Annotated in this window: 172 protein-coding genes, 2 tRNA genes, 2 pseudogenes and 2 riboswitches (2 of these 178 only partly in view); of the genes and pseudogenes, 116 read left to right on the forward strand and 60 right to left on the reverse strand. The window is 45.4% G+C overall.

All coding sequences use genetic code 11. From position 1 onward, the window contains the following. From G493_RS0100265 to G493_RS0100300, 8 genes are all read left to right on the forward strand, one after another. Positions 1–613 carry the 3' portion of an FAD:protein FMN transferase gene (locus G493_RS0100265; protein WP_051308894.1) on the forward strand. 404 nt of this gene lie to the left of the window's left edge, so the window shows 613 of its 1,017 coding nt (coding positions 405–1,017); the start codon falls outside the window, past its left edge; it ends in the stop codon at positions 611–613. A 1-nt stretch (position 614) separates the two neighbouring features. Continuing rightward, a complete protein-coding gene (locus G493_RS0100270; RefSeq protein ID WP_028578752.1) occupies positions 615–1,970 on the forward strand; it encodes a Na(+)-translocating NADH-quinone reductase subunit A in 1,356 nt (451 codons plus the stop codon). A 95-nt stretch (positions 1,971–2,065) separates the two neighbouring features. Beyond that, positions 2,066–3,277 carry an NADH:ubiquinone reductase (Na(+)-transporting) subunit B gene (locus tag G493_RS0100275; RefSeq protein WP_028578753.1) on the forward strand — a complete coding sequence of 404 codons (1,212 nt, stop codon included), beginning with the start codon at positions 2,066–2,068 and terminating at the stop codon, positions 3,275–3,277. Next, the gene (locus G493_RS0100280) at positions 3,270–4,055 is read left to right on the forward strand and encodes a Na(+)-translocating NADH-quinone reductase subunit C (protein WP_028578754.1); all 786 of its coding nucleotides are present in this window, start codon (positions 3,270–3,272) and stop codon (positions 4,053–4,055) included. Before G493_RS0100275 ends, G493_RS0100280 begins: the two co-directional genes overlap by 8 nt. Next, on the forward strand, positions 4,048–4,671 hold the full coding sequence (locus tag G493_RS0100285; RefSeq protein ID WP_028578755.1) for an NADH:ubiquinone reductase (Na(+)-transporting) subunit D: 624 nt from the start codon (positions 4,048–4,050) through the stop codon (positions 4,669–4,671). Before G493_RS0100280 ends, G493_RS0100285 begins: the two co-directional genes overlap by 8 nt. Continuing rightward, positions 4,671–5,273 carry an NADH:ubiquinone reductase (Na(+)-transporting) subunit E gene (gene nqrE / locus G493_RS0100290; RefSeq protein WP_028578756.1) on the forward strand — a complete coding sequence of 201 codons (603 nt, stop codon included), beginning with the start codon at positions 4,671–4,673 and terminating at the stop codon, positions 5,271–5,273. Before G493_RS0100285 ends, nqrE begins: the two co-directional genes overlap by 1 nt. Positions 5,274–5,355: 82 nt before the next feature. Continuing rightward, entirely contained in the window at positions 5,356–6,579 is a 1,224-nt protein-coding gene (gene nqrF / locus G493_RS0100295; RefSeq protein WP_028578757.1) for an NADH:ubiquinone reductase (Na(+)-transporting) subunit F, read from the forward strand. 4 nt (positions 6,580–6,583) lie between these two features. Further along, positions 6,584–6,784: a hypothetical protein gene (locus G493_RS0100300; RefSeq protein ID WP_028578758.1), complete on the forward strand. Its 201-nt coding sequence runs from the start codon at positions 6,584–6,586 to the stop codon at positions 6,782–6,784. A 138-nt stretch (positions 6,785–6,922) separates the two neighbouring features. Here the strand turns inward: G493_RS0100300 and G493_RS31625 are convergent, their stop codons facing one another. The 4 genes from G493_RS31625 to G493_RS0100320 all read right to left on the reverse strand — a co-directional run bounded on the left by G493_RS31625 (position 6,923) and on the right by G493_RS0100320 (position 14,524). Then, positions 6,923–9,013: a PAS domain-containing hybrid sensor histidine kinase/response regulator gene (locus G493_RS31625; RefSeq protein WP_051308895.1), complete on the reverse strand. Its 2,091-nt coding sequence runs from the start codon at positions 9,011–9,013 to the stop codon at positions 6,923–6,925. Between the two features lie 59 nt (positions 9,014–9,072). Continuing rightward, positions 9,073–12,102 carry a chemotaxis protein CheB gene (locus G493_RS27115; protein ID WP_084813348.1) on the reverse strand — a complete coding sequence of 1,010 codons (3,030 nt, stop codon included), beginning with the start codon at positions 12,100–12,102 and terminating at the stop codon, positions 9,073–9,075. Between the two features lie 934 nt (positions 12,103–13,036). Further along, positions 13,037–13,537 carry a rubrerythrin family protein gene (locus G493_RS0100315; protein ID WP_028578759.1) on the reverse strand — a complete coding sequence of 167 codons (501 nt, stop codon included), beginning with the start codon at positions 13,535–13,537 and terminating at the stop codon, positions 13,037–13,039. A gap of 366 nt (positions 13,538–13,903) precedes the next feature. After that, a complete protein-coding gene (locus tag G493_RS0100320) occupies positions 13,904–14,524 on the reverse strand; it encodes a rubredoxin-like domain-containing protein (protein WP_028578760.1) in 621 nt (206 codons plus the stop codon). A 355-nt stretch (positions 14,525–14,879) separates the two neighbouring features. On the opposite strand from G493_RS0100320, the gene G493_RS0100325 reads away from it, so the two are divergent. From G493_RS0100325 to G493_RS31630, 3 genes are all read left to right on the forward strand, one after another. After that, a complete protein-coding gene (locus tag G493_RS0100325; RefSeq protein ID WP_232363689.1) occupies positions 14,880–15,926 on the forward strand; it encodes a serine/threonine protein kinase in 1,047 nt (348 codons plus the stop codon). Between the two features lie 377 nt (positions 15,927–16,303). Continuing rightward, positions 16,304–16,813 carry a prepilin-type N-terminal cleavage/methylation domain-containing protein gene (locus G493_RS34580; protein WP_269746297.1) on the forward strand — a complete coding sequence of 170 codons (510 nt, stop codon included), beginning with the start codon at positions 16,304–16,306 and terminating at the stop codon, positions 16,811–16,813. Next, positions 16,797–18,926 (forward strand): HD domain-containing phosphohydrolase, encoded by a 2,130-nt coding sequence (locus tag G493_RS31630; RefSeq protein ID WP_028578763.1) that lies wholly within the window; start codon positions 16,797–16,799, stop codon positions 18,924–18,926. The genes G493_RS34580 and G493_RS31630 overlap by 17 nt, the downstream gene beginning before the upstream one ends. Here G493_RS31630 and G493_RS0100345 read toward each other — a convergent pair. The 4 genes from G493_RS0100345 to G493_RS0100360 all read right to left on the reverse strand — a co-directional run bounded on the left by G493_RS0100345 (position 18,914) and on the right by G493_RS0100360 (position 25,425). Next, positions 18,914–19,567, reverse strand: coding sequence for a 3'-5' exonuclease (locus G493_RS0100345; RefSeq protein WP_051308898.1), 654 nt, complete (start codon positions 19,565–19,567; stop codon positions 18,914–18,916). The two genes, G493_RS31630 and G493_RS0100345, sit on opposite strands and share 13 nt — an antisense overlap. Before the next feature lie 14 nt (positions 19,568–19,581). After that, positions 19,582–20,733: an MFS transporter gene (locus G493_RS0100350; protein WP_028578765.1), complete on the reverse strand. Its 1,152-nt coding sequence runs from the start codon at positions 20,731–20,733 to the stop codon at positions 19,582–19,584. 154 nt (positions 20,734–20,887) lie between these two features. Next, complete coding sequence (locus tag G493_RS0100355; RefSeq protein WP_153306398.1) at positions 20,888–22,600, reverse strand: sensor domain-containing diguanylate cyclase; 1,713 nt, start codon at positions 22,598–22,600, stop codon at positions 20,888–20,890. Between the two features lie 413 nt (positions 22,601–23,013). After that, complete coding sequence (locus tag G493_RS0100360; protein WP_028578767.1) at positions 23,014–25,425, reverse strand: ATP-binding protein; 2,412 nt, start codon at positions 25,423–25,425, stop codon at positions 23,014–23,016. A 301-nt stretch (positions 25,426–25,726) separates the two neighbouring features. Here G493_RS0100360 and G493_RS0100370 point away from each other — a divergent pair, with 301 nt between their 5' ends. The 3 genes from G493_RS0100370 to G493_RS0100380 are packed head-to-tail and all read left to right on the forward strand — an operon-like array spanning position 25,727 to position 30,410. Continuing rightward, positions 25,727–27,508 carry an FAD-dependent oxidoreductase gene (locus G493_RS0100370; RefSeq protein WP_028578768.1) on the forward strand — a complete coding sequence of 594 codons (1,782 nt, stop codon included), beginning with the start codon at positions 25,727–25,729 and terminating at the stop codon, positions 27,506–27,508. After that, positions 27,505–29,361, forward strand: a complete 1,857-nt coding sequence (locus G493_RS27125) for a 2-oxoacid:acceptor oxidoreductase subunit alpha (protein ID WP_035272790.1) — start codon at positions 27,505–27,507, stop codon at positions 29,359–29,361. The genes G493_RS0100370 and G493_RS27125 overlap by 4 nt, the downstream gene beginning before the upstream one ends. After that, positions 29,358–30,410 carry a 2-oxoacid:ferredoxin oxidoreductase subunit beta gene (locus tag G493_RS0100380; RefSeq protein ID WP_028578769.1) on the forward strand — a complete coding sequence of 351 codons (1,053 nt, stop codon included), beginning with the start codon at positions 29,358–29,360 and terminating at the stop codon, positions 30,408–30,410. The genes G493_RS27125 and G493_RS0100380 overlap by 4 nt, the downstream gene beginning before the upstream one ends. A gap of 165 nt (positions 30,411–30,575) precedes the next feature. Here G493_RS0100380 and G493_RS31635 read toward each other — a convergent pair whose 3' ends face one another. Continuing rightward, the gene (locus G493_RS31635) at positions 30,576–32,273 is read right to left on the reverse strand and encodes an ABC transporter substrate-binding protein (protein WP_051308899.1); all 1,698 of its coding nucleotides are present in this window, start codon (positions 32,271–32,273) and stop codon (positions 30,576–30,578) included. Positions 32,274–32,469: 196 nt separating this feature from the next. Further along, positions 32,470–34,098, reverse strand: coding sequence for a sodium/proton antiporter NhaB (gene nhaB / locus G493_RS0100390; protein WP_028578770.1), 1,629 nt, complete (start codon positions 34,096–34,098; stop codon positions 32,470–32,472). Positions 34,099–34,499: 401 nt separating this feature from the next. On the opposite strand from nhaB, the gene G493_RS0100400 reads away from it, so the two are divergent. Further along, positions 34,500–34,871: a DUF423 domain-containing protein gene (locus G493_RS0100400; protein WP_028578771.1), complete on the forward strand. Its 372-nt coding sequence runs from the start codon at positions 34,500–34,502 to the stop codon at positions 34,869–34,871. 8 nt (positions 34,872–34,879) lie between these two features. On the opposite strand, the gene pyrC is transcribed toward G493_RS0100400, so the two are convergent. The 4 genes from pyrC to aceE form a co-directional block, all read right to left on the reverse strand. Beyond that, complete coding sequence (gene pyrC / locus G493_RS0100405) at positions 34,880–35,881, reverse strand: dihydroorotase (protein WP_028578772.1); 1,002 nt, start codon at positions 35,879–35,881, stop codon at positions 34,880–34,882. Between the two features lie 13 nt (positions 35,882–35,894). Further along, positions 35,895–37,307 carry a dihydrolipoyl dehydrogenase gene (gene lpdA, locus G493_RS0100410; RefSeq protein WP_028578773.1) on the reverse strand — a complete coding sequence of 471 codons (1,413 nt, stop codon included), beginning with the start codon at positions 37,305–37,307 and terminating at the stop codon, positions 35,895–35,897. A 78-nt stretch (positions 37,308–37,385) separates the two neighbouring features. After that, positions 37,386–38,669, reverse strand: coding sequence for a 2-oxo acid dehydrogenase subunit E2 (locus tag G493_RS0100415; RefSeq protein WP_028578774.1), 1,284 nt, complete (start codon positions 38,667–38,669; stop codon positions 37,386–37,388). Between the two features lie 12 nt (positions 38,670–38,681). After that, entirely contained in the window at positions 38,682–41,339 is a 2,658-nt protein-coding gene (gene aceE / locus G493_RS0100420) for a pyruvate dehydrogenase (acetyl-transferring), homodimeric type (RefSeq protein ID WP_028578775.1), read from the reverse strand. 422 nt (positions 41,340–41,761) lie between these two features. On the opposite strand from aceE, the gene G493_RS0100425 reads away from it, so the two are divergent. Both G493_RS0100425 and G493_RS0100430 read left to right on the forward strand, forming a co-directional pair. Continuing rightward, positions 41,762–42,247 (forward strand): HyaD/HybD family hydrogenase maturation endopeptidase, encoded by a 486-nt coding sequence (locus tag G493_RS0100425; protein WP_028578776.1) that lies wholly within the window; start codon positions 41,762–41,764, stop codon positions 42,245–42,247. Between the two features lie 41 nt (positions 42,248–42,288). Beyond that, on the forward strand, positions 42,289–42,591 hold the full coding sequence (locus G493_RS0100430) for a hypothetical protein (RefSeq protein WP_028578777.1): 303 nt from the start codon (positions 42,289–42,291) through the stop codon (positions 42,589–42,591). Positions 42,592–42,625: 34 nt separating this feature from the next. On the opposite strand, the gene G493_RS31640 is transcribed toward G493_RS0100430, so the two are convergent. After that, entirely contained in the window at positions 42,626–45,214 is a 2,589-nt protein-coding gene (locus G493_RS31640) for a hybrid sensor histidine kinase/response regulator (protein WP_161629769.1), read from the reverse strand. Between the two features lie 348 nt (positions 45,215–45,562). Here G493_RS31640 and G493_RS0100440 point away from each other — a divergent pair, with 348 nt between their 5' ends. Continuing rightward, entirely contained in the window at positions 45,563–45,748 is a 186-nt protein-coding gene (locus tag G493_RS0100440) for a hypothetical protein (protein WP_028578779.1), read from the forward strand. Positions 45,749–45,805: 57 nt separating this feature from the next. On the opposite strand, the gene G493_RS0100445 is transcribed toward G493_RS0100440, so the two are convergent. The 3 genes from G493_RS0100445 to G493_RS0100455 form a co-directional block, all read right to left on the reverse strand. Continuing rightward, entirely contained in the window at positions 45,806–46,144 is a 339-nt protein-coding gene (locus G493_RS0100445; RefSeq protein WP_028578780.1) for a P-II family nitrogen regulator, read from the reverse strand. A gap of 21 nt (positions 46,145–46,165) precedes the next feature. Beyond that, positions 46,166–47,491, reverse strand: coding sequence for an ammonium transporter (locus G493_RS0100450; RefSeq protein WP_084813376.1), 1,326 nt, complete (start codon positions 47,489–47,491; stop codon positions 46,166–46,168). A 507-nt stretch (positions 47,492–47,998) separates the two neighbouring features. Next, positions 47,999–49,309, reverse strand: a complete 1,311-nt coding sequence (locus tag G493_RS0100455; protein WP_028578782.1) for a hypothetical protein — start codon at positions 49,307–49,309, stop codon at positions 47,999–48,001. Positions 49,310–50,029: 720 nt separating this feature from the next. Here G493_RS0100455 and G493_RS0100460 point away from each other — a divergent pair. Both G493_RS0100460 and G493_RS0100465 read left to right on the forward strand, forming a co-directional pair. Next, entirely contained in the window at positions 50,030–50,398 is a 369-nt protein-coding gene (locus G493_RS0100460) for a hypothetical protein (RefSeq protein WP_051308900.1), read from the forward strand. A 111-nt stretch (positions 50,399–50,509) separates the two neighbouring features. Then, a complete protein-coding gene (locus G493_RS0100465; RefSeq protein WP_028578784.1) occupies positions 50,510–51,607 on the forward strand; it encodes a cyclic nucleotide-binding domain-containing protein in 1,098 nt (365 codons plus the stop codon). 216 nt (positions 51,608–51,823) lie between these two features. Here the strand turns inward: G493_RS0100465 and fabB are convergent, their stop codons facing one another. Beyond that, on the reverse strand, positions 51,824–53,035 hold the full coding sequence (gene fabB, locus G493_RS0100475; protein WP_028578785.1) for a beta-ketoacyl-ACP synthase I: 1,212 nt from the start codon (positions 53,033–53,035) through the stop codon (positions 51,824–51,826). A 12-nt stretch (positions 53,036–53,047) separates the two neighbouring features. Further along, positions 53,048–53,800 carry an SDR family oxidoreductase gene (locus G493_RS0100480; protein ID WP_028578786.1) on the reverse strand — a complete coding sequence of 251 codons (753 nt, stop codon included), beginning with the start codon at positions 53,798–53,800 and terminating at the stop codon, positions 53,048–53,050. Positions 53,801–54,202: 402 nt separating this feature from the next. On the opposite strand from G493_RS0100480, the gene G493_RS0100485 reads away from it, so the two are divergent. The 11 genes from G493_RS0100485 to G493_RS0100545 all read left to right on the forward strand — a co-directional run bounded on the left by G493_RS0100485 (position 54,203) and on the right by G493_RS0100545 (position 64,181). Then, the gene (locus G493_RS0100485) at positions 54,203–55,198 is read left to right on the forward strand and encodes an omptin family outer membrane protease (protein WP_028578787.1); all 996 of its coding nucleotides are present in this window, start codon (positions 54,203–54,205) and stop codon (positions 55,196–55,198) included. Positions 55,199–55,683: 485 nt separating this feature from the next. Then, a complete protein-coding gene (locus tag G493_RS0100495) occupies positions 55,684–56,679 on the forward strand; it encodes an omptin family outer membrane protease (protein WP_028578788.1) in 996 nt (331 codons plus the stop codon). 397 nt (positions 56,680–57,076) lie between these two features. After that, the gene (locus G493_RS0100500) at positions 57,077–57,586 is read left to right on the forward strand and encodes a ferritin (RefSeq protein WP_028578789.1); all 510 of its coding nucleotides are present in this window, start codon (positions 57,077–57,079) and stop codon (positions 57,584–57,586) included. Positions 57,587–57,679: 93 nt separating this feature from the next. Then, positions 57,680–58,384 (forward strand): DVU0298 family protein, encoded by a 705-nt coding sequence (locus tag G493_RS0100505; protein WP_035272796.1) that lies wholly within the window; start codon positions 57,680–57,682, stop codon positions 58,382–58,384. A gap of 6 nt (positions 58,385–58,390) precedes the next feature. Continuing rightward, positions 58,391–59,677 carry a D-glycero-beta-D-manno-heptose 1-phosphate adenylyltransferase gene (gene rfaE2, locus G493_RS32875; RefSeq protein ID WP_084813350.1) on the forward strand — a complete coding sequence of 429 codons (1,287 nt, stop codon included), beginning with the start codon at positions 58,391–58,393 and terminating at the stop codon, positions 59,675–59,677. Then, a complete protein-coding gene (locus G493_RS0100520) occupies positions 59,674–59,874 on the forward strand; it encodes a heavy-metal-associated domain-containing protein (protein WP_205623616.1) in 201 nt (66 codons plus the stop codon). Before rfaE2 ends, G493_RS0100520 begins: the two co-directional genes overlap by 4 nt. Before the next feature lie 562 nt (positions 59,875–60,436). Continuing rightward, positions 60,437–61,006, forward strand: coding sequence for a bifunctional adenosylcobinamide kinase/adenosylcobinamide-phosphate guanylyltransferase (gene cobU, locus G493_RS0100525; protein ID WP_028578792.1), 570 nt, complete (start codon positions 60,437–60,439; stop codon positions 61,004–61,006). Further along, positions 61,007–61,783: an adenosylcobinamide-GDP ribazoletransferase gene (cobS, locus tag G493_RS0100530; RefSeq protein ID WP_028578793.1), complete on the forward strand. Its 777-nt coding sequence runs from the start codon at positions 61,007–61,009 to the stop codon at positions 61,781–61,783. Next, positions 61,780–62,379 (forward strand): alpha-ribazole phosphatase, encoded by a 600-nt coding sequence (cobC, locus tag G493_RS27150; protein ID WP_035272803.1) that lies wholly within the window; start codon positions 61,780–61,782, stop codon positions 62,377–62,379. Before cobS ends, cobC begins: the two co-directional genes overlap by 4 nt. A 90-nt stretch (positions 62,380–62,469) precedes the next feature. After that, a complete protein-coding gene (cobT, locus tag G493_RS27155; protein WP_035272806.1) occupies positions 62,470–63,582 on the forward strand; it encodes a nicotinate-nucleotide--dimethylbenzimidazole phosphoribosyltransferase in 1,113 nt (370 codons plus the stop codon). Continuing rightward, the gene (locus tag G493_RS0100545) at positions 63,579–64,181 is read left to right on the forward strand and encodes a hypothetical protein (protein ID WP_028578794.1); all 603 of its coding nucleotides are present in this window, start codon (positions 63,579–63,581) and stop codon (positions 64,179–64,181) included. Before cobT ends, G493_RS0100545 begins: the two co-directional genes overlap by 4 nt. 30 nt (positions 64,182–64,211) lie before the next feature. Here the strand turns inward: G493_RS0100545 and G493_RS0100550 are convergent, their stop codons facing one another. From G493_RS0100550 to G493_RS0100615, 13 genes are all read right to left on the reverse strand, one after another. Next, on the reverse strand, positions 64,212–64,394 hold the full coding sequence (locus G493_RS0100550) for a Trm112 family protein (RefSeq protein WP_028578795.1): 183 nt from the start codon (positions 64,392–64,394) through the stop codon (positions 64,212–64,214). Between the two features lie 520 nt (positions 64,395–64,914). Next, positions 64,915–67,194, reverse strand: coding sequence for a hypothetical protein (locus G493_RS0100555; RefSeq protein WP_028578796.1), 2,280 nt, complete (start codon positions 67,192–67,194; stop codon positions 64,915–64,917). 256 nt (positions 67,195–67,450) lie between these two features. Next, positions 67,451–69,283: an ABC transporter permease gene (locus G493_RS31645; RefSeq protein ID WP_051308901.1), complete on the reverse strand. Its 1,833-nt coding sequence runs from the start codon at positions 69,281–69,283 to the stop codon at positions 67,451–67,453. Between the two features lie 3 nt (positions 69,284–69,286). Continuing rightward, complete coding sequence (locus G493_RS27170; protein WP_051308902.1) at positions 69,287–70,060, reverse strand: ABC transporter ATP-binding protein; 774 nt, start codon at positions 70,058–70,060, stop codon at positions 69,287–69,289. A 4-nt stretch (positions 70,061–70,064) separates the two neighbouring features. After that, a complete protein-coding gene (locus tag G493_RS0100575) occupies positions 70,065–72,206 on the reverse strand; it encodes a hypothetical protein (RefSeq protein ID WP_035272809.1) in 2,142 nt (713 codons plus the stop codon). 10 nt (positions 72,207–72,216) lie between these two features. Further along, positions 72,217–73,389 (reverse strand): S41 family peptidase, encoded by a 1,173-nt coding sequence (locus G493_RS0100580; RefSeq protein ID WP_028578798.1) that lies wholly within the window; start codon positions 73,387–73,389, stop codon positions 72,217–72,219. Between the two features lie 13 nt (positions 73,390–73,402). Beyond that, positions 73,403–73,900, reverse strand: a complete 498-nt coding sequence (locus G493_RS0100585) for a hypothetical protein (RefSeq protein ID WP_028578799.1) — start codon at positions 73,898–73,900, stop codon at positions 73,403–73,405. Between the two features lie 50 nt (positions 73,901–73,950). Next, on the reverse strand, positions 73,951–74,628 hold the full coding sequence (locus tag G493_RS0100590) for a hypothetical protein (protein WP_028578800.1): 678 nt from the start codon (positions 74,626–74,628) through the stop codon (positions 73,951–73,953). 74 nt (positions 74,629–74,702) lie between these two features. Next, the gene (locus G493_RS0100595; protein WP_051308903.1) at positions 74,703–76,316 is read right to left on the reverse strand and encodes a formylglycine-generating enzyme family protein; all 1,614 of its coding nucleotides are present in this window, start codon (positions 76,314–76,316) and stop codon (positions 74,703–74,705) included. Between the two features lie 860 nt (positions 76,317–77,176). Next, positions 77,177–79,126, reverse strand: a complete 1,950-nt coding sequence (locus G493_RS27175) for a 5'-nucleotidase C-terminal domain-containing protein (protein WP_051308904.1) — start codon at positions 79,124–79,126, stop codon at positions 77,177–77,179. A 34-nt stretch (positions 79,127–79,160) separates the two neighbouring features. Continuing rightward, positions 79,161–79,751, reverse strand: a complete 591-nt coding sequence (locus tag G493_RS0100605) for a cohesin domain-containing protein (RefSeq protein ID WP_161629770.1) — start codon at positions 79,749–79,751, stop codon at positions 79,161–79,163. A 94-nt stretch (positions 79,752–79,845) separates the two neighbouring features. Beyond that, a riboswitch (cyclic di-GMP riboswitch) is annotated at positions 79,846–79,925 on the reverse strand. Positions 79,926–80,180: 255 nt separating this feature from the next. Next, entirely contained in the window at positions 80,181–80,879 is a 699-nt protein-coding gene (lepB, locus tag G493_RS0100610) for a signal peptidase I (RefSeq protein WP_051308905.1), read from the reverse strand. Positions 80,880–81,083: 204 nt separating this feature from the next. Beyond that, a complete protein-coding gene (locus G493_RS0100615) occupies positions 81,084–81,599 on the reverse strand; it encodes a TFIIB-type zinc ribbon-containing protein (protein ID WP_028578804.1) in 516 nt (171 codons plus the stop codon). A gap of 744 nt (positions 81,600–82,343) precedes the next feature. Here G493_RS0100615 and G493_RS27180 point away from each other — a divergent pair. Further along, positions 82,344–84,056: a methyl-accepting chemotaxis protein gene (locus G493_RS27180; RefSeq protein WP_084813352.1), complete on the forward strand. Its 1,713-nt coding sequence runs from the start codon at positions 82,344–82,346 to the stop codon at positions 84,054–84,056. Between the two features lie 42 nt (positions 84,057–84,098). Beyond that, positions 84,099–84,869, forward strand: a complete 771-nt coding sequence (locus tag G493_RS0100625; RefSeq protein ID WP_028578805.1) for a substrate-binding periplasmic protein — start codon at positions 84,099–84,101, stop codon at positions 84,867–84,869. Between the two features lie 439 nt (positions 84,870–85,308). Here the strand turns inward: G493_RS0100625 and hdrA2 are convergent, their stop codons facing one another. The 7 genes from hdrA2 to G493_RS0100665 all read right to left on the reverse strand — a co-directional run bounded on the left by hdrA2 (position 85,309) and on the right by G493_RS0100665 (position 96,001). Then, on the reverse strand, positions 85,309–87,738 hold the full coding sequence (gene hdrA2 / locus G493_RS27185; protein WP_084813354.1) for a CoB-CoM heterodisulfide reductase HdrA2: 2,430 nt from the start codon (positions 87,736–87,738) through the stop codon (positions 85,309–85,311). Positions 87,739–87,920: 182 nt separating this feature from the next. Next, positions 87,921–89,519 (reverse strand): hydrogenase iron-sulfur subunit, encoded by a 1,599-nt coding sequence (locus tag G493_RS0100640; protein WP_028578806.1) that lies wholly within the window; start codon positions 89,517–89,519, stop codon positions 87,921–87,923. A gap of 6 nt (positions 89,520–89,525) precedes the next feature. After that, positions 89,526–92,906: an FAD-dependent oxidoreductase gene (locus tag G493_RS0100645; RefSeq protein ID WP_028578807.1), complete on the reverse strand. Its 3,381-nt coding sequence runs from the start codon at positions 92,904–92,906 to the stop codon at positions 89,526–89,528. Beyond that, on the reverse strand, positions 92,903–93,484 hold the full coding sequence (locus G493_RS0100650; RefSeq protein ID WP_028578808.1) for a 2-oxoacid:acceptor oxidoreductase family protein: 582 nt from the start codon (positions 93,482–93,484) through the stop codon (positions 92,903–92,905). The genes G493_RS0100645 and G493_RS0100650 overlap by 4 nt, the downstream gene beginning before the upstream one ends. Positions 93,485–93,686: 202 nt before the next feature. Continuing rightward, entirely contained in the window at positions 93,687–94,538 is an 852-nt protein-coding gene (locus G493_RS0100655; RefSeq protein WP_028578809.1) for a 2-oxoacid:ferredoxin oxidoreductase subunit beta, read from the reverse strand. Further along, entirely contained in the window at positions 94,535–95,686 is a 1,152-nt protein-coding gene (locus G493_RS0100660) for a 2-oxoacid:acceptor oxidoreductase subunit alpha (RefSeq protein ID WP_028578810.1), read from the reverse strand. Before G493_RS0100660 ends, G493_RS0100655 begins: the two co-directional genes overlap by 4 nt. Positions 95,687–95,740: 54 nt before the next feature. Next, the gene (locus G493_RS0100665) at positions 95,741–96,001 is read right to left on the reverse strand and encodes a 4Fe-4S dicluster domain-containing protein (RefSeq protein ID WP_028578811.1); all 261 of its coding nucleotides are present in this window, start codon (positions 95,999–96,001) and stop codon (positions 95,741–95,743) included. 897 nt (positions 96,002–96,898) lie between these two features. Between G493_RS0100665 and G493_RS0100680 the strand changes: the two genes are divergently transcribed. The 6 genes from G493_RS0100680 (at position 96,899) to G493_RS0100705 (ending at position 105,101) form a co-directional block, all read left to right on the forward strand. Beyond that, positions 96,899–98,005 (forward strand): glycosyltransferase, encoded by a 1,107-nt coding sequence (locus G493_RS0100680; protein WP_028578813.1) that lies wholly within the window; start codon positions 96,899–96,901, stop codon positions 98,003–98,005. Between the two features lie 462 nt (positions 98,006–98,467). Further along, positions 98,468–99,925, forward strand: a complete 1,458-nt coding sequence (locus G493_RS0100685) for a DUF6077 domain-containing protein (RefSeq protein WP_028578814.1) — start codon at positions 98,468–98,470, stop codon at positions 99,923–99,925. Between the two features lie 178 nt (positions 99,926–100,103). Further along, a complete protein-coding gene (locus G493_RS27195) occupies positions 100,104–102,146 on the forward strand; it encodes a polysaccharide biosynthesis protein (RefSeq protein ID WP_084813355.1) in 2,043 nt (680 codons plus the stop codon). A 211-nt stretch (positions 102,147–102,357) separates the two neighbouring features. Then, positions 102,358–103,410 (forward strand): Gfo/Idh/MocA family protein, encoded by a 1,053-nt coding sequence (locus G493_RS0100695; RefSeq protein ID WP_028578815.1) that lies wholly within the window; start codon positions 102,358–102,360, stop codon positions 103,408–103,410. A 3-nt stretch (positions 103,411–103,413) separates the two neighbouring features. Next, positions 103,414–104,001, forward strand: coding sequence for an acyltransferase (locus G493_RS0100700; RefSeq protein WP_028578816.1), 588 nt, complete (start codon positions 103,414–103,416; stop codon positions 103,999–104,001). Continuing rightward, complete coding sequence (locus tag G493_RS0100705; protein WP_028578817.1) at positions 103,998–105,101, forward strand: DegT/DnrJ/EryC1/StrS family aminotransferase; 1,104 nt, start codon at positions 103,998–104,000, stop codon at positions 105,099–105,101. Before G493_RS0100700 ends, G493_RS0100705 begins: the two co-directional genes overlap by 4 nt. 316 nt (positions 105,102–105,417) lie before the next feature. Here G493_RS0100705 and G493_RS0100710 read toward each other — a convergent pair whose 3' ends face one another. Together G493_RS0100710 and G493_RS0100715 are read right to left on the reverse strand one after the other, a co-directional pair. Continuing rightward, on the reverse strand, positions 105,418–105,759 hold the full coding sequence (locus G493_RS0100710; RefSeq protein WP_028578818.1) for a hypothetical protein: 342 nt from the start codon (positions 105,757–105,759) through the stop codon (positions 105,418–105,420). A gap of 329 nt (positions 105,760–106,088) precedes the next feature. Beyond that, the gene (locus G493_RS0100715) at positions 106,089–106,712 is read right to left on the reverse strand and encodes a hypothetical protein (protein WP_153306399.1); all 624 of its coding nucleotides are present in this window, start codon (positions 106,710–106,712) and stop codon (positions 106,089–106,091) included. Between the two features lie 1,580 nt (positions 106,713–108,292). Here G493_RS0100715 and G493_RS0100720 point away from each other — a divergent pair. The 16 genes and pseudogenes from G493_RS0100720 to G493_RS0100795 all read left to right on the forward strand — a co-directional run bounded on the left by G493_RS0100720 (position 108,293) and on the right by G493_RS0100795 (position 127,148). After that, a complete protein-coding gene (locus G493_RS0100720; RefSeq protein ID WP_161629771.1) occupies positions 108,293–110,071 on the forward strand; it encodes a D-glucuronyl C5-epimerase family protein in 1,779 nt (592 codons plus the stop codon). A gap of 88 nt (positions 110,072–110,159) precedes the next feature. Beyond that, complete coding sequence (locus tag G493_RS27200) at positions 110,160–112,175, forward strand: acyltransferase family protein (RefSeq protein WP_051308907.1); 2,016 nt, start codon at positions 110,160–110,162, stop codon at positions 112,173–112,175. Beyond that, entirely contained in the window at positions 112,172–113,479 is a 1,308-nt protein-coding gene (locus tag G493_RS27205; RefSeq protein WP_035272831.1) for a lipopolysaccharide biosynthesis protein, read from the forward strand. The genes G493_RS27200 and G493_RS27205 overlap by 4 nt, the downstream gene beginning before the upstream one ends. A 758-nt stretch (positions 113,480–114,237) precedes the next feature. Next, positions 114,238–115,155 (forward strand): Wzz/FepE/Etk N-terminal domain-containing protein, encoded by a 918-nt coding sequence (locus G493_RS0100735; protein ID WP_161629772.1) that lies wholly within the window; start codon positions 114,238–114,240, stop codon positions 115,153–115,155. A 118-nt stretch (positions 115,156–115,273) separates the two neighbouring features. Next, positions 115,274–116,383 (forward strand): non-hydrolyzing UDP-N-acetylglucosamine 2-epimerase, encoded by a 1,110-nt coding sequence (gene wecB / locus G493_RS0100740; protein WP_028578822.1) that lies wholly within the window; start codon positions 115,274–115,276, stop codon positions 116,381–116,383. A gap of 364 nt (positions 116,384–116,747) precedes the next feature. Next, positions 116,748–118,118, forward strand: coding sequence for a hypothetical protein (locus tag G493_RS0100750; RefSeq protein ID WP_153306400.1), 1,371 nt, complete (start codon positions 116,748–116,750; stop codon positions 118,116–118,118). After that, complete coding sequence (locus G493_RS0100755) at positions 118,111–119,223, forward strand: glycosyltransferase family 4 protein (RefSeq protein ID WP_028578824.1); 1,113 nt, start codon at positions 118,111–118,113, stop codon at positions 119,221–119,223. Before G493_RS0100750 ends, G493_RS0100755 begins: the two co-directional genes overlap by 8 nt. Positions 119,224–119,229: 6 nt before the next feature. Further along, positions 119,230–119,325 (forward strand): annotated as a pseudogene (locus tag G493_RS34745) (WxcM-like domain-containing protein); the annotation flags it as partial. Positions 119,326–119,547: 222 nt separating this feature from the next. Next, positions 119,548–119,682 (forward strand): annotated as a pseudogene (locus G493_RS34750) (N-acetyltransferase); the annotation flags it as partial. A gap of 13 nt (positions 119,683–119,695) precedes the next feature. Next, a complete protein-coding gene (locus G493_RS0100765) occupies positions 119,696–120,115 on the forward strand; it encodes a sugar 3,4-ketoisomerase (protein WP_028578826.1) in 420 nt (139 codons plus the stop codon). Beyond that, positions 120,112–121,215: a DegT/DnrJ/EryC1/StrS family aminotransferase gene (locus tag G493_RS0100770; RefSeq protein WP_028578827.1), complete on the forward strand. Its 1,104-nt coding sequence runs from the start codon at positions 120,112–120,114 to the stop codon at positions 121,213–121,215. Before G493_RS0100765 ends, G493_RS0100770 begins: the two co-directional genes overlap by 4 nt. Then, complete coding sequence (locus tag G493_RS0100775; protein ID WP_028578828.1) at positions 121,215–122,456, forward strand: glycosyltransferase family 4 protein; 1,242 nt, start codon at positions 121,215–121,217, stop codon at positions 122,454–122,456. Before G493_RS0100770 ends, G493_RS0100775 begins: the two co-directional genes overlap by 1 nt. A 22-nt stretch (positions 122,457–122,478) precedes the next feature. After that, positions 122,479–123,060 (forward strand): GNAT family N-acetyltransferase, encoded by a 582-nt coding sequence (locus G493_RS0100780; protein ID WP_035273100.1) that lies wholly within the window; start codon positions 122,479–122,481, stop codon positions 123,058–123,060. Between the two features lie 353 nt (positions 123,061–123,413). Further along, complete coding sequence (locus G493_RS0100785) at positions 123,414–124,562, forward strand: DegT/DnrJ/EryC1/StrS family aminotransferase (RefSeq protein WP_028578830.1); 1,149 nt, start codon at positions 123,414–123,416, stop codon at positions 124,560–124,562. Continuing rightward, on the forward strand, positions 124,562–125,158 hold the full coding sequence (locus G493_RS0100790) for a sugar transferase (RefSeq protein ID WP_028578831.1): 597 nt from the start codon (positions 124,562–124,564) through the stop codon (positions 125,156–125,158). The genes G493_RS0100785 and G493_RS0100790 overlap by 1 nt, the downstream gene beginning before the upstream one ends. 316 nt (positions 125,159–125,474) lie before the next feature. Continuing rightward, on the forward strand, positions 125,475–127,148 hold the full coding sequence (locus tag G493_RS0100795) for an FG-GAP repeat domain-containing protein (protein ID WP_028578832.1): 1,674 nt from the start codon (positions 125,475–125,477) through the stop codon (positions 127,146–127,148). 126 nt (positions 127,149–127,274) lie between these two features. On the opposite strand, the gene G493_RS0100800 is transcribed toward G493_RS0100795, so the two are convergent. Then, the gene (locus G493_RS0100800) at positions 127,275–127,829 is read right to left on the reverse strand and encodes a hypothetical protein (RefSeq protein ID WP_028578833.1); all 555 of its coding nucleotides are present in this window, start codon (positions 127,827–127,829) and stop codon (positions 127,275–127,277) included. A gap of 476 nt (positions 127,830–128,305) precedes the next feature. Between G493_RS0100800 and G493_RS0100805 the strand changes: the two genes are divergently transcribed. Together G493_RS0100805 and ribB are read left to right on the forward strand one after the other, a co-directional pair. Then, positions 128,306–128,794, forward strand: a complete 489-nt coding sequence (locus G493_RS0100805) for a bacteriohemerythrin (RefSeq protein ID WP_028578834.1) — start codon at positions 128,306–128,308, stop codon at positions 128,792–128,794. A 581-nt stretch (positions 128,795–129,375) separates the two neighbouring features. Continuing rightward, positions 129,376–129,536: riboswitch (FMN riboswitch) on the forward strand. Positions 129,537–129,696: 160 nt separating this feature from the next. Continuing rightward, positions 129,697–130,350 carry a 3,4-dihydroxy-2-butanone-4-phosphate synthase gene (ribB, locus tag G493_RS0100810; protein ID WP_028578835.1) on the forward strand — a complete coding sequence of 218 codons (654 nt, stop codon included), beginning with the start codon at positions 129,697–129,699 and terminating at the stop codon, positions 130,348–130,350. Between the two features lie 144 nt (positions 130,351–130,494). Here ribB and aspS read toward each other — a convergent pair whose 3' ends face one another. After that, the gene (aspS, locus tag G493_RS0100815; RefSeq protein WP_035272851.1) at positions 130,495–132,279 is read right to left on the reverse strand and encodes an aspartate--tRNA ligase; all 1,785 of its coding nucleotides are present in this window, start codon (positions 132,277–132,279) and stop codon (positions 130,495–130,497) included. Positions 132,280–132,672: 393 nt separating this feature from the next. Further along, positions 132,673–133,935: a histidine--tRNA ligase gene (hisS, locus tag G493_RS0100820; RefSeq protein ID WP_035272853.1), complete on the reverse strand. Its 1,263-nt coding sequence runs from the start codon at positions 133,933–133,935 to the stop codon at positions 132,673–132,675. A gap of 555 nt (positions 133,936–134,490) precedes the next feature. Here hisS and G493_RS0100830 point away from each other — a divergent pair. The 3 genes from G493_RS0100830 to G493_RS0100840 all read left to right on the forward strand — a co-directional run bounded on the left by G493_RS0100830 (position 134,491) and on the right by G493_RS0100840 (position 137,993). Next, the gene (locus G493_RS0100830; RefSeq protein WP_028578839.1) at positions 134,491–135,477 is read left to right on the forward strand and encodes an NAD(P)H-dependent flavin oxidoreductase; all 987 of its coding nucleotides are present in this window, start codon (positions 134,491–134,493) and stop codon (positions 135,475–135,477) included. 372 nt (positions 135,478–135,849) lie between these two features. Beyond that, complete coding sequence (gene pcnB, locus G493_RS0100835) at positions 135,850–137,229, forward strand: polynucleotide adenylyltransferase PcnB (RefSeq protein ID WP_028578840.1); 1,380 nt, start codon at positions 135,850–135,852, stop codon at positions 137,227–137,229. A gap of 32 nt (positions 137,230–137,261) precedes the next feature. Continuing rightward, positions 137,262–137,993, forward strand: a complete 732-nt coding sequence (locus G493_RS0100840; RefSeq protein WP_028578841.1) for an endonuclease/exonuclease/phosphatase family protein — start codon at positions 137,262–137,264, stop codon at positions 137,991–137,993. A gap of 182 nt (positions 137,994–138,175) precedes the next feature. Here G493_RS0100840 and G493_RS0100845 read toward each other — a convergent pair whose 3' ends face one another. From G493_RS0100845 to G493_RS0100880, 7 genes are all read right to left on the reverse strand, one after another. After that, on the reverse strand, positions 138,176–139,249 hold the full coding sequence (locus tag G493_RS0100845) for an acyltransferase family protein (RefSeq protein ID WP_028578842.1): 1,074 nt from the start codon (positions 139,247–139,249) through the stop codon (positions 138,176–138,178). A gap of 44 nt (positions 139,250–139,293) precedes the next feature. After that, positions 139,294–140,049 (reverse strand): polyphenol oxidase family protein, encoded by a 756-nt coding sequence (locus G493_RS27210; protein ID WP_035272864.1) that lies wholly within the window; start codon positions 140,047–140,049, stop codon positions 139,294–139,296. Positions 140,050–140,146: 97 nt separating this feature from the next. After that, positions 140,147–141,742, reverse strand: coding sequence for a DUF3373 family protein (locus G493_RS0100855; RefSeq protein ID WP_028578843.1), 1,596 nt, complete (start codon positions 141,740–141,742; stop codon positions 140,147–140,149). A gap of 367 nt (positions 141,743–142,109) precedes the next feature. Next, the gene (gene clpA / locus G493_RS0100860) at positions 142,110–144,383 is read right to left on the reverse strand and encodes an ATP-dependent Clp protease ATP-binding subunit ClpA (RefSeq protein ID WP_028578844.1); all 2,274 of its coding nucleotides are present in this window, start codon (positions 144,381–144,383) and stop codon (positions 142,110–142,112) included. A 169-nt stretch (positions 144,384–144,552) separates the two neighbouring features. Next, entirely contained in the window at positions 144,553–144,870 is a 318-nt protein-coding gene (gene clpS, locus G493_RS0100870) for an ATP-dependent Clp protease adapter ClpS (RefSeq protein ID WP_028578845.1), read from the reverse strand. Positions 144,871–145,187: 317 nt separating this feature from the next. Then, complete coding sequence (holA, locus tag G493_RS0100875; protein ID WP_028578846.1) at positions 145,188–146,555, reverse strand: DNA polymerase III subunit delta; 1,368 nt, start codon at positions 146,553–146,555, stop codon at positions 145,188–145,190. Between the two features lie 3 nt (positions 146,556–146,558). Further along, a complete protein-coding gene (locus tag G493_RS0100880) occupies positions 146,559–148,976 on the reverse strand; it encodes a hypothetical protein (protein ID WP_028578847.1) in 2,418 nt (805 codons plus the stop codon). Positions 148,977–149,006: 30 nt separating this feature from the next. Between G493_RS0100880 and G493_RS27215 the strand changes: the two genes are divergently transcribed. The 4 genes from G493_RS27215 to G493_RS0100900 are packed head-to-tail and all read left to right on the forward strand — an operon-like array spanning position 149,007 to position 151,540. Further along, complete coding sequence (locus G493_RS27215) at positions 149,007–149,945, forward strand: DMT family transporter (protein ID WP_051308909.1); 939 nt, start codon at positions 149,007–149,009, stop codon at positions 149,943–149,945. After that, positions 149,938–150,138 (forward strand): DUF2905 domain-containing protein, encoded by a 201-nt coding sequence (locus G493_RS0100890; protein WP_028578848.1) that lies wholly within the window; start codon positions 149,938–149,940, stop codon positions 150,136–150,138. Before G493_RS27215 ends, G493_RS0100890 begins: the two co-directional genes overlap by 8 nt. A gap of 3 nt (positions 150,139–150,141) precedes the next feature. After that, positions 150,142–150,918 (forward strand): hypothetical protein, encoded by a 777-nt coding sequence (locus tag G493_RS27220; RefSeq protein ID WP_051308910.1) that lies wholly within the window; start codon positions 150,142–150,144, stop codon positions 150,916–150,918. Then, the gene (locus G493_RS0100900) at positions 150,911–151,540 is read left to right on the forward strand and encodes an RluA family pseudouridine synthase (RefSeq protein ID WP_035272872.1); all 630 of its coding nucleotides are present in this window, start codon (positions 150,911–150,913) and stop codon (positions 151,538–151,540) included. Before G493_RS27220 ends, G493_RS0100900 begins: the two co-directional genes overlap by 8 nt. Here G493_RS0100900 and G493_RS0100905 read toward each other — a convergent pair. From G493_RS0100905 to G493_RS31650, 3 genes are all read right to left on the reverse strand, one after another. After that, positions 151,518–152,450 (reverse strand): LysM peptidoglycan-binding domain-containing protein, encoded by a 933-nt coding sequence (locus tag G493_RS0100905; RefSeq protein ID WP_028578850.1) that lies wholly within the window; start codon positions 152,448–152,450, stop codon positions 151,518–151,520. The two genes, G493_RS0100900 and G493_RS0100905, sit on opposite strands and share 23 nt — an antisense overlap. A 329-nt stretch (positions 152,451–152,779) precedes the next feature. After that, positions 152,780–153,760 (reverse strand): malate dehydrogenase, encoded by a 981-nt coding sequence (locus tag G493_RS0100915; protein ID WP_028578851.1) that lies wholly within the window; start codon positions 153,758–153,760, stop codon positions 152,780–152,782. Between the two features lie 456 nt (positions 153,761–154,216). Continuing rightward, the gene (locus tag G493_RS31650) at positions 154,217–154,735 is read right to left on the reverse strand and encodes an NUDIX hydrolase (RefSeq protein ID WP_028578852.1); all 519 of its coding nucleotides are present in this window, start codon (positions 154,733–154,735) and stop codon (positions 154,217–154,219) included. 451 nt (positions 154,736–155,186) lie between these two features. Between G493_RS31650 and G493_RS0100925 the strand changes: the two genes are divergently transcribed. From G493_RS0100925 to G493_RS0101015, 16 genes are all read left to right on the forward strand, one after another. Further along, the gene (locus tag G493_RS0100925) at positions 155,187–156,026 is read left to right on the forward strand and encodes a cytidylate kinase-like family protein (protein ID WP_028578853.1); all 840 of its coding nucleotides are present in this window, start codon (positions 155,187–155,189) and stop codon (positions 156,024–156,026) included. 345 nt (positions 156,027–156,371) lie between these two features. Continuing rightward, positions 156,372–157,898, forward strand: a complete 1,527-nt coding sequence (gene trkA / locus G493_RS0100935; protein WP_232363691.1) for a Trk system potassium transporter TrkA — start codon at positions 156,372–156,374, stop codon at positions 157,896–157,898. Continuing rightward, on the forward strand, positions 157,895–159,358 hold the full coding sequence (locus tag G493_RS0100940) for a TrkH family potassium uptake protein (RefSeq protein WP_028578856.1): 1,464 nt from the start codon (positions 157,895–157,897) through the stop codon (positions 159,356–159,358). Before trkA ends, G493_RS0100940 begins: the two co-directional genes overlap by 4 nt. Before the next feature lie 353 nt (positions 159,359–159,711). Then, positions 159,712–161,340: a 2,3-bisphosphoglycerate-independent phosphoglycerate mutase gene (gpmI, locus tag G493_RS0100945; protein ID WP_051308911.1), complete on the forward strand. Its 1,629-nt coding sequence runs from the start codon at positions 159,712–159,714 to the stop codon at positions 161,338–161,340. Next, positions 161,337–161,486: a hypothetical protein gene (locus tag G493_RS33285; protein ID WP_153306401.1), complete on the forward strand. Its 150-nt coding sequence runs from the start codon at positions 161,337–161,339 to the stop codon at positions 161,484–161,486. Before gpmI ends, G493_RS33285 begins: the two co-directional genes overlap by 4 nt. Positions 161,487–161,682: 196 nt before the next feature. Next, positions 161,683–163,743: a serine protein kinase gene (locus tag G493_RS0100955; RefSeq protein WP_028578858.1), complete on the forward strand. Its 2,061-nt coding sequence runs from the start codon at positions 161,683–161,685 to the stop codon at positions 163,741–163,743. Positions 163,744–163,936: 193 nt separating this feature from the next. After that, complete coding sequence (locus G493_RS0100965; protein ID WP_028578859.1) at positions 163,937–165,337, forward strand: DUF444 family protein; 1,401 nt, start codon at positions 163,937–163,939, stop codon at positions 165,335–165,337. A gap of 122 nt (positions 165,338–165,459) precedes the next feature. Then, positions 165,460–167,091, forward strand: a complete 1,632-nt coding sequence (locus tag G493_RS0100970; RefSeq protein WP_028578860.1) for a SpoVR family protein — start codon at positions 165,460–165,462, stop codon at positions 167,089–167,091. 18 nt (positions 167,092–167,109) lie between these two features. Beyond that, complete coding sequence (locus tag G493_RS0100975; protein ID WP_028578861.1) at positions 167,110–169,395, forward strand: serine protein kinase PrkA; 2,286 nt, start codon at positions 167,110–167,112, stop codon at positions 169,393–169,395. Positions 169,396–169,473: 78 nt separating this feature from the next. Continuing rightward, the gene (locus G493_RS0100980) at positions 169,474–169,743 is read left to right on the forward strand and encodes a hypothetical protein (RefSeq protein WP_028578862.1); all 270 of its coding nucleotides are present in this window, start codon (positions 169,474–169,476) and stop codon (positions 169,741–169,743) included. A 59-nt stretch (positions 169,744–169,802) separates the two neighbouring features. Then, positions 169,803–170,207 carry a PilZ domain-containing protein gene (locus G493_RS0100985; RefSeq protein ID WP_028578863.1) on the forward strand — a complete coding sequence of 135 codons (405 nt, stop codon included), beginning with the start codon at positions 169,803–169,805 and terminating at the stop codon, positions 170,205–170,207. Between the two features lie 165 nt (positions 170,208–170,372). Next, entirely contained in the window at positions 170,373–171,395 is a 1,023-nt protein-coding gene (gene pstS, locus G493_RS0100990; RefSeq protein WP_028578864.1) for a phosphate ABC transporter substrate-binding protein PstS, read from the forward strand. Positions 171,396–171,467: 72 nt separating this feature from the next. Further along, a complete protein-coding gene (pstC, locus tag G493_RS0100995) occupies positions 171,468–172,439 on the forward strand; it encodes a phosphate ABC transporter permease subunit PstC (protein ID WP_028578865.1) in 972 nt (323 codons plus the stop codon). Continuing rightward, positions 172,436–173,317 carry a phosphate ABC transporter permease PstA gene (gene pstA / locus G493_RS0101000; RefSeq protein ID WP_028578866.1) on the forward strand — a complete coding sequence of 294 codons (882 nt, stop codon included), beginning with the start codon at positions 172,436–172,438 and terminating at the stop codon, positions 173,315–173,317. The genes pstC and pstA overlap by 4 nt, the downstream gene beginning before the upstream one ends. A 27-nt stretch (positions 173,318–173,344) precedes the next feature. Further along, complete coding sequence (gene pstB, locus G493_RS0101005; RefSeq protein WP_035273106.1) at positions 173,345–174,169, forward strand: phosphate ABC transporter ATP-binding protein PstB; 825 nt, start codon at positions 173,345–173,347, stop codon at positions 174,167–174,169. Positions 174,170–174,380: 211 nt separating this feature from the next. Then, positions 174,381–175,040, forward strand: a complete 660-nt coding sequence (locus G493_RS0101015; RefSeq protein ID WP_028578869.1) for a hypothetical protein — start codon at positions 174,381–174,383, stop codon at positions 175,038–175,040. Between the two features lie 60 nt (positions 175,041–175,100). Here the strand turns inward: G493_RS0101015 and G493_RS27230 are convergent, their stop codons facing one another. Then, on the reverse strand, positions 175,101–175,601 hold the full coding sequence (locus G493_RS27230; RefSeq protein ID WP_035272882.1) for an HAD family hydrolase: 501 nt from the start codon (positions 175,599–175,601) through the stop codon (positions 175,101–175,103). A 752-nt stretch (positions 175,602–176,353) separates the two neighbouring features. On the opposite strand from G493_RS27230, the gene G493_RS0101035 reads away from it, so the two are divergent. The 11 genes from G493_RS0101035 to G493_RS0101095 all read left to right on the forward strand — a co-directional run bounded on the left by G493_RS0101035 (position 176,354) and on the right by G493_RS0101095 (position 196,226). Beyond that, complete coding sequence (locus G493_RS0101035) at positions 176,354–177,805, forward strand: circularly permuted type 2 ATP-grasp protein (RefSeq protein ID WP_028578871.1); 1,452 nt, start codon at positions 176,354–176,356, stop codon at positions 177,803–177,805. Between the two features lie 3 nt (positions 177,806–177,808). After that, positions 177,809–178,780, forward strand: coding sequence for an alpha-E domain-containing protein (locus G493_RS0101040; protein ID WP_028578872.1), 972 nt, complete (start codon positions 177,809–177,811; stop codon positions 178,778–178,780). A 371-nt stretch (positions 178,781–179,151) separates the two neighbouring features. Then, positions 179,152–182,463, forward strand: a complete 3,312-nt coding sequence (locus G493_RS0101050; RefSeq protein WP_028578874.1) for a transglutaminase family protein — start codon at positions 179,152–179,154, stop codon at positions 182,461–182,463. Positions 182,464–182,595: 132 nt separating this feature from the next. Then, positions 182,596–185,121, forward strand: coding sequence for a circularly permuted type 2 ATP-grasp protein (locus tag G493_RS0101055; RefSeq protein ID WP_028578875.1), 2,526 nt, complete (start codon positions 182,596–182,598; stop codon positions 185,119–185,121). Then, complete coding sequence (locus tag G493_RS0101060; protein ID WP_028578876.1) at positions 185,118–185,993, forward strand: transglutaminase family protein; 876 nt, start codon at positions 185,118–185,120, stop codon at positions 185,991–185,993. Before G493_RS0101055 ends, G493_RS0101060 begins: the two co-directional genes overlap by 4 nt. A 405-nt stretch (positions 185,994–186,398) precedes the next feature. After that, entirely contained in the window at positions 186,399–188,153 is a 1,755-nt protein-coding gene (locus G493_RS0101065; RefSeq protein WP_161629773.1) for an RHS repeat protein, read from the forward strand. A 73-nt stretch (positions 188,154–188,226) separates the two neighbouring features. Further along, the gene (locus tag G493_RS0101070; protein WP_028578878.1) at positions 188,227–191,916 is read left to right on the forward strand and encodes an RHS repeat-associated core domain-containing protein; all 3,690 of its coding nucleotides are present in this window, start codon (positions 188,227–188,229) and stop codon (positions 191,914–191,916) included. Next, on the forward strand, positions 191,895–192,680 hold the full coding sequence (locus tag G493_RS27235; RefSeq protein ID WP_051308912.1) for an MORN repeat-containing protein: 786 nt from the start codon (positions 191,895–191,897) through the stop codon (positions 192,678–192,680). The genes G493_RS0101070 and G493_RS27235 overlap by 22 nt, the downstream gene beginning before the upstream one ends. 540 nt (positions 192,681–193,220) lie before the next feature. Further along, positions 193,221–194,822, forward strand: a complete 1,602-nt coding sequence (locus tag G493_RS0101080) for a hypothetical protein (protein ID WP_028578879.1) — start codon at positions 193,221–193,223, stop codon at positions 194,820–194,822. 205 nt (positions 194,823–195,027) lie between these two features. After that, complete coding sequence (locus G493_RS0101085) at positions 195,028–195,465, forward strand: T6SS immunity protein Tdi1 domain-containing protein (RefSeq protein WP_028578880.1); 438 nt, start codon at positions 195,028–195,030, stop codon at positions 195,463–195,465. A gap of 518 nt (positions 195,466–195,983) precedes the next feature. After that, positions 195,984–196,226 carry a hypothetical protein gene (locus G493_RS0101095; protein ID WP_051308913.1) on the forward strand — a complete coding sequence of 81 codons (243 nt, stop codon included), beginning with the start codon at positions 195,984–195,986 and terminating at the stop codon, positions 196,224–196,226. A 208-nt stretch (positions 196,227–196,434) separates the two neighbouring features. On the opposite strand, the gene G493_RS0101100 is transcribed toward G493_RS0101095, so the two are convergent. Beyond that, positions 196,435–196,510: transfer RNA gene (locus G493_RS0101100), tRNA-Lys, on the reverse strand. A gap of 424 nt (positions 196,511–196,934) precedes the next feature. On the opposite strand from G493_RS0101100, the gene G493_RS0101105 reads away from it, so the two are divergent. From G493_RS0101105 to thpR, 7 genes are all read left to right on the forward strand, one after another. After that, positions 196,935–197,825 carry a hemolysin family protein gene (locus G493_RS0101105; RefSeq protein ID WP_028578883.1) on the forward strand — a complete coding sequence of 297 codons (891 nt, stop codon included), beginning with the start codon at positions 196,935–196,937 and terminating at the stop codon, positions 197,823–197,825. Beyond that, positions 197,803–199,383 carry an apolipoprotein N-acyltransferase gene (lnt, locus tag G493_RS27240; protein WP_051308914.1) on the forward strand — a complete coding sequence of 527 codons (1,581 nt, stop codon included), beginning with the start codon at positions 197,803–197,805 and terminating at the stop codon, positions 199,381–199,383. The genes G493_RS0101105 and lnt overlap by 23 nt, the downstream gene beginning before the upstream one ends. 300 nt (positions 199,384–199,683) lie before the next feature. Then, a protein-coding gene (gene prfB / locus G493_RS27245) for a peptide chain release factor 2 (RefSeq protein ID WP_153306402.1) occupies positions 199,684–200,797 on the forward strand; the annotation gives its coding sequence in 2 pieces (ribosomal slippage) (positions 199,684–199,767 and positions 199,769–200,797; 1,113 coding nt in all). A 56-nt stretch (positions 200,798–200,853) separates the two neighbouring features. Continuing rightward, positions 200,854–201,933, forward strand: a complete 1,080-nt coding sequence (locus G493_RS0101125) for a deoxyguanosinetriphosphate triphosphohydrolase (protein WP_028578884.1) — start codon at positions 200,854–200,856, stop codon at positions 201,931–201,933. 52 nt (positions 201,934–201,985) lie between these two features. Then, entirely contained in the window at positions 201,986–204,691 is a 2,706-nt protein-coding gene (locus G493_RS0101130; RefSeq protein WP_232363692.1) for a valine--tRNA ligase, read from the forward strand. A 1-nt stretch (position 204,692) separates the two neighbouring features. Next, complete coding sequence (gene nadC, locus G493_RS0101135; protein ID WP_028578886.1) at positions 204,693–205,526, forward strand: carboxylating nicotinate-nucleotide diphosphorylase; 834 nt, start codon at positions 204,693–204,695, stop codon at positions 205,524–205,526. A 179-nt stretch (positions 205,527–205,705) separates the two neighbouring features. Further along, on the forward strand, positions 205,706–206,248 hold the full coding sequence (thpR, locus tag G493_RS0101140; protein WP_028578887.1) for an RNA 2',3'-cyclic phosphodiesterase: 543 nt from the start codon (positions 205,706–205,708) through the stop codon (positions 206,246–206,248). Positions 206,249–206,524: 276 nt separating this feature from the next. Here thpR and G493_RS0101145 read toward each other — a convergent pair. Beyond that, positions 206,525–206,599 (reverse strand) — tRNA-Cys (locus tag G493_RS0101145). 60 nt (positions 206,600–206,659) lie between these two features. On the opposite strand from G493_RS0101145, the gene rnc reads away from it, so the two are divergent. The 16 genes from rnc to G493_RS34590 all read left to right on the forward strand — a co-directional run bounded on the left by rnc (position 206,660) and on the right by G493_RS34590 (position 225,051). Beyond that, positions 206,660–207,394 (forward strand): ribonuclease III, encoded by a 735-nt coding sequence (gene rnc / locus G493_RS0101150; RefSeq protein WP_028578888.1) that lies wholly within the window; start codon positions 206,660–206,662, stop codon positions 207,392–207,394. 35 nt (positions 207,395–207,429) lie between these two features. Beyond that, complete coding sequence (locus G493_RS27250) at positions 207,430–208,434, forward strand: elongator complex protein 3 (protein WP_035272893.1); 1,005 nt, start codon at positions 207,430–207,432, stop codon at positions 208,432–208,434. Positions 208,435–208,453: 19 nt separating this feature from the next. Further along, the gene (locus G493_RS0101160; RefSeq protein ID WP_028578889.1) at positions 208,454–210,430 is read left to right on the forward strand and encodes an ATP-binding cassette domain-containing protein; all 1,977 of its coding nucleotides are present in this window, start codon (positions 208,454–208,456) and stop codon (positions 210,428–210,430) included. A 205-nt stretch (positions 210,431–210,635) separates the two neighbouring features. Then, complete coding sequence (locus tag G493_RS0101165; protein ID WP_028578890.1) at positions 210,636–212,342, forward strand: hypothetical protein; 1,707 nt, start codon at positions 210,636–210,638, stop codon at positions 212,340–212,342. 305 nt (positions 212,343–212,647) lie between these two features. Then, positions 212,648–214,543 carry an indolepyruvate ferredoxin oxidoreductase subunit alpha gene (gene iorA / locus G493_RS0101170; RefSeq protein ID WP_232363693.1) on the forward strand — a complete coding sequence of 632 codons (1,896 nt, stop codon included), beginning with the start codon at positions 212,648–212,650 and terminating at the stop codon, positions 214,541–214,543. Beyond that, positions 214,543–215,130, forward strand: a complete 588-nt coding sequence (locus tag G493_RS0101175; RefSeq protein ID WP_028578892.1) for an indolepyruvate oxidoreductase subunit beta — start codon at positions 214,543–214,545, stop codon at positions 215,128–215,130. The genes iorA and G493_RS0101175 overlap by 1 nt, the downstream gene beginning before the upstream one ends. A gap of 88 nt (positions 215,131–215,218) precedes the next feature. Next, a complete protein-coding gene (locus tag G493_RS0101180; RefSeq protein ID WP_028578893.1) occupies positions 215,219–216,520 on the forward strand; it encodes a phenylacetate--CoA ligase family protein in 1,302 nt (433 codons plus the stop codon). Between the two features lie 142 nt (positions 216,521–216,662). Continuing rightward, positions 216,663–217,094 (forward strand): ACT domain-containing protein, encoded by a 432-nt coding sequence (locus G493_RS0101185; protein ID WP_028578894.1) that lies wholly within the window; start codon positions 216,663–216,665, stop codon positions 217,092–217,094. A gap of 66 nt (positions 217,095–217,160) precedes the next feature. Then, positions 217,161–218,318 carry an ABC transporter substrate-binding protein gene (locus G493_RS0101190; RefSeq protein WP_035272896.1) on the forward strand — a complete coding sequence of 386 codons (1,158 nt, stop codon included), beginning with the start codon at positions 217,161–217,163 and terminating at the stop codon, positions 218,316–218,318. 57 nt (positions 218,319–218,375) lie between these two features. Next, positions 218,376–219,266 carry a branched-chain amino acid ABC transporter permease gene (locus tag G493_RS0101195; protein ID WP_028578896.1) on the forward strand — a complete coding sequence of 297 codons (891 nt, stop codon included), beginning with the start codon at positions 218,376–218,378 and terminating at the stop codon, positions 219,264–219,266. Next, a complete protein-coding gene (locus tag G493_RS27255) occupies positions 219,266–220,360 on the forward strand; it encodes a branched-chain amino acid ABC transporter permease (protein ID WP_051308915.1) in 1,095 nt (364 codons plus the stop codon). The genes G493_RS0101195 and G493_RS27255 overlap by 1 nt, the downstream gene beginning before the upstream one ends. 30 nt (positions 220,361–220,390) lie before the next feature. After that, positions 220,391–221,146, forward strand: a complete 756-nt coding sequence (locus G493_RS0101205) for an ABC transporter ATP-binding protein (protein WP_035272897.1) — start codon at positions 220,391–220,393, stop codon at positions 221,144–221,146. A 40-nt stretch (positions 221,147–221,186) separates the two neighbouring features. After that, positions 221,187–221,912: an ABC transporter ATP-binding protein gene (locus tag G493_RS0101210; RefSeq protein ID WP_028578898.1), complete on the forward strand. Its 726-nt coding sequence runs from the start codon at positions 221,187–221,189 to the stop codon at positions 221,910–221,912. Between the two features lie 116 nt (positions 221,913–222,028). Continuing rightward, a complete protein-coding gene (locus G493_RS0101215) occupies positions 222,029–223,327 on the forward strand; it encodes a phenylacetate--CoA ligase family protein (RefSeq protein WP_028578899.1) in 1,299 nt (432 codons plus the stop codon). 142 nt (positions 223,328–223,469) lie between these two features. Beyond that, the gene (locus G493_RS0101220; protein WP_051308916.1) at positions 223,470–223,946 is read left to right on the forward strand and encodes a single stranded DNA-binding domain-containing protein; all 477 of its coding nucleotides are present in this window, start codon (positions 223,470–223,472) and stop codon (positions 223,944–223,946) included. A 388-nt stretch (positions 223,947–224,334) separates the two neighbouring features. Then, on the forward strand, positions 224,335–225,051 hold the full coding sequence (locus G493_RS34590) for an FKBP-type peptidyl-prolyl cis-trans isomerase (RefSeq protein ID WP_035272899.1): 717 nt from the start codon (positions 224,335–224,337) through the stop codon (positions 225,049–225,051). A 719-nt stretch (positions 225,052–225,770) separates the two neighbouring features. Here the strand turns inward: G493_RS34590 and G493_RS27260 are convergent. Both G493_RS27260 and G493_RS0101235 read right to left on the reverse strand, forming a co-directional pair. After that, a complete protein-coding gene (locus G493_RS27260) occupies positions 225,771–226,607 on the reverse strand; it encodes a DUF362 domain-containing protein (RefSeq protein WP_051308917.1) in 837 nt (278 codons plus the stop codon). 2 nt (positions 226,608–226,609) lie between these two features. Then, positions 226,610–227,692, reverse strand: coding sequence for an LptF/LptG family permease (locus G493_RS0101235; RefSeq protein ID WP_028578902.1), 1,083 nt, complete (start codon positions 227,690–227,692; stop codon positions 226,610–226,612). A 544-nt stretch (positions 227,693–228,236) separates the two neighbouring features. Here G493_RS0101235 and G493_RS0101245 point away from each other — a divergent pair. After that, positions 228,237–229,265 (forward strand): DHH family phosphoesterase, encoded by a 1,029-nt coding sequence (locus tag G493_RS0101245; RefSeq protein ID WP_028578903.1) that lies wholly within the window; start codon positions 228,237–228,239, stop codon positions 229,263–229,265. Between the two features lie 309 nt (positions 229,266–229,574). Further along, on the forward strand, positions 229,575–230,686 hold the 5' portion of the coding sequence (locus G493_RS0101250; RefSeq protein ID WP_028578904.1) for a glucose-1-phosphate adenylyltransferase family protein. Its footprint extends 142 nt past the window's final position; 1,112 of the gene's 1,254 nt are visible here — the first part of the coding sequence; the start codon lies at positions 229,575–229,577; its stop codon lies beyond the right edge, outside the window.

Consider the following 230,686-nt stretch of genomic DNA (forward strand, 5'->3'; position numbering starts at 1 on the left):
TTTGCAATTGTACCAGAGTAAACAGCCCGTGAATACTTCAGCTTTTCAGAAAGCCCTTGAGCTGGTGGGATACCACCGGGTGGTAAGTTCGTCAGAACAGATACGTTTTTCCAAACCTGGAATGGGGATAACTCTGGATGGCATTGGCAAGGGGTATATTGTTGATCAGGGCGTTGCCACTCTGCAGGCCGCAGGCTTTAGCAACATTTATGTGGAGGCTGGTGGTGATCTCATGGTATCTGGGCAAAAACCAGGCAGACGACCATGGCGTATCGGAGTTCGAAACCCAAGGCCTGAACATCCGGGAAAAATGGTGGCCATCGAAACAAACCGATCTCTTGCCGTGGCTACTTCAGGGGATTATATGCAGTATTTCAGCAAAGATATGAGGCATCATCATATTCTGGATCCCCGTACGGGTATTTCACCTCCTGAACTTGCCAGTGCAACAGTTACCGCTCCTTCGGTGGCCAAGGCTGACGCTCTGGCAACAGCTGCCATGGTCATGGGTCCGGAAAGAAGTATGGATATCCTCGCCTCCCTCCCAGATTGCGAGGCCTTGCTGATAGGAAAAGATCTCCGTCAATATCGTACAACTGGTTTCCAGGCATGATATGAATACCATTACCATCACAAAAGGCGTGGATTTGCCCCTGGAGGGGGCTCCCCGTCAGGAAATTCGCGAAGGGAACCGGATTGCTCATGTTGCCCTGGTAGGGGATGATTTTATTGACCTGAAGCCTTCTATGCTTGTGCGGGAAGGTGATCGGGTACAACTTGGGCAACCCGTTTTTACAGATAAGAAAAATCCTGGTTTTTCGTTTACAGCCCCAGGGTGTGGGGTTGTGCAATCCATTCATCGTGGTGCCAAACGTAAGTTTGAAAGCCTGGTTATTGAATTGGATGGTGAGGATGCCGTATCTTTCAGCCATCTTACCGAAAAACAACCTGCAGGGATGAGTCCTGAAGAAATTCGTCAGGCATTGTTTGATTCAGGTCTGTGGACCGCTTTCAGAACCAGGCCGTATGGAAAGATACCTGCTTGTACAGCCACACCGTCGTCGGTTTTTGTAAATAGTATGGACAGCCAGCCATTGGGCGTAGATCCGGCAGTGGTTGTATCCGGGCATGAAGAAGAGTTCCGTCTAGGATTAGAGGTACTTGTGGCGATGCTTGGGGTGCCGGTACATATCTGCAGTTCGGAAAAGACTTCCGCGGCTGTTACCGAGACGGAGCTGATAAGCTGTTGGCAGTTCAGCGGACCACACCCTGCCGGTCTCCCTTCAACCCATATTCATTACATTGATCCTGTTCATGAGGGAAAAGAGGTTTGGCTTTTGGATTATCACGATGTCATATCCTTGGGGCATCTGTTTTTGAAGGGGGAGATTCGTACTGAAATAATCGTTGCTCTGGGAGGTGAGAACTTCAGCAATCCATCTCTGGTGAGAACCTTTCAGGGTGCCTGTCTGCAGGAGTTATGCATGGACGAGCTTGTGGACAAACAGGGACAACGCCTTCTGTCCGGTTCTGTCCTGGACGGTCGGCCAGACAGTGTGTACACCGGCTACCTGGGGAGGTATCATCGTCAGGTCTCTGTGGTGAAAGAAGGCAGCGGAAGGTCACTCTTTGGCTGGATGGCACCTGGAACAAAGAGATTTTCCGTCACACGGCTGTTTGCTTCAGCCTTTTCCCGACAGGCAAAGATGTTGCCTTTTATCACGGCGGTCTGGGGAGGGGACAGGGCGATTTATCCCCTGGATGTATATGACCGGGTCATGCCTCTGGATATCATGGCATTACCCTTGCTGAAGAGTCTCGCTATTCGGGATACCGAAAAATCTGCAGCATTGGGATGCCTGGAACTTGTTGAAGAGGACCTGGCGCTTTGTTCCTTTGTGTGTCCTGGAAAAAATGAGTTTGGTCCCATGCTCAGGGAGGTACTTCGTTCCATTGAGCGTGGAGAATAACGTGTACTTTGAAGAGCGCTTCACTGGCTAGTGTCTGTCCAGTGTCCTTAGCGTAAGATACCTGTAATACACACGGGTTTGCAAAAGAGTGTCCCATGAAAATACTGAGTAATCTGTTAGAAAAATTCGGAAGCAGGTTCACAAAAGGCGGCCCCCTTGAACGATGGTATCCTTTTTATGAGGCCATTGACTCCTTTCTGTTTCACAGCAGTAGAACGACAAAGACAGCACCGCACATACGGGATGCTGTGGATTATAAGCGTATAATGATCACCGTGCTCATTGCCTTGATTCCCTGTACGTTTATGGCCCTCTGGAATACAGGCTACCAGGCTAATCTTGGTTTGCAGCAGATGGGCATATCCTCACCTGAAGGCTGGCGGGGTGTGATTATGGAATGGGCGGGAGGTTGCGACGCTCAGTCCCTCTTCTCCAACTGCATCCACGGCGCACTGTATTTTCTGCCAATATATCTGGTAACCCTTGTGGTGGGAAGCATCTGGGAGTCTCTTTTCAACATCATCCGGGGGCATGAATTTTCAGAGGCTTTTCTGGTCACGAGCCTGTTGTTTCCCCTGACGCTTCCTCCTACCGTACCTCTATGGCAGGTAGCCCTTGGCATTAGTTTTGGTATCGTCTTTGCCAAGGAGGTGTTTGGCGGAGTAGGGCGTAACTTTATGAATCCTGCTCTGGTTTCCAGGGCTTTTCTCTTTTTTGCCTATCCTGCCCAGCTGACCGGTGACAAGGTCTGGACAGCCGTGGACGGATTTACCGGGGCGACACCGATCAGCGCAGCAGCTGGCGGAATTGTTCAGCAGGGGACGGAGAGTGCCGGATATGGTTTCTGGCAGCTCTTTCTTGGTAATATACCGGGTTCCATGGGAGAGACATCCACCCTGGCCTGTTTGCTCGGAGTCGCCATTCTGCTTGTAGCAGGTATTGCCTCCTGGCGGATCATGCTTTCCATGTTTCTCGGTGGGATAGTGATGGCCAGTGTCCTCTTTGTGCTACCTTCAGGCTCAAATCCTCTGTTGGAGATTCCTCCTCATTATCATATGGTTATGGGAGGATTTGCCTTTGGACTCACCTTTATGGCCACTGACCCTGTCTCCGCTTCACAGACACAGGTCGGGCAATGGTTATATGGTGCCTTTATAGGAATTATGGCCATTCTCATCCGGGTACTTAACCCGGCGTATCCTGAAGGCGTTATGTTGGCTATTTTACTTGGTAATGTGTTGGCCCCACTCCTTGACTATTGTGTGATTCAAGCTCATATACAACGAAGGGCGGTACGTCATGGCTGAAGAACATCCTTTAAAACCCTTTTACTCCGTGCTTGTCTTGGCTTTTTTCTGTTCATTGCTGGTCAGCGGTGCTGCGGTGGGTTTAAGGCCTTTTCAAGAGGCAAACAAGCAGTTGGATCAGCGAAAAAATATTTTGCGGGCAGCTGGGATTTATTCAGCTGAAATTCCTGTGGATAAACAGTTTGAGAAGGTGGAAACCAGGATTGTTGACCTGGTTAGTGGTGAGTTTGTCAGTGAACAGGTGCTTGCTCCCGGTGAGTATAATCAGAGAAAAGCTGCCTTTACAGAAGAATATGGTCGTCAATTATCCCCCGGAACAGACAAGGCTGGGCTGTCCAGGATTGAAAAATATTCTCTGGTATATCTGATTAAGGATGGGCAGAACATACAGCAGGTGGTCTTGCCGGTACGCGGAAAAGGGCTCTGGTCAACCATGTTTGCCTATGTGGCCCTGGATGCTGATCTCAATACCATACAGGGTATCAGCTTTTATGAACATGGAGAAACGCCGGGGCTTGGCGGTGAAATTGAAAATCCAAAATGGCAGGCTAGCTGGTCTGGAAAGAAAGTCTATGATAAAAGCGATACCGTTCGTTTCAGCGTGCTCAAGGGTGAATCAACGGCTACAGGGGAAGAAGCTGCATTTGAGGTGGATGGTCTGTCAGGTGCAACCATGACATCGATGGGAGTAAACGACCTCATGCACTTCTGGTTTGGAGAACATGGTTTCAAGCCGTTTATTGACAGAATTCAGGCACAGGGAGGTTTTAATGGCTGATAGAAAACGAGATCTTCTGCTTCGCTCCATTATTGAGCGCAATCCCATTGCACTGCTGGTCTTGGGAATATGTTCGGCGCTGGCCGTTACATCACAAATGGCGACAGCTCTGGTCATGTCTATCTGTGTTACCCTGGTTGTTGCCTGCTCAAGCTGTATCATCTCAATTGTCCGGCATCAAATTCCAAACTCTGTGCGCATTGGCCTGCAAATTACTGTTATCGCTACTTTGGTTATCCTGGTTGACCAGGTACTCAAAGCATTTTTCTATGACCTCTCCAAGCAGCTCTCAATTTTTGTAGGCCTGATTATCACCAACTGCATTGTTATGGGACGTGCAGAAGGCTTTGCCATGTCCAATCCTCCAATGAGCAGTTTCCTGGACGGCATAGGTAATGGATTGGGGTACAGCTTTGTACTGATGAGCGTTGCCTTTGTACGAGAACTGTTTGGGTCCGGTACGCTGTTCGGCTATGAGGTGTTGCCGTTGGTTTCAAACGGGGGCTGGTACATTCGTAATGGACTGTTTATTTTACCTGTAAGCGCGTTTTTTCTGATCGCAATACTTATCTGGATACTACGGACAATAGATCCCGTTCAGGTGGAGAAAGACTGATGGCGCACTACTTTGAGATAATTATCCGTTCTTTGTTTATTGAAAATCTGCCTCTGAGCTTTTTTCTGGGAATGTGCACCTTTCTGGCCATTTCTAAAAAGGTGAAATCAGCTGTGGGACTTGGCAGTGCAGTAATGTTTCTCATGGTCATTACTGTTCCGGTAAATAACCTGCTGCTCAATACAGTGCTTAAACAGGGTGCTCTGGCGTGGGCTGGGCAACCGGATCTTGATTTGGCTTTCCTCGGGTTATTGACATATATCGGTATAATAGCAGCTATCGTACAGATTTTGGAAATGGTCCTGGACAGATTTATTCCCGCCTTGCACGCAACATTGGGAATTTTTTTGCCATTGCTGACAGTGAACTGTGCAATCCTTGGCGGAACCTTATTTATGGTGGAACGTGATTATACGTTTGCTGAAAGTGTAGCCTATGGCTTTGGAGCCGGAGGAGGCTTTTTTCTGGCGGTTGTATTATTGGCAGGGGTGCGGGAAAAGCTGGAGTATGCTGATCCGCCTGCAGCGTTGAGAGGCCTTGGCACAACCTTTATCTGTGCAGGGCTTATTGCATTGGCATTTATGGGGTTGGCGGGCTTTTAATCCGGGCTAATAGACTGTATGCAAGCATACGGATACAGAACAGCTCTGTTGCTCTTTCCTGATTGGACCGGGAGAATGTGTTATGGTTGAAATCATTTTTGCTGTGCTCTGTTTTCTGAGCATTCAACTTGTTTTGGTAACTTTGATTGTTACGGCTAAGAAGGTTCTTTTACCCAGTGGTCAGATTACCATAACAGTGAATGGAGAAAAGGAACTGGAAGTGCAACCCGGGGGTAAACTGCTTTCCACTCTTGCCGAGCAGGGAATTTTTCTTTCCTCTGCATGCGGTGGTGGCGGCAGTTGCGGGCAGTGTCGCTGCATGGTCGAGGATGGAGGCGGTCAGATTCTGCCAACTGAACTGAATGCCATCAGCAGGGCTGAGGCAAAAAAAGGTATGCGTTTGTCCTGCCAGGTACCGGTAAAAAGAGATTTAACAATCAAGGTACCCACCGAAATGTTGGAGACCAGAAAATGGGAGTGCGTGGTGGCCTCCAACCGCAATGTGGCAACATTTATCAAAGAGCTGGTGTTGCAACTGCCGGAGGGGGAGAAGGTAGATTTTAAGCCCGGCGGATACATTCAGATTGAGGTCCCTCCTTATGAATTGTCGTACAAGACTTTTGACATAGATGAAAAATTCCTGGGAGACTGGACTAAATTCAAAATGTTTCAATACAAGTCCAATGTCAGTGTTCCTGTGACACGCGCCTACTCCATGGCAAACTATCCGGGGGAAGAAGGGATCATAAAACTCAATGTCCGTATTGCCAGTCCTCCACCCCGTGGACCTCTTGGGATTCCTCCCGGGCAGGCTTCTTCCTATATCTTTAATTTAAAAGAAGGTGATGCGGTAACCATATCAGGACCATATGGTGATTTTTTCATTGAAGAGAGTGATTCGGAGATGATTTATATCGGTGGCGGCGCCGGAATGGCACCACTGCGGTCGCATATTTTTGAGCTTTTTAAAGCCCGCAACACCAAACGGAAGGTCTCTTTTTGGTACGGCGGTCGCAGTATGCAGGAAGTTTTTTATGCAGAAGAATTCGAAGAAATCGCCAGGGAGCACGATAATTTTGAATTTCACGTTGCCTTGTCTGACCCACTTCCCGAGGATAACTGGGATGGCAAGGTAGGTTTTATCCACCAGGTTCTGTTTGATTCGTATCTGAAAGATCATCCAGCACCGGAAGATATCAACTATTACATGTGCGGCCCTCCAATGATGGTTTCAGCTGTGCTGGACATGCTGGATAATCTAGGCGTGGAAAAAGAAAATATTCATTTTGATGATTTTGGAGGCTAGGACTATGGTAGCCTTTACCCTTCTTTTTGTTGTCACCTTTGTCGCGATCTCTCTTTTTTCCTGGCTGATGATCTATAGCCGGGGGAAGAAGAGCATGCATGGCGAGCAACACGCTGGTTGTTCAACCGGGCAGGGATGCTGCTGCGGAGCACAGTTACAGACTCAACACCATATTCCAGTACAGCAGGAGATTCGTCATGAGTAGACTGGTAACCGACAGGACACCCACAATCTCTCTACGACGTATACTTGCTGCGGTAGGGTAGGGGGAGAGGAAGAATTAGATCGCGGTTTAGCCTTTCCCCACATTCTCATGGCAGAAGGAAAAAAGAATAAAAACAATTCAAGCTTTACGTTTGTTTAAAATCTCTTGGACAGTGTGTGTTAATACCTTCGCACGTATGGGTTTCATCAGAAAATCGGTGATTCCGATTTCTGTAGCAGTGTCTTTTGAAACCATGTTACTGTATCCGGTGCAAAGAATGATCGGTATTTCAGGTCGTAATTCCAGTATCTTTTTGGAAAAATCAACGCCTGAAAGGTGAGGCATTGTCTGGTCGGTGATGACAAGAGCAAAACGGTCAGGGGACCTTCGTATTTCGTCCAATGCTTTTTCACTGTTGCAGTGGCCGATAACCGTATATCCCTGAGTCTCCAGTACCATCTTGTACAGATCAACAATGATTTTTTCGTCATCAACAACCAGAATGCACTCACTGCTTCCTGCAACCTGTTCTTCTTTGTCTATTTGCTCTGCAATTGGTTTTGTTTGCATTTGAATGACAGGAAAAAAAATTTCAAATGTAGTCCCACTGCCAAGCTCACTTTTCACCTTGATAAATCCCCCACTACTCAGCACAACTCCATGGACAAGGGAGAGTCCTAATCCACTTCCCTGTCCAAATTTCTTGGTGGTGAAATAAGGGTCAAATATCTTTTCAATGATCTTAGGATCAATCCCCTGCCCCGTATCGCTCACCGAAAGCTCAATAAACGGCCCGGGAAAGAAATTTTCCTGGTCAGGCAACTCTTTTTTAGTCAGCATCACCTGCTTAAGTTTGATGGTAAGGGTACCTTTTTCATCAGCCATAGCCTGGACAGCGTTTATGCAAAGATTTATCAGGACCTGTTGAATCTTGGTCTCATCGCCCATTATATAGCCAGCGTCGACATCTATCTCTTCACATAATACTACCGTTGACGGCACGGAGGCGTGTAAAAGATTCAGCCCCTCTATTATGACTTCAGAAAGGTTAAAGGGGGCCTTTTTTTCATTCCCTGTGCGGCTGAAGGTGAGAATTTGCTGTATTAATTCTTTCGCTCTTGTTGAGGCAGATATTACATAATCAATATATCCATTAGTTCTCTTCTGATCTGGAGGAATGGCATATTTAATCAACTCAGAATAGCCCATAATGACTGTAAGGATATTATTAAAATCATGGGCTACGCCTCCAGCAAGAGTTCCGATTGCTTCCATCTTGCTTGTTTGGAAGAGTTTTTTTTCCACTTTTTTCTGGCTGGTTATATCTTTGGCAATATGGACAATGCGTTTGATATGACCATTTGAATCGAGAACAGGAGCGCTGCTGACATGAAAAGTTTTGTCGAGATTTTTATATAAGATATTCGCATTGTGACTTTTTGCATCGCCAATGGTCTTAACAACAGGACAGTCAGGGCATGGAGTGTCCCTTTCTCGGAAGATCTCGTAGCAGAATCTTCCACCTAACGCTTCTGGATCAATTTGAAAAGTTTCATACGCAGCCTTGTTGGCACGTACAATTCGCATCTCTGTGTCTTGGATAGTGATAACATCGTTGATAGCATCAAAAGTCTTCTCCCACTCTTGTTTTGCCTGGAGGTGTTTTTTTGCTGCCTGCTTCTGGGGGGTGATGTCCACGAGTGTAATCCGTAACCCCGTAGGAGTCTCAACGTCGGCAGTCTTTGCTTCAATATCAAGCCTTACCCAGCGAGGCGCATCAGGTTTGTGCTTGAGTCTCACTTCAACGCTCTGTTTTTCACCTGTTTCAACTGCCCTGAGCCTTGCGCGAGTGAAGGCCAGAACATTGTGGTCATCGTCAATGTAATTGGTGAATCCAGATCTCTGAATCTGGTTTCTTGATCCCCCTAATAACTGAACAGCAGCAAGATTTGCACGACTTATGATCTGCTTGGCATTGACAGTAACATAGCCGAAAGGAGCAAATTCGTAGAGTGCTGAGAATTCCTTATGCAGTTGTGCGTACTCATATTGAGATCGTTGCAGTTCCCTGTTCTGGATCTCCAGTTCTACCTGATGGACGTTGAGTTCATGAATAATCTCTGACAGATCTGTTGGTGTCGTAGAATTCGCAGGAAGGTGGAGGCGCAGGAGATTTTCCGCCTGTTCGCGAAGCTTTTCAAACTTCTCTGGATAGCCTGATTGTCTCATGGCCTTGCCCCTTTGGCTTGTGCCGTAGAGTGAGAGGAAAACTCACTTATAAGATAATTTTACTCTCCTGAGCTTTTTTTTACAACTTTTCCTTTGGTGAAACTCAGAAGGGTCCAGTTGGGCTTCTTCTCAATATTGTGGATAATTCGACCTGTAATGGTGGTTTGCATCTGCCCTTTCGGCGTGTAAAGACGTACATTTTTTAAAACAAAATCCTGCCGCTTTGCGCATGCTTCTGTCAGGTGAGCTAATAGGTCTGCATGTTTAAAAATATTACCCTTCAGCGAGAAAAGTGACTTGCTTTCGAGATCTTCTTGAGCAACCCCGAAGATATTGGAGAATACCGTATTAGCTATGATGATTTTACCCGTATCATCGACCACTGCCAGGGAAGCTGTATTCATGTCAAAGACCTTTCGTACAATTTCTTGGGAGTTTGCCTCCTTACGGGCAAGGAGAGTGAGCTGTTCCTGGTTTTTTTTCTGGTCATCAATACAGACAAAGGTGAGAACAGCACCAATAATACGGTTGTCGGTAGTTCGATAGGGTATAATGCGCATGTTGTACCAAGTACCGTTCATGGTCTGCACTTCACGCTCTTTTGTGGTTAAATTTTCGAGAACCTCTTCAATGTCAGTAATCATCCCGTCATAAGAAATATTTGTAGCGACGTGTTCTAAAGGGCGACCAATATCTGTCTCAATGAGATTGACTATGGTAGTGGCTTCTGGAGTGAAGCGTCGTACTCGCATGTCAATGTCCACAAAGATGGTGGCAACTTCGATACTGTTCAACAGATTGCGCATATCATCATAGATCAAGGAAAGTTCCTCGAGCTTGCTCTGCAGCTCGGCGTTAACAGTCTGGACCTCCTCGTTCAACGATTGGAGCTCTTCTCTGGATGATTCTAGCTCTTCATTTGATGACTGGAGTTCTTCATTTGATGACTGGAGCTCCTCGTTAGTTGATTTAAGTTCCTCGTTTGATGATTCAAGTTCTTCTACCGTAGTCTGATGGTTTTCTCTGGTGAACTGGAGCTCCTTTTCCAACTCTGCGATCCTTGCGACTCCAGCCATGCTTTCTTTCTGGTCGGTATTTGCATTTGCAGGGGGGGAGGGGATGTCCTCAAAGACAACGAGAAATCGGCCAGTAAGTTCTTTCGGGGCTTTTTGTGGACAGACATGAAGGTTGATCATTTTGACATCATCATTAGTTTGAACTGCAACATTTTTCCTGAGTATACATTTTCCCGAAACATTGGCAGCACGTAGCGCGGACGAGAGCTCTATCCCCAACCCTTTCCGTGCTTGATTCAAGATGTTCAAGGTAGGGGGGCCACTGGGGGGCTCCAGGTACATACCGACACGACCGTGATTATAGAGAATGGTACCGTCCCTCTCTATAAGGACTGCAGTTGGGGCAAACTGATCGAGAATAGCCTTTTGAGTTACCTGGATCATGTTGTTGGTTGAAGGTGTGGGAACAGATGCTCTTGTTCTTGGTTGTTCACGGGTTTGGGATCCTGCTGGAAAATCAATTTGCTGTCGTAACGGTTCCGGAACTTCCTTACGCCGAAAGATTTTCCACTTGTGATCCAATGTCTCAAAAAGATTAGTATAGCCGCCAATGGATTCCGATGATCCGAGCATCAATATACCATTGGGAAGCAAGGTGTAATGGAAGAGGGGTAATAGTCTTTTTTGGGCTTCTGTGTTGAAGTAAATTAATACGTTACGACAACAAACCAGATTCAACTTTGAAAAAGGGGGGTCTTTGAGAACATTTTGTACGGAAAAAATAATAGACTCTCTGATTTCCTTACGGATACGATAGCCTTGTGCCTCTTTGATAAAAAAACGTTTTAGACGTTCCGGGCTCACATCTAAACTGATGCTTTCAGGAAAATAACCTTCTCGAGCTTTATCTATTGAGAACCCGGCCAGGTCTGTTCCGAAAATTTGCAGGCTAATCCGTTTGGGATGAGAATTCAGAAATTCATGAAGAAGAATAGCCAGTGAATATGCTTCCTCGCCAGTGGAGCATCCTGGGACCCAGGCACGAAAAATTGTGTTTTCCTCCATCTCTGCAAAAAGAGCATGCAATACTTTTTCTCTGAGCATATCGAACGAGCCTGGATCTCGAAAGAAAGAGGTCACTCCTATTAATAATTCTCTAAAAAGGGCATCAACTTCACTGCTGTTTTCCTGAAGGTGGCGGGTGTAATCTTTTATACAAGCTATCTGGTTTAGGCCCATGCGTCGACTGATACGCCGACTGATGGTGTTGGTCTTGTACATCGAAAAGTCATAACCAATCTGATTGCGTAGAATAGCATATATTTTATTCAGCCAGTCACTTGGTATATATTCAGAGTCAAAATCGGCCTGCTGTTGGTTTGTTCTTGACGTGAGAGTAAAGTATTGGCGCAAGCGAAGATACATATTTTGAGGAGCCAATATCATGTCTACGAGGCCGGTGCTGACAGCGCTTCGAGGCATACCGTCATAGCCTGCCGATTGTATATCCTGTGCCAGCGTTAAACCGTTTGCAGCTTTGATTTCACGTAGCCCCCTGGTACCATCGGTGCCCGTGCCGGAAAGGATGATAGCTGCTGCCATATTGCCCTGATCCTGAGCCAGTGATTTTAAAAAGAAATCTACTGGAAGGTGGGGAATATGGTGTGATGACTCCAAAAGTTGAATCTTTCCAGAAAAAAGAGCGAGGTCCTTACCTGGTGGAATAACGTAGGCATGGTTCACTTCAACAGGTGCATTGTCTTTGGCAATTTCCACAGGCAAGGGTGTCGAGTGCTCCAGGAGCTCGGGTAACATCGTTGGCTGGTCGGGTGTCAAGTGAACCACGATGATAAAAGCCATACCACAGTCTGCAGGAACCTCACTGAAGAATGCTTTCAAAGCATCTAGGCCGCCAGCGGAGGCACCGAGTCCGATAATGGGAATTTTTTTTGTTTCAAGGATATTGGCCATCATCGTTGTTTTATCGGCCACAGGTGAATCTAGTCGTGGGCTGTTTGTATCGTTCACTTTAAGACTATTGTTTTTTTGTGGTGTCGGTTTTTTGGGAGGCATATAAAACAGTAATAGAAGAGTGTTGACTACAGTTGAAGCTACCTGCTATTTTTCAGTGCTTGAATCAGGTAAGTAGGACATTGTTATCCTGATGAAGCGTAACTATAATCATGTCTATGAGGTTAAAACAAAAATAGAATCTATATTATTTTATGTATGAAGCAGCTCACTTTATGCTTTGTTATAATGTGTTAAAGCATTACATTCATCATATTTTTTCAGAAAGATTTTGTATACCTATTGGGAGCTTTTGTTCTATTTTTACTTGTATTTATGTGGTGTTATGCTGTATTGCCTTGTTATTTTGAATAAAATTAGAGTGGCAGAAGCGTGGTAACAGAAGAGTCGTTCGAAAATATTGAGAATGATATCGTGCTGAAATTCAGAAAAAGATATGAATCTTACCGAAGTCACAGAAAATGTGAACAAGTTTTTTAACATTTTAGGATTTGACTCTTATTTGAAGAAAGTCAAGTGAGAGCTGTCATCACAATTATTTTTTCTCATTTTTATTTCAGAATAAAAAAACGATTATCCAAGGTTCCTTATACCCATTTGTTTGTTTTTTCCTTATTGATTCGACAGGTAGGTAAGAACAGCTTCAACGCTAATCAGAATTGACCCGGGTTTGCTAAGATAAACTGACCCACCCTCCTTAACACCTAATAAGGAATGAATAGCATGAAGATATTTTCCCCTTTCAATCATTCCCTTGATTTGTTAGTATGGACTAATTGAAAGGAAAAAATATCTTTTTTTCCATCGAATAACCATCGTTGGCGCGCGCCAACCGGGCGGGTCAGTTTATCTTAGCACAAGTGGGGCAAAAAATCTTAGCGTTCACGAGAACAGGGATGAATTGCATAAAAAAAGGCAATCCTGCTTTCAGGATTGCCTTCTGCTTGATATGGCTATACTACTCTATTGAGCGGGATTACGCCACCTGGGTAAATACCTGCTGCTTTGCTCCACAGACAGGACATTTTTCCGGAGCAGCACCAAGTTCGATGTAGCCACAAATCGGACAGAGATAGAAATCACTCACATCCATGTCTTGGCCACTTTTGACAGCTTCAAGAGCCTTGTTGTAGATCTGTGCATGCACCTCTTCTGCGTCCACAGCAAATTTGAACATGGTTTTAGCTTTATGGCTGTCGGCAACTGCCTGGTCAACCATGGGAGGATACATCTCTGTGAATTCATATGTTTCTCCGTCGATGGCTGCCTGTAGATTTTCAGCGGTGGAAGCGATCATGTCTAATGCGCGGAGATGCCCTTCCGCATGGATACGTTCCGCTTCTGCAGTGGTACGGAATAACTTGGCAATGTTGCTGAACCCTTCTGCTTCTGCTTTTTTTGCAAATGCACGGTATTTCTGATTTGCTTGACTCTCCCCGGAAAACGCTTCTTTCAGATTTTCATTTGTTGTAGCCATTGGTATCTCCTCAATTGGTTACGATACTGCTATTTGTTAACTTCGTTGTAGCCATGTGATACGTGTCGCCCATGTTTGGGATATGACATGAACGACGTAAACTCTATCGTATGCAAGAGCATCCTGAACTGACCATTGCAGACATTATCAGTAGCGTGTGGAATGGACAGGAATGCTCAAGGGTGCGGGAAAATATTCAATTCTGCTTGTCTTTCGGTTCAGCTATGGCTGAGCCGATCCTCTGCTCAATTTTTTGATATATATTGTTTTCCGCAATCCCAAGTCGTCGGAACAATACTGCAGAAAAATACCTATTGCAAGAGTAAATAGGAATAAAACTTGTTTGGTACTGATTATCAGTTCTGCCTAATCTTTACCAAAAACAAGTTTTCCCCCTAGATGGCCTGCAATACCGACCGTACCAAGAAGAACAAGCCCAAGCAAAGTAAAGAGTATTGCAGAGAGGCCTCCTGTTTCCAGGATTTCAGGTTGGGAATAACGCCAGATAATCAGTATACATAACAGCCCTGTACTGACCAGTGAGGCTCCTATTTTAATTTTAAATACCGATGTCATGGCACCTTTATATTTGTTCTGCCAGGTAATATAGCCGGTGTAAAGAACGAAAGGCATGTTGAGGAGAACAAAAATCAGGCTGTAAAAAGCTGCATGTCCAAAGGAAGGTGCCCCGAGAAGTCCGGCAATGAGAAGGAAAATAAAAATCATGGGAATAACCCCATTGGGTGTGTGAACACTGATTGGGTGGAGGTGAAATTTGAGAATGAGATCGGTTGCTCTTGCTATCAAGGTGGTTTTCGGAGGATCTGGCGCAGATTCCGGTACTATTTCTGCGGATGCAGTTTTTTCTGGCGCTTCTTCCACAACTTCAACAAAAGCACTGCTATCAGCTCCGCAAACCGGACATTCATCAGGCGGGGTATCTCCTTCATGGATATATCCACAGATTGTACACTCCCACTTTTTCATAATGATCTCCTTAAATATAAAAGTTTGCACTGAAAGATATATGCCTGTGACAGGCAGAGATCTTGCACTATCGATTCCTGGAAAGCTGCTTTGTTTTTTGCCAAATGATATACTTGGCCTTGTTGTATAAGCGATCAGAAAGTGTGGAGCATGCTGCTGAGAGTAATACAGGGGCCACCGTCTATGGAGAAGGAAGGTAATTTCCATGGTGACGTCTGTTTCTGGCTTGCGCAAGCCTGCAGTATGAATATGGTAGACATTGTTTGCAGTATCTCAGCTCATGCTACAACTGCCAAATCTATCATAAATAATTTGAGAATAAAAGAATTATTCTCATTAAGGAATAATTAAGAAAATGAATGGTAACACTTCTTCCATGTATACGTATGATATCACGCCAGATGGAAAAGAAAAGGAAATATCTTCATTGTTTCAAACTCTTACACCGGATTCCATTCTGGAGCATGCAGAAGGTTTCCTTGGACGCTACTTATCCAATTTCTGCCGTCCACTGAACAGTTATATCAACAGGGTATATGAGTTGGAAGATGAAGATGGAGAAAGAATCATAATAAAATTTTACAGGCCTGGCAGGTGGAGGTGTGAGGCAATAAGAGAGGAGCATGAGTTTCTGCAGGAACTTGCCGAGGGAGAGGTTCCGGTTATTTCACCCCTGGAAGGGCAGAATGCAGACACCATGGGAAATTTTGGAGACATTCATTTTGCCATGTTTCCCAAAAAAGGCGGCCGCTATGTGGATGAACTGAATCAGGAGCAATGGCAGGCTTTGGGCAGGCTTCTGGGGCGCGCACACATGATAGGTGCCGGAGCCACCTGTGCATATCGTCCTGTTCTCCATCCTGAACAATCGGTCCAAAGTCATTTAAAGTATATACTGGAGAGCCAATTGCTCCCCCGTGATCTGGAGACAGAGTATCACCGCGTGGTGAAGGAATTTATTACATTGGCCACTCCTTTGTTTCAAAACAGTGAACAGATTCGTATCCATGCTGATTGTCATTCGGGCAATCTGATTTTTCGTCCGGACGAAGGGTATTACCTGATAGATCTGGATGATATGGCAGTCGGACCGCCTGTACAGGATTTCTGGATGCTTCTGCCCGGAGATCGCTACCAGGCACAGACTGAACTCAACTGGCTTTTGGATGGTTATGAAACCTTTCGGGAGTTTGACTATGGGAGTCTACGTCTCATTGAACCATTGAGAGCTATGCGCTTTATTCATTACACGGCATGGTGTGCATACCAGGTAAATGCCGATGGCCAGGCTACAGTGGTTCCTGATTTTGGCACACGAAGCTATTGGCAGAAAGAGATACAAGATCTGATTGATCAGATAAAAGTGATTGAAAAGGCTCAACAGGAGGGACATGCCTTCTGAAGGCCAACTTGTGTAAGGGAGTCATTTCATATCCTTGGAGCCCCTGCAAAAGAAGGATGTTTGTGGTGGATGTAACGGGTTGTTCGTGTTGTATCATTCTGATTTTATAGCTTTTTGCAGGGGTGTCTGCCGGGGCTGTCTCCAGAGGGAAGCCAATGATGAAGTAAGCAATATGGCTACATTTAAATTTTGACAAGAAGGAGAAAGAATATATATCATCAAAAGAGAGTCTTTTATCATGGCGGTTTTTTTCCAATACTCCATAGTGCAAATTCTTGCATTTTCTCTGGTGTTATTTATGTGTTTTATATGGAGTAACTATAAGTTTTACCAGAAGAAGTTGCTGTTGTTTGTTGTTGGAGGTTTATTCAGTCTTTGTGGTTCGAGTCATTTATACTGTGAAATTGCGTAGTCATACTTGGTCAAATTTTTCTTTGCAACAGGTCGGTTTTACCCTCCTTGAGCTTATGGTAGTAATTGCCCTGATCGCCACCCTTGCTGCCATAGCCTATCCCAGGTATGCAAGTTATCTCCAGTCCAAGGATAAAGACGCTGCCATCAGGCAGATGCGCGAAATCGAAGTTAAGGTTACCGCCTACTATGCTCTTTACGGAATATACCCTGCCACACTGCAGCAGGCAGGATATGATGTCGGCCAACCCATAGATCCATGGGGCAATCAGTACGTGTATTATCCCATGGATAATGTTCCGGCTGGCGTTAATATCCGCAAGGATAAATCTTTGCACCCGGTGAATACGGATTTTGATCTCTATTCCATGGGCGTGGATGGACAAAGTAAGGCTCCGTTTACCGCTGCAGCCAGCCGTGATGATATAGTTCGCTGTAATAACGGAGGATATTACGGGTATGCTGAGGACTATTAACAGCAGACTCAATTTTGACTGGACCTTTTCTTTTTTGCGCTCCCGTATAGCCAGGCGTTTTCTCTTTTTATTTCTGACATGTGCTTTTGTCCCTACTGTTTTCCTTTTTGTTTATTCCCTTCATGCAGTGGAAAAAGAGATAGAAGAGCAGCGCTACATCCAACTTGAGCGGGACAGCAAAGCCTATGGGATGGCATTGCTGGATCGTCTTAAGCACATCTGTGACCTCCTGTTGCTCACTTCTGACACCATATTTGACCATGGACAGCTACGGGATCAGAAAAGCAAAGCCTTTTACACCCAGCTTGAAGATACTTTTGTCGGCATTTCGATGGTAAGCCTTTCAGGTACAGGTACCTTGCTGATGGGAGAGTTGAATCTTGCCCCGATTCGTAGCGAGGTGCAGCATTATTTATCCGGGGAGTTCCTGAAACCCATGCTGTATGCCTTTTCCCATGGAGACGAAGGCTTTTCTGTGTATGTCTTGTATCCCGGTACCATGCAAAATGGAGTAAAGATGGTACTGATTGCCCAGGCCAGGCATGATGTCTTATGGGGAACCGGTAATTTTTCTGTCCTCCCGGCCCAGACCGAGTTGGCCGTTTATGAGGGGAAAAGACAAATAGTTGCAACCCCGGAATTGGCCGGGCAAGAGGATGTTCGCGCATCCTTTGGGGAACTCGCTTCCCTGGAGAGGCGATTACTGTTTACATTACAGGAAGAAGAATATGTCGCTGCCTGTTGGCCGTTGTTCCTGACTTCACATTTCGAGGCGTCAACCTGGACAATTCTTCTTGCCCAGAAACGGGACTATGCCCTTAAAACCATAATTGAATTCAAGCGGGTTTTTCCCCTGATTATCCTTTGTATGGTGTGGGTTGTTCTGTTTTTTTCACTTAATTCCATTCGACGAACGTTGGAACCTCTGGCAGAGCTTCGGGCCGGAACCCTGCGGATCATGTCGGGAAACCTTGCATCTCCGGTCCGTATCAGCAGCAACGATGAATTCGGGGAACTTGGCAGGTCGTTTAATAAAATGAGTAAACAGCTCCATCGTCAGATGAATACACTGACGGTGATTGACCGCATTGACAGAGCCATCCTCAGTTCCTTGGATGTTCATGAAATTATTACAAGGGCCCTGATTATGATGCGGAAACATTTCGGCTGTACGCGTTCGTATTTCAGCCGCCTGGCCGATACCAATCAGGTGCAGGTTTTTGCCCTGGAGCATCTGGACCAAAAGTATCCCAAGGTATTCAACTGGCCGATGCGCAATCCTGCGTTTCGAACCTTGATGGAGAAAGGGAGCGGAAAAGATAAGCTGAGTCCGGGGTGTTGTCCTTCCTTTCTTCTAGATAGAGGTGTGGAAGTAAACGACAGACTTTATAGTTTTCCAATACGGAATCAAGGCCAGATTGTCGGAGTTATTATTTTAGAAATACCTTTTGAACAGCAGGATGAGGTTGACGATGTGTTGTCTCAGATTCGACAGGTTGCAGATCAGCTGGGCATAGCCCTTGGCAATGCTCGGTTGGTTCACAACCTGGAACGTCTGAGTATCGGAACGGTAGAGGCACTGGCCAGGACTGTTGATGCAAAGTCCGAGTGGACAGCAGGGCATTCTGAGCGCGTGGCAAAGCTTGCTGTGCAACTGGCAGCAATCATGGGATGTACCCCGTCGGAACAGGAGCTTCTTTATCGTGGAGGCTTACTGCACGATATCGGAAAAATCGGCATTCCTCTGTTGATCTTGGATAAGCCGGGGAAATTAGATAAAGACGAATATGAGACTATTAAAAAACATCCTGTTATGGGAGGGAAAATTCTGGAACCCATTGATGCCTATCAGGATATTCTAAAAATAGTTGTTCAGCATCATGAGCGTTATGATGGCAAGGGATACCCTTTTGGCTTGAAGGGTGACGCCATTGATCCTTTGGCGCGAATCTTATCTGTGGCTGATGTTTATGATGCACTTATAACCAGCCGGCCGTATCGCGATGGCTGGCCTGAGGAAGAGGTTACGGCTTTCATGCAAGCGAATTCTGGTGTTATGTTTCAGCCGGACGTGGTTGATGCCCTGATGGTAGCTGTAACTCATGAATCATAGTGGGCGGTTGATTGCTGCTTTTTACGTATATCTGTGAGCTTCATATAGAGAAGTCTGCTGATCCAGGCATCTGTTGCTGCATAGCGGATCTGTTTTTCAGTCAGGTGAGGGTCAGACCAGTTCGTGGTGCGCACTGTTTTAGAGATACGCACTCCCAGAAGAACAGCTGCCAGGCCGCGCAGACCATGGTGGCGCATGCTCAGTTTTTTGCTGATATCGGCAAGATCAATGAACCCCTGAGGTCGAAAGTTGGCAACCTGCTGCAATTGTTCAGCGTCAAATTTTACGGCTACGCCTACTTTTTTCATCTGGCGGTCGCTTAGCAGTGCTGCCAGAGATCCTGGAATTCCAAGTTGCTGCAATTTAAACAGAAAAACTTCGTGTTCCGTTGCAAGCTGCATGAGCGAAGGTGGATAAGATTGTCCTTTGCGAAAGGCCGGTCTGGTTTCAGTATCAAAGCCAAGAACATCTGTTGTGCGCAGTGATTCCAGTGCCTGGCACAGTTCCGATTCTGTGCTGATAACATGCACAGGTCCTTCCCATCTGGTCAGAGGAAGGTCGTTTATCTCGTCTTTCAGAAGTCTTACTCCTAACTGCCCTTTGGGGGTCCTGCGTATCTGGTGAATCTGAAGATCCTGCATAACTACTTTTTTTTCTACTCATGAGGCTGTCGGATAGTGAAATCCGGTATTTTTTGTACAGCCACGAGTGAAAACATACTCATGACCGCTCCTGCCAGGAATGGTATACGATAATCAATCATCCAGATTATTCCACCCAAAGCAGGGATAACAACTGCTGCAATATGGTTAATGGTGAATCCCACAGCCATTGATGGGGCGATATCTCTGGGATCACCTATTTTTTGGAAGTAGGTCCGGATGGCCATGGAAAAATTGAACAGGATGTGATCAATGATATACATACAGGTGACAAACAGCTTCGAGTCGCTATAGCCGTAGGCACAAAAAACAATAATCAATCCGGCATATTCCAGGGACAGCACTTTTCTTTCCCCATACTTCAGAATAGTACGTCCGATTAAGGGATTAAGAAAATAATTGACCACATTGTTGAACATGAACAATATGGTGACTTCCTGTACCGTAAAAGAGAATTTCTTTACCAATAAAAAGATAGAAAAGGCAACAAAGATTTGTCGGCGTGCACCTGCCATAAAGGTCAAAAAGTAGTACAGAGAGTACTTTCGGCGCAGAACCATTCTTTTTCTCTGTGGAGGCAGTCTTTTGTCGGTAGGATCCCGAAAAAGTGCCCAGAAGCCTGCCAAGGCAACGCAACCACCCAGGAAGAGATAGACTGTTTTGTATTCTGTGAACTGATCCAGACACAAAACCAGACCACTGGTGATAATCGCTGCAGCAGCAGCCAGGCTGCGCAGGCGCCCGAAAACCACGGGTGATACGTGCCGGTCAAAATACTGTAAGATAAGAGATTGATTCATGGTTTCGTAATAATGGAAACCAAAGCTCATCAACAAGGTGGTGCAGATAAGACCAGTGTAACTTGGGAGCAGGCCGGTCGCAGCAGTACCGCAACCCAATGCTATGATAGAGATTGCTGCGATCTTATGTTCCTTGAAAAGCAGCATGATATAAATGGCCAGCAAAGCGAGAAAACCAGGGATTTCACGAATAGACTGGATAATGCCAACCTGTTGACCGTTAAGTCCGGCAATTTCAACGGCAAAATTGTTAAAAAGAATCATCCATGTCTGCAGGCCTACTACCGAAGCGATTGTCAGAACGGTAAGAAAGCGCATCATGGCGCGTTGTTCGGGGGTATTCATGGGTATACATCACAGAAGAGGAAAATCAGAAGAACTATACTCGTTGCATACTACTCAATTTGTACAAGAATGGCGAGGGAAGGGTGAGGTATCCTTGGTGGCTGTATATGTCCTGGGATGAATTGATTACGTAATATCAGCGTTGGCAGAGTACTCATCTGGAACAAACTACGTTTCTCCCTGCTTTTTTTGCATCATATAGGGCCTGATCACAACGGTTGATAAAGTCTCCTGACTGATCAGTTAGTTGGTATTGGGTGACACCGAAGCTGCAGGTGATTTGTTTTTGAATTGAGAAGGTGTAATCACTGATTTTCCTGCGCAGTTTTTCTGCTATTTGTCTGGCCTGGTCCTGGTCGGTTTCAGAAAGAAGCAGAGCAAATTTTACTCTCCCCCAACGAACCACCAGGTCAGACTTCCTGGTATTACAGGCAACGAGCCGAGCCAACGGCCTGAGTACTTGATCTCCTTTAAGGGGGGCCAGGATGTCGTCTCCCTGTTTAACATTGTCTATATCAAAGAGAATTAAAGAAAGATTCGATCCATATCTCTTTGTCCTGTAAAATTCTTTAGTTAACTGCTGATTAAAATGCCGCCGGTTGGCAATTCCGGTGAGGCGGTCTGTGGTTGCCTGTTTCTGCAGATTTTTGTTAACCTGTCTTAATTTATCGTTTTGCCTGGCTTGAATTTCCTTGTAGCCTTCAATCAATCCGCTGATTGTCTTGGTCAACATGAAGGCAACGCCTGTCACGAGTAAAAAAAACACGCAGAACAGGAATGAAAAGAGCAATGTTTTTTTCTTTATTTCTTGAATGAATAGTTCTTTTTTTGCTGTGAGCAGTTCCTCCATGTCATCCAGGTATACCCCTCTGGCCACTATCCAGTTCCATTTGGGGTACAGCTTGAAGTAACTGAGTTTTTTCTGGGGGGTGGTTTGCCCTTTTTGAGGATACCAGTAGGATATCAGGGCATCGCCCTGTTTACGGATATCTTGGAGAAACGCCTTGCGAAACGGTCTGCCGTGGATGTCTGTGTATTCATCCAAAAGGTGTTGGTTTTCCGACTCAGGACGGGCTGGATGAACCAGTATCTTTGCAAATGTATCGCCACCATGAATATCATTTACCTGATATACAAAGAAATAATCTGTGGACTCTTTGTGTGCTCCCTGTTTGAGATCGCCTATGACTTGGTGTTGTGCCTGATCAACAAGTTCGTCCAGATAGATACCCGAGCCTATGACCCAGTTCAGTTTTGGAAGTTTGGTGAGATAGGAGATTTTAGGGCCCACTTTCCGGGTTGCAGGATCCAGCCAGTCATAGCGGACAAATCTACTATCCTTTTTTTCAGCAAATTGTAGAATCGGATGCGGTGCGCTTTGTACTTCAGGGAAGGCCTGGGAAATGTACAGTCCTTCTTTCTCTGGAGCAGGAGGATAAAGGACGAGTCGTTCATCTGCGTCGTAAATAAAGTAATATCCACGTCCGTTGTTGAATCTGATGGGGCGCAAGGTATCCAGAATAATCTTTTTGATTCTTTGTTTATTATATCTGACTGCATTTGCCCTGAGCAGGTTGTTGGCAATAGCTTTTGCTTCCAATATCCTGGTTTGTAAAACATGGCGCTGGTTTTGTTCTATCTGCTGTCGGTGTGTGTCTATATATTGGACCTGAAGATCTACAAGGCTGCGTAAGAGCAGTGTCTGCTGGCTGATATATTGAGCCTGAAAACTGTCCAGTTCTTCCTGTATGTCTCCATATTTATCAAAACTGTACAGAGCCAGGAATGATAAGCTCAATAACCCTACTATTGCTATAAGACAGATAAATACCGCTATTTTCAGATTGCTCTCGTTGAAGAGTTGCATGAAGGCGATACGCTCCCTTATAAAATGTATAAATCCCTGGGGTAACTGCTTACAGACTTCTGAGCTTTCCACTATCAGCCTGGCTTACGTATGACCTGGGAGTCTGCCGGAGAAAGCTCTTTTTCCCCTCTTTGTGTTATTTTTAGAAAATTAATACTCGCAATATCAACTATATGGCTGTGCTTGATTTCTAAAAAATGCCTTACTCTGAGAAAAAATAGCACTTCTCCGACAGACTCCTGGTCCTAATACGCTGCGCCAGCCTGCGAGCTCAAAACTAGGCATCCTGTAACCAGATACGAATACGGGAAAGATGGCAGGCCTGGTTCCTTTTCCTATGAGTATTTATTCTCCAAGTACTGTTTTTAGTAGTTGGCTTGAACACCTTTTCGCCGGGTTCTCCATGTATGATACTATGATGCCGGTCTTTCTAATTCCTGCCGAATGGCATACCCGAGTTCCTGGATAATATACGGCTTTTTTATATAGCCGCCGGCACCGAGCCGTAATACTTCCTTTATGCGGCTGATTTCTGAGTAACCGCTTGTAATTAATGCTTTTTGTTTTGGTTTGTAAGTACGGACTTCTTTGAATGTATCCAGGCCATCCATACCAGAACCCAGAATCATGTCCAGAAGCAACAGATCGAAATTACCTTGTTGAATCAGTTCGATGCCTTCCTCTCCACTGGCTGCGGCAGTAACCTGGTATCCTAATTTTTCAAGTATGGCTGTTGTCAGTTTCCTCTGTTCAGCTATATCATCAATAACCAGTATTTTTTCGTTTTTTCCCTGTATGGATTCAGGTGGTTTGGTACACATTTCGGTCTTGAGCACGACGTTCGAGAGAGCTGGAAAAAAGATTGTGAATTCTGTCCCCTGATTAACGGTACTCTCGCAGGATATGTGCCCATTATGATCTTTGACAGCCTCCTGGACAATGACCATTCCAAGGCCTGTGCCACTCTTACCCATTTGTTTGCTGGTAAAAAAAGGCTGAAATATCTTGGCCAGATCCTTTTGAGGAATCCCCTCTCCCTGGTCACTGATCTGCAAGATGACATAATTCCCTTCTCCAACTGTTTCATACAGGGTGGTTATGCTTGTATCAATGTAGCAGTTATCGGTGCTGATTTTCACTCTGCCGCCATGGGGCATTGCTTCAACAGCATTGGAAACCAGGTTCATAATTGCCTTGTTTAAATACAAAGCGGAGCCTAGCATAGGGTACAGATCATCGGCCAGTTCCGTTACCACCACGGTTTGCTTGTGATTTCCCATGAGGGCAAGGAATTCAGGACTTTCCAGGTATTGTTCGATCACGGCGTTGAGATGAAGCTCGTTTTTTTCCATTGCCACCTTGCGGGTCAGGATTAATAAATCCTGTACTATTGCAGAGGCTTTGCGGCCTGATTCCTGTATGATTTTGAGAGGCTTGTGTAAAGGACTGTCCTTTTCTGTCTTCATCAGAAGAAGGTCAGGATAACTCACTACGCCTGATAAAATATTGTTCAAATCATGGGCAACTCCTCCGGCCACGGTTCCGATCATTTTCAGGCGTTTAGCTTTATCCAGATCGCGTTGTAACTGCTGGTGATGTCTGAGTTCACGTTCCATGGCCAGATTGCATTGATCGAAGGCTGTTTTATTCTTTCTGCTTTCTTTCACTTCCTTTTTTAAAAGTGCCAGAGTGTCATGTGTTGTACGGTGCATGGCATTCACTTCCTGATACAACTGTGAAATTTCATCTCCGTGATCAGGTTGGGCGAGAGCAGATGTCAAGGGCTCGCATTGCATTTGGCTGGATATGGTCGATGCAAGTTGTTGCAGGCGGGATGTAATGCGGGAATGGACAAGCAGGGTGGTGAGAATTCCGCAACCTGTAAGAAAGAGCAGGCCCACAAGAACGGTACGTAACCAGGTGCCATGAAGGATCATGGGTATCTCTTCCCAAGACTGTACTATGCAGAAGTATGCGTTATGTCCTAATTTACGGTAATTGATAAGAGCGGTTGATTGCTCCACTCTATGGATGAAGGAACCATGGCTGGTGCCGGAGAGATTTTTTTGCAAGGCTTGTCTGAATGCAGCCTGGGTGTGTTTTGGTTCATATGCAGAAGGAACAGGTATCTCACCATGATCCTTGCACAATATCAAAGAAAAACTCCCCAGAGGGGAAAGAGTTTCTGCAAGCATTGTTCTCATATGTCCCAGAGGGATAATGGCGGAAATTGCTCCTATAATCTGATGTTTTTCGAATATGGGGGTTGCCAGGGCAACAGCGGGTTCACCAAGAACAAGGTCTGTGATAAGATGAAAGGTATGAGCTTGCCGCTGGATGGTCTGGTTTAAAAACTGTCGTTCTTCTGGCTGGATATGGCGAAGAGGATTCTGTTCTGAGGCAGATCGGATTTTTCCTTCAACATCCGTAATAAACAGTACTTCTGTCCAGGGCGCTTCCTGTAGTAGAGCAAAAAGTTTATCTCCTGCCTGCTGCCTGACAGCGCTGTTGTTTTGCCAGGGAAAAATGAGTGCGTCGAGGAATACCTGCTGGCCACCCCAGGAAGCGATATCTGCGTGCCTGGCCATGAACCAGGTTTCAAGCAAGTTTACGCTAAAGCTTCCCTCACGATTTGCGGTTTGAAGGAACTCTTGGCGAATGATTTTTCCGGTACTGATTTGCGACGTCAGGAAAATGGCACCCATACTTGAGAGGAGAAGAAGAAGTACTGGTATGAGAATCGCTTTCTTGAGGCCGGAAATCATCATGGTTGTGTGTAGTGTTGTACGTTTTGGCAGGATGGGCAACCAAGGGAAAGACTGCATCGCGGGCAGTTTTTCATTTTGGTGCGGCGTATTGTAAGCCTGTACAGGATTTCCATTGTAGTATCAACGTCTTCATGGCACAAGGTAGTCGTTGAATTGTCTCATAAATGGAGCAACAATGCAAACACCAAAAAAACAGGAGTGGCTTATTAATCAACGCCTTGCTCCTGTTTTTATGCCATGGTACTCTGAAAAAGGATAAACCGATCAGGTTTTTCTTATTGAAAAATGGCTGATTAAGATTAATGGTAAAGGTTCTCAGACTTTTTTCTCAACTGAAAATTTTGCAGGAGTGTCCTTTTTGAAGCCTACAGATATTAGTAATCCTGAGTATTTTCATAAGGTTATTGATTGTCAGTTTGCCTGTCCCGCTCATACCCCCGTTCCTGAGTATATTCGTCTTATCAGTGAAAAACGGTATGACGAAGCATATATGATTAATTGGGTATCCAATGTGTTCCCAGGAATTTTAGGAAGGGTATGTGATCGTCCCTGTGAACCGGCCTGCAGGAGGGGGCGTGTAGAAAAAGACCCTGTGGCAATCTGTCGATTGAAACGTGTGGCTGCAGATAATTGTTCCCCTGATTTTACCATACCAGCCGCTTATGTTCCCAATACGAAAAATGGTAAAAAAATAGCTTTGATAGGTGGAGGTCCTGCCTCACTTACGGTTGCCAGAGATCTCATCCCACTGGGGTATGAAGTGGACCTGTACGATGATCAGGCAAAGGGGGGAGGGTTTATGCGGAGCCAGGTGCCGTCCTTTCGATTGCCTGAAAAAGTACTTGATAAGGAAGTCGAGCTGATCTTGAACATGGGGGTGAACACTGTATTTAATACCTATGTTTCTTCCATGAAAACGATTCTGGAAAAGAAATACGACGCTGTATTTGTAGGGACAGGAGCGCCGAGGGGGAGAGATCTTCCAGATCTTCCGGGAAGGAAAGAAGGGGATGCCGGAGTACACCTGGGGATTGATTGGCTGGCTTCCGTGGTTTTCGGGCATGTGAAATCCGTTGGAAAAAGAATACTCGTCATAGGCGGAGGCAACACGGCAATGGATTGCTGCCGGACCGCCAGGCGTTTGGGAGGGGAGGATGTTCGCATCCTTGTCCGCAGCCCCAGGGAGGAAATGAAGGCGTCACCTTGGGAAATTGAAGATGCCCTGCATGAGGACATCCCGCTCTATGATAATCATGTGCCCAAGGAATTTGTGGTTGAGCAGGGTAAGCTGGTGGGCATGCGTTTTGAGAAGGTTACCGCAGAGTATGACGACCAGGGCAAACGAAAACTGGTTTCCACCGGAGAACCCCTGGTATTTATGGCGTGCGATGAGGTGCTGCTGGCTGTGGGGCAATTGAATGCCTTCCCCTGGATAGAAAAAGACCTTGGGATTGAGTTTGATAGCTGGGGGCTGCCAATTCTTGGTAAAGGGACGTTTCAGTCAACCCTGGAACATGTCTTTTTTGGCGGAGATGCGGCATTTGGACCGAAGAATATTATTACCGCCGTTGCCCATGGGCACGAGGCAGCCATTTCCATAGATCTTTTTTTGCGTGGGTTGCCTCTGAATCAAAGGCCTACACCCAGTGTGACCATGGCCGGGCAGAAAATGGGGATTCATGATTGGCTTTATGATAATCAGATCAGTGAAGAGCAACGTCAGGTGGTGCCCACTGTTGAAAAGGTTAAAAGCCTGAAAGATAGACTCATAGAAGTGGAGTTGGGATATGATCAAGAGCATGGCCATACAGAAGCCATGCGCTGCCTGAACTGCGATGTGCAGACGGTGTTTCATGTCGCCGAGTGTATTGAATGTGATGCCTGCGTAGACGCCTGTCCTGAACGGTGCATCAACTTTATTGAAAACGGTAGTGAGGAAGAGATTCGTACCCGGCTGCTGGCCCCAGCTCCTGAGCTTAACCAGGGGCTGTATGTTTCGGATGTTCTTCCCACCGGTAAGGTCATGGTCAAGGATGAAAATGTTTGCCTGCACTGCGGTATCTGTGCAGAACGATGCCCCACTTCAGCTTGGGAGATGCAGAAATTTTTCTATAGATCACCACAGGCAGGCCAGAAATGAAACGAATATCCAGTGTGAACGATTGTGTTATCCGCTTTGCCAATGTCAATGGCTCAGGCTCTGCCAGTGCCAATAACCTGTTTGCCAAGGCGGTTTTCAGAATGGGTGTACCCGTAAGCCCTAAAAATATTTTCCCCTCCAATATCCAGGGATTGCCCACATGGTACGAGGTCCGCGTTAATGATCAGGGCTATATCGGACGAAGAGGTGATGTGGACATGGTTGTGGCTATGAACGGCCAGACCATGCTCCGGGATTATATGGACCTGCTCTCCGGAGGATATTTTATCTATGATTCATCCCGACAGCTTGCCGATGATTTCAACAGGGAAGATGTAATTGAGATCGGTCTACCTTTAACCAGCATGTGCAATGGGGCATTTGAAAATCCCCGTATGCGCTCGCTGTTGAAAAATATTATTTATGTCGGGGCATTGGCTTTTCTGTTGGATATGGAGTTCTCTGTATTGACCGAATCGGTCGAGAAACAGTTTCGCAAAAAGACCAAGCTGATGGAGCCCAACCTGAAAGCCCTCCACATGGGATATGAATATGCCCGGGAACAGTACCCTGACGTGTGTCAGCTGAAGATTGAACGCCGGGATAAAGTGGGAGATGCCATTATGATGGATGGCAATACCGCTACGGGTCTTGGGGCGATTTATGGCGGGGCAACGGTGGTTGGCTGGTATCCGATTACACCCTCGACCTCTGTGATTGAGGCTTTTGGCAAATATGCAGATCAGTTACGGGTGGAAAAGGAGACTGGCAGGATTAAAGCTGCGATTGTCCAGGCTGAAGACGAGCTCGCTGCCCTTGGCATCGTCATCGGTGCCACCTGGAATGGTGCCAGAGCCTTTACGGCAACCAGTGGGCCGGGAGTTTCCCTGATGAATGAATTTCTTGGCCTTGCGTATTATGCAGAAATTCCTGTGGTACTTGTGGACGTCCAACGGGCAGGTCCGTCTACTGGATTACCCACCAGGACGCAGCAATCTGACGTACTGAGCTGTGCCTATGCCTCCCATGGCGACACGCAGCACGTTCTCCTGTTTCCGGCGAGTCCCTATGAATGTTTTGAGATGACAGCAGATGCTTTTGACCTGGCAGACCGGTTGCAAACACCGGTAATCGTGCTCAGTGACCTGGACCTGGGCATGAACGATCATCTGAGCCCGCCTCTTGTCTGGGATGATAGCCGAACCTATGATCGGGGGAAGGTGTTAAATGAAGAACAGTTGCTTGGTCTGCAGGAGCGCTGGGGAAGGTATCTGGATGTGGATGGCGACGGAATCTGTTATCGGACCTATCCGGGGACCAGTGATAAGGCCGGGGCGTATTTTACCCGCGGTTCAGCCCATGACGAATATTCCGTTTACAGTGAAGACGCCCAGACCTATGAAAAAAATATGCAGCGTCTGCAACGTAAGATGGAAACCGCAGTGTCCATGCTGCCTGCCCCGGAGATTTTCTGCGAAAACGAGGGAGGGCGAATCGGGGTGATCTATTTCGGAACCAGCAGCCACGCTGCGGAAGAATGTCTGGACAGGTTAAACAGGGAGGGCATTCCTGTAAACGGTCTGCGTGTGCGTGCTTTTCCTTTTCATCAACAGGTCAGCGACTTCATTGACAGGCATGATAAGGTTCTTGTTCTTGAACAGAACAGGGACGGTCAGTTACGCACACTGTTGATCAATGAGTGCGAAGTGGTCCCTCAGAAGTTGATTTCCGTAGTGCATTACGACGGATTGCCCCTGGCATCGAGAACCGTATACAGTATGCTTGCAGACGCTCTGCAGAAAGCAGGGCAACACGTTTCAGGTGATGACCGAAATCAAGGAGGTGCGGCATGACATTTTTTCGACCAGGTTTCAGGCATCCGGATCTTCCTCCTAATGAGGCTGGCTATGAGCTGCGCGACTATGAGGGCGGTATCTCAACATTATGTGCGGGGTGTGGGCATGATTCAGTGAATGCCGCAATTATCCGAGCCTGTTTTGAACTTGCCATTGAACCCCACAAGGTAGTGAAACTTTCAGGTATCGGGTGTTCCTCCAAAAGTCCTGCCTATTTTCTGGGGAAATCCCATGGGTTCAACTCTGTTCATGGCCGGATGCCTTCCATTGCCACTGGCGCTAATATGGCTAACAGGGATTTGATTTATCTTGGAGTCTCCGGAGATGGTGACACGGCTTCCATTGGCATGGGCCAGTTTGCCCATGCTGTCCGCCGGAACCTTAATATGGTTTATATTGTTATGAATAATGGCTGCTATGGGCTGACAAAAGGACAATATAGTGCCACCGCTGACAAAGGTTCCATTGGCAAAAAAGGTGAACCGAACCAGCTGGAGTCCATTGATTTGTGTGAAATAGCCATTCAACTGGGAGCCGGTTTTGTCGGTCGCAGTTTTTCCGGTGATAAACAACAGCTGGTGCCCATGCTTAAAGCGGCTCTGTCCTATGAAGGGATGTCGTTTGTGGATGTGATTTCGCCTTGCGTCACGTTTAACAACACTCCAGGGTCAACGAAAAGCTATCATTGGGTCCGCGAACACCGCGAGGCCACCAACACCTTTGATTTTGTTCCTTTCAGGCAGGAAATCACCACTGAATATGCGGAAGGTAAGACAGAGGCGGTTACCCTGCACGATGAATCTGTTATTTATCTCCACAAGGGTGATGGAAACCTGCAGATAACAGACAGGCGTCAGGCTATGGACGCCTTGGAGGAGCATAAAAGAAAAGGGCTCATCCTTACTGGAATTTTATACGTGGATCCCGAAGGTGAGGATACCCATGTTATCCTCCATACCACCAAAAGAGCTTTGAACGCTCTTGGTGAGAAAGATCTCTGTCCTGGCAATGATGCACTTGCTGATATTAATGATAGATTTCGCTGAAGTATTGAATTGTTGAGTGCTTTTAGGCGTGAGCTGTCAGCAGAGTTGACATGCCTGTGATAACTTTTATCCCAGGCATGTGGCAGCTATCGGATCGCTAAGTCACTACGGGAGCACGTCCGGTGCCTCGCACATACAGCAAAATATACTCTAAAAAAATTCGGGCTAACTCTCTGCCATCTGCCTGTCGGGCTGTTCCATATGCCGTCCCAATAAATGGGCATAGGCTTCCATGGTGGTTATATCTTCCTTGGAGGGAGAAGGCATATTATCAGTACCTGTAAGAATGGCCATGCCCAAAAGGCTGTTATTTTTGCCAGGAATAAAAATAAGCAGTGAATCAGAGATGTTCACCTGTGCTTGTTGTGTTTCTGTTTTTTCCTGTTTTTCAGTGAATCCGCTGGAAGAGTTGAGGATACGGGTCAGAGTCTGCGGAATCATGAAGATGTGCCTGCTCACCTGAAAGGACGCAAGGCCTATCAGATGTGCCTGTTCCTCCCCTATGCTGTTATATGCAATGTATTGCAGTAATTTTTCAGGAGTAGTACCACTTACCTCCACAATATGCATGCCTTGTCCCTCCGCATCAAACTGAAGGAATGCAATGATACTGTACCCTGTCATCTCTGTGAGGGCTGTGCTCAGCTTGCAAGTAATTGTAGAGAGATCGGCATCGCTATATGAAACGGCAAACAGGTCGGCAAGATTGTTCAGGCTATGGCGCAGCTTCTGTATACTTCCTTCGCTGTCTGTTAAGGCTGTTTCCAGTATCGAACGTTTCTTTCTCTCCCTGGTAATAATTTTGAACGAGTATAGGGTGAAGATCAGAGATCCTGTGATGCAAATGATAACTCCGGCAATTGTTGGAATTCCAGGAAGTTGGTCTTTTTTCCGAAGGTGATCGGTGTAGAAAAAACCATCAAGTGAGAAATGGCTCTGTATCATACCATAATGGGAAAATATTTCTGCAATGTGTTGCCAGCGGCCGGGATTTATGTGTCCGATTTCAATAATGTCGGACTGGATGAGCTGTTTCATCCTTTCTGCTTCGTACTGGAGGTGCAGGGTTGTCTTCTGTGTGTCGTAACTTTTTTTGATCAGGTTTATAATTTCTTCTGGATGAGCCATGGCATAGGTCCATCCTTTGAGACTGGCCCTTCGAAAGGATTCAACCCTTTCCTGATGTTTGCGCACCTCTTCTTCTGTGGTGAACAGGCAGTCTCCATAAAAATCCACACCATACGAAGAGGGACGGATAATGGAGTGCGGCGTTTTATTCAAGGCATAATAAAAAGGCTGGTTGGTTATATAGGCGCTGATCGCGTCAATGGAGGGATCAAAGTAATCCTCTCTGGTGGCAAGACGATCCTGGATTTTCAGATTTTCCAAGTTGACCCCTTCAATCTGCAGGGTCGCGAGGAGTTCCAGATCTCTGCTTGACTGACTGAGTACCACGGTTTTGCCTAGAAGGTCCTGTGGTGTGAAAATGCCGGCATCCTGTCTGGCAACCAGAACCAAAGGAGAGTGCTGAAAAATGGCTGCGATAATGGTCAAGGGGGCACCCTGCAGTCTCCGAAGAAGTACTTCACTGTTGGTAACCCCGTATTGGGCGTTACCTGCCAGCACCTGGTCGATGGTATCTATTCCTTCACCGCCCTCAATGAGCTGCACGGCTAGTCCTTCTTCTTCATAATAGCCTTTAGCTATGGCAGCATAATAGCCTGCAAACTGGAATTGGTGATGCCAGCGTAACTGGAGGCGTATGGTATTATGTTCCTGTGCAGCCTGGCCAGGAGGTAAAGAGCCGAAAAAGAAGCAGGGGAAAAGCAGAATAATAATGGCAAGGCGGTAAGGTATCAACATGGAGAGAAAGAGTGCGCCAGGGAAGAAGCTGGAAATATCTGCATGCTGTTATCCTAGTGGGAGAAATATGGAATATCGGATTCCGTTCGTATTGTTACTGCTTCAGACAACCAAAAGCGCAGAACCATCGTGTCATGCTGATGGTTCTGCGTGTACTTGCTTCTTGTGTCCTGTTTGCGGTTGGTTGCGTTAGACGTCAGGGGGCGAGGAACAGATAAACTGATGCCAGGCCAACGATAGACATTACAATGGTGTATGGCAGGGCCAGGTAGACCATGCGGCCGTAAGACAGCTTGATGACCGGTGCCAGAGCAGAGGTCAGCAGAAAGAGAAAGGCTGCCTGTCCGTTGGGTGTTGCCACACTGGGGATGTTGGTACCTGTATTGATGGCAACGGCGAGCTTGTCCAGATGGTGGATGAGGTGATTGGCCTGGGCAGCAGCCTCTTGCGGCAGGGCGGCAAGAACTTCACTGCGTACAAGATCCGGATTGGTGAGTTTCTCCAACAATTCTGCGCCGGTCATACCAATATTAGGGATAGCTGCGAATTGCTCAACAAAATGCATTTTGGTTTCTGAAATATACACAGTGGCCACAAAAACATTGTCTGAGATCATGGATAACACGCCATTGGCAATGTAGTAGGCTGCGAGCTGTGAGTGTCCTTCCAGGCTGAGCACGTAGTTGATTATTGGAGCAAAAAGGTGCTGGTCATGGATAACTGCAACAACGGCAAAAAATACAACCAGCAGTGCGGTGAAAGGCAGGGCTTCTTCAAAGGCTTTACCGGTTTGGTGCTCCTCAACAATACCGGTGAGTGAGGTCAACAGTACAATAACAGAAAGACCTATGAGACCGACTTCAGCCAGGTGAAAAGCCAGTGCGACAATCAACCAGATACCTGCCATTGCCTGCACCACCAATTTTGCCCGGCCAGCATGACCGCGTTTTGCTTCCATCGCTATCTCTGTTTCCAGCAGGTGGGAGCGAATATTACCAGGCATCTCGACACCGTAGCTGAACCATTTTTTCTTTTCCAGAAAATAGCAGGTGAGCAGGCCACAGGCGAGTACGGGCAGGGAAACTGGAGCAACCTCTATAAAAAATTGAGGGAAATGCCAGCCCATTACTTCACCGATAAGCAGGTTCTGAGGCTCACCCACCAGGGTACAGACACCACCCAGGGCTGTTCCCACAGCTCCATGCATCATCAGATTGCGCAGAAAACCACGAAATTTGGCCAGTTCTTCACGCTCGGTTTCCTTGAGCGCCAAGTCGCTGGTCAGGTCATGACTGGTGTGGGGATCTTTGCCGGAAACATAGCGGTGGTAAACATTGTAGAACCCATAGGCAACAGCGATGATAACTGCGGTAACCGTCAGGGCGTCAAGAAAGGCAGAGAGAAAGGCTCCCGCAAAACAGAAGAGCAGGGAAATGGTGGTCTTAGATTGTACCCGGACCAGAAGGCGGGTAAAGGTGAACTGGAGAAAATCCTTCATGAAGAAAATGCCAGCCACCATAAAAATAAGCAGAAGGATAACCGCAAAGTTTGCCTCAGCCTCATGGTAGACTGTTTTGGGATGAGTCAGGCCAATGAAAACAGCCTCAAGGGCCAGAAGACCTCCTGAAGGAAGCGGATAACACTTGAGGGCCATGGCCAGGGTAAAGATAAACTCTCCGATCAAGACCCAGCCTGTGATAAAGGGGCCGACCGTATAGAGCAGTATGGGGTTGGCAATAAGAAATGCCAAAATGGTTAGCTTGTACCAGATGGGGGCGTTTCCCAGAAAGTTCCGGATAAACGCCTGGGGTAATGATTTGGGCATGTGTACTCTCCTGGATAGAAAAGGAAAAAGTGTTCTGTAACAGGTTGTTTCCTGATGTTTCAGTATATCGCAATAGACCGTCAACGAACGGTGTCGGCCATTTCCCCTGATTTCATGCTCTGGTTACCTGGGCAGGTATTCAATTCTGGCAGAAGGAAGGGGATATCTTCCGGAGGTGAAACACGCTGTCAGGAGATGGGCATGTAAAGAATCTTCCTGAAGCCTGATCGGACATTAACTAACACTTCTCTTAACAGGGTGTCAAGAAAGACTGGTATTTCCCTGTAATATGCCTGGTATTCCATGAAAAATTGGCCTGAATAGTATACCCTGTTCGTTATGCAGATGCAATCTATGGAAACAATTGCAAAACGAGGTCACTTTTTTGTAACGGAGGGGATATGTCAAAGTTGTTTTTCAGCCTGGGCGCAATATTAGGGGGATGCGCTGTAATACTTGGGGCCTGGGCAAGTCACAGAGGGATAGACCTGCTTTCATCAGAACAGGTGCACCTGATTCAGAAAGGTTTACGTTATCAAATGTACCATGGTCTGGCTTTGTTGGCTGTAGCCTGGGCTGTTGAGCAATGGCCTGCTGCCGCGATGTTTACGGGAACTGGCGGGGGGGGTATAGCCGCAGGAGTGGTGCTGTTTTCCGGCAGCCTGTATCTGAAAGCCTTTACCGTGGTTGAGCCAGGCTATATAACCCCACTCGGGGGAATGCTGCTGATTATTGGCTGGTTTTTTCTTGCACTCGGTGTCTGGCGCGGATGACCATTTTTTTAAATGGTTGAAAAAATAGACCAGGAAAGGGTTTCTTCGGCAAGGAAAGGTACCACATCGCCAAAACGGGATGGAACCTTCCACTGTTTCTTCCGCAAATGTATATTTTTTTGCACAGGGGTGATTCTATAGAATGCCCTGGCATTATTGCTGACAAAATCCTGGAGGAGGGTAACGTTGCTGTGCTCCATAAAAAGTTCCGTCAGCTTGGGCAGGGATACTGGCGCTGAAAAAATACCCGCAGCACAACCACAACATTCTTTGGTATGGCGGGGGTGCGGGGCAGAGTCTGAACCGAAAAACAGTCTGGGATGGCCACAAAATACCGCATCGCAGAGCGCCTGTCTGTCTTCCGGACGTTTGGCAATGGGTTTGCAGAAAAGATGGGGTTTCATCAGCCCTCCAACCACATCATCGAGGGTGAGGAGCAGATGATGCAGGGTGACCGTGGCACCTATATTCGGGTAGGCATCCATAAGCTGTAGAGCTGCAGCCGTGGTAATATGCTCCATTACCACGCGCAGGTTTGGAAATCGACTGGCAATTTTTTCATAAACAGCGAGAAATTCAGTTTCTCGATCCATGACAAAGCCATTGCTTTCTCCGTGAACCAGGAGAGGGATGTCCAATGCTTCCATTTCAGCAAGCGTGTCAAGGCAGGCGTCAAGGTCGGACACCCCTGATTCACTCTGCGTGGTTATGCCGGCCGGGTAAAGTTTTATACCTACAATATAAGGTTTTACAGCTTCCAGTTCTTCCCTGCTGTATTGCCTGAAAAAAAGAGTCATGTACGGGGTGAACGTATAGCCTTGGCATGCGGTTTCCACGGCCTGACGATAGTTTTGCAACCTATGTAAAGTGTTTACCGGTTCAATCAGGTTCGGCATAATAACTGCCCCGCTGAAAATGGCTGCTGTGAGTGGAGCGACATTGTTAAGCATTTCTCCTTCTCGCAGATGCAGGTGCATATCCAGGGGGGTGTGGAGTGTGATATGTTCCATGGCGAAAATGTAGCTATTTTTTCTTTGGAGGCAGCATATCTGTGATGGAACCATCCACCAGTTCCGCTGCAAAGGCAAAAGTCTCGGCAAGTGTCGGGTGGGCATGAATCGTTTTGGAGATATCTTCAGCGTCAGCACCCATTTCAAGAGCCAGAACAGCCTCGTGTATCAGTTCACCAGCATTGAGTCCACAAATTCCTGCTCCTATAATCCGGCCACTGTCTCTGGCAAAAAGAACCTTGCTGACCCCACTTGCAGCACCTGCACTGAGGGCTCGGCCACTGGCTCCCCAGGGGAATTTGCCTTTGTCATATTCGATTCCCTGTTCTTTGGCCTCTTTTTCCGTCAGCCCCATCCAGGCAATCTCGGGGGAGGTATATGCAACGGAGGGAATGGTCATGGGTGTAAACGCTGATTTATGTCCTGCAATCACTTCAGCTGCCACCTTGCCCTGATGTGTTGCCTTATGGGCAAGCATAGGATCTCCTGCCACGTCTCCAATGGCAAAAATATTTTTGGTTGCAGTTTCCTGGCGCTCGTTTACAGGTATAAAGCCTTTATCGTCCAATGCTATATCCAGTTTTTCCAAGCCAAGTCCTTCTGTATTGGGCCGCCTGCCAACGGCAACGAGCACCGCATCAAAGGCTGCTTCCTGTGAGCCTTTTGCTCCTGTGAGAGTTACTGAAATGGCCTGTTCCGTTGCCGTGATGGATTCAACGCGTGTTTGAGTATGTATACTATATTTCTTTTTCAGCTTTAAAAACAGAGGCTGTACCAGATCTTTATCTGCGGGCGGAATGAGATGATCCAACATCTCGACAATGGTAATTTCTGAGCCAAGGGCATGGTAGACCTGCGCCATTTCCAGGCCGATAATGCCACCACCTATGATAAGGAGCCGTTGGGGAACCGTCCGCAATGCCAGAGCATCGCTGGAATCCCAGATCCTGGGGTCGTGTGGGGCGTCAGGAAGTACAAAAGGATGGGAGCCAGTGGCAATGATGGCATGGCGAAACTGTACCTGTGTTTTTGCCCCTTCCTGTATCACTTCCAGATTCTGGCTGTCACTGAACGTCCCTCTTCCCCTGAGAAGTTGGATTTTACGAGCTTTGCACAATCCTTCCAGTCCAGTGGTCAGTTGTTTGATAATGTTGTTTTTTTGTTCCCTGAGTGCATCCATGTCTATTTCCGGAGCACTGAATTTTACACCAAAAGATTGTACTTCCTGGGCTTCTTCAATAACAGCTGCTGCATGTAAAAGGGTTTTGGACGGAATGCAGCCGACATTCAGGCATACCCCCCCGAGTCTCGTTTCCTGTTCAACAAGGCAGACCTCCAACCCCAGGTCTGCCGCTCTGAAGGCAGCAGTATAGCCACCCGGGCCACCGCCCAGAACAACCACGTCAACAGTAATGGTGTTTTCCATGCTTTTCTCCTTGTAGGGGGAAGGTTTCGTTTTCTGGCAATACAGCCTTTGTCCCAGGATATGCTGTTAAAATACAGACTATATCAGTGTTTTTCGTAAATCAGAAATACAATCAGCAAGGGCAACACAGAACCTGGCTGCCTCAGCACCGTCAATGATTCGATGATCATAGGATACGCTGAACGGCAGTATTCGTCTGGGAATGAAGGCTTCGCCATCCCACACCGGACGTATTGCACTTTTTGATACTCCCAGAATAGCTGCCTGCGGAGCGGTAACAATGGGGGTAAAGGCTGTACCTCCTATGCCTCCGAGGCTGGAGATTGTAAACGATGCTCCCTGAAGATCCTGTATGGTCAGTTTGCCCTCCCGTGCATTTGTACTCAGCTCACCCAGTTCCATTGCCAATGCTTTCAGACCTTTTTGATCGGCATTTTTGATCACAGGTACCACCAAGCCGTTAGGTGTGTCCACTGCTATACCGATATTGTAATATTTTTTTAGAATAATTTTTTCGCCAGGTACCAGTGAGCTGTTGAACAGAGGAAATTGCTGCAGCGCTGCAACCACGGCTTTGATGATCATAACCAGAGGACTGTAACGAGTACCTGTCTGCTTGGCCTGTGTGTTGAGAGATTGACGAAATTCTTCAAGCTCCGTGATATCACTCTCTTCAAAATGGGTAACATGGGGAATATTCAGCCAGCTCTTATGCAGGTGGGGGCCGGATATTTTTTGGATTCGTCCCAGGCTTAGATCTTCCGTTGGACCATAAACTGAAAAATCTTCTAGAGTTACAGGGGGAATGCCCGCTGTTGCACCACTCTTGTGTGCTGCCAGGGTATTTTTCACCAGGAGTTGTACGTCTTCTTTGCGAATACGTCCTTTTGGGCCTGTTCCCTGTACCTGTCCAAGTTCAATGCCCAGTTCGCGGGCATAGGCACGAACAGAGGGCGTGGCATGATAGGTGCCATCTAATTCCTGAGGCCTATCTGGAGAAGAGAGCGGTTTTTCTTCAGGGGAAGGGGGGGCTGTTGTCTGCTGATCTGGTTCCTCGGGCTTACTCAGCTGTTCCTGTTCCTTTTGGGGTGCGGTCTCTGATGTTTCCTCCTGAGATGTATCTTGTGTAGATTGAATGTCAGCGATCAGGTCGCCACTTTTAACCACATCTCCTTCGTGCAGATATATTTGTTTAACCGTTCCGCTCACAGGGGAAGGGATATCCATGACAGCTTTTTCGCTTTCTAGGGAAATCAGGGAGGCTTCCTGCTCAATGTTTTGCCCGGGTTTGACCAAAATCTCAATAACTGCGATTTCCTGCACGTCCCCGAAATCGGGGACTTTAACCTGTTCGAGAGCCATCGTTTACTCCTTTCAACGGTTAAGGGGATGCATTGAATTTGTATCCATGCCATATGTATGTAATGCTTCACTGACCTTCTTGGGGGATATAGTCTTTTGGTCGGCAAGTGCTTTCAAGGCTGCAACCGTGATATGGTAGCGGTCAATACCGAAAAAGTCACGCAGGGTTTTGCGGCTATCACTGCGACCGAATCCATCGGCACCCAGTATTGTCAAGGGGTTGGGAATCAGGCGGCGTATCTGTTCCGGATACGCCTGCAGATAATCTGTGCTTATAATTGCAGGGCCTGCAAAATCCTGCAACTTACGGGTCATGAAAGGAACACGGGATGCTTCTTCCGGATGCAGCCTGTTCCAGCGCTCTGTCTCCATTGCATCACGATGGAGTTGATTAACCCCGAGAATGGACCAGATATCTGCCTGTACCCCAAAATCACTGGCCAGGAGATCAGCCGCAGCAATCACCTCGCGAAAAATAGCTCCACTTCCCATGAGCTGTACCCGTAGTTCTCCAGGTTCCCCCTGGCGATACAGATACATACCTCGGTGTATGTTTTCCTCAATTCCTTCTGGCATATCAGGATGGGTATAATTTTCATTCAACAGGGTGATATAGTAGTATACATCTTCACCCTCTTTGAACATGCGATCCATCCCTTTTTGGATAAGTACCGCAACTTCAAAGGCAAAGGTGGGATCATAGGCAAGGCACGTGGGGATGGTGGAGGCGAGCAGCAGGCCATGTCCATCCTGATGCTGCAGCCCTTCTCCGTTCAATGTGGTTCGTCCGGATGTGGCTCCAAGGAGAAAGCCCTTTGCCCTGCTGTCGCCGGCAGCCCATAATTGATCTCCAATTCTCTGGAAACCGAACATGGAATAAAATGTATAAAAGGGGATCATCGGAACCCCGTAATTTGCATGGGCTGTTGCAGCGGCAAGCCATGATGAGATGGACCCGGCCTCGGTAATGCCCTCTTCAAGGATCTGGCCTTGAGGGTCTTCGCGATACCATGCTACGGTTTCTGAATCCTGGGGTTCATACAGTTGCCCGGTTGGCGCATAGATGCCAAGCTGCCTGAATAACCCTTCCATACCAAAGGTTCGAGCCTCATCTGGAATAATGGGTACAACATGTTTGCCAATGCTTTTATCTCTTACCAGGGTGCCAAGGAGACGGACAAAAGCCATGGTGGTGCTGAATTGCCGTTCTCCGGAAGACTCCAGGAGTGCTTTGAAGGCAGTAAGGTCAGGCGTGTCCAGGGGGATATGGGTTGTGCTCCGGAAAGGCACCGGTCCACCAAGAGCTTTGCGTTGCCTGGTTAAAAATTGTTCTTCGTGGCTGCCCTTTTCTGGCTTGATAAAGGGGAGGCTGGCAAGTTGCTCGTCTTTCAGAGGCACATGGAATCGATCACGGAAAATTTTCAGTGATTCGGTATCCATTTTTTTCACATTATGGGCCACCATGACCGATTCACCAGCCTGGCCCATACCAAATCCCTTTATGGTTTTTACCAGTATAACCACTGGTTTTCCGCGGTGCTTCGTAGCTGCTGCAAAGGCAGCATATACTTTGCGGGGATCATGCCCACCTCGGGTCATCTGCCAAAGCTCACTGTCATCCATACCTTCAATGAGCTGTAACAGTTTCGGGTCGTCACCAAAAACTTTTTCACGCAGATAGGCGGGGCCACGGGCTCGGATAGTCTGAAAATCGCCATCTACCATGGATTCAAATTTTTTCAGCAGCAAACCCTCTTTGTCGCGTTGGAGAATGGGGTCCCATTCACTTCCCCACAATACCTTGATCACATGCCAGCCTGCACCCCTGAACTTGCCTTCCAGTTCTTGAACGATCTTGCCATTTCCGCGAACCGGGCCATCAAGCCGTTGCAGGTTGCAGTTGACAACAAAGATGAGGTTGTCCAGTTGTTCACGGGCCGCCAGGGAGAGTGCTCCCAGGGATTCGGGCTCGTCTGATTCACCGTCTCCCATGAAAACCCAGACCTTGCGATTTCCAGCTTTTTTCATGTCCCGGCTGTCCATGTATTTCATGAATCTTGCCTGATAGATGGCAGCCATTGGGCCAAGACCCATTGAGACCGTTGGGAATTGCCAGAACGTAGGCATCAGCCAGGGGTGTGGATATGAAGACAGACCATTGCCGCCAACTTCCTGGCGGAAATTGTCCAGCTGCTCCTCTGTCAGTCTGCCTTCTACAAACGCCCTGGCATAAACTCCAGGGGAGCTGTGTCCCTGAAAGTAGATCATATCTGGTCCGTCTGGCGCTTCAGGGCCGCGGAAAAACCAGTTGAACCCCACTTCGTAGATGGCAGAGACAGAGGTGTAGGTGGCAATATGTCCACCCAGTCCTTTGCCGTCCTTATTGGCTCTGGCTACCATGGCCATGGCATTCCAGCGCACATACGCAGCCACGTTACGGGCAATAAAGGAATCTTCAGGTATTTTTTCCTCTTTTTCAGGGGGAATGGTGTTACAGTATGGGGTAAGAATGCCTGGTGAAGTTGAAATGCCTTTTTCTCTGGCTTTTTCCGTAAGGACACGAAGCAGGTAATCAGTTTTTTCCTCTCCTTCGTGGCGGATAACACCTTCTAGTGACTCTATCCAATCCCTTGTTTCAGCAGGATCAGGATCAGTGTAATATGAACTCATGTACGCCTCCTCACCAGTATCGTTGTTGATAGTTCATGCCAGCGTACTGTTTTTCAGCTGTTTTATGTAGCTGAACAGAACAGGCATATACGGTGCGTCAGGATAAGGGCAGAGTTTGGTTCGCCCCCCAGATATGATAAACTAAAACCATTATAAACGGTTGTCAGCAGAGATCTAAAAATTAATTCACATATAACCTGTTATTGATTATCACTACACGCTTTTATTCGGTCCCGACATCATGGCTGTGCCCAGCGCATGCTGTAAAAAAAGTTGCATGGCCGGTTGATAGTTCTTATAGGTCAGGAAGCGTTGCCTGGTGGCAGTGCAGAAAAACAAGGTGGAATCTGTAACTGGTCTGTCCTACTTTTGGCACATGTTCAGGTACCCATTTTTTAATCGCTGAAAGAGGAGAACAGACTGTGGCAGCAATAGTCTTAGGAATTGGTAACCTGCTCTTGGGTGACGAGGGCGTTGGTTGCAAGGCAGTGGAAGAATTATTGAAGCGGTATGATTTCCCAGAGGACGTGGAATGTGTCGATGGTGGAACAGCGGGTTTTGAACTGCTCTCTTTGATTGAAAATCGTAATCAGGTTATCCTCATAGATGCCATGCAGAGCGAGATGAAACCAGGCACGGTTGTCCGTATCGAGGGAGAAGACGTCCCCAAGGCTTTTTTATCCTCCCTGACTCCACATCAGTTGGGAATTTCCGATGTACTTGCCGCGGCCCAATTGACAGATGATTTTCCTGAAACTCTGGTGTTGTTTGGTGTTGTTCCCAAACAATTGGAGGTTGAAATCGGGTTGACTGAAGAAATCACTGCTGCCATGGAAAAAGTGCTTCCAGCGGTGGTTGAAGAGTTGGTGCAGTTTGGTTACGCCGTAACTGCGAAGAAAGAGGGCTAAGGGGCACGGAAATAATAGATTATGTAATCGGAGGAGAATGCATGAGCTCGTATCTGCGGATCTTTTTGGGCGTAGTTTTTCTGTTTTCTTGGTCCCTTGATTCATTGGCCTCGGAATGTAGTTCTCTGGTCGCAAATAAATGCAGTGGGTGTCATTTTACCCAAAAATTATGTCCCATGCTGGAAAAAGGCAAAGGCTCATGGGCCTGGAAAAGGAGTGTACGATCCATGAAAGAGTTTGGTGCTGCCTACACCAAGCAGGAAGAAAAACAGCTTGTCAAATGTCTGAGTAATCCTGACGAGCATGTGCGTGCTATATGTTCCGGCTCAAGTGCCAAACCCTGAGTGTTTGCCCCTGCTTTTCAATTGTTGCGTTGCATCAATGTGCCAGCACTTCCCGAATCACCTTTGCCAGCTGCTTGCCTACAAATGGTTTAACGACATACGCCTGAATTCCGATGCTTTTTGCAGTCTGTTCATCTATAACTTCACTATATCCTGTACAGAGTATGATCGGTAGGTCAGCTTTTAGCTGCAGCATCTCTTTGGCTATATCAACTCCTGTGAGTTCAGGCATTGTCATGTCTGTGACGACCACATCAATTTCATCGGCATGGGATTTGAAATATTCCAGGCTTTCCCGGCTGGAAGAAAAGGCCGTGACATTGTAGCCAAATGTGGAGAGGCTTCGTTTAATGATGCTTGCCAGTGCCTGTTCATCGTCAACCAGCAGGATGTGTTCGTTTCCCTCAATATCATTTTCCGGACCACCGCTTGGTTGTTGTTTGGCTTGCATTATCGGAAAATAGAGTCGAAAGATACTCCCCGTACCCGGATGACTCTGTACTGTTATTGCCCCGCCGAGTTTGTTTACAATACCAAGCGTGACGGCGAGTCCCAGGCCTGTTCCCTGCATAGAGGCTTTGGTGGTGAAAAACGGATCAAAGACTTGTCGCTGTATTTCCTGGGCCATGCCGATGCCTGTGTCACTGACCGTCAACATCACATAGGTACCTGGCTTCAGAACCTTGCCGTCAACTGAATGCAAAGGTTCTGAAATCAGGGTGTCTTCAACTGAAATTGAAATGGCTCCCTGGCCGTTGCTACATGCCTGGCGTGCATTTGTGCAAAGGCTCATGATGGCCTGGTGGATTTTTGTCGGGTCTGCAATAATCAGTGAACAGGTTTTTGCAATATATACCGACAGATCAATCGTGGTCGGAAGGGTCGACTTAAGCAATTTACCAACTTCCTTGACCAGGGGCTTGATGTCCATTGGATGCTGAGCTTCTTCGTCCTGTCTACTGAAGGCAAGTATCTGTTGAACCAGGTCAACGGCCCGGTTTCCCGCCTTTATCACCTGGTCAATATCCTTTTGAATATGCTCGTCCTGGGAGGCCTGTTCTCGTATGATTTCGCTGAATCCCAGAATGGCAGCCAGAATATTATTAAAATCATGTGCTATTCCTCCTGCCAGAGTGCCGATGGCTTCCATTTTCATGGCCTGGTGTAGCTGTTTTTCAAGCAGAACCTGTTCATGGAGCATTCGTTCCTGTTGGGAGATGTCCTGTATGAAGGAAAAGAGTTTTTCGCTGCCGCCCAGCTCAATTACCTGGCCGTAATATACACAGGGCACTTCTCCTCCGTCTGCCCTGGTAAGCCTAAGTTCAAGATGTTCTATCGTGTCGTTATTTCTGAGTTTTGTGTTGAGCGAGGCGATGGTTGCCGTCGGCAGGATGCCAAGGTCTACGGGGGATTTCCCTATGGCTTGCTCTCTACTGAATCCAATGGAAGTAATGAATGCCTGGTTGACATCCACATAGTGGCCGTTGTCCAATTCACTTATGGTTATGAGCATGGGGATGTGGTCGAAAACCATCCGCAGAAGAGATTCCTGTCTGGAACGTTCTGTTGTATCTCTGGATATTGCAATAACACTTTGCACGCTGTTGTCAGGGCCGCGTTCAGGTGTGAAGAATATTTCATAGGAGCGCATTCCTTTACCCTGAAGATCAAGCTCAATGCTGAGTTGTTTCGGCTCGTTAGAAGTCAGCACCTTTTTTATGGTCAGATCCAGTTTTTCTGCTACCGCCGGTGGAAAACCTAGTTCCAGATAGGTTTTTCCGAGGATTTGATCACGGGCTTTGCCCAATCTACGGCAGGCTGCATCGTTGGAGTAAATACGGCGTCCATTTCTATCAAAGCGGATAATAGAATCTGTGCTGGTGCTGACAATGGTCTCCAGCTCGTTGTTTTTGGCTTCAATGTGACTGAGATATTCTGATAGGGAACGGCGCAGCTTGTTCAGTGCATTGACGATTTGGTCAAATTCATCGTTACCTGTAGTCTTGCGGAATCTGCTCAGCTGTATGGGGTGATGGAGTGTCTCCCGGTCAAGATTATTGGAAATAGCAGCGATGGCCTGGAGGTGCCGACCTATCATGAGGTAAAAAAGGAAGTAGCAGAAGCCGCCACCTGTAATGGCCAGCACGATGATAGCGGCACCTATCTGCATACCTGTTATTTTGAGATCCTCGATGGTGGAGTCAAGTCCTGCGGTAATACGAATAGTACCCGAATCGTTGCTCTCTTGATCACGGGGCAGAGCAAGTTGCGTAGTATGCTGTAAAAGTTGCTTGGAAACGATAGCTCCGTGGGAGATGGTATGTCCATCTTTAAGGGTTATGTTGATGGCTTCAATTGCCGGGACGGTAAGCATGCCTCTGGCTATTGTAGAAACGGCTTCTTCATCATGTTCATGGAGGGCTGTGAGCAGAGAGGGTTCAACGCTAAGAAGAATTTTTTCCATGGTTGCCTGAACATTCTTTTGGGTACAGGTCAACCTGTATGTGATAAAAAGGCTTGAGATGAGCAGGCCGGCAAGCAGGCTGAAAAAAAAGACGGCCAAGGCAAATCTATGGCCAATGGAAAGGGGCATAATATGTGATATGGGAAAGCGTTGTCGCATGGCCGGTCCTGGGAGGCTATCCATGAAGAAAAGATGACCATTGATATATTATGTTGTATCTTTTTGATCTTGTTAATGCAAGTGTAGCCCAACTTTCCTGTAAATACAAAAGATCCAATGTGAAAACAGCGTGTTGATAACCTTAGCAAGTTTTTCGGGTAACTGCTCACAAGGGAGACGGGTAAACTTGAAAGTCTTCCGTATGTGTAACTGATTACAGGGTGTCTGAGATTTTCGTCAGCAGGCTGGTGTCGCGTATTTGGTCACAAAGCCAGACTGATCGCGGAAAGATCAGATGGACTGTGAGCCGTTACGTTTTTTGTTCGCTTTATCAAAAAGGGGATAACAGTGTCCATACGTTTAATTGCTGTTGAATTGTACAAAGCACAGAAAGAAGTGCATCGATTACGTGATCTTCTAGAGAAGACCACAGGCCTTGAGGCAGAGCGACTGCGCCGGGAGCTGCAGATTGCTGAGGTAAACTGTAACCAGCTTCGCAGGCGGGTGGAAGCCCGAAAGGAATTGGGGAAATAAAAAAGGGGGCTGGAAGTTCCAGCCCCCTTTGGGTGTTTGCGGGATGTCACTTGCGTGTTAGATCGCTTCGTTTCCCCTTTCTCCTGTTCGGACCCTGAGAATATCTTCTACTGGTATGATGAATATTTTACCGTCCCCGATTTTACCGGTCAGAGCTGCATCGCGAATGACTGTCACAGCCTTTTCAATCAGCTCATCGGCAAGTACCAACTCAATCTTTGTTTTTGGGTTAAAGTCAACTTTATATTCCGCGCCACGGTAGACTTCTTTATGTCCTTTCTGGCGTCCGTAACCCTTGACTTCGGTAACTGTCATTCCTGCAACGCCAATTTCATTGAGCGCTTCTTTCACTTCATCGAGCTTAAATGGCTTGATGATGGCTTCTATTTTTTTCACCTTAGATCCCTCCTGTGATTATTATTTCTGGGTGAATTCAGGATATGCTTCAAGGCCGCATTCGGAAATGTCCACACCTTCAAGCTCTTCCTCTTCGCTGACTCTGATGCCCATGGTAACCTTTATAACCAGCCAGACAACAAAGGAGGTGGCAAAAACCCAGGCAAAGATACAGGCTGCGCCGGTCAGCTGATGGAGAAGAGATATTTTTTCTCCGTCGTTGCTGATAACAACGGCAATCAAACCCCAGAAGCCACATACCCCATGTACAGAGGTGGCACCAACCGGATCGTCGATTTTCAGTTTGTCAATAAAGACAATGGATGGAACTACAAGCAGGCCGCCGACAACACCTATCAAGGTAGCAATGCCAGGTGTTGGTGATAACGGGTCAGCTGTAATTGCCACCAGGCCGGCTAGGGCACCGTTAAGAGCCATGGTGAGGTCAGCTTTACCGAACCAGAAACGGGACAGCAGCATTGCTGCAACTAGGCCGCCGGCTGCAGCGGTGTTGGTGTTGACAAATACCATGGCAACTGCGTTTGCTTCTTCAATGTTGGAGACTTTCAATTCTGATCCGCCGTTAAAACCGAACCAGCCAAGCCAGAGGATAAAGGTACCAAGAGTTGCCAGCGGCAGGTTACAACCGGGGATAGCGTTTACACGACCATCTGTATATTTACCTTTTCTCGCACCAAGAAGTAAAACACCGGCAAGGGCTGCAGCAGCACCGGTAAGATGCACGACACCTGAACCAGCAAAATCGTAGAATCCGAGCTGATCAAGGAAACCGCCGCCCCATTTCCAGTATCCTTCCACTGGATAAATGAACCCGGTCATAACAACTGCAAACAGCAGGAATGCCCAAAGTTTCATACGTTCAGCAACAGCCCCTGATACAACACTCATGGCTGTGGCAACAAAAACAACCTGAAAGAAAAAGTCACTGAGGTTGGAATAATAGATTTCACCGCCGGATTTCAGCACTTCATCTACCCCGTTATCCGGTCCCAGGAAAAAGCTGATCCCTGGAATAATACTGCTGATAGCGTCACCATACATGATATTGTATCCGCAGATGAGGTACATGATACAGGCAACTGCATAGAGGGCGATATTTTTTGTGAGAATCTCAACCGTATTTTTACCACGTACAAGTCCTGCTTCCAGCATGGCGAACCCTGCCGCCATCCACATGACAAGGGCTCCGGACATAAGAAAATAAAAGGTATCGACAGAGTAGGCCAACTGGACCAGGTTACCGGCAACGCCTTCTACAGTGGCTGCTTCTTCGGCAAAAGCAGGCAACGCCAGGGTGAGTACTGCCAGTACCGCAGCGCCACCCATGACTTTTTTTCGGTGAGATGTGTTGTAAGATTCCACGCTTCGTTCCTCCTGATGAGTGATGCCAGCACATGTGTGCTGAGTTGTAAAAAGTAAAAAATGTCAAATAATGTAGTGTAAAAAGCAAAACAGATGCCAAAATTGTTTCATTGTTACAAATCGCGTGATCTCAATAAGATGAAAACGTTTGGCAGGAGAATTGGTTTGAAGAGATGAAGAAAAATGTTCAAAAATGTAGTGAAGAAACCTTGTATATAACAATTTTGTGATAAAAATACGATTGCCAGGGGGTGTTTGTATTAACAGAGCTACAGAAGCATGGGTGAGTTTCAGGGGTTACGTCCGTAAATGCGGAGAGTTCCGGCGGTGTGAGTGGTTTGCTGAAGCTGCTAAAATGTATAATTTTCTACAAAATTGTAAATAAGCAGGAGTGGGGGTGACCAGCTCAGCGGGCGCTGGCTGGTCACGTAGCGGCGTCTTTTTATCTTATCTCTCTGATTTTATTGTATTTCAGTTTTCCTCAATGCGTGCTCTGAAGCGTTGGAGCTGTTTTTCTCGTATATGGTCAAGGTTGAGATGGTAAATATCTGCAGGAAAAAGAAAGGCGGCGACCCCTGTATCAAAGATGCGCTTCACTTCGTATTCGTCGTGTGCTACATCGCGTTGGTACATGTAATTGAGATAGGATCTGTTTGTGTGTATGATGAACTCGACCCGCATGCCTCCAAGTCTTGCGAAAAATTTGAGCATGGGGGTGTTTGCTGAGCTCCCTGTTGCTGTGCTGGTGTATGCTCCTCCGGTCAGGGTGTCGGAAATGTCTTCAAGTGTCATGAATGAGTCGGCTTTGGCCGCGCACCTGGTGAGGTGTCTGAGAAATCTTTTTACATCCGTGACGGAGTTGAGTACGGCCATGAGGCCCAGTTCGTCGTCTACGGCTGCTGCAGGGTTCTTTTCATTTTTTCTTAAAAGTTTGATGACTTTCGCCTCAGGAGGTTTTTTGCGTATAGTGACGTAGATAGGGATTTCTTTGCCTCTATCCTGGAAAAGCCTGCGTTTTATAAGCGTAAGTTTTTCGCCGCTTCTGAGAGTGGTTTGCTCGGCCTGTCCAGGGGTGATGATTGATACGCTTGTGCAGCTGAAATCTTCGGTGGCGTGCCTGGAGTGAAGATACGCTATGTCCATATCTCCGATTTTCAAAGTTGGGCTCCATACATACATGTTGAGGAAATCGATGAAGTCGGAAAATTTCTCTGTGATCTTTGTTTCTCGTTCCCGCTGGTCTATTGAGCCGGCAAGACCCATGAGGGCTAATTTACGCTTAGCTTCAAATCTTGCCTTCTTGTGAAAGCGATCGTCGAATAAGTAGAGAAGCAGGGTGACCGGTTCGGTTGCCGATTCAATCTCGTTGGTTGTTTCCAGGTGAGCGCTGTATGGTGATAACACTTTTGAGCGAAGGGACTGGATGACATCATCAGCTGTTCTTGCGTAGTCTTTTAGGCGGCGAGATATTTCTGAATCGTGACCAGCTATGCCGAACATGTTGCTCAGTAGAATGTGTGAGCGGACAATGGCTTGTTTTTTGAGTCCCTGGTCTTGGAGAAGAGCTGACGTTTCGCTGAAACTGTTTATGTCCAGGAGGTCGAAAATCTGATGTCGGACTGCTCGATATTTGGTTTTGAGCAGTTGGTCGTTTTGGAAAGCACGGAGCCATGATTTAGCCTCTTTGGAAAAAGGGCCAACCGGTGGGGTGTTTTCAATGGTGGCAAACGGACCGTTTTGCAGCATAGCCGAAAAGACAGATTTTTGATCTAGTATTCCCATATGTACAGGTAAAAGGGGGTATTTGTTGATTGGTGTTCGTCCGGAAGTGGTCTGGCCGGAGTGTTATTGCTTGTGTGGTTTCGTGTATTTTACGTTAGGTTATGAAAAGTAGCATTGTTTAGGCGGGTGTCCTTTCTGGTCAGTTTTGTGTTTGTGGTATGGCGCATCGGGCCTGAGGCGGTTGCGATGTTTTCTTTTTTTACCCGGAAACCAAACTCTGCGCAAGGGGTGAGGGGGGAGCTACCCTGCAGAGAGGAGGAGGGCAGGGTAGCTGTTGGAGGAGGCTTGTTTGGCAGTTCGTGGAGGAGGGAGACTCGCGCTGCCGGTAAGAATTGTACTGCTATGGAGTTTACTCTTTTTGGTTCGTGTTAGCCCGGTACCTGGTGTTGTACCGTTTGTTTTAATCTTAGCATGTCTTGTGCCAGAATGTTTTTTTCTTGAGCTATTTTTCTTAAGGTTCTGAAATTTAAGGGTATAATTACAGAGAAAGCTTTGGTGTGGTTTGAAAAGCGGCCGATTTCGTGCTTACATAATTGTTTGTTGTGCGAAAAGTGTAATACAGAAATGTATACATATTGCCTTGGGGCAGCTCTACGCATTTTGTATATGAAGAGTGAGCCTGGGGGAGAAAGAGTTTTTCACAAGAAGTTTTTTGCTTACCGTCGGTTGTGGAGTTATAATGGCACAAGAAAATCTTTTATTAATAGGTAGGTATAACATATGTTTGCAGACATTCTTGATTTTGTAAAAGGAATCTTCGCACCCATCGGAGAGGCGGTTGGTCCTTTTTTGGAGAAAATTCAGGTTGTTGAACAGATTAAAGAGGTAGATGCGGCAGGTCTGTTTACAAATCCCTGGTTTCTTGTACCATTTGTGGCTCTTGTGGGGTACATGCTATATAAGCTTGCCTGGAGAGATCTCATCATCCTCTCTCTGCTCATGGGGGTATGGTATTTCACTGGCACTGAATATATGCAGACCCTGGTCGTAGGAGATCAGCTAAACATACAAAGAATATTACCGGTGTTGTTTGGTGGGGCCGGAGTATTAGGGTTTATCATTTACCTTCTTTTTGTCCGCAGTGACTGATGAACATTTTTGTAAGACGTTTGCCGCTAGAATTTTTAACTTTTGGCAACTTCGGCTGGCTGCACCATTCGGGGCTGCCAGCATCAGATGGAATATCGGAGTAGATCCTTTATGATAGGCAGTGGAACTGGCACTAAAGAATTTCGTGATGCTATTTTTATAATTACAGAAGAGCGCTCATGTCCGATTTATAATGTTGGTGAAGAGTTTAAGGTTGAGGGCATGGGGGTGACAGTTCCTGAAGCCAAGCCAACCTGCTTGAAGCTGGCTGGCGAGCTCATAAAAATTGTTTCAACGCGCCAGACCTATGAACGTTTTTCGCCACAGGGGGTACAGCGGACAAAGTTTGACTGCGGCGGGTGTTCCGGGCTTATTCGTTTTGAGTTTAAAAAGGAGCGTGAGTTTTCAACTGTTCAGATGAAGCTGCTGGCAGCAGCTGAATTACGGGAACGCATGCGGCATGTTGATCAGTTTTTTAATATCCTCAGAGGGCTTGAGATATTTGAGCCACTGGATGAAGACAGCTTGCGGGATCTCTCTGCTTTGCTAAAACTGCAGTCCTATAAGGGCAACAAGGTTATTCTTAAAAAGGGTGACCCCGGAACAAGCCTTTATATTATCGTTGAGGGGAAAGTCGCCATAATTGGCGAGGATAATGTGGTTCTTTCGGAAATAGGTGTGGGCGGTATCTTTGGCGAAATGAGCCTGCTTTCAGGGGAGCCTGTTACCACGAGTGTGTATTCAAAAGAAAAGACAAAGCTTGCCAGCCTGTCCAGTAAGGATTTCAAACATATTCTCAACAAGTTTCCTGTTCTTCAGGTCTTTTTCTACAGGCTGCTCGTCGAACGTGCCCAGGCAAATACTATGAAAGCAGGCAACATCAGTTCCGGAATGACAGGCAGGCTGTCTGATATTCATACTGTTGAGCTGTTTCAGTTGATTAATTCCAGTGCAAAGACAGGGCGGGTCGATCTGATTCTTGAAGGTGGAAAAGCAGAAGTTGTCTTTTATGAAGGTGAACTCCTGAAAGTTACCTATGGCATTAAGCAAGGTAAGGAAGCATTTTTTGACATTCTCAGCAAAACAGATGGAACTTTCACCTTTACCTCCGGTATATCGGAGCAGGAAAAGGAACTCCCGGTCATACGCGGATTTATGGGGTTGATCATGGAAGGCATGCGGCGTATTGATGAAAATGCAGCCTCTTGAGTATCTGGTTTATAGTTGAAATGTGAATGGTTGTACTGGTTGGTGGCGGTTCATGAATTTATGCTCGACGGTAAGCACAGACTCCGATATCAATTCTATGCCTGCGCTTACCCGAACTTGACTGACATCCTTACTTTTGGTGACAAGAACCGTTACCAATACAGGGAGATTGTCAATCCAAACCATGTCCCCTGCAAGTGGTTACGAGATTTTTTCTCATGCCATTTTGGAAAAAATCAGACATGCGTTGGTGCCCCCGAAACCATAGCTGTTACTCATGACAGTGTTCAGTTGCATGTCTTGATTTTCGAGCAGAATATTAGCGTTGCCTGCCTCTGGATCAAGCTCTTCGATGTTAGCAGAGCCACAGGCGAAACCATTCTGGAGCATAATCAGACTGTATATCGCCTCATGAACACCGGCAGCCCCTAGGCTGTGTCCGGACAGCGCTTTGGTTGAGCTTATAGGCGGAGTGTTTTTTCCAAACACTTCACTGATTGCCTGTAGTTCAACCATATCTCCAATGGGAGTGGATGTGCCGTGAGCATTGATATAGTCAACGCTTTTGTCCGTCATGGCTAAAGCCATGCGAATGCAGCGTACAGCTCCTTCTCCAGAAGGGGTAACCATTTCATAGCCATCGGCAGTGGCACCATAGCCTATAATTTCCCCTAAAATGTTTGCTCCCCGTTTTCTGGCCCTTTCCAGTTCTTCGACCACTACGATGCCGGCGCCATTGGCAACAACAAAACCATCCCTGTTGAGATCATAAGGGCGGGAAGCCGTTTGTGGGGAATGGTTAAATTTTGTGGAAAGAGCGCCCATGGAATCAAACATTGCGGTCTGTGTCCAATGTTCCTCGTCCGAACCTCCGGCAAAAATTATATCCTGTTTGCCGAGTTGGATCTGTTCCAATGCCGCTCCTATACAATGTGCACCTGTAGCACATGCAGACGAAATGGAATAGCATAACCCCTTAATATGGAAGGCATTGGTCAAGCAGGCGGAAACCGTGGAACTCATAGTTCTTGGAACCATGAAGGGGCTGAGTCGTTTCAGACCTTTTTTTCGCATAATGTCAGCCGTAGCAACGACATTTTCGGCTGAAGTTCCTCCTGAGCCGATTATCAGGCCGGTTCGAGGATCGCTCACCTCTTCAGTGCTCAATCCTGCATGGTCGATGGCCTGTTTCATGGCAATGGCTGCATAGGCGGCAGCGTTGCCCATGAATCGGAGCTGCTTTTTATCGATCAGTTTTTTTACATCTATGGTGGTAAATGCACCTACCTGGGATCGCAGCCCGATCTCCTGGTACTGCGGGTGATAAGCAATACCGCTTTTGGAGGTTTCGAGGGAGGTTTGCACTTCCCGTACAGTATTTCCGAGGGATGATACAATGCCCATCCCGGTTATAACAGCGCGTTTCATGGGAATTTGATATTATGTTCTGTGAATGGCTAATGGGCCACAGCTTTGACAGGTGGGCATCAGCTCAATGGTATTAATGTTGATGTGTGAAGGCATTGATGCTGCCCAAAAAACGCATTCGGCAATATCTGCAGGCGTGATGGGCTTTGTTCCTTTGTATACATCATCGGCCTGTTCCACGTTGCCATGGAAACGGACAATGGAGAATTCGCTTTCAGCCAGTCCGGGTTCGATATTGGTTACACGTACTTGTGTGTGCACAAGATCTGTCAGCAGGTTGCGGGAAAATTGTTTGACAAAGGCTTTGGTTGCACCGTAGGTGTTGCCTCCAGGGTATGGATAATTTCCGGCAATGGATCCCATATTGATAATGTGTCCGCTATTTCGTTCAACCATGTGGGGAAGAACGCACCGTGTCAGATAGAGTAGTCCCTTAATATTGGTATCTACCATGGTTTCCCAGTCTTCTATGTTGCATTCGTGGGCTTTTTCAAGGCCTAGAGCCAGACCGGCATTATTGAAGAGTACATCAATGTTACGGAACTCATCGGGCAGATTCTTGACAAACTCTTCCACCTGATGTTGATCGCGTACATCGAGTTGGGCCTCATATATTGGTACTTCAGGATGTTGCTGACTGAAATTCTGCAGACGTTCACATCTGCGACCAGTGATAATCAGTTTCCAACCCTCTCGGGCAAAGCGTTCAGCGCACGCTTGGCCAAATCCGGAGGTCGCGCCGGTAATGAGTATGTTTTTTTTCATTGTATATCGATGCTCCCTGGAGATCGTTATGTTGTAACAAGGAGTTAAGCATTGTTGTATCTCAAGTGGTCTTTGCCTGCAACTGTGTTTTACAGGCGGTGTATTTTAACAGATAACTGATTTTGCTGCCACTGTCCCATTGGTTTAATAACTGATATGAGTGAATGTGTATAATTTAGGCTTGAGTTTCTTGGCTTACTGGTATTTATTTAAAGTATAAATTTTTGAATTACACAGAGTTGTCTTAGAGGCAACCTTTGGGGCTGTTTTGACAGGAATAATTCATAGGACTTCGTGTGCGTACTATTTTTGTCTAATCTCCCCAGACACTGCCTGTATGGTGTTATGAAGAAGTGTTGCATACGAGAGATTTGTTGGTTGATAAAATAAAAAGGAGGGAATATGAGAAAAAACATGCAGCGGTCTTTGATTGTTTCAGGATGCGCTTTGCTCGGAATGCTCATCACACAGCCTGTGATGGCTTCTGGAACGATGAATTCCGAGCAGCAGACCAAAGGTAATACCACTGTCAAGGTGAATGACCTGAAGATTGAAGTCGAAGGTCGAATTGGGTTGGGATACCTGAACGGTGAATCCAATGAGTTGGTGTACAACGATGATGGTTCCAAGCTTAGCCAGCTCATCTGGAAAATAGACAATGTATTCATGCTGAACCTCGGCGGTTCCATCAAGCCTGCATCTTGGATCAAGTTCAATGCTGATGTCTGGGTGGCCTTGAATGATGGTGACAATACCATGGATGACTATGACTGGTTTGTCACTGGCTGGGATTGGACCCATTGGTCCCACCATGAAGAGGTAAGCCTGGAAACCGGTCTGATGTTCGATATCAATGCGGAAGTACCATTCTACTCACATCAGAACACTACGTTTTCTGCCCTTGTGGGTGTAAAACGAGATAACTGGGAATGGGAGGCACGTGGAGGAAGATACGTATATTCGAGCTATTATCTGTATGATACTGTAGGAGAATTTCCTGCAGGTGAACTTGGTATCACCTATGAGCAAACATGGACTGCACCGTATATCGGAGTTGCTTTTTATTCCATGCTTACAAACTGGGATATTTCTGGCCGTGTAATATTCTCACCATTGGTGGATGCAGAATCTGAAGATACCCACCATATGAGGGATCTCTTTATTGAAGATGACTTCGATACCAGCTGGATGTGGGCGGCTGATCTTGCTATCACCTACAAATTTCAACCGAATTGGGGGATTACCGGCTTGCTGAGCTATCAGTACTACGACGAAGCCAGTGGTTCATCAACCTACACAGATTTGACAACCGGTCAGGCGTATCATTATTCGTATGACATTGCAGGTGCAGACCATACTGCCACCATGTTGTCTGTCCGTATGGATTATACTTTCTGATTCAGGGGAATCTATCCCTGTCTGTAGTCTATAAGGCGGAGTCTCCTTTGGTTTTGGGAGCTCCGCTTATTTCTTTTGTACGCAGCCCTTATTTGTCCCTTTGGAACAGACCGGCCGGAAGGCTGCTATGGTTCGATTTTGTGTTGTATCCGGTATATGGCTCCGAATATAGGGATTTTTTCTTTGAATTTCTTGATCTGCTGGTATTTACTGAAAAGTAGAGTGAAGGTAACTGCTCACAGTGCACCTGATCTATCCTCGATCAGCCAGCCTGGCTTACCTCTGATCCAATACGCTGTGCCAGCCTGCTTGTGAAAATCTCAGGCATCCTGTCACCCTTTACACATACAGGGAGTTTCAAATTTATCCATTTCCCTTATGGGTAGTCACGAGTGAAGAATTGTGTTTGGTCCGTGCATACCCAATGGGAAAAGCGTTGTCGAGAATGATGTATCTGTTTCAAGGAATATCTCTTAGGAGGGAAGATGAAGAAAAAGATGCAGAAGTCATTGGCCGTTTTCGGGAGCATGCTGCTCGGTGCAGTTGTTGCTCAGCCTGTTTTGGCAGCAGGAACCGTGTCCCCGACTCAACAGGTGCAGGGAAATACGGTTGTTGATGTTAACTCAAATGTGATGGAAATAGAGGGCCGGTTGGGGCTTGGTTATCTCAACGGGGAATCCAACGAGCTGGTCTATAACGATGATGGGTCAAAATTGAGTCAACTTGTCTGGAAACTGGATAATATTTTCATGCTCAATGCCGGTGTTTCATTCAAACCGACTACCTGGATCAAATTCAACGCCGATATCTGGGTTGCCCTGAATGATGGTGATAATACCATGGATGATTATGACTGGCTTGTCACGGGTTGGGATTATACCAATTGGTCTCACCATGAAGATGTTCCCCTGGAAAAAGGATTGATGTTTGATATCAATGCTGAAGTACCATTTTATACATACCAGAATACGAGTTTTTCAGCCTTGATTGGTGTGAAGCACGATACCTGGGAATGGGAATCCTACGGTGGCCATTATGTGTACTCCACCTACTCTTTCCGTGATTCCTCACTGGATTTTGATCCAAATGATAAGATCATCACCTATGAACAGATGTGGACTGTCCCCTATATAGGTCTTGCTTTTTATTCTGTGCTGACCAATTGGGATATTTCCGGGCGGGTAATTTTCTCACCGTTGGTTCAGGGAGAAGATGAGGATACACATCATTTGCGAGATCTGCTTTTTGAGGAGGATTTTGACAGCAGCTGGATGTGGGCAGCCGACCTGGCCATTACGTATAAATTCAGCCCAAACTGGGGGCTCACTGGTTTACTGAGCTATCAGTACTACGATGAAGCCAAAGGATCCACAACCATTACAGATCTGACCACAGGCCAAAAATATTATTATCCCGGAGATGCTGCCGGAGCAGATAATACAGCTACCATGCTTTCCCTTCGTTTGGATTACACTTTTTAGACAGTATATTTTCTCTGTTTGTTCTGTTGAGATCAGTATGAGAGGCGGAAATCTTCTCCCGAAGGTTCCGCCTCTTTTTTTGTGTGAACGTTTTTCTTTTTGTCCTGTCGTTTCTCCATTTGACAGAATGAGTGAAGCTGGTCAATGTAGTTTAATTTCTTGGGAATAAAGCGGTTGCAAAAGCATGCTCGAGCATTATTGTCTTTTGATGATTTTCGTAATGATCTGCTACCGTGTTGAGAATCTTGCGAAAAAATATAATGTAAAATTTGACTGCGGCTGGATGCTCGGTACTTTGCGCTTCCTGCGAAATTACCAGTAAGCAACGAGTTGAAGTATAAGCTGGGGATGGGAATTCCTCTGTTTCAGGATAGAAAACTGTAAAGGAGAAAGCAACATGAAGGAAACAATGGCGGAGGCGTTTAATCGTCAGATTAATGCAGAAATGTATTCTTCGTATCTCTACTTGTCCATGGAGGCATATTTTCAGTCCATTGGTCTGAATGGTTTTGCTGTTTGGATGCGTGCTCAGGTTCAGGAAGAGCTCATGCATGCCATGAAGTTCTATGACTTTGTTTTTGAGCGTAATGGCAAAGTTAAACTCGAGGCCATCGAAAAACCCGAATCCCACTGGGGATCCCCCCTTGATGCATTTGAAGCGATACTGAAACATGAGCAGCATGTCAGCTCCTTGATTGATGACCTTGTCAACCTTGCCATCGAGGAGAAGGATCACGCTTCAAATATCTTTTTGCAATGGTTTGTTACCGAACAGGTAGAGGAAGAATCTACAGTTGGGGCCATTGTTGATCGCCTGCGTTTGATTGAGCGAGATAATGCAGGATTATTTATGATGGATGCTGAGCTTGGCAAACGCGTTTTTACGCCACCGGCTCCAAGCGAGTAAACACTCGCATTAAGTAACCCCTTAGGGAAAGTGACCAGGTTTGATCACTTTCCTGTACAGATTGATTGAATTTTCAGGTCAAGGGAAGAACCGTTGAGTAGCAGAGCACTGAAAAAACGCATAGAACAATTGCTGCAGGAAAGAAATTTGGGTCAGGTTATCAGCCAACTGAATTCCTTTCCTGCAAAAGATCTGGTACATGCTCTTTTTACCGGCATCTGCAGGGAAGATTCCCATGTGCGATGGTTTGCCATCAGTAGCATGGGAATCACCGTTGACCGACTGGCGGCCCAGGATTTCGAAGAGGCCAGAATTGTCATGCGCAGGCTGTTGTGGAGCCTGAATGATGAATCGGGTGGTATTGGCTGGGGGGCGCCTGAAACAATGGCTGAAATCATGTATTGCAACAGGCAGCTTGCTGAAGAGTACAGCCATATGCTGGTCTCGTATTCCCAGGAAGATGGAGAAGAAGCGTTTCAGGACGGTAACTTTCTGGAGCACCCTCTATTACAACGGGGATTGATGTGGGGAATCGGTCGACTTGCCGGGAGGCATGCCGACCTGCTGCTTGCCAGACTTCACCAGGAAGATATGCGTTATTATCTTACACGTGAACAAGACCCTGAATTGCAGGGACTTGCGGCCTGGGCTTCTGGAAATCTTCTGATGTCAGCCCTGAAACCGGAACTTTCAAACCTGGTTTCGGGAAGTTATCCCATATCAGTATACCTTGATGGCTACTGGAGAGAGATGACCGTCGGGCAACTTGCCACTGAAGCGTTAGAAAAAATAGGGTAAACATATATGACCCACACTGTATTTCCGGCAATCGGTTTTATTCAGATACATGTCGTTCCCGGAGAGCCGGAACATAATCTTCGTCAGGTGGTGCAGTACCTTGAAGAGGCTTCTCCTCCTCCTGGTACGTTGTTAATCCTGCCCGAGTTGTGGGCAACAGGGTTTGATTATTCGCGTACCAGAGAACTTGCGGAACATACGCCTGACCTTTTGGAGAAAATGAAGGAGCTTGCCAGCAGATATAATGTCTTGCTGGCAGGATCTTTCGCCTTACTTGACGAAGCAGATTGTGCTCCCTTCAACACACTGTTATGTGTAACCTCTGAGGGAGTTGCCGGGCAATGGCCGAAACAGCATTTGTTTCGTCACTGGCAGGAAGATGCCTATTATCAACCTGGTCAGGCCGCACCTCCTTTGGCGTTGAAACAGGGAACCATCGGTGGTTTTGTCTGCTATGATCTTCGTTTTCCAGAAATAGCCAGAAATCTGGCTTATCAGGGAGCTCAGATAGTAATGGTTTCTGCCCAATGGCCAAAGATCCGCCTGGACCACTGGCAAACGCTCCTGCGGGCGCGGGCAATCGAAAATCAGGTTTTTCTGATGGCTGCCAATGGTTGTGGAACAAGTGGCCCTTTGGAACTGGCAGGCCATTCAATGCTTATTTCTCCTTCCGGTGAAATACTTGCAGAAGCTGATGATGCGCCTGGGTGCCGCTGGTGTGCCATTGATGGCGCTATTCTCGAGGAGGAACGGCGGTGGTTCAGTCCTCCCGGTGAAAGAATGTGGGGGCGTGATGACCAGGACAAGATACTCGTTCTCCACGATGTGACAGCAAAGTTAACGGCAATCAGGCGTCAAGGTGCCAAAGTTGCCTTTACGAATGGTTGTTTTGACTTGTTGCATGCCGGACATGTCAGCTATCTTGAAAGAGCCAGACAATGCGCTGATTGTCTCGTTGTTGGGCTGAATAGTGATGATTCGATTCGTCGCCTTAAAGGCGAGACCCGTCCGGTGAACACTGAATTGGAAAGAGCTCGGGTTCTTGCGGCCTTGGGTTGTGTTGATTTTATAGTTATTTTTACAGAAGATACGCCTTATAATCTTATTCAGGCCGTGATGCCAGAAGTGCTTGTCAAGGGAGCAGACTGGCCGGAAGATCTTATAGTTGGTGCAAAAGAAGTGAAACAGGCTGGTGGAAGGGTGGAGCGCATTGCCTTTACCTATAACCAGTCGACTTCTCATATTATTCAAAAAATATCAGGGCATTGTGATGTAGATCAGGGAGGTCAATGATGAAATGTATACAGGTCGAAGGAATGAAATGTCAGCACTGTGCAGGAAGTGTCACCAAGGCTCTTGAAGAGCTTGAAGGAATTTCCCATGTGCAGGTAGATCTGGAAAAAAAGCAAGTTTCTTTTGAAGGTGAAGCTGACCACGAATCTGTTAAAAAAGCCATTGAAAGAAAAGGGTTTCAAGTGGTTGAAGGATAATGGTCCGGTAAGAAGGATAACGCAAATCTGTTGTATGTTTGCCCTTTTCTAATCGTTCATCAGTACTCCACGGTAGTTTTCCTGTCATTCCTTCCCTCTGCGCAGATTTATCCGACGTGCTTGGATTGACTATAGCTCGCCAGCCAAATTGTGTGTATATGATGCACTGATACATTGGTAATCATGGGGGCATGCCAACATTTTCACTCCTTGGTGAGCGGATACGTTTCTTTTGTGCCTGGTCACAGGCATACATCGGGTCTTTGGTTGATCCCGCAAATTCCCAAGCTGTGAAAAGCGTAGGTTTAGGGTCACGGAAAAAATAAATTATCTAATCTTGCTTGTCTCTCAACTCGGTAACGTCGTCGCGTCGATGGCTCAATACGGCCAGTATGGAACCATTGACGCGACGATGTTACCAAGCCGATATCCTACGCAATTTTTGGATATTTATTATTTTCCGCGACCCTTATTGTCAGTGATCATGTAGGTGCTGCTGGCCTGTACCTGTTTACGTGCCTGTGGAAAACTATTCAGCTATTTATGGAGAGATCAGCGAACCATGGGAGTTCTCACTTTGATAACAGGTGGCGCACGCAGTGGTAAAAGTAGTTTTGCGGAAGAATTGATCCGCTCTGCGTATACTCAGGTCGCCTACATTGCCACTGCCCAGATATTTGACCAGGAAATGGAGGAAAGGGTGCGGCGTCATAGACAACAACGACCTGACCACTGGACGACATATGAGGAGTCCTGCGCACCTTCTTCTGTTTTTCCACTGTTTGATAATACCGTTGATGCAGTATTGCTGGATTGTCTCACTGTGTTGACCACAAATCTTATCTTGCAGGAACAGGGCATGGATTGGGAAGCACCTGATCAGGTAAAACTTAATGCCATAGAAGACAGGGTTATGCTGGAAATTGAGAATTTGCTGGCAGCTTGCAGTAGGTTTTCAGGTAAGGTTTTTTTGGTTACCAATGAGGTCGGCCTGGGGATTGTGCCTGCGTCACCTTTGAGTCGTTTTTTTCGTGACTGCAGCGGGCGTGTCAATCAGTGCGTGGCTGCCAGGGCAGATATGGTCTATATGGTGATTTCCGGAATCCCTGTAAAGATAAAGGGAGAAGAATAGGTGCGAAATCTGTTGCTCATGGTACAGTTTATGACTCGTTACCCCATACCACTCCATATAGATTTCACTGTAGAGAGATTTGTTCACGGAATGAAATGGATGCCAGTGGTTGGCTTACTGATAGGAGTCCCTTCTGCCTTGCTGGCCATGGGACTGTACTCCCTGGTAGGGTACGAGGCAGCAGTACTGGCTGGCCTGATCTATCAGATATGTATTACTGGCGGACTGCATCTGGATGGACTTGCCGACAGCGCCGATGGGTTATTCAGTTATCGGCCCAGGGAACGGGTGCTGGAAATTATGCGGGATTCGACCCTGGGAACCAACGGGGTCATTGCCTTGTGTCTAGCTGTATTGAGTAAATATGTTTTATTGCAAAGTCTTTCACCGCATGGCGGCTTTCTTGCCCTGGCATCCATGCCGATTTTGGGAAGAATGGCTTCAACCTGGCATGCTGCCTGTGCAGAATACGCCAGGAAAAGCGATGGTATGGGGCTTTTTGTGAACAAAACACGGCCCCGTCAGGCAATGGCAGCATTCTTGAGTTCCTTTTTCATACTCTGCGTAGTGTTTTTCGTATCCGGAATATCTCTGCAGATGGCCCTGCTTCTGCTCTTTGGTCTCAACGCTTTGTGCATTAGTGGTGGTTTTTTTCTGGCGCGATATGTTACTGGGCGGATCGGTGGTATAACTGGGGATACCATCGGTGCTACCATTGAACTGACAGAAATAGCGTCTCTCTTTCTTTACTTATTTATCTGGAATATCTACCTATGACCGCAACACGACTGTACCTTATTCGCCATGGGGAAACCGAATCCAATAGAACGGGTGTTCTTATGGGCAGTACTGACATTCCGTTGAACGAGAACGGTCGACAACAGGCTGCCAACCTGCGTGACAGGATTAATGCCTTGGAAGTTGATACCATTTTTTGTAGCCCTTTGCAGAGAGCCGTGGAAACTGCCACCATTGTTTTTGGTAACGAACAATCCATTATTACCGATTCAAGCATTCAGGAGTTTCATTTTGGTGAATGGGAAGGATTGCATTATAAGCAGATTGAAGAGCAGTATCCTGAACATTGGCAGAGTTGGTTGACCAACTGGGAGGAAACAGCTATTCCGGGTGGTGAAGCCTTTGCCGCATTCAAACACCGGGTCATCAGTTTTGTTATGGAACTCGTTGCAGCCAATGCCGGTAATAATCTGGCAATTGTATCCCATGGCGGTTGTATCCGGTCATTACTGGCCCATTTATTCTGCCAGGATGTAGGTACAGGTTACTGGAAATTCAAAGTAGATAACGCTACCCTGACTGAAATTGAATTTTTGGGCAGTTTGCCTATTCTTACCAGATTCAATTACCGTTAACTGGAAGTAACCCCTCATAGGGGAAGTGATTAAGTTTGACAACTTTCCTGTATCTGTAACCAGTTAAAACTGGAAGAAGGAGATCAAGTCATGCAACTGCTGCAAACCACCCTGGAAAGCATCAAGCCCGCTGATCATGAGGTTATGGCCCGCACCCAAAGGGAGATTGATTATTGCCTGAAACCTCCTGGAAGTTTAGGGCGGTTGGAAGATATAGCCAGACGAATTGCAGGCATGACAGGTAAGGTCCACAACAGCATTCATAAGAAAGCCATCATTGTGATGATGGCTGATAACGGGGTATATGGAGAGGGTGTGGCCATGTATCCACAGGATGTAACCAGGATAGGAGCTGATTTTGTAACTTCCGGTCGTATGGGAGTCAACTTTTTAGCCAAGCACGTGGGTGCTGATATTATTGCCGTGGATATAGGTATCCAGGTTGATGTTGACCTGCCCCGGGTAATCAATCGAAAAGTGCGCTATGGCACGGCAAATTTTTGTCGTGAACCAGCCATGACCCGCGATGAGGCGGTCCTGGCCCTGGAACATGGCATCGAGGTGACCTTGGAAGCCATTGATCAGGGGTATGATCTCATCGGGACCGGAGAAATCGGCATAGGCAACACCACTGCCGCAAGCACCGTTCTCTATGGGTTTACCGACGGGAACATTGATCGTATTGTGGGGCGTGGTGCCGGGCTTACCGATGACGCTTTTGCCCAGAAGAAAAAGGTGGTTCAGGACGCTGTGCGTCTCCACCGACCTGACAGGGATGATCCCATAGATGTTCTTTCCAAAGTTGGGAGCCTGGACATAGCGGGTATGGCCGGAATATATCTTGCCTGTGCTTCACGGCGTATTCCTGTGGTCACCGATGGCCTGATATCAAATGTTGCGGCACTTACAGCAATGCGTTTAAAGCCTGAATGCGTAGACTATATGATCCCTTCTCACATTTCTTACGAGCCAGGCGCTCTTCTACTCAAAGAAATTACAGGGCTTGACCCCATGCTGGATATGAATATGCGCCTTGGTGAAGGAACAGGCTGTGCCCTGGCCTTTAACATCATTGAGGCGGCCTTGAAAATGATTGAGGAAATGGGTACCTTTGAAGTTCTTGGCAAAACCAGGGAACAGATAAGTGGGCCAGAGCTGGCATATAAGGGCGAATTTGCTGATCAGGACGGCACAAACCGATGAAAATCGGTACAACCTCCTGGCTGCTGGGAAGCGATTATCTGGCCAATGCGCAGCTTGTTGCCGGAAAGTTTGATTTCATGGAGTTACTGGTCTATTCCTGGAATGAAGAGATACGTGGCCAATTTGAAGACATCATTATTGATTTATGGGCTTTGGATCTCGAATACACCGTGCATCTGCCCATGGATACGGTGGATAATGCTTTGGAGGCGGCTCGTTTTTTCAACCGGAGTGGGTTTCCCTTACTGAACATGGTTCTTCATCCTTTGCCGGGATGGCAAAGGCATGCCTGGCCTGCGCTGACTTCTGTTGAGAATTTGGTAGAAACCGTTGATATACACGAACGTATGACTCTGGATGTAAGTCACGCTTTTTTAGGCAAGCCTTTTCCCGATACCCATCTGCCCAAGGTCGTAGAACTGCATCTCTGTGGAGTGGATGAAGGGGTAGACCACTTGCCGCTAAACCAGCGTGCAGTTGAGTTGGCTTCTCCGCATTTTCACAGAGACCAGCTGGTATGCCTGGAGATTTTTTCACCCCAGGATGCCTTCACAGCTCTGGAAATTTTGAAGAACTGCACTGAAAGAACCCTGGGATAAAAAGCATTATTACACGGTTAGCTGCCTGTCTTAGCTTTCTTGTTCCTGGTCGAGCGGTTTGGCTTCATCAATGAGCATGATGGGAATATCATCCTTGATAGCATAAAAGAGATTGCAGGTTCGGCAGATAAGGCCGGATTTTTGTTGGTCCAGCTCCACTGGTCCTTTGCATTTTGGACAGGCAAGTATATCGAGAAGTTCCTGTTTAATCATAGTAATATATCCTGTATTTCTGAGTAAAGATTGGTGCAAATATACACCAAGATATCATTGTGAGGCAAGGGTTTGTATTTTTTCTTCTTTGACAGGCAGCGCGTATGTTGAGCCTATATTTTGCCTGATCACTCCCTCCCTCCCATCCCAAGGAAGGCTCTTCGCTGGAGTTTTTTTATAAACGATTTGAATGCGTCGTGCATAGGGAGGCTATAACTCACCAGCAAACTTGTACAAATATGAAGCACATGAGTGGGACCTGTTGCAGTTCGAAAGTGAAAGTGCAGGGTAACTGCTCACAGCGCACTTGATCTTTCCGCGACCAGCCTGGCTTACGCATGACCCAATACGCTGCACCAGCTTGATTGCGAAAACTTCAGGCACCCTGTAATCAGTTCAAATGCGGGAGATTTTCAAGCTTATTCGTCTCCCCTGAGAGTAGTTACAGAGCGGGCAGATAGTATCCGTGGTCTTATTCTACCGCCACCACAAAGGAGGCGGTAGAACAAGGGAAAATGGCTTATTGGGCCTGCCCCTCTGATGGTGGGAAAAACATTGAGGTTACATCCTTGGCATTTACAAATATTTTTCCTGCAGGATCCACTTGTGCATTAATGGTATCGACAATCTTACCGTCTGTTTCTGTCCTGTTCGCAAGAGCGGTGAAGGTGGCCATTACCTGAGCCACATCGCCGTTATTACCGAGAGCCTGGAGAATTTTGGTGAACTCTTCAGGGTTTTCTACCGACATATTCAAATTTCCGGTAGAGAAGAACTTAGCAGCAGAATCCAGATTTGCAGATAATCCTAAGCTGAGTTTGGCTGTGGGAAAAGTGAGGTAGGTATCTGTAATAGACAGGACCAGCGGCGTGTTCATTAAGAGACTCTGCCCTTTGAGCATGAACTCAGATTCAATCATGCTTTTATCTCCTTCAGCCAGAGTTTTCGGCTCTGGAAAAAGTTGCAGCAGGTTTGGGATATTAGAGAGTTGAAGATTCAGGTTGGCGTCCTGGGGCAGGGATGACGTGCCGATATTCGGTCCCTGAAATTCGGAAAGATTAAATGTGCTGGTTACAGCTCCCCCTTTCCCAGAGCCAACTTCAAAACCACTGCTTAATGAGATTTTACCACAGGTGATCGGAGTTGGAGTGGCATTCTCCAGAGTAAAACCTGCCAGACTGATTTCTGTACTGTATCCCTTGAATAGTTTGAGGGCTTCTTTTAAAAAGTCCATGACTACGGGGATCATTGCCTTGTCTCTCTCTTCAATTGGTGTTGCTTCCAGTTTTTTGGTTTCAAGGAGCAAGTTGCCGAAAAGGTTCGGTGGAGGTGTTTCCATGACGCCTCCTGTGACCAGTTGTATATTTTTCAGCGAACCGGATATGGGGTGCTGTTGTTCTTCGGTGATCGGTTGGCTGAAACTGATATCTTCTAATCCACCAAGTCCCTGATAGTTAAAGATTGTCGAACCTTGTTGTTTTGAGAGATCTGATTTGCCATATAGTGCACCTATTCCCACTTGAAATTCATCTCCGTGGGCTTCAATCCCTTCGACACGAACATTGGTGTTGTATGCGTCCAGGTTCTGGAATATGACATCCAGGTTGGCAAAATATGCTTGCAGGTCTTCAAGGGATGCTTGGTCCCCACGTTGGATGATTTGCATTAAATTGTTTTGAATTTCCGTTATCTTGTCAGCATCAGAGCCTGCCTGACTATGGTCAAGGTGTATGCGTTGAATAGACATGCCTCCATCATCAGCAACCAGAGCCAGCGTATTGAGCTCACCGGAATAATTGAGCTTCCAGTGGTTCTCTGCATCGGTTGAAAAGAATGCGTCCAGTCCTGCCTGCTGGATCGTAATTTTGATCTTTTCTTCAAGGTCTGTTAAAGAAATTTGCCCCAAAGAAACGTCAGATTGGGTGAAATTTTTCTTGGCTTTGTCCCAAACAGCATGGATGTTTTGCTCGCCAATGCTCATCGAGCCAACCTGGGTGCCTGCTTCCAGAAACGGGATTTGATCCGGGAGTGACATGGTGAGATCAAGCCGCCCGTTTTCATGGGGAACGAACTGGAAATCAAGCGAACTGACTGTTACTTCAAAACCTTCCGGGCCAGCTATTTTCACTGGTGAAAAGGATACCTGGTAGTATTCCTGCTTTTGTTGGATGGTGTATTCTTTATTTAGGATAATACCCATGCCGTCTGCTGTAGGGGCGGGTATGAAAGCTAATATCCATTGCAGAAAATCATCAATGAGCTGCTCCTGGGGAGAGTCGAGAAGTTGCTTTGTTGGAACAGAATCAATGGTCGCTTCTGCAGCCTGACCAATCAATTCTTTCTCCGCAGGCTGCGGCATGGCTTCACTCATCTGCTGTTTTTGAATATCTTCAATTGCACCAGGTTCAATCGCCTTTTGTTGCTGCTCCAACTGTGAAGCAGCTGCAGGAAGAGCTGTTTCCTGTTCGGTTGTTGAATTTTGCGGTGCAGGAGCTGGGGGCTCTATTCGAGCTTCCAGTTTTTGCACTAATTTTTCCAACCGTTCATTTGGACTATACGATAAGCTTTCTTTGTATTTTTCCACGGCTCCCTGAATATCACCTTTTAATTGCAGCTGGGTGCCTTCCAGTTGAGCCTTTCTTGCTGCCATCGTATCCGTTTCTGCGGCAGTGGCGATCCCTGTATCCGGTAAGAACGGGTTACAAGGTGCATAACTGATTGTACCGAGTATCACTGCTGTGCTGAGTAATAACCATTTGGACATAGTACGATTTTTACTGAATGGACGGGTGATATTCACGTGTTCGCCTCCTCGTTATAATTGTTGCCTACACATTGTTTACAGGGAAAATAACAGATACAGTGTATTTTTTTGGATGAGGCCTGTTCAAGGACTCTTCCGTTTATTCCAGAACATTTCAACTTGTAAAGATTATGGTATATTGTTTCCACGGATAAAAACAGGTAATTTTTTACATGTAAAACTAGCCCTGCTGAGTAATTGATTACGCGTCAACATGACGAAGATGCAGCAAAAAACTCGATGTCTTGATCAATTATTCGTCTCGCAATGCCTCAGCAGGATCAAGTCGGGTAGCCTGGAGAGCTGCCAGGCCGGCTGAAAGTATGGTGAGGCTTGCAACCGACAGAAAGAGCAACAGAATATGTTGGGGGGCAAGCGTGCACAACGATTCAGATAACTGTAAATGTGCCCCCAGCAGGCGGTTGATAAGCAGCGAAACCATAGAGAAAATTATAAGAGATGTTGAAAAAGAAAGCATTGCCAGAAACAGTCCCTGGTATATAGGAAATCGAACGAGGGATCCTGTTGTAACACCTAGTAACCGCAGCACATTGAGTTCTCTTTTTTTCCTTTGTACTGAAGCAAACAGGCTTGCTCCCAGCGCAGCCATGGCGCCAAGCACACCAACCAAAGCAATCAACCAGAAGATCAGGGTCATATACTGATTTAATTGGCGGACTTCTTCTATACGTTTACGCTCTGTATGAACAGCAATGCCTTGATTTTCCAATTTTTGCTGTACTCCGGCAACATCATCAATGCTTTTGGTGTAGAGGCGAAAACCAGCATAACCATTCCGGGTGACGAGTAAGTTCTGTGATTGAACATCATATTTCAGAAAACGTTGGTGGAGGAGATTGAGTTTTCCTGAAAAATTTGCTGCTGCGTAAGCGATAGTACTCTTGTTTCTTTTTCTGATGTTGACAGGCATGGTAAGAGTTCTTCCCCCCACCGTTATGGTCAGATCTGCAAGACCTTCGTGTAAAGGAGAGGATATGGGCAGAAAAACGGTGTGCTCCATGGGGATATTTTTGTTGAGTGATTCCTGCCACTGTGTTGCCAGTGCGGCATTTTCTCCGGGGAATGAATAGAGACTCAGGGACGTTTCCATCGCTGACTTATCTGGATCTGATTGTTTCAGGGTAATGTCCGCTGGAGGATTCCAGGGGAAAAGTAATGCTCCTGTTCCCCGGAGTTTTTCTTTGAGAATAGCTATGTTCTCTTCGTCAGCAGGCCTTTTGGCTGTTCGCAGGAAGTACGTTTTGAGATTTTTATGGGGTGTAAAACCCAATGGAGCAGCTTCCTCTTGCGTTGTAATCTCTGCTATATGAATGAATCCTGTATTGTTGACCAGCAGAGTTTTTTGCAAAGGGGAAAGAGGAGAGGGCGTGTGGATTATTGCCCCGTTATATACAGGATATGCATTGGGGTAGGATCCTGGCCAGCCAAATTCCGGTACGGCACGACCATCTTTATAGTCTTCAATTGCCTCCACCACTTCAAGATTGACGTAGGCAGCTTTAAGATCACTTGCCCTGGCATCCATTATATCCTGGACCTCAAACTCGGCTTGCCCGCTTTCCTGTTTTCCTTTTATTACTCTTCCGGCAGCAAGTTGCAGACGGTCTCCTTTTACAACGTTGAGTACCTCTGCTGCAGGAGTCGTGAGTACACATCCCCTGCCTTCTGGAATTGAATATCCATTGTCCAGGAGAAGTGGATCTCCCTTGCCGGTGGCAATGAGAGATATTCTTTCACCCTTGAGACGCTTTTGACTGGCCGGATCTATTTTCCTCATAAGAACGGAAGTGGAAATCTGCCTCGTCATGGGAATGACAAAGGCAACTTCCGGATTGGATTCTCTGAGATGGCTGAACCATTCTTTCTGGAATGACATGGAAATCATCGGGCGGATTTCTCTGTTTTTGGGATCTTCAACGAGTCGACCCCTGAGTGTTTCAATTGTGCCGAATTTGATTCCAAAGAGAATCAGCAATGGTGAAATAATAGAGGTGATTGCCAGAACCAGGCATAGGCTCAGCAGCCACTCGTGCAGTAAATCTTTGACAGATAGTTTGAGAATCATTGCTTACGCGTTTTCCGTGTGCAATAGAGGTGTTTGAAAGCCGGTTCGAGAGAGACTGGATACCGTGGAAATGGTTTCTGTTGCAGAAATTCTGTTGAGGTCAAAATGGATTTCCATGTCAGCCACATCCCGGATGAGGCTGTAATCATGGGTTACCATGAGTACAGCCGCTCCCGTTGTGGCTGCCAGATGTTTCAGTTCGTTACGTATTTCCAGCGCTGTCGGATAGTCAACCGCTGCCGTAGGTTCATCAGCAAGAATAATGGCCGGACCATGGATCAGCGCCCGGGCTACGGCGACTCGCTGGCGTTGACCACCAGACAGATGCTGGGGTTTTTTATTGATATGATCCTGGAGCCCGAGTGTAGTGAGCAGGTAATCCAGTTTTTGCCGGGCATTGCTGATATCGTTGAGTTCAGCAGTGAGTAGAATGTTTTCCCGAACATTGAGAAAGGGGAGTAATCCTCCGTTTTGCAACACATACCCAATATTGGCACATCGAAGGCTCACCCGTTTATTGTCCGATAACTCGGGGATGCTCATGGGCAGTCTTGTGTTATCCCGGCCGGCAAACATGGTGAAGGTATCCCAGGATGTCGGGGTGCTGACCATGGCCAGGAGATCAAGCAGTGTTGATTTGCCGCAGCCGGAAGGTCCGACTACGGCTACAAAATTGCCGCTTTGAACAATCAGTTCAGGGATAACAAGGGTGAAAGTTACTCCACCCTTGCTTCGAACTTTGTGTACTTTACGAAGTAAATATACGAGATGATTCATAGGATTATGGCAAAAGCTCCAACGGAATTGGATACACATATTCGCTGGGATCGTCACTCCGGTTCAGTTGAATCCAGTTTTCCGGACTGTCGTGAATGGTTTCGTATGCCATGATTCGGGCATCAAGGTCCTGAAGAAACATATCCTGCTCATCAATGGACCAGCTGTTCCAGAGGTCACTATTCATATCCATGATGCGGCTGGTATAAGGCAGGTCTTCGAGAAATTCAGGTACCATGCCTGTTTCTGCCAGTGAATTGGCATTATTAATCATGTCAGGATCCCTTGCTGTCAACGCAGAGGCGGCCTGGAGAGCAGAGAAAAAATCGTCGCTTCCAATTTTTCCTTCCCGACCGGCAGAAAGAATACCCTGCAGGGTTTTTTTCAGGGAATCAAGCTGGCGTTTATTTATCAGGAAACGAACCTCCAGCGCCTGGATACTGGGGTCAATAAGGTCTTTGTCCGTGACCCATGCGACAATATCACGGGGTGGTTCGGCTTTAGTCTGCGAACCTACCCATTCCACGTAGGCGGCCTGCAGGGTTTGCCCTGTGATCTGTTTTGCTTTTTCTGTCTCAGAGGTTTTGTTCTCGGAGCTTTCAGTGCTGGGAAGAGTGACTGCAAAATCAGATACAGGGGGAGCCGAAACAGTTTCGATCTCTGTAGCTGCGTTCTGCATTGACGTATCGGCCGTAGCCTGGGACTCTTTCTGTTCGAGCGTTGTTTTTTCCTGTTGCTTTTGTTCCAGCAACCCTATGATTTGCTGGGTAATACCATCGGTAGCTTCTCCAAAGCCTTCCACTTCCTGTGCCGGAAGGGCATAGAATGTTTCTGCTTTCATGCCTTCGTTGGTACTCAGGGTTTTGAATTGTTCTTCTGCCAGTGGATTAAATTGTTCTGCTTTGGGCTCCTGAATGTGGAGTGCAAAAATATAGGTGGAGAGATCATTGGCGATTTTTCTCAGGGTATTCTGGTCCTGGCCGGTGGCATTCCACTTATGGCCCAGAGTATGGCCGGGCGCATCTCCGGCAAGAATAATCAGCCGTATGGAATTGTCAGACCAGGTAGTCTCCGTCAGCGCACTGTGAATACCTGAAAACATGTCCTCATCAAATCCTTCGGAGCCCACCTTTGTGACACTGACCTCTTTCAGGGTGTTAACAAAGTCAGGAGGCGTCTGCAAAACTGGAGTGTAATTTTGTACATTGTAACCTATCCCCGGAATATCCATGGAATCTCGATACCCCCAGATTCCAAAGTGAATTTTATTGGCTAATTCCGGTTTAGAGGCAATATTGTCTGAAACCTGTTGCACGACTTTCAGCGTCTGTTCAATATAAGGCATCATGGAGTTGGTCGTATCCATGGCCCAGACAACGTCAATGTTGAGTTTTTCCAGAGTGCTTGCATCAATTGCAGTGCTTTCGCTCACTGCATGCTCTCTGTAGTCCTCGTTGCTTCTGATATCTGATTTCTCTCTGGCGTCAGCACTCTGGCGGGTGACAGCGGCAAGTTTCAAGAGTCTTCCTTCCCGGTTATCTATCTCAAACTGATCATATTCAAGAATTGGAAGAAGGTAAAATTGCTGAGTGATATCAATGGCTTTTTTAGGCTCAACAGAGAGGACAGGGAAATCGTTGCTGATATTTCCCGAGTTGATCTGAGTATAATACTCCTGGGTCTTGGCCTGTCTTTGTTCCACCGGCATTCGGACCAGGGCATCGAGCTGGTCCTTTTTTTCAAACATCATTACCTGGTTACGCCCAAGGGGATGGGTAAAAGAGAGGCAGAGTGTCTGCTTCCATTTTACGGCATCATCGGAGGTAATCCAGCCGAGGGTGGTGCCCTTGGCATCGGTTCCAACCTTATACCAGCGATAGCTCTCCAAGTCACTGGCCGGTGCTTTTTCTTCATAGACAAAGTAGGGCTGCATGGCAGGCAGGTTTTCCGCCACCGTAGGTGACGAGAGATCTGCAGACTGATAAATTTTTGCAAAGGGTTTACTCAGCACACGGAGAAAAAGTGTTTCTTTCCCTTCTATTTTCAAAGGCTCCCTGGACTCATCGGCGAACGTACCTGTTCCCAGAGCAAAGGGGATGGCCAGTGCCATGGCGGCAATGGACAGTACACATCTTTTTTTGATCATGAATACCTCCTTAGTGATTATTGTGCATGAAATTGAGTAGTTCAGTTATCTTTTCGGGATCAGAATAATCTGCCTGCATCAAGTGTTCGGGTAGTGTCCGGTGCGGGGCCAGTCCATGATGATCGAAAACATTCCCACGGGGAGTAAGAATTTTGGCATAGGTGAGCAGCAGGGCAGCCCCGTTGGACAGAGGGAAAATCTTCTGTGCACGACCTTTTCCATAAGATGGTTTGCCCGCTGAGCTGGCTTTGTCGTTTTCTGTCAGCGCAGCAATGAATATTTCAGCCGCGCTGGCCGTATTTTTGTCCTGCAAAATGAGTATATTACCATGTGCTGGCCTCAGTGCTGCCTGGGAGATGATCGGAAATTTGCCTTGCCCGGTGACAAGGGTATACATGGGTGTACCACGTTCAATAAACAGTTCCATACACCGGTTTGCAACGCGAAGGTCACCGCCCTGGTTTTGTCTCAGATCAATTATAATGGCTTGATGGTCCTCGTACTCTTGATCAAGGATGACAGCAAATTCGTTGTCCGTATTTGCTGTAAATCGTGTTATACGCACATATAGGGCCTGGGGAAAAGATATTGAACGAATGGACTGATAGCTGGAATGTTCACGCCGCAGGGAGACCGAGCGGAGTATCTTATGGTCCGATTGAACGGTGAGTTGAACCACTGTTCCTTCTTCACCACGTATTCTTGAACCCACCATATACACGGATTGGCCATATACCAGCTGATTGTCCACTGCTATCAGTTCATCTCCAGGCAGCAGGCCTGCTTTTTCAGCCATGCCATTTTTGAAGGGATACAGATAGATTCTTTTTTTCTGTTCCCGTATATCCATCTGTACTCCAGAGTAGTCCTGGTGTTGAGCTGTCGTAAAGGCTTTGAATTCTTTTGGAGAGAGGTAGCTGGAGTATTCATCTATACTCTGGAGTGATGATCTCAAAACTGTTTCGAGCATTCCGTGGGTTGAATTTAAGGGTGGTAACGCGTAATTATGTATGGTTTCCACTGCCTCGTCCAGAATCCTGAGTTCGTTTTCCGTGAAGCCTTCAGCTATAGAACCAACCGCCGGGAGCAGGAAAAACAGCAGAAGCGTACCATACAGCCATTTTCTCCTACAACATTGGAGAAGCCAGGCCGGTAATGCAATGCACCTGAATATCTGAAACATAGCTGCCCGCTCGTCACATTGTGAGCAATTCCAGAATATCTTTTTCCAGCAATGCTTTTTTCTTTTTCAATCGCTCGAGTTCCTCCATCTGTTCTTTGCCACTTTCCATCCTGCCGACCATGGCGGATTCCTGTTTCAGTGTATTGAGCTGTTGTTGCAGTTCTTTAAGCTCTTTTGTATTGGAACTGTTGGCTATGGTTTGCTGGTCAAGCTTCTTTTCAAGTTTGCGGATAGAATCGTTGAGACCTGCAAGTTTTTTATTGAGTTCTGACTGTTCCGTGAGTAACTGGCCTTTGCTGGATTCAAGCTGTTGGGATTTCTGTGTTGAAGAGCGGTTTTCCTCTTCCAGTTCTGTAAGGACTTGCTGTTTATTTGCCAGTTTTTGTTCACATGCCGCTGCATCATATCCGAAAAGACCACCTTTACACGGGTCTTCCGGGGTAGTTGCCGCACAGCCAGAGAGAATGGCTGTGGCAAACAGGATCAGGCAAAGAGAAGTGCGCTGTTTCATAGAATATTCCTTTGTGCTTTTTTATCTCAAGGTAAGCGGCAGGCCGTATTTTAAACAGCCATGCTGGAAGATAGGGAGGCCAGTTCCAGGCTGTGCTTTTCAAGCTCTTTGATATTGGCCTTAAGCGTTTCTATTTCAGCTTTGACACTTGTGGTGTAGTCGCTTTTTTGTGGCGAATTCAGATTGTTGGCCTCTGCTATCATCTGTTTTCTATTTTCCAGGTCCTTTTTGGCAACGTCCAGACTTTCATTGGTTTTTTGAGCAAGTTCATCTATTTTTTCTTTTTGGGATACCAGCTGGCTTTTTGTATTTTTATCTTTCTTGTATTGGCTTTTCAGAGTTTTATTTTCCTCTTTCAAGCTGGCTATCTGTTTTTCCAAATTTTGGTTATATTCAGCCATGGACTCATTGTTCTTCTTTGTTTCTTCTATACAGGCGTCCAACCATTGTTCTGTTGAATCATATTGATCTTTTTCATTGATAACATTGTTTGCATAGACAAGCCCACCCAGGGCACCTATACCACCGCAAATAGCTGCCCATTTGGCTGCTTCACCTGCATCTTTGGTCAGGAGTAACGCTCCACCACCACAGAGCAATGCACCGATACCGCCTCCGGCCAGAGCTCCCTCGGTGCGGGTACGGGTTGAGTCATCGGAGATGTTTGCACAACCGGAGAGGTAGGTGCACAGGAAAAGAAGGAGAATGACAGTCGTTATTTTTTGCATGATAACCTCTTTTAAAAGTGTTACTCACCCGCATTGCTTGTGGGTGTCTTTACAGCTTACTGTAGCTATTGTGATCATTGTGCGTTATTTGCCGACCAGTTCATGAGTTCCTGTTTCCAGGTGTCCATATCCAGTCTTTTCTTTTCTGCATATTCTTCCATATGCTTTTGGATAATTGGCTGGAGAAGTAGCTGGTTTTTACTGTTTGGCTTTTGGGATAAAAAGGTCTGGTATTTTTCATAGCCAACTTTTCTTGCTGATTCACTGTTGGCTGCCACAGCCTGAATGGAGTCCACATAGGAAGCTACGGCCTGGTTGAAATTTTGTAAAATCTCTGTACGTTTTTTTTCCAAAGCAGCGTTATTGGCTTTTGACAGCATGGCTTTTGCCTCGGGGGTCAGCAGGCTGTCCACCTTGGCCAGACGTTTGCCCCAGAAGGTAACCTGGAAAGCCTGTTCACTCCCAATTTTGATAAATGCAAAGGCGGTGTCTTCTTCAGCCTGTTGCACGATGAACTGAATGTCGTTGAGTGAAGTACCCAGGAGATCCAGTTGTTGCTGCACCGGTTCAGAGAGGCTTCCTGAATTTTTAAGGGTTTCCTGAAGGCGTTGCAGATAAAGTAAGGCCTCATCACCAGATACTTTGGTTTTGGTGCTGGTTGGTGCCGTTGAAACTGCAGCAGGAAGTGAACGCGCTTTTTGGTTTCTATATGATTCCCAATCGTTGGAGAGTTGTTTGCTCACTTGACGGTTGGGGAAAACCAGGGATGAAAGTACCAGGCGAAAGCCCAGGGTATTTTTTTTACTTGGGGCAAAGTTTTTTGTTTTTCTGTCTAGTGCATAAAATTCCTGTTCTGTTCGCAGCGAAGAACGTATCTGTCTGGCATCGGTTAGGTAGTGCCCTCCTTTTGCTACAAAGCCGCCGGTGCGTCCCTGGTAGTATTCAACCTGGTACAGGGTCATGGTCATTTCCGATACATTACCCAACATATCGTGTACACCAAGGGTATTGGGCTTGAGCTTGCCGATTTGCTTTATTTTATTATGTGAAGACGATGGGCCGGCAAACCATTCATATTCTGGTAGTTTGTCTTTTGGGTAGGGAATTTTTCTGTCAAACAGGGCTGCTTCAATGGCTCCACCACCTCGCGCTGCAAATTCCCATTCCTGTTCAGTGGGTAAACGAAGATATCCTGGTATTCCTCCATACGTGGGAACAGAGGCTTGGGCGGTATCGTAGAGCCACTGGTTGTATTTGTGGATGAATTCTTCAGCATTGAAATACGATATATCACGGACGGGATATGCACTTTCTTCCTGACCGGGAGGTGCAAGATCAAGGGCAAAGAGTTGTGCTTCACTGACTTCATATTTGCCGATATAGTAACACCAGTCAGTACCCGTTTCTTGTTCGACGGTAAAGGAACCACCCAAAGCCACGCCTGTTGGAGTTTCCTTATACCCACCTGAGGGATCTCCCAGCTTAAATCGTTTCCAGGCAAAAGTGCCTGTTCCTTCACCTATGCATACAGGACGGAAAACCATAACCTTTCCTTTGGGCATTGGGAGGACCAGGTCGTCGGCGAGTGGTTGTGGGTTGTCGTACTCGGTAGCTTGCGCAATAAGAGATGTGAGAAGAATTGTGGAAACGATGCCAAACAGTGGAAGGAATTTTGATGTAGGGGGCATGATTGACTTGTATATTTCAAGGCGTTTTAATGAGTAAGCTGTTTATTTCGTGTATGTTCATAACTGAGGTTAAGTCTTGAGTATAACTAAAAATTAGGGTGAACGATCCATATTTATGCATCGGCAATATGTGCGATACAGCCTGCTGAACTACATATCTTTGCAGGCAGGGCATTGAACAGAGTGATCCTGAAACAGGAACGGACCCGATGGATATACAACGTGTGTATTAAAGCACGTGGTATACAGCTGTCAGGGGACGATCTGCACGGAAACACTATCTCTGCCAGTAAAGACTACTTGTAATTCACAACAAAATAGTAACTGCTCATAGTACACCTGATTTTTCCGCGCCCAGCCGGGCTTACCTATGATCCAATACGTTGCGCCAGCCTGATTGCGAAAATCTCAGGTACCATGTGACCAGTTACACATACAGGGGAGTTTCAAGTTTATCCGTTTCCCTAGTAGTTACCAAAAATAACGATTGTAACGGACACTTGTCTGATAAAGTATACAGTCTCTGTATTGTAAAACAAAAAAAAACAGGAGATATAACAGTCTTTTTGAAAAAAGACTGTATGAGAAAAGTGGCACTATGTCAAAATAGTTCGCTGTATGAGGTGATATTTTTTGTCTGTTAAAACAAATTGTTGTCGGATGTGTTTCTTTGGGAACCTCGATGCTGACTACGTCAAGTGTCTCGTCCAAGCGTTTTGCACCTGAACAATTGTAACTACTCACAGGGAGAGGGTGATTACTCTGCAAACAGACTGGCGCAGCGTATTGAGTCAGACGTAAGCCAGGTTGATAGTGGAGAGATTGAGCGCCCTGTGAGCAGTTACAAATGAATGTTGATCTTATTTTCCGAGCAACTGAGTAAGTTGCCTGGCATCCATGATGGTTATGGTACCGTCAGCGTCAAGGTCGCATTCAGGACATTTTCCTGCGGACTGACGGAGGAAATGTTGCAGTTCAGTAAGATCATTTCTGTCGATCAGCCCATCATTGTTAATGTCGCCATGTTGTGAGAAATAATAGCTTTTTATACAATGCTCATTACCTGGAAGAGGTTCGAGTTTTTTTCCTTCTGCTGCCAGATTACCCACATAGGTCACAAAAGACATTGCATAGTCTAGGTACGTATCGATTCCAGGACCTCGTTGATCCTGAACATCCTTAAATGTGAGATAGCCGTCTTTTCCCTGACCGGTGTAGCTGTTGGTCACGATGACATACATGGTATTTTCCTGGATGAGCGTCCAGTTTTTACTGGTTCGGTCCATGATTTCCAGATTTTTTATGCGCATGTTTGCGGGATTAGACATGTTAATGTCGTAGCGTAGGCCATAGCTATAAGGAAAGGAGCCGCTTGACCCCCCATTATCATAATAGTTGGTAAGGGCATCTTCCAGGGCCTGTTTGATTTCGCTTCCTTTCATCTCGATTTCAAACAGCGTGTTGCTGAAGGGGAGCAGGGTATAGGCTGTATCATATGTTACGTCACCTGCCTGAACATTTATGCGCACACCTCCCGCATTTTGGATACAGGCATCTGCGCGCAGGCTAAGCTCATAAAATCCTTTTGCAACCAGCGGGGCGATCTCGCTGCCCAGGGGAAATTCAGCGCCACTATTGCCCAGGTAGTCTATTCCTGGAATACGAACATGGCTGAGTTCCTCGCCGGCCTGTCCGATAACCTGTGCTTTCATCACATCGACCTTGTCAGAATAGGTCTGAAGGGAGGTGGCCGCATCCGTATCTTCTTCAACAATGGCAATGTTTGTTCGGGTCTCTATGAAATTCTTAATTTCTTCTTGTTCCAGTATACTGACCTCAACTTTGTTGCCGTTTGCATCCTTGCGTTTAAACATGCTGCCGACAGGGAGCACCGCAGCGCCACTGCAGGATGTAACCTGGCCGTTATCGTCAAAAGAGACATCAAGGCTGCCAACCGCCTTGGCATACTCCCATGCCTGGGCAATGCAGACAGGGTTTCCATCCTTATCGCTCGTCTGTACAGGATAAGGATAAGAACTGCCCAGACCGAAGGCTTTCACATCTCCCATAAGAGAGTGTGAATCGCCATCAATGATGATATCAATGCCTGTAATCTTTTGTGCCAGCTCCATATCATTTTTCAAGCCATAGTGGCTGAGCAGGATGATTTTATCGATGCCGTAGTCGTTTCGGAGCAGGTCTGCATAGTACTGGGCTGTGGTCAGTTCATCCTGGAACGTGATCTCATCACTGGGGTTGGAGGAAGCCTCGGTTTTCTGCTTGACGTCAATACCGATGATTGCAACCTGCTCACTACCAATTTCTTTGATGATATATGGAGACCATTTTCCTTCGAGCACGTTTCCTGCGTCCGGGATAACATTGGCAGCAACGATATCACCATTGAGTTTATCCAGGTAATCTGCCAGGTGCTGGTCACCGTCATCGAACTCATGATTGCCGAGAACAATGGCATCCCAGTCGATCAGGTTCATCATTTCCGCAGTGGCATCTCCTTTGAAAAGGGTGTAGTACAAAGTTCCCTGGAAAGTATCACCGGCATTAAGTATGAGAGCATGTTCAACTTCTGCAACCTGTTGTTCAATAAAATTTACAGCCCTGGGTATACCGCCAAGTTCAACAAAGGTATCCTGGCCTGCCAGGGATAGCTCGAAATCCTGTTCGGCTGAGAGGTGCGAATGGATGTCATTCATGTGGATAATTCGCAGCTCCAGTGGGCCAGAGCAGGCGGAGGTCAATGTGAGCAGGACAGATGACGTTAATGCTGCGCAAAACAGTGATCGTTTCATGTAGTGTGCACTCCTTGATGGTGTATGGTGGCGTTCATCTGTTCCATTGGAAGCTCTGTCGTCGTGCCAGGCCCAAAAGACCGAAAGCAAAAAGTAGAGCCGAGGATGGCTCGGGGACTGGATTCATAATCTGAATGGACGATGTATTGATTGTAGGGACAATGGCATCCCCCTGTTCATCGCTGAAGTCCGAATACCCAATAGTCAAATCTGAATGCCCGACACTGAGTGCTTCAAAGCTCAAAGTAACCAGGGAAAAGGTTGTTGGTTGGAAAGAAAGGTCAGCAAGAAAACTGACTTCCGTTACGTTTACCGTACCCGCTGAAAGCTCTCCTCCACTCCAGTCAACTGCTTCAAAAAGTGTCAGGTCCCCCAGCGAGTTGGCCAAGGTGTAGCCGAGAAAATTCAGGCTGCTGGCGTCGTATTCAAGGTCAAAATCAAAAGCGCCCAATAACTTCCCGTCACCACCATACATGATGTCTACCTCCAGGGTTTCACCAATCATAGCTTGTGGGGTTGCCACGGTGATGTCAACAGTCGGGCTTGCATGGCAGACACTGCAGGCCGTAGCAGCAAATAGCGCTGTGGTCATGATGATGAACCGTTGATCCAGTCTGTTTGGCATAGCGTATCTCCTTTTTTTGCATGCTGAACAAGAGTCTTCGGAAAAAATGAAGACCTCAAGCTGCATCAGATAGATGAGCAAGGCTGCATTTTTTCCGTGCAACCCGGCCATCCGATAGCTTTCGGACCCGTGGCTTTCCGTCCCCATTTTACAATGGGTTTGGCCATGATGAGTGTCAGCGGCATGCTACCAACAGCTGGTTATGGGGCAATCATAATGTTGTTATACCTTGGTTAGCGTCTGTTCATAAATAGTCTTTTCGCTCGATAGCTGTGCTTTCATCCTCGGAGGTCGCGAAGGCCCAAACATATAATATATGCTTGTGGTTTAACTCTATAAATGCCACGGAGTCTTCCCTTACCTGCTTTTGAACGAAAATACGCATTTATAAGCAGACACTGGTTACCCTTATGATGCGCCCTGGTGATGTTACTGCAAATTTGTGAAAAAACGATTCCAGCGAGGAGTAAAGCGGTTGTTGATATCCAGGGAACCAACCACAGCCGTTGCCTGGCCGACGATCAGATCACGATGGACAAATCCGAAATATCGTGAATCTGCGCTGTTGTCCCTGTTGTCACCCATCATGAAATATGTGGACTCTGGTACGGCTATGGGGCCAAATGAGCGAAGTGAGCGAATATCTGGAGTAATTGTTATGGGATGTGGATGCCGCGCAAGCTCTTCAATATATTGATACGTTGTAACTGACGCATCGGCATATCGCTCAATATTTGGGGGAAGGTCAGAAGAATGATATGCTATCTTTTTTCCATTGATGAGCAACTGGTTGTTTTCCATGGTTATGGTATCACCAGGGATGCCAATAACTCTTTTCACCAGCCTGGTTCCGTCAGCAGGTGAAAAAAATACAACAATATCTCCTCGTGCAGGATCATCCCAATGAGCTATGTGCAAGGTTGTGTAAGGAACTTTCAGATCATAGGCCAGTTTATTGACAAAGATGCGATCTCCCTCCAGAATCGTGGGCTTCATAGAGCCTGTGGGAACATCATTCCAATCTGCAATGGCAGATTTAAACGAGGTTGTCAGTAGCAAGGCTACCAGGAGTGAACAGCCCCAACCTTTGATAAGGGTACGTAACGTGGATGTTGCCTTGGATTTCATATGTTCCACCTCTCAAAAAAAGTGTATTAGGGTCGCGAAAAATAATAAATATCCAAAAATTGCGTAGTATATCGATGTGGTAACGTCGTCGCGTCAATGGTTCCATACTGGCAGTATTGAGACATTGACGCGACGACGTTACCGGTTTGAGAGACAAGCAAGATTGGATAATTTATTTTTTTCGTGACCCTTAAATGTAAAGGGCTATGCTTCGTTAATTTCCTGCTGTAACCAAGCAACAGCTCTTCCTTTTTCAGGATGATGCTTTAATTGTTCTGCCAGATGCAGGATGGTACTGAACAACTCTTCTCCAAGAAGTTTTTTGTTATTGTCAAGATGGGTGGCACGGTCAAGTTGCTTGCGCTGGGTTCGTTGCCATGATCGGCACCAGAAATCTGCAAGGTTTTCAATCAGGTTATGTTGAACAATTGCGTGCCACTCGCCCTGATCGAACCAGATCCCTCCGCATTTAGAGCAGCGTTCCAAGTAAAAAGGCTCGTCAACATCTATCCTGGCTCTGGTAAGAATACCATGACCTTCAGGGCATAGCCCAGTTTTATCATCGTTGGAACGATCTCCGGAAGGATCGTCCAACTCTGGCAGGTCGATGAATTTGGGGAACTGCTGCTCTGCCAGCCACATACCACCACACTGGCTGCACTTGAGTGAAGAGGCGTATTCTTTTTTAGAAAGCTCGTTGCTGCATTTTGGGCATTTCATGGTAATTGCCTGTTTTTCTATTAGTTTCCTTTTGCTTGGCCGTCTGCAATGGTTTGCTTGAGTTTATACAATAACTTAACGTGGTAAATATAAGACTGGTTAACCATAAGACAACTCATCGTTTTTTTACATGATGCCGCTGCAGGTTCTGTATTTCTTCTGCGGATGATACAGGGAGGACTTTATTGCACTTGTCGACACATCATGGGTGTCGAACGGATGTAGGGTGTAGCCGTTCTTCCAATAAAAACAGGGTGACAGATCAAAGTATAACTGGTCACAGACTTCACGGAGTCTCCGGTTGGTCCCTTACCTGTTTAAAAGCGCGCTTGTCCAAATATGAACACCTGTGATCAGTTACAGTTCGGAGGTGAATGAAACCAAAAGATACAGAGCTCATGATTATCCACATAAGTGTAGCATGATATACAATATTGTTTTTCTGGAATTGTTAAATAACGTCATTTTTTACGAATAGCTGAAGCAGCTCTTTTTCAAAAAATCCCAATTATAACCAGATAGAAAAGTGTTTTTGTCATGTAAATCGGTAACACCCCGTATCGAACTGTGAAGTATAAATATTTTGAATGTGTGCAGTGGGCTGTTAGGAATGTGTTATTTCCTGATTTCGCCTTGACATGAAAAAAATAACGATGATAGGCTACAGTATATATTTGTTAAATCGGATTGACACTAAGCGCGATGTCATATTGTTCATAAGAAGTGTGGAGACAACAAGCAGTTATGTTCAAAAGAATAATGAGTCTTTCGATATCTTCAAAAGCAGCGCTATATAATAGCGTAGTCGTCCTGTTTTTGTTGTTTTTGGTCGGCATATTTTCTGTGTATAAGCAAAATGCTCTGACATCCTATATACTTGATGCATATTCAGAAATGGTTGATCATTCCTTTCAAGACCGTGTTGATAAAGACGTAGTTGGCCTGAAAAACAGAAATAAAGTATGTGCAGAGATTGCAGCCGAAATATCGGCATCTTTTGTATATAATTTTGATGATGTTGGACTTGAAAATAGTCTGTCTGGGTTGATGTCATTTCGTGATGTTATTGCAATAGTTGTCTATGATGTTGATAAAAAAATATTTTTAGGTTTATGGAAAGATGGAGAGGATGTAAAGAAGAACAATCAAATTGATACTGATAGTCGACTTGATAAGTCTCTTGTCGTTGAAAAAGATATATTATATGGCGATGAAACTGTTGGGTATGTAAAGCTGTATTATACTGAAAAATTCTTGCAAGAAAATATATCGGTAGCAAAAGAAAATTTTAGTGAAAAACAAGAAAATTTATCTATTAAAATAATTTCAAGGATTAATAATGCAAAGTATGCTCAGTTGATTGCATTTGTATTAGTGGTTATTTCCTTGATCGTGACTATTCTCCTCACGTTACGTTACATCGTAATTAAAAGATTACACGTTATAACGAAAAACCTCAAAGATATAGCTGAGGGTGAAGGCGACCTTACCAAACGTCTTCTTGTTGGACAAAATGACGAAATTGGAGAGCTTTGCAAATGGTTTAATGTATTTGTGGAGAAAATTCAGTCTATTGTTAGCGATGTTGCTTCTGGATCAAAGGACTTGGATGGAGCGAGTGCGAATCTGGCTGAACTCTCAGGGAGTATGAAAGAAGATGCCCAGCAAACCTCTGAAAAAGCAGGTAACGTGTCAGTCTCGTCCGATGAGATGAAGGATACTATGAATGCGGTTGCTGCAGCAATGGAGGAAGCTTCCACCAATATAAATATGGTGGCCTCTGCCGCAGAGGAAATGAATGTCACTATTAGCCAGATAGCCGAGAATACTGAGCAGGCACAAAGCATTACTCATGATGCTGTATTGCAAACGAATGATGCATCAGAGCAGGTGAACAAGTTAGGTGTGGCTGCCAATGATATTGGGAAAGTTTTAGAAAGTATCACTGAGATCAGTGAGCAAGTAAATCTTTTAGCTCTCAATGCCACGATAGAGGCTGCCAGAGCTGGTGATGCAGGCAAAGGTTTTGCGGTAGTCGCCAATGAAATCAAAGAACTCGCAAAACAGACTGCAGAAGCTGCAGGTGAGATTCGAGTAAAAATTCAAGGCATCCAGGAAACAACAGCGGGAACGGTGTCTCGTATTGAACAAATAGCTATAGTTGTTGGCAAGGTGAATGAAGTGGTCACCGTTATAACCTCATCAATTGAAGAACAGTCTGCTGCTACAAGTGAAATAGCAAGTAATGTTTCTCAAGCTAGTCAGGGCGTTTTGGAAGTTAATGAAAATATTGCTCACAGTAGTCTATCTGTCAGAAAAATTTCAGATGAAATTGGAGAGGTTACAAAAGCTGCTTTGAAAATATTTGATAATAGTGCAATGGTTAATGATAATGCTTCATCGCTTACTCAATTGTCGAATCAACTTCGTGCGATGGTCGGTCGATTTAGAGTGTAGCATTGTCGTTTGTTTAAAATGGATAATAAAGGAGTGCTCTTTATGAAAAAAGCAACGTGTAAAATCACAGGTATGTTTTTTGCCATCATGGCAGTTTTCGTGAGCTATGTACAAGCTGAGACAGTGCGACTCGCAGTAGATGATGCTAATCCTCCATTTATGTACATGGATAGTTCAACAAAAAAGGCAGCAGGATTGTATCCAGAGATGGCAAAAGTTCTGTTCCGTGAAATTGGTGTAGACGTCGATGTCTCTGCATATGCATGGAAGAGAACTTTGCAGTTAAGTGAGGAGGGCCAGTTTGGTGTCATTGGGATTTATAAAAATGATAAAAGAATGCAGATCTATGACTACTCAGAGCCTATTTTTGACGAAAAAATAGTCGTCTATGCGCCGGCTGGTCAAGATTTTCCCTTTAAAGATGCAATGAGTTTAAAAGGTAAGAAGGTTGGGGTTCTTAAGGGGTGGAGCTACGGTGATGTTTTTGACAAACTCAAAGGAAGTGGTGAGCTCACAGCGGAAGAGAATAGTGCTGACGAACTTAACTTTAAAAAATTATTAGCAGGAAGGTTGGATTGTCTTCTCGCCATTGAGGAGGCAGGGGATTCACTCGTTAACAAACTTGGTGCAAGTGGTAAGGTAGTTAAGTTTGATCCTCCACTTGTTGTGAATTCAACGTATATCGTTTTTGCTAAAAAGAGTAATCAGGGTGAACTGTTGAAAAAGATAAATGCGACCGTATCTCAAATGAAAGGGGACGGATCATATAATACTATGTTGCAGGAAATTTTTTCAGCAGAGGCGAATAAGTAAATTCTATATCTTTTCTTTGCTGATTACACAGGGCTGGGTGAGCATGCATCTTTGTATCTCTCCAGCCCTTTTGTTTTTTTATGACAACTATATGCTGGCAGAGGTTAGTCGTGAGCTCATCACTCTGATGGGAAAAAGATCGAGATCCTCCATGGACCTGAGGTAACTGGCCACAGGTGCTTCATATTTGGCTAAGCGCGATTTGGAGCAGGTAAGTCTGGGAGTCTGTCGGAGAAAGCTCTTTTTCTCCATATTTGTGTTGGTTTTAGAAAATCAATGGTCAGCCTATATCCGTGCAACCGCGATCGTTCAAAGAAGTAGGCGACCAGTGGGAGATTCCGTGGAGTGTCTGTGATCAGTTATGATCTGAGAATAGGTGAAAAAAGTAACCTGCCGGGATACTGATATACCGGCAGGTTGAGATGAGAGTGAGCTAAGCTTATATATTGGTCAACAATTCGATGGTTTCTGCTATCTCCTGACCGGTTACGGTCTGTCTGATCGCTTCCATCTCTTTCATTTTTTCAGCAAAGCGGATTCCTTCGGCTGCACTGATCCACTCAAGTTGCAACCGTTCAGGGCGAATCCCCAGTTTGCTCATTTTTTTGCGAATACGGTTGACCCGTTTTTCAGTCCAGTGGTTGGCATCAATATAATGGCAGTCCCCAATGTGGCAGCCACTAACCAACACTACAGGAGCACCCTGGCGAAAGCCTTCCCAGATGAATTTTTCATCCACTCTACCAGAACACATCACGCGAACCAGATGTGCATTGGCCGGGTATTGCAAGCGGGAGACACCAGCATAGTCTGCACCTGCATAAGAGCACCAGTTACAGGCAAAAACCAGAATTTTTGAGTCAGCCGCTTTTTCCAGCATTGCATCCACTTGACCGATAATCTGCTGGTCTGTGTAGTGGTTCATGCTGATAGCGTCAAATCGGCACTCAGCAGAACAGGTTCCGCATCCGGCACATGCAGCAGAGTTAACCACTGCAGGTTGTTTGTTTTTTCTATCTACGGTTATAGCATTATACGGACAGACCTGGCCACAGATACCACATGAGGTACACTTCTCCGTAATAACCTCTGCTGTGATAGGTTCAGTGGTGATTTCGCCCTTGTGCATCAGGCGAATGGCACGTACTGCAGCTGCACTGGCCTGGGTAACACTTTCCTTGATATCCTTGGGGCCTTCTGCACATCCAGCGTAAAAGATTCCGCGGGTGGCTGCATCCACTGGTTGAAGTTTGGGATGCGCTTCAAGGTAGAATCCATCAGGTGTCAGTTGCAGGCCCATCATTTCCTGCAGGCGCTGGGTCGATGGTGCGGGTTGCATACCCTGGGCAAGTACCAGCATCTCAAGTTCATGAAACTCCAGGCTGGAGGTGGCACTGTTTTCCACCGCAATTCGCAGGCTTTTGTTTTCTGTCTCTTCCACAGAGCCAGGCAAGCCACGGATGAATTGTACCCCGAGTTTTCGGCTGCGGGTATACAGTTCTTCAAAACCTTTACCAAAGGCCCGGATATCAATATAGAACACCTTCACTTCCATATCAGGATAGTGTTCTTTGAGTACCAGGGTCGATTTGATGGTATTCATACAACAGATGTTGGAGCAGTATTCACCACCTTTACGGGAAGAACGTGAACCAACGCACTGGATGAACCCGACCGATTTGGGATGGGTTCTGTCTGTGGGGCGAACCAATGATCCCTGTGATGGACCACCGGCATTAACCAGCCGTTCGAATTCCAGACTGGTCAAGACATTCTCAAATCGTGTGTATCCATATTCATCAAGTTCTGTGGGGTCATATGGCTTCAGACCTGTGGCAACAATAATGCTGCCCACATGTTCCACAATTTCTTCGTCCGACATGTGAAAGTTAATACACTTCTTGTCGCAGACTTCAATGCATTTGGAGCAGACCGCCGGGTTATGTCCCAGGCACTCTTTGATATTTATAAGGTAGGATGAAGGTACGGCCTGGGGAAAAGGACTGTAAATTGCCTTGCGGGAGGCGAGTCCCATGTTAAATTCATCAGGTCGCACCACCGGACAGACCTTGGCGCATTCACCGCAGGCTGTGCAAGCAGTTTCATCGACATATTTTGCTCTTTTGATAATTTTAACATCAAAATTACCAACATACCCTTTTACGTCCACGACCTCACTCAAGGTCAGGAGTTTTATCCGTGGATGTCGACCGACATCCGTCATCTTAGGACCGAGTATTCAAATCGAGCAATCCATAGTCGGAAAGGTCTTGTCCAGCTGAGCCATTATTCCGCCTATGGATGGTTGTTTTTCCACTAAGGTTACGTCATAGCCGCTATCCGCCAGATCAAGGGCTGCCTGAATACCGGCAACACCACCGCCAATGATCAGCGTCTTTTTGGTCAGAGGCAGGGTTTCTTCATTGAGAGGTTGCAGGTGGCGTGCTCTTGAGATGGCCATGTCAACCAGGGTTTCCGCTTTTCGGGTGGCGTTGTCGATATCGTTCATATGCACCCAGCTGCATTGTTCACGCAGATTTGCCATTTCCATCATGTATGGATTCAAGCCGACTGACTGCACCATCTGCTTAAAGGTCGGTTCGTGTAGGCGGGGTGAACAGGAAGCGATAACAACACGGTCAAGACCGTTATCGAGGATGTCCTGTTTAATCTGTTGTTGTCCCGGTTCTGAACAGGCATAAGGGATATCCTTGGACAGTACCACGCCATCTGTATCAGCTGCACCTTCTGCAACCTGCTTACAGTTAACTGACTGAGCGATATTTAATCCACAATGGCAGACATACACACCGATTCGTGCATTATTTTCATTCCCACTGGATTTCTTGGGGACATTGGATGTTGTCATGTATATTCTCCGAATTTGAGTAAGCGATTCAAAATCTTCATGGTTGTGTGGGCGTAATCGTTTATCTGAACATTCCATGACAAACAATCACGCCGCAATTCACCAGAAGGATTCTGTATACTTACAACGCGTTTTGTAAAAAACAGTCAACAGGTCACTCTGTGAATATTTACAGGGGCTTCCTATTTCCAGGTAATGGTTTGAGCAATAACGCTAGTTAAATCAAGCATCTCTATCTGGAGTTCTTCTTCGCGAAAAGGATCCTGCATGGCGCACTGCAGATGTATTTGGCATTTCGGGCATGAGGTGATTAACAACTCCGCCCCGGTTTCCTTTGCCTGCTGAAGTCGCTTAACCTGCATGGCTTTTGAATATGAGTCGCAACCTGTCCAGGCAGTGTTTCCGCAACACATCGAACCTTTACCTGATTCGCGCATTTCCGTAAAAGTGTTTGGCTGTAAGCGAGCTAGAAGTTGGCGTGGCAGTTCCTGGCGGTCTTCGAGCCGGCAGAGACGACAGGAATCCTGGAAGGTAACGGCCTTGTCAAAAGATGTAAATTCAACAGCCCCTCGGTCAATTTCTTTTTCAAGAAAATCATAGAGGTGAACCACTTCAAAGTTGAGTTGAAATCCCATGTCAGGATAGGTGGTTTTGAAGGTCATGTAACACTCCGGGCAGGTGGTGATCATGGTCTCTATGCCCAGGCTGTTGAGTCGTTCAACATTGAGTCTTGCGACTTCTTTGAAGTGTCTCTGTTCACCTGACCACAGCAGGTCATGGCCGCAGCATCTTTCATCCCCAAGCAATCTCGGGTGTACGTCGAAGAAATTAAGCAGACGGATACTGTCAAAGAGAATTTTTTCTGTATTTACATCAATGTGCTTGCTGAAAAAAATGTCAAAATACGGAGCACACCCTCCATAAAAAAGAATATTTGAGTCAGGATCGATCTTAAGCTTTTCAGGGATATTCTGGTATCGATTGGGGGTAAGATCCGGGGACGCCATGGAGCGCATCAGAGAATGTAAAAAGCCTCCATGGGCCTCATTACCCTGGATGGTGTTCTTCTGGTACAGGTAGCGGAGTTCTTTAATAAAAGCAGGGAAATTCACTGCAGACGGACAACGTTCATAACAAAGGCCGCAAGTTAGACAGGACCAGACATTTTCCTGCACGTTGGTTTTGTACAGTTCGTTATTAATTACAGCTGTAGCGATCCCCCTTGCAGAAAAAGGTTTCCCGACCAGAGCCAGGGGACAGGCGGAAGAACACTTTCCGCAATCCTGGCACGCATGGATATCGTAAGTATTGACAAGTGCGCTCACCTCCTCACGGGGGAGATTTAGCGGGTTGGCGGGAAGTGGATTGTCCGGCAGAGTGGTAATGGCTGTTGGCCCGAGCTTCTGAATGTCGTGTAAGAAAGTTTGCAGGAACTCCAGTAACTCCTCGGACTGTTCAGGCAGAAATGTGGCAAAACGAAGGCGTTCCTGTCCAATACCCATAAGGTCAAGAATAGTTCCTGTATCCTGGGTATTTCGTATGGCTGTGGGGGTGCCGGAACCATATCGGCAGGTTCCTGGAGAGCAGCCGATCATGGCTACTCCGTCTGCGCCCTTGGCAAAGGCTCTGAGAAGCAATGCCCGGTCAACTCTGCCTGTACATGGAATACGCACCATATGCACAGCTTCTGGGATATTCTGTTTTTCATCCTGCAAACTGAGATACGCTGCGTGGGGACCCCAGTTGCAAAGAAAGAGGATTATTTTTGTTTGTTTATTCATGGTCTTCTATGCTCCATGGACTGCATTACTCTGGAGTATTTCCTCAAGAGCCTGTTCGAGGTATGCTCTATTTCTGTATGGGCTATCGACGGCACCTGTGGGACACATTGATATACAGTTGCCGCACCCTTTACAGATGGCTTCATCCACTTGAGCCTGCCAGCCGCCCACCTGATTACGGGAGAAACTCATTGCATGGTAAGGGCATACTGATATGCAGCGTCCGCATCCTCTACAGAGTTTGGAATCCACCACAACGGTAAAACCCTTACTCTGACGGGGGCCTCGGGGTAGGGCAGATGCTGCCATAACCGCGGCTGCCGCACCTTTTTTCAGCTTGGAAACATTCAGGCCGCCGGGTTCTGCCAGAAACAATCCCGGCACTGAAGTGGCACAGGGGTAAGCAAAAGGAATGCCGGTGATGTCTTTTTGCTGGTTGACCGGTTCTATGGTTTTGGCAGGCAGACCTTCCTGGTGAGTATAAGGAATACGGCGGCGAGCCTTTTCTCCCAAAATCACGGTTCCTGCGCGTATGGCCTGGCGTTCACCATCGGATTCAACCAGTATCTGAAAATCACCTATTGTACCGCTGAGTGCGATGACATTCCACCCCATGAAAGAATGGATATTGGCATGATCCAGTTCTTCGGTAGCCGGCTGCTCAAACGTTCCGAAATGGAAAACATCATGATCCGTTTGAGCCAGATGCAGGGCACTGTTCAGGGTGGCCTGGGAATTGCCGATAACGGCTGCAGTAAAATTGTAGTTTCTGTCAACAGCTGGCAACGGCTTGAGGCTCTTAACCCGTTCCATAGATCTATGCAGCAGGCCTTTGAAACGTGCCATGGCAAGTTCAGGGTTAGTTGTTACCAGACGAAGGACCTCTCCTCGCAGGTTTTGCGTCTCTACCATGGAGCGGCTGATACCTGTACCATGGAATAATCCGTCTTTGAGGCGACTTCTCTGGTCAGTACAGGCACTGCATACAAAATTGAGCGGACAGCAGACGCAGGAAGCCAGGACTATTCTGGTGAGCCCTTTTTCTCTGGTGGTTTTGATAATAGTGTCAATACCGTCGTCGGTACAGGCAGAGTTGATGGTCTGTGCATGGACAATCATGGAATCCTTCTCTTCCTGTTCATGAAGAAAAGTATTCATACCTTCAAGCCAGCCTAGTGAGTTATTACATCGGCAGGCAAAAACACCGATGCGTATTTCCTGCGAAAGTCCGGCATCAGGTGTGGAAAAGGCCAGAGCATGACCTTTGGTACGATGTGCAGAATCTCCCAGCAGGATCATTGCTTTGGCGGCAGCATCAAAGCCACGGACAATCATATCGTTAACTTCTGTGCGGGCGGCTTTAGGTCCATAGGCACGAATGACGTCTTCACCCCGGATAACAGGCACGATGTTAGGATCGGCCATAATAATGATGCCGCCCTGTTCAACAAGCTCTGTTTCAACCTGATTGTGATTGATAGCCTGAACTTCTCCACAGGCCTCCACGCATTGAAAACACTCTGAGCAAGCCCCACACTGCAGGCATCGCCCTGCTTCAGCAAGGATTTGCTGCTCAGAAAGCCCCAAGGCAACTTCGTTGAAATTCTGCACCCGTTCACCCGGTTGTCGCTCAGGCATTTCACGTCGTTTTTGACGTGGGATATCCGGTGAGATTGGTGTGAAATCTCTGTTCAAAGGCCGGGTCGTTGTGTGACTGCCGATTTCATGGTTCAGGTCAGCATCCATAATTGCTGCGACCTTTTTTCCGGAAGCCATGGCATGTACAACGGTAGACGGACCTGTAACGGCATCACCGGCAGCATAGAGTCCAGGCATTGTGGTCCTTTGCTGTTCATCTACAGCTAGAAAACCTCGATCTGTGACAGAGAATGGTGTCGTCATTTCGGCTGTAAAACACCCAACCTGACCGATAGCAACGAACGCAAGATCAAATTCCATGGACCAGGGGGCAATCTGTTCATCAACAACCGGCCAGGCTATGTCGCCTTCCGCTGCTAAGCCTGGTTTTGTAGCTCTGCATTCCAGAGCATTGAACGTGGTACCGTCCCCAAGAAAAGCTGTAACCTGGGTCTGGTCTTTAATGGTAATGCCTTCTTCCAGTGCTTCCCGTATCTCATCTTTGTCAGCAGGGATTTCTTCCTTTCTAAACCAGGAAAGCATGGTAACCTCAGCGCCCAGACGTGCCAGGGTTCTGGCCAGGTCAAAGGCTGAATTGCCGTCGCCAATGACCGCTACCTTCTTGTTCATAGAACTGATATGTTGCCATTTACTTCTGGTGAGAAAGGAAATGCAGCCTTCAATCCCCTCCAGGTCTTCACCAGGGATACCGAGCTTACGATCGCTCCAGCTGCCTGTGGTCAGGAGGGTTGCATGAAAATCGTTGTTGACCGTATTGAGACCGGTCACAAGGTCAACATCCTGGGAGCAGGCAAAGGTTACTCCCATTTTTTCGATGCGCTGCAGTTCACGGTCCAATACAGGTTCTGGAAGTCGATGTGATCCTATACCATAACGGAGGAGGCCCCCTGCTTTTTCCTGACGTTCAAAAACCGTTACCTGGTATCCTCTTTCTGCCAATTCGGCTGCCGCAGCAATACCGGCTGGTCCGGATCCTATGATAGCGATACGTTCTTTTCTAGTGGGAGCCTGGGGGGGCGATTCAACATCAGTACTAGTATGGGTTTCAGCATAGTCCGCCAGGAATCGTTTGATTGCACGGATAGAAACCGGTTCGTCCAATTCTCCACGACGACAGCTTTCTTCACACGGATGGGTACAGATTCGACCACATATACCAGGCAGGACGTTCTTTTCTCGTATCAGGTCTAAGGCTTCCTGGTATTTTCCCTTTGCAGCCAGAGCAACATATCCCTGAGCATTCACGCCCAGGGGGCAACTCGCCTGGCAGAGTGGTTGCTGGCGCTTGTCTATGGTGGGGCGTCCTGGCAGACTTTTACGGGAATCCAGACTGAGTGGTTTGCTGTTGTCGCAGTTTGTTACGGGACATGCCTCAGCACACTTGCCGCAAAGGACACATTTTTCGGGATCCACGTACGTGAGGTCTTTGCGAATACGTACGCTGAATCCCTGTGGTGTATGTTTTATAGCTGAAATGGTGGCTGGCAGGATCGTGCGGATTCGACTATTTCGCAATATCCTGATCAAACCTGGGCGATGTGCGAAGTTGAATGTCTGGCCTGATTGCATACGATAAGCTTCATTTGCAAGTTTGACATTCAGATCAGGATCAGCGTCAACGAGGGTAACCGGAATACCCAGTTCTCCCAGTTTATTGGTAGCAGCGATTCCTTCTGGAGTGGCACCCAGGACTATTACTCGGTGCAGACGTTCCTTTTGTCGTGTCATTGTGCAATGGCTCCTGTCATACCTGCGGCACGTTTCTCTTTTCCTTTGAGAGTGGAAAGGCCGTAATCAAACCCTTTATTAAAGGCTTTCTGGTTTTTTTCTTCTGTTCCCTTCGGCACTGATCGGTTGACGGTCTCCAGGGCAGCATTTTTGGATACAGCTTCTGTAATAGCTGTGAAAAAGCCAATCATAATGATGTTGGCCATCATTTTATGTCCCAGACTTTCAGCCATTCTGGTGGCAGCGATTTCGTAGTGTGCGCAGGGAGCATTTGTAGTGGGTACCAGGTCCTGATCTGTAAGAAGGATTGAGTCTTCCTGCAGCAGGCCGGAAAATTTGTCATATCCTGCCTGGGACATAGCCACTAGAATATGTGGTATCTTCACATACGGATAGTGGATGGGGGTATCGGAGATGATAACCTGTGCATTACAGGCGCCACCACGTGATTCCGGACCATAAGCCTGTACCAGTGTTGACTCCTTATTGTCGCCTAGAGAAGCGGCTGTGCCGAGAATACGGCCAGCCAAAATGATTCCCTGTCCGCCAAATCCGGTGACTATAATTTCTTTCTGCATAGCAACGGTGCTCTTAGTTGGTGTCTTTTCAAAAATGTTCCAATGACCGGTTACAAACCTTGTGCTTGATGTATTTCATAATATCAATGCGGTAGGAGGCGTGGAGGGTCCTGGTGTCCTGGTTAGCGAGCCAGGGGGGCATTTCTGGACGGACACTTGTTGAACTCAAATTGGTAAGTGCTGGATGTCGACAGTATAAAATTTAATCCTCACTGCATTGTCTGCAGGTGACCTCGTACATGTCATCGCAGGTGCTGCGATCAGTATCGACAAAAGTCCCCAGGATGACACCACGTTCAAAGTCAATATCCGCACGTCCAGGATCTGCTCCATTTTTAATAATGGTCTTTTCCTGATACAGTTTCATGGTATCCAGGGATTTTTCCTTGTTACGTCTGCCATAATTAATGGGGCAGGGGGCAAGTACTTCGATAAAGGAAAATCCTTTTTTCCGTATAGCCTCATTGATGGCATTGGTCAGGTCTCTGACATGCAGGATTGTCCAGCGTGCCACATAGGAGGCTCCAGATGCGTAAGCCAGGAGGGGCAGGTTGAACGGTGAATCAGGATTGCCAAACGGGGTCGTGGTCGTCTTGGCTCGGCTGGGAGTGGTAGCTGCGACCTGGCCTCCAGTCATGCCATAGTTCAGGTTATTTACACAGATGACCGTTATGTCCATGTTGCGGCGTGCTGCATGGATGAAATGATTGCCACCAATGGCAAACAGGTCACCATCTCCACTGAAGACGATAACGTTCAGATCCGGCTTGGCCATTTTTATACCACTTGCGAAAGGAATGGCACGGCCATGGGTTGTGTGAAAAGAATCCAGCTTGATATATCCTGCTCCCCTTGCTGAACAGCCGATGCCGGAAACCATGGTGAACTCGTTATAGGGAATTTCAGTGGCCTTTATTGCTGTGAGGCAGGATGAGAAGACCGTACCAATGCCGCACCCGGGGCACCAGATGTGAGGAATACGATCGGTCCGGATCAGGTCGTCCAATGGATGGGACGGTTGTTTGCTGCCTATCTGTTTCGGGTTTTTGGTCATGGCTGGAAGACCTCCTTTATCAGAGAAACCACCTTGTCCGGGTGGATGATTTTACCGCCTGCAGAACCCACCAGGTGAGTTGATGCCTGTCCTTTGGCACACCTTTCAACTTCATAATGCACCTGTCCGAGGTTGATCTCAACGGTTATGAGGCCTTTGACACGGGCTGCAATATCGTGAATCATCTGCTCTGGAAAAGGCCATACCGTAATTAATCTGAGAAGTCCTGCTTTGTAACCCAGTTTGCGGGCTTCATCTACTGCTGTCAGCCCTGTACGGACAGAAATACCATAGGAAACAATGACAATATCAGCGTCATCCATCATGTATTCTTCTGTGTGCACGATATCATCAAGGTTGTCCCGGATTTTACCTTTGATCCTGGTCATCATTTCTTCCTGGGCTTCAACGGTCATGGCTGGGTAGCCTCGTTCATCGTGGGTCAAGCCTGTTACATGAACGTTGTAGCCATCGCCAATGGCAGGCATGGGGGCCACGCCATTGGGACCTGGTTCATACAATTTGAAACGGTCCTTTCTCCCTTTGGGTTTTGGGCGCTCTATCAATTGGATTTCTTTTGCATCTGGGATGATAACCTTTTCGCTCATATGACCGACGATTTCATCGGCCATAACCAGTACAGGCACTCTGTATTTTTCGCTCAGGTTAAACGCAAGGATGGTGTGATAAAAGCAATCCTGAGGAGATGATGGTGCAATGGCGATGAGTTCATAATCTCCGTGCGATCCCCAGCGTGCCTGCATCATGTCCCCTTGCCCTGTTTGTGTGGGCAGGCCGGTGGATGGGCCGGTTCGCTGGACATTGACAATCACACAGGGTGTTTCTGTGCACACACCAAGCCCGAGGTTTTCCATCATCAGGCTGAATCCCGGACCTGAGGTGGCTGTCATAGTCTTAGTCCCTGTCCAGGATGCACCAAGGATTGAGGCGATAGCGGCGATTTCATCTTCCATTTGAATAAAGGTGCCGCCGACATCCGGCAATCTCTCGGCCATGTGTTCTGCAATCTCAGTTGCCGGGGTAATCGGGTAGGCGCCGAAAAAACGGCATCCTGCTGCGATGGCGCCCTCGGCACATGCCACATCACCTGTGATATAATGGCTTCCTGTTTGAACAGCTGATTTCATATACGACCTTCATCTAGGTGTGAGAAGCAAAATCTAAAATTGCTTCATTGGTGATCATAAAGGAGCTTCAGTGGAATAAATGGCAAATTCCGGACAAATTATTTCGCAGTAATGACAGTTGACGCATTCATCCGGTTTTGTCGTTTGTGGTGGGTGATATCCCTTTTTATTAAAGTGGTCTGAAAAGGCGAGTATATGCATGGGGCAGAATTCAATGCAATATCCACAGCCTTTACAACGATCTTCAATGATATTTACCACCCCTTTAGTGATCTGTATTTCTTGGGTGTCCAGGGGTTGTCGCCAGAATGCCATATCTGTTTCCTGAAAGTTGTACGAATGGATTATGTGGAACAGGCGGTACTGCTATGCCTGTGACCTGAAAATATGTGACGTGCTGATTTTCAGGGCTCATGTTACTCGTTCCTAAATTTCTTGTTGCAGAAATAAAGAGTAAACGAAAAGCAAGAATTAACACGAAAACCAGAGTAAAAGTCAAGCTAATTTTAAGGTTAGTCGGTGTTGACTGGAGACGGTGTGACCTTTTTGTAGAGGGTGTCTTGTTTTTTAAGGCGATGTGAGAAGGGGTGTTTGCCGAGAGTGATTGTTGTGGCAATGGTGATGGAGATTATAATCCTGTCTGCCCTGGGCTGTGATGTTCTGTCTTGAGATGCCATGGGTTGTAGCCTGGGGGAGTCTGTCTGTAGAAAGCGGGTGTTTTTCGAGCCGGTCCTCCCCTTCGTCAGTATTTGCCTCTATGAATTGCTGGGGTCAAAAAAGCAAATAAAATTTTCTGTGACTTTTCAACACAGGGAGAATGGGTATTTGGGGCTGTTTGCCGATGATATGAGTACCATTGTTTTTCTGGTTGTAATAATGTGGCGTATCCAGATTTGTTTAAAGAGTAATTTTTTAGTATATACTGTGGAAAAGATTCTGGTGAGGCATGGGAGAGAGAAAGTGCTGAGCAGAAATGGAGAGAGAAAACCCGATGCCCGTGTGGCAAGCCTCTAACAGAATGCGGACTTTTTTTGCTTTGTTTCACTTTACCTCCTTTAAGATGTGTTGTAGTTCTCCTGATACGCATACTCACCAGTGGGGAAAATTTAAATATAGCAGTGCTTCAACAGATTATCCCCATTTTTGAACGCTGTTCAATGGGAACCTTCGTTATATCAACTATCAGGAGTCTGACTCCGTTGAAAAGGCATAGTGAATACACAACAAACAAAATCAACGCCATTAATTGTTCATTCTGACTGGACCCGGGACTGGGGCGGCCAGGAAATGCGCACCTTGTGTGAGCTTCAGGAGATGAAAAAACTTGGATTCCGGACAGGGCTTATTGTGCCGGAGGACAGTGAATTGGCTAGAAGAGCCAAGGGTATGGATATCCCCGTATATCCTGTCCCTTTTACATCTAAATTTTGTCTGACTTCCTGGAAATCGCTGTTTCGTATTTTACGATCCATTCGTCCGGACGTGCTAAATACCCATTCGTCAGAAGATTCCTGGATGGCCGGATGTGCAGCCAGGATTTGTGGAGTTCCTCTGATAGCAAGAACTCGCCATGTGTTGGCTCCCATTTCCTCTGCTGTAAGTTATAATTTGTTCCCCCATGTGATATTTGCATGTAGTGAATCTATACGTGACCAGCTCGTGCGCCAAGGTGTGAAAAAGGATCTCGTTGTGGTTCAGAATACCGGTATAGATGAAGAACGGTTTCGATACGACAGCTCTAATCGTGAGGCGATTCGTAAACAATATGGTGTTGCTGATGATGAAATCCTGGTAGGTAACGTAGCTTTTCTACGGCACTACAAAGGGCATCCGTTCATTATTGAAACCGCTGCTACGATGCCTGATAAATATAAATTCATGCTGGTCGGCGAAGGTGGGGAGCGTCCCCACCTTGAACAGATGATCCGTGAAAAACAACTCGAGGATCGATTTATTCTCGCAGGTCATACGGAAGAACCTGAAAAATATTTTTCAGCCTTTGATATGATTTTCTTCTCTTCCAACGAGAGCGAGGGTATTTCGCAATCCTTTGTTCAAGGGCTACTCTACGGGCTTCCTGTTCTGGCCGTGCGGACTCCATCCATTCTTGAGCCGCTTAATCTCGTGCAGCATCATGCTACTGTTGACTATGGTGATGTAAGATCGGCACATGATGCGTTGCTTTCTTTAACCAGTTGTCTGCTACGACATGAGCAGGCTATTGTAGAACAACGGCATGCAGTTTCAACAAAGTATGGGCTGAAATCTATGATGGAAAATATCCTGTCTGTTTATTCCCGCTATGGAATATCTTTATAAAAAATACCATATTGTAGTAACTGATTACAGGTACCCCATCTTTACACGATCGCGGTTTCCCGCATAGATAGCCTATAGCGAAAAAACACGCTTGTCCAAAGCTGAAGCACCTGTGAACAGTTACAATTCATTCAGAACTAATTGAAATGTCAGTGTTATTAACCTCGTGATCAGTTATATATTGTACGTATCAGGCTTTTACTCCTTATGTCCCGTGCTTACTTGATTTGTTGTCAGAAGGAAAGTGCGGGGCAAAGAATATGAATATGTTCCTTTTATGCCTGCCGCAAAGCTACTGTAATACAAGTTGCTGTTAAATAGAATTAAATCTGTAAAAAGGCGGAGGAATGGTTGGTCAAGAGGCGGTGTGTAAAGCGAAGTAAGAAGTTATCGGCTTAATTATATGAAAAATTTAACATATATATTCATGCTGTATGCTGTTTCTATTTTTTATGGAAAAAGATGAATTGTAAATACATTGATTCTATATTTAGTCTGTTCTTTTTAGGTTTTGCACTGTGGACTGTTTCTTATGTGGTGTTTTTTTTTATTGGATATTCTTTTTCTTCGTTAGCTGTTTTAAGTGTTGCCCTTATTGTATTAGTTATTGTTTTGTTTGTGTATAGGTGTGTGAGCAATAAATATATTGATTTTATCTCCGTGAAAGAGTCGGTTGCTCTTATTTTGTTTGTATCTTTAGCTATTTTTCTTACATTATGTTTGCATAGACCAGATTCTGATGATCAATTATACCTAAATGTATCAATTGCCGTTCTTGATTATGCTAAAACTATTTTTAAGGATATTCCGGTATTACAACATCGGTTGCATGTAATTATGCCATATGAATTGGCAAAATCTTCGGTTACTTATATTGCTGGTGTACCACTGCTTGTTTCCTATTATCTCATTTTGCCTGGTTTTTTGTCTGTATTTGTAGTTATTGCTAATTACCAACTGCTTAAGCTGCTAATTGGAAAAAATTGGATTGTTGGTATGGTATTCTTTTTTATAGTGATGTTGGTTTGGGGAGATATTCATCGAACATATGCAAATTTTGGTTTTGTAAGGCTGTTTCAAGGAAAGGCTGTTCTGGTATCTATTATAATACCAGCAATATTTTATTATTATTTTAAATTTGCTGAGACGTTAGACAAAAAAAATATATTATTTCTTGCTTTTACTATGGTGGCTGGTTGCGGTTTTACTGCAACTGGCATAGTGGTTTGTCTTATTGTCTTGTCTATTCTCATTTTATCTACAGTATTTAAAGATATATATGCCATTAAAAAATATTTGTTGTTATTTTTGTGTTTGATCGTACCCCTTGCATTGGGTCTTGTTATGCGATTTTACTTTGGTGTGGTAACTAATGCTGTGCATACATCTCATGGATTTCAAGAGCATACTACGAACTATGACATGTTTCTGATGATGTTTGGCGATGGGTATAGAGGTTTTTTTGCAGTAGCTTGTTTCGTTGTCAGTCCCTTTTTCGTTACCAATGCAAAGGTGAGGCCTATATATAGGAATTTTGTAATTATTTCCGTTGTTTTGCTTATGATACCTTGCACGTCGGAGATTATTGCCAAGTTGACCTATCCGACTTTATCCTGGAGGTGGTTGTGGGCCCTTCCTGTTCCATTTGCTATGAGTATGGTTGTCGGGCGTTTGGGTGGCGAACTGTTTTCACGCGGTGTAAAAGGTGTAGGTATAAGGCATGTTGCAGCTCTCATGTTAGTTTTAATTTTTATTTTCAATTCAAAGCCGCATGTGTTGTCGAAGTATAATAGACGGACAACATTGAAATGGCCATCTCCGAAAATCCGTAAGAATACAATATGGTTGCGATTGTATAAAGAGTATGCTGTGATAGAAAAAAATCGTATTTGTTTAAAAAGTAGTAAGAAATGTTTTTGAAATATGCTTAACTCGTCTGCAATTTTGAGATAAATACAGTCGTCGAGATCATCTCCGTTGATCAGTTCACACCCCTGTAGAGATGATACAGGTAAGAGACTCCTGTTTTGTTTTCTGATCATGGCGTTTAATTTAATATATGTAATTTTTAATAATTACTTTTACAGAAATTTCTCATATGAATATTCAACTTGTTACGAGTCTTCGTAAAAATCCGAAATTTTGGTTTATTATTACGGTTGATATTATATTGCTTGTCATTGCATATTATTTGGCTAATGTGATTCGTTTTGCAGATTCTATATTGGAATATCGCAATGTTGTTTTGATAAATCCACTTATACCGTTTCTTGTATTTGTTAAAATAATAATTTTCTATTTGTTTGGATTGTATAGAGGTATGTGGCGTTATACAAGCTATTCAGATATATTTAATATCCTAAAAGGAACTACTGTATCTGCATTTATTATTGTTACAATTCTTTTGTATTTTAACAGGTTTGAAGGCCTGTCACGTTCTGTATTTATTTTGGATACCCTTTTGACATTTCTGCTGGTTAGTGGGCATAGAGTTGCAATACGTTATTTTTATCAAAATGTACAAGGCTCAAATGGATTTTTTACTAAATTTTCAAAGGTAAGTAAAAAGCGTTTGTTAATTATTGGTGCAGGCGCCTATGCAGAAAAAGTCTTGCGAGAAATAAAGGAAAATAATCAACTTCCATATGCAGTGGTTGGGCTTGTAGATGATGATCACAAGAAGACGGGGATGAAAATTCATGGTATTCCTGTTTTTGGACTAATTAGTGATCTTAAAGAACATATCCGGCGTTCAAAAGCGAATGAGGCATTAATTGCAATAGCCTCCCTTACCGGTCAGGATATGCAACGTATCGTTACTATTTGCCAGGAAGCCGATATCCCTTTTAAGGTTTTGCCAGGAATTGGGCAGATAATAGACGGGAAAATATCTGTGAAATCCATGCGGGATATTTCCTATAGCGATCTGCTCGGCAGAACTGAAGTCAAACTTGAACAGGATGTCATTGGCAGATACCTTACCGATCAAACTGTCCTTGTTACTGGGGCCGGTGGATCCATAGGTTCTGAGTTGTGTCGTCAGATTTTACGTTTTTCGCCTCGAAGAATAATTTTATTGGATGCCAGTGAGGCAAATCTATATACTATTCAAATGGAACTTGTCCATGAATACAAATTTGAAAATATATCACCAATACTTGGCAAAGTACAGGATCTTGGATTGTTGGAATGGTTGTTTTTGCGTCACAAACCAGAGGTCGTCTTTCATGCCGCTGCATATAAACATGTTCCTCTTGTTGAAAACAATCCCTGGCAAGCCATCCATAACAATGTGCTTGGTACCCAGTTATTAGCTGAGACTTCTATTATACATGGTGTACAACGATTTGTACTTGTGTCAACTGATAAGGCGGTCAGGCCAACCAATGTCATGGGCGCCTCAAAAAGACTTACCGAACTTATAATGATGGCCTATGGAAAAGATAACTGGAATGGACAGTGTTCTCCTATACGATCACGTTTGACTCATACTGTCCCTCTCTTTGATAAAAAATTACATGATCATAACACAGTGTTCATGGCTGTCCGGTTTGGTAATGTATTGGGATCATCTGGGTCAGTTATTCCTCTTTTTAAACGCCAAATAGAGTTAGGGGGGCCAGTAACTGTCACTCATCCTGAGATCACACGCTATTTCATGTCTATTGAAGAGGCCGCCCAGCTCATTCTCCAGGCTGGTGCTATGGGGCATGGTGAAGAAATATTTATTTTAAAAATGGGTGAGCCAATTAAAATAGCCAATATGGCCAGAAGATTAATCAAACTCGCAGGGAAAGAACCTGATACGGAAATTGAAATTAAATATACAGGTCTCAGAGAAGGTGAAAAATTGTATGAAGAATTAATCACCGAAGGCGAAGGAATTGTTGAAACACACCATGAAAAGATCATGGTTTTGCGCGGTAATTCCATGGATTGTGTTAATCTTTTCAATGGCCTTGAGGAACTGTTCGATAAGGCACGTCGCCATGATAGTTATGGAATTAAGATGTCTTTACAACAGCTTATTCCTGAGTTTACTCCTTGTTTCTTGGCGAATGACTCTTTACCTGAGATCCAGCATTCATCGTGCAGTCGAAGCGAGGCACCAGACACGCAGTCGCGGTGTACTACTGCATGAGGTCGGTAATAAAGCGGAGGCTTTTTAATCTGCTTGCCCCACAGAGTGACTTTTTTTGGGGAATTTTTCTGACACGCAAACTGTTTTCCATATTTGCTCGATAAATAATATTATTTCAAGAGATTACATGTTTGTTCCCAAAGTCAATGGAAGTGTGGGCTTGACGGACGTTCGTAATATAGCACCAACAAATTAAATCTAAGGGGCATTGATGAAAAAACTTATAGTTGATAGGCCAATAAGGATAGCTGTCGTAGGCTGTGGGCGAATTGCAAAGAATCATTTTGCCGCTATTGAACAGCATAGTGAAAATCTGGAGCTCGTCGGGATTTGTGAGAAAAATCAGACTGTTTTGCGGGAAAACATCGAAAAGTTTGGAGTGCCCGGATTCTTAAATTTTGATGAAATGCTTAATACACTAGACATTGATATTGTTTCTATCTGTACACCTAGCGGTCTTCATCCTCAACTAACAATTTTAGCTGCACAGCATGGCGTGCATGTAATGACTGAAAAGCCAATGGCTACCCGTTGGAAAGATGCCCTTGATATGGTACGTGCATGTGATACAGGTGGGGTGCATCTGTTTGTTATTAAGCAGAATCGTAGAAATGCAACCTTGCAGCTACTGAAAAGAGCTGTTGAAGAAAAACGGTTCGGTCGGATTTACATGGTTAATCTTAATGTTTTTTGGACTAGGCCGCAGGAGTATTATGATAGTGCAGAATGGCGTGGGACATGGGAACTGGATGGTGGAGCTTTCATGAATCAGGCGAGTCATTATGTTGATTTGTTGGATTGGCTTATTGGTCCCGTTGAAAGCATACAGGCTATGACAGGAACACTGGACCGTGATATAGAAGTCGAAGATTCTGGTGTTATGAATATTCGATGGCGTAATGGTGCGATGGGTTCCATGAGCGTCACTATGCTAACCTACCCTAAGAATTTTGAAGGTTCTATTACTATCCTCGGTGAGAAAGGAACCGTGAAGGTCGGTGGCGTTGCCGTAAACGAAATTCAACATTGGGAATTTGCAGAACCAAAGGATTATGATGATGACGTACAGAATGCAAGCTACCAGACAACTTCTGTCTATGGATTTGGTCATCCTCTTTACTTTAAAAACGTTATTGATGTTTTCCGTGGCGAAGCCAAGCCTGAAACCGATGGGCGGGAAGGCTTGAAATCCCTTGAGGTGCTTATCGCAACCTACCTCTCTGCCAGAGACAATAAAACAATTTCCTTGCCTTTGGAGTATTAAACAATGCAACCTGCGTATATTGCTCATGAAACAGCTATTATAGATGTTGGTGCATCAATCGGTAAGAATACCAGGGTCTGGCATTGGGTACATATTTGTTCCGGTGCAACGATTGGCGAAAATTGTTCATTAGGGCAAAACGTATTTATAGGCAACAAGGTCGTGATTGGCCACAACGTCAAGATTCAGAATAATGTATCTGTATATGACAACATTACATTGGGAGACGATGTTTTCTGCGGTCCTAGTATGGTATTCACGAATGTCTACAATCCTCGATCTGCCATTCCTCGCAAGGATGAGTATCGAGAAACGATTGTTGAAAACGGCGTGACATTTGGTGCTAATTCAACGATCGTATGTGGAATTACCATTGGTCGTTTTGCGTTTGTCGCTGCCGGGGCAGTAGTAAACAAAGATGTGCCCCCGTACGCTCTTATGGTCGGAGTGCCTGCTCGTCAGATAGGCTGGATGAGCGAATTCGGTGAGCAAATTCCTTTGCCACTGGAGGGAAATGGCCGCTATACCTGCCCTTACAGCAACAAACAATATCAACTACGGAACTCTCAAATGGAGTGTGTGAGCAAGTGAATATTCCCTTTATTGATCTCAAAACTCAGTATCGTAAGCTACAGCCTAGTATTCAACAAAGAATGAATACCGTCCTGGAACACGGGCAGTATATAATGGGTCCTGAAGTTCGTGAGCTTGAAGAGCGTTTACAGGCATATACTGGTGCTCAGCACTGTATTACTGTCGCCAGTGGTACAGAGGCACTTCTTATTAGTTTGATGGCATTAAACATCGGGGACGGTGATGAAGTAATTACTACTCCTTTTACTTTTGTCGCCACAGCAGAGGTTATTGTGAGGGTGGGAGCAACGCCGGTTTTTGTTGATATAGAATCTGATACATGTAATATCAACCCTTATTTGATTGAACACGCTATAACAGAGAAGACCAAGGCAATTGTCCCCGTTAGCCTTTATGGCCAACCAGCGGATATGGACGAAATTAATGAAATCGCAGCACGTCATGGTAATATACCTGTCATCGAAGACGCTGCGCAAAGTTTTGGAGCTGTATATAAGGGGAGGAAAAGCTGTAATCTTTCAACAATCGGCTGTACCAGCTTTTTCCCGAGCAAACCACTTGGTTGCTATGGTGACGGTGGTGCGATTTTCACTAATGATGCCGCAATAGCAAGGGTCAGCCGTGAATTACGTGTACACGGACAAAGTGAACGATATGTTCATAACCGGATTGGGGTCGGTGGTCGCATGGATACGTTACAGTGTGCAGTAGTACTGGCAAAACTCGAAGAATTCGACTGGGAGTTGGAAAGACGTAGCGAAATTGGTAACCAGTACAACAGGAGGTTGGATGAAATTGGAGTTACACGTATAGTTCAGCGTGAAGACAGAACTTCAGTTTTTGGACAATATACAATATGTTGCAAGAATCGAGATGAAGTTCAAAGTATATTCAAAGAAAGAGGAATTCCAACAGCAGTTCACTATCCTATCCCTCTAAATGAACAACCTGCATATAAAAATTTAGGGTCGAAACAGCAGACACCACAAGCTACACAAATTGCTAAAAAGGTAATGAGCTTACCAATGAGTCCTTATTTGACTGCAGAACAGCAAGGAGAAGTGGTATCCGTAATAGAGAACTCTTTTTTACGATAAGATTCTGACACTAAAGTATGAGTCAGAATCTCATTTCTTGTAAAGAAAAATTATAACTGTTCACAGTGTCCCTCCTCTTGCTGCGATCAGCTTGGCTTGCCTATGGCCAATACTCTGCGCCAGCTAGCTCGCAACAAAACTCTGACACCCTGTAAGTAGTTACAGATACAGGAGAGTTGCCAGGTTAAGTTACTAACCCTATGAGTATTTACGAAAAATATATTTGTTACCCATGAGGAGTCATGACCAATGGGCAAAACCATTGGTCATGACTAGCTATGCGAAGCATAAATGAGAAACATAAGGTTATTACTTATTAATTTCTCAGATACATTCCATAAATCACTCCATTTAGGGCACCTGTGGTAGCATAAATGTACACATTTTTACCCAGAGAGATGGATGTCAATGATGTAGCCAAAATTTGATCCGCAATATCAGCCTGTACCATCATAGAAATGGAAGACGTTCCGGCTGTCCAGTCAGTCATACCACTGACACATTGAATCTGGATTGCTGTATTATTTGGAAAAGCTGTGTTAGGGCCAACCAACAATACTTTTGCATTTGAACAGGACGCTGCCATTGCAGAGGTAGAAAAAGCAAAAACCATCATGACTACAGCAAAGGTAAGCGCTGCTTTTTTTGTAATTGTCATAATCACTCCTTTTGTTTGTGTTATGCGAAAAATTCAGCACGTCATTTTTTGCTAGAAGTGCTGTAATAGTTAAAAAAGAATTTAAACATTGCTAATTAAAGAAACACACATTTACCTGGCAGTATTTTTTCTGTCATATCAATTGAGTAGGCGAACTCGTTTTTTTAGGGAAAAAATAACAATTTGCAAATAAATATCTGCGTTGAATTATATGGTAAAGATAATGAAGCCATGTAAGAAAGATATCACACGCATGGAAGAATGTTGAGAAAAAAATTGTACAGACCATAAAACTTTCTGGGCCTAAAAATTTGGGGGTCAACTTGAATTTATTGCTGTGAAGTATCACCGCTCTGAAACTTGTGGATTTCGTTTTCGTATTTTTTCTCTAGTTCATCCTTGGTCATTCCTGCTTCTTCTGAAAAAAGTCCTCCTGCTTTCTGTTGTAAATCATAAGCAGCAAGTTGATTTTCGTAAATGGTCTCTAGTTCGGTTTTATCTGCTGCTATTTTTTTGAGATGGTCATTTACTTGCGTGGTATACAAAGATTGCGTCTGCTGGTATGTCAAATCAGAATTACTGTCAGTTGAGTCAAGACTAGGACCTTTTTGTGCATAACCCGCTGAACCAAACCCTCTGATCATTAACGTTCTGTTAGCTTCATCCATTGTCAGTATATGGTTTACCCCTCTCAACAATCGAGCAACAACTTCTCGCAATGGTACGTCAGCGTATTCTCCAGAAACGATGCTTTTGGAGATTTTTTCATCATAAATAATTTGTACGCCGGATTCTTGAGCTATTTTGTTGAAGATTGTCCCCAATTCAACTTGTTTAAATTTCAGGGTAATTGACTGCTCAAAACAATTTTGCTCAACAGCATGGCATAAAAAAACATTTTGGCTTGTAAGCATTAGAACTACAAGAATTAAATAAAAAAATATTTTTTCCATGAATAAATTATACCCCACAAAACTTTTTTATAAAAAAATTATACTCTATAAAAATGTAAGTTTCAAGACTTGTAAGAAATCACCTGGGTTGTAAACAAATAAAAGGTATTCTTCTGGTAGTGCCTCAAGACGCGGGAGGTAACATTGAATCAGGCACCTGATACTCTAATGCTATTATCAAGCAGATGGTATCCCCAAACCCCCATAGGTTGTAGAAAAAAACAAACTCAACCTATATACAAATATAATCCGAAATTTTGTTAGTTTTTGCAAGCCGCTATTGAGTGCAGTCGGTCTATATTAGAAAAACACTTCTTTATCTGGCTATAATTACGAGATTTTGGAAAAGCGGATTTTTAGCAATTTGTCAAAAATGGCGATTTTTGGCATCAAAACAGAGTTGTTGGCAAATCTAGAGAAAGCGATGTCGATATCATGTTAATTTTACTTTTTTTATTCCGTTTTTCTAGGAAGACCGGCTACAACCAAGCCGCCATTATACCAGACTTTTGTTTTGGAATAGGAAATTTCATTCATAACGAGACAAGTTTGACGCTATGCCCCAGCTATGTACCAATATCTTAAGAATATTTGTTAGGCCTAACAAAAGATGAGCGGGAATAACGTCCTTGGAGAGCCTTTTTGTGTCTATCAATTAATGGGCTTCAAGCAATCTCGTTTCTTACTTGTTGCATCTATATCCGGGTCACTTTCTTTTACCTCGCCTCCCTGTGAGGTTGCCGCGCGAGTTGAAAACAGTTATAAATGCGGTACAGCTCATGTTCTTTATGATTGCTCGATGTCGTTCGAGACAATGATCGGGCTATTTATCTAAAATTTAAGTTGTTTGTCTGAGTGAGTGCCTGTCCGTAAAAGGTAACTGATCTGAGGCTCTCCACGGAGTCTCCCGCTGGTCGCTTACCTCTTTGGATGATCCCAATTTCACGCATAGATAGGCTCACGGAGTCTACGCTTAGCTGCTCAAAATCGTGCTTGTCCAAATATGAAGCACCTGTGGTCAGCTACAACTTAGACGTGAGTGAAATCAAAACGATACAGACTTCGTGATTAGTCACCGTAAAAAAGGTTTCTCGTTTGAGAGCAGGTAAGGGAAGAGGCCAAGACATATTCAAAATCTACCGCGGGCATATTGCTGATATCTGAGTGAGCGCTTACATTCGATAATCAAATTTTAATTATAACACAACTGGTAGTCGAAACGGCCATTTATGAATAGGCACAAGTATAAAATTTTGGTGTGTTTGGGGTTATCTTAGAGCTTCAGTTCTGAGCAAGAGCTGATTTTCACCTTTATCTGAAAATCATGTGTTCTTGAATGATGCAGCATGTTGGCGTTTATAGTGTGCTCCTGATTTGGCCAAGTATTCATTATATAGTGTCTGTCTCGAAATGAGAATTTTTACTCTAGCTTAAGTCATGCAATAAATTTTACTACAGGCATTTAGTTGATATTTCAAAGATAAAATTTAAAGCATAACGCAAGAAGACCATTTATGGACAGGTACTATTTAGGTCTTTTTTGACAATGAACAATCTTATTTATGTTTGGATTTATAGTTATGAAAATTAAGGCTTTGTGGGGAAGTTTTTTTTGTGCGGTGATTTTAATCATTCATTCGCCATGTGATGGAGAAGGGCTGGTTGCGAAAGTAGTTGAACCTGAAGTCTATGCGCAATCTTCATTGTCTGTTGTATCAATGAATAGAAATATTATCGGTCCCATCATTGATATCTATAAATATCCATTGAAAAGCTTTGAAGAAAGTCCGCTGTTAACAAGTGAGCGAACTCATCCATTATTAGCAGGTTGTGCTGTGCTTAATCTTGTCAGGGAGGCGTACATGTCTCAGAATGCCAGCGAGTTGTCGACCGCAAAGAAGTACTTGGATTGGTTAGCTGAGTCGCATCATATGTATCAAAGTCAAAAACAATCTAAAATCTGGCAATACAATTATGCGCATAATAATTTAGCCCCTGGATGGTGGTCCGGCATGGGGAACGCTGCAATTGCTTTGGCATTCAGGGCTGGTTATGAAGTATTTCATGAGCCTCGATATCGGCTCAATTATGAACAGGCAATGAATGGAATTTTATTACCCGTAGAGGAAAGTGGGTGCACCATTCGTCTGGGACCTGATGCACACTGGGTGTGTGAATATGTTTGGCCAGGTATGGATGAGAAGAATAGTTATTTTGTGTTGAATGGCTCATTGATGGCTATGCTATCGGTCAAGATAATGGCAGACGTAACAGGAGATGAACGATATAAGAGAGCGTATTTTAGATATATAAATGGGTATAAAACAATTAAAGAACAATTCTTTAGGAAAGATGATAAATGGACCTACTATATGCTTAATCCGCTTACAACGGAGGCGTCACATTATGCTATTTATGAATTAAAATTATTTGATGCATTATATGAAATTACGCATGACGATTTTTATTTAGATGATATATCTCGAAGAAGAAAAATATTTAAAGAATCATATCCCGTTCATGTTGATCAGGAAAATCAGTTCCTGTTTTCTTTGATAGGGCTGCCAAATCCATACTTTATAGATGTTTTTCCAATAACTATAGACTTTATATCTAAAGGAAAGGTTGTCTATTCGAAAAATATAAAAAATATTTTTGATAAAACTATCAATTTCAGTAAAAGAGCTTTTTTAACAGGACAATTCCGTGATGACTCTCAAGTTGATAGTTTTGTTGTTAAAAGTTTTGATGGGGGGGGATATGTAGAATTGTTCAGTAGTAGAGTTGATGAGGTTCGTTTTGACTGGCAATCTGCGTTGCCAATGCCGATAAAATATACTATTAAATGTAATTATGATGCAAATTGTATCTCTAGCCCCCAAAAAACGACTGAAAAAAATATTGACCATCTGGTGAATATTTCTCCTGGCAGAGTCTCCAACCCTGAAGTTCTTTCCCACTATACTAATTCGCAAGCCAGAATTGTATTTGGGTTAGATGAAAATGTTAGTATCCAAGATAATAAATATATTGCCTTTATAGTTAATTCTGATCAGAAAATTAAAAATTTAAAATTCACCATTTTTGATAAAAAGGGGAAAAGCATATCGAGGTATTATCCGTCAATAATTCCTCATCAGGATAATGTCTTATTGATCAGTTTTATAGGATTTAATAAGGTGGAGTCATTTAGTAATAATTTTAACATATTGCATGTCACTCTATTTACTCGGGATTTAGAAGATAAAAAAATTGATGATTTTTCTTTCGCAATAAAGAATGTTTTTTTATTAAAAAATAACGCTGAATTATTTTCGTTACTTGGGAGTGATAATTATTTTTTGATTGAGAAAGAGTAACTGAACGTGAATTGTATGTATTAGGTTAGAGTTTTTACTAGTTGTCCCTTCTCCTTAAGGTTGTTGCTAATTTCCAGGTAAGAAATAAATGTCTCTACTGACATATAGAAGCGATATAGATGGTCTACGCGCAATTGCAGTGCTGTCAGTGCTCATCTACCATTTAAATCCTACTCTTCTTCCAGGTGGATTTCTGGGAGTCGATATCTTTTTTGTTATTTCAGGATATCTCATTTCATTAATTCTCTTTAAAGAAATAGCAACACATTCATTTCATGTTTGTTCTTTCTATGCTCGACGTATCCGACGTCTTTTTCCTGCGCTTGCTCTTGTTATAGTATTTACACTCATTTTTGGTTTTTACGCTCTTTTTCCAGCAGAATATAAACAACTTGCTAAACATGCTTCGGCCTCAATAGTTTTTTTGTTTAATTTGGTGGTAATGAATGAAGCCGGATATTTTGATATAGTATCTGAAGCTAAACCTCTACTGCACTTGTGGTCTCTTTCTGTTGAGGAGCAATTTTACCTAATTTGGCCTCTTTTTCTGTTGCTTTGCCACCGTTTCCGGATTTCTATCTCGATTTTTATCAGTACCTCTATTGTATTTTCCTTTGGATGCTCTCTTTACCTTGCACAGCATGATATAGATATTCTCTTCTTTCATCCATTGGCAAGATTTTGGGAATTGATGTTCGGAGCGCTACTTGCCTATTGGCACTATAATCAAAAGAGCAACGCATCGGAGTGGAGATTAGCTTTGCCATGGGCGCATCAACTGATATCAACTTTTTCATTATTAACGATTATTATTTCGTTATTTTTGATCGATGGCAATATGCCTCACCCGGGCCCAGGTGGAGTGGTGCTTATTGTCGCAACAACTTTGTTTATCGGTTGCGGAGAAAAATCGTTTGGTAATCGTTTGCTTAGTGCGAGGCTTTTAGTATGGATTGGGCTTATTAGTTATCCTCTGTATCTATGGCATTGGCCAATATTGTCGTATATCCGTATTATGGAGGGTGGAACCCCTTCGGTTGCTGTTCTTTGGGTTGCCGCCGCTTTATCCATTATACTTGCTGGTCTTACTTACAGCGTTATAGAAAGGCCAATAAGGGCATGCGGGCAATCAGGTCTTCAGATTGTTTGCCTGGTAAGTATAATGGGAGTTCTTCTCATAATATCGCAAGGATTGGTCATCAGCAACGGATTACCTAACCGTTCCTCTCTTCAATATGCAAAAGATGCGGAAACGCAAATGATTCGTGAACCTCAACAGGATCAATCTTGTCTCGCCTTGTTTCCCGATGGCAATGCACCGATATATTGCCGAATGAATAAAGCGGATGGGCCTATGATTGCTGTAATTGGAGACTCACACGCTCATGTGCTTTATCCAGGTGTTGCTGAGCTTGGGAGCAAAAGTGGCTTGGGTGCTCTGTTGCTGGCAAATTCCGGGTGCCCGCCGTTCCTCGGGACCACAACAGGGAGGAACGCGAGCGAAGACGCGCAGTGTGTAGATTCAATAGAAACCATATTGAGTACAGTTGTAAATATCTCTCAGGTCAAGTGGGTTGTGATAGCGTCCCGGGGGCCAATTTACATTACAGGGAAGGGGTTTGGGGTTGCGGAGAAAGACGTATCAATTCAGCCTATAAAAGTATATGAATATCAGGAGGAACGTAGAAAATTTGCACCTGAACAAGCTTTTATGTATGGACTGGTGAACACTGTTAGGCGACTGCAATCTGGTGCTAAACATGTGTCGTATTTTTTGGAAGTACCGGAGTTAGGGGTAACACCTAGCAATTGTATTGGCAGGCCTTTGGCAATTTCCAAAGATACCCGTTGTGAGGTTGCCTATAGTGAATACTCAGCGAGAATGTTGCAATATCGCTCCATTATTAAAGCTGTTAAACTGCAGAGTCCACAGCTTAACATAATTGATCCGGAGCCAATATTTTGTTCTGGTGCCACATGTATTGGCATTCTCGACAGGTTTCTTCTTTATGCGGATGATGATCACTTAAGTGTTAATGGGTCAAAAATAGTCGCGCCACTAATACTTCAGTCCTTTAATCTTCAAAGTAAGCCGGTACAATGAGCAGGATCAAAGTTTTTTTTTCTCGTTCAGCATCACAGGGGAGCTTTTTACGTAGCATTGCTGCCCTTGTTACGGGTACTGCTAGCGCACAGGTTATAGCCATCCTCGCATCTCCGCTACTCACACGTCTATATAATCCTGAAGATTTTGGGGTACTTTCCGTATTTATCGCCTCGCTGGGTGCTCTTTCAGTAGTGTCCTGTGGTCGTTATGAACTCGCAATTCCCATAGTAAAAACGACTGTTGCTGCGTTGAATATCCTGGCTTTGGCTGTGCTTATAAACTTGGCATGCTGTATCATCTGTGCTGGGGTGGTTATTGGATTTCGTTCTGAAATATCTATTTTTTTCAATGTCCCCCACCTAGCTCGACACTTATGGGTGTTGCCAGTGGGAATTGTGCTTGTGAGCACGTATAGGTCGCTCACATTTTTGGCAATCCGAGACAAGCAATTTGGTACAGTTGCCAGAACGAAGTTTACCCAAGCACTCAGTGGAGTTGGTTTGCAGCTTGGATTTGGAGCGCTTCACAGCAGTGCTTTAGGGCTCATCTTGGGGAATGTGGCTGGGCAGTCGGCGGGAGTCGTATTTTTAGGCCAATGTTTGATAAAACGATTTAAACCAATGAAGAGCGCGTTGCGCTTTAAACGTGTTGCGGCTGTAGCAATTCTGCACAGTAGATTTCCAAAATACGATATGCCAGCAGCTGGAATTAATACTCTGGCCGCGAATTTACCTCAATTTCTTCTTCCTGTTGTATTCTCTCCTGTTGTTGCTGGCCTATATTTATTAGCTTATCGGGTTATAAGCATGCCTGTTGCCGTCGTCGGGCAGGCAGTTGGGCAAGCATTGTATTCGCATGCTCGTGAAGCCTCTGTCGATGGTAAGTTGACTTCATTTGTCGGTAAAATCGCCATCTCACTTGGTTCCTTGACGATTCTTCCCTTGTTTATTCTTTTTTTCTTTGGTGAAGATCTATTCACCTTGCTCTTTGGCGCCACTTGGAGTACTGCAGGTATTTATGCTGGTTGGCTGATGCTTGGCGCAGCAGTACAATTTGTCTATTCGCCTATTTCTCTCATGCTGTTGGCAACCAATTCACAGCATATTAACCTGATTATTCAGATATTTCTATTTCTGGCTAAATCGGCCTCTATCGCTTTTGGATATTTCAGTACAGATCCACTGGTTACCATTAAGGCCCTTGCAATAGCCGATATGACAGGCTACCTATTTGGTGTGTATCTGACTTTTAGACAGGTTACGCGATGGAGTTCCTGCCGTAAACAGATTAATGGAGAGTGAAGAATGATCGAATTGCTGTTGTTCGTTGTAATCGACCAGATATGAAAAAAGACCAAACTCCACATTATCTAGGTGTGTTAAATTGATATGCCCTGGTGGCATTGGGGAACATATCGGCTTCGCTGCACCGTAATCGTTTACTGGTATATTTTCAACATACGATGTGGTTATTATGTATGGTTACATATAGCCCGTCAGTCAACTTGTGCATATATGAAGCACTAATATCTTACAATTATGAGTCTACCAGCATTTTCGCGCTGTAAACTGTTCCCGGCAGCTCCGCGCCGCAGTGAGTCGCGGTACTGATTTCGTCAAACGCCTGATCCCGGCGCTTCGCGCCAGAACTAAAAGCTTGAGCAGATACCGTGAACATACCAAGGTGTTGTGTAGGTACAATCGATATGTTAATGTTTTGCACCATGTTGCTGTTGAGCTACGTATGCATAGATACTTGCGGTGAATTGTTTTGCAGGTGTCTGTCTATACATATCCCTTTTTCACTGGTATCAACCATGTTCCTGTGGATATATTTTTAATATGCCTTGTTGTAGAATCAGAATTTCTATTTATGAACAGCCTCTAGAGAGATAATCTGATTTAAAGAGCCCCCAGATTTGTTTAAGATGATTTTGCCTTGGGAAAGTGAGATTCCAGCATATCTATGAGGACCATGAGGAATATGCAATGCGGTGTATGTGTGTTTGCAGTGTTTTTCAGATAAGTGCTATCCAGAAGAAATAATGAATAGGTTATACATGAATAAACAAGAACTAGAGTGTGTTATTTCAAATAGGGCAGATGGAGAGATCGATATTCTTCAGATAATCTCCATATTTTGGAAAAGAAAATGGTTAATTGTTATTATAATCATATTCTTTACTGCTGTGGCAGGTGTGACGAGTTTTATGATACCCGACGTATATGAAATTACAACGTTGCTTGAGCCAGCAAGCGATTCTAATGGGCAGGTTCGAAGTTCTCATTCCATACGCGAGCTTGTTGTAACAGGAAGCTTTAATAAAAAAATTGCAGAAAAACTCAAAATTAACATGAGGGATATCCCCGATTTTAAGGCAACAATTCCTCCTGGAACGAATTTAGTGGAAATTTCAGTGAAAAGTAAAGGGGAAGAACAGGCGATACAAATATGTAGTGAACTGGTTAACTATATTGTTGATGATATCGAAGAGAAAATTGCTCCTAGAGTGAAAGCAATTAAAAATAGAATAGAGAAAGCCAAGTATGATGAGTCTTCTTTAACATCTCAAATTGAATTAGTAGAAAGTCACATCACTAAAACAATGGATGAAATTGAAACTCTTGAGAGTATGCGTAAAAAAGCTTCGGTTAGTCCAGGAGGATCTGTCAATATATTATTATATTCAAATGAAATCCATACTCAGCAAAATAGAATTTTTCAATTACAAAAAAATCTTGCTGAATTGCAGAACAAAGAAAATTTATATGCTAATGATATCAAAGATGCTTTATTAGAGATTAATCAAATTCAAAATACAAGTGTTCACAAAGAACCAACTCTTTCGCGAGAACCTGTCTCTCCAAACAGAGTGTTGATTGTATCTTTAGGTGTGTTTTTGGGGATTTTCACAGGCTTTGTGTCTGCATTTATGATTGAGTTGATATCAAAAATGCGTATATATAATGATATCTAACCAAATAAAGTGTAACGTTTTTTATTTTATATCTATATTTTATTCAATAACATCACATGTGTATAAATAATATTTGCCAAGATAGTTTATAGATTATAGATAAATAGAGGGTATTTTTGTGGATATATTAACTGTTGTTGGTGCTAGGCCTCAATTCATAAAAGCAGCTGCTGTAAGCAGATGTATTGCTGAGTATAATGCTAAAAAATCTGATGAGTCATCTCGTATTAATGAGATAATTCTGCATACTGGACAGCATTTTGATAAAAATATGTCCGATGTATTTTTTAAAGAATTACAGATACCAAAACCTGTTTATAATTTAAATATTGACTCAATGGGGCATGGTGCTATGACAGGTAGGATGATGGAAAAAATTGAAGAAATTCTTTCCATTCATCAGCCCGACTTTGTAATGGTATATGGTGATACTAATTCTACGTTGGCAGGTGCTTTAGCTGCTAGAAAGAATAATATTAACCTAGTACATGTAGAAGCAGGATTACGAAGTAGAAACATGAATATGCCTGAAGAGGTAAATCGTATTCTTACTGATCGTGTCAGTGATATCCTTTGTTGCCCTACTGATAATGCAATTACGAATTTAAAGGAAGAGGGGTACGATCATTTCCCTTGCAGTCTGGTTAAGACTGGTGATGTGATGCAAGATGCAGCCATTTATTATAGTACATTTTCTGTGAATAAATCTTCTATTGTTAAAGAGATGAAGCTTAATGATGATGAATTTTTACTGTGCACTCTTCATCGAGCGGAAAATACAGATGATATTTCTCGTCTGGAAAAAATAGTATATGCTTTAAATATTCTTTCAAAGTGTAATGAAATAGTTATGCCGTTACATCCTAGGACTCAAAAACAGATTAATAAATTGAAGTTAAAGGTGAATTTCAAGACTATTGATCCTGTTGGATATTTTGATATTATTGAATTGCTCAAGCATGCCAGAATTGTAATGACAGATAGTGGTGGTTTGCAAAAAGAAGCCTTTTTCTTCAAAAAGAGATGTGTTACTCTACGCGATGAAACAGAATGGGTTGAGCTTGTTGATTTGGGAGTCAATACATTGGTTGGGAGTGATCCGGACGCGATCATTCATGCTGTAAACAAACCCGTTGCTGATGAAAAAAAATTTGATGTAAATTTATATGGTAACGGTATGGCGAGTAAAAATATCATCGATGCGCTGTGTAATTATAGGTCTAGTTAGTGTTTGCCTTTAAATGATTTTTTGTAACTGGTCACAGGTGCCCCCATCTATGCACGATCGCGGTTCCCTGCATAGATAGTCTATAGCGAAAAAACACGCTTGCCCAAATCTGAAGCACCTGTGACCAGTTGCAATTCAGAACTAATCGAAATATCAGTGTTGTTAACCCCGTGATCAGTTACGATTTTTTACTCAATTTTGCGTTCTGCTCAAAATGCACTGAAGGCGAATGTTTGATAACGGAGTCTAGTCTTGCCTGCGATGATACTGTTGTAATCATAATACAAGACATTGGCGGAAAGCCCAATTGTGGGTAGGCGATAACTAGTTTTGGTAATGTAGAGACTTAGAAAATATATAAACTATGAGAATTGATAAAGGTCCTGTAATAAATGCTCAAAAGTATCCAGCAGATACTCTGTCACTTTTTAGAGCTTTCAAAATTTTATTACCATGGAATACTCTCTCTATCTCTTTGGCTTTCATTATTTTGTCTTTTTTGTATACAGGATTAGTTGCGCCAATATACAACTTCGGAGGCATGGTCTCTAATGCTCGTGCCGATTGGTATATAGAATTACTGTTGCTCATTATTATATCTTTTCTTTTGCCTCGGAAAGTAAGAAGGCCCAGTGAATTATATAATTGGTTGTATTTTTGTGTATTGCTTGTGCCAGCCGCAGTATTATCCGCCCAGCAAGGAAGTGACCGTATATATTTATTTTTAATGTCGCTTGGTTTGTTATTTTTAATTATATTTTACCATATTTTTTCCTTTTTCATCTTGAAAAAGAGGCGTTACGGCAAGTATAATCACGGCACTCTTCCTTTCTATTCAGTCATGTTGTTTGTCTTTTTTGTCTTAATTTGGTTATCGATTTCGGTTCGTGGTAATTTTAATTTCAATTTTCAAGAAGTATATAATTATAGATTTAAAATATCTGCCCAAATTCCATATTTATTGAGATATTTATTGCCTCTTGCATCTAGTACCCTTGTTGGCTATTTAGTTGCTTTAAGTATTGAACGAAAAAGATATTTTTCTTTATTTGTTATTATGGTCACAGGGTGTCTGTTTTTTATCTTTTCCAGCCATAAAGCTATGTTGTTTTATCCTTTTATTGCTATATCTGGATATTTTCTTTTTAAATTTTCCCGTCCTTATATGATTGTTGTATGGGGTTACAGTTTAATATCTTGTTTAATTCTTATTTTTCATAACAAAATATATTATTTTAGTTCACTTATTGCTAATAGAGTAATTTTTATTCCTAGTCATATTAATTTTTATTATTTTTCTTTTTTTTCTGATCATGATTTCATGTTATGGGCAGAAAGTAAAGTTAGTTTTGGTTTAGTTGATTCTCAATTGCCAATGCCTGCGATGAAATATGTTGGAGGTATGATGACTGGCAATTATAATATTTCTGCTAATACTGGATGGATAGCTAGCGCGTATATGAACGGAGGGGTAATTGGGATTATAATATACTCTGCAATAATCGCTCTGATCTATGTGATGATTGATTCATGGGCTCAAAGATATGGAAAAGAATTTGTCGGTACGGCATTTCTTATTCCAGTATTAATATTTACGGTTTCAGCAGATTTGCTGATTACATTGCTTACACATGGTCTTGTCGTTTTGCTTTTTTTGTTTGTTTCGACTAGCCTCTTGCTGAAAGCTTATAAATATTTGTTTTTGAATGAAAAAGGTGGTTTTAGTAATGCCTAAAGTATATGTTGTAACATCGGTGCACAAGCGATATGATGTTCGAATTTTTTATAAACAATGTAGGACGTTGAGTAAGGCAGGATATGAAGTTAATCTCATAGTTCAAGATGGTGAAGGCCCTGAAATTCTTGATGGAGTCAATATATACGATATTGGTCATCCTTTCGGAAATCGATTATATAGGATTATTCTTTCGCCATTAAAAATGTATAATTTTTTAAAGAAATCCTCTGCTGATATTATACATCTTCATGATCCTGAACTGTTGCCTGCAGGTTTTTTTCTTAAGCGAAAAAACTTCCGGGTTATATACGATTCCCATGAAGACTTTCCCCGGCAAATTTTATCAAAGCATTGGATATATCCCGCCTTGCGCAAATTCGTCTCCTTTCTTTTTGAAAAAATTGAAAATCGAATTGCTAAAAAACTTGACGCTGTTATTGGAGCTACGCCTTTTATTGCTGCGCGTTTTAAACCAATCAATCAAATAAGTATTGATATAAATAACTATCCTCTTTTAGGTGAATTTGACTGTGTATTAAAAAACACTGAAGAGTCATTTTCGCGTACTTTTTGTTATATTGGTGCAATTACCAGAGAGCGTGGTATTTCTCAAGTTGTTGAGGCTGTTAATTTATTGCAGAATGTTACTTTAGTTATGTGCGGGCCATTTGAGAGTGAATCCTACTCCAAAGAGTTACAGGTAATGCCTGGTTGGAGATTTGTTGATTACAGAGGCATTGTTGACCGCGATGAAGTTTCTCAGATAATGGCCTCTTCGCAAGCTGGGGTGGTAACGTTTCTTCCAGGGCCTAACCATAACGAATCGCAACCAAATAAAATGTTTGAATATATGGCTGCCGGACTTCCTTTAATTGCATCACATTTTCCTCTCTGGAAACAAATAGTAGAGAAAAATCAATGTGGTATTTGTGTCAATCCAGGTTCTCCTGAGGAAATAGCACGTGCAATTACCTCTTTATTGGACGATCAAAAATTAGCTGAAACAATGGGTAAAGCTGGGAAAAATGCCGTAACTCATAATTTAAATTGGGAGAATGAGGCGGTGAAGCTCGTAAATATTTACAGTCAAATAGCTGGATAATGAAAAATGGATCATTTTGTTCATCCTAATGCATTAGTTGAAACATTAAATATAGGTGCGGATACTCGTATTTGGGCCTTTGTTCATATATTACCTGGTGCTGTGATTGGTTCAGGGTGTAATATTTGTGATAATGTATTCATTGAAAATGAAGTAATAGTAGGTGATAGGGTAACGGTTAAATGTGGTGTGCAGTTATGGGATGGGCTTACCATTGAAGATGACGTGTTTATAGGGCCAAATGCCACTTTTACTAATGATATTTTTCCGCGAAGTAAGCAGGCCTTTACATTGCGGCGTACAATAATTGAGCGTGGTGCATCGATTGGTGCCAATGCAACTATTCTTTGCGGATTAAGTATTGGGCGGGGAGCTATGGTTGGCGCCGGATCCGTAGTTTTGCGAGATGTTCCTCCCTATGCAGTTGTTGTAGGTAATCCAGCCAGGATAATACGGTATGAGGAGCATAGACATGGCCTTGACTGATTGCAAAATTATTGATCTTCCAAAAATATCCGATCCTCGCGGTAATCTCACTTTTATCGAAGGGGATCGCCACATCCCGTTTGATATTAAAAGAGTATACTACTTATACGATATTCCCGGAGGAGCAGAAAGGGGTGCACACGGACATCGCAAACTCGAGCAATTTATAGTGTCAATGTCCGGGTCTTTTGATGTGATTCTCGACGATGGGTACCAGACGCGAACGATTCACATGAATAGATCATATTATGGGCTATATGTTTCGCCAATGATGTGGAGGGACATTACCAATGTCTCATCAGGAGCAGTTCTTATGGTATTAGCGTCTGAAGTGTATGATGAGAATGATTATTTCAGGGATTATGATCTTTTTTTACAGGCCGTGCGGGAAAAGGGGGGAGTATGATTCCTTTTTTAGATATTAAGGCGACCTATGATGAGGTAAAAGAGGAAATAGATCAGGCGGTTGAGCGCGTCCTTGGCTCTGGATGGTATATTTTAGGTGAAGAGGTTGAGCAATTTGAGCAGGATTTCGCAGCATATTGTAATTCTAGATATTGCGTTGCTGTTGGTAATGGGCTGGATGCACTTCGTTTGATATTGGCCGCATTTGATATTGGTCAGGGAGATGAAGTAATAGTACCATCCAATACGTTTATAGCTACGTGGCTGGCAGTAAGTCATTGCGGAGCGAAACCGATAGCGGTTGAACCTGTTGATGACTGTACCTACACAATGGCTCCGGAATTAATTGAAAAGGAGATAACTTCTAGGACCAGGGCTATAATACCTGTTCATTTGTATGGTCGCCCTGCTGATATGGATCCAATAATGGAGATAGCAGCTAAGTATAATGTAAAAGTTATTGAAGATGCTGCGCAGTCACATGGCGCTAAGTATAAAACTAAACGTGTAGGAAGTATTGGTGATGCAGCAGCTTTCAGCTTTTATCCAGGAAAAAACCTAGGTGCATATGGTGATGGCGGCGCAATCACAGTTAATGATGAGGATGTCGCTGAAAAACTGTTTATGCTACGGAATTATGGCTCTTTTAAAAAATATACACATAACATAATAGGGTATAATAGTAGGCTGGATTCTATTCAAGCGGCCATCCTCCGTGTAAAGTTACGCTATTTAGATGAGTGGAACGAAAGACGCAGATCTTTAGCAAAAATATATCATCAGTTACTCCAACAAACGAATATCGCTCTCCCGACAATAACAAAAGGATTTGAGCATGTGTATCATCTCTTTGTTGTGCGATCGGCACAAAGAGATACCCTGCAACTGGAATTACAAAAAGCCGGTATTGAAACATTGATTCACTACCCGATTCCTCCCCACTCGCAAACTGCATATGCATATATGAAGAATTCTTTTCTCCCAGTCTCTGAAAAATTGTCTGATGAAATATTAAGTATTCCCATAGGACCTCATCTAGGCAAGGAGCATGTTGAGTATATAGCACAACATATCACCAAAATTGTAGGAAACAAGTATTGATGAATATTCTGTATCTCTGCCAGGTCTTTGAGCTTGCCCATGATGCCGGTTCTGATCGGCATTTCTTTTTTTGTAAATATGCAAAAAATAAGGGTTACAATGTAACTGCTATTACCAGTAATGTAGATTATAAAAATGCCTGTGTTAAATTTGAAGGTAAAAAAGCTACTGTTTCTCGAACTATTGATGGAGTCGATATTCATTATGTGTATTCCTTTGCTGACTTTCGAGGAAGTTTTTTAAAGCGATTTTACTATTATATTACCTATTTTTTTTCATCGATTAAGCAATCGTTCAAGGTTAAAGATGTAGATGCTATTTATGCGGTATCAACTCCATTGTCTGTTGGTCTTCTCGGGTATGTCATTTCACGTATGCGTAGAGTACCTTTTGTTTTTGAAGTGACCGATGTGTGGCCAGATGCTCCTATTGCATGTGGTGTTGTTAAAAATAGAGTTCTGATTAAACTTGCTAAATGGCTTGAAATATTTTGTTACAATAAGGCTATACATATAGTCGGTCTTACTCACGGTATTTGTCAAAATATTATTCAAAAGGGGGTCTCCCCAAATAAAATCACCGAAATTACAAATGGGGTAGACTTCTCGCTCTTTCACGGGCATGAAAATGATAAGGTAAAGAAACAATTTCGAGATAAACTTGTACTCGATCAGAAATTTGTTGCCATGTACATGGGAGCTCACGGGGCCTACAATGCGCTGCATACTATTATTGACGCCGCCATTTTATTAAGAAATGATTCACGTATAGTTTTTGTCTTCATTGGTGATGGAGACGAAAAAATCAAGTTAAGGCAACGTGTAAACGACCTTCAGCTTACCAATGTGGTATTTCACGATCCAGTTCCTCGTGATGATTCTGTTTCTCTTCTCTCAACGGCTGATGTATTTTTATTACCTAATCGTAAAGGTGAATTTTTTATTGGAAACTTACCCAATAAGCTTTTTGATTTTCTTGCTGCAGCACGACCTGTAATTGTTGCAGGTAAAGGAGAGACTGCCGATTTGGTGACAAAGGCTGGAGCAGGGTGCGTTGGTGAGGCAGAAAATGGAGAAGAAATGGCAAATTCTATTGTTAAATTTGTTAACATGCCCTTGCAAAAACGATTAGATATAGGACAAAAAGGACGTGATTATGTAATGCAAAATTTTAATAGAATCACTCTCAGTGAGAAATTTTTGCAGGTAATATCTAACGCTATACAAAACAATGATCGTTAATGAGCATTCTACAATTCGGTGTATGACCGAAAAAGATATTGAGTCTGTCGTTGAGATTCATTTGTCTAGTTTTCCTTCATTTTTTCTTACATTTTTAGGCCCAGGATTTCTTAAAATTTTTTATAAAGGAATTTGTTCTGCTTCTGACGGAATTGCTTTCATCTCTCTCGATAGTAAAGGGACTCCAGCTGGGTTTGTAGTTGGTACATCTAATCCTCGCGGATTTTATACCAAATTATTAAAAAGCAGTTGGTATAAATTTGCACTAGCATCAGTTATTCCAATTATTAAGAAACCCTCTATTTTTTTTCGTGTAGCAAGAGGATTGAAACATCCTGGTGATAATCCAATTGGTACAGATATTGCCGGTTTGTTTTCTATTGGTATTTTGCCAGAAGTGCAAAGGCAAGGCGTTGGACAGAAGCTCATCAAGGCCTTTTTGGATGGTGCCAAAGAAAAGGGTTGTAATAAAGTTTTTCTTACGACAGATAGAGATGAGAATGCAAATGTGAATGCTTTTTATCAGAAGGTAGGTTTTGATATTCAACGTCAATATATCACACCTGAAGGAAGAAGGATGAATGAATATATCATCACTATCTAATCCCAAAAATTTAGTTTATGATGAATACGCAAAGTGACTTTTCCGTTATGTCTTTATTGTGTGATTGTAATAGCTAAATGATTTCTGGACCCAGAGTTGGGCATTGTGATCGTGAAATAGTTGTAGATGTGATCACTTGTTGCAAATAGCGATTAAGTGTCTGTTCATAATGCTCTTTTTAGAGTCTTGTTCTTTGCTTACCTTCTCTCGAACGACACTCCTCATTTATTGATAGACACTGATAACTAAACGGTAAATATTGTGGAAATTACAGGCTGATTTGAATTGTATACTCCTCTCTATTTTCAATTGAGCGATGCTATATTTAAAACAATTTATGTTCGATGATTAATATGGAAAAATTTTTGCCTTTTGCTCTGCCTGATATAGGCGAAGATGAAATTAATGAAGTCTTAGATTCTTTACGTTCCGGCTGGCTGACCACTGGTCCCAAAACGAAGAATTTTGAAAAACAATTTGAAACCTTTATTGGGAAAAATGTCGAAGCTTTTGCTGTTAATTCTGCAACTTCGGGGTTACATCTTGCTCTCGAGGCAATTGGTATAACTCAAGGTGATGAGGTTATTACTACTCCATATACATTCACTTCGACTGCTGAAGTTATTCGGTATTTAGGAGCAGATCCCGTATTTGTTGATGTAAGTCCTGATACATTGAATATTGCACCAGAGAAAATTGAATCTTCTATTACATCCAGAACAAAAGCTATTATCCCTGTGCATTTTGCTGGTCTTGCCTGTGATATGGATCCCATTCTGTCAATTGCTCAGAAATATAATTTAAAAGTCGTTGAAGACGCAGCACACGCCTTGCCATCTACGTATAAAGGCAGCTTAATTGGTTCACTTCAAAGTGATGCCACTGTTTATAGTTTTTATGCAACGAAAACTGTTGCAACAGGTGAAGGTGGGATGATTGTCACCCATAATGCTGAGATAGCAAAACGCTGTAAAATAATGAGGTTGCATGGGATTAGCAGAGATGCATTCGACCGATATACTTCAACAAAGCCAAGTTGGCACTACGAAGTTGTCGCGCCTGGTTTCAAGTATAACATGACCGATATCGCCGCTTCCCTTGGGATTCATCAGTTACGAAAGATCTGGCAATTTCACGAAAAAAGGAAAGCTTTGGCGGTTGAATATGATAAAGCTTTTGCTGACCTGCCACTTTTATTGCCCTCAAAAGCTCCAGGAGAAGATTTTCATGCCTGGCATCTTTATGTGATAAGGCTTCAAGATCAAAGAATGTCTAGGAATCAATTTATAGAGTTAATGGCAGAGAAAGGAATTGGATGCAGCGTCCATTTTATACCGCTTCATCTGCACCCCTATTGGCGTGATAGATATAACTTTGAACCAGAGGATTTTCCAAACGCTTTACATGCATATAATAATGCTATAAGTCTGCCATTGTACACTAAAATGGATTCACACGATCAAGAACGCGTAATTCAGGCTGTTCAGGATATACTTAAATGATTGTTAAACGTATATTCGATTTGTTTTTTTCTTTACTGGGGCTACTCATATTGTTACCGCTTTTCTTTTGCATTGGTTTATGGATAAAAATCGATAGTCCTGGGCCTGTTTTTTTTCGGCAAGACAGAGTCGGACGCTTCGGTAAAATATTTAGGATTTTTAAATTTAGAACAATGGTAGATAGGCAGGACAAGGTCGCTAGGCAACTGACTGTCGGTAAAGATCCGCGTATCACAGATTGCGGTCGATTTTTACGACGTACTAAACTTGATGAGTTACCACAGCTGCTAAATGTCATTCGAGGAGAGATGAGTCTTGTGGGCCCTCGCCCAGAAGTTCCTCGATACGTGGAATTTTACCCAGAAGATGTGCGCCAGGTAGTTTTGTCCTTACCTCCAGGCATAACCGATTATGCTTCCATTGAATTTAAAAATGAAAATTCTATACTGGGTGATGCATTTGACCCTGAAAAAACTTATATTGAACAAATTATTCCTTTGAAATTAGTCTATTATCAGCGTTATGTTGCAGATAGAACGTTATTTGGTGATATTCTGCTTATCATGAAGACTTTTAAAGAGATCATCAAAAGGTAGTTGAATCACGGGGTATATAACTCCTGACTTTCATTTACATCATAACTGCAGGCAGTCCCCAGAGCGATTTATAGGCTGCGTACGTTGACCTCTGAGCTATAGCCTGTCTCACTACGCAATACCGTCATATCGCTCATAAAAATAAGCGAGCAAAGGTTAGTCCGCCTTGGAGTGCCGGTAAATTCTGGCCGATTTGAGTCTCCCCCCACACAACTATCATTTCTATATTGGTATGGTTACATGCTATAATAAATGTAACGTGGCGTTTATTGGATTTTTTCAAATCCTACTCGGTGATATGTACAGTTGGTGAAAGATGAAAAAATATGTATCTGCTCTCGTTTGCTTTTCGATTCTTCTGCTTGCAACAACAGCGTATTCTGCTGTATCCCGGCCGGTATTTAAATGGCAGAAAGGGGGATATCGCCAAGTTGAATTCAATAAAGCCATGTATACATCCCCTGCGTTAATTGATTTGGATATGGATGGTGTGGCAGAGGTTATCTGGGCCAATTTTAAAGTTGCAGCATTTGATGGAGCAACTGGCAATACTATATGGTCTTTTTGGGTCGGGAATGATCGGAACACTTCAAATACCTATATGGCGATTGGTACTGATACAAATATCGCTGTTGCAGATATTAACAAAGATGGTTTTGCAGAGATAGTTACCGCTCATACCAATGGGCTTGTCTGCGCATATGATCGTAATGGCAATTTTTTACCTGGCTTCCCCACAAAACCAATGGGAAGGACTGATCCTGTAGAAAGCCTTAATATCTATGACATAGATAATGATGGGTATTATGAAATCATTGTCGGCTGGGGTAAAGCCAATAATTTGAATATTGTCATCCTTTCTTTTGATGGAAAGATCAAACCAGGATGGCCTCAATTTGTCTCGAACCCAAATGCAAATGCATTAGGTATATATGGCCCGAATATAGCAGTGGGTGACATTAATCATGATGGGTATGGTGAACTCATTGTCCCATCTGACACTGGCAAAACCTGCGCGTATTTCTATAACGGAGTTACATTGCCTGTAAATTCTGTTTTTAATAATAATACACGTTGGCCTGACGTTGTAAATTATGAAAACTATGTTTACGAAAAGATCGGATGGCATGTACCTGATAATTCTTTAGACAGCCAGTTTTACATGGGCACGGATTTTCCAGCAACCATTGCAGATGTTAATGGTGACGGTTCCTATGAGATCGTTATAGTGGGAGGAGTGTATAACAACCCACCAAATAATACCAATTACATCTATCAAGCTCAGTATTCCAAGCCGTTCATATACAATGTTGACAGGACGCGATTTAACAACGGTTCCTATAATTGGGAATCTGATTTACCCAAGAGCGGCTCGCCGTTAACAAACTCATGGCGGGCCATTTCGCTGAAAAGATCTAATCCTGTAGTGGTAGATATCGATAGTGACGGAAATAAGGAAATATTAACATCTACTTATGATGGAAAGGTTCACTGTTTTCGACTTGATAAAACCGAACATGGCAGATGGCCATTTTCAGTGTATAGCCAGACAGAAGGGACCATACGTTTTGCATCTGAACCGGTTGTTGCAGACCTCGATAATGACAGTAAAGTTGAGATTATTTTCACCAGTTGGCCACAATACTATTCCAATAAAGGTGGTCATCTTTTTATTATGGATAACTGGGGCAACCTTTTACATAAAATCGCACTCCCATATGGTGATAACGGCCACGTTGGCAGTCTGAACTACGATGGAGGTCTTGCTTCGCCTTCTATAGGAGACATTGATGGCGATGGAGAACTGGAGATTGTTGTTGGAGAAGTATATGCCGGTCTCGTTGTCTATGATGTCCCCGGTGCTAAAGTCGGGAAAATGCCCTGGCCGACAGGTAGGCATGATTATTCACGGACAGGTTGGACGGATTATATTTCCAATCTGGACCGAGTACCTTCACCTGCTCCGTGGATACTTCTTCTTTCCCATTAGGAGGCCACTGGGAGGTTTTGTTTACGAATGCTCTTTTTTCCAGTTATCAAGCTTCTACGGCGTCTTCCCGTTGTGCACGAAGCACTGGCAACCGTTTACAATCAAGGGATCATGAACGATAAACGCTCATTTCTTTTGCTGATTCAGCCGTTCAAGGATAATTTGTGCGGCTTCAATGCTACGTTTCCTTCTTTCCAGCCGTAACGTTTTCTTCATTTCATCCATGTCTGCAAATGTCTGTTCTGTATGATGAATAACGGTAATCAGGAGCAGGGTATGGTCTGATAATACCCACAGACTGGTTCCGTCCCATAATGCATCATCGCCTGGCCTGTTTTTATCCGTAAGCGTTGTGTCTGGTATGGAGGCGTTATGGCGTGCTTTTCTTTGCCGATTAATAATATCAGCCGCAGAATCAAAAAGCCCTTCCTCTGTAATATCCCTGTTGCTTGATATCTTATACTTCAGGCTCGCGTCGCCTTCCCGTGATCGATAAGTGCAAATCTTACCCGCTGGCAGCATTCCTTGAGTGGTCTTGCCTGGTTGTACTTCGGTTTCGAGTAACCAGGCAGCCTGGTCCTCCCTAAGGAGTGAGCAGATATCCGCAGCATGAATTGAGGAAACGGATGTTAGAGTGGCAATGGCAAATGTTACCAATAGCATGTGTGTGTTGATGAACATAGCGAGCACCTGTTACGATCCCTATTTGAACTTGTTTAAGCGGAACGGGAAACAATAAATATCCAAAAATTGCTAGGATATCGGTTTAATACCGTCGTCGCATCAAGGGTTCCATACTGGTCGTATTGAGCCATTGATGCGACGACTTTACCGAGTTGAGAGACAAGCATGATTGGATAATGTATTTTTTCCGTGACCCTAATATGAGTACTGCCTTGAACAACGTATCCTGTATAGAACAGGATAATAACACGCACTGTGAATGAATGCCTGCAAAAGTATTTCTCTACATTGAATACAAAGATTGATTTTTTGGCATATCTCTATCTCGTAGTGGAAAAATTGAGTGAAAAATTTTGATAATGTCTATCAATAAGTGCTATAAGGATATTTATGCATCGACCTCTGGTTATCAATGTAAGAATTTTTTACATTGATATTATAGCATAATAAAAACTGAGAATATGAGAAAATATATGGAACTAATTTGTTGGAATCCTGCCTTTGATACTGGTCTTGATGAAATAGACAATCAGCATAAGCAACTGATTCAATATCTTAATGACCTCACCCAAGCCATGGATGATCAAGATACCCTTGCGGTGAAAGGAGTGATAACAGGTATTGTTGATTATACTTTGTCCCATTTTGCATTTGAAGAAACCTTGATGATGGAAGCGAAATATCCTTATGCCAAAGCTCATAAAAGTGTTCATGAGATGTTTATCAAGAGAGTTTCAAAATTCCAAAATCGCCTTGAATCCGGAGAAGATATTAAAGAGGAGTTGCACGGCGTACTGAAAGGATGGCTTATTCAGCATATTCAGCGCGATGATGCGGCCTATGTAAAAACCTTGAAAGGGTATATAGAGCAGATAAATGCGAAAGAAGATGCTGATAATGGTGCTGTCGTGAAGAAGCGGAATGGCTGGTTAGGCCGTTTGGCAGGAAAATATTTTGGTTAGTGCCTGTACATTAATGGTCTTTTCGCCCGCCCGATTGCTGTATCGTCTTCAAAATGTATCCTCAAAATATCAGCGTAAGTGGTCACAGGCTAACCATATTTGCATATTCGTAATTGCCTGAATAGATAGGCTAACGGAGTCTACGCTTACCTGCGAAGAATATCCCTTGCATAAATCTGGAACACCTGAAATCACGTACAATTAAGGTACAGGTGAATACAAGCGGTTGTATACCCCGTCATTAGGTACATATCAGCTATATGCCTGCGGTAAAATTTTGAAGATACCTAGCTCTCGAAAGAAAATCTTCATTCATGGGCAGGCATTGGCTAACAAAATTCGTTGTGTTCATACATGGCAGTAATTACCATGATATGTTGTTTGCACGCAATTTTTTCCACCTGAAAGAGGCAGTGATAATAAGAACACTCGTTGCCTGAAAAATACGCTTGACTTATACTCTCTCAGCGCTATGCTGATAAACGGAAAAAATGCTGGAATCGTACTGCTTCAGCACTTTTTTGTGTAAGAAATTCGCGTGCTGTGTTTCACAATCCATGCCATTGAAATGCAACCACGTATTTTATTCTCAGGGCGGGGTGAAATTCCCCACCGGCGGTGAATGGGTTTACCTTGAACGGCAACTCCATAAGCCCGCGAGCGCCTGTGGTACGACAGGGTCAAGCAGATTCCAGTGAAATTCTGGAGCCGACGGTTATAGTCCGGATGAGAGAGAAATGAATATATTACAGGCTCCCTATGGAGCCAAAAATAATCGTATGTACTCCAGGAATCCTTCCTGGAGGCTGTCGATTTATGTTCGTCACGCATTCCGGTTTTACCAGGCGTCGTGCATTCTTTCTCTTTGCCCTGATTCATGTACCGTATAAGGAGTAGATACCATGAATCAGTCTCCCCTCACTCAATTTGGAAAAAATTCTCAAGAACGCGTTTCCCGCGCACTGACTGTTTTGCAGGCAGGCGGTGGTGTTTTGCTGGTTGATGATGAAGACCGCGAAAATGAAGTGGATCTCATTTATTCGACTGATCACCTCACTGTTCCACAGATGGCGTTTATGATTCGCCAATGTAGCGGCATAGTTTGTCTCTGCCTGACCGATGATGATATTGATCGGCTACAACTTCCGCCAATGGTGGACAACAATACAAGCCAGAATCAAACCGCCTTCACTATCTCCATTGAGGCTAAACAAGGCGTGACAACAGGGGTTTCCGCCTCCGACCGTTGGACCACTATTAAAACTGCGGTGAACCCTCAAGGTGTTCCGGAGGATCTCAGCCATCCAGGACATGTTTTTCCTTTAAAAGCTGATGTCAAAGGTGTGCTTGGACGAAGAGGACATACCGAAGGTACAATTGATCTCATGAAATTAGCAGGTCTCAATCCCTCAGGTATACTTTGTGAAGTGACAAGGGAGGACGGAACCATGGCACGTCTGGCAGATATGCCTGATTTTGCTAATCTCTATGAATTGCCTGTTCTAAGCATAGAGGATATTGTGAAGTACAGAACCTATGGAGCTGTTGAACAGTAAGGGCTAAAAAACCTGGGAGCATATGATTGCTCCCAGGTTTTTAGGGAGAAAGATACTGCTAATTGTGCATATGTGAAGCACTCGTAACCGTTTCCCATTTTGGTGGCCTGTTATCAGACCTTGATGAACGGTTGCCTGGGTTGTTTATTTTTCTTTCCAGTCCGGTCTGAGGTGCAGTTCCGTTAATTGTTTCCTGGCAACCGAAGCGGGTGCTTCTGTAAGCGGACAGGTGGCTTTTTGGGTTTTGGGGAAAGCGATAACGTCGCGAATGGAACTGGAACCTGTGAGAATCATGATAAGGCGATCCACACCAAAGGCGATTCCTCCATGTGGTGGTGCGCCGAATTTCAGTGCCTGCAGCAGGAATCCAAATTTTTCTTCTGCCTCTTCCTGATCGATACCCAAGGCTTTGAATACTTTTTCCTGTACTTCAGGATTGTGAATACGGATGGACCCACCACCGATTTCGTTGCCGTTCAGGACGAGGTCATAAGCGCGGCTTTTTACCTGTTCTGGAGCTGTTTCGAGCAAGTCAAGCTGATCCTCGTAGGGAGCAGTAAACGGGTGATGAACAGCGGTGTAGCGTTTGGCATCTTCATCATATTCAAACATGGGGAAGTCTGTAATCCAGAGGAAGTCATAGGTTCCTTCCTCAATCAGATTCAGCCTGCGGGCCAATTCCAGGCGTAGTTCAGCCAGTACCTGGTGTACGGTTGAAGACTTGTCTGCGCCAAAGAGAATCAGGTCACCTGGCTGAGCGTCCAGAGCCTGCTGCATGGCCGCAATTTCCTGCTCACTGAAAAATTTGGTGATCGGTGATTGCCATTCCTCTTCTTTGATTTTAATCCAGGCCATTCCTCTGGCTCCAAAGCGACCGGCATATTCGGTCAGGTCGTCCAGATCTTTTCTGGAAAAGCCTGCACACCCCTTGGCGTTTATGGCTTTTACCACTCCGCCACTTTCAAGAACAGTGTTGAATACCTTAAAACCACAGCCTTTCAGGACGTCGCTCAGGTCTATCAGTTCCAGGCCGAAACGGGTATCAGGGCGATCCGTACCGAACCTGCGCATGGCTTCATCGTAGGTCATCCGCGCAAATGGTGCTGAGAGTGTCAGGTCGATGGTTTCCTTGAAAAGGGCCGATATCATGCCTTCAACCAAATGTATGATATCGTCTTCTCCCATGAAGCTCAGCTCCATATCAATTTGGGTGAATTCTGGCTGGCGATCGGCTCGCAGGTCTTCGTCCCGGAAACACTTTACGATCTGGTAATATCGGTCCATCCCGGACATCATCAGAATCTGTTTAAAGAGCTGTGGAGATTGTGGAAGCGCATAAAATTTACCTGCATTAACCCGACTGGGTACCAGATAGTCGCGCGCACCTTCAGGTGTAGATCTGGTAAGCATAGGCGTTTCGATTTCCAGGAATTGGCTGGCGTTCAAGTATGAACGAACAGCTTGCAATGCCTGGTGACGCATGACAAGGTTGTTGGCAACCTCTGGCCTGCGTAGATCCAGATAACGATATTGCAGGCGAAGTGAATCTGATACATCGCACTCTTCGTCAATGGGAAAAGGCGGTGTCTCGCTGGTATTGAGAATGCGAAGTTCATCCACCAGAATTTCAATGGTGCCGGTTTTGAGCTTAGGGTTTTCCATCTCGCCAGGGCGTTTTTCCACTTTGCCTTTAATCGCCAGAACCCATTCGCTGCGCAATTGGTGTGCTTTGGTGTGCACATCAGGATTAACTTCAGGATTGAATACCACCTGGGTTATACCCCAGCGGTCCCGTAGGTCTATGAATATGACACCGCCATGATCTCTGCGGCGCAATACCCAACCCATTAGGGTGACTTCCTGGCCGAGTGCGGTCTCATTGAGTTCGTTACAGTTATGCGTGCGTCGAAGCACTCCCATTGATTCCATAATTGTCTCCACGTAAACAGCTGGCTGAATCAGTTCAGCCTAAAAAAGAGGTTCCTAACACCGATTTGGCAAACTCGTATGGGATTAGGAACCATTGATCATGCTCGCCGGAATTACGAAATACAATAGCTTCCGGGCGTGCTCTGCATAAATATTCGTTCGCGCTGGTCCATAACTGATCTTTTCGGGGTTTTCGCTTACCTGCTCTCGAACGAAAGTTCTCATTTCTGGACTGTAGGGTCAGGAAAAAAATAAAGTATCTAATTTTGCTTGTTTCTCAACTCGGTAACGTCGTCGCGTTGATGGCTCAATACGGCCGGAACCATTAACGCGACAACGTTAGCAAACCGATATTATACGCAATTTTTGGATATTTATTATTATTCGCGACCCTTAACGCACAATTTCTGCCAGGACGTTACTCAATTGATCTGTATTTGTATCCAGACCTATCGGCTGCTGTTCCTGAGTGCTCATGTTACGAATGATACCAGTTTGTTCCAATAATTCGTTGTCTCCGATGATAAGCGTAAAAGAGGCTTTGAAGCGATTGGCCTGTTTCATTTGCGCTTTCAGGCTTCTGCCACTGTAATCCATGGCTGCTCGGATACCTTTTTTGCGCAATTTGTGGACAAGGGTTTCACAATAATCCATGGACTGAGGACCCAGTGCTGCTAAAAACAGATCCATTTCAGAATCCATATGGGGCCGGTTATTTTGCTGTTCCAGCAACAGGGCCAGACGTTCCATGCCCATGGCAAAACCAATTCCAGGCAAGGCCGGCCCTCCAAGTTGTTCAATGAGACCGTCGTACCGACCACCAGCGCCTACAGCAGACTGCGCACCCAGATCATCGGTAAGAAACTCAAAAGTAGTTTGAGTGTAATAATCCAATCCTCTAACCATGAAACGGTTGAGGGTATATGTGATTCCCATTCGGTCAAGGGACGCCTGTACCTGATTAAAATGGCCTTTACAGTTGTCACAGACTTCTTCAAGAAGGGAAGGAGCATCCTTTGCAATTTCGCGGCATGTGCTTTTTTTGCAATCCAGTACCCGTAACGGATTGGTATACGTTCTTCTTTTGCAGTCTTCACAAAGATCGTCATGTCTGCTTTCGAGAAATGAGACAAGTTTCTGCCTGTATGGCGGACGGCACTGCGAGCATCCTATGGAATTGATCTCAAGACTGGTTGTAATTCCCAGCTCATCAAGGAGCATCTGGCCCATGCTGATAAGTTCAGCATCTATTTGCGGATCCACAGAGCCGATTATTTCTGTGTCGAGTTGGTGAAATTGTCGCTGCCGACCTTTTTGCGGGCGTTCATGGCGAAACATCGGGCCAATGGCATAGAGTCTTTGGATCGGTTGCTGAACATGTAGCCCATGCTCAATAAAAGCACGCATTATACCCGCAGTTGCCTCTGGGCGCATGGTGAGACCGGCCTCCGGAAAAGTGTACATCTCCTTTTCAACGACATCAGTGGCCTCGCCGATGGAGCGGACAAACAGTTCAGTTTTTTCAAGAATAGGAATACGGATTTCGCGTAAACCAAAGCGTTGAAAGACTTCTCTGGCCTTTTTCTCAATGTGTTGCCAGAGCAGTACGTTCTCTGGGAGGATGTCTTTAAATCCGTTTATTGCTTGTATTTTCAACCAACTACTCCATTCGCAATAGTATGTGCTAGGTAAAATCGTTTTGTATGGCCTTTTTTTATAACGAAAAAAATGAAAATTTAATCGGAAACAGGGGGAAAAGTCAAGCTGATGTGGCGGAATTTTGGTAAAGTGGCTATAATTATTTTCAGATGAAAGCTTTGTCAGGTTTTACATTTACAACTGACCACAGACGATATAGAACAGGAGCGTACAGATAAAGCGTAAAAAATGCTTGATTTGCTTTTTGCCCGTGTCTGCCTGGAAGCGCTGTTTTATCTGATTTTGAGGTGTACGTAAAAATCCGCAGGTGTGGAGGCTCTGTTCCGGAAGAGAGTGGAGCAGAGTGCTTGACATGGGCCAAGGAACCCCTTTGGAAGGAACTGCCCAGACAGCCTAATACCTGACAGGGGAGATACCGGAGTTTCAGACAACCCATTCGTAGATCACGCTTGCTTCGGGCTCTACATGCCCGGTCTGGCGCAATGAACTTGCTTTCACTGTTCCTCCTGAAATTCCACGATCAGAGAAATAGATACATACAACGAGAATTGAATGAAATTACCAGAATTAAAAATAGGATCATTTATAGCAAAAATACCGATCATTCAGGGGGGAATGTCTGTACGCGTGTCAACGTCCGCTCTTGCTGTTCCTGTCGCTGAGTGCGGAGGTATTGGAACTATTGGTGGGTCTGGCCTTCCCGTTGAGGAGTTACAAGCAGATATCCGTAAGGCAAAAACAGAAACTGATGGCGTCATAGCGGTAAATATCATGTACGCCATGAAAGATTTCTATGAGCTGGTGATGGGATCCATTGAGGCCGGAGCGGATATGATTATCACCGGTGCCGGTTTTTCCCGGGATATTTTTAAGATTGGGAAAAAATACAACATTCCTATTGTTTCCATTGTGTCTTCCCCAAATTTTGCAAAGCTTGCAGAAAAGCTGGGTGCTGCTGCGATTATCTGTGAGGCAACGGAAGCTGGCGGCCACCTTGGCACGGAAAAGAAGCTGCGCGATCTGTTCCCTTCTATCAGAAAGGTCGTATCCAAGGTGCCGCTTATTGCTGCCGGTGGCATAACCGATGGCTATGAAATGGCTGAAATGATGGACAAATACGGTGCCGATGGCGTGCAGATTGCCTCCCGTTTTGTGTTAAGCAAGGAGTGCTCGGTTTCTCAGAAATTTAAAGAAGCATTTCTCAACGCCAAGAAAGAAGATATTGTTTTGGTTGAGTCTCCGGTGGGAATGCCTGGACGTGCTATCAAAACACAGTTTATTGAAAAAATGGAGAAAGGCGCTGAAGATTTGATGGGAACATGTCTCTTCCAGTGTCTGAAAAAATGCAGTTATAAGTACTGCATTAATGACAGATTAATGAAGGCCCATGATGGCGATGTCGATAATGGACTGGTTTTCGCTGGAGCCAATACGTACAAAATGAATGAAATTCTTCCTGTTCGGGAAATTTTTGACCGTTTTGTGAAAGCGGCTGAATCTGTTTACAAGGAAAATAGAAATGTGCAGTCCGTGGGGTAAGGGGGCTCTCCTTCCTCCACGCGTGTTAACTGTTAACTGGTGACTGCCCATAAATAGTCTTTTTGCTTAGTTTTTGCGTTATGTTTACAATTTTATCATTTAAATATCAGCTAGATGTTTGTGGTGAAGTGTATCGCATACCTTAAACTTGAACAAAAAACTCATTTATGGACAGGCACTAACTGATCACGGGGTATATAACAGCTTGGTATTTACCTTTGAATTGTAACTGGTCACAGCTGCTTCAGGTTTGGATAAGCACTGTTTTTCATTATAGTATTAATCTATGTGGAAAGCCGCGATTATCCAAGGGTGAAGTGCTTGTGATCAGTTACCGTGTAAACTGCGGGCTGAAATGTAGAAGATAGTAAAATGGAGTTAGCGGACTCAGGTGATACATTGGGTGTGAACAACCAGGGTGTTGAAGCAGTGGTAATTCCTCCTGGTAAACATCCCATTGAAGAGAAACTACTGGACAGAGAAGCGCTGAAAGTACTGTACCGTTTGCGAGATGCAGGATTTAAAGGCTACCTCGTCGGTGGAGGTGTGCGAGATCTGTATCTTGGCAAAGTGCCAAAAGATTTCGATATTTCTACGGATGCCAGGCCCGGGCAGTTACGGAAACTGTTCCGTAACAGTCGGACCATCGGCAGGCGCTTCCGGTTGGTTCAGGTGTTTTTTCGCGGCAATAAAATCATTGAAATATCAACCCTCCGTTCACAGAGTGAGCACGATCTGGATGGGCCTGATGCTATTCTGCCTCAAAACAATACCTATGGCACGCTGGTAGAAGATGCCTTTCGTCGTGATTTGACCATAAACTCTCTTTTTTATGAGGTCGAAAATCACACCATCATCGATTATGCAGGTGGTGTCGCAGACCTGGAAAATAGAATCGTTCGTATGGTTGGAGATCCTGACCGGCGCTTTACCAGAGATCCTGTTCGTATTCTTCGGGCAATTCGTCACTCTGCGCGGACTGGATTCGTCATTGAAAAAGATACGTTTGCGGCCATATCCAGGCATCATGGAAAATTAAAACTCTGTCCTTCGTCCAGATTACGTGATGAAGTGTTAAAGGATTTGCAGTCCGGTGCAAGTCAACCTTGGGTTGAACTCTGCCTGCAGACGCCTGTGTGGAATACCTTGTTTCCAATGTATCGAGCATATTTGAAAGACGGAAAACATACTCAGTGCAAGAGTAATCTTTTTGCCTTCATGCATTCTCTTGATCAGGTATACCAGTATGAAGCTCAAGGGCAGAAAGTCGCAGTGCCCACCCATATGTTGTTCGCCACTTTACTGCTGGCATGGGCGATACCTCATTTTTCTCTGCTCGAAGCCCAACACAAAGGACGCTCATATCAGCGTTTTGCAAGCAGAATACGCAATGAATTGAACGACTATCTTTGTGAGCAATTTAATATTAAGCGGGGTATTAAAGAAGGGATAGCTTCTCTGCTTATAAATTTTCCTGCTTTGTATAAAGCGCACCAGGATGGCAATGTGCCCAAATGGTTGAAACGAAAAAGTTATTATCGTGATGGTTCATGCTTTTTTGCATTGTACAGGAATGCTGTAGAGGGTACTGAGATTCCTTTTTCATGGTTCACTGTTCAGGAAAATAATAAACCAGCCACCTTGCATATGCCAGACATTGATCAGGATGAGAAGTCTCCCAATGGCCGCCGAAAATGGAATCCTGCCTTCAGTAGTAAGAGAAAAGGGGTATTTGGGCTGCGCCAGCAGTAAAGCTGTTCCTTGGAAAAGGGAAAGGAGAACGTGTGAGGTTTCTGCTGTATAATATACGCTACGCTACCGGACACGGCACTTCGTTTCATCTGCCGTTTCCCTATGCCGGTTATCTGAAACGATCCGGGAGTCAACTCAAAAAAATTGTCCATTTCATCACAGAGGTCGAACCGGATTTTATTGGGCTTGTGGAAGTGGATGGAGGTTCATTTCGTACTGATAGCCTTTGTCAGGCGCGATACATTGCTGATCATCTTCACCTTGATCATATTATAGAAACGAAATACGGGGTCGAATCTGTGGTAAAGCGCATGCCTCTGTTGAATGCACAGGGGAATGCTATTCTTTCTCGGATGCCCATTGTGAGTTATCGCTTTCATTATTTTGAAGAGGGGATGAAAAGGCTGATTCTCCAGGCCTGCACAGAACGAGTAACCATTTTTCTTGTTCATCTTTCACTGACCTATCATAATCGCCAGAATCAATTGGAACGGTTATATCGCCTTGTACGCCAAGTGGATCGCCCCATGATTCTTGCAGGTGATTTCAATATACTCTGGGGAAAGCGAGAGCTTGAATTGTTTTTGGGGGCAACCGGACTGGTTAGTGCCAACCTGAAGCGTAAGCCAACTTTTCCTAGCAGAAGTCCCAAGCGCGAATTGGATTTTATTTTGCACAGTAAGGACCTTAAACCTACTGGTTTTTTCATCCCCAATGTTACCTTCTCCGATCATGCTCCCTTGATTTTTGATTTTGAGCTATGATGTAGCTGATCACAGGGTACGTTACTCTTTGTTTTGATCAATTTCATAATTGTAAGTGATTTCAGATGTAGCAGATAGATGGAAGCGTAGGCTCCGTTAGCCTATGTATGCGGGAAACCGTGGTCGTGCAAAGAGATAAGCGACCAGCGGGAGACTTTGTGGAGTACCTGTGACCACTTAGGTTACAGAATAACCTTTTTGAGGTGTATAAAAGGTTTTTCTATAATGAGATAGGATATGAATGCATATATATAGCTAACAAGAAAGACAAATATAAATTTTCCTTCGTTTTGCAGTCCTATGTATTTAAATTGTAAGATTATTAACATGTGTATGAGGTAGATGCTGTAGCTCAATAAACCAATGTGCCTCAGGAAGTAATTCTTTACAATATCACTTGCTACTCCTTTTTCGTAAGAAGTGACGGTTGTAAAAAGTATCATAAATAATAGTAACCATATATGTGGTATCTTCCAGCCAAGGTAAGGTGTTTCGCTAATACTATGAAATAAAGGCCTCCAGAGATCCTTTATAAATTCATTTGATGTGAGTACAAAGGATATTAGTATTATGAGGGAGATTGATTGGAGAGTGGTTTTTACTCCATTTGATTTTTTAACTTTTTTTAGCCATTCCATGCTGTTTATTAAGCATGTCGTAACTCCGCCAGAAAACATGAATAAATAAAAATATATATGTTTTCTGTTCATCATGTCTATTTCGTGATATCCTCTGAATGTATATGAAAAATAACATATGGATAGTGCGATAACTATTTGGTAGTATTTGCTTTTAGACAGTGATAAAAGTATGATGATGATTGGAAACAGTAAATAAAATCTTGCTTCTTGGGCTACGCTCCAGAAATGAAACCAACCCTTCACAAAGCTGATATTCCACAAATACCAATCTATACTAAAACCCATTGTTACTGCAGTGATGCCAGCAGCAAGACTATATGCAGGGGCCAGCCTGAAAATTCTGTTACTAAAATAGGCTAATGCGTTCTTTTTTTTGAAAAAACATCTTGGATTCTCTGTAAAGGGCAATGTCAGGATGTATCCGCTTAAAAAGAAGAAGAGAATCACCCCAAGCCCTCCTTGGGCTTTCATGTTAAAAGACTGGGTGTGGCTGCTCACTACTATTAAAACAGCTATTCCTCGTATGCCATCTAATGCTGCGATGTTTTGTCCATGAGTTGATGTTTTCGAATTCACATCATGGAATGGGGAGAGCAGATATCTTGAGAATCTCATAAAAACACGTTGCCTGCGAGAGGGAATTTGTGGGACCAAGGACACTATACAGACGGCAGACCAATAACGCTTCCTCCACGTCCTCCGAATTTACGTCCTGAGGCAACATCTCGGCGATGGGAGAAGAAAGACGGCGTACAGCGGGTGCAGATTCCAGTAGTCTCTATTTGCTGAAAAGGAACTCCAGACTCAACGAGTTGGATTCTACTGATGGCCCAAAAATCAAAATACCCTCTACGAACCTGATAGGCATGCATCCAAGCGGGCAGTTCAGTTTTGTAATGAATGAACTGGGCGCAACAGGGGCCCAAGGATGGACTGATCACAGCCCGTATATGATGTGGTACAACACCAAATGCTGTCTGCATTCGTTCTATGGTACGTGGAATAATTTCACAGACACTTCCTCGCCAGCCACAGTGTATGGCTCCAATGGTCTGTGTTTCCGGGTCATGGAGCAGTACTGCCTGGCAGTCTGCCTGCTGCACCAGTAATCCCATTCCCTTGCAATTGGTGATGAGAGCATCGTAACCATCGTATTCCATGGTGGTTTTTTCTTCGACAATTTTGATACGATCTAAATGGACCTGGTGTGCTGAGGCCAGATACGCTAAATTGAGGATTTTTTGGGCAAGTTCCCTGTTTTTACAAACGTTCTGATCTGTATCGTTGACATGAAAACTGAAATTGAGTGAGGAGTGTACTCCATCGCTGTATCCACCTGTACGGCTGAACATAGCATGGGGGATTGGGATGAGAGAACTACGAAAATATTGAAGATGAGTAGTCGCTGTGATCATGGCACATAAAAAAAGGGGAAAGCCTGATACAGGCTTTCCCTTGTAAAATAGTGAGATAAAATTTTTAGAATATCTTAGATGTGTTCAGAGAGAACAATTAAAAATATGCCTCAAACGTCAGGTAAACCTGATGCGCACTCTCCACAGGGTTTATGCCCAGCATTTGTAACGCTGTTTGCTCATCATCCAGGTCATAGGGTTTGATATTGTAATCAGATACTCCGGAGTAGTTGTAATCGTAGTACTGATAACCCAGGCGGATAAACGTTTTGGCATATTGGGAGATGGCTTCACCTGTTGGTAAATCGTAAATCAGGTAAACTTCATAGGTATTACCGCGGGTGGCGAGTTTGGAGAGGTACAGTTCGTCATGACCGGGAGTAAAGGCCACCCAATATTGGGATCCATAGTTATATTCAGCACCAAGTTTCAGGCCCAGATTATCCAGGTCGTAACGGACACCCAGATATACGGAATAACCATCTTCTGATCCTGTATTGTAGCCTGTTTGTCCCATGGCCATGGCATAATAATCATTGAACATGCCATTGCCGTTGGGGTCCGTATGCGACCAGCCACCGGAAATAAAATAGTTCAGGTCGCCGATCTTATCAGTGAAGACTGTGGTGGTATGGTACATCTGGCCGATGTTGGTCTGTTCTCCATATCCTCCATCTGCCTGAGAAAATCCTGCTGCATAACGAATAAACTCATCTTCAAAGGCTGGGTAGTTATACAGGTTGAACACGCCAAAAGATTGAATATTCAGGAAACGATTTCCCTGATTAAACACATCCCAGCTTAAACCAGCAAAATCAGTATCATCAATGGGATATGGGTTGGTGCCTTCATCCCACTGCAGTCCCGCTTCAAAACCCCGTCCATAACAGAAGCGTATTCGACCGTTTCCCAGGGTGTCATTTCCCCAATCATAGGCATATCCGAGGGCCAGTCCGTCAAATGGATAATCCATGTAGGCTGTTGGGGTGGCCATGCGGGTATCGTTATTCATGCGGATATGGGCAGGAGGACCGTCTGTTGTTGGTCTGCGGCCTATGGAAAACCAGACAGGGAGTCCACCGATATTGTTCCAGTTCACAATGGCCCGGTCCATATAGAGTGCACTGTCGTCAGGTGTTCGTGTGGTATTACCATCAAAAATTGGGTAACCACCTGCCAGGTCGTTCGGGGTGGATTGCATTCCCCATGCCTTGTACATGGCCAGGCGCCCTTTAAATTCGACGTTTTCCGTAGCCTTTACGCGCATGTTGAGCCGAAAACGGTTGGTCAGGATGGTGTCATTTCCCTGGTCGCCCTGGGCCTGTCCGGCAAAGATCGGCATGCCTGATGCATCGAATCCTGCCAGTCCCAGAGGAGTGCCTGCTGAAAAAACATTACTGGCGCTGTAGTAATCTCCACGGGTACGGAAGTCTCCGTAAAATTTAAACCTGGCTGCCAAGTCCCAGGCCTCTGACTTTTCTTCAAGCAACTCATCCATGTCATCGACTTTGTCACCATATTCCGACAACGATTCGTTTTGACTGGCCAGTTGCGCTTTCAGGGCATCCAGTTCCTTTGCAAGCTCCTCTATTTTTCTTTCCAAATCCTGAGGAGCAGTTCCTGCGCCTGCAAGTGCTGCAGCAGGCATGGCAATTAGCCCTGCCAGGGCCACTGCTGAAATGCGTTTCACCATGCTTCTTCCTCCTTTTTTCCTATTGGAATAGACTAGGATATTCTTCTGTTTTTCAGTAAATACGATTTCTTGTACATGTTCGTAGTATAAAAAATGTAAGATACAGTTTTATACATACGCAACAATGGGCAAAAAGATTGTTTCCAGACAGGAATTAACTTGAAGTCGGAGGTCTGCTTGCTCATGCTGCTCTCCTCCTGACAACATTCACAGATCCTTGTCATTATAGAAAAATAGTATCCCTGAGCTGATAGAATGTCAATGAGACAACAACGAAAAGTTAAAAAAATTGTACTTGTGTTAATAAAAAAAGCTGCCTGATGGAAACACCAGGCAGCTTTAGGGAGAAAAATTATATAGATGGCGATCAGTTATAACGGAATGTCACAGCATTATTTCTGCGACCGACACGAACCGTACCCCCATTTTTCAATTCTCCAAAAAGGATTTCTTCGGTAAGTACATCTCCTATCTCCTTCATGATCAGGCGGCGTAGTGGGCGGGCTCCATAGGCAGGTTGGTATCCTTCCTTTGCCAGCCAGGATTTTGCCGCTGGGGTGAGAGATATTTTAATTTCCTTTTCTTTCAGCTGATCCTGAAGCTCCGCTACCATTTTCACAACGATTTTCTCAACAGTTTGCATGCCAAGCGCAGAAAAACTGATGATGGCATCCAGGCGGTTTCTGAATTCAGGCGTGAAAAGGTTTTTAATTGCTTTCTGCTCTTTACCTTCTGAGTTCCCGGTGAATCCAATGGACCGCTCACTGACTTCCCGTGCCCCGGCATTGGTCGTCATGATAAGAATCACGTTACGGAAATCCGCTCGTCGCCCTGAGTTATCGGTCAGTGTGGAATGATCCATAACCTGGAGAAGAATGGAAAACACATCGGGATGTGCTTTTTCGATCTCGTCAAGCAATAAAACCGAGTAAGGGTGCTTGCGAATGGCATCTGTGAGCAGACCGCCCTGATCAAAACCAACATAGCCGGGAGGTGCGCCAATTAGGCGGGCCACAGCATGCTTCTCCATGTACTCGCTCATGTCGAAACGTTCAAAATGGATGGATAATGCTGAGGCCAACTGTCTGGCAACCTCAGTTTTACCAACCCCTGTGGGGCCGGCAAAGAGGAACGATCCGGTTGGCGACTGCGGATTTCCCAAGCCTGCACGGGAGCGTTTCACTGCTTTCACGACAGCATCAATGGCTTCGTTCTGTCCAAAGATAAATTTTTTCAGGTTACCTTCCAGTGTAGCCAGGTCTTTGGTGTCATCGTTGGTTTTACTTGTAACCGGTACACGGGCCATTTTGGAAACAATCTGTTCCACATCGGTAACCTGTACTGTTTCTCCGATTTTTCCCTGCAGTCTGAAAGCCGCACCCACTTCGTCCATCACATCAATGGCCTTGTCAGGCAGAAAACGATCGTTTATGTAACGGTTGGCAAGCTCTGCTGTGGCAAAGACCGCATCGTCTGCATAGGTGATCTGGTGATGCTCTTCGTAACGGGACTGGAGTCCACGGAGGATAGCGCAGGTATCTTCAATGGATGGTTCTTCAATGTCAATCTTTTGAAACCTCCTGGAAAGAGCACGATCCTTTTCTATGTGGTTTTTGTATTCCTCATAAGTTGTGGAACCAATGCAGCGTATGGTTCCTGCCTGTAAAGCAGGTTTCAGTAAATTAGAGGCATCCATGGAGCCTCCACTTGTCGCCCCTGCACCAATGATGGTATGCATCTCATCTATAAAAAGGATTGCATTATCCTTTTCTTCAATGGCACCGACCACTTCCTTCAGGCGTTTTTCAAAGTCTCCCCGATACTTGGTTCCTGCGACCAGGGTTCCAAGGTCCAGCATATAGATTTCGGTACCACTCAGCAGATCCGGTACGAGTTTGTCCGTATCAGGAACCGCATTTTGCCTGGCGAGACCATCTTCGTGTATGCGCAAAGCCAATCCTTCTGCCATGGCTGTTTTGCCAACTCCAGGTTCACCAACAAGAAGGGGATTATTTTTCTTTCTCCGGCAGAGAACCTGCATCATGCGACGCAACTCATGGTCCCTTCCTATGAGGGGATCAATGGTGCCCTCGGCTGCCCGTTTGGAAAAGTTTACGGTGAACTCTTCCAGAGGATCACCGGCTTTACCGGATGATGCACGCTTTTGATGGGCTGGGGATATGGGACCCTGTTTATCCGTATCACTTTTCAGGTATTCGGGTAGCCCGTGGGAAATATATTCTACAACCTCAAGACGGCCAATGCCTTCTGAACCGAGAAAATAAACGGCATGGGAGTCAGGTTCGGTGAGAATGGAAACCAGTACGTCCCCTGTATCCACCTGTTTTTTTCCGCAGCTTTGAACATGGCTGACAGCCCTCTGGAGAACACGGTTGAAAGCAACTGTCTGGGCTGGTTCAGCTTCTACATTTTTGACAATGGGCATACCATTTTCAAAAAAACGTTCTAACCGTTGGAGAATGTTGGCGTTATTGCCACCGCATTTATCGATGATATGCCGGGCAAGATCATCATGTAGCAGTCCATAAAGCATATGCTCAACAGTGACGTACTCATGTTTGTGATTTTTCGCTTCTTTTATGGCCTTAATCAATGCCAGCTCTAATTCTTTACTCAGCATAATAACCTCTTAAAAAGAGTGTCTGCTCTTGGCAGCGTTCATGGCCGTCCATGATTCATACCCTGGCGGATTCATCACTGTTCAGCTGTTTTGGGTATTGCCTTAAGATTTTGCCTCTGTTTTCTTTCCAGTATGTTTACGGGATTGTTTGTTTTCCTGGCAGACACGACTACCTGTCTTTTTCCAAAGAGCATTTTAAAGGGAATTCATTCATTTTGGCCAACCTGTGTACTTGTGCCACTTTGGTCTCGCCAATTTCACGGGTATACACTCCCGCTATCCCCTTACCTTGATTATGCACATCCAGCATAATTTTGGTAGCCTCATTTGAATCCTTGTTGAAAATTGTTTCAAGGATCATGACTACAAAATCCATAGTGGTGTAGTCATCATTGTGAAGGACTACCTTGTAAAGGGGTGGTTCTTTCAGTTCCTCCTTATCTTTGATGAGAACTTCACCTTGGAGGTTTGAGTGTTCCTTGCTCATTGTTGAACAGTCTTTTTTCTTCTTTTTTCTGTTTGGTTGTTTCGGGCAGTTACTCACGGCATTTCTCCGAGGACACAGCCCGTTTGATAGATGATATTTTTCATTTTACCTATGTTACTAGTATTGTAATGCTCGGTGACGAATTTTCAAGACTGCAATGATACAGCACACGCAGGATGAATCCATTTGATTTCCAGCCGGAGAGAGTTTTTATTATGCAGCACCTCTGTTCCGGATTCATGTTATAACCTGGCGGACATCTGGATGGATGTGTCGCATATGTATGAATTCTCATGGATTCAAGGTGGTGTGCATGGTTACTGCCTGGGCATACGCATCATTTCGATCAACAGATGCTGAAGCACGATTTCAGGGTTCAATGCTGAACTTTTTAAACGCATTTCAGCCTGCAGGATTTTTTCCATCCATTCTTTGAGAGCTGACAGGGAATAAGATGATGCGGTTTTAAACTGCATATACAGGGCATAGGGATGACCGCTGAGTTCTTTTTTCCACGTTTCACGTTCTTTGAGCACCGGAAGACAGGTGTTTTGGAAGGCCTGCGCAGACATGCCGGTTGTAAATCCTGTTTCCGGTTGCAGCGAAAGAGCCCGGAACAAAAGGAGTGAACGCGCAAAATTGCGCAGTGAGGCAATAATGGCAAGGGGATGGATGCCGTTTTCCTGTAAGCGTTCAGTCATAGTCAGCACCTGTTGAGTCTGACCCGTTGTCAGTGCTGTTGTCAATTCAAAAATGGCTTCCTGCCTGGTTCTTCCAACCATGGCATCCACATCCTGAAGAGTGATTCGTTGTGTTTCTCCGGTATAATCGACTAATTTTCGCAGTTCGTTGACCAGAGCAACAGGGTGGAAACCGACGCGTTCATATAACACTTCAACTGCTCTTGGTTCCAGGGCCTTGTCATACTGTGCCAGGGTGGTTTTCATCAGATCGGCCAGAACAGCCTTTTGTGTTTTCTGGGCCCGTGAGGATGCCCCGGTCTCAACGCTGAGGTCAATAATCGTATGGTTTTCCTTGAAATATTTATAGAGTTTTTTGCGTTTATCTATCTCCTCACTGATCAGAAAGAGAATATTGTTTTGAGGAAAACCCGCCTGTAAAGCATCCTGTACCTGTTGCTCAGGATTACCAGCTTCTCCGCCATGGGTTGAGGTACCATTACTCTGCATGTTTTTTATCAGGTCAGATGTCCAGCTGAGGTCATCATCTGGCTTGGTAAAACCAAAGTAGTGGCTCCATTCCTTACTGCTTAAACCCGCCAATTCAGCCTCTTCATCTGCCAGGGCTATGCCACCGGCTTTGAGTAGAGACAACAGTGCCCTGGCTGCTCTGTCAGGTTTGTTTTCGCCATGGGCTTTTACTGCCCTTGTCCAGATACTTTTACTTGAATCTTTGGAGTGAAATACCCGGGTATCCATTACCCTGAAAATTTGACGCCCAGGAAGAAGACTGAAGCTTTTCACTTTATTCAAAGTTTTTTGGATATCTTCCTGCTCACCGTCAACTGGGTGCACTGTGCCTGAGGTGTTCAGCAGCATGGTCTCCAATTTGGAAACTGTTTCCTGGCAGAGATAGCGCTCCCCAAAAACAAGGAAGGCCTGTTCGGATATTGTTTCCAAATTTTTGAAAAGCGTCGGTAGGTTTTCTCGGGTGTATACAGCCATATTTCAATTGTTTCCGTTCAAGGGTTCGCCCAAAAGCATTGTCTCTGGAGAAGCCCTGTTGTTGTCCGTATCCTTCTCTATAGCGAGGCGCTGTGGCGGGAATTGGATTTTATGCAGTATGGCAGGCAGTGAGCCGGGTTGCACATATATTTGTCTTTTTCTGTCTGGGAAGATGTGCGCTGTTGCTTTTGCTATATCGTCCCAACCGGTTTCCTTAGTACTTGCAGCCACCAGTTCCGGAAAATATACCATAAAGGAATTATTAATCCGGGCCTGACCAGTTCCTGTGGTTGCCATAATCGATACATTTCCATTCAGGAGTTGCGTTACATCCGTGTACACTTTCATCCCGCCGCACGATCCCAACGTAACAAATCGTTCTGCATTGGGCAATGTGATTGCATGTTCGGCAAGCTGTTCATGAATGGTTGTCAGTGGCCTGAGAAGCTGTTCTTCTCGCCAGTAACTGTGGCCGCGTTGCGCAATTATCTCCCCACCATTTTTCAGGAAATGGAGCAGTAGCTCTTTCTGGGACTTTTCTCCGGCATATACAGACAGCCTGTGAATAATATTTACCTTGCTGACCTGTTTATGATACGAGATCATGGTTGCCTGATTTTGCAGCAGGGAAAAGACATCTTTATTTCCCGGGCCTGTATGCGGCTGTACGCTGTATCCGTTCTGTTGGAGAAGATTGACAAAAGAGAGAAATGACTGTCTTCCATCAGCATCCGGATAAAACAACGAGAGTGCCTGCAGTTCATTGTCTGATTTCCAGCTGGAAAATGGCGTTCGTTGAAAACTATCCAGATTGATTGTTTCAAGATGTGGACCTAACGGTAAGAGAAGTGTGCGTCCCTTTGCTGTGAGCCAATCGATGTGATGACTTTTGAGATAAGCAAGAATTATAGTGCAGTATGGTGCCGAAGCATTATCCAATTGGGCACACCGGACAAGTTGACTTATCAGGAAGGTCCTTGCTTCTGGGCCTGCAATTTCCATCAGCGAGGGGATGTTAACAGAAAAGCTGATAAGGTTGGCAACGTTTTCCAGGGCTGGGCGCATGATATGCTCAAACAATTCTTTCTGCTTGCTTGACTCTGTAGGGAAAAAATCACTGAGCGTACCTTTTTGAGCATTTGCTGTTATAAAATCCGAAAGGTACTGTTGAGAAGGGTCGAGTTGGGAAAAGGCCTGTAACACATCGCTGGCAAAGGACGTCTCAATGCGTTCTCGTAATATCGGGACCAGTATATCGCGGTATGATGAATCATAGAGAATGTCACCCTGGGTCAATAACATATAGATTCGAGCTGTAGTAAGATTTTCCGCAAGCTGTTTCCTGGCTGTGGCAGTTGCTTCTATCAACAGGCGCGCCATGGAAGATCTGCTTCCAGATTTTTTTGCCTGTTCAAAGGGGTGCTGGTAGTGAAGTACTGTTTCACGGGGGAGCTGCAGGAATTGACTGCAGAGATCTTCCAGACCGTGTTGCATAAGTGCCAAATATGAGAGTTCTTGACCAAAGCGGTTGGTGACGGTATGCAGGTTGTTGAGGGCCCGGGCCAGGTAGCGGTTTCCTTTGGCCATGGCAGCAAGCAGCAGTTTTTTTTCTTGATTGCTCAGGCTCAGGTATTTTTGCTCCCTGGCTTTCAGAGGCAGCATACAATAGTTGAACAGCCAGTTCTCTGCCTCTGCAGGGTGCATGTCAGGGGACTGAAACAGCGCTTCTGCGAACCAGCAGATTTCCTGCGGCATGGCAGCTGTGGAGGTCAGCATTCCATGTATTCTGTCACTGTTCATGTGCTTAATGGTTGCCAGAGCCGCAAAGGCCTGGGCCTGGCAAATGTTTAATTGTGATACCTGCGGGATTTTTTCAGCTACAAAGGCTGCCGTCATATCATGGACGGGAGGCATGGCTGCAAGTGCTATCAGGGCAGAGTCTGATAATGACTTGAGGTTTTCAATGAAATCCAGCGCTCTACCCGGTGTTATATCCGCCAGTGTGAGCAGAGCCTGAAAAACAGGTCCACTGTCAAGGGTGAGACCATGGATGGCACGCAGGCCTTTGATGGCCAGTTCCCATTCTTCCACCCCCAGGTCCATCCATTTTTCGAAACAGAGAACCTGCTCGTAGGTATAAGGAGTTGTGATCAGCAGGGACCAGGTTTCCTGGCACTGACTGAAAGAAAGGGGCCTGATGTGACAAATTTTACGAAATACCCGTTGACTGTTGTAACTAAGCCCTTTCAGGATTTCTCTGCCATAAGCCTTTTGTTCACTGGTCAGGCAGTCGTTTTTCTGGTAAAGACGAGCGGTTTGCTCCCAACTGTTATTCGCCAGCTGGAGAGAGGCGGCGCAAGTGGAGCAGGGGAGGCATGCAACCAGAAAAATAAAGGTTGTCAGAAGTAGGCGACTCAGCATGATGTGATCAACTCAGGACAACGTGTAACTATGCATATATCTTTCAGCAGGGGCGACTGGAGACCGTCGCAACGTTTTGTGCCAACCATGGCTATGTTGCTGGCAGTGACGTTGTGGGGCAGTTCATTTGTGGCCATGAAAATTGCATTTACAGAGCTTGATCCGTTTTTTGTTGTATTTGGACGGTTAACCATTGCATCTCTCTGTTTTCTTCCTTTTGTTCGTAGATACGGGGGAGCTGCTTTACAGCGGCGTCATATTTTGCCCCTGGTATGGATGGCACTTTGTGAGCCGTGCTTTTATTTTCTGTTTGAAACGTTTGCATTGCAGTATACCAGTGCCTCCCAAGCATCAATGATAACGACCATGCTGCCTCTTATGGTTGTGTTGACTGCTGCACTGGTGTTGAAGGAAAAACTTTCACGAAAAACAGTTGCAGGTTTTCTGGTCGCGGCGGCCGGAGCTCTCTGGCTTACCTTGGCAGGTGATTCTACAGAGCAGGCTCCCAAGCCTGTGCTTGGTAATTTTCTTGAGCTCATAGCCATGGCCTGTGCCACCGGGTATATCATACTCGCCAAGGTTTTGACCAGGGAACTCTCTCCCGTGATAGTCACCGCCGTACAATCCATCATCGGGGCATTGTTTTTTTTCCCCTTTCTTTTTCTTCCTCAAGTTGCATTACCCTTTGGTGCACCTGCGTCCGCTTTTGCTATTGTACTGTATCTCGGACTTTTTGTCAGCGTCGGAGCCTATGGGTTGTATAATTATGGAGTGAGTCGTCTACCTGCAAGCCAGGCATCGGCCTTTATCAATCTGATTCCCGTTTTTTCCATAGCCCTGGGGTTCCTTTTGCTGGGAGAACGATTAAACTGCTGGCAGGTCATAGCATGTATCCTTGTCTTTTCAGGGGTGATCATCAGCCAAGACCGGAAATCATGCCATTTGGACAGTGAGGTGAAAAATGAATAAAACTCTTGTGCTCGTGGGAGCGCTTATCATAATAGCAGGATTATGCTGGCCTTGGATTCGCCAGATTCCCTTTGGAAAGCTGCCTGGAGATATCACGGTTGTGCGAGAAAATTTTCGATTCTATTTTCCTGTGACCAGTTGTGTCGTAATCAGCATTCTGGCAACCCTTTTGTTTCATCTGTTCAGGAAATGAGTTGTGTATACTCCTGTCACCCCATACACACAAGTATATTGTCCCTCCTGTTCCGGTTATCATGGATTAGGATGGCAGAAAGCAATACCCCATGCGAAACGGCTTATGCAACGGATGGCTCATCGGGAGACAATCCAGTTGTTTGAGACAGTTTCTCATGATCTGGATCTATTACAAACGGATTGGCTTTTCGGTGATGCCAGGGGCAAAATGTTCGGCGTGCTGGTTGGGCAAACAGACCAGGGAAAAGAATGTGTCTGCTATGCTTTCTCCGGTCAGTATAGGGGATTATGGAGTGTTCCAGGCTGGGTCGACCCCGTGTTTGATACTGCTGCCTTTGAACGAATGACACGGGAAACCGAAAGAGAGATAAAAACTCTCACACGACAACTTGCCAAGCTCGATCCCGCAGATAAGCTATTTCGGCAAATAAAACAACATCGAAAACACCTCTCCAAAACTCTCATGAAAGAGATACACAGCTTGTATGAGCTGCGAAATTTTCGTGGACAATGCCGTCCTCTCATGGACGTCTTTTCTTCTGGAGGAATTCCTCCCACAGGGACCGGTGATTGCTGTGCGCCTAAGCTCATACACCATGCGGTCCTCAATAATATCAAACCAAAAGGAATGGTAGAATTTTATTGGGGAAGATCAAATCGATCAGAAACACGCCAGCATGGATGCTTTTATCCTCCATGCCAGGAAAAATGCATGCCGATTCTCGGGTTTCTTTTCTGCGGCATGGAAGAAAAAACAGAGAAAAATATCTATGCTTGATATTGTCTGGCAGGACCCTGAATTTGTGGTGGTGAATAAACCAGGGGGACTTCTTGCCGTACCTGGGAGAGGCGCTGATAAACAGGATTGCGTGACCAGACGTGTTCAGAAGCTATTTCCCCAATGTATTGAGCAACCAGCTGTGCATCGCCTTGATATGGCCACTTCCGGACTTATGGTAGTGGCTTTAACCAGACAGGCTCATAAGGAATTGAACCGACAGTTTTCACAACGTATGGTGATCAAACGATATGTAGCACTGCTGGATGGAATATTGGCCAAGCCGGAAGGAACCATAACACTGGCATTCAGACTGGATCCTGAAAACAGGCCGTATCAGGTCTTTGATCCTGTGCAGGGGAAGACAGGCATTACACATTATAGGGTAATTGCGCAACAAAATGCTCAGACCAGAGTGGAGTTCTTTCCTCAGACCGGGCGAACCCATCAGCTTCGCCTCCACAGCAGTCATGTTTTAGGGTTGGGGTGTCCCATTGTTGGTGATGCTTTATACGGGACAGGGCGGAATGGAGATTCCATGCTTCTTCATGCCGCAGGGCTGCAGTTTTGCCATCCCTGCACCCAGGATACCTTGTGTTTTATTTCTTCTCCTGCTTTTTAGCGGATTGTTTTCCTTTACATCTGTTTTTTATTGATATTTCAGAGCTTTCAAGGAGTATTTGCATCCCCGGAAAGATTTCGTTAGGGTTCCTGAGCTGATGTCGATTGAGCTTTACGAGATCTTCCACTGCCTGCTCATTGCAGAAGAGATCAATGGCAATGTGTGACAATGTATCGTTTTTCTTAACGATATAAACCCTGGGCTCTTTGGGTTCTACGGCGGGTGAAGATGTTCTGGGTTCTGTATGATCCACAGGAACAGATTTGTCTGGCTGTTCATACTGGGCTTCGGGTTGGGGCTCTGTGCTGGCTTCTATCCTGGCAGGTTCAATGGGAGCAGGCTGCTGTTGCGACAGGGATGCTTCCTGTTGTCGGGGTGAAATAGGTTGTTCTATCTTTTGTTCCTGTTGAAATACAGAAGGAGCGGCTGAATCCATGTTGGCGGGATCGGAGCCTGCAGGCGGAGAAAGTTGTTTGATAATCAGCGGGCTGCTGATCCCAAGCAAAATAAGTATAACAAACACCCATCTTTTTCTTGGTGACGGGCTTTGTCTTCTGCCTGCAGCCATTCTTTCAGCATTGCGGCGTATAGATCTGTTTTTTACCAGACCTGTCAGGGTAATGGCATCCTGCAATTCAGCAAGACGTCGGCGCATCCCCGGGTAGTCTGCCACTGACTTGGCAGCGGCGTAAACCAGCTCAATGGCATCCTGAAGATTACCACTGGCCTCCGCTGCAGCTGACTGCTCCATATATTGATCTGCCTTCTTTTTACGTGCCGTGATTTCGGCGGTAAATTGAGCGACTTCCTGGTTGCTTAATTCTTTTTTGTGAGCAGTCAGCAGTGTACCGGCTTCGATAATAAAGCCGTTGTCGATTTTTTCTCTGATATGTTGAGCATGATTACTCACAGGCGTTTCCTGAGTAGAACGTTGTTACAAAAGAGATCCAGCCGTATTTGCAGCTGCCAGAGACTATGGGTATATGAACACAATACTGTTGATCATTCTGAGAAATGGAGGGAATGTCAAGCAATTAATTCTACAAGCAGGTCTGTGTGTTTCCAGGGAAAGGGGATTGTTGGCACTTGCAGTCAGAAAGGAAAATTTTTCTGAACGGCTATATTGCTTATGGTGAGGTGTGGGCGGGGGCGGATATTCTGCAAAGATAATCGGGGCTAAATAGGAAAGGGGAACACCTTTCAGGTATTCCCCTTGACGTAACAGGTGAAAAACAGATCTTATGGGAACAGGTGCTTAATAGCGTCTCTTTCGCTTGCCAGTTCGTCCTGATTCTGTTTGATGCGCTCTTTGCTGAAATCGCTTACTTCCAGGCCCTCGATAATTTTCCATTCACCATTCTCGGTGGTGATCGGGAAAGAGAAGATCAGGTCTTCATCAACACCATAGGGGTTGCCGGCACTGTATACGCCCATGCTTACCCAGCCGCCGTTGCTGCCTAAAGCCCAACTTCTCATGTGGTCAACTGCGGCAGATGCAGCAGAAGCAGCACTGGAAGCGCCACGGGCTTTAATGATGGCTGCGCCACGTTGCTGTACGACTGGAATAAAATTGTTTACGTTCCAATCATCATCGACTTGAGGCTTAACAGGCTCATTTTTGGCTGTTGCATAACTGATATCAGGATACTGGGTGGCAGAGTGGTTACCCCAGACAACCATTTGCTGGATATCTGTAGTGTGGCAACTAAGTTTTTCAGCAACCTGAGAAAGCGCACGGTTATGATCCAGACGCATCATTGCGGTGATGTTTTTGGGGTTCAGGTCAGGTGCATTTTTCAGGGTGATAAGTGCATTGGTGTTAGCTGGATTACCAACAACCAGTACTTTTACGTCACGGCTGGCGTGGTCATTCAATGCTTTACCCTGAGCAGAGAAGATCTGTGCATTTGCTTCCAGCAGGTCAGCACGTTCCATTCCTGGCCCACGTGGACGAGCGCCGACAAGAATGGCGAAATCAACGTCTTTGAATGCCACATTGGCATCGTCGGTGGCAACCACACCGGCAACCAGTGGGAATGCGCAGTCATTGAGTTCCATAACCACACCATTGAGCGCTCCCATGGCCGGTGGTATCTCAAGAAGTTGCAGAATAACAGGCTGGTCTGGTCCAAGCATGCTACCACTGGCTATACGAAAGATAATAGAGTAGCTGATCTGTCCGGCTGCGCCTGTGACTGCTACACGTACTGGTGCTTTCATTGGTTTTCTCCTTACATACAGTTTGTATTAACAAAAATAGTAGGCCAAAAAATGAACTACTGTAAAACGAATTCACTTCCCCTGAGGGGAGTACTATCGCTTGTCAAACGCACTGATTGAGCAATTATTCAGAAAGAGATACCCAAAACGGACCATTACTGGTTCCTTTCAGTAGATATATGTGTGCACAGTTCTGTGCATGGTCATGTATTGGTATAATAAATCGCAGGCACCCTTTCCCCCGTTACCCACTCAAGATAATCACGAATACTGATACCTAGCAAATACTAAAAAGTCAAGCCCAGAATAGGTGAGGGCTCATTCATTTATTGCATTGCTTTCCCGTAAAATTCGGGAGAATATACATTTTTTGAGAAAGGTTTTCTGGGAGTTTTTTTACTCAGAAGGGGAATGAATTGTTATTCTGACTGGGTTGCAATAAGACGAATGTTTGGCTTAATAGATATACCTGTCAGAAATGACCATCATAAGGGTTTCAAAGGTAAACCCCCATACGTATCCTCTGGAAACAGGTATGCAGGGAAACAATTGGCCTGGCTTTCCGGGTAGCATCGGCCGTTGGATAATATTGGCCTGGTTTGTTACGAATTCCATGGATAACCATTCATAATGGCTGATCTCAGTGTCTTGCAGGGCAATTTGGGGCCGATTGGAAAGCTCGAAAAGAAAAGTTGTGACAGGTGTGGGGATTCCCATGCGGTTACCGGCTGTACGCACCGGGTATTGTTTGACCAGGTTCTCGTGGGGCAGGGTAACACCACATTCTTCATATGTTTCGCGCCTGCAGGTTTCCAGGAGATTTTTGTCTGTATTGTCTCGTCGGCCACCTGGAAAAGCGTACTGTCCTGACCACGGGTCTCTGGGGTCAGAGACACGTTTAAGTACAAGTACCTCCGGGGCCGGGGTGTTAAGAATAATTGCGGCAACGGCTGCCTCTTTTATCGGTCTGTTCATGGTTGTATGTTGTGGAGGGGTTTCTTTCTCATTATCTCGTGTTCATTTCGGTCATGACGTGACGCATCTGCCATTGCCGCATCCTTTCCCTGATGTGTTTGATTTCATCTCAGCTGATCAGGAAAATCCATATGCGTTCCAGGCATACGTGCGTGCAACGTGATGTATATGGGCGGGCACGGTGTTAACAGCCCGGAAAACATATGTGATATAGTATCCGCAAGGCCTGATTCACGGCTAAGTTTCTTAATATAGGATATTCCGCTGTTGCATTACAGAGAACATAAGAGTATATCAAAATACCTGCTGGAAACGGCTGTTATGAACACCTTGTAGCGATGAAGGGGCCGCATGGAGCAATCGTTTCCTGTTAGAGAGTAATGCATAAAGTGTTTTTAATCATCAAATTAAAAAACCACTGCGTGTTGCATAATCAACTTCAGGGGGAAGAATGGCGATAATAACCATTTCCAGGGGGTCTTTCAGCAGAGGCAAAGAGGTGGCTGAAAAACTGGCCTCAAAGTTATCCTATACATGTTTTTCACGGGAAGTTCTGCTTGAAGCATCAGAAGAATTCAATATCCCCGAAATAAGGCTTTCCAGAGCATTACACGACAGTCCCTCGCTTTTTGAACGTTTTCATCAGGGGCGTATACTTAGATATATGAGTTTTTACAGGTACGCCCTGCTGAAAAGTGTGCAGCAAGACAATGTGGTTTACCATGGTTTGGCAGGGCATTTCTTTTTACGGGATATTCCCCATGTTTTTAAAGTCAGGATCCTGGCCAAGATGGAAGATCGTATCAAGGAAGTCATGAAACGTGACAACCTGTCAGCCCGTCAGGCACGCAATGTGATCATCAAAGATGACGAAAACCGGAGGCTCTGGGGAGCACAACTCTATGGTACTGATACCTGGGACAGTAGATTGTACGATATGGTGCTCAATATAGATCGGCTTACCGTCGATGATGCCGTGGATTGCTTACTTGAAATCATCGTAAAACCTATTTTTCAGACAACCGCCGCATCCCAGCGGATTCTTGACGATATGACCCTTGCGGCCTATATCCATACCCTTCTTATCCAATACTCGCTGATGGTGGAGGTAAAGGTAAAAGACCGTGTTGCTTCGATCGAGCATATGGGTGATGCCTTGAAATCCGACACCTTTCTGCGTGAGCGAATTGAAGAGATCATACAGGGCGTTGATGGGATAAAAGGCGTGCGTTTTGTCGATTCCGCCGGGGAGGTTGACAGACCTGAAGAACTTCGGTCCCGTTCGTTGTGAGGATATCTGCGTAAGTTTTTTCAAGGTGAGGGCTGATGCTGTCTGGGACAAGGGCTAGGTTTGTTGTTTTGAGTAACTGTGTCACTATTTCTTGCCGCGGGGTTATTGCTTGAGTCCGTTCCATCTCCAACTTCTTGTGTCATTTGTACATCTCAATTCTATGTTCTTCCTACTCTTTCTGTAAGACAAGGCCTTGTTGGCTGGCTGAAAAAAGGATAACATCTCACATAGCGTATAGAATGAAATAAAGATAACTTTGTCCTTGCAGTTAATCTCATGATCTATCTTGTGGTCTTTTAGCCGATATAGTAAGTAGCCTGCCTGATGCCTGTCCTCGGGGGACAGATGAGTATAAGGGTCAGGGAAAAAATACATTATCCAATCTTGCTTGTCTCTCAACTCGGTAACGTCATCGCGTCAATGGCCCAATACGGCCAGTATGGAACCCTTGACGCGATGACGTTGCCAAACCGATATCCTAAGAATTTTTGGATAGTTATTCTTTTTCGCGACCCTAATTTCTGGAGAGTTTTGATGCGAATTTTGATCTATGGCGCTACAGAAGCCGGATATATGGTGGCTTTACGCCTTCACCAGGATCATGATGTGACCCTGCTCGATGAGCAGGAGCGTGTGAATGATAAATTTGGCAATCTGGATATTAGCTTTGTCGAAGGGAGTGGCGCTGATGTCGAAGCCCTTATTCATGCCGGTGCAGGCAAAATGGATCTTTTCATAGCCTGTTCCGGATTGGATGAAGCGAATGTGGTCGCCTGCTGGACTGTAAAAAAAATAGTCGATATCGAGACCGTATGCTTTGTCGGCACCATGGAGCTGTATAACAATCTTGTTTCCCATGTACACAGCAGGTATCAGACACCTTATGATATTGATACAGTAATCTGGCCCGAGCAACTGCTTACCCATGAAATATTTCGTATTGTGTCTGTTCCTGAGGCAATTGATGTCGAGTATTTTTCCAACGGGCGGGCAAAGCTGTTTGAGTATAGAATCAAGGAAGACTCATTTATCCGTGACTGCCGAGTTATGGACTGTGCCTTTCCTGAAAATGTTCTGATCGTAGGCATCACAAGAGATCATGAGTTGTTTATTCCCGATGGATCCACCAAGATACTTCAGGATGATAAAGTGGTTTTCATGGGAACGGGTGCGGCTCTTGACGGGTTTGCTGCGCAATTTTTTCAGAAAAACAATACGATAAAAGATGTTGTGGTCATCGGTGGGGGGAATGTCGGCTTTCTTTTAACCATGCAGCTGGAACAGGCGGGGTTACGGGTCAAATTGATTGAGAGAAGCAAGGAAAGGTGCACATTCCTGGCCGACAATTTAAAGAAAACCCTGGTTCTTAACGGTGATGGAACTGATCTGGAATTACTGGAAGGGGAGGCCCTGGGTGAAGCAGATGTGACTATCTGCGTTACTGACAATGACGAAAAAAACCTACTGTGTTCCCTGCTGATGAAACAGCTGGGCTCCAGGCGCATCATCACCAGGGTAAGTAATGAACGTACTGCTCAGCTTTTTGAAAGAGTAGGCATAGATGTGGTTGTTTCACCCCGTGAATCTGCAATGCGAGAACTGATGAACAGATTGCAGTCTCGAAATGTCAATATTCTGGCTGTTGTGGAAGGCGGACAGGGAGAAGTACTCAGGGTGACGCTGGCAGCTGAATTTCCGGAAACCAAGGTGAAGGATATCCATTTTCCGGCAGGTGCTGTGATCGGTGTTATCCAGCGTGGACGGCAGATCCTTATCCCCAAGGGAGAGACCAGTCTCCTGGCAGGTGATATGTTGAAAATTTTTACCAAATCCACTGATGCCGACGCTGTAAAGGCAATGTTTAACAAATGAGACTCATTTATATTTTTTCAGCACTGGGCTTAATCATGGTGGCCTTCGGTGCCATTATGCTGTTGCCCATTGTCGTGGCATTGCTGGAAAGTGAATATTCCACCATTCTTCCTTTTGTGGTTGCCTCGTTTATTTCGATGGGCTGTGGCTTGCTGTTGCAGAAACTGGGAGGTTTTAACAGGAATTTCGACAAACTGCAGCGAAACGAGGGATTGTTGATTGTTTGTCTGAGCTGGGTGGTTTCTGCAGCAATGGGTGCTATTCCATATCTCTTTTTTGGCCTTTCTCCCCTGGATGCCTATTTTGAGGCTGTTTCCGGAATTACCACCACTGGGGCAACCATTCTTCTGGATTTCAGCCAGTATCCCAAGATTTTCTTTTTTTGGCGCAGTCTGACTCAATGGCTGGGCGGTATGGGCATTATCGTTCTCTTTGTGGCTATTCTGCCGCAGTTTGCGGTGGCTGGCCGCCAGATGTTTTTCGCTGAAGCCCCTGGTCCGACAGAAGAAAAAGTAACGCCAAGAATTACCCATACCGCAAAAGCTCTGTGGCTGGTCTACCTGGCTCTGACTCTTTTGGAAATTGCCTGCCTGGCTTTTGCCGGTATGCCTCTGTATGATGCTGTGTGCAACTCTCTCTCGACCATGGCTGCTGGTGGATTTTCTCCCCATCCTCAGTCCATAATGGGGTATGGCAACAATACCATCACCTGGATAGTTACCATTTTTATGTTTTTTGCAGGCAGCAACTTTGCTCTGCAGTATCGTGTGGTGGCTCAGAAAAGGCCACTTGCCTTGTTGAACAGTGAAGAATTTAGGGGATATGTAAAAATAATAGTCATCTCCGGCGTTATTCTGACTGCGCTGTTAATGAGTAAAGACCTGCTCCATGTGGGCGATGCTGTCAGGGAAAGTCTGTTTCAGATTGTCTCCATTATTACCACTGCCGGTTTTTCTTCCACAGACTTTGCGCTCTGGTCGGTGTCGGCGCAGACTGTTCTCTTTGCGGTGATGCTGGTCGGAGGGTGTGCCGGTTCTGCAGGTGGTGGTGTCAAGGTTATCCGGGTGCTTCTCGGATTAAAATATTTGCGACGTGAAATTGTTCAGATCGTACATCCCAAGGCTGTGCTGCCTATAAAAGTCGACAGAAAAACCGTTCAGGACGATATCCTACGTCAGGTACTGGGTTTTCTTCTTTTTTATTTCACTCTAATGACGTTGTCCTCTCTTTTGGTTACAGCCATAGAAGGGAATGTCAGTATCGGTCTGGTTGGTACCGCTGCGACCATCGGAAATATCGGCCCGGGGTTTGGTGAAATCGGTCCCATGGGCACCTTTGGTAACCTGACGTCAGCTACGAAAACGATTTTTATCGTAAATATGGTGGTAGGACGTTTAGAGTTGATCCCGTTTCTTGCCATGCTCCATCCTGATTTTTGGAATTTTGCCCGTAAGCAATGAGTCGGAACGTGGTAACCCCTTATAGGGGAGACGAATAGGCTTGAAACTTCTCTGTATTTGTAATTGGTTACAGGATGCCTGAGGATTGCGCTGGGGCTGTGCAACGTATTGGACCATCATGGGTCTGGCTGATCGCAGAAAAATCAGGTGCACAGTGAGCAGTTTTGGAATTTGTTGTAATAAGGCCCAGGCTGTCTTAACGTGATGAATGATGTTGTACATATCAATCCTGCAAAAGGAAAAAGATCATATCTTGGGCACGTTCCCTGTCGTACTCTCAACCACTGACCAGCGTACCTGTTGCGCAGTAACTGGTCACCCCCAATACTTCAATACCGATATGAGATAGTATTATGACTGCATACCCTCTTGAACAAATGAATGGATATACCGCGTTTCCCGGACCCGTTGTGACGATTATCATGGATGGCATGGGGCTGGGACCTGAAGACGCCAGTGATGGTGTTGCTGTTTCCTACACGCCGGTGTTGGATGCAATCCGCGCAACCCCCCTCAGCACCAGGCTTAAAGCACATGGCGTTGCCGTAGGCCTGCCTTCTGATGATGACATGGGAAATTCCGAGGTCGGTCATAATGCCCTGGGAGCAGGGCAGATTTTTTCCCAGGGTGCCAAACTGGTAAATGAAGCCCTTGAATCAGGGACTGTCTTTACTGGTGAAAGTTGGCGGAAAGCTGTGGAAATGACGGAAAATGGAGGAACTCTGCATTTTATCGGCATGGTTTCTGACGGTAACGTGCACAGCCACATAACACATTTATACATTCTGCTGGAGCAGGCTGCAAAGCAGGGAATCCCAAGGGTTCGTGTGCATGGGCTTCTTGACGGCCGTGATGTGGGAGCAAAAAGCGCATTGGAGTATTTTCGCCCCCTGGAAGAAAAATTGGCGGAGTTGTCCCAGAAAGGTGGTGATTACCGCATGGCTTCCGGCGGGGGGCGTATGGTTACCACCATGGACAGGTATAATGCAGACTGGAGTGTAGTGGAAAACGGCTGGAAGGCTCATGTACTTGGAGAAGCCAGACAGTTTAATTCAGCAGTTGAAGCCATACAGACCTATTATGATGAAGATCCTACCATGGCGGATCAGTATATGGCGAGCTTCGTCATAGCTGAAAACGGTAAACCCGTGGGCACGATTGAGGACGGAGATGCGGTTATTTTCTTTAATTTTCGAGGTGATCGCGCTATCGAGTTGTCCAGGACCTTTGATGAAAAGCAGTTTTCAGAGTTTGATCGCAAGAGGCACCCTGAGGTTTTTTATGCAGGTATGATGCAGTATGACGGCGATGCCATGATCCCTAGGAATTTTCTGATTGCTCCTCCTGCCTTTGAAAACACCTTAAGTGAGTATCTGTGCGATAACGGCATCACTGCCTATGCAACTTCAGAGACGCAGAAGTACGGACACGTTACCTATTTCTGGAATGGAAATCGGTCAGGGTATGTAAATGAAAAACTGGAAAAATACGTAGAGATAGAATCTGATCGTACCACTTTTGATTTGCGGCCCTGGATGAAGGCTGAAGAAATTACCACTGCTGTGATTGCAGCCATTGAGAGCAGGCAGTACAAATTTATCCGTCTCAATTATCCCAACGGTGACATGGTGGGGCACACTGGTGTGGAAGGTGCTGTGCGTATTGCAGTGGAAACCGTTGATCTGAATCTCGGGAGATTATTGAAAGCCATAGAGAAGGCCGGTGGAGTTGCTGTTGTTACCGCTGACCACGGCAATGCTGATTGTATGTGGACTGAAAAAAATGGTGTCAGAGCCCCCATGGTAGCCCATACAAAAAATCCAGTACCGTTTGTGGTGCTTGATTATAGCGGGGCCAACCGCTTTGCCCTGGCTGATGTGAAAAATCCAGGATTAGCCAATGTTGCAGCAACCATATGTAATCTTCTTGGATTTGCTGCACCCTCCATGTACGAGCCTTCCCTGCTTTGCATGGAGGAATGAGTTTTCTTGAACATGTTGAGTTTCACCTGCCTGTAGTATTTATGACTATCTGGGGAAATGCGCTGTCCGTCTTAGGGGCAGCGTATAACCCTTCCTGCCATCTGGGTCTTGTTCTACAGCATCTGCCAAGCATTGGCGAGGGGTAGCGCTGGACGGATAAAATTTTTAAATTAATTCCTTGGCGTTAAAGCTTTTTAAGGCCATAATACAAACAGAAACAATTCTGTTTTTTCTGTGTTTATCCGGGAATAAGGCTATATGAATGCTGCATTCGTCCCCTTGAACTTTGAGCTGTTTCCGGATAGACGATTTCCAACAACAGCCGCCTCAGGAGGGTTCGAAATGGCAACCCGGTCACCGTCTTCTCTGGCTAGCCATATTTCTGCAGTAAAAAAAGGTGAACGCGTTTTTGAAAACGCCTTTCAGGCAGTCAGTCGCATGATTCTTGAAAGTCCCATTGACAAGGTTCTGGTCAATGGAAAGTCCACCTTTGATTTCACTATATTTCGCAAAGATAAAAAACATATTGTGGGAATGTATGATGAAATCAATTCTTTCGTTTCCTTTGTCAAAGATGCCAGTCAGGGTGGTTCCTCCAAGGAAATGGCCTATGTTCTGGTGGGAGAACCGGGCAACGGAAAAACCTTTCTGGTTGAATATCTCTGCCGTCTGTATCGGGAATTTCTTACCAATCCCAAAAACAGGAGATATACGTTTCGGTTTAATAATCTGGACAAAGTAGGAGGTTACGGAGGTATTTCTTCGGTTGAATCACAGACCTATGAAGATCCCCTGGTCTTGGCCATGAATCTCATGGAGACCAGAAAAGAGACCGAGGAGTATCTGACGAGAAAATTCAGGGCCAATGACGAACAGTTGGAGTTGTGGTTTGAAAATTTCAGGCCCCTGGGAGCCTGCTCCGCATATATATTCAATGATATCCTCAACTATACCGGCGGAGATCTGGACGAAGCCCTGAACTTTGTGGAGGTTGTTCCGGTTCCCCTGGTGGAAAGTCTGGGAACTGTGACAGGCAAATATCCAGCCAAGGATAAAATTACATCCTCAGCAGTTGACCTGTTGGGTGAAGAGTCCATTCAACGCTTGTTACACATCACAGATACCAATAATCCGTACCGTTTCGATCTCAGACGCGGAGCCCTTGCCAGGGTTGCCGGAGGAGGCATTCATTTCAGTGATGAAATGTTTAAAAATAAAAAAGATTTGGTCCAGGTATACCTGGGAGTCATCCAGAATCGGACCATTGAAATAGATGGCTATCGCTGGCCCATAGATACCCTGATCATTGCTACCAGCAACAATTCTGAATTCAATCGTTTTCTCTCTGAAAAAGAGGAGGCGCCGATCATCGACCGGTGCCGTATCTGTTATGTTTCCCATAATACTGATTATCTCCTGCAGCGTGAATTGACCGATTACGCCATAGGCAACGAAGCCAAAACCACCCTGACCGGGGAAAGTATGCATCAGGATCCCAACCTGAATTATGCAGCCTCTGTTGCAGTGGCCCTTACCAGGTTGCCAAGATCTGAAAAATTGACTCCTGTGGAAACCATGAAACTTGCTGCCGGAGAAGTAGCAGGTGAAAAGAGCATCAAAACGCTGTCAGAGGTCATTGATTTGCTCAATCAGGAGCATGATATCACCAAGCGATTTGGGCAGAAAGGATTGGGACAGCGTAATCTCGGGCGTTCCATGCAGTTGTTACTTGAAAGTTCGGAAACCAATGAAGGCCGTTGCATGTTTGCCTATGATATCTTTCTTGCCCTTGATCGTATCATTCTTGATTATGTGGCTGATGCCAATGATCGTTCCAAGTTTCTTGATGACTTGAAAATTGCTAAAGGGTTGTACCGTGAGCGGATAATGACTGAAATGTTTAATGCCTACATGGATGAACCTTTGGCTGTGCGCAAGGATGTTCTCAATTACGTGAACATGATCATTGGTATTGATGCAGAAAATCTGGGTGTGGATAAGATGTGGAAGTATAAAAATCCCCAGACCGGAGAGTTGCAGGCTTTGAAAATTGATGAACGTTATATTGACTCAGTGGAGGATTACCTGGGGCTCAAGACCCGTGAACAAAAGGATTCGTTCAGAACCTCCATCCGTCGTATCTATGGGCAGAAGATCTCTGTCAATCCGGACTACGATTTTATGGATAACCTGGAGTTGGTTAAGGCTGTCACTGATGTGCGGCTCAAGTCCGACATTGCAGGGGCAGGAAGTCTTATCGGTGCGTTGGCTAACAGGACCAATGAAGAGAACCAGAAACTGTATGATCGCATGGTGGATACCATGTTGAATAAACTGGGCTATTGCACCACCTGCGCCCAGAAAACCATTGAGTATTTCTGCACTCAGGTTGATGAAGGATAACGTAGATGCCGCCTGGGAGGCAATATGAGAGTAGGCGTTTTTCTCAGATCAAGGCATTTCCAAGAAATAACCACAGCCATATACTGTATATTGCAGGTATTCTTTTTCTGGAATTAACCCGATCTGGAGAAAAAGGACATTTTCTGACAGCCTCCTGGCAGTAGGTACACGACGGCAAAAAAAGGATTATCCCATGAAAAAAATGCTTCAACTCTACGCTGATGCGCGGGAAAAAGGCCTGACTGCAGAGCAGGAGAGTAAAATTCAGTGTGAAATCAGACTGGCTGAGCAGGAGGCTGCAGGGCGGCAATCCCATGCTTTTTTGCCCTCCCATAAACCTGCCAGATCTCTCTATGAGTACACTGATCTGCTGCATCTTCAAGGTGACAACGAGGGAGGCTCCCTTGCTTTTGCCTCTGTTCATTCCCTTGAGTATTTGCTTGAACGAGATGCCCTGCGAGAAAAAGATGGGTTTCCACGTAAAATCCGTATCGGCAAGATTGTTAAGCCTGGAAATGACGGGGATAATAAAATTGTTGTGGTCCCTACCACCGTTGAAGAAAAATTTATCCATGACAACATTCGCCAGCAGCAGGAAGGTGAAGGAAGTGGTGAGGGTGAAGGGGATCAGGATGGTGAAGGCGGGGCTGGTGATGGTGAAGAAGGAGAAGTAATTGGGGAACAGCCGGTCCATGAGCAGCAGGGAGGGGCCGGTGGGGCAGGCCAGGGCGAAGGTGGTAATCATGAGATAGAATCAAATGCCTATGAGCTGGGCCGTGTACTTACTGAGCAGTTTCGGCTGCCTAATTTGAAGGAAAAGGGTAAAAAACGATCCCTGACACGGTATGTGTATGACCTGACAGATAAAAACAGGGGGTTTGGGCAGGTTCTGGATAAAAAAGCCACGATGCGCAGGCTTATCCAGACCAATATAAGTTTGAAACGGATTACCCCTGAAAAGCCCATTGATGCGGAAAACCTTCTTATCTCACCGCGGGACAGGGTCTATCGTATCCTTTCCAAGGAAAAAGATTTTGAATCACAGGCGGTGGTCTTTTTTGTTCGTGATTATTCCGGTTCCATGGGGGGGAGCCCTACGGAGCTGGTGGTCAATCAGCACGTGCTGTTGTATTCGTGGTTGATTTATCAGTATGAAAATCAGGTGGAAACCCGTTTTATCCTGCACGATCTGGAAGCCAAGGAAGTGGAGGATTTTTATACCTATTATAATCTCCAGGTAGCCGGAGGGACCCAGGTTTCTTCAGCGTATGCCCTGGTTAATGAGATAGTTGAGAAGGAGCAGCTCGAACGCGATTACAATATCTATATTTTCCACGGTACAGACGGAGATGACTGGGATACGAAAGGAGAAAAGGCTCTTCCCGAGTTGCGTAAAATGTTATCCTATGCCAGCCGTGTGGGCATTACCATTGCCGAAAATAACTACTCAACAACAGGCAGGAGCGAGGTGGAAACCTATCTGCGGAAATCAGGACTCCTTGAAGAAAAAGGCGATCTTCTACGTCTTGATGTCCTGAAACGTGATAGCAATGAAGGACGGTTAATAGAGGGAATACGAGCGTTGATCTCTTAACCTGCGTTTCTTGAATACAATACAGGCATCGGACCGGTAAGCGAGGAACGTGACCTCGAAAAGGCCATTGATGGACAGGCTTGAACTAACATCAACCCCACAAGAAAACACTGTAGGTAACCATGGAACTCATCAGTCAGCATGCAAAAAAAATCATGGAAGGCTGCAAGGAGCGGGCCCGGGCAGCAGGTTTGAGCTTCCAGGATGAGAGTCTTGAATATATTGTTACTAATAGGGATCTTGTGGAACTCACTCCCAAGGTGATGATTCCGACGTTGTACGATTACTGGGTGCAGGATGTGGAAGTGCTCAAAGAAAAAGGGCGCTATGAACTGTATCCCAGCAACCCTTACGAGACAGTGATCAACACCAGGCCACCGATCTCCTATTACAATGATAATAATCCTGACTGGCTTAACGTGATGATTTTTTATCACGTGATAGGTCACATAGATTTTTTTCAGAATAATATCTTTTTTCGTCATACCTGGGACTATGACTTCACCAGCAAAGCCCTGTCCGACAAGCGGCTCATTGCTAAATTACGTTCAGAAAAGGGGCGCTGGGTTGATTACGTGATCGAGTTTTCCCTGGCCATAGATAATCTGGTCGGCTATTTCGACACCCTGGAAAATCTCAATCAGACGAGGCAGGGGGGCAAGCAGTCTCTGTTGGATTTTTATTTTGATGTGTTTCTACAAAAAGATAAAGGTGGAACGACCAAATATATCAAGGAGATCGAACGATATAACGACCTGGTGCATAGGGTGCCGGATACTGCCCAGGAACAGTTCATCAATGCCATTAAGCTCAAACATCCAGAATTTGAAACGCTCTACGAACAGGAGCAGAAAAAACAGAAAACCAGGACGAATATCGATCTGCTTCAATTTCTGATGGAGCATTCGGAGTTTCTCAAAAAAAGGGAAAATCAATGGATGCTTTCTGTCATGGAGGTAATTCGCTCCACGGGACTGTATTTTCAGCCTCAGATTCGAACCAAAATTCTTAATGAAGGATGGGCGAGTTACTGGCACGAGACACTGTTTCTGCGTGACGATCGCATCAGCGGCCATGAAGTGGATTACTCCCGTGTTAATGCCAAGGTAACCTCGATGCCGAGAGTCGGACTCAACCCGTACGCTTTAGGCATGCGATTGTTTTATTACCTGGAGGATAAAGCTGATAAAGGCAGGCTGCTTTTTGATTATGATCGCCTGAGGGACCGCGAAAAACGCAAACAGTATGACATGGAGAGCGGTGCTGGCAGGGCGTTTATTTTTCACATCCGTGAAAACTATGCGGATTCCATGTTTGTAAGCAGTTTTCTGGATCAGGAATTCATGGATTTGCATAAACTGTTTGTTGCAGGAAAAAGGCTTAATAAGGAACGCATGACCTGGCAATATTATGTCAAAAGCCGCAAAGTGGCTGATTATAAAAACATGGTTTTGGGTTCCCTGTATCATCCACCGTTCATAAGGATTTCCACGGGTGACAATAATACGTTGATGCTGGATCACCTGTTTGAAGGCAGGCAGTTGGTTCGGGATTTTATTGGGCCCACCATGATGGGCATCGAATATCTCTGGGGAGGCTCGGTGGAACTTTTTACTTCGGAACCTTCCGAGGAAGATGGAGATGCCATGGCAGGTTCAGATGAAACAAAACTTGTCTGGCAGCGTATCTTATACACAATGAATAAAAAACGGCTCAGCCGTAAACCTGTCAACGAAGTACTCAAGGTCTGGTAAAACATGGAAAAACATACCATGCATCGTGTACAGCAGGCAATGAGCAACCTCCATAAACATGAAAGCAGCTGGCAGCAGCGGCCGCTGATTTCGTTCACAGAATTTCTACAGGAACTGCTGACATATCCGGACCGCCTGATACGTGATGTCTATCAGGTGTATGCAGATATGATAAAAGCCTATGTGAAAGAAGGGGTGGATGAATATCCAGGTGATCCTGAATCCATCAACTATCTCAATTATGATTGCTATAAGCTCTTTGTTGAGGATTCAGACCGTCCTTTTTTTGCTGACAGGCTGTTTGCCAACCGTCTTATGCGCCATGTGGAGGCCCTGTCGGTCGGAGCTCAACAACGAAAAATATATATTTTTGATGGACCCCACGGCAGTGGCAAATCCACGTTTTTAAGTAATCTGCTGCGAAAATTCGAGGAATACGCCAACACCCCTGAAGGCGCAAGATTAGAGGTGGTCTGGCGTCTTCCCTGTCCTGACACCTTCAGCAATCAAACATCTCTGCCGCCTCACCTGGCTGAAAAATTGAAGGGACTGCTTTCCCCTGATGAAATGCAGCATTTTGAATCAGGAAACTTTCTGCCTGCTGAGGATAAGGAAAAAGAGCGCTTTTTCCATGTCCCCTGTCCCAGTCATGATAATCCGTTGTTGCTTATTCCCAAGGACGTACGCAGGGCTTTTCTCGATGATCTGTTCACAGATGAAAAACTCAAATGGCGTTTGCATTCAGAGAAAATGTATCAGTGGGTTTTCAGAGACGAGCCATGCACCATCTGCACCTCAATTTATGAGGGACTGCTACGACAGTATCGGGACCCCCTCAAGGTTATGGAACACATCTTTGCACGGCCTTATGTCTTCAACCGTCGTCTGGGCGAGGGAGTTTCCGTGTTTAACCCGGGTGACAGGCCTCCAAGGGAGCCGGTAATCCGTAACGAGCATATCCAGCGAAGCCTTAATGCTATTTTTTCGGGTACGCGGCCGGTCAACCATATTTACTCCCGTTATGCAAAAACCAATAATGGTATTCATGCCCTGATGGATATCAAGTCCCATAACACCGATCGTTTGATGGAATTGCACAACATTATCAGTGATGGCATTCATAAGGTTGAACTTATCGAAGAAGGGGTTAATTCTCTGCTGTTTGCAACCATGAATCCGGAAGATAAAAAGATCCTCACAAACCTGCAGGCATTCAGTGATCGTATTGAATATATAAATATACCCTATGTATTGGATCTTAAAACCGAAGTTGATATTTACCGGGATATTTTCGGCAAACATATCGACGAGAGCTTTTTGCCAAGGGTACTGCATAATTTTGCAAGGGTTATCATTGCAACCAGGCTTCGTCAACGCTCCATTGCCATGTTTGAATGGATAAAGGATCCTGAAATGTATGAGTTGTACTGTGATAAGGATCTGCTTCTGCTTAAGATGGAGATTTTCACTGGGTATATTCCGCCCTGGCTCGAAGAAAAAGATGTGGATAATTTTACGGCGAAAATCAGGCGAAAGATTATCCTGGAATCGGAAAAAGACGGCTGGCAGGGGTTGTCCGGGCGTGATTCGATCAAGATGTTTAGTGAATTTTTTTCCACCTACGGGCGTGAAGGCAAGTTGATCGACATGTCCATGCTTGGCGTTTTTTTCAGAAAATATTGCAAACAGGATCCAGACATTTTGCCTAAAGGCTTTCTCGATTCCCTGTTACGAATGTACAACTATGTCGTACTCCAGGAAGTCAAAGAATCCCTCTATTATTATAATCAGGAACAAATCACCCGTGAGATAATCAACTACATGTTTGCAGTCAATTTCGAGATGGGCAATACAGAGATCTGTTCATATACAGGTGACAAGCTCGATATCTCGGAACAGTTGCTTAACAGGTTGGAAGACCGGCTGATGGTCAGCAGGGAATACGCAGCTGAATTCAGGGCAAGCGTACAGAAAAGTTATACAACGGTTACCCTGCCACAGGAACTTATTCGAGATGAAAAGAATATAACAGACACCGCACTGTTTCATCAACTCCAGGACCGCTACGTTCATGCTCTCAAATCCAAAGTTATGGATCCGTTCCTGAAAAACAGAAATTTTCGCAGGGCAGTCAAGGATTTTGACCAGGAAGAATTTCGAACGTATGATCAGCGTATTCAAAGCGATATCACGTTTATGATAGAAAATCTGCAAAGGAAGTACGGGTATACCAGGCAGGGGGCAAAAGAAATCTGTACCTATGTCATAGACAATAATCTGCCACGAATTTTTACTGACAGTTGATGAAACCTGCCGTCTCTGTTTCACTGATAGATGTAGACCGTATGACAGTCCCTGCATGCAGGGCAAGGAGAACTCAAGATGTATGACGTACAATCAGGTGATTCCCTTTACAGGGTTACACTGTATGAAGTGTATACCGGCGAAGGCCCGGTGACCATTAAACTTCAAGAGGCATTGACTGAAAGCGTCTATAAATTTACTGCTGTACCTTGCAATCACATGGTAGAGGCAGAAGAACAATATGTGGGGCGGGGATCATCTGAAGAGGAAGCACTTAATCTCTGCCTGCGGAAGATTCGCAACGTTCCTGTTTCTCAGCTTTTTTACATTACAAATGCAGGGGGATGATAAGGGTGACGGACACCTCTGCAGGTGTTCACCGTGTATCTATATAAATGAGGGGTGGAATGCATACTGAAAAAAGGAACAGGGTTCGCGTTGATTATTCAGCCCAGGCAAAGGTTTCTTCAGCCACAAAGGGCAAACTCCAGGGGATGATCAGAGATATCGGACTTGAAAGTGTGTACGTGTATGTTGATCCTTTTTTGGATTTTGGGGAGATGGTGGATATAGAAGTCACTCTCTTTGGTAAAAGCAGTAAACTCTCGATCACAGCGAAAGGAACAGTGGCTCGTATCGATCAGGATGGTGTGGCTTTTCGATTTGTGAGTCCATTGGAGTGGTGGCCGGTTTTTACCGTATTCCCTTTGTACCAGGACAGCATGGAATTTGTTGCAGGCCTGGATATGCTGGGAAAATTGCGGCAGAGCCAAAGCCCGGTTTCTTCGTATGAAGAAGATTACAAAATCTGATAATGAGTGTAACTTTTCAAAAAGACACGAGAAAAGGAAACAGATTTTGTTCCGAAAACACCTTTCTCATCATAAAAATAACTGTAACCAAACAATATCTTAAAAAACAGTTGTTACATGTGACCTACAATTTTTTAAATCACATATTGGAGGTTACCAATGAAAATGAAGTCTCTTTTACAGGTTGTTGCCACCGGCGCGGCGGTTGCCCTGTTCGTACTCCCGGCTGCAGCCTCAGAAGTTCGCCTTACCGGTTCTGGAGCCAGTTTTCCTGCCCCTATTTACACAACCTGGTTCAAACAGTTTACCCGTGCCAATAAAGGTATTCAGGTCAACTACCAGGCTAAAGGTTCCGGCGCCGGTATCCGTGATTTTATGAATCATACCGTTGATTTTGCAGCAAGTGACGCTGCCATGAAAGACGAGGAAATCGCTAAAGTGGCTGAAGGTGTACAGCTGCTGCCCATGACTGCAGGTGAAATCGTATTGGCGTATAATCTGGATGGGGTAAAAGGGTTGAATTTACCTCGTTCCGTATATCCTGGAATTTTTCTCGGCAAAATCAAAAAATGGAATGATCCTGCCATTGTTGCAGCCAACCCGGGCGTAACCCTTCCGGATGAGGAAATTACAGTTGTAACCCGTGCAGACAGTTCTGGAACAACCTTTGTATTCACCAAACACCTTTGCGCTATTTCTCCTGACTTTGAGAGTGGTCCTGGTACTGGTAAAACCGTTAACTGGCCAAGTGAAGCAAAGATGGTAAAAGCACCTAAAAATGACGGTGTTACCGCAACCATCAAACAGACCCCTGGCGCAATCGGATATATTGAGTATGGTTTTGCCCGTATGTCCAAACTTGAGATGGCCAGTCTTGAAAATAAAGAGGGACACTTTGTAGCTCCCGGTCTTGAAGGTGGCCAGGCTGCCCTGGCCAATGCCGTTATTCCTGAGAATATGATTGTCTGGCTCCCTGATCCTGCAGGTGTAGATTCCTATCCTATGGCCACCTATACCTGGATGATGTTCTACAAAAAATATGATAGCCCTGAAAAAGCAGAAGCACTTCGTAAAATGGTTATCTACTGTCTTGATGAAGGACAGAAAATCGCAGACAAAGCAGGATATATTCCTCTGCCTGCAAATGTCGTAGAGAAAGTTCGCGCTGCCTCTGCCAATATCCAGTAATTCCTGCCACGACTGTGGATTGTCAGGCACCCCATGTCCATGGGGTGCCTCTTTCACTATGGAGTAATAAACATGGCAATGAAACAACTCTCCGGGGCTGAGGAATCTCATTCTCTCTCCAGGCCACCCTCGTCTGTAGATATTCTGTTTGACAAATCCTTCCGTGCCCTGACGTGTACCTTTACCTGGGCTACAATTCTTCTGCTTGCCTTTATCGTCTATAAAATCGGCAGGCAGGCTATTCCAGCTGTCAGCACCTACGGACTGGGCTTTCTGACTTCAACTACCTGGGATGTCAATGCCCATGAATTTGGAATATTACCTGAGATATGGGGTACCCTGTACAGCTCCTTTCTTGCCCTGTTTCTTGGCGGATTTTTTGGAATAACCATTGCTATATTTCTTACACAGGATTTCCTGCCGCACAAACTTGAGATGATATTGAAAAATATCATTGAGCTCCTTGCTGCTATACCCAGTGTCGTCTATGGACTCTGGGGTATTTATGTCCTCATCCCTCTTATACGTCCTGTTGCTGATCTTTTGCATGATAATTTGGGATGGATTCCTTTCTTTTCAACCAGTTTAAGCGGACCTGGCATGTTCCCTGCCGTTCTGGTGCTTTCCATTATGATTCTTCCCACTGTGGCAGCTATCTCACAGGATGCCTTTCGGGCTATCCCGCATAAAACCAAGGAAGCTGCCTTTGGCATGGGGACAACCCGCTGGGAGGCTATTCTACGGGTTATGCTACCCACGGCTTCCGGCGGTATTTTTGGTGCCCTGGTCCTCGGGTTTGGGCGGGCTCTTGGAGAAACCATGGCCCTGGCCATGCTGGTCGGTAATGCCAACGAGATCAGTTTGTCTCTTTTTGCACCAGCCAATACACTTGCAGCCCTGCTTGCCCTTAACTTTCCCGAGGCAGGAGAACTCGAGGCATCTGTCTTGATGTATGCAGCCTGTGTTCTGCTCTTGATTACCCTGTTGGTGAACATAGCCGGTGCAGCTATCATTTCCCGCACAGGCAGCGGAGGGAAAAAATGAAGAATTCATCAAACGAAACATTCCATTTGCCCAAATTGGAGCGTCAGCCCTTTGAACCCCGTGCCCTGAAATCCATTGTTCTCAGCTCCATTACTATATTGTCTGCGGTTTTTGCGTGCGTGCCACTGTTTTCCGTGTTGATTATGCTCATTTACCGGGGTGGAAAGCGGTTATCTTTTGAACTGTTTTATGCACTTCCCCCAACAGCTTTTGAGACAGGGGGGGGATTTGGAAATGCCATTCTCGGCACCTTGTTTATGGTCGGGCTTGCCGCATTGATCAGCGTTCCCTTTGGTATCCTTGCAGCTATCTATCTTGCTGAACTCGGCAAATATAACAAGGTTGCCCAGATAGCCCGTTTCTGCGCCAAGACCATGACAGGACTGCCCTCCATTTTGGCCGGTGTTTTTGCCTATGCAGCTGTGGTGTTGATCATGCGAAACTATTCGGCATGGGCGGGTGGTATAGCTCTTTCCCTGTTGATGATACCTGTTGTTATGTTGACTGCCGAGGAGGCCATTAAAATGGTTCCTCAGGCCATGAAAGATGCAGCTTTCGGCATGGGGTGCACCCAGACCCAGTCTTTGGTTAAAGTTATTCTGCCTGTTGCCATGCCCGGCCTTATTACCGGTGTTGTTCTGGCTGTGGCCCGTGCTGCCGGCGAAACTGCACCGTTGCTTTTTACAGCTCTGTTCAGTGATTACTGGCTCAGAGTCAATGAACCCACTGCCTCCCTGGCAGTATTGATTTACAATTATTCTGGAATGCCGTTTGAAAACCAGATCGAGTTAGCGTGGGCTGCCTCTCTTATCCTTGTTCTGATGGTTTTCATTCTTAACATTATAAGTCGAGCCATCGGCGGTAAAAAACGTATTTAATTCATGGAATTGGAGTGAGAAATGCTCATGGAAGCTCAATCACAGCAGCAAGCAACAAAAACACATCAATATGACGCTGCCGACGTGGTGCTCGACTGTCAGGCAAAGCAGATATTTTATTCGGATTTTCTCGCTGTCCGGGATAGTCACGTACCTATTGTAAAAAATAAAATTACTGGATTTATCGGGCCTTCCGGGTGTGGAAAGAGCACTGTGTTAAAAAGCATTAACCGGATGAACGACCTGATACGAGGGTTTCGATTTGAAGGAAACGTCCATTTTCACGGGATGGATATTTATGACAAAAAGGTCGATCCCGTTTCCGTACGTCGTAACATTGGCATGGTGTTTCAGCAGCCCAATCCCTTTTCAATGTCCATATATGAAAATGTAGCCTTTGGCCTTCGGTTGAACCGCTACAAAGGGGATATGGATGAAAAGGTAGAAAAGGCATTACGTGGGGCGGCGCTGTGGGATGAGGTGAAAAACAAGCTGAAAAATAATGGACTTTCCCTTTCAGGTGGTCAACAGCAACGTCTATGTATTGCCCGCGCCATTGCCACCGAACCGCAGGTGTTGCTCATGGATGAACCCTGTTCGGCCCTTGATCCCATTGCCACCAGACAGATTGAAGAACTGATGGTGCAGCTCAAAGAGCGATTCACCGTTGCCATTGTTACTCACAATATGCAACAGGCACAACGTGTCGCCGATCAGACAGCCTTTTTTGCCGTGGATATTTCCAGAGGCGGTCGTACCGGGTACCTGGTTGAGATGGCACCAACTGCAGAACTCTTTAGTAATCCACAAGAGGAACTTACCAAGGAATACCTTCATGGAGAGTTTTCCTGATTTGAGTGATCATGTCTTGAATCAAGAGAAAACTGCCACCCCAAGAGTTATGAACCTGACCTCTTCCAACTGTGTTTTTCGGAACATGTTGTCAGTACGCTGGCTGGTTGTCTGTTTTCATCTTAGCTCTCTGCAAAGTAGACAATTATTCATGAAATGTATTGCTTCTCCGTGTGCTGCGGTGGTTACAGAGGGGTTTTTACGGTAGGTAATGGGTAAATACTTGATTAATATTGAGGGGGTGGAGGCCTCCCTGCGGGAAGTGCAGAGAGATTTTGGCAAGATTAACGTTGATCTCAATATGCGCCGAGAATCTCTGCGCGACGAGATTATTCTCAACATGCTGGATGGTTATGAGTATGTGAATATGCTGCTCAAAAAAGATGTCAACATCCTTGAACAGAGTGGCCTGGTTCACTATCTTGAACTCAATCATATTGTTCTTTGTGGAACAGGAACCCGGCAACGAAAGAATTACCTCCAGCACATTCAGGCAACCACAGATCGATTTTATCAGCAAGAAGATTTTTCCATCAAAGATCTTCGTATCTGGGCTGAAAAGCATAAGACAGATTCACCATGGAAACAGGCTGCGGGTGCCTACATCCTACAGATAAGCTGGCCACAGCTTTTCAGCGAGGGGAACCATCGTACCGGCGCCCTGCTTATGAGCCATATACTGGTACGGTTGGGAAAACCACCGTTTGTTCTCAGTGTTGAGAATGCAAAAGGATATTTTGATCCTTCTTCCCTTGCTAAAGGGACCAATAAAAATCTGCTGGGAATGTATTACAAGCTGCCTAAAATAAAAAAGAAATTCGCCAAGTTTCTCCAGAAGCAGGCAAGGGAGGAGCTGCTGCTCAGGCTGTGAAGGTCTATTCTTTTCTGAAATGCCTTGATCTGGTAAAATATCCCTGCTCTCTAACAACCCCTAGGCAGCCACCACCTCATAACTGTTTTTTCTCACTATTTCTGCAACCTTTCTTGCCTCTTCAAGGATCTTTTCTGACCAGTACTGATCAAGAGGGTCGATGACGAGTACGCGAAAGAGGTGTTTTTCCCCTTCCATCTGTACACCGAGAGAGTCGTCTACATGCAGGTAACTGCCTACGCTGCAGGGAAACTTTGAAGGTTTGTCCGGTATCCTATGTTTTTTTATGATTTTTTCGTGATGGTATTGGTTGACGATGAGGTCGAGCTTCAGCCCGTGTATTTTGAAAAGTCGCTCAATATAATGCTCTGACCTGTTGGAAGTGGTGTATATGCCGATCTTCCACCCCTCGGCCCTCAGGGTCGTGAACGTATGAATGGTTCCTTTGCGTAACGGTTCATATTTGAACCACCAGAGGTACCACGGTAAGGTAATGTGTTCTTTGGGAATGGCAGGCTGCCAGCAAATCAGGGTATCGTCCAGATCAAACGTAATCAGCATTGCAGTTAACTAAGGGTATGCACCTCAACTCACCGTGGCGTGGGCGGCTGCTGTACATGGGGATCTTGCCGGACTTTTCTCGAAAGGAGAGGCCGGGCTACTACTGCCTTCTTCTGCCTGTCTGGATGCCTGGTAACTGAGGAGGGTGCGTCTGATAGCATCTGGTTAATATCTGAAGGCTAACTATTCGAAACAAATACTCAAAAAAAATGAATTGGACAAGGAAAATTGGCCAAGTTTTCCATGTGAAAGATCTTTCATTTATAGATTATCGTGCCATCCGTTGTTCTTCTTCATCAAAACCCTCGTCTGGACAAGCCTGTAAATAATCGATAAAATTACATAAGGAACCTGGTTTCGTGATCCTCTGTGAGAAGGGGTAGCCGTAGGATGGCAGTGCAAATGACTATACTACAGTATAGCAACGCAACCTGCAGCGCAGATGCTTGCTTCCGGAGCTGTAAAGTCACTTCTGCGTGCCGAATCTGTACGTCTTTTTCACCTGCGTTTTTTATTGTAGTCATCAAGTTACATTTCAACCAGTCTTGATAGGTGCATTTTTGAAAATGCGGGCCATCGTTCTCAAAAAAGAACGAGAAATGTTTTCAAAAACGAGTTATTTTCACTACGCAATGTTTCGATTTTGTAATTTGTGCCTGGTTCAGGCTGTCTCGCGACCTCAACTCTCCTGAGAGTTTTCGCTTGCATTACCTCCTGCGTGCTTGCTCGATCCTCCCGGGAAAGGATGTGTTATGGTATCAATGAATACATATGATCCTGAAGGGTTTTATGACGAACTATTCACAGCTGGCGGTGTTCCCCGGCATGGAGCCAAACTGCTGGTTGAAAAAATTAATTCGCTGCCCCAAGACGATCTGTTTTTACGCCAGAAAGAAGCCGAAGCCCTGCTGTTGAAAATGGGTATCACCTTTAACGTGTACGGGAAAGATGAAGGAACGGAAAAAATATTTCCTTTTGATCTTATTCCGCGCATCATCCCTGATGAAGACTGGCAGCAGATAGAATCTGGGCTCAAACAACGCATTTACGCCTTAAATGAGTTTCTTCAGGATATCTATAATGACAAAAAGATAGTCAGGGACAAGGTCGTTCCTGAAGATTTGATTCTGAGCAGCCAGACCTACCGGAAAGAGTGCGAAGGGTTTACACCGCCAAAGGGCATTTGGTGTCATGTCACAGGTACCGATTTGATTCGGGATCGTGACGGCAGGTTTTATGTCCTTGAAGACAATCTGCGCTGTCCATCCGGGGTATCTTATGTACTCGAAAACAGAATGGTGCTTAAAAGAACTTTTCCAGCAGTTTTTGCAGCTTCCAGGGTTCGTCCTGTGGATGAGTATCCCGTAAAATTACGTGAGATGCTTGAATATCTGGCTCCACAAACAGTGGAAAATCCCACCATTGGGGTTTTGACTCCGGGAATTTATAACAGCGCCTATTTTGAGCATTCTTTTCTCTCTCAGCAGATGGGTGTGGAACTGGTTGAAGGGCAGGATCTGGTTGTTGACGATGGCCATGTGCATATGCTGACCACCAAGGGATTGCGCAAGGTGGATGTCTTGTATCGTCGTCTGGACGATGATTTTTTAGATCCCCTGGCATTTCGTCCTGAATCTGTTCTTGGTGTCCCCGGTATTATGGAGGTGTATAAATCCGGACGCATTGCGCTCGCCAATGCACCGGGAACAGGTATAGCTGACGATAAGGTATTGTATGCCTATGTTCCTCAAATAGTAAAATATTATACAGGGGAGGACGCCATACTCCCCAATGTGCCGACGTATATCTGCAGGGATGACAAGGAAAGAGCCTATGTGCTGGAACATCTCGAAGAACTGGTCGTTAAAGCAGCCAATGAATCAGGTGGGTATGGCATGCTTGTCGGGCCCCACTCCACAGCTCAGCAGCGGGAGGAGTTTAAGAAAAAAATTGTGGCCAATCCCAGGAATTATATTGCGCAGCCAACTATATCCCTTTCAAGAGTGCCAACCATTGCCGGTAAAGGCATAGAAGGCAGACATGTGGATTTGAGACCCTATGTCCTGTTCGGCGAAGATATCTACGTGCAACCTGGTGGCTTGACCAGGGTTGCCTTGAAAAAAGGATCGTTGGTAGTGAATTCTTCCCAGGGTGGGGGGAGTAAAGATACATGGGTATTGTTTCCCGATGAGAATAAGGACTAAGCTATGTTAAGCCGTGTTGCAAATTCAATATACTGGATGTGTCGTTACATTGAACGGGCGGAAAATGTAGCGCGATTTATAGGCGTGAATCTGAACCTGCTTCTGGATATGAACAGTGGGACAGAACAGCATTGGTCGCCGATAGTGATGACCACCGGAGACCAGGAGCTGTATGAAAAGAAAGGGCAGGCTTATGATGAAGCGTCTGTCTTGTGGTTTCTCACTTTTGATCGTGAATATCCCAATTCCATTTTAAGTTGTGTGGCGGCTGCCCGGGAAAATGCCCGGTCCATTCGGGAAATTATTTCACCCGAACTCTGGGAGCATCTCAACCAATTTTATCTTGATTTGATGCGTGAGGACAGTATCCGTTTTGCCCTCCAGGATCCCCAGAAATTTTATCATGTTATTTTGATGCGCAGTAATTTGTTCATCGGGCTTATGAACAACACCATGAGTCATGGAGAAGCATGGAATTTTGCCCGAATGGGCCGGATGATTGAACGGGCTGATAAGACTTCCCGTATTCTGGATGTAAAGTATTTTATGCTTCTGCCAGAGGTTGAGCTGGTCAATGCTCCCATTGATTATGTGCAATGGATTTCCGTACTGCGATCTGCAAGTGCTTTTGAGATGTATCGGCAGACAAAACAGACCATTACCCCAAAGGGTATTGCGGATTTTCTCATTTTTGATGAACATTTTCCACGTTCCATCCATCATTGCGTTACCCAGGCCCAGAAATGCCTGTACAATATTCTTGAATCTCCAAAAGGGCCGGTTCATCCCGTGGGCAAACTTCTGGGAAGACTGAGAGCTGACCTGGACTACATGGATATAGACGAGGTTCTTGAGCTTGGTTTGCATGAATTTCTTGATGGGCTGCAGGTCAAGCTGAACAATATTGATTTAAACATCGGAACTTCATTTTTTAATATTCAACATCACGCTTTTTCTGAGTCCAGGCAGCAGTGAATAATAGGCTTTGTGGGTATTGATTCGTATCGCTATAGTGTCTTTAGTCCGCATTTCTCACGAATATGTTTTGCAGTAAATGCGAGGCACCGGACATGTAGCCGCAGTGCACTACTGCAACTGCCCGGTAACAAAGCAGATGCTGAAAGTTTTGCTCGCCCGCCAGGGTGGATTTTTTGAATTTGCCAGAAAAACAGACTGTTTTGCAGGCGCGTCTGGCAAATACTATGAATTCAAACCGTTAAACAGCTATTCAAAAAAGTCATGAGAAATGCGGGTTAGGCGTGCTGACATGTGCCATACTTTGAATCTTTACCCATATTTTTTTGCTACCCTTTGGGATGCAATGATTTCTACCTTCCAGGAACCCCATGGGAATCCATATAGCTCTTCATCATAAAACTTCCTATCTGTATGACAGGCACATTTCTCTCGGGCCTCAGGTGATCCGGCTTCGACCTGCACCCCATTGCCGAACACCGATTTTGAGTTATGCCATGAAGGTAACCCCTGCTGAGCATTTTCTCAACTGGCAGCAGGACCCTTTCAGCAATTATCTGGCCCGCCTGGTGATACCGGAAAAAACCAGGGAATTTCACGTCGAAGTCGATCTGGTTGCAGACATGATAGTGATCAATCCCTTTGATTACTTCCTGGAACCCCATGCAGAGAAGTATCCTTTTTCCTATAAGAAAGAACTGGCTGTGGAACTGGCCCCTTACCTGGAAAAAGAGGAGCAGGGGAAAGCATTTGCCCGGTATATAGCAGAGATTGATCTTCGCCCTACCCAGACCATTGACTTTCTGGTTGCTTTAAACAGAAGGTTGAATAAGGATATCAGTTATCTGATTCGCATGGAGCCCAATGTGCAGACATGCAGGCAAACATTGGAATTGCGGAGCGGGTCATGTCGTGATTCTGCCTGGCTGTTGGTAAATATTCTACGGCATCTGGGATTGGCTGCAAGGTTTGTATCCGGGTATCTGGTTCAGTTAAAGCAGGATATGAAATCACTGGATGGTCCCTCTGGAGCAGAAGAAGATTTTACAGATCTCCATGCCTGGACCGAAGTGTACATTCCCGGTGCCGGATGGATCGGCATGGATCCGACTTCAGGGCTGTTTGCAGGTGAAGGGCATATTCCTCTGGCCTGTTCACCAAAACCACAAAGCGCGGCACCCATAACAGGCACACTGGATGAGTGTGAAGTTGATTTTAATCATGTGATGTCTGTGCAACGAATCCATGAAGCACCGCGATCAACCAAACCGTATCCGGAGGAAGTCTGGCAGAAAATTGTGACTCTAGGCGATTCTGTCGACCTGGAGTTACAAGGTCAGGATGTCCGTCTGACCATGGGAGGCGAGCCCACCTTTGTCTCCATTGATGATATGGAAAGTGCGCAGTGGAATACCGAAGCTCTGGGAGCGGAAAAGAAAACCCTGGCAGACCGGCTTATGCGAAAGTTGCGTGCCCAGTGGGCTCCTGGAGGTTTTCTCCATTATGGCCAGGGGAAATGGTATCCAGGTGAGCCTTTGCCCAGATGGTCCCTTGAATGCTACTGGCGTAAAGACGGAGAGCCCATCTGGCGTGATGTACGATGGCTTGCCGAGGTAAGCACGGATTACGGATATGGAGCTGAACAGGCGCATACATTCATTACAGCCTTAACAGAGCATCTTGGGGTCAATACAAAGTATATCCGCGCCTTGTATGAAGACCCTGTGGAAAACATGCTGAAAGAACAGCAGCTCCCTGTCAACGTTGACCCCAGGGATCCCAAACTGGAGGATCCGGAAGAACGAGCACGGATGATTCGTATTTTTGAGAAGGGGATTGGAGCCGTTGTCGGATATCTGCTGCCCCTGCAATACGGATCGTGGAAAAGTGGTCCCTGGCCTCTGCGGCGAGAACATATGTTTCTGATCCCAGGCGATTCTCCGGCAGGTCTGCGACTCCCCATTGAATCCCTGCCATGGGTCTCTCCCCAGGATCTTCCTGCGCGTTTTCCTGTGGACCCCATGTCTGTTTTTGAGCCATTACCCTCACGCCAGCAGATGGATCAAAGCATCAGGCACAACGCTGAACACGTCGCTGCAGAGTATATTCAACCCCAACCAGATCCGGTAAAAGAGCTGCACCCCGTGAAGGGAGAAGAGAATGCCTGGCAAGTGCGTACCGCGCTATGCGTGCAGCCAAGAGAAGGTAAACTGTATGTTTTTATTCCGCCAATAGAGGTGCTGGAAGGCTACCTTGAGTTATTGAGCGCCATCGAACATACTGCCTCTGAGACAGGGCTGGAAGTAATTATAGAAGGCTATCATCCTCCTGTGGATCCACGTCTTGCAGCTTTGAAAGTCACCCCTGATCCAGGTGTTATTGAGGTCAATATTCACCCCATGGAGAGTTGGCGGGAACTGATTGAGGGAACAACGACGCTCTATAACCTGGCGAGGAATACACGCCTTGGCACAGAGAAATTTTTACTGGATGGACGCCAGACCGGTACAGGCGGTGGCAACCATATCGTTTTAGGGGGAGCGACACCTCCAGACAGCCCTTTTCTCAGGCGGCCGGACCTGTTACGCAGTCTGATAACCTTCTGGAATAATCATCCCTCGCTGTCATACCTCTTTTCCGGTCTCTTTATCGGGCCTACCAGTCAACAGCCCCGTATTGATGAAGCCCGCCATGACAGCTTGTATGAATTGGAAATAGCTTTTGCAGAGCAGGACCGGCAAACCGACAACTCCAGGTATTGCCCACCCTGGCTTGTGGATCGTCTCTACCGTAACCTGCTGGTCGATGTGACAGGCAATACCCATCGCGCTGAATTTTGCATCGATAAGCTTTATTCGCCGGACAGCAGCACCGGCAGGCTGGGGCTGGTGGAAATGCGGGGTTTTGAAATGCCACCCCATGCCCGGATGAGTCTGGCTCAGCAGCTGCTCATACGTATTTGTTTGAGTTGGTTCTGGAGAGTACCATATCGGCAGCGACTGGTTCATTGGGGAACACAACTGCATGATCGTTTCATGCTGCCCCAGGTGATCCATGATGATTTTGCAGATACCCTGGAGAGCTTCAAACAGGCAGGTTATCCCGTGGATATGGAATTTTTTCATCCCCACTTTGAATTTCGTTTTCCCATCTGCGGCAAAGTCATATTTGAGGGAATCGAAATTGAAATTCGAACAGCCCTTGAACCATGGCATGTGCTTGGTGAGGAACCGGGCGGAGGAGGGACGGCCAGGTACGTTGATTCATCCCTGGAACGATTACAGGTAACAATGTCAGGTGCCAGGAATGAAAGGTATATAGTAGCCTGTAACGGCCGACGAATACCCCTTCATCCGACACGGCAAAATGATGTTTACGTGGGGGGGATTCGTTATCGAGCATGGCAGCCACCAGCCTGCCTGCACCCGACCATTGGCGTACACGCGCCGCTGGTTATCGACCTCATTGATACATGGAATAACAGAGCGGTTGGAGGGTGTACCTATCATGTAGGCCATCCTGGAGGTCGTAATTATGATGTTTTTCCTGTAAACAGTAATGAAGCAGAGGGAAGAAGGCATGCCAGGTTTATTCCCCATGGGCATACCACTGGGCGTCTGAGCAGCATTCCCCCTGCGGAAAACAATCCCTTCTTTCCATATACTCTTGATCTACGTACCTGATCAGAGGTAACATGGACCACGATAGAGGTGTCTGCCTGCAACGGTTTCCGGGTGTACGTCTTTTATCAGTATGCGTGAAGCGCATGGAATACACTATTTTGAGACCGTACAGGCCTGATGCCTGACTTTTGTATGACCAGATCTAAAATGCACAGTAAAAGTGCCGCCAGCCATGAGCAGGCTGCACTTTTTTCTTCTTTCTCTGTTTCTGAGAATTCGTATTGTGAATCACATATCTCTTCCTCTGAAGCCCGGGGGCATTGGCAGGTATTGATCAATTCACTTTCCTGTAAGGACAGTGACACATTGAGCAGGTATCATGACCGGGCAATGCGTATGCGCCAGGAAGACGGCGCAGTTATTAATCCTTTTGATGAACTGGATAAACAGCCGAATTCCTGGAGTTTAGATATCCTCCCTGTCCTGCTTACCTCAAAGGAATGGGAAGATATTGAACTCGGCATCGTTCAGCGTGCCCGCCTTCTTGAGAATCTTCTGGCAGATGTATACGGTGTCCAGGAAACAGCAAAAAAACGTCTGTTGCCTGCAGAAATGGTTTTTGCAAACCCACATTTTTTGCACAGTTGCCATGGCATTCAGCCTTTAGGAGGACGATTTCTCACCTTCTACGGGGTGGATATGTACAGAGATGTCAATGGGACGTTCAAAGTGTTCAGGGATTATACCGATCTTCCCACAGGATTGGGTTATGCCCTGGAAAACCGAATTGTGCTTTCCAGGCTTTTTGCTGACTTTTATCCTAAAAAGAATATCCAGCGGCTGGCTCCTTTTTTTAAAACTTTTCATCAGGCTCTCATAGAAAGGCTTTCCCTGTCTAAAAATGATCCAGGGATTTGTCTGCTTACATCCGGTCCTGGCAACCCGCTTTATTTTGAACAGGTACTGCTTTCCCGTTATCTTGGTTACCCGTTGGTTGAAGGGCAGGATTTAACTGTTCGGGATGCCCAGCTTTTTTTAAAGAAATTGGGGGGGCTGGAACGGGTCGAAGCGCTTTTTCGACATATTTCGGATAGAGAAAGTGATTCATTTGCCTTGCACAATAGCGCAGATACCGGTGTTGCCGGATTGATCCAGGTCTGCCGTGAACAAAATATTGAAGTTATCAATCCCCTTGGCAGTGGCTTTGCCCAATCACCGGGCCTTGCTGCCTTCCTCCCTGACTTGTGCCGTCATCTGCTTGGGCAGGAACTGAAGCTTGCCAATCATCCATCATATTGGTGTGGAGACAAATACGGGTTGGAATATGCTCTGGCTCACCCTGACCATGTTTCGGATCTTGCTCCCCATCAATTTTTCGAGGAAGGGAAGGCTGTTTCTGTTTCCGGGGACCAACTGAGCAGGCACCCAAGGCATTTTTTCGCATCTCCAGAAATTTCACCTTCAACTGCTCCTGTCTGGAAGGGAGACTCTTCTGCATCCCAATACATTCTCTATCGTTTTTATGCCTGTGCCACAGCCGATGGCTTTGCAGTATTACCCGGAGGCCTTGCTTTAACTGCGGAGTCTCTGGAATCTCTTGTGGGGAATAATCCAGCAGAGCAGAGCAGTAAAGATATCTGGGTATTTTCCGATAAGGTGGTGGAACCGGTCAGCCTGATGCAGGGAATGCAAACCATTCCGGAATTCAAACGTCACAGCGACCTGCCGAGCAGGGTTGCGGACAACCTGCTTTGGCTTGGGCGATACCTGGAGCGGGCAGAGGGAATGATCCGACTTTTACGTACTGTTTACCGTAGAGTTTCAGGAGAAGACCGGTTTGAAGATATACCCGAACTCCCTTTTCTGGTCGTTTTACTCAAGCAAAAGGGAATTCTGCCAGAGTCTCCTGAAGAGGACACCAACCAGTTGCTTTCGTTCGACCTTTTTGATTATCTTTACCAGGCAGTTCGAGGGGAATCAGGTGCAGATACAATAATAAACATCCTGAAACGGGTGCTTCAGACCGCATGGAATGTCCGGAACCGATTCTCTCTGGACTCGTTGAAAATGGTCAATATGCTGGATCGACTGGTCCGGCGGGAATCCAATGATCCCCTGGAAGATCTTGACATGATCATGCTCACCTTGAGCGGTTTCAGCGGCCTTGCCATGGAGAGCATGACTCGAGGCCTGGGGTGGAGATTCATGGACCTGGGGCGCAGGATAGAGCGTGCTGTTAACCAGGTGAGTCTCATTCATTCTTCGCTTACCCATATTTGTATTGACTCTGAAACATCGCTCCCCACCATGCTTGAGGTGTCTGACAGCTTGATGACCTACAGAGACAGGTATCGCACTTCGTTTCAGCTGGGGCCTGTACTGGATCTGCTGCTTGCCGATGAAACCAATCCCAAGTCAGTGGGTTTTCAACTGAAACAGATAGCCAGTCATGTGAAGTATCTTCCCCAGCATAATGAGCGAAGGTTTGCCACCCCTGAAGAGCGCCTGGCTCTGGAAATGTTGACAGGGATACGTCTTTTGGATCTCTCCCTGGCAAGTTGCAGCAGTGACATGAGCGAAGAAGATGAGCTCTCCGTGTTTCTGCAGTCACTTGAAGAGAAGCTTGGCCTGTTTTCCCAGCATGTAACGTCGCATTACCTGAGCCGTATACCTACAACTCCCCACTATGGTACTATCCACGGGAGCTTACAGGTATGAAATACAGGGTGACACATACCACGGCATATGCGTATTCGATTCCGGCGTCCCTTTCCCAAAACGAGGTGTTTCTGACCCCACGTAATACTCCGAACCAGAATGTCCTGTCTTCTGAGCTGAGAATAGTGCCTACGCCGCAATATATGCATCGACGGGTAGATTATTTCGGCAATACTGGTCACTTATTCATGGTGCAGCATCCCCATGAAAATCTGCGTATCACAGCAATCAGTCAGGTTGATACCAGTCCATTGCCGTTGCCTGAAAAGCAAAAAACTCTTCCCTGGGAACAGGTGGTTGAACGATTGCATACTTCCGCACTTGAGCAGGATGTGATGGCCTGCCAATATTGCTTTGCCAGTCCAATGATTCAATTGCAGGACGATGTCTTTCAGTACGCTGCACGCTCCTTTGTGCCAGGAGTGCCGATTCTTGAGGCTGCACTGGATATCATGCAGCGGATTTATGCTGATTTTGAATATGATAAAGACGCCTCAACCGTGGATACATCTGTGAGTGAGGTGCTGGGGCATCGGAAAGGGGTTTGCCAGGATTTTGCCCACCTGGGTATCAGCTGTCTTCGGTCGCACGGCCTGGCAGCACGTTATGTCAGCGGTTATCTTGAAACTATCCCGCCTCAAGGGCAGCCAAAACTTGTTGGTGCAGATGCCTCCCATGCCTGGTTTGCGGTGTATATTCCAGATCATGGCTGGGTGGACTGCGACCCCACCAATAACATGGTTCCCAATGACACCTATGTTACCGTAGCCTGGGGGCGGGATTATAGCGACGTCGCCCCTGCCAAAGGCGTTGTCACAGGTGGAGGCGTCCACGACCTGACAGTGCAGGTGGATGTTGCACGTTTACTGTAACCTGGGGCTATATCTGCCGGCTGATTAGCTCATTAATGACGGCTTCTCCCTGCTGGGGATGTAAAGTGCTTCCTGTTTTGGGTGGCGATCCAGCGCAGCCCCCCCTAGACCTCTCTTACCTCCTTACTAGTGCCCACTCGTATACCTTAATGTTCAGAAAATAGTTTTTATGAACAAAAAATAACATTCAAAACGCCTTTGGAAAAAAATAATCCTTGTCTCGCAACGCCTTCCAGGGATCTGCAAAAAATAGCTTTGACATAATCATTTTGATCACTTACAAGACATTGTCTTTAAAATGTGACAACTATAATTTTTCCAAAATCATTTTTGATGAATTATAGGAAATTTATATACGTTCACGTCGCCTTTGATCAACTTTTCATTTGCTCACGTAAGATACCAATGAATTTACCTCCATCCTCAGGCAAAGTCCGTAAAACTTATCGCACATGCATGATGCTGGCGATTTTCAATTTTAGCCTCTGTTCAGCAGCACATGCAGTCACCTTTGAATACGATGCACAGCACAAGCTCACCAAGGCGACCTATGAAGATGGTATGACCATCGAATACACCTATGATGAAGCTGGTAATCGTCTGACACGGACTATTACCGCTGCAACAACACCCGCTGTTGATACCGATGGTGATGGCCTTACCGATAGTGAGGAAACAGATAACTTCGCCACAGATCCTAACAGTACCGATTCAGACAATGACGGTATCAGTGATTACGATGAAATCGTCTACTGGGGTGGTGACTGGAACAGTGATATTGATAATGACGGCCTTATTGCTGTCCTTGATCCTGATTCAGATGGCGATGGTGTAACAGACGGTACTGAACTGACTCAGGGTACGGACCCTGCCATGGCTTCAAGTGTATTGATTGCTTCAGTTACCCTTGAAAATAGTGAAGATGGCACCACATCAAGGTGGCAAATGTACGATGACGACCCAGCAGGGGCCACCATCACCAACGTCTACGACCAAGACAAAAGCAGTCAGGTCATAGAGCTTTCAGGCTCAGGGCAGGATAACGCTTACCTACTGGCCAATGACGATCAGTCCTACTGGAACCTGTCCGGCTATCCGGTATTTTCTTGGAGCATGCTCTACAGTGAGTCCTTTACGGTATTTTTTGCTTTGGAAACTACACAAGGTACCCGCTACATGTATTACACCCCAAGGACCGACAGCGATCTTGGTACAGGCCAGTACATCCATCATGGTATTGGTTCAACCGTGGTTACAGGTAGCTGGTTCACTACAGTGCGTGACTTGGAATATGATCTGAAAACAGCACAGCCTGATAATGAACTAGTATCTGTCACAGCGATGTTGGTTAAAGGAAGCGGCAGGATTGATGATGTCATTGCTTACAAGGATATTCCTACAAATCTTGATTCAGATGGTGACTCCATTACTGACAGGGATGAGCGCGATACTTATGGCACATCACCTTATGCTGCTGACACAGATCAAGATGGCATTGATGATGGAGAGGAATTGACCTACTGGGGCGATGCCTGGAATGCTGACTCAGATGTAGACGGAGTAATCAACCTCCTGGATCAAGATGCTGACAATGACGGCATTACCGATGGCCTTGAAAAAGAAGCAGGAACAGACCCTGCTGATGTTACCTCCATACCTGATAGCATTGTCTATGAAGATGCGGAAGACGGAACCATTTCAGGATGGCAAATTTATGACAATGACCCCACAGGGGCAGTCATCACCAACTCCTACGATTCCGACCTGGGCAGTTATGTCATCCAGTTTTCAGGGGATGGCACCAATAACGGCTACCAGTTGAGCAAAATAGACCTCAGCGATTGGAACAATACCAGTTTCACCAAATATTCCTGGAAGATGCAGTTTGCTGAAGACTTCATCGCTGCCTTTATGACACAAACAACCCAGGGTACCCGTTACATATACTACACCCCTGTAGGAAGCGATTCCTTGGGTACAGGTACTTACGTGCATCACGGCTTAGGTGCTGCAACCATGGACGGTACCTGGCAGACCATAACCCGTGACCTGGAAACCGACCTCAAGGATGCCCAACCTGATAATGACCTGATCTCCGTGGATGGATTTTATATCTTCGGTAATGGCAAGGTGGATGACGTCCAAGCTGTAACAGAATAACCCGCAATACCTCGATACCACTGCTATTCTGTTTTTTTGAGAATTACGACATACTATTACTGACACATATCCCATGAAACGCAGAGTATACACATTAGCTTCCTTATTTGTTGCAGCTACCCTTTGCCTCAGTTTTACACCCCAGGCAGTCCAGGCTTCCACACAGCCTTACATTTCAGGGCATCAGGTCAACTTCGGTACAGGTAATAAATACCTGAGTGCCACAGACGTTCGCTTCAACAGCCCAGGACCAGGATTATCCTTTTCCAGAACATACAACAGCCAGAGCGATGAAAGCTCAGTGCTGGGCTACGGATGGGTAACCAATGGCAACCAGCATTTGATAATTGCAACCAGCGAGATTTCCGTGGTGAAAGCGGGGGGACGGTATGTCACCTTTACAGCAGATGGTGATAACCGCTGGATCAATGAAACGGGCTCTTTGCAGGTTATTACTCTGACTGCAGACGGCTATACACTGACCCAGAAAGATCAGACCACCCTGTTTGATACCAATGGGAACATAGTTAGGTACACCGATAAAAACGGCAACAGCATCCATTACACCTATACGGATGATCTGCTGTCCTCAGTGAGCAATGACTTCGGCAATGCCATCACCTATACCTATACGGATGGCAAACTCACTGGCATCAGTTCAGCCCAGGGTGATTACCAATACGCCTATGATAGCAATGACAACCTGACCACTGTTACCCAGCCTGATAACACTACCATCCAGTACCTATATGAGGATAGCAACGACGTTCACAACCTCACAGGGGTAATCAATGAGGAAAACGTTCAGACCCTCACAGTGGAATACGATAGCTATGACAGGGTTATCCGTTCTGCAAAACAGGGCGGATCGCAGGAAGTAACCATTGATTATCCTGCGAACTATTTGCGAACCGTAACCAATAGCCTTGGGGTGGTTACCACCTACCACCTGGATGTGCTGCATGGGATCGTTAAAGTGGGTTCCTTTGAAGGTCCAGGGTGTTCCTCCTGCGGTTCCACCTCTGATACTTCCTATCTGTATAACGATCGTTTTCAGGTGGAGGAATCCACCAATGGCAAAGGGGTGAAAACCAGCTATACCTATGATAGTGATGGCAATAAGGCCTCCATGACTGAAGCTGTTGGTACTGAACTGGAGCGTACCACCACATACACTTATGAAAATGACAGGGTAAAAACCATTACTGAGGCATCCGTTGCTAACAGTGGGCAGAATGTGGTTACTACCCTGGACTATGACTCCAATGGTAATCTGAAAAGCAGTACTGAAAATGGATACGACGGTTCTGTCTCCATATTCCGTACTACTAGCTATACCTACAACAGCTATGGGCAAATCAAAACCATTGATGGCCCCCGTACTGATGTGCCTGACGTTACCACCTTTTGCTATTATGCAAATGATACTTCTCAAGGGTTGAACCGTGGACAGTTGCATACCGTCACAAATGCCAAAGGGCATGTGACCACCTATGGTGATTACAACGCTTTGGGGAAAGCTGAGACCATCATTGCTGCTAACGGTTTGACTACAAGGTATACCTATAACGATAAGAAGCAATTGCTTTCCTCTGACACAGGCGGATTGATTACTTTCTATAGTTATGATGATGCAGGTGTGTTGCAACAGATAACCAACCCTGGAAATCGAATCATTACCTACTCTTATAATACAGCTGGTCAAATTGAGACAATTGCTGATAGCCAGGGGAATGCGATTACATATTCCTATGATACCGAAGGCAAAAATACAGGGCGACAAATTAAAGACCCTGACGGTACACTCAAGGCTTATTTAAACTTCGAATACGATGACTTTGGTCGCGTTCATGTTGTCAGGTTACCAGGCGATGCTGAACGAAGTTTTGACTTTGATGAGGTCGGAAATTTGGTTACAGAAATAAACGCAACAGGTCTAGAAGCCAGCAATGATTACGATGCGTTAAACCGAATTACAAGTGTTGCCTTGGATGGTAAGTCTGTTGGTGCCTATTATGACCTGCATGATAACCTGATTCAATTTGATGACCCTAGAGGCAACAGTACCACCTTTACTTATGATGATTTTGGCCGAAAAACTCTACGCTCGGCGCCAGATACTGGTGCGACCACTTATCTGTATGACGAAGCGTCGAACATAGTTTCTAAAACAGATGCACTCAACAGGACCGTGACAGTTGAATATGATGCGCTAAATCGGCCCGTAAAAACGGATTACGCTTCCCAAGCTATCACTTATCTTTATGATCAGGACGTTCACAGCACTGGTAGGGTAAAGCAGATCAACGATGAATTTGGCAGTATCGTTTTTGATTACACCGGGCTTGGACAACTGAGCAGAGAAGAGCGAACTATTGAGGGTGCTACGATTATCACCGGTTATGGATATGACGTAACAGGCGGACTGATCAGTATTACATATCCCAGCGGAATGGTTGTAACCTATAGAAAAGGATCGACTGGGCAGGTCGAATCTGTATCAATTGATGGTCGCACAGTTGTTTCTTCTGTCACTCACATGCCTTTTGGTCCACTGAATAGTGCGCTTTTGGGTAACATATTAATGAGTCGGGAGTATGATCAACGCTATAACCTTACAAGTCTCCAGGCAGATACTTTGAACTATACCTACGAGTATGACAAGGAGGGACATATAACCGGTATAACGGGGAAATCTTGGCAAAGACCCTCTGCGTTGTCTGAAATCTACGCATATGCAACAGATAGTAACAGGCTGTCCGGAAAGGATGAACAGACCTATGCTTATGATGCTGTGGGTAATATTACATCAAATGGCACTTTGTCGTTTAAGTTCGATGCACTCAACCGTCTTGAAAGTGTTGAGCAAGAAGGTGTAACCATAGCAACCTACGGATATGATTATGCCAAACGCCGCATCAAGAAAACCGTTGCTTCAGAAATTACCTATTTTATCTATGACCTCAAAGGTAATTTGATTGCAGAAACAGCAAGTAACGGAACTGTGCAGAGAGAATATATCTATTTAGATGGTGAGCTCATTGTACAGAAACTGTACCAAGAAAATATGGGTTTGTACTATGTGATTAACGATCATCTGGGTGCTCCCCAGCGTATGATAAATGAGGCTGGTAATATTGTCTGGAAGGCAAACTATTTACCATTTGGCAAGGCTCAGGTCACACTATCCTTGGTAAGCAATAACATCCGGTTTCCAGGTCAGTATTTTGATAACGAGACCGGATTGCATTATAACTGGCACAGATACTATGACCCAGAAATGGGTCGTTATTTAACCGCTGATCCAATTGGGTTTGAAGGTGGCGATGTTAACTTCTATTCTTATGTCTGGCAAGATCCCCTCAATTGGATTGATCCATGGGGATTATCAGGAGAAGCGGGCCGATATGTTTGTTCAAAAATAAATGATTGTCGTGAATATTGTAATGCGTGTTGTGCTCTTTTTTATATTCCCAGTACTGTTTATTACGCTAATAAAACAGCACTCGATCATGCAAATGCTGTTAGTAAGGGAATTGATTCAGCTATAGATGCATATGATATGACTAAAAAAGGAGATGGACCAAGCCCAACATTGACTCATCAAATATTTAAGAAATCACAAAAGGCGAGCGATGGAATTATGGCAACTAAGGACGTATTAGACTCAACCAAAGAATTTGCTGAGAATTTAACTGATTCCATACGAAGTTGCCAAGAAGGATGCGCTGGCAAAGATAAATGTTGTTATCAGGAAAAATAAAGATTTTCAACGTATCAATGAGAAACTACCAAATACTCTTATTATTTGTATTCCTTATCTCACCAGCATTTCTCCATGCAAAATGCATCGAAGGTGATTGTGAGAATGGATATGGAACGTATTCTGATTTCTGGACAACTTACAAAGGACAACATAAGGACGGAAAATATCATGGAGAAGGTGTCCTGACTTTTCGTGTGGGGGGAGAATATGTTGGTCAGTTCCAAAGTGGGCGTTACCATGGCCATGGTCATAAAACAGTTCCAGGTTCGCAAGATTATGAAGGAGAGTTCAAAAACGGTGAATATGACGGGAAAGGGACGTTACTATTTCCAGATGGTTCAAAGTATATCGGCCAATTTAAAAATGGACAACCACATGGACAAGGGATCTATACAAATCCAGACGGCACAAAATATGATGGGCAATATGTAGAGGGGAAAAGGGAGGGGAAGGGCACTCTCATTCTACCTGATGGCTCTAAGTATAGCGGGCAATGGAAAGATCGCTTGCCAAGTGGACAGGGCAGCTATTTTTGGGCAGATGGAAGAAAATATGTTGGTCAGTTTAAGGCAGGCGATCAAAATGGACAAGGGACTTACACTTGGCCTGATGGGAAAAAATATGTCGGCCAATTCCATGATGGATTACGACATGGCTTTGGAACAGAATGGATTAACGATAAAGTCAGCAAGTCAGGTTATTGGCTCAATGATAAATATGTAGGGGAAGAAAAAACTAACGGTTTAATCGACGCTGAATAGTTTTTAGCCTCGTCAGACAAATCTATGGGTAAATTCCGGCACAGGCAAATTTCCAATATTATGATATAGCGCGATTTCTCTCAGTGTATCGCTTCTGACACCATACGATTTTCTGATAGTCAGTTTTGCTTTATTGTTAAACCCTTCCGAATACCTAGCGCTATATCTTGTTGGTATATGATTTCATTTCGCCCAAAGCCCTTTTACCCATAACGAGAAGGGTTTGGGCGAAATGAAATCGTTTTTCCGCCAATGCTTGGGGAGATGAATCGTTCCGCAACTATGACAAAGACCCCTTAAAATCACCACAATATCCCTGTTTATTGTAGCATTGCTGATTTTCCCTCTTTCAGCAAAACAGGAACAAAAAACTGTACAGTAGGGGATAAGTCACAGGGGCATTGGAACGTTAATCCTGTTGGTACTTTCAGCTGCTGCGTATCTCTAGGATCACGAGCAGCGGATTGTCTGTGATCTTATCTGTTAAAAATTAAAACAACCGCAATTGTAATATTGCTGTCTCTAACACACGTTATCGCGATGGAAAAGAAGAATAAATCATTTGGCAGTGTATGTTTTAAGGTTGCATTATTTTCTGGTATTTTTTTTGCGCTTTTGGTCAGCAATAACGCTATTGCTGCCTCTGTAACTCTAACAGCTACAGATCTTGGAAATGGAGGAGTTCGTCTTTCTGCAAGTGCATCTTTTGCATCCTGCAAAGTATGTGATGCTTATGGGAATTGCCATACGAATAATAGAGGAAGTGTCAGTATACCTTATAGGTGCGCAGATAGTGGGGAAGGGTCAGCCGAATGTTCGGTAATTCTCGATAGAGGGACATTACATGGGACAAGAAATTTTACCGCTAATGCTTCAGATTGTAAAGGTAGTGCTAGTGACAGCATAACCACAGAATTTGATAATACCCCAACTGTCAGTTATCAAGAGCCGACAGGAGAGGTAGAAGAGCCATTTGATATAAAAGCTAATGTAGTGTTCAAACCTACCTTGCAAGAAAACAAAGGAACTATTAATGCGTATGTTCGCAATGCCTTTATTGCTCGAAAAATATGTAAGACAGAAAATTGTTCTTTTAGTTATGAAGAAGAAACTGGGAGTTTGTATGATTTAAACCATGGTGGGCCATATACAATAATAATAAGAGCTTATGGCGGTGGAGCTTCAGCTGAAGAGAGTGGATCCATTACTGTTGATAAAACTCCAGAAGTAGAAATTACTTCACCTGCTGGAACTGTCAGTGAGCCATTTGATATAACCGGGACAGCCACTTTTAAACCTACTTTAAATGAAGTTAAAGGTACTATTACACTGTATGTTCGTAATGGTTTTGTTGCTAGTAAAAAATGTATGACAGAAAATTGTTCATTTAGCTATAAAGAAGAAGTTGGAAAATTGTTTGACCTAAATCATGGTGGGCCTTATGAGATCAGAATGCGTGCAAGTGGTGGTGGCATATATACTGATCAGACTAAAGATATCACTGTAGATAAAACTCCAGAAGTAGAAATTACTTCACCAGCTGGAACTGTTAGTGAACCATTTGATATAACTGGGACAGCTACTTTTAAACCCACGTTAAATGAAGTTAAAGGTACTATTACACTGTACGTTCGTAATGGTTTTGTTGCTAGTAAAAAATGTATGACTGAAAGTTGTTCGTTTAGCTATAAAGAAGAAGTTGGAAAATTGTTTGACCTAAATCATGGCGGGCCTTATGAGATCAGAATGCGTGCAAGTGGTGGTGGCATATATACTGATCAGACTAAAGATATCACTGTAGATAAAACTCCAGAAGTAGAAATTACTTCACCAAAAGGAATGGTTACCTCTCCCTTCAATGTAACAGGATATGCCACGTTCAAGCCAACTTTAAATGACGTGAAAGGCACGATTTATGCTTATCTGAATGGGGCATATCTCGGGTCTAAAACATGTTCCACGCTCTCATGTGATTATAATTATCAGCAAATCAATGGAGCTCTAATTAATCGTAATATTGGTTCTTATACTCTTCGCTTCAGGGCTACGGGAAGCGGTGCAACAGCTTATGCAACCGAGCAGTTTCTCGTTACAGATATAATACTTGAAAATAATTTAGACGATGAATGCCCTAATGATTAAATAAATTATATGCAGAGATTATCGAAAAAGAAAAACGGTTAAAACTCTATGCGCCATATATGGGTGTTTTCTTTGATACAGGTGATCTTTGGAGTATTGCTTTTAATGGAATACACGAAACAGGGTCCCAACAAGGTAAATCAACCAGGATGCTCCGCTCCTTACGTCGCGTTTATTATTTGGGACATTATGTGTAAAGAAAGCCATGAGCATCATACAAGAAATTAAAGAATCATGGGGTTGGGTTGGAATTGATCTTGTTGAGATTGTAGGGGAAAACGATTTCGGAAATCTGATGATTAGGGACTCGCAAGGCCAGTATTGGCGCCTCTGTCCAGAGGATGTCTATTGTGAGGTCGTCGCCAAGAATAGAGAGGAGCTTGACCGCCTATCTACAGATCAAGAGTTTTTGGAAGATTGGTACATGCGAGCGTTGGTTGAGCAAACTACCCAGCATCTTGGTCCGCTCTCTGAAGGTCAGAAATACTGTCTCGTAATCCCTGGAATTATTGGCGGTGAGTACGCAATTTCAAATATTAAAAAGGTATCAATGATTGAGCTCGTGCGTTTCTCGGGTGATTTGGCTTGCCAAATCAAAGGACTGTCTGATGGTGCTCAAGTTCAGCTAAAGGTGGTAGATTGAGTGTGCATAAGAAGCTGTGCAGTGGGGCCCGTTACGCTATGCCACTCCTGCTAGAAGCGACGTAACATATTCCTCCCAGAGTGCAGTTGAATTTGGAGCCAATGTTGCTGTCACTGAGACAGTTGTTTTTTGGGGAGGAAGCTTATTTGGTGTTTTTTTTGAAAATTTGCCTCACGAAAAGCATTCAAGCGATCTTGCCGGAGTGTTGGGGATCTCTCTTCAATTGCAAATCAATCAATAAATAAAGAAGGACTGACTACTGCTGCGCGAGTTTTAACGAAACATGCTTCGGAACAAAGGGTGTCAGGAACATTTCCTAAAATAAGCGGAGGCATTGTAGAGCAAAATAAAGCCGCTCGACAAATAGTTGACGATATATTGGGTAATTCTAATTCAACATTTGCCAATTTAACTTTGGGTTGTCATTTCTATGGAGGTCCGAGAGCCAGATGGAAGAGGCATAAGGTATAATAGTGACGGAAACTTTCTGGTTTTCTTGACAAGAAGAAGAGATAAGCATGAAGTCGAAATTTAGCGTGGATTTTTTTAGCGATGAGCGATACGAATATGTGACTGCAGAAATATCATACGAAGGTCAAATTCTTTGTCAAATTAGTCAAGACAAAGGAAAAAGCAATATGCTAATTGAGTTTTTCCATGAACAGCGTGTTTTGGCGAAACAACCCAAAATGAAGTTTTTTGTTAATGATTTTCTTTTGTTAATAGAAGGTGTTAAGAATGATTTAGCTACCTATCGCTAAGAACGGTGGGCTTCCATGTGCAATCGACGTGATTATAAACAATCGTTAAGCCATACTTACTGATTACCGCAAGATAGCATGCTAACCGATCAGCGGTACTAAGCCGACACCTTTCCATCCGGAATGCAAATTTTAAGACCTTGAAAGTACAAAGTCCTTAAATAAAAAAAGCACTTAACCTATGAACAGGCTAAGTGCTTGATATATATGGTGGGCCGTCGGAGACTCGAACTCCGGACCAATTGATTAAGAGTCAACTGCTCTACCAACTGAGCTAACGGCCCACATGCGTACAATTTGTGGGAGCCCATGAATATCATAGGTTGATAGTTACGTCAAGGGTGAAAAGGCTTCTGGAGATTTTTGTCAGCAGAAAAAGAAGTGGTGGTTGTGTAGCTGTTCTTATTTCCAGTAATTTTTTTAAAACTCCTTGACATTGACGAGAATTGACCTATCTTCACATGTATTTCACGTAGTATAGTCAATGCCTTATAGTAGGCTGTGTCTGCTGTCATGTAAAAGCAAATGATTTTTAGAAGTTGGCTTGCGTGTACAGTTCTTACTTGAGAATCTCCCCGGAGAAGAAAAAGTTCATCTGACGTGAAAATAACCGGTTGAAAAGTGTGCCCAGAAGTGTACTTTTAATCCGGTTGTACTACTTTTTTCTACTTTATATGAGGAATGCGGGTCAGCCCCTTCCCACCATACATGGACAAATCATCAGAAACGACCACCCAGGACGAGGCTCCCTCGAGTAAGGGGGTATTTGATCGGCTGCGATCAGTCTTCCGTCTGCGTGCAACCCCCGATACCACAGAAGAACTGGAACATGAAATTCAGGAACTGCTTGAAGAAGGCGAAGAGCAGGGACTGATTACCAGTGAAGAAGAACGCCTAATCAGTTCTATTTTTGATTTTCGTGAAACCGAGGCGTCTGAAATCATGACCCCTTTGGCTGATATGGTTTGTGCGGAAGAGCACATGTCCATAGAGGAACTGGTTCAGCTAATCAATGATGAGGGCTATACCCGTATACCACTATACAGGGAAACCCTGGATCATATCATCGGTATTCTCCATGCCAAAGATCTGCTGAGGATATGTGCCAACGGTAACGGGCCTGAGCATGATATTCATCAGTATCTTATTCCGCCCGCCTTTATCAGAGAATCAAAACCCATCACAGAGCTTCTTCGTGAGTTCCAGGCCAAAAAAAATCATTTGGCTATAGTTGTAGACGAGTTTGACAGTGTGCGCGGCTTGATCACCCTTGAGGATGTGATTGAGGAAATCGTTGGTGAAATTGACGATGAGCATGATCAGGATGAAAGCTGGCTGCGGATAGTGGATGATCAGACCGTAATTGTCGATGCAAAGATTGACGTGGAAGATGTGGAAAGACATTTTGCAGTCACCCTTCCCGAGGGACCCTATGAATCCGTTGGAGGATTTATCGTGCATCAGTTAGGCAGGGTGCCTGATGTCAATACCATAGTGGAGAGTGATCAGCTCGTTTTCCGGGTTTTGGGCGCTGATAAAAGACGGGTGAAGTCGGTACGAATTAAGAAGCGGTCAGATGTTGTTTTACCCATCAGCTGAATTGTCCCTGAGCCGGGGGATAGGTTGCAGCGTTTTTTCCTTTATCCTGCTGTTTGTTGCCATGCCGGGACTTGTCGGCGGCTGGCCTTTGCTTTTTATTGCCCTGATTCCAGTTCTTTACGTCTGTCTCTATAGCGCTCCCAGAAACAGTTTTCTAGCCGGAATGATTGGTGGTTTCGTCTATCATCTGGCAACAATGTATTGGATAGTCATTGTTCTTGGGCAATATGGTGGCCTGCCTGTATGGATTTCAGTACCTGCTCTCATGCTTTTAGCCCTCTATATGGGGCTTTATCCTGCACTTTTCTGTTTGTTGCTCAGTCGTTTAACAGGTCGGTTTTGGCACAGAGAGCGGTCCATCGCCCCTCTTGTCTGGGCTGCGCCTGTGCTGTGGGTGGGGTTGGATTATCTTCGCAGTGTGTTGTTTTCCGGTTTTCCCTGGTTGGACATTGGCTATGGCCTGTATTTACACCCACAGTTGATCCAGGCCGCTGATCTTGGGGGGCATCACTTGATCACCTTCAGCCTGGTTCTCGCAAATGGTTTTATTCTAGCCATTATTGACCGGCAACGTAAGGCTGTGCGCTGGAATGTATCCATGGAAAGGCGTCTTCTTCTTTATGCCTGCGCTTTTTTGGTCTTTGTTTTCGGTTACTCCTATCTCAGGTATGAAGTGGTCGGGGCCCAGGCTACCAGAGCTTTACAGGCCAAGATCGGACTTGTGCAGGGGAATATAGATCAGTCGCTTAAATGGTCGGCAGAGGCCAAAAAACGAACAGTTGAAAAGTATATTTCGCTTTCAGAAGAACTGCTGAAAAATAAGGATACGGAGCTGATCGTCTGGCCTGAAACTGCTGTTCCTTTTTATCTGCAGAATGATCCTCTTGCTGATCATGTCGGCAATTTTGTCCAGCGCAATAATGTCTGGTTGTTGACTGGAACACCCATGTACAATATTACCGGTCCCAGACAGGCACAATATTTTAATGCTGCTGTCTTGATAAATCCTTCAGCGCATGTTGCCGGTACGTATTCCAAAAGGCATCTGGTGCCTTTTGGGGAATACGTACCATTGAAACAGGTACTGCCTTTTCTCCAGCCATTGGTGGTAAATGCCGGTGATTTTACAGCAGGTGATTCAGCTGCCCCTTTATCCATGGGGTCTGTCAAGCCCGGTGTCCTGATTTGTTATGAGTCGATCTTTCCGGATATAGCAAGGCAAAGTGTTGCAGAAGGTGCTAATATACTCGTCAATATCACAAATGATGCCTGGTACGGCAGATCCAGCGCACCATATCAATCTTTGGCTATGTCTGTCTTTCGTTCTGTGGAGACAAAGCGTTCCCTGGTACGTGCAGCCAATACAGGTGTGAGCGGTTTTATTGACCCTGTGGGCAATGTATGGGAAGAAACAGCGATTTTTACAGACAGTGCCATCTCGATGTATGTGCCGGTGTGGGAGAAGAAAACAGTCTTTAACAGATCTGGCTGGGCCTTTGGATTAGCATGTTTTTGTGGCATGGTATCGGTTTTGATTTTTTACCGTAATCGCGAATAACTGGTCTTTTTAAGGTTTGCTGGAGAGAGCTGACATAATGAATATGCCTCATTTATGGGCATTTTGATGAGGTGAATGTGTTTTGTCAGCGTTTCTGTATTGTGTCCTCAACTGGCCGTTTTGGCCTTACTCCCTATGGTTTTATAGAGTTGTAGGAAATTCGAGCTGAGAGGAAAATCGGAATTCTCTTTTTCATCACTTGAGACTTCCGCAATTTCTATGTAATATATTGCCCTTTTGTAAAGGCGCATGTTGTGTGGCGCCGGTTTTATTAAATGTATTATTGAGAAGGATTGTATTATGGCAGAAATGACTGATTCTGCAGAATCTCGACAGGTGCTTAATGACCTCAAGGGCAGAATGCTTGCCCTGAAGGAGCATCTTTGACTTAGAGGGCAAGAAGGAACAGGTAGAGATACTGGAACGTCAGACCTTGTCACCGAATTTCTGGAATGACCAGGGAACAGCCAAAAAGGTTCAGCGTCAACTGGGACAACTTCAGGATGTTATTCAAAGCTGGGAGAAAAATTTCAGCGATATTGAAGATGTCGACACCTTGCTGGATATGGCCATTGAAGAGAATGACGAGGAAACTTTTGGCGAGGTAGAATCCAGCCTGGGGCAACTCAAAGAACGTGTCGACCTGGTTGAGCTGGAATGTATGTTCAGCGGCGAGCACGACAGTGGCAACAGTATGGTAACCATCCATGCCGGCGCAGGTGGAACAGAAGCCCAGGACTGGGTCGGGATGCTGTTGCGCATGTATCTGCGATGGGCGGAGAGCAAAGGATTTAAGGCTGATATTCTGGATCTGCTCCCTGGTGATGAGGCTGGAACCAAGAGTGTGACCATATTGATAAAGGGAAAATACGCTTACGGATATCTTCGATCAGAGATAGGTATTCATCGTCTGGTGAGGATTTCTCCCTTTGATGCCAGTGGCAGACGGCACACATCCTTTGCCTCGGTGATGGTTTTACCTGAGCTGGATGATAGCGTTGAAGTGGATATCCAGGATAAGGATATTCGCATTGATACCTATCGTGCCAGTGGAGCGGGTGGGCAGCACGTCAACAAAACCGACTCTGCCATCAGGATTACCCATTTACCCTCAGGTATTGTGGTGCAGTGTCAGAATGAACGTTCACAGCATCGCAACAAGGATATGGCAATGAAGATGCTTATGTCCAGACTGTATGAACGGGAAAAGGAAGAGCAGGCCAAAGAGCATGAGAACCTGCAGGGGGATAAGAAAGAGATCGCCTGGGGATCACAAATTCGTTCGTATGTCCTGCAGCCTTACCGACTGATAAAAGACCATCGGACCTCCCATGAAGAAGGCAATGTGGATGCAGTGCTCGATGGGAAGCTGGATGCATTTATAAAAGCCTATCTGCTCTGGCAACCGTCGTAACGAGGTAGACGTAGGGTACTACAGGCATAAGCAGGAGGTGTGGGGGCTGTTTCATCATGAAAACGACAATCCGGCAGCAACAGGAAGAGCTGGAGCACATAACCCTCTCCCCCTATGCCTGTTTCAGTAGCCAGTCCCGAGGAAGATTCTCACCCCGGAAAGAGAATCGACGGTGTGATTTGCGAACCGCCTTTCAACGGGACCGGGATCGTATTCTTCACTCCAAGACTTTCAGGCGCCTGAAGCATAAAACCCAGGTATTTCTGGCGCCTGCAGGTGATCATTACCGTACTCGACTGACCCATGTTCTGGAAGTCTCCCAGATTGCACGGACCATGGCCGTATGCCTTCGCTTGAACGAATATCTGACTGAAGCCATTGCCCTGGGGCACGATCTTGGTCATACCCCTTTTGGACATGCAGGAGAATTCAGCCTCAATCAGTTGCACCCCAAAGGGTTCAAGCACAACAACCAGAGTCTCAGGATTGTCGATTTTCTGGAAAACGATGGCTTGGGGCTGAACCTGACCTGGGAAGTCAGAAACGGAATTCTCAAGCATTCAAAAGGGTATGGCGACATTTTGCCTGACAACGGTAATGAGCTTGCTGCTACCCTTGAAGGACAGGTGGTTCGCGTGGCCGATATCATGGCGTATGTTAATCACGATTTGGATGATGCCCTGCGCGCTGATATGGTGCATGGGATGGATATTCCTTTGCACCTGCGTAAGGCGCTGGGCGAAGATTCCTCAGATCGTATCAATGCCATGGTCAGTGATTTGGTAAAAACAACCCTGCATTTTGATGACGGAAGACTTCATCTCAGCGATGCCATGCAGGAGACCATCAATGAAATGCGTGCCTTCCTCTACGATAATGTGTATCGGAACTGGCGAGTACACAGCGAATTTGAGAAGGCTCAACGAATAATCCGTGATCTGTATGCATACTTCCTTACCCATGAATTCCCGGAACATGGTACTGGAAAATGCTGCAGCAGGGATGAGCCCATGACAGATCAGGCGCGTGAGAGGAGAAACCGTCAGGTCTGCGATTTTATAGCAGGGATGACAGATCGCTACGCCCTGTCTCTTTACACCCAGATATATATGCCCAAACCCTGGAGTATGCGCTGAAGGTTGCCTGATTCAGGGGCATATTTCATTCTAGAAGACAAACAGACAGCCAATGGGCTGTTTATTAAGCAACATGGATAACAACGCCTTGGAAACAAACAAGAAATACGATCTGCCCAAAGGATATCAGTTTGATGAAGTGGAACAACGCTGGTATACGCGTTGGCTGGAGGAAAAAACTTTTGCTGCAAAGATGGAAGAAGGTGTGCCTTCTTTTTCCATTGTTATTCCTCCACCGAACGTGACCGGGGTTCTGCACATCGGACATGCCTTAAACAATACTCTGCAGGATATCCTGGTTCGCTATCATCGCATGAAAGGGCATAATACCCTTTGGGTACCTGGCACTGATCACGCTGGTATTGCCACACAGAATGTTGTGGAAAGACAGCTGGCCACTGAAAGCAAAACGAGGCATGATCTGGGCCGTGAAGGGTTTATTGAACGTGTCTGGAAGTGGCGTGAAGAAAAAGGCGGAACGATCATTAATCAGTTGAAACGCATGGGTGCCTCCTGCGATTGGGATCGGGAACGATTTACCATGGATGAAGGATTATCCATGGCTGTTCGCGAGGTGTTTGTACGTTTATATAAAGAGGGGTTGATTTATAAAGGGGATTACATTGTTAACTGGTGCCCCCGTTGTCATACAGCCCTGGCCGATGACGAAGTCGAGCATGATCCAACCGATGGTAAACTGTATCATATTCGTTATCCTTTTGCGGATGGTTCCGGTCATGTGGTGGTCGCCACAACCCGTCCGGAAACTATGCTTGGTGATACAGCCGTTGCTGTGCATCCGGAGGATGAGCGCTATCAGGGGCTGGATAAAATCGGAATTTCCTTGCCCTTGACAGACAGAACCATTCCCGTTGTTTTTGATCATCATGTCCAAAGGGAGTTCGGTACAGGTGCATTGAAGGTAACCCCTGCCCATGACCGCGATGACTATGAGATCGGCCTGCGTCATGATCTTGAGCGGCTCAAGGTCATGGATGACAAGGGCATCATGAATGACGCTGCCGGTGCCTATGCCGGGCTTGATCGTTTTGAGTGCCGCAAAAAGATCGTTGCAGATCTTAAGGAACAGGGCTTCCTGGAGCGCATCGAAGAGTATCAGCACGCTGTGGGCAAGTGTTACCGCTGTTCAACTGTGGTTGAGCCAACGACTTCCAAACAGTGGTTTGTCTCTGTGCGTCCCCTGGCAGATAGGGCTGTGGCAGCGGTGCAGGATGGTAAAATTAATATCTATCCTAACACTTGGTACAAAACTTTTTATTCATGGATGGACAATATACGCGATTGGTGTATTTCCAGACAGATCTGGTGGGGGCACCGTATTCCAGCCTGGACCTGTACCGAATGTGGCGAGGTCATGGTTGAAATTGATGATCCTTCCACGTGCAGCAAGTGTGGCAGTGCTGACCTGCGGCAGGAAACCGATGTGCTCGACACCTGGTTCAGCTCTGCATTATGGCCTTTTTCAACCCTGGGATGGCCTGAGCAGACCAAAGAGCTGGCTACCTTTTATCCCACCTCGGTGTTGATTACCAGTTTTGACATCCTCTTTTTCTGGGTAGCCAGAATGATGATGATGGGACTGCATTTCATGGACGAAGTGCCTTTCCGTGATGTCTACCTCCATGCCCTGGTGCGAGATAAGCATGGCAAAAAAATGTCCAAATCCACAGGGAATGTCATCGATCCATTGGTTATGATCGAGCAGTATGGGACAGATGCCTTCAGGTTCACTCTTACAGCTTTTGCTGCCCAGGGGCGTGAGATTCGAATGGATGAAGAGCGGGTTGAAGGATATCGTCGTTTTATCAATAAATTGTGGAACGCAGCCCGATTTGCCCAGATGCATCTGAAAGAGGTGGAGCCTGGTATCACAGAGGTGGTAAGGCGACCAGATGAACTGGATCTGGTACACCAGTGGATCTTAAGCAGAACCAATCAGACAGTGATTGAAGTCCGTCGGGCACTGGACGAATATCGTTTCAATGATGTGGCTTCACTGATTTACCAGTTTATCTGGCATGAATTCTGTGATTGGTATGTGGAATGGATCAAAGGAGATCTGTACAGTCAGGATGCTGATCGAACCCGTCATGCGCGGGGTGTCCTGCTCCATGTTTTGGAGACTGTTCTCAAACTCCTGCATCCTGTGGCGCCTTTTGTTACAGAGGAGATCTGGAGCCAGCTGCCGGGAGATCGCGGAACTGTTATGACAGAGAGCTTTCCTGAGCCGGACGCAGGGTTGGATAACGAATCTGCCCAACGCGACATGGAACTGCTTATGGATGTGATTTCCGGACTGCGAACTGTTCGCACCGAGGCAGAGCTGCATCCTACGGCTAAGATTGAGGCAACAATTATTTGTCCTGATCCTGCTAAACGTACACTTCTTGAGAACTTCGCACCTGCAATTCAGACCATGGTGCGCGCTCAGTCCATTACCCTGGTGGAAAGTGGTACCGTGCCAGATGATGCCGGGCACACAATGATTCAGGATATTGAACTGGTAGTGCCATTGTCAGGGTTCATTGATGTGGAGGCTGAGCTGGAAAAATTATCCAGAGAGAAAACAAAACTGGAAAAAGAATTGCATCGGGTACAAGGGAAGCTGGGGAACGAGAAGTTTCTTAACAATGCTCCTGCTGATGTGGTCGCTAAAGAAAAAGAAAAATTGGCTGAATTCGAGGCCCATCTGGCTAAAAACCAGGAATCTGTAACCCGTTTGCAGAAATTACGTTGATATGGATAGTTATCTTCTTGAAACAAGTCTCCACACGTTTTTGCGTGAAGATCTGGAGCATGGCGATATAACCACAGATGCCATCTTCGGGCCTGACGATCAGGCCCGGGCCAGGTTTATTGCCCGGCATCCCATGGTTGCCGTTGGCATGGAAGAAGTCGCTGCAAAGGTGTTTTCTCTTCTGGATTCACGGGTTCAGTGCCTGCACCCGGTGCCAGACGGAAAGCTGGTTGATACAGGTTCCGTATTACTTGAGTTTGAAGGCGCAACGCGGACCCTGCTGCGTGGTGAACGCGTTGCATTGAATCTTGTACAACGTCTTTGTGGTATAGCTACCCAGGCAGCCCGTTTTGTAGAACGGGTGGCTGATCTGGACGTGAAAATCGTAGATACCCGGAAGACCACCCCAGGTCTGCGCATGTTGGAAAAATATGCCGTACGTGCTGCCGGGGCCTACAACCATCGTTACAGTCTCAGTGACGGGGTACTGATTAAGGATAATCACATTGCGGCCTGCGGCTCCATAACCGAGGCTGTTCAGCGGGCACGTAGAGGAGTCCCCCATACGATTCAGATTGAAGTCGAAACAGATACCATGGAGCAGGTAGAGGAATGCCTGCGTTGTGGAGTGGGGGTCATCATGCTCGACAATATGGACCTTGCTACCATGCGAAAGGCTGTTCAACTGATAAACGGGAGAGCATTGGTGGAAGCTTCTGGTGGAGTAAACCTGGAAACTGTGCGTGATATTGCCGAAACAGGGGTTAATATCATTTCAGTGGGAGGTTTGACACACTCTGCTCCTGCCTGCGATATTGGTATGGACTGGTTGTGAGCTTGTAAAAGACGCGTCATCACCGGTTCATAGGTGGTGGCGTGCACTCTGTCCAGTTTTTTGAATCTGACAGGAGACTATTCCTTTCTTCATTTCATACGACTTTATATTCGTTGCCGGCCAATGCCAGCATTTTACTTTTTTAGACTTGCGGCACAGGGGACTGTGCCGAACATCTTATGCAAAAAAGGCTTTTTGTTGCCCTGGATTTACCTGAAAATATTCAAGAGCGTATAAGGCCTCTATGCTGCGGTCTGCCCAATGCTCGCTGGATCCCCCCTGAACAGTTGCATCTGACTTTGAGTTTCATAGGAGAAGTCGATGGGGCTACCTTTCATGATATTCGTGAAGCATTACATGGCATATCAGCACCAACATTACAGTTACAGCTGGACGGGATTGGTTTTTTCCCGCCACGGGGAAAACCTCGAGTGGTATGGATAGGCCTTGCCCGTAATCAAGTCCTGTATGATGTGCAGAAAAAAATACACACTCGATTGCTGCAGCTGGGTCTTGATATGGAGACACGAAAATATAGCCCTCATATTACCATAGCCAGGCTCAATAATACTCCGGCAGCTAAGGTCGGGCGATATATGGAAGAGTATGGATTGTTCTGCACTCAGGAATTTGAAGTGAGTCAATTTGTTTTGTATTCCAGTGTGCTTGGGCGCAAAGGAGCCACACATCTGGTTGAGCAGGCATATCCCTTGTGCCGCTGAAAGGCCGGTCTCAATTCAAAACAAACATTCTGGTGGCCGGTTACATTTCGCATCTGTTTTGATGCCGGGCATTCGCATGTAAGTGTGAAATTCGATAGTTCACTGCGGCTGCATGTCCGGTGTCTTGAGTCTTCTGCAAATATAGTCGTAAAAATTGGATTAGAGAACGATCCATAGTTGGGAGCAGAACATGGACGGAGTAGAAAGAGCAATGAATGTATTTGTAAGGAAAGAACAAAAAAAGGGGTTACCGAAAGGTAACCCCTTGAATATGCCTGGAGGCGACGAGCGGATTCGAACCGCTGAATAATGGTTTTGCAGACCACTGCCTTACCACTTGGCTACGTCGCCTTGCTCTGTGCGGCACCTTTATACCACAGTTAAAAATTTTGACAAGAGGAAATTTCGTCTATGGGAACTACACTATGGGCTTTGGTTCAGGATCACGAGAAAGAACTGCAGGAGCTGCAGGAGCGGATCGGCTATTTTTTCCGGGACCTGCAGCTCCTGCAGCTCTCCCTTGTGCACAGTTCATTCGCCTTTGAGCGTTTGGATGATAATCGTCACAATGAGACTCTGGAGTTTTTAGGAGACGCTGTTTTAGACCTTGCCGTAGGCTATATTCTTTTTGATCGCTTTCCCAAACTCCGTGAAGGCAAGCTCACCCGCATCCGTTCTGCCCTGGTCAATGAAGCCGGTCTTGCCCATATGGCGAGAGAACTGGAGCTTGGGCAATATCTCTTATTGGGCAGGGGGGAAGATGCCTCCAATGGCAGGGAAAAATCATCCATTCTCAGTTGCGCTTATGAGGCACTGGTGGGAGCACTGTTTCTTGATGGTGGGTATGAGCAGGCCCTGGACTTTGTGCGTCGTTTTTTCGAGCCCCTTATTGAGGAACGTGGAGATCACCTTGTTCATGCTGATTCAAAGAGTGCATTGCAGGAGTTGTTGCAGGAACAGCACAACGAAGGACCTGATTATGTCCTGGTGGATGAAGAAGGGCCGGCCCATGCAAGGATTTTCTCTATTTCCGTCAGGTTTCAGGGGGAAGAGCTTGGGCTGGGGCAGGCATCGAGTAAAAAGGAAGCCGAACAGAAGGCTGCCCGTGCTGCCCTGGAATGCCTGCAGAATACTGACCAGGAATAAAATTTCATGTCTGCCATATCTCAGGTTGTAGAAGTATGCCGTTGATTATCCCGCTGTTTATTCCCCATGAGGGGTGCCCCCATGCCTGTATCTTCTGTAATCAGCGTTCCATAAGCGGTGAATCAGAAAAAATTGACAGGACAACTGTTCAACAGACTGTTACGCAGTGGCTGCAATGGAAAAAGCCTGGCCAACAGTGTATGGTTGCCTTTTACGGTGGCAGTTTCAGTGGTCTGGAAAAGAAGCGACAGCAGGAATTGCTTGGAGCAGTGCAGCCCTATCTTAAAAACGGAAGTGTGCATGGCATTCGCATTTCAACCCGTCCCGATTACATTGACAGGCAGAGGATTGCATTACTGCAGGAGTATGGAGTAACGCATGTGGAACTTGGCGTCCAGTCTCTCGATGATGAAGTTCTGGAGCGGTGCAGGCGTGGGCATAGTGCGAATCAGGTCAGGGCTGCCGTTGCATTATTACAGCAGGCTGGCTGTGTTGTTGGAATGCAGTTGATGCTTGGGCTTCCCGGGCAAAGTTTCACTTCCCTGCGTGGAACCGTGTCTGATACCATTGCCCTGTCTCCAGACATGGTGCGTATTTATCCCGCTTTGGTGGTTGCGGGATCCAGGTTGGAACAATTGTGGCAGCACGGACGTTTTACCCCTCTTTCCCTTGACAAGGCCGTTGTCCAGGCTGTGTATATGAAAAAACAATTTGATAAAGCCAATATTCAGGTTATACGCATTGGACTGCAGGTCGGAGACTCTTTGATGCAAAGCCTGCGGTCAGGACCTTTCCACCCGGCTTTTGGTGAATTGGTCTTCAGCCGAATGATGCTTAAAACTACCAGAAAGATACTCGCCGCCTGCGGAAAACATGATAACCTGCGGCTGGTGATTAACCCCAAAGACCAATCCGTTTTTCGGGGACTGCGCTCAGCAAACCTGCATCGTTTGTCTGAACTCGGCCTCCTGGAACGTTTCAGCCTGGAGACAAGCGAAAATATGACGCGTCATGCCATAGGCTGTATGGTTGAACCATAATAGACGTTTATCGATTTTTATGCTCAGTATCAATGATTTAAGCCTGCAGTACGGAAGTAAGCATATATTTAGAAATATTTCAGCCCAGGTGCATACCGGGGATAGGGTGGGGTTGATCGGCGTCAATGGCGCTGGCAAATCAACGCTGCTCAAGATCATGTGCAGGGAACAGGATGTAGATCCGGGAATTGTTTCTACAGCCTCCTGGTTTTCAGTCGCATATCTGCCGCAGGAGATTACTACGGATCTTGGTGAGAGAACCCTGTATGAAGAAGCTGAATCTGCCTTTGCAGATGTTCTTGCCAAAGAACAGGAACTGCAGGAGGTCGGTCGGGAATTGTCTCTGCTTGATGAGGATGACCCGAGAATAGAAGAGCTGCTTAATCTTCAGGGGGAGCTACAGCACGCCGTTGAAGGTTGCGATATCTTTCGTATACGGCCTCAGATAGAACAAATACTTACCGGGCTTGGCTTTACCCATGCAGATCTTGATCGCAAGGCGTCCAGTTTTTCCGGTGGATGGATTATGCGGCTTTTGCTGGCCAAGTTATTGTTGCAAAGACCGTCCCTGCTGCTTCTTGATGAGCCTACCAACCATCTGGATCTGGACTCTCTGACCTGGCTGGAAAATTTTTTACAGCAGTATCAGGGTGCCCTGATTGTCATCTCCCATGACCGTACTTTTCTGGATAGGGTAACCACTGCTTCCTGGGAGTTGAGCCTTGGGAAACTGACCGTGTATAGAGGGAATTACTCCCATTATCTTGTAGAAAAAGAGCAACGTCTGGAACTGGAACGTGCCGCCTATGATAATCAGCAGGCATTAATTAAACAGACTGAACGGTTTATTACCCGTTTTCGGGCAAAATCCACCAAGGCCAAGCAGGTACAGAGTCGTGTCCGGCAACTGGAGAAAATGGAGCGCCTGGAACTTTCCGAAACCGATCGCACCATAAATTTTTCATTTCCGCCTGCAGCTCCTTCAGGACGCGATGTACTCATGTTGCACAATGTTAATAAAGCCTATGGGAAACAGCAGGTTTTCGATCAGGTCGAGTTTAACCTGCAGCGAGGCGATAAGCTGGCAGTGGTCGGAGTCAACGGGGCAGGGAAGACCACGCTGCTGAAAATCCTGGCAGGCCTTGAACCTGCTGAAGGTGAAATCAGGCAGGGGCATAACGTTATTCTTACATATTTCGGTCAGCACCAGGCCCAGGAACTCTCTGCCGAGTTGAGTATTGTTGATACAGTCTACCATGCTGCAGACGATATGACCATTACCCAGGTTCGTTCTCTGCTGGGAGCGTTTTTGTTTACAGGTGATGAGGTTGAAAAAAAGGTACAGGTTCTCAGTGGTGGTGAAAAATCACGGGTAGCCCTCGCCCGTATGTTGGTGCGACCTGCCAATTTAATGTTGCTGGATGAGCCGACCAACCATTTGGATATCAGCTCCCAGGAAGTCCTGCAGGATGCCATGGCCCAATATGAGGGGACCATCATTGTCGTTTCCCATAACCGTTTTTTTGTAAATTCGTTTGTTAATAAAGTCCTGGAGATACGGGACGGCAAGGCAAATATTTACGAGGGAAATATAGACGATTATCTTGCCCAGAGAGAAAAGCTGGAAGCCCTGGAAACTGAAAAAAGTGAGACGTTGGAGTGCAACAGCACACTGGAAAACGAAGATTCCTCCAGTGGCAGCAGGGTGGATAAAAAAGAACAGCGCAGGCAACGTGCTCTTGAACGTGAAAAACTCAATAAGAAATTAGGGCCTTGGAAAAAGAAGAATGAGCAGGCAGAGGAGGAAATTGAGCAGCTGGAGGTCCGAAAGGCAGAACTTGAAGAAATGATGGCCGCACCCGATCTGTATGCAGACCAGGAAAAATGGACGGAAGTGAGCAAAGAATATACCCGGGTTGAACGTCGTTTGGAGCGGGTGTACAGTCTCTGGGAAGAGGCACAGGCAGCCATAGAAGAAATTGAACAGCAGATCTGAGCAATGTCATCGTAACTGCTCACAGTGCCCCTGATCTTTCCGCGATCAGCCTTGCTTACGTATGGGGCAATACGTTGCGCCAGCCTGCTTGCGAAAACCTCAGGTGCCATGTAAATAGTTACAAATACAGGGGAGTTGCAAAGCTTAGTCACTTCCCCTATGAGTACTTAGTGTCTCTCCATAATGAACAACAGGTGAAAAAGATATGAAGAAAATAGGAATTGTCCTTTTGCTGGCAGTAGCGCTCGCAGCTGGCATTTTTGTATATATGTCCAGGAAGGCAGGCGATATTCTTGATTTTGCCACGTACCTTCCTGAGAATACATTGGCCACTGTGAGTATTACCAACCTCAACGAACTGACTGATTCCTTTGGTTCTTCAGCCCTGGGGAAATTCCTGGCCAAGGAAAATATCAATGCTATCCTGGATGAGTTGCAGGTGGAGCCAGCAGTTCGCGACCAGTATGACGGGACCCATGATAGCGTTGTCAATCTTTTAACAAATCCGGCTTTTCGTGCTGTTTTCGGCAGGGACGCCACCTTGGCGATTTTACCGCCGGACATGGCAGCCATGAAGGACTCTCCTGATAAGGAACTGCAGCGGTCAACCATCATCTTTGCAAGATCAATGGCCTCCAGCGCTTTGGACGGGCTTGCCAAACTGATGAGTAACAGTGTTACGGCAGAAACTGTCGACGGACGTGCAATGACCAGGATAACCATGGAAGACGGTCAGCATATATATGGGTTGACTGACAAGGATATGGTTTTACTCTCCTATGATCCATCCAGCTTGATACGCTGTATGTCTTTTCATGAAGGTGAAGATACGCTGGCAGGCAGCACTGTTTTTGATCAGGCAAGGGAGTACTGGGACACTGTTCCGGAAGAACAGGTGTATGGCCGTCTGTTTGTTCACGGGGATAGTTTAAGAAATACGGTTGCAGCAACAGGGCAGAAAGACGTGGAGCTGTTTCTGCAGTACACCAAAGGGATAACCTCCATTGTCAGTGTCGCTTTCCAGCAGGCAGATCTGCTCCGGGTTGATTCCCAGGCATTTTTCGAACCAGATCAGTTGCACCAGGTCATGAAGGATGCCATTGCCGGTCAGGCAGAGAAAAATACTACCCTGTCATTGGTCGGGGATACATGTCTTGCATATTACTGGTCCTCTTCCCTGAATCCTGAAGTTACTCGCAGATACCTGCAAAACGCGGATGAGAAGGGTATGCTGGATATGCGAACACTTTTTGCCGAACAACTGGGGCTTTCCATTGATGAGGTTTTAGACGCTTTTGGTCCCCAGTATGGCTTTGTTGTGAATGAAATCGTTAAGGGTGGTTTTTTTCCTATTCCCAAAGTCCTCCTGTTTGCAGAAGTTCGTGACCACGATGCTGCTGTAAAGGTGGTGGACAGAGTAAGAGAGGCAATGAATCAGACCGGATACGCCCGTGAACAGCAGTGGCCCCACGGCGAGAATACCATTTACTACTGGTCTGTTTTGCCAGGTGAAACTACACAAATTGCCCTGGTTATGGCAGATAATATGGTCTACATGGCTAATGGTTCCTCTACGTTGACAACACTGCTTGATAGACAGGGAGAGGATACCGGTTTGAAAATGCAATTGGCACAGGCTATGGGGAAAACCATGCAGACCCAGGTTGAGACGGCACGATTTGGCACCTATCTGGTGTATCCTCGTCGAATGGCAGGAGAGATGCGTGGGATTATGCAGTGGCTGGTAGATATGGTGGCCGTTTCCAAGGGAACTTCTTTATCCCGGATCAGCGGTGAGTTTATTCGCCTCATGCAGTCGGTGGAAGTGATGACGGGAACTACAACGCTGGCTGATGACCATGCTACATGGAGCTGGACTCTGAAGTCAGCGAAAATGAATGAACAACAATAATACATTTTTGTGAAAATTATTGTGTCCATGGTTCCAAGAGCCTGTGACGGGAAGAAAAAGCTCTTGCCGAAAAAGGGAATTCTGGGGTATTGATGGTGCTTTGCAGCGACTAACCTTAATTTTTCCTGTGTTTTTTACGGTATCAGTGAAACCTGGTGCAAATCGTTCCGGGCAGTGCTGAAAGGGCAGGTGGTTTTTTCAGCGCACCTGTTTTACGGAAGAATATGTGGATAAAAGGTCAAATTTCTGCAGGTAAACACATTGGGGGGCCATGTGGAAATTGCATGGATCTTCCTGCTAATTGAATGGAAACTCAAGTTGCTAGACTTGGGCTCATGCTCTCCTCAGGCACATTGTTGCCAGCAAAGGAGAGGGCAAAGGAGGTGGAAGTGGTTTTTGAAAGTGAAAAGAAACTCTGGCTATCCGGTAATGAGGCCATAGCATTGGGTGCCTGGGAAGCCGGCATCACTGTAGCAAGCGGATATCCAGGGACTCCATCCACAGAAATAATGGGTAATTTTAACACCTACGATGGTGTGTATGCGGAATGGGCGCCGAATGAAAAAGTCGGCCTGGAGGTAGCCATCGGTGCATCTTTCACTGGGGCGAGGGCTTTGGCAACCATGAAGCATGTTGGCTTGAACGTTGCTGCAGATCCGCTGTTCACATCTGCCTATACCGGTGTTCGCGGCGGGCTGGTGATTCTGACAGCCGATGATCCGGAAATGCATAGTTCCCAGAATGAACAGGATAACCGTAATTACGCTTTTGCAGCAAAAATGCCCATGCTTGAGCCTTCAGATCCCGCTGAAGCAAAGAGTATGATTGGTCGGGCCATTGCCTTAAGCGAAGAACTGGATACCCCGGTACTGTTCCGTATCACTACCCGTATAGCCCATGTCAAAGGGGTGGTGGAAAAAGGTGAACAGGTTGAGGTACCTCAGACATCCATTGAAAAAGTACCGGCCAAGCTGGTTATGCTGCCAGGAAACGCACGTGTGCGGAGAAAGTACGTTGAAGAGCGCATGGCAAAAGCCAGGGAAATCGCCGAAACTCTTCCGGAAAATCATATTGAACCCGGTACAGGCAAACGGGGGTTTATTGCTGCTGGAACATCCTATAATTATGTGAAGGAAGCCTTTCCTGAGGCACCTGTTCTCAAGTTGGGGATGGTTTGGCCTCTTCCGGAAAAAATGATCCGAGAGTTTGCTGATACGGTTGAAGAACTTATTATTGTTGAAGAACTTGATCCTTTTCTGGAAAATCATATCAAGGCCATGGGCATAGACTGCCACGGCCAGGATATCATTCCCACCCAGGGAGAGTTAAACTCCTTTATCGTAAAAAAAGCCGTTGCTCCGGAATCCATTCCAGAACTTTTTGAGCCCCTCGAACTCCCCATGCGGCCACCGAATATGTGTGCCGGTTGTCCGCACAGAGGGCTTTTTTACGGTCTGTCTAAGATGAAAAATGTTTTTGTTTCAGGCGATATAGGTTGCTACACACTGGGATTCCTTCCTCCACTTTCGGCCATGGATGCATGTGTGTGCATGGGTGCCTCTATCACCATGGCCCATGGTATGGCCAAGGCACTGGGCAAAGAAAGTGAGGGCAGGCTGGTTTCAGTGTTGGGAGATTCCACCTTTCTTCATTCGGGAATTACCGGGTTACTGAATACGGTTTACAACTCCTCATATGCAACCACCATTATCCTGGACAACCGCATCACAGCCATGACTGGCCACCAAAACAACCCTGCCTCAGGTAAGTCAATTTCCGGAGAGCCTGCAAATCAGATTGATTTTGAGCAACTCTGTACAGCCCTGGGCGTGAAACGGGTGGTTGTGGTGAATCCCAATGATGTGAATGCCACGCGCAAGGTCTTGAAAGAGGAGATCGAGTCACCTGAACCATCGGTGATTATCAGTCGTGCGCCATGTATTCTGCTTCCTGAAGAAATCAAGCGTAAAAAACCTGTCTATTACACCAGGCTGGATAACTGTACCGGCTGTACGGCTTGCGTGCAGATGGGGTGCCCGGCCATCAGCTGGCATCCGATTACGCCTGCAGAGGCTGTGGAAAAGGGCTACCGGGAAAAACAGAAAGGGTATGCGGAAATTACCGAAGTACAGTGTAACGGGTGCGGCCAATGTGCAGCTGTTTGCAAGTTTGAAGCCATCACCAAGAGGGAGGAGAACTGATGAAGCAAAGTGGTAACATACTCTTTTCCGGTGTTGGAGGCCAGGGTATTCTCCTGGCCAGTGAACTGACAGCCTACGCGCAATTGGCAGCTGGTTACGATGTGAAGAAAAGTGAAGTGCATGGTATGGCTCAGCGTGGCGGTTCGGTGGAAGCCCATTTGCGCTATGGGGAACGTGTCTATTCCCCATTAATTGATCCTGGCTGTGCGGATATTCTGGTAGCTTTCGAAATATTGGAAGCTGTACGTTATCTGCCATATCTGCATAAGGACAGTGCGGTTGTGGTGAACACCCAGAAAATTCTGCCACCGGCTGTGGCGCTGGGAAAAATGACTTATCCTGCTGATATCCTAAGTGAGTTGACCTCACGTAATATCAATGTGGTCGCCATTGATGCCTTTGCCATCGCGGAGCAGGTTGGAGAATTGAAAACTGTGAATGTGGCCATGGTGGGTGCCATGTCTAATTTTCTGGCTGTTGACCCTGCAGTGTTCGACTCTGTGATAGACAATACTATCAAGGAACCTTTTAGAGAGGTGAACAAGAAGGCCTTTGAGGCTGGAAGGGCTGCGGTATACGCCAAGTAACAGGCTGACCGTTTTTTTATGTAAAACTGAAAGAGCAGTGGTTCCTCCGGCATGGGAGGGATAATCAAGATGGGATCGAGGAGGAGTGATGATCTGGGTTGAAGAAGTTGAGTCACTACCCCGTCAGGGGTTGGAGTCCATACAGCTCAAGCGGCTACAGGGATTAGTTGAGCGGGTTTACGCTACAGTGGCGCCATACCGCGAAAAAATGGTTGCAGCAGGCATCAAGCCTGAAGATATCCGTTCTCTGGATGACCTGAAGCTGTTACCCTTTACCACCAAGGATGATTTACGCGACAATTATCCCTTTGGTTTGTTCACTGTTCCCCTCGAAGAAGTCATTCGGGTACATGCATCCTCTGGAACCACTGGAAAACCGACTGTCGTCGGTTACACTGAAAACGATATCGATCTCTGGGCTTCTGTAATGTCGCGCTGTTTGGCCATGGCAGGAGTAACCAGGGGAGATATGGTGCATAATGCCTATGGTTATGGCCTGTTTACCGGAGGGCTGGGAGCCCATTACGGTATCGAAGCCCTGGGCGCAACGGTAATACCCGTTTCTGGTGGTAACTCAAAGCGTCAGGTTACCATCATGCGTGATTTTGGTTCCACTGTTCTTTTGTCTACGCCTTCATATGCGCTGAATCTTGCAGATGCCCTGGCCGATGTAGGCGTTTCGACCGATGAGTTGAAACTCCGTGTCGGCATTCATGGGGCAGAGCCCTGGAGTGAAAATATGCGCGAGGAAGTTGAGCGCAAGTTGGGCATTAAAGCAGTGGACATTTACGGACTCTCTGAGATTATTGGTCCCGGTGTGGCCATGGAATGTCTGCATTCCGACCGAGGTATGCATATATTGGAGGATCATTTTCTGCCCGAGGTCGTTGATCCCGAAACGTTGGAACCTTTGCCCTACGGAGAGGCCGGTGAGCTGGTGTTTACCACCCTTACCAAGGAGGCTTTTCCGCTTATCCGTTACCGGACAAAAGATATCTCAAAACTGTATGCTGAACCATGTGGATGCGGACGAACCCTGATTCGCATGGAAAAAGTAATGGGCCGGACAGATGACATGCTCATTATTCGCGGTGTGAATGTCTTTCCATCCCAGGTTGAGCATGTTCTCATGGGGATTGAAGGTGTGGAGCCTCATTATCAGATTGAGGTCAACCGTGAAGGTACCATGGATACCATGTCCGTATTGGTTGAAGTGAGTGAGGATATCTTCTCAGATGAGATTCGTGTACTTGAAGGGTTGAGTAAACAAATCCAGGCAGACGTAAAAGATATGCTTGGGGTTACCTGTAAGGTGAAGTTGGTAGAGCCGCGCTCCATCGCACGTTCTGAAGGAAAAGCACAACGGGTGGTTGATAACAGGAAAATATGATACAGGCCATACAGGCCGCAGTGTTATCCGGTTGTGACAACATTTTTTACTGACATCACATTCGTGGGAAAACGAATGTGTCTATGATCGTTTTCCATTAACATGCCTGATCCCGATATATACCGCTAAGGAGGCAAATGATATGAGAGTTGAACAGATAGCAGTCTTTCTCGAAAATAAGTCAGGGCGTTTGGCTGAAATAACCCGCATCCTTGCTGAACATCAGGTCAACATTCGAGCTCTTTCTGTTGCCGATACAGCAGATTTCGGTATTCTCCGCCTTATCGTTGATAAGGTCGAAGAGGCCAAAAAGGCATTGCGTGCAGGCGGTTTTACCGTTGGAAAAACCAACGTTGTTGCAGTGGAAGTATCTGATAACATAGGCGGGCTTGCCCATGTTCTTGCCGCTGTCAATGAAATCGGGCTCAACGTCGAGTATATGTATGCCTTTGTTAATAAAAGTTCTGAAAATGCGGTATTGATTTTCCGTTTTGATAACATGGATAAGGCCATTGAACGCCTGCAGCAAAAAGGGTTTGTATTGCTGTCCGGTGAACAGATCTGTTCGTTATAAAAAGCAATGCCTTCTGTGGGGGAAGAGTACTGCTTCAAGCAATTACACGTTGAGGGAGGAGAAGTTGTGAGGAAAGGATATATCCGGAAAGTGCTGTTGGCAGGCTTGAGCGTTGCCGTGTTTGGTTTTGCAGGGGCAGCCCAGGCCGAGGTTATAAAAATTGGTGCTATTTTTGCGGAGACAGGAGGCGCTGCCTTTTTGGGAGGGCCTGAAGCCCGAACAGCGCGCATGCTGGTAGAGCAGATTAACCAGGCTGGAGGAATTAACGGCGATACCCTTGAACTGATCGTGAAAGATTCCGGGGGAAGTCCTGAAAAGGCAATTTCGTTTGCTAAACAGCTCATTGAAGAGGATAAGGTATTGGCCATCATAGGACCTTCCACGTCTGGGGAGTCCATGAAGATCAAGAGAATTGCTGAAGACCACCAGACTGTCCTGATTTCCTGTGCCGCTGCAGAGTTGATTGTGAATCCGGTTGCCAGCTATGTGTTTAAAACACCACAAAAAGATTCTTTTGCTGCCAGAAAAATCTTTCAGACCATGCAGGATAAGGGAATTCGTAAAATTGCAGTGGTGGTCGGTAATACAGGATTTGGAAAAACCGGAAAGCAGCAGCTGAAGAAAATAGCACCCGAATATGGTGTGGAAATCCTGGCAGAAGAAACCTATGATAAAAAAGCCACTGATTTGAGCGCGTTGGTAGCAAAGCTTAAATCAATCGAAGCCATAGAGGCGGTGGTTAACTGGTCTATTGTTCCTGCCCAATCCATTATTGCTAAAAATATCCGGCAAACGGGCTGGGACGTACCGCTCTTCCAAAGTCACGGATTCGGCAATATCGGCTATGTTCAGGCGGCAGGTGAAGCCGCAGAAGGGATCATTTTTCCCTGTGGTCGTCTGCTGGTTGCTGACACTTTGGCAGAGAATAATCCGCAGAAGGCACTGCTTGTCGAGTATATACGTGCCTACCAGAAACGATTCAATGAAGACGCTTCCGGTTTTGGTGGGTATGCCTATGATGCTGTCAATATCCTGCATGAGGCTATCAAGGTGGCTGGAAATGACCGCAAAAAAGTCCGTGATGCCATAGAAGCAATACAGAATCTTCCTGGTGCTTCCGGTGTTTTTTCCTTTTCACCAGAGGACCATAATGGCCTCTCCCTTGATTCCTTTGTTATGCTGACGGTCAAAAATGGCCAATTTGTTCTCTACCAGGGGCAGTAGATGTCCGATACAGCGGGATCTGACCGGATCCCGCTTTCTTTTTGTCTGTAAAGTGCTATGACCGTAGACCTCTTTTTCCAATACCTGTTTGCAGGTGTCACCTATGGCTCCATATACGCAATTGTTGCCATTGGTTTCAATATTATCTATAACTCAACGGGCATTATCAATTTTGCACAGGGGGAGTTCGTCATGCTTGGCGGCATGATATCCATATCCCTGTTGCAGTTCATGCCTCTGCCACTTGCCATCATTGTAGCGGTACTTGCTACCATGCTGGTTGGAGCTCTGGTTGAAATTCTTTTTATTCGCTGGCTGGAAAGGCCAAGCGTCATGCAGATGATCATCATCACCATCGGGGTTTCCATCCTGCTGCGTGAGGTGGCACTCCATATTTGGGGAGAATCCATACGGAGCCTGCCGTATTTTTACGGCAATGAAATTACCACTTTCTCTCTGGGCAGCGTGCATATTTCTCCGCAGGTACTCTGGGTGATTGCAGCCTGCGGCTTCATGGTATGCGGGCTGAGCCTCTTTTTTAAATTTACGCCCACCGGTCGTGAGATGCGCGCCTGTTCAGTTAACAGAACTGCAGCAATTCTTTGTGGTATCAATACACGAAATATGGTGACCTTCTCTTTTATGCTCAGTGCCGGTATCGGTGCCATGGCAGGCTGTGTTATGTCGCCCATTACATACACGCAATATGATTGCGGGACAGGCCTGGCTATTAAGGGGTTCACAGTTGCTATCCTTGGCGGACTGGGGAATTCCATGGCAGCTGTTGCCGCAGGTTTACTATTGGGTATCATTGAAGCATTTTCCGTGTCTGTGGTACCGCTGGCATTCCAGGATGCCATTGCCATTACCATACTGCTTATCATTTTGTTCATCAAACCCCATGGATTGTTTGGTTCCAGTGAAGCTGCGAGGTTGAGGGATTTTTAATGAAGGTATCAAAAACAAACAAGATTCTTTGCCTCTGCGCCCTGGTCATTCTTACCCAGGTGACCACCACTCTGACAGGAACCCAGTATTACCTGACTCAATTAACCATGGCCGCTTATTATGGTCTGGTTGTGATCGGGCTTGGTGTTTTGATGGGCTATGCCGGGCAAATTTCCATTGGACATGCGGGTTTTTTCGCCATCGGCGGATATATTTCCGCAGCCATGACCACCCATAACCTCGTGCAATTGCAGGATACTCCGATTATTTCTTTCTGCAGTCAGATGGGACTTCTGATGGAGAGACAAGATATCTATGGTGATCAACTGCTGACTTTTGCTCCTTGGGCTGCCTGTGTAACGGCCCTATTGCTGGCTGCTCTTATCGCTTTTTTTTTAGGTATCCCTGTTCTGAAACTCAAAGGACATTATCTTGCAATGGCCACTCTGGGTTTTGGCACTATCATTTATCGTTTGGTGCTCGCCACTCCACTGTTCGGTGAGGCTGACGGTATCAGCGAGGTTCCTGCCTTTACTCTGTTACCGGCTATCGGGTCATTGCCGCCAATTATGGTAAGCGGTGATTTCGGTTTACGGGTCATCAATTACTATCTTGCATGGGGTGTCCTGATCATTGGTATGATTCTCCTGCTCAATCTCATTGATTCGAGAGTCGGAAGAGCACTGCGTTCTCTGCATTCGTCAGAAGAGGCTGCCGAGGCCTCCGGTGTTCATACATCTGGCTGTAAAGTCTATGTCTTTGTGATCAGCGCTGTATATGCTGCTCTGGCAGGTGTTTTATTGACCCACTACAATGCTGGAATCGGCCCAAGCGAAGCTTCGGTGATGAAATCTGTACGTTATGTTGCCCTGGTCGCCGTAGGAGGTATGACGAATCTCTGGGGTACCCTTATTGTCGGCATATCTCTGACTTTTCTCAGTCTGAGGGGCGTGTTTGGTTCCTATGATGATGCCGTTTTTGCCGCTATTCTTATTGGAGTTATGTTGTTTTCACCAGCGGGAATCCTGAGCTTACGAGGTTGTTTACTTCCTTCAAAGCAGGAAATAGCACCAGCAAAGGAGGAAAATTTGTGAATATAGAGTATTTGGGACGGGGCAATATCCATGCTTGAATTGCAGGCTGTACATAAAAAGTTTGGTGGGCTGCATGCTGTCAATGATGTCAGTTTTTCCGTGAACGAAGGGACAATCAAATCTGTTATTGGACCTAACGGCGCTGGCAAAACCACGTTGTTTAATCTTATCGCGGGTAATTTACCCCCCACTGACGGAACTATTCTTTTTCAGGGAAAAGCCATTCAGGGACGAAAACCCCACCAGGTGGCTGCGCGGGGCATGGCCCGAACGTTTCAGAACATTAAACTTTTTCACGGTATGACCGCCTTGGAATGTGTGATGGTGGGATGCCATACCCAATCAAAGGCCGGATTTATTTCCGGGATGCTGAATACCCCGTTTGCGAGAAAAGAAGAGAAGGCGATCCGGCAACGTTCAATGGAGCTTCTTCAGTTGTTGGAGATAGAGGAGTTCGCTGAAGTTGAAGCTACCAGTCTGGCCTTTGGCCAGCAGAGGGCAGTGGAACTTGCCAGGGCACTGGCCTTGAATCCCCGACTTCTGTTGCTTGATGAACCAGCTGCAGGTCTCAATATCTATGAAACCGCTGAAATTTCCCGGTTAATATGCAAGATTAGGGAAATGGGGGTTACTGTGTTGCTGGTTGAACATGATATGTCTCTGGTCATGGAGATCTCTGATGAGGTAGTGGTGCTTTGCTTTGGAGAAAAAATAGCTGAGGATACACCTGAAAATATTCAGCAAAACCCTGAGGTTATTCGAATTTATTTGGGCGAGGACGAATGATGATCGACCAGTTACGCAAGCGAGTTCTATTTATTACATTATGCTCAGAATAAAAAACTTAGACGCAGGCTATGGCAAGCTTCGCGTCCTCAAAAATATATCGTTGCATGTAGATCCTGGTGAAATTGTAACTATAATCGGTGCCAATGGGGCGGGAAAAACGACTCTTCTGCACACCATCGTCGGACTCGTGAATTCAGCGGCCGGAGAAATACAGTTTCAGCAAAAGTGTTGCAGCGGATTAACCTCACAACAGGTTGTTGCCAGTGGATGCGCTCTGGTGCCCGAGGGCCGACAGGTTTTTGCTTCCATGAGCGTGGAAGAGAATCTGTTGCTTGGGGGGTATGTGTTGCAGCGTAATGCTGGCAGGGCAGCCGTATTACGTGAGTTAGAGTATCAGTATGATCTTTTTCCTGTTTTACGAGAGAGGAGAGAACAGTTGGCAGGAACGCTCTCTGGTGGAGAGCAGCAAATGCTTGCCATGGGACGTGCCTTAATGTCCAAACCTAAACTGGTTATGATGGATGAGCCTTCAACCGGGTTGGCGCCATTGATTGTCCGCGATATTTTTTCAATTATTAAAAAATTGCGCGAAGAAGGTAACACTGTTCTACTCATCGAGCAAAATGCCAAAGCAGCTCTGGGAATCGCAGACAGAGGGTATGTCATGGAAGTCGGCAAAATCATATTACAGGGACCGGCTGAAGGATTATTGATTAACAGAGACGTACAGAGGGCGTATCTGGGAAGAGAAAAAATCGACTAATTGACCGGAGGAGATGTGCCCGGAAGGTATGCACACCATAGCTTGGGTAATGTTGCTGCAACCTCGGCTCCGCGCACAGGTTGAACTTACAAACTATTCACCATAAGAAGACACATATGTACTGGGAACCAGAACGAGAATGCATGGAGCGGGCTGATCTTGAACAGCTCCAATTGGAACGTCTGCAATCTACTTTGTACCGGGTGGGTACACATGTTCCGTTTTACCGGCAAAAATTTGAAGCCCTGAAATTCAACTATGATGATGTCCGCTCATTAGACGATATCCGCCGGCTTCCATTTACTGAAAAACAGGATCTGCGCGATAATTATCCCTATGGCCTGTTTGCCGTTCCCCTTCGAGATGTTGTCCGGGTACATTCTTCTTCCGGTACTACTGGCCAGGCAACAGTGGTAGGATATAGCCGTAATGATATCCAGACCTGGTCTAATCTTGTCGCCAGGATTCTGACCGGAGGCGGTGTTACCAACAATGATGTCATTCAGATCGCCTTTGGATACGGCCTGTTTACCGGTGGGTTTGGTATGCACTACGGAGCAGAGCGGATTGGAGCCTCTGTCATCCCTATTTCAGCAGGTAACACCAAACGCCAGATTCAGATTATGCAGGATTTTAAAACCACTGCCCTCATCTGTACCCCATCCTATGCGTTGGTGATTGCCGACACCATGATGGAAATGGGAGTCAATCCAAATGGCTTATCGTTGCGTTATGGGCTTTTTGGCGGAGAGCCCTGGTCTGAGGCTATGCGGCATGAAATCCATGAAAAACTCGGCATTATAGCCACTGATAATTACGGATTGTCAGAGGTGATGGGACCAGGGGTTGCAGGGGAGTGTCAGGAATGCAACGGTTTGCATATTAATGAGGATCATTTTTTGCTTGAGGTTTTGGATCCAATGACCCTGGAACCCGTTGCCCCGGGTGAGGTCGGCGAGTTGGTTATTACCACGTTGACCAAAGAGGCTTTCCCAATGATTCGCTACCGCACACATGATCTTACACGTTTCATTCCAGAACCTTGTCCATGCGGTCGTACATTGACGAGGATGCAACGTGTCGTGGGACGTTCCGATGATATGCTGATTATCAAGGGGGTTAATGTTTTCCCCATTCAGATTGAGAAAGTACTCTTTGAAGTAGAAGGTACAGAACCCCACTACCAGATTATTGTTGAACGGGAAAACCACCAGGATAAGGTCACTGTGCTCGTTGAGGTTGTGGAATCTATCTTTTTCGATGAGATGAAAAAGCAGCGCCAGATGGTTGATCATATCAAGGCCAGACTGGCTTCAGAATTGGGTATCTCCATCGCTGTGAAACTGGTGGAAGAAAAATCAATTGAACGTAGTATGGGCAAATCTCAACGGGTGATTGATAAACGTCAATTTTAATGGCTATAATGCTGCATGCCTCTCATCTCTTGCATTGGAGTTGTTCACTTTGCTTAGGTATTTATGCATAATATTCGCATATCATACGCAGTAGATGTATTTAGAGAGTACTCTTCATAAAACCAAAACGGGGAGAAGGTGTATGACTACAGGCAGGTTTTTTTTAGGATTTTTGCTCGTCATTGGCTGTATCTTTGGTTGTGTTTATGCGACACTAGCGGCAGAGTATACGGGATGGGAAGCAGACAGCGCATATAACAGGCTGTACCAGAAAAGTGAATTGGATCGAATAAAGGGTGATGTCGTCAAGGTGATGGAAATTGTTCCCATGCCGGGGATGTCGACTGGGGTAGCACTGTTGGTTCGTGATGAATTAGACGAGACAGTTACGGTGCATCTGGGCCCCAAATCTTTTCTGGGAGATAGCTTCGGCATCCGCCGCGGAGACCGGATTAAGGTGCGTGGCGCATGGGCGGAACTTGATGGAAAAGATATCTTTATGGCTGCCAAAATCAAGAAAGGGGACCATTATACCTTGAAGTTGCGCTTTACAAAAAATGGGGAGCCTTTTTGGCTTTTATCTCCCGAGGAGTTGGCTAAAGAGCGTGCCGCTGATTAGTTACAGGCTTGATTTTTGCTAGATCTTTATCATTGTCAGCACGGTTTCGGGTTATATTCATATTGAATTGAGCAATGCTGTAATGATGTTTTTTAGTATCTACTCATGGGGGAAAAGAATAAAATTTAAATTCACCTGTATTTGTAACTGGTTACAGGGGGGCTGAGGTCTTCGCAATTAGACTGGTGCAGCGTATTGGATCATACGTAGGCCAGGCTGATCGCTGAAAGACCAGGTGCACTGTGAGCAGTTACGTTTTTTGTATCCAATCTGTTTGTTATTCGGTCTCATCACAGGGAATAGTTATTTCTTCAAGTGTGGCCGGTTCATTTATGCTGTCAGGTATCTTGCTGGTATCTGCAGCATTTTTTCTATTCAGGAGATAATTATGAAACTGTTTACTTCAGCTGTGGTTGTTCTGCTGCTGGTTGTTCATACTGCAGCTGCCCAAGATGCGCGAACAAAACCCGAATCAGACCAGGACAAACTCAGTTATGCCATGGGGCTTGATCTTGGAGCATATTTGAAAAATATCGGCGAAGAGTTGAATCTTGATAGGCTCAGTGAGGGGATGGCAGATGCCTATAATGGAACAGAGCCATTATTGACAGCAGAAGAAGCGAGAGCTGTACAAGAGACTTTTGCAAAACGCCAGAAAGAGCAACAGATTAAGGAGAGTATAGCCAAACTGCAAAAGAATCAGGAAGCTGAAAAGAAATTTTTGGCAGAAAATAAGACCAAGGAAGGTGTTGTCGAGACAGAATCCGGCCTCCAGTACAAAGTCATTAAGTCCGGCGAAGGTGCCAAACCTACAGTTGAGGATATGGTGGAGGTGAATTATCGTGGAACCTTGCTTGATGGAACAGAGTTTGATAGTTCTTACAAGCGTAACCAATCTGCCAAATTTCAGGTAAAACAAGTTATTCCTGGTTGGCAGGAGGCATTACAGCTGATGCCTGTAGGTTCAGAGTATGAAATTTACATTCCCGCCAAGCTGGCTTATGGTGATCGTGGCGTTCCTCCGACCATTGAGCCAGGCTCCACCCTCACTTTTAAAGTTGAACTCCTTGACATTCCCCAGGCTGAGACTAAGAGTAAAGAGTAGGTTGTTGGAATTTTTCAGCTCGAGTGTTGTGACTTTTTTGAATTTTTTTGAAAACCACATTGGATTGTAAGTGCGTCAGGTAAATAATAGTATTTCAGACGGTTATGTGTTGTTCAAAGAAGTCATGAGAAATCCGGGGTAGAGTGCATGAGCACATTGACCGAGTTGTCGGCGAAAACTGTTTCAGCCGATGACTCGGTGCCATTGGTATCAGCTGTTCCAGCCAACTGCAGATAGTGAAGTATGGTCTAAATCGCTAAAATCCTCTGCATGTCCTGGGAGGCCATTGTCTTGCCGGTACAGACGTAATATTTTCCTGTCCTTTACATTGGAGGTATCATGGGAAAAAAGAAAAAGGCCAAGAAAAAGTGTTGTGGCAAAGTCAGTAAAAAAGGCAAAATGTGTGATCGATGCCCCTTACGCACCAGGTAGTCGGCAAAATATAAAAGATAGCTCTTTATAAAGCAGACAAACCACTCTCCCCTCACTGGTCCTCGATGAGGGGATGCTGTTCTTAAACTTCTTTTTTGGCTCACTGATATTTCAATTAGTTCTGAGTCGTAACTGGTCGCAGGTGCTTCGGATTTGTGCAGGCGCGGTTTTTCGCAGGTAAGCGGATACTCCGTTAGGCTATCTATGCGAGAAACTGTGATCCGCAAAGAGATAAGCAACCAGCGGGAGACTTCGTGGAGTCTGTGATCAGTTACCTTACCTGTAATTCAGTGCTTTCCGACAACCTGCAGTATTTCCAGAGGCTCTGCCAGGCCGAGTTCCCTGTGAAGCGATTCTATATGCCCAATCTCCCTCCATTTTTTGTTCAATAACTGTGCTCCGTAGGCATCAATCGCCACCGGATCGGACGATGCTGCGAGGAGTCCTATTGGTGGATCACAGGTCGGCCCCCAGAGGTGGGCTTGGGCCATGCCCACAGATGCGTCCAGAATCGTGAAATCTGGAGTTCTGTAGCGATTCAAATCTGCCACGGCCTCTTGTATTTGATGATGAAACGCTGATTTTTTCCAACCACCCTGCTGGTAATGTTCAGGCGGAGCAATGCCCATCATATTTTTCAAGGTCAGGGTGACTCCGGCAAGTGAGTGCGCCTTGAGAATGGGAACGGATATGAGAAAGCTATCCATAATCATTTTGGGGAGATGCATAGTTGGCCATCGGGAACACCCAGGCCGTTTCAGTGTAACCGACTGTTCCTGATTGAGGTCAATGAGGGAAACATTGTGGCGGGCAGCCATTACGGTATAACCCAGGCGATCATAGGCATGAAAGGTGTCATACTCCATTGCCGCTGTTCCTTCCGCAATGCATATCTCACAGGAAGTGTTATTCTTCAGGTAGAGAATGATTTCTTCCACCAGCTCCACAGGTGTGGTGACTGGATGTGGTATGGCTTCCACAAGGTTTGGTTTTATTACTATGCGTTTCTGATCCTGCAGGTAAGCTGACAACCCCGATTGACAGAGAAGCTCATGTACACAAAAGCAATGGCTGTTTATGGGGCAGGTGAAGACTTTGCCCCAGTGTCGGGGGAATGCAGACATGATTAACTATCTTCTCGAAGCAGAAGCAAAAATCCACAGATGCCCATGGCCAGATGTACTGAAGATGCTGCAAACAGGGGATTGAGATAACTGGCTTTAGCCAGGGATTGCAAAGTACCCCAGATTCCCCAGCAGACAAAAGCCATGCCGCAACTTACAGGTATTGCAAGAGAAAGGTCTTTGCCCCACTTACGATATACCATCAGTAACAGAGGCAACCCCAGAAAAAGCAGGGGGAGACCGAGGAGCGTATATGAAATTCTGCCATAAAACTCAGCCCAGGCTTTATTACGTTCCTCATCAGATGCTTTGTGTCTGGTTTCTGTATAGAGCTCGAGAAGTGACATTTCCAACGCGTGATATTCTGGAACAAAAAAATTGTCAGGTACTTCAGGAAAACCAAATTGTTCCGCTTTGAAGAGTTCTGTGGAGAAATTCTTTTCCCCCAAGGCTTTCTGCACCTGGCCATGTTTCAAGGTCCAGATGTTGTCTTTCCAGTCAGCTTCTTTGGAGACAATATTTTCCGTCAGTCTGTAGTCATCGCTCCAGGAGGTATAGGAAAAAAAGAGAAAATTGGTGCTGTGAGGATCAGGCCTGGCAAAGGAGTAAAATCCTTCCTGTCCACGGTAGTAGTATCTACCGTTTCTATAAATCCCAAGGGGGACTCTCCCTTTGACTTCCTTGTGCCAGATACGGTTGGTTTCAGCCACGGTTTTAGGAAGAATAAACTGGGACATTCCAAGAAACAGGGTTGTAAACAGCACACCGGCAAGCAGGATGGGTGCGGTGATTTTTCGCAGGGGAACACCACAGGCTTTCAGGGCGATAAGTTCGTTGGTATGGTTCAGGATACCAAGGGTGACAACCCCGGCCAACAGTATACATACCGGCCCCATTTGCTCGATGATGAATGGAATATTCAGCGTGAAAAACTTTAACACCAGCCCCATGGACTTCCCTTTTTCAAGAAAATTATCAATTTTCTCAAAAAAATCTATCAACAGGTATATGGCTATGAAACTCGCCATGATGGTTGCTATGTTACGCAGAAACTGAAAGAAAATGTATCGATAGAGTAAAATCACGGTTATCGAATAAATAGATTAAATAGTGTTTGGCGAGTGGAGGTCGCTGAATTATTGTCTATATATGCCCTCGGGGTGAGCCGGCAGGCGAAGGCTGCCAGGATGACCGGGAAGGCAACAAGAGCATTTCGAAGGTACACATCTACGGACTTCTTCATAGCAGAATCAAAGCAAGATTGACAGATTTTTACAAACAATGCTATATAACTTTTTTTCGAACATAGTTGTAAAAAAAATGATAATTGCCCACAATACAAGGAGAAAAAAGCTATTAAAAAGATAGAGTCGCAACTTGCCATTTGTAAAAACTCTATGGTATAGTGGGCGGCCTTATAACCTTGGGGAATAAATAAATCCATCAAGGGGAAAAAGAAAACTACAGCTATGAATCAATCGAATCAAAAAAAAGCCTGTGGCCTGTTACTGCATGAGCAGATGGGCCAGCGTATGGTGACAGGATTTGCCTATCTCGGTTGATAGAATATCACCACTACCTTTACGGATTTTCCGGCAGGTAGTGGTTTTTTTTTAGGGCATTCATATTATGGAGAAACGACTGGAAAAAATCGCGGATTGCATCACCCAAAGTGCAAGTAAAAATTCTGCGCTCTCCAGACTCAACGGTTTTTGGGATCTTTTTCAACGTGATGACGAAGTCCTCATTCTCATCAGTGCAGATCCCGATGCCATCGCGTCAGCTCTCGCTCTAAAGCGACTTCTCAGTTATCGGGTTCAGAGTGTTACCATTGGGTATCCCAATGAAATACGACGCCTGAACAATCTCACGATGGTTGAACGCTTAAAAATTCCCATTGAGCGTATGCATACGCTGGCAGTCAAGGAGTATTCCAAATATATCCTGGTGGACTCTCAACCCACCCATCATACCTGCTTTGAGAAAATCACGTTCGATGCGGTGATTGATCATCATCCGGTTACCAAGGGATGGGATGCTGATTTTATAGATATCCGGCCGGAATATGGTGCTGTCTCATCCATGATGGTGGAGTATCTTCGTGCTGCAGGTATTAAACCGTCTGTATCGCTTGCCACGGCTTTATTTTACGGAATAAAAGTCGACACCCAGAATTTTCAGAAAAAGAATATGCAGCCAGCGGACGGTAATTCCTTCCGCTATCTGTTCAATATCGCCAACCTTAATCTGGTTCGAAAATTTGAGTTGACCGAACTGCGTCGCTCTGAGCTGAAATATTTTCGAATTGCCCTCAGTGAAGTGAAAACCCGAAAAGGACGCGCCTATGTCCATCTGGGAAAGGTCGGCACTCCGGATATTTTGGTGATCATCGCTGATTTTTTCAATCACGTGGATAAATTTGACTGGGTAATGGTGTCAGGGATTTACGGAGAAAAACTGGTGGTTATCTTCCGTTGCGATGGGTATCGCAAAAATGCCGGCAAACTTGCCCAGAAGACATTTGGTGAATTCGGACCTGCCGGTGGACATAAAGAGGCTGCTCGTGCTGAGGTGCCTTTAAAGAACTTGCCATTACGCGAAAATCAGGATTTTACCACCAATACCCTGATTCGTATCGTTACCAGACATGTAAAATGATCGCATTGTTGCCAATATATTGTCCATTGGTGATTTATCCATTCAAGCACCTGTCAAAAAGGAAAGGGGAGCTTGTCGGAAGATTCGCATGCTGACCTGCTTATCTTCGACAGGTCAGTTGCCTTTGACCTTATAGTTTCTTGAATTGACACAGGTTACTCCCCCCACTGAGAAATGCGGGTTGAGCGCAGTTAATCCTTGCGAAGAGTCGCTCAATTGCAATACTATGCACCAGGCAATGCAATCCTAATCCTGGTTGTGGCTGTATGACAAGACAGGCAGGTAAACATAAACCGTAAAGGTGTGGCTATGTTTAAACCTTCAACCCTGGCTATGGTTCTCGCAGGGGGACGAGTGGATGAGCTTGGAGTTCTGACCCATTACAGGCCGAAATCAGCTGTTCCTTTCGGCGGTTTTTCCAGAGTTATCGATTTCCCTCTTTCCAATCTTCTCCATTCCGGTATTGAACTGGTTGCAATACTCAGCCAGTATCGTTCCTATTCACTGATTAACCATATCGGGACCGGCGCAGCCTGGGATATGGTTGGCAGGAACAGGGGTATTTCCATACTCCCTCCCTTCAAGGATTATGAGAATCCCCATTGGTACCGCGGCTCCGCAGACGCCGTCTATCAAAATGTTGATTTTATCAAGTACCATAATCCGTCCAACCTGCTCATTCTTTCTGGCGATCATATTTACCAGATGGATTATCGCAACATGATCCGGTATCATAATGAGCACGATGCCGATTTGACGGCAGCCTTTGTCATGGCTCCCGAAGGTTCTGCCTCTCGTTTTGGAGTAGCGGAAATAGCAGACGATTCATCGGAAGGAGGGCGTATGCTTTCCTATGAAGAAAAACCTGCCAAACCTAAAAGTCGCTGGGCTTCGTTGACAGTGTTCTGTTTCAAACCGGAAGTGCTTTATGAGGTCTTAAAGGAAAACCAGGCCAATGAGTCCTATGAATTCGGTCGGGATATCATCCCCTTGATGATGGCCAGGCAGTGCAAGGTATATGGGTATAAATTTTCCGGTTACTGGGGCTATACAAAGACCGTGGATGAATATTGGCAGACCTCCATGGATCTGCTCGGTCCTGATCCCAAAATAGATCTTGAATCCTGGGGTATTCGAACCAATCTGGGACACAGAAACATTGCAGGACGCCAGCCTTTGAAGGTTGGCAGTTGCGGGCAACTGGAAAATTCAATGGCCTACAATGGTTGTGTGATCGAAGGTACAGTACGGAACTCCATTCTGTTTCCGGGGGTGAGAGTTGCTAAAGGTGCGGAAGTCAACGATTCCATTCTTTTTTTCGACAATATTGTCAAGCAGGGAGCGCATTTAAACAGGGTGGTCAGTGATGTGAATACTACTTTTGGCCGCAATGTGCAGATCGGTTCTCCCGGTCGTGACGA

Source organism: Desulfogranum japonicum DSM 18378 (genome assembly GCF_000429945.1).
GTDB lineage: Bacteria > Desulfobacterota > Desulfobulbia > Desulfobulbales > Desulfobulbaceae > Desulfogranum > Desulfogranum japonicum.

Bases quoted from the DNA above. Each gene is read 5' to 3' on its own strand.
- G493_RS0100380 (WP_028578769.1), top strand. From the start codon at position 29,358: ATGACATTTTTTCGACCAGGTTTCAGGCATCCGGATCTTCCTCCTAAT.
- G493_RS27205 (WP_035272831.1), top strand. From the start codon at position 112,172: ATGAGCAGGATCAAAGTTTTTTTTTCTCGTTCAGCATCACAGGGGAGC.
- G493_RS0100755 (WP_028578824.1), top strand. From the start codon at position 118,111: ATGCCTAAAGTATATGTTGTAACATCGGTGCACAAGCGATATGATGTT.
- G493_RS0100605 (WP_161629770.1), bottom strand. From the start codon at position 79,751: ATGCCAAACAGACTGGATCAACGGTTCATCATCATGACCACAGCGCTA.
- G493_RS0100270 (WP_028578752.1), top strand. From the start codon at position 615: ATGAATACCATTACCATCACAAAAGGCGTGGATTTGCCCCTGGAGGGG.
- G493_RS27180 (WP_084813352.1), top strand. From the start codon at position 82,344: ATGTTCAAAAGAATAATGAGTCTTTCGATATCTTCAAAAGCAGCGCTA.
- G493_RS0100460 (WP_051308900.1), top strand. From the start codon at position 50,030: ATGTTTGCAGACATTCTTGATTTTGTAAAAGGAATCTTCGCACCCATC.
- G493_RS0100495 (WP_028578788.1), top strand. From the start codon at position 55,684: ATGAAGAAAAAGATGCAGAAGTCATTGGCCGTTTTCGGGAGCATGCTG.
- pstA (WP_028578866.1), top strand. From the start codon at position 172,436: ATGAAGAATTCATCAAACGAAACATTCCATTTGCCCAAATTGGAGCGT.
- pyrC (WP_028578772.1), bottom strand. From the start codon at position 35,881: ATGGAACATATCACACTCCACACCCCCCTGGATATGCACCTGCATCTG.
- G493_RS0100775 (WP_028578828.1), top strand. From the start codon at position 121,215: ATGAATATTCTGTATCTCTGCCAGGTCTTTGAGCTTGCCCATGATGCC.
- G493_RS27115 (WP_084813348.1), bottom strand. From the start codon at position 12,102: ATGCCTCCCAAAAAACCGACACCACAAAAAAACAATAGTCTTAAAGTG.
- G493_RS0100665 (WP_028578811.1), bottom strand. From the start codon at position 96,001: ATGGCATTCTGGCGACAACCCCTGGACACCCAAGAAATACAGATCACT.
- holA (WP_028578846.1), bottom strand. From the start codon at position 146,555: ATGGCTGTATACACCCGAGAAAACCTACCGACGCTTTTCAAAAATTTG.
- cobT (WP_035272806.1), top strand. From the start codon at position 62,470: ATGCAACTGCTGCAAACCACCCTGGAAAGCATCAAGCCCGCTGATCAT.
- lnt (WP_051308914.1), top strand. From the start codon at position 197,803: ATGTTGTTTTACCCATCAGCTGAATTGTCCCTGAGCCGGGGGATAGGT.
- G493_RS0100280 (WP_028578754.1), top strand. From the start codon at position 3,270: ATGGCTGAAGAACATCCTTTAAAACCCTTTTACTCCGTGCTTGTCTTG.
- G493_RS0100965 (WP_028578859.1), top strand. From the start codon at position 163,937: ATGAAAAAAATGCTTCAACTCTACGCTGATGCGCGGGAAAAAGGCCTG.
- G493_RS31645 (WP_051308901.1), bottom strand. From the start codon at position 69,283: ATGATTCTCAAACTATCTGTCAAAGATTTACTGCACGAGTGGCTGCTG.
- G493_RS0100500 (WP_028578789.1), top strand. From the start codon at position 57,077: ATGAAGGAAACAATGGCGGAGGCGTTTAATCGTCAGATTAATGCAGAA.
- G493_RS0100455 (WP_028578782.1), bottom strand. From the start codon at position 49,309: ATGGGAATACTAGATCAAAAATCTGTCTTTTCGGCTATGCTGCAAAAC.
- G493_RS0100765 (WP_028578826.1), top strand. From the start codon at position 119,696: ATGGCCTTGACTGATTGCAAAATTATTGATCTTCCAAAAATATCCGAT.
- cobC (WP_035272803.1), top strand. From the start codon at position 61,780: ATGACCGCAACACGACTGTACCTTATTCGCCATGGGGAAACCGAATCC.
- G493_RS0101080 (WP_028578879.1), top strand. From the start codon at position 193,221: ATGGAAAAGAAGAATAAATCATTTGGCAGTGTATGTTTTAAGGTTGCA.
- G493_RS0101165 (WP_028578890.1), top strand. From the start codon at position 210,636: ATGAAGAAAATAGGAATTGTCCTTTTGCTGGCAGTAGCGCTCGCAGCT.
- fabB (WP_028578785.1), bottom strand. From the start codon at position 53,035: ATGAAACGCGCTGTTATAACCGGGATGGGCATTGTATCATCCCTCGGA.
- rfaE2 (WP_084813350.1), top strand. From the start codon at position 58,391: ATGACCCACACTGTATTTCCGGCAATCGGTTTTATTCAGATACATGTC.
- G493_RS0101180 (WP_028578893.1), top strand. From the start codon at position 215,219: ATGATCTGGGTTGAAGAAGTTGAGTCACTACCCCGTCAGGGGTTGGAG.
- G493_RS0101195 (WP_028578896.1), top strand. From the start codon at position 218,376: ATGACCGTAGACCTCTTTTTCCAATACCTGTTTGCAGGTGTCACCTAT.
- G493_RS0101125 (WP_028578884.1), top strand. From the start codon at position 200,854: ATGAAAACGACAATCCGGCAGCAACAGGAAGAGCTGGAGCACATAACC.
- G493_RS0100485 (WP_028578787.1), top strand. From the start codon at position 54,203: ATGAGAAAAAACATGCAGCGGTCTTTGATTGTTTCAGGATGCGCTTTG.
- G493_RS27215 (WP_051308909.1), top strand. From the start codon at position 149,007: ATGCATATATCTTTCAGCAGGGGCGACTGGAGACCGTCGCAACGTTTT.
- G493_RS27250 (WP_035272893.1), top strand. From the start codon at position 207,430: ATGCCGTTGATTATCCCGCTGTTTATTCCCCATGAGGGGTGCCCCCAT.
- G493_RS0100975 (WP_028578861.1), top strand. From the start codon at position 167,110: ATGCATCGTGTACAGCAGGCAATGAGCAACCTCCATAAACATGAAAGC.
- G493_RS0100700 (WP_028578816.1), top strand. From the start codon at position 103,414: ATGCAACCTGCGTATATTGCTCATGAAACAGCTATTATAGATGTTGGT.
- G493_RS0100285 (WP_028578755.1), top strand. From the start codon at position 4,048: ATGGCTGATAGAAAACGAGATCTTCTGCTTCGCTCCATTATTGAGCGC.
- G493_RS0101175 (WP_028578892.1), top strand. From the start codon at position 214,543: ATGAAGCAAAGTGGTAACATACTCTTTTCCGGTGTTGGAGGCCAGGGT.
- lpdA (WP_028578773.1), bottom strand. From the start codon at position 37,307: ATGGAAAACACCATTACTGTTGACGTGGTTGTTCTGGGCGGTGGCCCG.
- G493_RS0101095 (WP_051308913.1), top strand. From the start codon at position 195,984: ATGAAGTCGAAATTTAGCGTGGATTTTTTTAGCGATGAGCGATACGAA.
- rnc (WP_028578888.1), top strand. From the start codon at position 206,660: ATGGGAACTACACTATGGGCTTTGGTTCAGGATCACGAGAAAGAACTG.
- G493_RS0100660 (WP_028578810.1), bottom strand. From the start codon at position 95,686: ATGAAATCAGCTGTTCAAACAGGAAGCCATTATATCACAGGTGATGTG.
- G493_RS0100750 (WP_153306400.1), top strand. From the start codon at position 116,748: ATGAGAATTGATAAAGGTCCTGTAATAAATGCTCAAAAGTATCCAGCA.
- G493_RS0100480 (WP_028578786.1), bottom strand. From the start codon at position 53,800: ATGAAAAAAAACATACTCATTACCGGCGCGACCTCCGGATTTGGCCAA.
- G493_RS0100780 (WP_035273100.1), top strand. From the start codon at position 122,479: ATGACCGAAAAAGATATTGAGTCTGTCGTTGAGATTCATTTGTCTAGT.
- G493_RS0101215 (WP_028578899.1), top strand. From the start codon at position 222,029: ATGTACTGGGAACCAGAACGAGAATGCATGGAGCGGGCTGATCTTGAA.
- G493_RS0101055 (WP_028578875.1), top strand. From the start codon at position 182,596: ATGACCAGATCTAAAATGCACAGTAAAAGTGCCGCCAGCCATGAGCAG.
- G493_RS0100450 (WP_084813376.1), bottom strand. From the start codon at position 47,491: ATGGGTGGCGCTGCGGTACTGGCAGTACTCACCCTGGCGTTGCCTGCT.
- G493_RS0100710 (WP_028578818.1), bottom strand. From the start codon at position 105,759: ATGACAATTACAAAAAAAGCAGCGCTTACCTTTGCTGTAGTCATGATG.
- G493_RS0100545 (WP_028578794.1), top strand. From the start codon at position 63,579: ATGAAAATCGGTACAACCTCCTGGCTGCTGGGAAGCGATTATCTGGCC.
- G493_RS0100985 (WP_028578863.1), top strand. From the start codon at position 169,803: ATGCATACTGAAAAAAGGAACAGGGTTCGCGTTGATTATTCAGCCCAG.
- G493_RS0100550 (WP_028578795.1), bottom strand. From the start codon at position 64,394: ATGATTAAACAGGAACTTCTCGATATACTTGCCTGTCCAAAATGCAAA.
- G493_RS0100890 (WP_028578848.1), top strand. From the start codon at position 149,938: ATGAATAAAACTCTTGTGCTCGTGGGAGCGCTTATCATAATAGCAGGA.
- G493_RS0101185 (WP_028578894.1), top strand. From the start codon at position 216,663: ATGAGAGTTGAACAGATAGCAGTCTTTCTCGAAAATAAGTCAGGGCGT.
- G493_RS0101105 (WP_028578883.1), top strand. From the start codon at position 196,935: ATGGACAAATCATCAGAAACGACCACCCAGGACGAGGCTCCCTCGAGT.
- G493_RS0101070 (WP_028578878.1), top strand. From the start codon at position 188,227: ATGAAACGCAGAGTATACACATTAGCTTCCTTATTTGTTGCAGCTACC.
- G493_RS33285 (WP_153306401.1), top strand. From the start codon at position 161,337: ATGAGTTTTCTTGAACATGTTGAGTTTCACCTGCCTGTAGTATTTATG.
- G493_RS31630 (WP_028578763.1), top strand. From the start codon at position 16,797: ATGCTGAGGACTATTAACAGCAGACTCAATTTTGACTGGACCTTTTCT.
- G493_RS0100520 (WP_205623616.1), top strand. From the start codon at position 59,674: ATGATGAAATGTATACAGGTCGAAGGAATGAAATGTCAGCACTGTGCA.
- G493_RS0100795 (WP_028578832.1), top strand. From the start codon at position 125,475: ATGAAAAAATATGTATCTGCTCTCGTTTGCTTTTCGATTCTTCTGCTT.
- G493_RS0100315 (WP_028578759.1), bottom strand. From the start codon at position 13,537: ATGGCTACAACAAATGAAAATCTGAAAGAAGCGTTTTCCGGGGAGAGT.
- G493_RS0100855 (WP_028578843.1), bottom strand. From the start codon at position 141,742: ATGGTGAAACGCATTTCAGCAGTGGCCCTGGCAGGGCTAATTGCCATG.
- G493_RS0100715 (WP_153306399.1), bottom strand. From the start codon at position 106,712: ATGGAAAAAATATTTTTTTATTTAATTCTTGTAGTTCTAATGCTTACA.
- G493_RS0100575 (WP_035272809.1), bottom strand. From the start codon at position 72,206: ATGATCAAAAAAAGATGTGTACTGTCCATTGCCGCCATGGCACTGGCC.
- pcnB (WP_028578840.1), top strand. From the start codon at position 135,850: ATGGAGTTAGCGGACTCAGGTGATACATTGGGTGTGAACAACCAGGGT.
- ribB (WP_028578835.1), top strand. From the start codon at position 129,697: ATGAATCAGTCTCCCCTCACTCAATTTGGAAAAAATTCTCAAGAACGC.
- G493_RS0100580 (WP_028578798.1), bottom strand. From the start codon at position 73,389: ATGTTTCAGATATTCAGGTGCATTGCATTACCGGCCTGGCTTCTCCAA.
- pstC (WP_028578865.1), top strand. From the start codon at position 171,468: ATGGCAATGAAACAACTCTCCGGGGCTGAGGAATCTCATTCTCTCTCC.
- G493_RS0101210 (WP_028578898.1), top strand. From the start codon at position 221,187: ATGCTCAGAATAAAAAACTTAGACGCAGGCTATGGCAAGCTTCGCGTC.
- G493_RS0100785 (WP_028578830.1), top strand. From the start codon at position 123,414: ATGGAAAAATTTTTGCCTTTTGCTCTGCCTGATATAGGCGAAGATGAA.
- cobU (WP_028578792.1), top strand. From the start codon at position 60,437: ATGGGAGTTCTCACTTTGATAACAGGTGGCGCACGCAGTGGTAAAAGT.
- G493_RS0100595 (WP_051308903.1), bottom strand. From the start codon at position 76,316: ATGCCCCCTACATCAAAATTCCTTCCACTGTTTGGCATCGTTTCCACA.
- G493_RS0100360 (WP_028578767.1), bottom strand. From the start codon at position 25,425: ATGCAGTCTTTCCCTTGGTTGCCCATCCTGCCAAAACGTACAACACTA.
- G493_RS31625 (WP_051308895.1), bottom strand. From the start codon at position 9,013: ATGAGACAATCAGGCTATCCAGAGAAGTTTGAAAAGCTTCGCGAACAG.
- iorA (WP_232363693.1), top strand. From the start codon at position 212,648: ATGGAAACTCAAGTTGCTAGACTTGGGCTCATGCTCTCCTCAGGCACA.
- clpA (WP_028578844.1), bottom strand. From the start codon at position 144,383: ATGCTGAGTAAAGAATTAGAGCTGGCATTGATTAAGGCCATAAAAGAA.
- G493_RS0101035 (WP_028578871.1), top strand. From the start codon at position 176,354: ATGGTATCAATGAATACATATGATCCTGAAGGGTTTTATGACGAACTA.
- G493_RS0100655 (WP_028578809.1), bottom strand. From the start codon at position 94,538: ATGACCAAAAACCCGAAACAGATAGGCAGCAAACAACCGTCCCATCCA.
- G493_RS0100640 (WP_028578806.1), bottom strand. From the start codon at position 89,519: ATGAATAAACAAACAAAAATAATCCTCTTTCTTTGCAACTGGGGTCCC.
- G493_RS27175 (WP_051308904.1), bottom strand. From the start codon at position 79,126: ATGAAACGATCACTGTTTTGCGCAGCATTAACGTCATCTGTCCTGCTC.
- G493_RS0100275 (WP_028578753.1), top strand. From the start codon at position 2,066: ATGAAAATACTGAGTAATCTGTTAGAAAAATTCGGAAGCAGGTTCACA.
- G493_RS0100720 (WP_161629771.1), top strand. From the start codon at position 108,293: ATGAAAATTAAGGCTTTGTGGGGAAGTTTTTTTTGTGCGGTGATTTTA.
- G493_RS0100650 (WP_028578808.1), bottom strand. From the start codon at position 93,484: ATGCAGAAAGAAATTATAGTCACCGGATTTGGCGGACAGGGAATCATT.
- G493_RS27260 (WP_051308917.1), bottom strand. From the start codon at position 226,607: ATGTCTGCATTCCCCCGACACTGGGGCAAAGTCTTCACCTGCCCCATA.
- nqrF (WP_028578757.1), top strand. From the start codon at position 5,356: ATGGTTGAAATCATTTTTGCTGTGCTCTGTTTTCTGAGCATTCAACTT.
- nhaB (WP_028578770.1), bottom strand. From the start codon at position 34,098: ATGCCCAAATCATTACCCCAGGCGTTTATCCGGAACTTTCTGGGAAAC.
- G493_RS0100940 (WP_028578856.1), top strand. From the start codon at position 157,895: ATGAGACTCATTTATATTTTTTCAGCACTGGGCTTAATCATGGTGGCC.
- G493_RS27230 (WP_035272882.1), bottom strand. From the start codon at position 175,601: ATGCTGATTACGTTTGATCTGGACGATACCCTGATTTGCTGGCAGCCT.
- G493_RS0100615 (WP_028578804.1), bottom strand. From the start codon at position 81,599: ATGAAATGCCCAAAATGCAGCAACGAGCTTTCTAAAAAAGAATACGCC.
- nadC (WP_028578886.1), top strand. From the start codon at position 204,693: ATGGATAGTTATCTTCTTGAAACAAGTCTCCACACGTTTTTGCGTGAA.
- G493_RS0100585 (WP_028578799.1), bottom strand. From the start codon at position 73,900: ATGAAACAGCGCACTTCTCTTTGCCTGATCCTGTTTGCCACAGCCATT.
- aceE (WP_028578775.1), bottom strand. From the start codon at position 41,339: ATGAGTTCATATTACACTGATCCTGATCCTGCTGAAACAAGGGATTGG.
- G493_RS0100430 (WP_028578777.1), top strand. From the start codon at position 42,289: ATGAGCTCGTATCTGCGGATCTTTTTGGGCGTAGTTTTTCTGTTTTCT.
- G493_RS0100625 (WP_028578805.1), top strand. From the start codon at position 84,099: ATGAAAAAAGCAACGTGTAAAATCACAGGTATGTTTTTTGCCATCATG.
- G493_RS0100805 (WP_028578834.1), top strand. From the start codon at position 128,306: ATGGAACTAATTTGTTGGAATCCTGCCTTTGATACTGGTCTTGATGAA.
- G493_RS0100355 (WP_153306398.1), bottom strand. From the start codon at position 22,600: ATGCAACTCTTCAACGAGAGCAATCTGAAAATAGCGGTATTTATCTGT.
- G493_RS0100645 (WP_028578807.1), bottom strand. From the start codon at position 92,906: ATGACACGACAAAAGGAACGTCTGCACCGAGTAATAGTCCTGGGTGCC.
- clpS (WP_028578845.1), bottom strand. From the start codon at position 144,870: ATGAGCAAGGAACACTCAAACCTCCAAGGTGAAGTTCTCATCAAAGAT.
- G493_RS0100980 (WP_028578862.1), top strand. From the start codon at position 169,474: ATGTATGACGTACAATCAGGTGATTCCCTTTACAGGGTTACACTGTAT.
- G493_RS34590 (WP_035272899.1), top strand. From the start codon at position 224,335: ATGAAACTGTTTACTTCAGCTGTGGTTGTTCTGCTGCTGGTTGTTCAT.
- G493_RS0101085 (WP_028578880.1), top strand. From the start codon at position 195,028: ATGAGCATCATACAAGAAATTAAAGAATCATGGGGTTGGGTTGGAATT.
- G493_RS0101060 (WP_028578876.1), top strand. From the start codon at position 185,118: ATGAAATACAGGGTGACACATACCACGGCATATGCGTATTCGATTCCG.
- G493_RS0100400 (WP_028578771.1), top strand. From the start codon at position 34,500: ATGTCAAAGTTGTTTTTCAGCCTGGGCGCAATATTAGGGGGATGCGCT.
- G493_RS0101065 (WP_161629773.1), top strand. From the start codon at position 186,399: ATGAATTTACCTCCATCCTCAGGCAAAGTCCGTAAAACTTATCGCACA.
- G493_RS0101245 (WP_028578903.1), top strand. From the start codon at position 228,237: ATGGAGAAACGACTGGAAAAAATCGCGGATTGCATCACCCAAAGTGCA.
- G493_RS0101040 (WP_028578872.1), top strand. From the start codon at position 177,809: ATGTTAAGCCGTGTTGCAAATTCAATATACTGGATGTGTCGTTACATT.
- G493_RS0101015 (WP_028578869.1), top strand. From the start codon at position 174,381: ATGGGTAAATACTTGATTAATATTGAGGGGGTGGAGGCCTCCCTGCGG.
- G493_RS0100415 (WP_028578774.1), bottom strand. From the start codon at position 38,669: ATGGCTCTCGAACAGGTTAAAGTCCCCGATTTCGGGGACGTGCAGGAA.
- pstS (WP_028578864.1), top strand. From the start codon at position 170,373: ATGAAGTCTCTTTTACAGGTTGTTGCCACCGGCGCGGCGGTTGCCCTG.
- G493_RS27195 (WP_084813355.1), top strand. From the start codon at position 100,104: ATGAATATTCAACTTGTTACGAGTCTTCGTAAAAATCCGAAATTTTGG.
- aspS (WP_035272851.1), bottom strand. From the start codon at position 132,279: ATGGAATCAATGGGAGTGCTTCGACGCACGCATAACTGTAACGAACTC.
- pstB (WP_035273106.1), top strand. From the start codon at position 173,345: ATGGAAGCTCAATCACAGCAGCAAGCAACAAAAACACATCAATATGAC.
- G493_RS0100880 (WP_028578847.1), bottom strand. From the start codon at position 148,976: ATGCTGAGTCGCCTACTTCTGACAACCTTTATTTTTCTGGTTGCATGC.
- G493_RS0100845 (WP_028578842.1), bottom strand. From the start codon at position 139,249: ATGAGATTCTCAAGATATCTGCTCTCCCCATTCCATGATGTGAATTCG.
- gpmI (WP_051308911.1), top strand. From the start codon at position 159,712: ATGACTGCATACCCTCTTGAACAAATGAATGGATATACCGCGTTTCCC.
- G493_RS0100300 (WP_028578758.1), top strand. From the start codon at position 6,584: ATGGTAGCCTTTACCCTTCTTTTTGTTGTCACCTTTGTCGCGATCTCT.
- G493_RS31635 (WP_051308899.1), bottom strand. From the start codon at position 32,273: ATGTTGATACCTTACCGCCTTGCCATTATTATTCTGCTTTTCCCCTGC.
- G493_RS31640 (WP_161629769.1), bottom strand. From the start codon at position 45,214: ATGCGACAACGCTTTCCCATATCACATATTATGCCCCTTTCCATTGGC.
- G493_RS0101050 (WP_028578874.1), top strand. From the start codon at position 179,152: ATGGGAATCCATATAGCTCTTCATCATAAAACTTCCTATCTGTATGAC.
- G493_RS0100800 (WP_028578833.1), bottom strand. From the start codon at position 127,829: ATGTTCATCAACACACACATGCTATTGGTAACATTTGCCATTGCCACT.
- G493_RS27235 (WP_051308912.1), top strand. From the start codon at position 191,895: ATGTTGTTATCAGGAAAAATAAAGATTTTCAACGTATCAATGAGAAAC.
- G493_RS0100320 (WP_028578760.1), bottom strand. From the start codon at position 14,524: ATGAAAAAGTGGGAGTGTACAATCTGTGGATATATCCATGAAGGAGAT.
- lepB (WP_051308905.1), bottom strand. From the start codon at position 80,879: ATGAAATCCAAGGCAACATCCACGTTACGTACCCTTATCAAAGGTTGG.
- thpR (WP_028578887.1), top strand. From the start codon at position 205,706: ATGCAAAAAAGGCTTTTTGTTGCCCTGGATTTACCTGAAAATATTCAA.
- G493_RS0100685 (WP_028578814.1), top strand. From the start codon at position 98,468: ATGAATTGTAAATACATTGATTCTATATTTAGTCTGTTCTTTTTAGGT.
- G493_RS0100590 (WP_028578800.1), bottom strand. From the start codon at position 74,628: ATGCAAAAAATAACGACTGTCATTCTCCTTCTTTTCCTGTGCACCTAC.
- nqrE (WP_028578756.1), top strand. From the start codon at position 4,671: ATGGCGCACTACTTTGAGATAATTATCCGTTCTTTGTTTATTGAAAAT.
- G493_RS0100695 (WP_028578815.1), top strand. From the start codon at position 102,358: ATGAAAAAACTTATAGTTGATAGGCCAATAAGGATAGCTGTCGTAGGC.
- G493_RS31650 (WP_028578852.1), bottom strand. From the start codon at position 154,735: ATGAACAGACCGATAAAAGAGGCAGCCGTTGCCGCAATTATTCTTAAC.
- G493_RS0100915 (WP_028578851.1), bottom strand. From the start codon at position 153,760: ATGAAAGCACCAGTACGTGTAGCAGTCACAGGCGCAGCCGGACAGATC.
- G493_RS0100970 (WP_028578860.1), top strand. From the start codon at position 165,460: ATGGAACTCATCAGTCAGCATGCAAAAAAAATCATGGAAGGCTGCAAG.
- G493_RS27170 (WP_051308902.1), bottom strand. From the start codon at position 70,060: ATGAATCATCTCGTATATTTACTTCGTAAAGTACACAAAGTTCGAAGC.
- G493_RS0101205 (WP_035272897.1), top strand. From the start codon at position 220,391: ATGCTTGAATTGCAGGCTGTACATAAAAAGTTTGGTGGGCTGCATGCT.
- G493_RS0101130 (WP_232363692.1), top strand. From the start codon at position 201,986: ATGGGCTGTTTATTAAGCAACATGGATAACAACGCCTTGGAAACAAAC.
- G493_RS0100735 (WP_161629772.1), top strand. From the start codon at position 114,238: ATGAATAAACAAGAACTAGAGTGTGTTATTTCAAATAGGGCAGATGGA.
- G493_RS27125 (WP_035272790.1), top strand. From the start codon at position 27,505: ATGAAACGAATATCCAGTGTGAACGATTGTGTTATCCGCTTTGCCAAT.
- G493_RS0100900 (WP_035272872.1), top strand. From the start codon at position 150,911: ATGCTTGATATTGTCTGGCAGGACCCTGAATTTGTGGTGGTGAATAAA.
- G493_RS0100345 (WP_051308898.1), bottom strand. From the start codon at position 19,567: ATGCAGGATCTTCAGATTCACCAGATACGCAGGACCCCCAAAGGGCAG.
- G493_RS0100350 (WP_028578765.1), bottom strand. From the start codon at position 20,733: ATGAATACCCCCGAACAACGCGCCATGATGCGCTTTCTTACCGTTCTG.
- G493_RS27200 (WP_051308907.1), top strand. From the start codon at position 110,160: ATGTCTCTACTGACATATAGAAGCGATATAGATGGTCTACGCGCAATT.
- G493_RS0100830 (WP_028578839.1), top strand. From the start codon at position 134,491: ATGAAATTACCAGAATTAAAAATAGGATCATTTATAGCAAAAATACCG.
- G493_RS27210 (WP_035272864.1), bottom strand. From the start codon at position 140,049: ATGATCACAGCGACTACTCATCTTCAATATTTTCGTAGTTCTCTCATC.
- G493_RS0100955 (WP_028578858.1), top strand. From the start codon at position 161,683: ATGGCAACCCGGTCACCGTCTTCTCTGGCTAGCCATATTTCTGCAGTA.
- G493_RS0101160 (WP_028578889.1), top strand. From the start codon at position 208,454: ATGCTCAGTATCAATGATTTAAGCCTGCAGTACGGAAGTAAGCATATA.
- G493_RS27255 (WP_051308915.1), top strand. From the start codon at position 219,266: ATGAAGGTATCAAAAACAAACAAGATTCTTTGCCTCTGCGCCCTGGTC.
- trkA (WP_232363691.1), top strand. From the start codon at position 156,372: ATGAGTATAAGGGTCAGGGAAAAAATACATTATCCAATCTTGCTTGTC.
- G493_RS0100770 (WP_028578827.1), top strand. From the start codon at position 120,112: ATGATTCCTTTTTTAGATATTAAGGCGACCTATGATGAGGTAAAAGAG.
- G493_RS0101220 (WP_051308916.1), top strand. From the start codon at position 223,470: ATGACTACAGGCAGGTTTTTTTTAGGATTTTTGCTCGTCATTGGCTGT.
- G493_RS0100325 (WP_232363689.1), top strand. From the start codon at position 14,880: ATGAATGGTAACACTTCTTCCATGTATACGTATGATATCACGCCAGAT.
- G493_RS0100925 (WP_028578853.1), top strand. From the start codon at position 155,187: ATGGCGATAATAACCATTTCCAGGGGGTCTTTCAGCAGAGGCAAAGAG.
- G493_RS0100465 (WP_028578784.1), top strand. From the start codon at position 50,510: ATGATAGGCAGTGGAACTGGCACTAAAGAATTTCGTGATGCTATTTTT.